At 71.8% G+C, this 226,104-nt stretch carries 197 protein-coding genes, 4 tRNA genes and 1 pseudogene (1 of these 202 only partly in view); 82 read left to right on the top strand and 120 right to left on the bottom strand.

Features of this window, described 5'->3' with window-relative positions; all coding sequences use genetic code 11:
- Positions 1-394 precede the first annotated feature (394 nt).
- Positions 395-631, top strand: a pseudogene (locus tag ABFX81_RS42180) (S26 family signal peptidase); the annotation flags it as partial.
- Positions 632-695: 64 nt separating this feature from the next.
- Here ABFX81_RS42180 and ABFX81_RS13280 read toward each other — a convergent pair.
- Positions 696-2,147 (bottom strand): DHA2 family efflux MFS transporter permease subunit, encoded by a 1,452-nt coding sequence (locus ABFX81_RS13280; RefSeq protein WP_086848582.1) that lies wholly within the window; start codon positions 2,145-2,147, stop codon positions 696-698.
- 78 nt (positions 2,148-2,225) lie between these two features.
- Here ABFX81_RS13280 and dusB point away from each other — a divergent pair, with 78 nt between their 5' ends.
- Positions 2,226-3,359, top strand: coding sequence for a tRNA dihydrouridine synthase DusB (gene dusB / locus ABFX81_RS13275; RefSeq protein ID WP_086848563.1), 1,134 nt, complete (start codon positions 2,226-2,228; stop codon positions 3,357-3,359).
- Here the strand turns inward: dusB and ABFX81_RS13270 are convergent, their stop codons facing one another.
- The 3 genes from ABFX81_RS13270 to ABFX81_RS13260 form a co-directional block, all read right to left on the bottom strand.
- Entirely contained in the window at positions 3,360-5,162 is a 1,803-nt protein-coding gene (locus tag ABFX81_RS13270; protein WP_086848565.1) for a sulfatase-like hydrolase/transferase, read from the bottom strand.
- A gap of 387 nt (positions 5,163-5,549) precedes the next feature.
- Positions 5,550-7,487 (bottom strand): glycogen debranching N-terminal domain-containing protein, encoded by a 1,938-nt coding sequence (locus ABFX81_RS13265; protein WP_086848567.1) that lies wholly within the window; start codon positions 7,485-7,487, stop codon positions 5,550-5,552.
- Positions 7,484-8,950, bottom strand: coding sequence for an MGH1-like glycoside hydrolase domain-containing protein (locus ABFX81_RS13260; protein WP_086848570.1), 1,467 nt, complete (start codon positions 8,948-8,950; stop codon positions 7,484-7,486). Before ABFX81_RS13260 ends, ABFX81_RS13265 begins: the two co-directional genes overlap by 4 nt.
- A 121-nt stretch (positions 8,951-9,071) precedes the next feature.
- On the opposite strand from ABFX81_RS13260, the gene ABFX81_RS13255 reads away from it, so the two are divergent.
- Positions 9,072-10,298 (top strand): ROK family transcriptional regulator, encoded by a 1,227-nt coding sequence (locus ABFX81_RS13255; protein WP_346138093.1) that lies wholly within the window; start codon positions 9,072-9,074, stop codon positions 10,296-10,298.
- Between the two features lie 405 nt (positions 10,299-10,703).
- On the top strand, positions 10,704-13,451 hold the full coding sequence (gene ppdK, locus ABFX81_RS13250) for a pyruvate, phosphate dikinase (RefSeq protein WP_428837167.1): 2,748 nt from the start codon (positions 10,704-10,706) through the stop codon (positions 13,449-13,451).
- Positions 13,452-13,691: 240 nt separating this feature from the next.
- On the opposite strand, the gene ABFX81_RS13245 is transcribed toward ppdK, so the two are convergent.
- From ABFX81_RS13245 to ABFX81_RS13225, 5 genes are all read right to left on the bottom strand, one after another.
- Complete coding sequence (locus tag ABFX81_RS13245) at positions 13,692-14,210, bottom strand: NUDIX hydrolase (protein WP_346138092.1); 519 nt, start codon at positions 14,208-14,210, stop codon at positions 13,692-13,694.
- 92 nt (positions 14,211-14,302) lie between these two features.
- A complete protein-coding gene (locus ABFX81_RS13240; protein ID WP_086850020.1) occupies positions 14,303-14,818 on the bottom strand; it encodes an excalibur calcium-binding domain-containing protein in 516 nt (171 codons plus the stop codon).
- 109 nt (positions 14,819-14,927) lie between these two features.
- Positions 14,928-16,085: an alkaline phosphatase PhoX gene (locus ABFX81_RS13235; protein ID WP_086850023.1), complete on the bottom strand. Its 1,158-nt coding sequence runs from the start codon at positions 16,083-16,085 to the stop codon at positions 14,928-14,930.
- A gap of 132 nt (positions 16,086-16,217) precedes the next feature.
- Positions 16,218-17,708 carry an ATP-binding protein gene (locus ABFX81_RS13230; protein ID WP_086850027.1) on the bottom strand — a complete coding sequence of 497 codons (1,491 nt, stop codon included), beginning with the start codon at positions 17,706-17,708 and terminating at the stop codon, positions 16,218-16,220.
- Positions 17,705-18,553, bottom strand: a complete 849-nt coding sequence (locus ABFX81_RS13225) for a response regulator transcription factor (protein ID WP_346138091.1) — start codon at positions 18,551-18,553, stop codon at positions 17,705-17,707. Before ABFX81_RS13225 ends, ABFX81_RS13230 begins: the two co-directional genes overlap by 4 nt.
- A 217-nt stretch (positions 18,554-18,770) precedes the next feature.
- Here ABFX81_RS13225 and ABFX81_RS13220 point away from each other — a divergent pair, with 217 nt between their 5' ends.
- From ABFX81_RS13220 to ABFX81_RS13210, 3 genes are all read left to right on the top strand, one after another.
- The gene (locus tag ABFX81_RS13220) at positions 18,771-19,376 is read left to right on the top strand and encodes a carbonic anhydrase (protein WP_346138089.1); all 606 of its coding nucleotides are present in this window, start codon (positions 18,771-18,773) and stop codon (positions 19,374-19,376) included.
- Positions 19,377-20,401: 1,025 nt separating this feature from the next.
- Positions 20,402-22,102, top strand: coding sequence for a SulP family inorganic anion transporter (locus tag ABFX81_RS13215; RefSeq protein WP_346138193.1), 1,701 nt, complete (start codon positions 20,402-20,404; stop codon positions 22,100-22,102).
- A gap of 148 nt (positions 22,103-22,250) precedes the next feature.
- Complete coding sequence (locus tag ABFX81_RS13210) at positions 22,251-23,177, top strand: oxidoreductase (RefSeq protein WP_086855097.1); 927 nt, start codon at positions 22,251-22,253, stop codon at positions 23,175-23,177.
- 3 nt (positions 23,178-23,180) lie between these two features.
- On the opposite strand, the gene ABFX81_RS13205 is transcribed toward ABFX81_RS13210, so the two are convergent.
- The 5 genes from ABFX81_RS13205 to ABFX81_RS13185 all read right to left on the bottom strand — a co-directional run bounded on the left by ABFX81_RS13205 (position 23,181) and on the right by ABFX81_RS13185 (position 29,318).
- A complete protein-coding gene (locus tag ABFX81_RS13205; RefSeq protein ID WP_086855096.1) occupies positions 23,181-24,119 on the bottom strand; it encodes an NHL repeat-containing protein in 939 nt (312 codons plus the stop codon).
- A 118-nt stretch (positions 24,120-24,237) separates the two neighbouring features.
- Positions 24,238-25,083: a maleylpyruvate isomerase family mycothiol-dependent enzyme gene (locus ABFX81_RS13200; RefSeq protein WP_086855095.1), complete on the bottom strand. Its 846-nt coding sequence runs from the start codon at positions 25,081-25,083 to the stop codon at positions 24,238-24,240.
- 73 nt (positions 25,084-25,156) lie between these two features.
- Positions 25,157-25,507, bottom strand: a complete 351-nt coding sequence (gene nirD / locus ABFX81_RS13195) for a nitrite reductase small subunit NirD (RefSeq protein ID WP_086855094.1) — start codon at positions 25,505-25,507, stop codon at positions 25,157-25,159.
- Complete coding sequence (gene nirB, locus ABFX81_RS13190; protein WP_086855093.1) at positions 25,504-28,101, bottom strand: nitrite reductase large subunit NirB; 2,598 nt, start codon at positions 28,099-28,101, stop codon at positions 25,504-25,506. The genes nirD and nirB overlap by 4 nt, the downstream gene beginning before the upstream one ends.
- Positions 28,101-29,318: an NAD(P)/FAD-dependent oxidoreductase gene (locus tag ABFX81_RS13185; RefSeq protein WP_346138088.1), complete on the bottom strand. Its 1,218-nt coding sequence runs from the start codon at positions 29,316-29,318 to the stop codon at positions 28,101-28,103. Before ABFX81_RS13185 ends, nirB begins: the two co-directional genes overlap by 1 nt.
- Positions 29,319-29,493: 175 nt before the next feature.
- On the opposite strand from ABFX81_RS13185, the gene ABFX81_RS13180 reads away from it, so the two are divergent.
- The gene (locus ABFX81_RS13180) at positions 29,494-30,276 is read left to right on the top strand and encodes a sulfite exporter TauE/SafE family protein (protein ID WP_346138087.1); all 783 of its coding nucleotides are present in this window, start codon (positions 29,494-29,496) and stop codon (positions 30,274-30,276) included.
- Between the two features lie 10 nt (positions 30,277-30,286).
- On the opposite strand, the gene ABFX81_RS13175 is transcribed toward ABFX81_RS13180, so the two are convergent.
- Complete coding sequence (locus ABFX81_RS13175; RefSeq protein WP_086849151.1) at positions 30,287-31,189, bottom strand: imine reductase family protein; 903 nt, start codon at positions 31,187-31,189, stop codon at positions 30,287-30,289.
- A 104-nt stretch (positions 31,190-31,293) separates the two neighbouring features.
- Here ABFX81_RS13175 and ABFX81_RS13170 point away from each other — a divergent pair, with 104 nt between their 5' ends.
- The gene (locus tag ABFX81_RS13170) at positions 31,294-31,686 is read left to right on the top strand and encodes a winged helix-turn-helix transcriptional regulator (protein ID WP_086849149.1); all 393 of its coding nucleotides are present in this window, start codon (positions 31,294-31,296) and stop codon (positions 31,684-31,686) included.
- On the opposite strand, the gene ABFX81_RS13165 is transcribed toward ABFX81_RS13170, so the two are convergent.
- Positions 31,624-32,301 carry a class F sortase gene (locus tag ABFX81_RS13165; protein ID WP_086849147.1) on the bottom strand — a complete coding sequence of 226 codons (678 nt, stop codon included), beginning with the start codon at positions 32,299-32,301 and terminating at the stop codon, positions 31,624-31,626. The two genes, ABFX81_RS13170 and ABFX81_RS13165, sit on opposite strands and share 63 nt — an antisense overlap.
- A gap of 180 nt (positions 32,302-32,481) precedes the next feature.
- Positions 32,482-33,003 carry a hypothetical protein gene (locus tag ABFX81_RS13160; RefSeq protein WP_086849145.1) on the bottom strand — a complete coding sequence of 174 codons (522 nt, stop codon included), beginning with the start codon at positions 33,001-33,003 and terminating at the stop codon, positions 32,482-32,484.
- 271 nt (positions 33,004-33,274) lie between these two features.
- Here ABFX81_RS13160 and ABFX81_RS13155 point away from each other — a divergent pair, with 271 nt between their 5' ends.
- Positions 33,275-33,892 (top strand): NAD(P)H-dependent oxidoreductase, encoded by a 618-nt coding sequence (locus tag ABFX81_RS13155; protein ID WP_086849143.1) that lies wholly within the window; start codon positions 33,275-33,277, stop codon positions 33,890-33,892.
- 28 nt (positions 33,893-33,920) lie between these two features.
- Here the strand turns inward: ABFX81_RS13155 and ABFX81_RS13150 are convergent, their stop codons facing one another.
- Entirely contained in the window at positions 33,921-34,337 is a 417-nt protein-coding gene (locus ABFX81_RS13150; RefSeq protein WP_086849141.1) for a gamma-glutamylcyclotransferase, read from the bottom strand.
- 139 nt (positions 34,338-34,476) lie between these two features.
- Between ABFX81_RS13150 and ABFX81_RS13145 the strand changes: the two genes are divergently transcribed.
- Positions 34,477-36,123 carry a M4 family metallopeptidase gene (locus ABFX81_RS13145; protein WP_086849138.1) on the top strand — a complete coding sequence of 549 codons (1,647 nt, stop codon included), beginning with the start codon at positions 34,477-34,479 and terminating at the stop codon, positions 36,121-36,123.
- An 18-nt stretch (positions 36,124-36,141) separates the two neighbouring features.
- On the opposite strand, the gene ABFX81_RS13140 is transcribed toward ABFX81_RS13145, so the two are convergent.
- The gene (locus ABFX81_RS13140) at positions 36,142-38,322 is read right to left on the bottom strand and encodes a molybdopterin-dependent oxidoreductase (RefSeq protein ID WP_086849137.1); all 2,181 of its coding nucleotides are present in this window, start codon (positions 38,320-38,322) and stop codon (positions 36,142-36,144) included.
- Between the two features lie 312 nt (positions 38,323-38,634).
- Between ABFX81_RS13140 and ABFX81_RS13135 the strand changes: the two genes are divergently transcribed.
- The 3 genes from ABFX81_RS13135 to ABFX81_RS13125 are packed head-to-tail and all read left to right on the top strand — an operon-like array spanning position 38,635 to position 42,209.
- Complete coding sequence (locus tag ABFX81_RS13135) at positions 38,635-40,155, top strand: amino acid adenylation domain-containing protein (protein ID WP_086849135.1); 1,521 nt, start codon at positions 38,635-38,637, stop codon at positions 40,153-40,155.
- Complete coding sequence (locus tag ABFX81_RS13130; protein WP_346138086.1) at positions 40,152-41,420, top strand: ferredoxin reductase domain-containing protein; 1,269 nt, start codon at positions 40,152-40,154, stop codon at positions 41,418-41,420. The genes ABFX81_RS13135 and ABFX81_RS13130 overlap by 4 nt, the downstream gene beginning before the upstream one ends.
- A gap of 21 nt (positions 41,421-41,441) precedes the next feature.
- Complete coding sequence (locus ABFX81_RS13125) at positions 41,442-42,209, top strand: enoyl-CoA hydratase-related protein (RefSeq protein ID WP_086854470.1); 768 nt, start codon at positions 41,442-41,444, stop codon at positions 42,207-42,209.
- A 110-nt stretch (positions 42,210-42,319) separates the two neighbouring features.
- Here the strand turns inward: ABFX81_RS13125 and ABFX81_RS13120 are convergent, their stop codons facing one another.
- A complete protein-coding gene (locus ABFX81_RS13120) occupies positions 42,320-42,628 on the bottom strand; it encodes a hypothetical protein (RefSeq protein ID WP_086854469.1) in 309 nt (102 codons plus the stop codon).
- 159 nt (positions 42,629-42,787) lie between these two features.
- Complete coding sequence (locus ABFX81_RS13115; RefSeq protein WP_086854468.1) at positions 42,788-43,486, bottom strand: ElyC/SanA/YdcF family protein; 699 nt, start codon at positions 43,484-43,486, stop codon at positions 42,788-42,790.
- Between the two features lie 214 nt (positions 43,487-43,700).
- Between ABFX81_RS13115 and ABFX81_RS13110 the strand changes: the two genes are divergently transcribed.
- From ABFX81_RS13110 to ABFX81_RS13090, 5 genes are all read left to right on the top strand, one after another.
- Positions 43,701-44,474 carry a CbiX/SirB N-terminal domain-containing protein gene (locus ABFX81_RS13110; RefSeq protein ID WP_086854467.1) on the top strand — a complete coding sequence of 258 codons (774 nt, stop codon included), beginning with the start codon at positions 43,701-43,703 and terminating at the stop codon, positions 44,472-44,474.
- Between the two features lie 157 nt (positions 44,475-44,631).
- Positions 44,632-45,909, top strand: coding sequence for a deoxyguanosinetriphosphate triphosphohydrolase (locus ABFX81_RS13105; protein ID WP_086854466.1), 1,278 nt, complete (start codon positions 44,632-44,634; stop codon positions 45,907-45,909).
- A gap of 179 nt (positions 45,910-46,088) precedes the next feature.
- Complete coding sequence (locus ABFX81_RS13100) at positions 46,089-47,354, top strand: FAD-dependent oxidoreductase (protein WP_086854465.1); 1,266 nt, start codon at positions 46,089-46,091, stop codon at positions 47,352-47,354.
- Between the two features lie 38 nt (positions 47,355-47,392).
- Positions 47,393-49,315 carry a DNA primase gene (gene dnaG, locus ABFX81_RS13095; protein ID WP_086854464.1) on the top strand — a complete coding sequence of 641 codons (1,923 nt, stop codon included), beginning with the start codon at positions 47,393-47,395 and terminating at the stop codon, positions 49,313-49,315.
- A gap of 86 nt (positions 49,316-49,401) precedes the next feature.
- Positions 49,402-50,694: a sigma-70 family RNA polymerase sigma factor gene (locus tag ABFX81_RS13090; protein ID WP_086854463.1), complete on the top strand. Its 1,293-nt coding sequence runs from the start codon at positions 49,402-49,404 to the stop codon at positions 50,692-50,694.
- Between the two features lie 153 nt (positions 50,695-50,847).
- On the opposite strand, the gene ABFX81_RS13085 is transcribed toward ABFX81_RS13090, so the two are convergent.
- The 4 genes from ABFX81_RS13085 to ABFX81_RS13070 form a co-directional block, all read right to left on the bottom strand.
- Positions 50,848-52,776, bottom strand: a complete 1,929-nt coding sequence (locus tag ABFX81_RS13085) for an ABC transporter transmembrane domain-containing protein (RefSeq protein ID WP_086854462.1) — start codon at positions 52,774-52,776, stop codon at positions 50,848-50,850.
- Positions 52,776-54,509, bottom strand: coding sequence for an ABC transporter transmembrane domain-containing protein (locus tag ABFX81_RS13080; RefSeq protein ID WP_086854461.1), 1,734 nt, complete (start codon positions 54,507-54,509; stop codon positions 52,776-52,778). The genes ABFX81_RS13085 and ABFX81_RS13080 overlap by 1 nt, the downstream gene beginning before the upstream one ends.
- A gap of 102 nt (positions 54,510-54,611) precedes the next feature.
- Positions 54,612-56,057: an FGGY family carbohydrate kinase gene (locus ABFX81_RS13075; protein WP_086854460.1), complete on the bottom strand. Its 1,446-nt coding sequence runs from the start codon at positions 56,055-56,057 to the stop codon at positions 54,612-54,614.
- Between the two features lie 153 nt (positions 56,058-56,210).
- Complete coding sequence (locus tag ABFX81_RS13070; RefSeq protein WP_086560002.1) at positions 56,211-56,516, bottom strand: YtxH domain-containing protein; 306 nt, start codon at positions 56,514-56,516, stop codon at positions 56,211-56,213.
- 160 nt (positions 56,517-56,676) lie between these two features.
- Between ABFX81_RS13070 and ABFX81_RS13065 the strand changes: the two genes are divergently transcribed.
- The 3 genes from ABFX81_RS13065 (at position 56,677) to ABFX81_RS13055 (ending at position 57,093) form a co-directional block, all read left to right on the top strand.
- Positions 56,677-56,749 (top strand) — tRNA-Asn (locus ABFX81_RS13065).
- A gap of 5 nt (positions 56,750-56,754) precedes the next feature.
- Positions 56,755-56,827, top strand: a tRNA-Asn gene (locus ABFX81_RS13060).
- Between the two features lie 189 nt (positions 56,828-57,016).
- Positions 57,017-57,093: transfer RNA gene (locus ABFX81_RS13055), tRNA-Ile, on the top strand.
- A 23-nt stretch (positions 57,094-57,116) separates the two neighbouring features.
- Here the strand turns inward: ABFX81_RS13055 and ABFX81_RS13050 are convergent.
- Complete coding sequence (locus ABFX81_RS13050) at positions 57,117-58,106, bottom strand: 2-dehydropantoate 2-reductase N-terminal domain-containing protein (RefSeq protein WP_086854459.1); 990 nt, start codon at positions 58,104-58,106, stop codon at positions 57,117-57,119.
- Positions 58,107-58,231: 125 nt separating this feature from the next.
- Between ABFX81_RS13050 and ABFX81_RS13045 the strand changes: the two genes are divergently transcribed.
- The gene (locus tag ABFX81_RS13045) at positions 58,232-58,846 is read left to right on the top strand and encodes an RraA family protein (RefSeq protein WP_086854458.1); all 615 of its coding nucleotides are present in this window, start codon (positions 58,232-58,234) and stop codon (positions 58,844-58,846) included.
- A 10-nt stretch (positions 58,847-58,856) separates the two neighbouring features.
- Here the strand turns inward: ABFX81_RS13045 and uppS are convergent, their stop codons facing one another.
- From uppS to ABFX81_RS13010, 7 genes are all read right to left on the bottom strand, one after another.
- The gene (gene uppS, locus ABFX81_RS13040; RefSeq protein ID WP_346138085.1) at positions 58,857-60,650 is read right to left on the bottom strand and encodes a polyprenyl diphosphate synthase; all 1,794 of its coding nucleotides are present in this window, start codon (positions 60,648-60,650) and stop codon (positions 58,857-58,859) included.
- A gap of 67 nt (positions 60,651-60,717) precedes the next feature.
- Positions 60,718-60,855 carry a hypothetical protein gene (locus ABFX81_RS13035; protein WP_346138084.1) on the bottom strand — a complete coding sequence of 46 codons (138 nt, stop codon included), beginning with the start codon at positions 60,853-60,855 and terminating at the stop codon, positions 60,718-60,720.
- A gap of 11 nt (positions 60,856-60,866) precedes the next feature.
- Positions 60,867-61,634: a cytochrome c oxidase assembly protein gene (locus tag ABFX81_RS13030; protein WP_346138083.1), complete on the bottom strand. Its 768-nt coding sequence runs from the start codon at positions 61,632-61,634 to the stop codon at positions 60,867-60,869.
- Positions 61,631-62,077, bottom strand: a complete 447-nt coding sequence (locus ABFX81_RS13025) for a DUF2243 domain-containing protein (RefSeq protein ID WP_346138082.1) — start codon at positions 62,075-62,077, stop codon at positions 61,631-61,633. Before ABFX81_RS13025 ends, ABFX81_RS13030 begins: the two co-directional genes overlap by 4 nt.
- Positions 62,074-62,643 carry a hemerythrin domain-containing protein gene (locus ABFX81_RS13020; RefSeq protein WP_086855599.1) on the bottom strand — a complete coding sequence of 190 codons (570 nt, stop codon included), beginning with the start codon at positions 62,641-62,643 and terminating at the stop codon, positions 62,074-62,076. Before ABFX81_RS13020 ends, ABFX81_RS13025 begins: the two co-directional genes overlap by 4 nt.
- A gap of 1 nt (position 62,644) precedes the next feature.
- Complete coding sequence (locus ABFX81_RS13015) at positions 62,645-63,847, bottom strand: hypothetical protein (protein ID WP_086855600.1); 1,203 nt, start codon at positions 63,845-63,847, stop codon at positions 62,645-62,647.
- A gap of 1,101 nt (positions 63,848-64,948) precedes the next feature.
- On the bottom strand, positions 64,949-65,644 hold the full coding sequence (locus tag ABFX81_RS13010; protein WP_086851334.1) for an ANTAR domain-containing protein: 696 nt from the start codon (positions 65,642-65,644) through the stop codon (positions 64,949-64,951).
- A 186-nt stretch (positions 65,645-65,830) separates the two neighbouring features.
- Here ABFX81_RS13010 and ABFX81_RS13005 point away from each other — a divergent pair, with 186 nt between their 5' ends.
- Positions 65,831-66,187 carry an STAS domain-containing protein gene (locus tag ABFX81_RS13005; protein WP_086851336.1) on the top strand — a complete coding sequence of 119 codons (357 nt, stop codon included), beginning with the start codon at positions 65,831-65,833 and terminating at the stop codon, positions 66,185-66,187.
- On the top strand, positions 66,184-67,137 hold the full coding sequence (locus ABFX81_RS13000; protein ID WP_086851338.1) for an anti-sigma factor RsbA family regulatory protein: 954 nt from the start codon (positions 66,184-66,186) through the stop codon (positions 67,135-67,137). The genes ABFX81_RS13005 and ABFX81_RS13000 overlap by 4 nt, the downstream gene beginning before the upstream one ends.
- 21 nt (positions 67,138-67,158) lie before the next feature.
- On the opposite strand, the gene ABFX81_RS12995 is transcribed toward ABFX81_RS13000, so the two are convergent.
- From ABFX81_RS12995 to ABFX81_RS12960, 8 genes are all read right to left on the bottom strand, one after another.
- A complete protein-coding gene (locus ABFX81_RS12995; RefSeq protein WP_346138081.1) occupies positions 67,159-68,196 on the bottom strand; it encodes a rod shape-determining protein in 1,038 nt (345 codons plus the stop codon).
- A gap of 163 nt (positions 68,197-68,359) precedes the next feature.
- Positions 68,360-71,593, bottom strand: a complete 3,234-nt coding sequence (locus tag ABFX81_RS12990; RefSeq protein ID WP_346138080.1) for an SAV_2336 N-terminal domain-related protein — start codon at positions 71,591-71,593, stop codon at positions 68,360-68,362.
- The gene (locus ABFX81_RS12985) at positions 71,583-72,602 is read right to left on the bottom strand and encodes an AAA family ATPase (RefSeq protein WP_346138079.1); all 1,020 of its coding nucleotides are present in this window, start codon (positions 72,600-72,602) and stop codon (positions 71,583-71,585) included. The genes ABFX81_RS12990 and ABFX81_RS12985 overlap by 11 nt, the downstream gene beginning before the upstream one ends.
- A gap of 68 nt (positions 72,603-72,670) precedes the next feature.
- Positions 72,671-74,359, bottom strand: a complete 1,689-nt coding sequence (locus ABFX81_RS12980; RefSeq protein WP_346138078.1) for a VMAP-C domain-containing protein — start codon at positions 74,357-74,359, stop codon at positions 72,671-72,673.
- Positions 74,356-74,694, bottom strand: coding sequence for a CU044_2847 family protein (locus tag ABFX81_RS12975; protein WP_086846968.1), 339 nt, complete (start codon positions 74,692-74,694; stop codon positions 74,356-74,358). Before ABFX81_RS12975 ends, ABFX81_RS12980 begins: the two co-directional genes overlap by 4 nt.
- A gap of 80 nt (positions 74,695-74,774) precedes the next feature.
- Positions 74,775-76,151, bottom strand: coding sequence for a carboxyl transferase domain-containing protein (locus ABFX81_RS12970; protein WP_086846965.1), 1,377 nt, complete (start codon positions 76,149-76,151; stop codon positions 74,775-74,777).
- Positions 76,144-77,598, bottom strand: a complete 1,455-nt coding sequence (locus ABFX81_RS12965; protein ID WP_086846963.1) for an AMP-binding protein — start codon at positions 77,596-77,598, stop codon at positions 76,144-76,146. Before ABFX81_RS12965 ends, ABFX81_RS12970 begins: the two co-directional genes overlap by 8 nt.
- A 47-nt stretch (positions 77,599-77,645) precedes the next feature.
- Positions 77,646-78,971, bottom strand: a complete 1,326-nt coding sequence (locus ABFX81_RS12960) for an SLC13 family permease (protein ID WP_086846961.1) — start codon at positions 78,969-78,971, stop codon at positions 77,646-77,648.
- Positions 78,972-79,167: 196 nt separating this feature from the next.
- On the opposite strand from ABFX81_RS12960, the gene ABFX81_RS12955 reads away from it, so the two are divergent.
- Positions 79,168-79,872, top strand: a complete 705-nt coding sequence (locus ABFX81_RS12955; protein WP_086846960.1) for an FCD domain-containing protein — start codon at positions 79,168-79,170, stop codon at positions 79,870-79,872.
- 20 nt (positions 79,873-79,892) lie between these two features.
- On the opposite strand, the gene ABFX81_RS12950 is transcribed toward ABFX81_RS12955, so the two are convergent.
- Entirely contained in the window at positions 79,893-80,987 is a 1,095-nt protein-coding gene (locus tag ABFX81_RS12950; protein ID WP_086846972.1) for a MerR family transcriptional regulator, read from the bottom strand.
- A 147-nt stretch (positions 80,988-81,134) separates the two neighbouring features.
- Here ABFX81_RS12950 and ABFX81_RS12945 point away from each other — a divergent pair, with 147 nt between their 5' ends.
- Both ABFX81_RS12945 and ABFX81_RS12940 read left to right on the top strand, forming a co-directional pair.
- Positions 81,135-82,004, top strand: coding sequence for an ATP-grasp domain-containing protein (locus ABFX81_RS12945; RefSeq protein ID WP_086846958.1), 870 nt, complete (start codon positions 81,135-81,137; stop codon positions 82,002-82,004).
- A 52-nt stretch (positions 82,005-82,056) separates the two neighbouring features.
- Positions 82,057-83,433, top strand: a complete 1,377-nt coding sequence (locus ABFX81_RS12940) for a DHA2 family efflux MFS transporter permease subunit (protein WP_086846957.1) — start codon at positions 82,057-82,059, stop codon at positions 83,431-83,433.
- 7 nt (positions 83,434-83,440) lie between these two features.
- Here the strand turns inward: ABFX81_RS12940 and ABFX81_RS12935 are convergent, their stop codons facing one another.
- From ABFX81_RS12935 to pgfA, 10 genes are all read right to left on the bottom strand, one after another.
- Positions 83,441-84,049, bottom strand: a complete 609-nt coding sequence (locus ABFX81_RS12935; protein ID WP_086846955.1) for a hypothetical protein — start codon at positions 84,047-84,049, stop codon at positions 83,441-83,443.
- On the bottom strand, positions 84,015-84,842 hold the full coding sequence (locus ABFX81_RS12930; protein ID WP_086846953.1) for an FkbM family methyltransferase: 828 nt from the start codon (positions 84,840-84,842) through the stop codon (positions 84,015-84,017). Before ABFX81_RS12930 ends, ABFX81_RS12935 begins: the two co-directional genes overlap by 35 nt.
- Complete coding sequence (locus ABFX81_RS12925) at positions 84,839-85,060, bottom strand: Trm112 family protein (RefSeq protein WP_086846951.1); 222 nt, start codon at positions 85,058-85,060, stop codon at positions 84,839-84,841. The genes ABFX81_RS12930 and ABFX81_RS12925 overlap by 4 nt, the downstream gene beginning before the upstream one ends.
- Complete coding sequence (locus tag ABFX81_RS12920; RefSeq protein ID WP_086846970.1) at positions 85,057-85,962, bottom strand: hypothetical protein; 906 nt, start codon at positions 85,960-85,962, stop codon at positions 85,057-85,059. Before ABFX81_RS12920 ends, ABFX81_RS12925 begins: the two co-directional genes overlap by 4 nt.
- A gap of 15 nt (positions 85,963-85,977) precedes the next feature.
- Positions 85,978-86,715 carry a methyltransferase domain-containing protein gene (locus tag ABFX81_RS12915; RefSeq protein ID WP_086846949.1) on the bottom strand — a complete coding sequence of 246 codons (738 nt, stop codon included), beginning with the start codon at positions 86,713-86,715 and terminating at the stop codon, positions 85,978-85,980.
- Positions 86,712-87,959 carry a condensation protein gene (locus tag ABFX81_RS12910; protein WP_346138077.1) on the bottom strand — a complete coding sequence of 416 codons (1,248 nt, stop codon included), beginning with the start codon at positions 87,957-87,959 and terminating at the stop codon, positions 86,712-86,714. Before ABFX81_RS12910 ends, ABFX81_RS12915 begins: the two co-directional genes overlap by 4 nt.
- On the bottom strand, positions 87,956-92,131 hold the full coding sequence (locus ABFX81_RS12905) for an alpha-(1->3)-arabinofuranosyltransferase (protein ID WP_346138076.1): 4,176 nt from the start codon (positions 92,129-92,131) through the stop codon (positions 87,956-87,958). Before ABFX81_RS12905 ends, ABFX81_RS12910 begins: the two co-directional genes overlap by 4 nt.
- Complete coding sequence (locus ABFX81_RS12900) at positions 92,128-92,910, bottom strand: class I SAM-dependent methyltransferase (RefSeq protein WP_428837177.1); 783 nt, start codon at positions 92,908-92,910, stop codon at positions 92,128-92,130. Before ABFX81_RS12900 ends, ABFX81_RS12905 begins: the two co-directional genes overlap by 4 nt.
- On the bottom strand, positions 92,910-94,061 hold the full coding sequence (locus tag ABFX81_RS12895) for a glycosyltransferase family 4 protein (RefSeq protein ID WP_346138075.1): 1,152 nt from the start codon (positions 94,059-94,061) through the stop codon (positions 92,910-92,912). Before ABFX81_RS12895 ends, ABFX81_RS12900 begins: the two co-directional genes overlap by 1 nt.
- A gap of 207 nt (positions 94,062-94,268) precedes the next feature.
- A complete protein-coding gene (pgfA, locus tag ABFX81_RS12890) occupies positions 94,269-95,264 on the bottom strand; it encodes a cell envelope lipid trafficking protein PgfA (protein WP_086854223.1) in 996 nt (331 codons plus the stop codon).
- A gap of 214 nt (positions 95,265-95,478) precedes the next feature.
- Between pgfA and ABFX81_RS12885 the strand changes: the two genes are divergently transcribed.
- The 4 genes from ABFX81_RS12885 to ABFX81_RS12870 all read left to right on the top strand — a co-directional run bounded on the left by ABFX81_RS12885 (position 95,479) and on the right by ABFX81_RS12870 (position 98,811).
- Complete coding sequence (locus tag ABFX81_RS12885) at positions 95,479-95,631, top strand: hypothetical protein (protein ID WP_167537335.1); 153 nt, start codon at positions 95,479-95,481, stop codon at positions 95,629-95,631.
- A gap of 2 nt (positions 95,632-95,633) precedes the next feature.
- Positions 95,634-96,878: a PucR-like N-terminal domain-containing protein gene (locus ABFX81_RS12880; RefSeq protein ID WP_086854224.1), complete on the top strand. Its 1,245-nt coding sequence runs from the start codon at positions 95,634-95,636 to the stop codon at positions 96,876-96,878.
- 299 nt (positions 96,879-97,177) lie between these two features.
- Positions 97,178-97,951 (top strand): IclR family transcriptional regulator domain-containing protein, encoded by a 774-nt coding sequence (locus ABFX81_RS12875; protein WP_086854225.1) that lies wholly within the window; start codon positions 97,178-97,180, stop codon positions 97,949-97,951.
- Positions 97,948-98,811, top strand: a complete 864-nt coding sequence (locus ABFX81_RS12870) for an SMP-30/gluconolactonase/LRE family protein (protein WP_346138074.1) — start codon at positions 97,948-97,950, stop codon at positions 98,809-98,811. Before ABFX81_RS12875 ends, ABFX81_RS12870 begins: the two co-directional genes overlap by 4 nt.
- Before the next feature lie 89 nt (positions 98,812-98,900).
- Here the strand turns inward: ABFX81_RS12870 and ABFX81_RS12865 are convergent, their stop codons facing one another.
- Genes ABFX81_RS12865 through ABFX81_RS12855 form a run of 3 tightly spaced genes read right to left on the bottom strand, consistent with a single transcriptional unit; the run spans position 98,901 to position 102,126 of the window.
- Positions 98,901-100,304, bottom strand: a complete 1,404-nt coding sequence (locus ABFX81_RS12865; RefSeq protein WP_346138073.1) for an NAD(P)/FAD-dependent oxidoreductase — start codon at positions 100,302-100,304, stop codon at positions 98,901-98,903.
- Positions 100,301-101,521: an MAB_1171c family putative transporter gene (locus ABFX81_RS12860; RefSeq protein WP_086854083.1), complete on the bottom strand. Its 1,221-nt coding sequence runs from the start codon at positions 101,519-101,521 to the stop codon at positions 100,301-100,303. The genes ABFX81_RS12865 and ABFX81_RS12860 overlap by 4 nt, the downstream gene beginning before the upstream one ends.
- Positions 101,518-102,126 carry a toxin-antitoxin system, toxin component family protein gene (locus ABFX81_RS12855; RefSeq protein WP_346138072.1) on the bottom strand — a complete coding sequence of 203 codons (609 nt, stop codon included), beginning with the start codon at positions 102,124-102,126 and terminating at the stop codon, positions 101,518-101,520. Before ABFX81_RS12855 ends, ABFX81_RS12860 begins: the two co-directional genes overlap by 4 nt.
- A gap of 237 nt (positions 102,127-102,363) precedes the next feature.
- Between ABFX81_RS12855 and ABFX81_RS12850 the strand changes: the two genes are divergently transcribed.
- The 4 genes from ABFX81_RS12850 to arfA all read left to right on the top strand — a co-directional run bounded on the left by ABFX81_RS12850 (position 102,364) and on the right by arfA (position 107,125).
- A complete protein-coding gene (locus tag ABFX81_RS12850) occupies positions 102,364-103,722 on the top strand; it encodes an extracellular solute-binding protein (RefSeq protein ID WP_086854084.1) in 1,359 nt (452 codons plus the stop codon).
- Positions 103,722-104,660, top strand: coding sequence for a carbohydrate ABC transporter permease (locus ABFX81_RS12845; RefSeq protein WP_346138192.1), 939 nt, complete (start codon positions 103,722-103,724; stop codon positions 104,658-104,660). The genes ABFX81_RS12850 and ABFX81_RS12845 overlap by 1 nt, the downstream gene beginning before the upstream one ends.
- Positions 104,657-105,490 carry an ABC transporter permease subunit gene (locus ABFX81_RS12840; protein ID WP_086854086.1) on the top strand — a complete coding sequence of 278 codons (834 nt, stop codon included), beginning with the start codon at positions 104,657-104,659 and terminating at the stop codon, positions 105,488-105,490. Before ABFX81_RS12845 ends, ABFX81_RS12840 begins: the two co-directional genes overlap by 4 nt.
- A gap of 120 nt (positions 105,491-105,610) precedes the next feature.
- The gene (gene arfA / locus ABFX81_RS12835) at positions 105,611-107,125 is read left to right on the top strand and encodes an arabinosylfuranosidase ArfA (protein ID WP_086854087.1); all 1,515 of its coding nucleotides are present in this window, start codon (positions 105,611-105,613) and stop codon (positions 107,123-107,125) included.
- A 16-nt stretch (positions 107,126-107,141) separates the two neighbouring features.
- Here the strand turns inward: arfA and ABFX81_RS12830 are convergent, their stop codons facing one another.
- Positions 107,142-108,248, bottom strand: coding sequence for a ligand-binding sensor domain-containing protein (locus tag ABFX81_RS12830; protein ID WP_346138071.1), 1,107 nt, complete (start codon positions 108,246-108,248; stop codon positions 107,142-107,144).
- A gap of 89 nt (positions 108,249-108,337) precedes the next feature.
- A complete protein-coding gene (locus ABFX81_RS12825; protein WP_086854108.1) occupies positions 108,338-111,316 on the bottom strand; it encodes a beta-galactosidase in 2,979 nt (992 codons plus the stop codon).
- A gap of 92 nt (positions 111,317-111,408) precedes the next feature.
- Between ABFX81_RS12825 and ABFX81_RS12820 the strand changes: the two genes are divergently transcribed.
- Positions 111,409-111,867 (top strand): Rrf2 family transcriptional regulator, encoded by a 459-nt coding sequence (locus ABFX81_RS12820; protein ID WP_086854109.1) that lies wholly within the window; start codon positions 111,409-111,411, stop codon positions 111,865-111,867.
- 340 nt (positions 111,868-112,207) lie between these two features.
- Positions 112,208-112,861: a DUF4360 domain-containing protein gene (locus ABFX81_RS12815; protein ID WP_086854110.1), complete on the top strand. Its 654-nt coding sequence runs from the start codon at positions 112,208-112,210 to the stop codon at positions 112,859-112,861.
- A 47-nt stretch (positions 112,862-112,908) separates the two neighbouring features.
- Here ABFX81_RS12815 and ABFX81_RS12810 read toward each other — a convergent pair whose 3' ends face one another.
- Complete coding sequence (locus ABFX81_RS12810; RefSeq protein WP_086854111.1) at positions 112,909-113,640, bottom strand: alpha/beta fold hydrolase; 732 nt, start codon at positions 113,638-113,640, stop codon at positions 112,909-112,911.
- 105 nt (positions 113,641-113,745) lie between these two features.
- Between ABFX81_RS12810 and ABFX81_RS12805 the strand changes: the two genes are divergently transcribed.
- The 3 genes from ABFX81_RS12805 to ABFX81_RS12795 all read left to right on the top strand — a co-directional run bounded on the left by ABFX81_RS12805 (position 113,746) and on the right by ABFX81_RS12795 (position 116,865).
- Entirely contained in the window at positions 113,746-114,297 is a 552-nt protein-coding gene (locus ABFX81_RS12805) for a YciI family protein (protein WP_086854112.1), read from the top strand.
- 169 nt (positions 114,298-114,466) lie between these two features.
- Positions 114,467-115,447, top strand: a complete 981-nt coding sequence (locus tag ABFX81_RS12800) for an arabinan endo-1,5-alpha-L-arabinosidase (RefSeq protein WP_346138070.1) — start codon at positions 114,467-114,469, stop codon at positions 115,445-115,447.
- Positions 115,429-116,865, top strand: coding sequence for a family 43 glycosylhydrolase (locus tag ABFX81_RS12795; RefSeq protein WP_086842949.1), 1,437 nt, complete (start codon positions 115,429-115,431; stop codon positions 116,863-116,865). The genes ABFX81_RS12800 and ABFX81_RS12795 overlap by 19 nt, the downstream gene beginning before the upstream one ends.
- Positions 116,866-116,951: 86 nt before the next feature.
- Here the strand turns inward: ABFX81_RS12795 and ABFX81_RS12790 are convergent, their stop codons facing one another.
- From ABFX81_RS12790 to ABFX81_RS12755, 8 genes are all read right to left on the bottom strand, one after another.
- A complete protein-coding gene (locus ABFX81_RS12790; protein WP_086842947.1) occupies positions 116,952-118,658 on the bottom strand; it encodes an aminotransferase class I/II-fold pyridoxal phosphate-dependent enzyme in 1,707 nt (568 codons plus the stop codon).
- A 184-nt stretch (positions 118,659-118,842) separates the two neighbouring features.
- Entirely contained in the window at positions 118,843-119,991 is a 1,149-nt protein-coding gene (locus tag ABFX81_RS12785) for an aldose epimerase family protein (RefSeq protein ID WP_086842946.1), read from the bottom strand.
- 74 nt (positions 119,992-120,065) lie between these two features.
- A complete protein-coding gene (gene mmsB, locus ABFX81_RS12780; protein ID WP_086842943.1) occupies positions 120,066-121,310 on the bottom strand; it encodes a multiple monosaccharide ABC transporter permease in 1,245 nt (414 codons plus the stop codon).
- Positions 121,307-122,857 carry a multiple monosaccharide ABC transporter ATP-binding protein gene (gene mmsA, locus ABFX81_RS12775; protein ID WP_086842941.1) on the bottom strand — a complete coding sequence of 517 codons (1,551 nt, stop codon included), beginning with the start codon at positions 122,855-122,857 and terminating at the stop codon, positions 121,307-121,309. Before mmsA ends, mmsB begins: the two co-directional genes overlap by 4 nt.
- A 35-nt stretch (positions 122,858-122,892) precedes the next feature.
- On the bottom strand, positions 122,893-124,002 hold the full coding sequence (gene chvE / locus ABFX81_RS12770) for a multiple monosaccharide ABC transporter substrate-binding protein (protein ID WP_428837166.1): 1,110 nt from the start codon (positions 124,000-124,002) through the stop codon (positions 122,893-122,895).
- A gap of 142 nt (positions 124,003-124,144) precedes the next feature.
- Positions 124,145-125,113, bottom strand: coding sequence for a glycosyltransferase family protein (locus ABFX81_RS12765; protein ID WP_086842937.1), 969 nt, complete (start codon positions 125,111-125,113; stop codon positions 124,145-124,147).
- Positions 125,114-125,224: 111 nt separating this feature from the next.
- Positions 125,225-126,229, bottom strand: coding sequence for an alcohol dehydrogenase catalytic domain-containing protein (locus ABFX81_RS12760; protein ID WP_086842935.1), 1,005 nt, complete (start codon positions 126,227-126,229; stop codon positions 125,225-125,227).
- A gap of 61 nt (positions 126,230-126,290) precedes the next feature.
- A complete protein-coding gene (locus tag ABFX81_RS12755; protein ID WP_086842933.1) occupies positions 126,291-127,454 on the bottom strand; it encodes an enolase C-terminal domain-like protein in 1,164 nt (387 codons plus the stop codon).
- Between the two features lie 243 nt (positions 127,455-127,697).
- Here ABFX81_RS12755 and ABFX81_RS12750 point away from each other — a divergent pair, with 243 nt between their 5' ends.
- Positions 127,698-128,492, top strand: a complete 795-nt coding sequence (locus ABFX81_RS12750; RefSeq protein ID WP_346138069.1) for an SCO2400 family protein — start codon at positions 127,698-127,700, stop codon at positions 128,490-128,492.
- 134 nt (positions 128,493-128,626) lie between these two features.
- Here the strand turns inward: ABFX81_RS12750 and ABFX81_RS12745 are convergent, their stop codons facing one another.
- The gene (locus ABFX81_RS12745) at positions 128,627-129,073 is read right to left on the bottom strand and encodes a MarR family winged helix-turn-helix transcriptional regulator (RefSeq protein WP_346138068.1); all 447 of its coding nucleotides are present in this window, start codon (positions 129,071-129,073) and stop codon (positions 128,627-128,629) included.
- 115 nt (positions 129,074-129,188) lie between these two features.
- On the opposite strand from ABFX81_RS12745, the gene ABFX81_RS12740 reads away from it, so the two are divergent.
- Complete coding sequence (locus tag ABFX81_RS12740) at positions 129,189-130,211, top strand: zinc-binding dehydrogenase (protein WP_086854095.1); 1,023 nt, start codon at positions 129,189-129,191, stop codon at positions 130,209-130,211.
- A 94-nt stretch (positions 130,212-130,305) separates the two neighbouring features.
- Positions 130,306-130,725, top strand: coding sequence for an Ohr family peroxiredoxin (locus ABFX81_RS12735; protein WP_086854094.1), 420 nt, complete (start codon positions 130,306-130,308; stop codon positions 130,723-130,725).
- An 85-nt stretch (positions 130,726-130,810) separates the two neighbouring features.
- Here the strand turns inward: ABFX81_RS12735 and ABFX81_RS12730 are convergent, their stop codons facing one another.
- Positions 130,811-131,956: a serine hydrolase gene (locus tag ABFX81_RS12730; RefSeq protein ID WP_086854093.1), complete on the bottom strand. Its 1,146-nt coding sequence runs from the start codon at positions 131,954-131,956 to the stop codon at positions 130,811-130,813.
- On the bottom strand, positions 131,953-134,526 hold the full coding sequence (locus tag ABFX81_RS12725) for a M14 family zinc carboxypeptidase (RefSeq protein ID WP_086854097.1): 2,574 nt from the start codon (positions 134,524-134,526) through the stop codon (positions 131,953-131,955). Before ABFX81_RS12725 ends, ABFX81_RS12730 begins: the two co-directional genes overlap by 4 nt.
- Before the next feature lie 177 nt (positions 134,527-134,703).
- Between ABFX81_RS12725 and ABFX81_RS12720 the strand changes: the two genes are divergently transcribed.
- Positions 134,704-135,528 carry an EI24 domain-containing protein gene (locus ABFX81_RS12720; protein WP_086854092.1) on the top strand — a complete coding sequence of 275 codons (825 nt, stop codon included), beginning with the start codon at positions 134,704-134,706 and terminating at the stop codon, positions 135,526-135,528.
- Here ABFX81_RS12720 and ABFX81_RS12715 read toward each other — a convergent pair.
- Both ABFX81_RS12715 and ABFX81_RS12710 read right to left on the bottom strand, forming a co-directional pair.
- Positions 135,482-136,714 (bottom strand): pyroglutamyl-peptidase I family protein, encoded by a 1,233-nt coding sequence (locus ABFX81_RS12715; protein WP_086854091.1) that lies wholly within the window; start codon positions 136,712-136,714, stop codon positions 135,482-135,484. The two genes, ABFX81_RS12720 and ABFX81_RS12715, sit on opposite strands and share 47 nt — an antisense overlap.
- A 106-nt stretch (positions 136,715-136,820) precedes the next feature.
- Positions 136,821-137,402, bottom strand: coding sequence for a TetR family transcriptional regulator (locus tag ABFX81_RS12710; RefSeq protein ID WP_086854090.1), 582 nt, complete (start codon positions 137,400-137,402; stop codon positions 136,821-136,823).
- Between the two features lie 64 nt (positions 137,403-137,466).
- On the opposite strand from ABFX81_RS12710, the gene ABFX81_RS12705 reads away from it, so the two are divergent.
- Positions 137,467-139,947 carry a beta-glucosidase H gene (locus tag ABFX81_RS12705; RefSeq protein ID WP_346138066.1) on the top strand — a complete coding sequence of 827 codons (2,481 nt, stop codon included), beginning with the start codon at positions 137,467-137,469 and terminating at the stop codon, positions 139,945-139,947.
- 85 nt (positions 139,948-140,032) lie between these two features.
- On the opposite strand, the gene ABFX81_RS12700 is transcribed toward ABFX81_RS12705, so the two are convergent.
- Positions 140,033-140,920: an SGNH/GDSL hydrolase family protein gene (locus ABFX81_RS12700; RefSeq protein ID WP_346138065.1), complete on the bottom strand. Its 888-nt coding sequence runs from the start codon at positions 140,918-140,920 to the stop codon at positions 140,033-140,035.
- Positions 140,921-141,177: 257 nt separating this feature from the next.
- Here ABFX81_RS12700 and ABFX81_RS12695 point away from each other — a divergent pair, with 257 nt between their 5' ends.
- Positions 141,178-141,672, top strand: coding sequence for a DUF3145 domain-containing protein (locus tag ABFX81_RS12695; RefSeq protein WP_346138064.1), 495 nt, complete (start codon positions 141,178-141,180; stop codon positions 141,670-141,672).
- Positions 141,673-141,750: 78 nt separating this feature from the next.
- Here the strand turns inward: ABFX81_RS12695 and fabF are convergent, their stop codons facing one another.
- From fabF to fasR, 5 genes are all read right to left on the bottom strand, one after another.
- Positions 141,751-143,022, bottom strand: coding sequence for a beta-ketoacyl-ACP synthase II (gene fabF, locus ABFX81_RS12690; RefSeq protein ID WP_346138063.1), 1,272 nt, complete (start codon positions 143,020-143,022; stop codon positions 141,751-141,753).
- Between the two features lie 86 nt (positions 143,023-143,108).
- A complete protein-coding gene (locus ABFX81_RS12685; RefSeq protein ID WP_003989952.1) occupies positions 143,109-143,357 on the bottom strand; it encodes an acyl carrier protein in 249 nt (82 codons plus the stop codon).
- An 81-nt stretch (positions 143,358-143,438) separates the two neighbouring features.
- Entirely contained in the window at positions 143,439-144,440 is a 1,002-nt protein-coding gene (locus ABFX81_RS12680; RefSeq protein WP_086839224.1) for a ketoacyl-ACP synthase III, read from the bottom strand.
- 16 nt (positions 144,441-144,456) lie between these two features.
- Positions 144,457-145,389: an ACP S-malonyltransferase gene (locus ABFX81_RS12675; protein WP_086839222.1), complete on the bottom strand. Its 933-nt coding sequence runs from the start codon at positions 145,387-145,389 to the stop codon at positions 144,457-144,459.
- A gap of 89 nt (positions 145,390-145,478) precedes the next feature.
- On the bottom strand, positions 145,479-146,684 hold the full coding sequence (fasR, locus tag ABFX81_RS12670) for a fatty acid biosynthesis transcriptional regulator FasR (protein WP_086839220.1): 1,206 nt from the start codon (positions 146,682-146,684) through the stop codon (positions 145,479-145,481).
- A gap of 61 nt (positions 146,685-146,745) precedes the next feature.
- Here fasR and ABFX81_RS12665 point away from each other — a divergent pair, with 61 nt between their 5' ends.
- The gene (locus ABFX81_RS12665; RefSeq protein ID WP_086839257.1) at positions 146,746-147,396 is read left to right on the top strand and encodes a pirin family protein; all 651 of its coding nucleotides are present in this window, start codon (positions 146,746-146,748) and stop codon (positions 147,394-147,396) included.
- On the opposite strand, the gene ABFX81_RS12660 is transcribed toward ABFX81_RS12665, so the two are convergent.
- Complete coding sequence (locus ABFX81_RS12660; RefSeq protein WP_086839218.1) at positions 147,393-148,208, bottom strand: serine hydrolase; 816 nt, start codon at positions 148,206-148,208, stop codon at positions 147,393-147,395. The genes ABFX81_RS12665 and ABFX81_RS12660 overlap by 4 nt on opposite strands.
- Before the next feature lie 18 nt (positions 148,209-148,226).
- Complete coding sequence (locus tag ABFX81_RS12655; protein ID WP_086839216.1) at positions 148,227-148,694, bottom strand: GNAT family N-acetyltransferase; 468 nt, start codon at positions 148,692-148,694, stop codon at positions 148,227-148,229.
- A gap of 97 nt (positions 148,695-148,791) precedes the next feature.
- Between ABFX81_RS12655 and ABFX81_RS12650 the strand changes: the two genes are divergently transcribed.
- Positions 148,792-149,256: a MerR family transcriptional regulator gene (locus ABFX81_RS12650; protein WP_059415352.1), complete on the top strand. Its 465-nt coding sequence runs from the start codon at positions 148,792-148,794 to the stop codon at positions 149,254-149,256.
- A complete protein-coding gene (locus ABFX81_RS12645) occupies positions 149,253-150,266 on the top strand; it encodes an aldo/keto reductase (RefSeq protein WP_086839214.1) in 1,014 nt (337 codons plus the stop codon). Before ABFX81_RS12650 ends, ABFX81_RS12645 begins: the two co-directional genes overlap by 4 nt.
- Before the next feature lie 78 nt (positions 150,267-150,344).
- Here ABFX81_RS12645 and ABFX81_RS12640 read toward each other — a convergent pair whose 3' ends face one another.
- The 3 genes from ABFX81_RS12640 to ABFX81_RS12630 form a co-directional block, all read right to left on the bottom strand.
- The gene (locus ABFX81_RS12640; protein ID WP_086839255.1) at positions 150,345-151,214 is read right to left on the bottom strand and encodes a DUF4429 domain-containing protein; all 870 of its coding nucleotides are present in this window, start codon (positions 151,212-151,214) and stop codon (positions 150,345-150,347) included.
- Positions 151,215-151,280: 66 nt separating this feature from the next.
- Complete coding sequence (locus tag ABFX81_RS12635; protein ID WP_086839212.1) at positions 151,281-152,489, bottom strand: alpha/beta hydrolase; 1,209 nt, start codon at positions 152,487-152,489, stop codon at positions 151,281-151,283.
- 73 nt (positions 152,490-152,562) lie between these two features.
- A complete protein-coding gene (locus ABFX81_RS12630; protein ID WP_086839210.1) occupies positions 152,563-153,195 on the bottom strand; it encodes a TetR family transcriptional regulator in 633 nt (210 codons plus the stop codon).
- A 115-nt stretch (positions 153,196-153,310) separates the two neighbouring features.
- Here ABFX81_RS12630 and ABFX81_RS12625 point away from each other — a divergent pair, with 115 nt between their 5' ends.
- Both ABFX81_RS12625 and ABFX81_RS12620 read left to right on the top strand, forming a co-directional pair.
- The gene (locus tag ABFX81_RS12625) at positions 153,311-154,930 is read left to right on the top strand and encodes a DHA2 family efflux MFS transporter permease subunit (RefSeq protein WP_086839207.1); all 1,620 of its coding nucleotides are present in this window, start codon (positions 153,311-153,313) and stop codon (positions 154,928-154,930) included.
- A 236-nt stretch (positions 154,931-155,166) separates the two neighbouring features.
- A complete protein-coding gene (locus ABFX81_RS12620; RefSeq protein ID WP_086839254.1) occupies positions 155,167-155,478 on the top strand; it encodes a small hydrophobic protein in 312 nt (103 codons plus the stop codon).
- Between the two features lie 63 nt (positions 155,479-155,541).
- Here the strand turns inward: ABFX81_RS12620 and ABFX81_RS12615 are convergent, their stop codons facing one another.
- Together ABFX81_RS12615 and aceE are read right to left on the bottom strand one after the other, a co-directional pair.
- The gene (locus tag ABFX81_RS12615; protein ID WP_086839205.1) at positions 155,542-156,276 is read right to left on the bottom strand and encodes an ion channel; all 735 of its coding nucleotides are present in this window, start codon (positions 156,274-156,276) and stop codon (positions 155,542-155,544) included.
- 83 nt (positions 156,277-156,359) lie between these two features.
- A complete protein-coding gene (gene aceE / locus ABFX81_RS12610) occupies positions 156,360-159,107 on the bottom strand; it encodes a pyruvate dehydrogenase (acetyl-transferring), homodimeric type (RefSeq protein ID WP_086839203.1) in 2,748 nt (915 codons plus the stop codon).
- Positions 159,108-159,527: 420 nt separating this feature from the next.
- Here aceE and ABFX81_RS12605 point away from each other — a divergent pair, with 420 nt between their 5' ends.
- From ABFX81_RS12605 to ABFX81_RS12580, 6 genes are all read left to right on the top strand, one after another.
- Positions 159,528-159,965, top strand: a complete 438-nt coding sequence (locus ABFX81_RS12605) for a DUF3052 domain-containing protein (RefSeq protein ID WP_010048512.1) — start codon at positions 159,528-159,530, stop codon at positions 159,963-159,965.
- A gap of 132 nt (positions 159,966-160,097) precedes the next feature.
- Positions 160,098-160,556: a peroxiredoxin gene (locus ABFX81_RS12600; RefSeq protein ID WP_010048511.1), complete on the top strand. Its 459-nt coding sequence runs from the start codon at positions 160,098-160,100 to the stop codon at positions 160,554-160,556.
- A 147-nt stretch (positions 160,557-160,703) separates the two neighbouring features.
- Positions 160,704-161,279: a calcium homeostasis/redox stress adaptation protein gene (locus ABFX81_RS12595; RefSeq protein ID WP_086839201.1), complete on the top strand. Its 576-nt coding sequence runs from the start codon at positions 160,704-160,706 to the stop codon at positions 161,277-161,279.
- Between the two features lie 94 nt (positions 161,280-161,373).
- Positions 161,374-161,949, top strand: coding sequence for a TerD family protein (locus ABFX81_RS12590; RefSeq protein WP_086839198.1), 576 nt, complete (start codon positions 161,374-161,376; stop codon positions 161,947-161,949).
- Positions 161,950-162,074: 125 nt separating this feature from the next.
- On the top strand, positions 162,075-163,220 hold the full coding sequence (locus ABFX81_RS12585) for a DUF475 domain-containing protein (protein WP_086839196.1): 1,146 nt from the start codon (positions 162,075-162,077) through the stop codon (positions 163,218-163,220).
- A 130-nt stretch (positions 163,221-163,350) separates the two neighbouring features.
- Positions 163,351-164,088: a Tellurium resistance gene (locus tag ABFX81_RS12580; protein ID WP_086855661.1), complete on the top strand. Its 738-nt coding sequence runs from the start codon at positions 163,351-163,353 to the stop codon at positions 164,086-164,088.
- A 64-nt stretch (positions 164,089-164,152) separates the two neighbouring features.
- On the opposite strand, the gene ABFX81_RS12575 is transcribed toward ABFX81_RS12580, so the two are convergent.
- A complete protein-coding gene (locus tag ABFX81_RS12575) occupies positions 164,153-165,076 on the bottom strand; it encodes a TerD family protein (RefSeq protein WP_346138062.1) in 924 nt (307 codons plus the stop codon).
- 230 nt (positions 165,077-165,306) lie between these two features.
- Between ABFX81_RS12575 and ABFX81_RS12570 the strand changes: the two genes are divergently transcribed.
- The 3 genes from ABFX81_RS12570 (at position 165,307) to ABFX81_RS12560 (ending at position 170,033) form a co-directional block, all read left to right on the top strand.
- Entirely contained in the window at positions 165,307-166,473 is a 1,167-nt protein-coding gene (locus ABFX81_RS12570) for an HpcH/HpaI aldolase/citrate lyase family protein (protein WP_086852739.1), read from the top strand.
- Between the two features lie 63 nt (positions 166,474-166,536).
- Entirely contained in the window at positions 166,537-169,224 is a 2,688-nt protein-coding gene (locus ABFX81_RS12565) for a phosphoribosyltransferase (protein WP_346138061.1), read from the top strand.
- Positions 169,224-170,033, top strand: coding sequence for an HAD family hydrolase (locus ABFX81_RS12560; protein WP_086852737.1), 810 nt, complete (start codon positions 169,224-169,226; stop codon positions 170,031-170,033). The genes ABFX81_RS12565 and ABFX81_RS12560 overlap by 1 nt, the downstream gene beginning before the upstream one ends.
- Here the strand turns inward: ABFX81_RS12560 and ABFX81_RS12555 are convergent.
- The 4 genes from ABFX81_RS12555 to ABFX81_RS12540 form a co-directional block, all read right to left on the bottom strand.
- A complete protein-coding gene (locus ABFX81_RS12555) occupies positions 169,954-170,760 on the bottom strand; it encodes a VTT domain-containing protein (RefSeq protein WP_086852735.1) in 807 nt (268 codons plus the stop codon). The two genes, ABFX81_RS12560 and ABFX81_RS12555, sit on opposite strands and share 80 nt — an antisense overlap.
- A 46-nt stretch (positions 170,761-170,806) precedes the next feature.
- Entirely contained in the window at positions 170,807-171,034 is a 228-nt protein-coding gene (locus ABFX81_RS12550) for an FmdB family zinc ribbon protein (protein ID WP_086852733.1), read from the bottom strand.
- Between the two features lie 22 nt (positions 171,035-171,056).
- On the bottom strand, positions 171,057-172,460 hold the full coding sequence (locus tag ABFX81_RS12545; protein ID WP_086852731.1) for a coiled-coil domain-containing protein: 1,404 nt from the start codon (positions 172,458-172,460) through the stop codon (positions 171,057-171,059).
- A 74-nt stretch (positions 172,461-172,534) separates the two neighbouring features.
- On the bottom strand, positions 172,535-173,416 hold the full coding sequence (locus tag ABFX81_RS12540; RefSeq protein ID WP_086852728.1) for a DUF4097 family beta strand repeat-containing protein: 882 nt from the start codon (positions 173,414-173,416) through the stop codon (positions 172,535-172,537).
- A 200-nt stretch (positions 173,417-173,616) separates the two neighbouring features.
- Between ABFX81_RS12540 and ABFX81_RS12535 the strand changes: the two genes are divergently transcribed.
- Positions 173,617-173,688: transfer RNA gene (locus ABFX81_RS12535), tRNA-Val, on the top strand.
- A gap of 156 nt (positions 173,689-173,844) precedes the next feature.
- On the opposite strand, the gene ABFX81_RS12530 is transcribed toward ABFX81_RS12535, so the two are convergent.
- Together ABFX81_RS12530 and ABFX81_RS12525 are read right to left on the bottom strand one after the other, a co-directional pair.
- Positions 173,845-174,384, bottom strand: a complete 540-nt coding sequence (locus tag ABFX81_RS12530; RefSeq protein WP_086852725.1) for a hypothetical protein — start codon at positions 174,382-174,384, stop codon at positions 173,845-173,847.
- A gap of 199 nt (positions 174,385-174,583) precedes the next feature.
- Entirely contained in the window at positions 174,584-174,934 is a 351-nt protein-coding gene (locus tag ABFX81_RS12525; RefSeq protein ID WP_086852723.1) for a hypothetical protein, read from the bottom strand.
- A gap of 113 nt (positions 174,935-175,047) precedes the next feature.
- Here ABFX81_RS12525 and ABFX81_RS12520 point away from each other — a divergent pair, with 113 nt between their 5' ends.
- Positions 175,048-175,278, top strand: coding sequence for a DUF2277 family protein (locus ABFX81_RS12520; RefSeq protein ID WP_086852720.1), 231 nt, complete (start codon positions 175,048-175,050; stop codon positions 175,276-175,278).
- Positions 175,279-175,321: 43 nt separating this feature from the next.
- Here ABFX81_RS12520 and ABFX81_RS12515 read toward each other — a convergent pair whose 3' ends face one another.
- The 5 genes from ABFX81_RS12515 to ABFX81_RS12495 all read right to left on the bottom strand — a co-directional run bounded on the left by ABFX81_RS12515 (position 175,322) and on the right by ABFX81_RS12495 (position 181,268).
- Complete coding sequence (locus ABFX81_RS12515) at positions 175,322-175,918, bottom strand: DedA family protein (protein WP_346138060.1); 597 nt, start codon at positions 175,916-175,918, stop codon at positions 175,322-175,324.
- A gap of 255 nt (positions 175,919-176,173) precedes the next feature.
- Positions 176,174-176,626, bottom strand: a complete 453-nt coding sequence (locus tag ABFX81_RS12510) for a DoxX family membrane protein (RefSeq protein ID WP_086855570.1) — start codon at positions 176,624-176,626, stop codon at positions 176,174-176,176.
- Positions 176,627-176,706: 80 nt separating this feature from the next.
- On the bottom strand, positions 176,707-178,614 hold the full coding sequence (locus tag ABFX81_RS12505; protein ID WP_346138191.1) for an FAD/NAD(P)-binding protein: 1,908 nt from the start codon (positions 178,612-178,614) through the stop codon (positions 176,707-176,709).
- Between the two features lie 291 nt (positions 178,615-178,905).
- Positions 178,906-180,543: a DUF7800 domain-containing protein gene (locus tag ABFX81_RS12500; protein WP_086854955.1), complete on the bottom strand. Its 1,638-nt coding sequence runs from the start codon at positions 180,541-180,543 to the stop codon at positions 178,906-178,908.
- A gap of 80 nt (positions 180,544-180,623) precedes the next feature.
- Entirely contained in the window at positions 180,624-181,268 is a 645-nt protein-coding gene (locus tag ABFX81_RS12495) for a GmrSD restriction endonuclease domain-containing protein (protein WP_086854954.1), read from the bottom strand.
- A gap of 398 nt (positions 181,269-181,666) precedes the next feature.
- Between ABFX81_RS12495 and ABFX81_RS12490 the strand changes: the two genes are divergently transcribed.
- Both ABFX81_RS12490 and ABFX81_RS12485 read left to right on the top strand, forming a co-directional pair.
- Positions 181,667-182,248: a TMEM165/GDT1 family protein gene (locus tag ABFX81_RS12490; protein ID WP_086604837.1), complete on the top strand. Its 582-nt coding sequence runs from the start codon at positions 181,667-181,669 to the stop codon at positions 182,246-182,248.
- Between the two features lie 201 nt (positions 182,249-182,449).
- The gene (locus ABFX81_RS12485) at positions 182,450-183,109 is read left to right on the top strand and encodes an HAD-IA family hydrolase (protein WP_086854953.1); all 660 of its coding nucleotides are present in this window, start codon (positions 182,450-182,452) and stop codon (positions 183,107-183,109) included.
- Between the two features lie 49 nt (positions 183,110-183,158).
- On the opposite strand, the gene cpt is transcribed toward ABFX81_RS12485, so the two are convergent.
- Complete coding sequence (cpt, locus tag ABFX81_RS12480; RefSeq protein ID WP_086854952.1) at positions 183,159-183,689, bottom strand: chloramphenicol phosphotransferase CPT; 531 nt, start codon at positions 183,687-183,689, stop codon at positions 183,159-183,161.
- A 27-nt stretch (positions 183,690-183,716) separates the two neighbouring features.
- Positions 183,717-184,610, bottom strand: coding sequence for a peptidoglycan-binding domain-containing protein (locus ABFX81_RS12475; protein ID WP_346138059.1), 894 nt, complete (start codon positions 184,608-184,610; stop codon positions 183,717-183,719).
- 1,257 nt (positions 184,611-185,867) lie between these two features.
- Here ABFX81_RS12475 and ABFX81_RS12470 point away from each other — a divergent pair.
- On the top strand, positions 185,868-187,919 hold the full coding sequence (locus ABFX81_RS12470) for a DHA2 family efflux MFS transporter permease subunit (protein ID WP_086843805.1): 2,052 nt from the start codon (positions 185,868-185,870) through the stop codon (positions 187,917-187,919).
- Between the two features lie 58 nt (positions 187,920-187,977).
- Here the strand turns inward: ABFX81_RS12470 and ABFX81_RS12465 are convergent, their stop codons facing one another.
- Positions 187,978-188,469, bottom strand: coding sequence for a GNAT family N-acetyltransferase (locus ABFX81_RS12465; protein WP_086843802.1), 492 nt, complete (start codon positions 188,467-188,469; stop codon positions 187,978-187,980).
- A 168-nt stretch (positions 188,470-188,637) separates the two neighbouring features.
- Between ABFX81_RS12465 and ABFX81_RS12460 the strand changes: the two genes are divergently transcribed.
- Together ABFX81_RS12460 and ABFX81_RS12455 are read left to right on the top strand one after the other, a co-directional pair.
- A complete protein-coding gene (locus tag ABFX81_RS12460; RefSeq protein WP_190146801.1) occupies positions 188,638-189,354 on the top strand; it encodes a hypothetical protein in 717 nt (238 codons plus the stop codon).
- Positions 189,355-189,359: 5 nt separating this feature from the next.
- Positions 189,360-189,962 (top strand): hypothetical protein, encoded by a 603-nt coding sequence (locus tag ABFX81_RS12455; protein ID WP_428837165.1) that lies wholly within the window; start codon positions 189,360-189,362, stop codon positions 189,960-189,962.
- Positions 189,963-189,984: 22 nt separating this feature from the next.
- On the opposite strand, the gene ABFX81_RS12450 is transcribed toward ABFX81_RS12455, so the two are convergent.
- Positions 189,985-190,392: a DnaJ family domain-containing protein gene (locus ABFX81_RS12450; protein ID WP_086843800.1), complete on the bottom strand. Its 408-nt coding sequence runs from the start codon at positions 190,390-190,392 to the stop codon at positions 189,985-189,987.
- 88 nt (positions 190,393-190,480) lie between these two features.
- Between ABFX81_RS12450 and ABFX81_RS12445 the strand changes: the two genes are divergently transcribed.
- Entirely contained in the window at positions 190,481-190,873 is a 393-nt protein-coding gene (locus tag ABFX81_RS12445; RefSeq protein WP_150480606.1) for an FHA domain-containing protein, read from the top strand.
- Between the two features lie 20 nt (positions 190,874-190,893).
- Here the strand turns inward: ABFX81_RS12445 and ABFX81_RS12440 are convergent, their stop codons facing one another.
- Both ABFX81_RS12440 and proP read right to left on the bottom strand, forming a co-directional pair.
- A complete protein-coding gene (locus ABFX81_RS12440) occupies positions 190,894-191,565 on the bottom strand; it encodes a class I SAM-dependent methyltransferase (protein ID WP_086843797.1) in 672 nt (223 codons plus the stop codon).
- 102 nt (positions 191,566-191,667) lie between these two features.
- Positions 191,668-193,041, bottom strand: a complete 1,374-nt coding sequence (gene proP / locus ABFX81_RS12435) for a glycine betaine/L-proline transporter ProP (RefSeq protein ID WP_428837164.1) — start codon at positions 193,039-193,041, stop codon at positions 191,668-191,670.
- Between the two features lie 287 nt (positions 193,042-193,328).
- Here proP and ABFX81_RS12430 point away from each other — a divergent pair, with 287 nt between their 5' ends.
- The gene (locus tag ABFX81_RS12430) at positions 193,329-195,377 is read left to right on the top strand and encodes a phosphatase PAP2 family protein (protein ID WP_086843796.1); all 2,049 of its coding nucleotides are present in this window, start codon (positions 193,329-193,331) and stop codon (positions 195,375-195,377) included.
- Here ABFX81_RS12430 and ABFX81_RS12425 read toward each other — a convergent pair.
- The 3 genes from ABFX81_RS12425 to ABFX81_RS12415 are packed head-to-tail and all read right to left on the bottom strand — an operon-like array spanning position 195,364 to position 200,855.
- Complete coding sequence (locus ABFX81_RS12425) at positions 195,364-199,584, bottom strand: caspase family protein (RefSeq protein ID WP_346138058.1); 4,221 nt, start codon at positions 199,582-199,584, stop codon at positions 195,364-195,366. The two genes, ABFX81_RS12430 and ABFX81_RS12425, sit on opposite strands and share 14 nt — an antisense overlap.
- Positions 199,581-200,414, bottom strand: coding sequence for a hypothetical protein (locus ABFX81_RS12420; RefSeq protein WP_346138057.1), 834 nt, complete (start codon positions 200,412-200,414; stop codon positions 199,581-199,583). Before ABFX81_RS12420 ends, ABFX81_RS12425 begins: the two co-directional genes overlap by 4 nt.
- Positions 200,415-200,444: 30 nt before the next feature.
- On the bottom strand, positions 200,445-200,855 hold the full coding sequence (locus tag ABFX81_RS12415) for an ATP-binding protein (protein WP_346138056.1): 411 nt from the start codon (positions 200,853-200,855) through the stop codon (positions 200,445-200,447).
- Between the two features lie 93 nt (positions 200,856-200,948).
- On the opposite strand from ABFX81_RS12415, the gene ABFX81_RS12410 reads away from it, so the two are divergent.
- Both ABFX81_RS12410 and ABFX81_RS12405 read left to right on the top strand, forming a co-directional pair.
- Positions 200,949-201,797 (top strand): Scr1 family TA system antitoxin-like transcriptional regulator, encoded by an 849-nt coding sequence (locus ABFX81_RS12410; protein ID WP_086843791.1) that lies wholly within the window; start codon positions 200,949-200,951, stop codon positions 201,795-201,797.
- The gene (locus ABFX81_RS12405) at positions 201,757-201,960 is read left to right on the top strand and encodes a DUF397 domain-containing protein (protein WP_086843789.1); all 204 of its coding nucleotides are present in this window, start codon (positions 201,757-201,759) and stop codon (positions 201,958-201,960) included. Before ABFX81_RS12410 ends, ABFX81_RS12405 begins: the two co-directional genes overlap by 41 nt.
- On the opposite strand, the gene ABFX81_RS12400 is transcribed toward ABFX81_RS12405, so the two are convergent.
- The gene (locus ABFX81_RS12400) at positions 201,944-203,113 is read right to left on the bottom strand and encodes a steroid 3-ketoacyl-CoA thiolase (protein WP_086843787.1); all 1,170 of its coding nucleotides are present in this window, start codon (positions 203,111-203,113) and stop codon (positions 201,944-201,946) included. The genes ABFX81_RS12405 and ABFX81_RS12400 overlap by 17 nt on opposite strands.
- A gap of 214 nt (positions 203,114-203,327) precedes the next feature.
- Between ABFX81_RS12400 and ABFX81_RS12395 the strand changes: the two genes are divergently transcribed.
- Positions 203,328-204,563 (top strand): cytochrome P450, encoded by a 1,236-nt coding sequence (locus ABFX81_RS12395; RefSeq protein WP_086843784.1) that lies wholly within the window; start codon positions 203,328-203,330, stop codon positions 204,561-204,563.
- A gap of 3 nt (positions 204,564-204,566) precedes the next feature.
- On the opposite strand, the gene ABFX81_RS12390 is transcribed toward ABFX81_RS12395, so the two are convergent.
- Positions 204,567-205,157, bottom strand: a complete 591-nt coding sequence (locus tag ABFX81_RS12390) for a TetR family transcriptional regulator (protein WP_086843782.1) — start codon at positions 205,155-205,157, stop codon at positions 204,567-204,569.
- Between the two features lie 115 nt (positions 205,158-205,272).
- Here ABFX81_RS12390 and ABFX81_RS12385 point away from each other — a divergent pair, with 115 nt between their 5' ends.
- The gene (locus tag ABFX81_RS12385) at positions 205,273-206,193 is read left to right on the top strand and encodes an alpha/beta fold hydrolase (RefSeq protein WP_086843780.1); all 921 of its coding nucleotides are present in this window, start codon (positions 205,273-205,275) and stop codon (positions 206,191-206,193) included.
- 85 nt (positions 206,194-206,278) lie between these two features.
- Here the strand turns inward: ABFX81_RS12385 and ABFX81_RS12380 are convergent, their stop codons facing one another.
- The 6 genes from ABFX81_RS12380 to ABFX81_RS12355 form a co-directional block, all read right to left on the bottom strand.
- On the bottom strand, positions 206,279-206,695 hold the full coding sequence (locus ABFX81_RS12380; RefSeq protein WP_086843778.1) for an aggregation-promoting factor C-terminal-like domain-containing protein: 417 nt from the start codon (positions 206,693-206,695) through the stop codon (positions 206,279-206,281).
- 171 nt (positions 206,696-206,866) lie between these two features.
- Positions 206,867-207,691 carry an ECF transporter S component gene (locus tag ABFX81_RS12375; protein ID WP_086843776.1) on the bottom strand — a complete coding sequence of 275 codons (825 nt, stop codon included), beginning with the start codon at positions 207,689-207,691 and terminating at the stop codon, positions 206,867-206,869.
- Positions 207,688-209,370 carry an ATP-binding cassette domain-containing protein gene (locus ABFX81_RS12370; protein WP_086843774.1) on the bottom strand — a complete coding sequence of 561 codons (1,683 nt, stop codon included), beginning with the start codon at positions 209,368-209,370 and terminating at the stop codon, positions 207,688-207,690. Before ABFX81_RS12370 ends, ABFX81_RS12375 begins: the two co-directional genes overlap by 4 nt.
- The gene (locus ABFX81_RS12365; protein WP_346138055.1) at positions 209,367-210,551 is read right to left on the bottom strand and encodes an energy-coupling factor transporter transmembrane component T; all 1,185 of its coding nucleotides are present in this window, start codon (positions 210,549-210,551) and stop codon (positions 209,367-209,369) included. Before ABFX81_RS12365 ends, ABFX81_RS12370 begins: the two co-directional genes overlap by 4 nt.
- Complete coding sequence (locus ABFX81_RS12360; protein ID WP_086855421.1) at positions 210,538-211,170, bottom strand: SCO2322 family protein; 633 nt, start codon at positions 211,168-211,170, stop codon at positions 210,538-210,540. The genes ABFX81_RS12365 and ABFX81_RS12360 overlap by 14 nt, the downstream gene beginning before the upstream one ends.
- On the bottom strand, positions 211,167-212,393 hold the full coding sequence (locus ABFX81_RS12355; protein ID WP_086855422.1) for an SCO2321 family membrane protein: 1,227 nt from the start codon (positions 212,391-212,393) through the stop codon (positions 211,167-211,169). The genes ABFX81_RS12360 and ABFX81_RS12355 overlap by 4 nt, the downstream gene beginning before the upstream one ends.
- Positions 212,394-212,684: 291 nt before the next feature.
- Between ABFX81_RS12355 and ABFX81_RS12350 the strand changes: the two genes are divergently transcribed.
- The 3 genes from ABFX81_RS12350 (at position 212,685) to ABFX81_RS12335 (ending at position 214,041) form a co-directional block, all read left to right on the top strand.
- Positions 212,685-212,852 carry a hypothetical protein gene (locus ABFX81_RS12350; RefSeq protein WP_428837163.1) on the top strand — a complete coding sequence of 56 codons (168 nt, stop codon included), beginning with the start codon at positions 212,685-212,687 and terminating at the stop codon, positions 212,850-212,852.
- Positions 212,852-212,998 (top strand): hypothetical protein, encoded by a 147-nt coding sequence (locus tag ABFX81_RS12345; RefSeq protein ID WP_346138053.1) that lies wholly within the window; start codon positions 212,852-212,854, stop codon positions 212,996-212,998. Before ABFX81_RS12350 ends, ABFX81_RS12345 begins: the two co-directional genes overlap by 1 nt.
- A gap of 227 nt (positions 212,999-213,225) precedes the next feature.
- Positions 213,226-214,041: an SAM-dependent methyltransferase gene (locus ABFX81_RS12335; protein WP_346138052.1), complete on the top strand. Its 816-nt coding sequence runs from the start codon at positions 213,226-213,228 to the stop codon at positions 214,039-214,041.
- Positions 214,042-214,054: 13 nt separating this feature from the next.
- Here ABFX81_RS12335 and ABFX81_RS12330 read toward each other — a convergent pair whose 3' ends face one another.
- From ABFX81_RS12330 to ABFX81_RS12320, 3 genes are all read right to left on the bottom strand, one after another.
- Entirely contained in the window at positions 214,055-214,960 is a 906-nt protein-coding gene (locus ABFX81_RS12330; protein ID WP_086847027.1) for a Scr1 family TA system antitoxin-like transcriptional regulator, read from the bottom strand.
- A 91-nt stretch (positions 214,961-215,051) separates the two neighbouring features.
- Complete coding sequence (locus ABFX81_RS12325; protein WP_086847025.1) at positions 215,052-215,507, bottom strand: nuclear transport factor 2 family protein; 456 nt, start codon at positions 215,505-215,507, stop codon at positions 215,052-215,054.
- A gap of 49 nt (positions 215,508-215,556) precedes the next feature.
- Entirely contained in the window at positions 215,557-216,612 is a 1,056-nt protein-coding gene (locus ABFX81_RS12320) for a Strvi_7410 family MBL fold metallo-hydrolase (RefSeq protein ID WP_086847023.1), read from the bottom strand.
- 86 nt (positions 216,613-216,698) lie between these two features.
- Here ABFX81_RS12320 and ABFX81_RS12315 point away from each other — a divergent pair, with 86 nt between their 5' ends.
- Together ABFX81_RS12315 and ABFX81_RS12310 are read left to right on the top strand one after the other, a co-directional pair.
- The gene (locus ABFX81_RS12315) at positions 216,699-218,150 is read left to right on the top strand and encodes an aldehyde dehydrogenase family protein (protein WP_086847021.1); all 1,452 of its coding nucleotides are present in this window, start codon (positions 216,699-216,701) and stop codon (positions 218,148-218,150) included.
- A 2-nt stretch (positions 218,151-218,152) separates the two neighbouring features.
- Positions 218,153-218,386, top strand: a complete 234-nt coding sequence (locus tag ABFX81_RS12310) for a 4Fe-4S domain-containing protein (RefSeq protein WP_086847019.1) — start codon at positions 218,153-218,155, stop codon at positions 218,384-218,386.
- Positions 218,387-218,639: 253 nt separating this feature from the next.
- On the opposite strand, the gene ABFX81_RS12305 is transcribed toward ABFX81_RS12310, so the two are convergent.
- Positions 218,640-219,302: a TetR family transcriptional regulator gene (locus ABFX81_RS12305; RefSeq protein ID WP_086847017.1), complete on the bottom strand. Its 663-nt coding sequence runs from the start codon at positions 219,300-219,302 to the stop codon at positions 218,640-218,642.
- Positions 219,303-219,513: 211 nt separating this feature from the next.
- Between ABFX81_RS12305 and ABFX81_RS12300 the strand changes: the two genes are divergently transcribed.
- Genes ABFX81_RS12300 through ABFX81_RS12290 form a run of 3 tightly spaced genes read left to right on the top strand, consistent with a single transcriptional unit; the run spans position 219,514 to position 222,847 of the window.
- Positions 219,514-221,037: a glycosyltransferase gene (locus ABFX81_RS12300; RefSeq protein ID WP_086847015.1), complete on the top strand. Its 1,524-nt coding sequence runs from the start codon at positions 219,514-219,516 to the stop codon at positions 221,035-221,037.
- Complete coding sequence (locus ABFX81_RS12295; protein WP_020275921.1) at positions 221,031-221,780, top strand: class I SAM-dependent methyltransferase; 750 nt, start codon at positions 221,031-221,033, stop codon at positions 221,778-221,780. Before ABFX81_RS12300 ends, ABFX81_RS12295 begins: the two co-directional genes overlap by 7 nt.
- Positions 221,777-222,847: a prenyltransferase/squalene oxidase repeat-containing protein gene (locus ABFX81_RS12290; protein WP_086847013.1), complete on the top strand. Its 1,071-nt coding sequence runs from the start codon at positions 221,777-221,779 to the stop codon at positions 222,845-222,847. Before ABFX81_RS12295 ends, ABFX81_RS12290 begins: the two co-directional genes overlap by 4 nt.
- Before the next feature lie 24 nt (positions 222,848-222,871).
- On the opposite strand, the gene ABFX81_RS12285 is transcribed toward ABFX81_RS12290, so the two are convergent.
- The 3 genes from ABFX81_RS12285 to ABFX81_RS12275 all read right to left on the bottom strand — a co-directional run.
- Entirely contained in the window at positions 222,872-223,375 is a 504-nt protein-coding gene (locus ABFX81_RS12285; protein ID WP_086847010.1) for a hypothetical protein, read from the bottom strand.
- Positions 223,375-224,655 (bottom strand): tyrosinase family protein, encoded by a 1,281-nt coding sequence (locus ABFX81_RS12280; protein WP_346138051.1) that lies wholly within the window; start codon positions 224,653-224,655, stop codon positions 223,375-223,377. Before ABFX81_RS12280 ends, ABFX81_RS12285 begins: the two co-directional genes overlap by 1 nt.
- A gap of 156 nt (positions 224,656-224,811) precedes the next feature.
- On the bottom strand, positions 224,812-226,104 hold the 3' portion of the coding sequence (locus ABFX81_RS12275; RefSeq protein WP_086847009.1) for a TIGR03086 family metal-binding protein. It continues 306 nt past the right edge of the window; the window shows 1,293 of its 1,599 coding nt (coding positions 307-1,599); its start codon lies off the right edge, out of view; the stop codon is at positions 224,812-224,814.

Genomic DNA, 226,104 nt, shown 5'->3' with positions numbered 1-226,104 from the left:
TTACGGTGGTATGCGTCCTGGAAGATTCCCGATACGGGGATTCGGACTGCCATGTCAGGAATTCCGGCGGGCTACCCGGAGAAGTACCCTGGTGCGCTGGCAGGAACGCCATGGAATCGAGATGGAACCCGAGGCCCTGAGCGTCTTCGAAAGCAACCTCACATTGGCCACCGCATCTTGTGGATCATCCGAACGTCTCTGGTCCGGGATCTTTCGTGGCGAATTCGACGAGGGTCTTCTTCCGGCCCCGTTCTCGGCGCAGACGAGTGGGCCCGTGCTTCTGGGGGACGTCAAGTATCAGGTGAGGCGCGCCTCGGCTGTTCTCAGGGTGGGAGCAGATCAGCCCGCAGCCATCCCGGACTTCAGGATGGCACTGAGTTGACGAGCCGTGTAGGTGCACATTGCAGAGCTTGTTTACCTGGCCGGATTGACGCTGACGTTCTCGGTTATTGCTTCATTCGCTTATTTCGTTCGTGTGGTATCTGAGTCCATGGCCCCGACGCTCCTTGTCGATGACCGGCTCCTGGTGATCCGGAGGGCAGTGCTGACGCGGTGTTTCCCCGCGCGCGGCCAGGTCGTGGTCTTCACTGCTGACGCCAAGGGCCGGGAGGGAGGAAGCAGCCGGCGCATGATGGTCAAGCGCGGCCACCGCGCCGGGCGCGGTCCGATGACGCGATCCACCGTTCGTGGACGCTTCAGGCCCGCTCCGGGGCCCCCACCGCATCCCGCACCTCCGCCGACTCCAGCCGCGCGGCCGTCCGCTCGGCGGTTCCCCGGGCCCACCGCCCGCTCGTCACCGCACCCAGCGCCAGCACCGCGAAACCGCACGCCGCGATGATCCACCAGCCCGGCCGGGCGGCCGAGACGAACATCTCGCGGTACGGGGACGCGCCCACACCCGCGGCGAGCACCGCGCCCACCACAGCCACCCCCAGCGTCTGGCCGAGCTGGCGGCTCGTGGAGGCGACGGCCGCGGCGACGCCCGCCTGGGCGCGCGGCATGCCGGAGACCGCCGTGTTGGTGATCGGCGCGTTGACGAAACCGAAGCCGATGCCGAAGAGGACGTACCCGGCGAAGAGGGTGGTGTTCGAGGTCTCGGCCTCGAACGCGGCGAAGAGGATGCCGCTGACCGTCATCGCGCAGCCCGCGATCAGCAGCGGCACACGCGGGCCCCGGCTGCCGACCAGGCGGCCGGAGAGCGGGGCGCACAGGAACGTCGGGGCCGCCATCGGCAGCATCCACAGGCCCGCCTCCAGGGCGGTCAGGCCGCGTACGTTCTGGAGGTACAGCGTGGACAGGAACAGGAAGCCGCCGAGTGCCGCGAACGCGCTGATGGCGATGACCGTGGCCCCGCTGAACGGTGCGGAGCGGAAGAAGCGCAGGTCGATCAGGGGTTCCGCGCGGCGCGGCTCGTACCACAGCAGGCCGGCGAGCGCGGCCAGGGCGACGACGGCCAGCGGGGCCACCGACGCCGGCGGCGTGCTCGGCGCCTCGATGATCGCGTACGTCAGGGAGCCGAACAGGGCGATCACCAGGAGCTGGCCGACCGGGTCGGGGCGGCGGGCCTTGCCGGCGCGGGACTCGGGGACGAAGCGCAGGGTGAGGAGCAGTGCCGCCAGGCCCACCGGCAGGTTGATCCAGAAGATCGAGCGCCAGCCGACCGACTCCACCAGGAGGCCCCCGACCAGCGGGCCGGCGGCCATCGATATGCCGACGACCGCGCCCCACGCGCCGATCGCCCGGGCCCGCTCGCGTGGGTCGGTGAAGGTGTTGGTGATGATCGACATGGCGACCGGGTTCAGCATCGAGCCGCCCACCGCCTGCACCATCCGGAAGGCGACCAGCGCCTGAAGGTTCGGCGCGAGGGAGCACAGCACCGAGCCGAGGGTGAAGACGACCAGGCCCGCCATGAAGACGCGCTTGCGGCCGATCCGGTCGGCGGTGGAGCCCGCGAGCATCAGCAGCGAGGCCAGGACGAGGGTGTAGGCGTCGATCGTCCACTGGAGGCCGGACGTGCTCGCGTGCAGGTCGCGCTGCATGGAGGGGAGGGCCACGTTCAGGACCGTGTTGTCGAGGCTCACGATCAGCAGGCTCATACAGCAGATCGCGAGCACCAGCATCCGGCGGCGGTGACTGAGCTCGGGCATGCGGACCATCGTACGCCCATTTCAATAGTGTGCCTAACTAACGATTTTTGCCATCTCATTGCACGGCACAATGGAGGAATGTCCACGCCCCTCCAGATCGGTCCGCACGCCGTCCGGCCCCCCGTCGTCCTGGCCCCCATGGCCGGGATCACCAACGCGCCCTTCCGCACCCTGTGCAGGGAATTCAGTGGTGGCAAGGGCCTGTTCGTGAGCGAGATGATCACCACGCGGGCGCTGGTCGAGCGCAACGAGAAGACGATGCAGCTCATTCACTTCGACGCGAGTGAGCGGCCCCGGTCCATCCAGCTCTACGGCGTGGACCCGGCGACCGTCGGCAAGGCCGTCCGCATGATCGCGGAGGAGGACCTCGCCGACCACATCGACCTCAACTTCGGCTGCCCGGTGCCCAAGGTGACCCGGAAGGGCGGCGGATCCGCGCTCCCGTACAAGCGGAACCTGCTGCGGGCCATCCTGCGCGAGGCGGTCAGCGGCGCCGGCGACCTGCCCGTGACGATGAAGATGCGCAAGGGCATCGACGACGACCACATCACCTACCTCGACGCCGGCCGGATCGCCGTCGAGGAGGGCGTCACCGCCATCGCGCTGCACGGCCGCACCGCCGCCCAGCACTACGGCGGCACCGCCGACTGGGACGCCATCGCCCGGCTGAAGGAGCACGTACCGGAGATCCCCGTGCTCGGCAACGGCGACATCTGGTCGGCCGAGGACGCCCTGCGGATGGTGCGCGAGACCGGCTGCGACGGGGTGGTGGTCGGGCGCGGGTGCCTGGGGCGGCCCTGGCTGTTCTCCGACCTCGTGGCCGCTTTCGAGGGGCGCTCCGAGGACATCGCACGGCCCGCCCTCCGGGAAGTCGCCGACGTCATGGTCCGGCACGCCACCCTGCTCGGCGAGTGGATCGGCGACGAGTCCCGGGGCGTGATCGACTTCCGCAAGCACGTCGCCTGGTACCTGAAGGGCTTCGCGGTCGGCTCCGAGATGCGCAAGCGGCTCGCGATCACCTCGTCGCTCGAAGAGCTGCGGGCCGGTCTCGACGAGCTGGACCTCGACCAGCCCTGGCCCGCCGGTGCCGACGGGCCCCGGGGCCGTACGTCCGGCAACAACCGCGTGGTGCTGCCGGACGGCTGGCTGAAGGACCCGTACGACTGCGCGGGCGTCGGCGAGGAAGCCGAGCTGGACACCTCCGGCGGCTGATCAGCCTCCCGAGGCGTGTGGTGTGGAGCCGTACGCCTTGAGGAAGCGGTCGCGGAACGCGCTCATCTTCCAGACGGGGGCGTCGCGGTCGGGCTGGAGGCCTTCCGTCCAGTTCCAGTCGGCGACCTTGTCGAGGACCTCCGGGTCCTTCGCGACGATCGACACCGGTACATCCCGGCTCGCGCGGTTGCCGCTGACCCGGGCCATGGGCTGGTGGTCGCCGAGGAAGACCAGGACGGTGTCGTCGGTGCCGTAGCGCTCCAGCCACTGGGTGAGGCTGGTGACCGAGTACTGGATGGACTTGCCGTACTCCTGCCGGGACCTGGTCGTGTCGGTGATGACGTCCGACGCCTTCTTGCCGGCCTTCTGGACGGCGTCGAAGACCGAGCCGTCGCCGAGTTCGTCCCAGCCGACCATCTTCGGAAGGGGCGCCCAGGGCTGGTGGCTGGAGGTCAGGATGACGAACGACATCAGCGGCTTGTCGCGCTTCTTACCGTGCACCCGGCGCTGGAACGCCTCCAGCGCGTACTGGTCGGGCATCGTCGACCAGCTGAACTTCGGGCCCCGGTAGCCCAGGTCGAAGGCGTCGTAGAGCTTGTCGAGGCCGTACCACTTCTCCTCCGGCCAGCCCTTCTGCACGCCCGGCATGACGCCCACCGTGTCCCACGCGCCGGTCTTCCGGAACGCCTTGGTGAGGGTGAGGTGGTCGCCCGCGGTGACCGTACGGTAGCGGCGCTGGTTGTCGATCCACAGGCCGGACATGGTCGTGGAGTGGCCGAGCCAGCTGCTGCCGCCGTAGGTCGCCGAGGTCAGCCAGCCGCTGCGGGCGTGGAAGCCGGACTTCGCCAGCGACTCGGTGCTCCTGTCGAGGGTCCGGCCGACGCCGGGCGCCATGATCGGGTCCTCGATCGCGCTGCGGCCGTAGCTCTCGATGAACGTGAAGATCACGTCCTTGCCTCGCAGGTCCGGCAGGAGCTGGCCGGGCGGGGTGTTGCCGAAGGTGTCCGCCTTCGCCTCCCGCGCGAACGCCGCCTCGTCCCGCAGCGACTGCACGGTCCGCTGCGCGTGCACCCGGAGGGCCCCGGCCCCGCGCTCGGAGGCGATCGGACCCCCGAAGAGCGTCAGGCCCAGAGCGGCGCAGGTGACCCAGACGGTGCCGGCGAGCAGGGCGCCCTTGGTCGCCCGGACGCGGTGGCGGGACAGCACGCCGGCGAGCCGGATCGTCGCCGCGACCATGACGGCCGCCACGAGCAGGACGAGTACGACCGCGCCGACGGCAGCGGCGGTCGCGACGCCCCCGCCCAGCGTGTCCTCGACGTACGCCTGCGCGTCGGGCAGCAGGTCCCAGTCGAGCGCGGCGTTGAAGCCCCGGCCCAGGTACTCGTTGAACCCCATGTCGAGCAGGTTCACCGTGGTCAGCGCGGTGAGCCCGAGCCCGTACAGCACCGCCGCCACCAGCCGGGGCCGGCGCGGCAGCACCAGCATGACGACGGCCCCGATGACCGCCTCGGCCGGGATCCGCGCGAAGCGGTCCGGCTCGACGGCCGGGAGGGTGTTGGGCAGGAGCAGGGCCCCGAGGACCAGGACGGCGGCGAGGACGGTGGTGGTCAGGCGGAGGGCGCGGGCGGCCCGGGTGTGACGGGTGCGCCAGGCGCGGAGGCGGGCGAGGCGGGATCGGGGAGCGGGAGCGTCCGCCTCCGCCGGGACGGGCTCGGACTCCTCCCTCGCGTCACGCTCCGTCTCGGCCTCGGCCCCTGGGGTGCCCGGCTGCGGCGGCCGGCTGAAGCGTGTGAAGACAGGCACCCGGAGGTCCTTCCCGTGCGGAACGCGGCGAGGTGGCGGACCCGCGTGGGGGTACGGGTCCGCCGCAGTTCCGTACGGGGCGTCCGGCAGGTGTGTTCAGCGCGCCGGGCCAGCGCTCGGCAAACTCCGGGCAAACGCCAGGGGGTGTCCGCAGAGTTCCGCCTGCCCTGCGACGCCCGGCACGCTCCCCCACTGCCTTAAGGGCGTGGGAGGTGCCCCCGCTCGCCGCACCGGGCGAACACCCGCGTACAACCAGTACGCGGGCGTCCGCCCGGCACTCCCCCAGCCTTCGGCCGGGGGTACCCCCAGAGACGCACCGGACGCCGCGGGGCCCGCCCTCCGGGCGGACGACGGGACTCTGCGGACACCCCCTGGGCCAACCGGCCCTCAGATGCCGCCGACCGCCGTGAGCAGGGCCAACGGAGCCGACGCCGACCGCGATTCACGCACGCACGCGTGCGGGTACGGCACCGGCTCGGGATGCGTGTCGCGGCCGTAGCCGGCGAGGACCTCCGGCAGCCGGTGGCCGGTCGCGCTCGCCGCGTCGACCAGGCCGCGGGCGATCGCGCGGGCCTCGTCGTGCAGCCCGTAGCGGGACAGGCCGAGCGCGATCAGCGCGTTGTCGTGCGGCCAGACCGAGCCGCGGTGGTAGGAGAGCGGGTGGTAGGCCGGCTGACCGGCGGCCAGGGTGCGGACGCCCCAGCCGGAGAAGAAGTCCGGCTCCAGCAGGCGCCGGCCGACCTGTTCGCCGTACTCCTTGTCCAGCAGGCCCGACCACAGCAGATGCCCGGCGTCGGAGGCGAGCGCGTCGACCTGCCGGCCCCGGCCGTCGAGCGCGAGTGCCGGGAAGGAGCGCTCCGGCATCCAGAAATCCCGCTGGAAACGGTCGCGCAGATCGCCGGCCGCCTGCTCCAGCAGGTCCGCGTACGTGCCGTCCTGCCACACCGTGCGCGCCAGCCACGCCGTGCGGCGCAGCGCGTCGTACGCGTAGCCCTGGGCGCCCGCGGCCGTCACCGGGCCGTTGGGCCGGGAGCCCTCGGCGGAGCAGATGGCGCCGGGGGAGTCCTTCCAGTTCTGGTTGGCGAGGCCGCCCTGGTCGGCGCGGTAGACGAGATAGCCGCGCGAGGTCAGGCCGCCGTGGTCGAGCATCCAGCCGACCGCCGCGCGGGCGTGCCGCTCCAGACGGCGGGCCAGGCCGGTGTCGCCGGTCTGCTCGGTGTACGCCCCGAGCAGGACGAGGAACAGGGGCGTGGCGTCGACCGAGCCGTAGTAGCGGGCGTAGGGAACCTGGCCGAAGTGCGCCAGCTCGCCGTGCCGCACCTCGTGCACGATCTTGCCGGGCTGGGCGACCTCGCTGACACCGGTGTCCGTGGCCTGGGTCGCGGCCAGCGCGGGCAGCGTGGCGGCGGCCAGCCGCGGCCGGTAGGGCAGTGCGAACAGTGAGGTCAGCAGGGCGTCCCGGCCCAGCAGGGTCAGGAACCAGGGGGCGCCGGCGGCCGGCACGCGCAGTTCCTCGCCGTCCGGGCCGGTCGCCGGGACCTGGAGCGCGGCCAGGTCGGCGAGGCCCCGGGCGCAGGCCGCGGACAGCTCCGGCCAGCCGGCCGGGAACGCCACGCCCTCCATGAACCGGCCCTCCCGCGCGAGGAGCCGCTCCTGGAGGGCGGCGGGGGAGCGGGGCACGCGCAGGGCGCGCTTGTCGCCGTGCGGGCGGGCCATGACGCGCAGGACCAGCTCGGCCGTGCCGTGCGGTTCGAGGTCCAGGGTCCACACCAGGCGGCGGGCGCCGGTGCCGGTCTCCTCCACGGCGTCCGGCTGGGGCTCGGTCGTCACGGTCGTGACGGACCGCCACTCGCCGCGCCGGTAGGTGAACTCCACACCGTGCCCGAGGACCTGCCGGGAGCGGACGGCGCCGGCCTTCGTGTAGGTGCGGTGGTCGGAGCGCAGTTCGAACTGGTCGGTGAAGTCGGCGTCGGCGGTGACCGCGAGGCGGACCGTCGTCGGCGCCGGACGGTTGCTGGTGACCCGCAGCGACTCGACGAACGAGGCGTCCCCGACGGCCTGTTCGCGGAAGAGCGTGTACGCGGGCGGCTCGTTGCGGCCGCCGCGGGGCACGAGGACGCAGCGCGCGGTGTCCCCGTCGGCCACCGGCGTCAGCGTGTCGGGCACGGCCCCGTCGACGGTGAGCTGCCACCGGCTCAGGTGCCTCGCGTCCTGTACGAACATTCCGTCCGGGGCGCTGCCGCCCCGGTAGCCGCTGATGTCGCCGCGGTCGCCGACGGCGGCGAACGTCCCGCCGTGCACGAGCAGATGATGCCGGTCCGTCATCCCCGAACCTCTCCCTTGATCGCCGTGACGCCGTTCCTGTCCCCTGCGGGCCGGTCGTGCAGCAGGTCGAGCGTGAGGGCGGCGGTCCAGCCGAAGCCGGTGGCGCCGCAGGCCTGTCCGGTGTGCGGGTCCACGTACTCCGCGAAGTCGGAGGCGCTCGCGGTGTGCAGGATCCCCCTGCGCAGGGCGTCGGCCCGGCCGCGCTCGCCGTGCAGCCGCAGCCCGCGCTCCAGCAGCCAGTTGGTGTTGAACCAGGCCGGGCCGCGCCAGTAGCGGTGCGGGTCGAAGGCGTCGCCGAGCAGGTCGTAGCTGGGCACCAGCCGGGTCGTGCCGCCGAGCCCGAAGTGCGGGCCGCAGACGGTGCGCACCAGGGTGGCCGCGAGGTCGCGGGGCAGGTTCGGCAGCAGCAGGGGGACCAGCCCGGAGACACCGCGCTCGGGGATCAGCTCCCCGGCGCGCACGTCCCGGCACAGGAACATCCCCGCCGACGGCTCCCACAGCCGCTCCACCAGGGCGGCGGTGAGCCGCTCGGCGCGGTGCTGCCGGGCCGGGGCCGCCGCGCCCAGCTCGCGGGCGATCCGGGCCAGGGCGTACTCGGAGGCGATGAGCAGGGCGTTGAACGCCGGGTCCTCCACGGCGAACTCGCCCGCCCGTTTCCCACCACCACCCTCAACCGAGGCCCTGCGGGCCGCCCCTCCGACTCCACCGTCGGCGTACCCCCGGTCCCGGTAGTCGGCGGCCAGCCGCACGTACCGCCCGTAATCCAGATCCGTCGGCCGGTCCTCGGGGGAGCCGTGGTGGAGGTCGGCGCGGCGGAAGGAGCGGGCCGGGGCCGGAGTGACCCGGGAGAGCGGACGGTCCCAGCAGGGGCTGTTGTCCATACCCTGTTCCCAGGGGTGCACCACGGACACCAGTCCGCCTCCGCCCAGGTCCCGCCGGTGCAGCAGGTACCGGTGCCAGGCCGCGAGCCGGGGATACGCCCGGGCGAGGAAGCCGCGCGCCCGGGACAGACCGGGGTCGGCGAGGTGCACCAGCCACGCGGCCAGCGCGTGGACCGGTGGCTGCACGATCCCGGAGGTCTGTACGGTGCGCGGGGCGCCCGCGGCGCGCCCCGCGGCCGAGGAGCGCCAGAAGTCGGGGCTCGGGAAGTACGCGTCGAGCGGGACGGAGGGGTTGAAGACGATGTGCGGGATCCGCCCGTCCGCCCACTGGGCCGCCAGCAGCGTCTCCAGCTCCGTCTGTGCCCGTAACGGCGACACGTGCCTCAGGCCGATCGCGATGAACGCCGAGTCCCACGACCACTGGTGCGGATACAGACCGCGCGAGGGCACCGTGGACGTGCCCGTCCAGCCGGCCTCCAGCACGGCGGCGGCCCTGACGTGCAGGGGTGGCGCGGGGATGGACGGATCGTATGCAACGGTTCGTCCCGTGGGACGAGGGGCGCGTTGTGCGGTGCTGTCCACTCGGGGCTCTCCGGAAAGACGTCCGGCCGGCAGGTTCGGCTGCGGCTACGGTGAGGTTACGTCTATTTAACACGCAAAACCCACTATGTAAGGCAAGGTTGAGAAACACAAGGGGGTGTGCATGACCGGACGGCCCGTCAGAACGGGACGAGGTGCCGGCCAGGCGAGCGCCGGCGAACTGCTCGAACTGGTGCGCAGTCGCCGCGCCGTGACCCGGGGTGCGCTCCAGCAGGCGACCGGTTTGTCCCGGGCCACCGTCGGGCAGCGGCTCGACCGGCTCTTCCGCGCGGGCTGGCTGCGTGAGGGCGCCGGGGGACCGGTGGACTCCCCGCTGGGCGGGCGCCCCTCCATCACCCTGGAGTTCGACGACGAGCACGCGGTGGTCCTGGCCGCCGACCTCGACACCCGGCACGCGCGGGCGGCGGTGCTGTCGCTGAGCGGCGAGATCCTCGCCGAGCACTCCGGCACCCTCGTCGTCGACGACGGGCCGGACGTCGTGCTGGGCGAACTCGGCCGCTGGTTGGGCGAGTTGCTGGAGAAGGCCGGACGCGGGGCCGAGTCGGTGTGCGGCGTCGGGCTCGCCGTGCCCGGCCCGGTGGACACCGAGACCGGCCGCGTCGTCCAGCCGCCGATCATGCCCGGCTGGGACGGCTACGACATAAGGAGCCGGCTGGCCCGGGCGCTCGCCGAGCACACGGGCGCCGCCGAGGTGCCGGTGCTGGTGGACAACGACGCCAACCTCATGGCCTACGGCGAACAGCGCACGGGCTATCCCGACTGCTCCGCCTTCGTGCTGGTCAAGGTCTCCACCGGCATCGGTGCCGGGGTCGTGGTGGACGGCGCGGTGTTCCGGGGCATCGACGGGGGCGCCGGGGACATCGGGCACATCCGGGTGCCGGAGGGCGCCCAGACGCTGTGCCGGTGCGGTTCGTACGGATGCCTGGCCGCCGTCGCGAGCGGCGGCGCGGTGGCGCGGCGGCTGGCGGAGGCCGGGGTGCCGGCGGCCTCCGGCTCGGACGTGCGGGACCTGCTGGCGTCCGGGCATCCCGAGGCGGTCGGTCTCGCCCGGGAGGCCGGGCGCCGGGTCGGGGACGTGCTGGCGACCGTGGTGACGCTCCTCAACCCCGGGGTCCTGATGATCGCCGGGGATCTGGCCGGAACCCCCTTCCTCACGGGCGTGCGCGAACTGCTCTACCAGCGGGCGCTGCCCCGCTCCACCGCCCACCTGGAGGTCGTGACGTCACGGCTCGGCGAGCGGTCCGGGCTGGTCGGGGCCGGGGCGATGGTCGTGGAGCACCTCTACGCCCCCGAGCGGGTCGAGGAGCGGCTGCGCGCGCTCGGGGTGTGACAGGGACATTTCGGCCCCGAGACGCGTCCGCATGGTGAAATTCCGTCGGCTGTGGCAGCGTGATTCTCGCCACCCTTGATAAGGGTTGCGCTCAGATGAGCGGATCTTGAGCGACTGCACTTCTCCAAAGGGTGGCACTGAGTGCCACCGTTTGATCGTTCATCGAGCGAAATCAAGCGTGCTGAACCTCGCTCATCTGAGCGTTCGGCGGGGTCCAGGGAGGTTCATGCGTTCAAGAAGTGAAAACATACGGCTGTGATCACTTGCCGAGCCTTGACTTTCGATCCGCTGGCGGCCGAGTGGTTACAGGCGTATGACGCGCGAGTGGACGTACCCAGAAGCCTTTGATCTGGGTATGTTCCTCGCCGTCAGGGCAGCCACCGCGTCCTCGAGGAGTCGAGACCCGTGTCGGAAAACAAAGATCCCCACGTAGCTGAGCACGGTAAGAGTGTTGAGGGCGTGAAGTTCGTTTACGACTTCACCGAGGGCAACAAGGACCTCAAGGACCTCCTCGGTGGCAAGGGCGCGAACCTCGCCGAGATGACGAACCTGGGCCTTCCGGTCCCGCCCGGCTTCACCATCACCACTGAGGCGTGCAAGGTCTACCTGGAAAGCGGCGAGGAGCCGGCGGCACTGCGTGACGAGGTGAGTGCGCACCTCGACGCGCTGGAGCAGCGCATGGGCAAGAAGCTCGGCCAGGCCGACGACCCGCTGCTGGTGTCGGTGCGTTCGGGCGCCAAGTTCTCCATGCCCGGCATGATGGACACCGTCCTCAACATCGGCCTCTCCGACAAGTCGGTGCAGGGCCTGGCCAAGCAGGCCGGCGACGAGCGCTTCGCCTGGGACTCCTACCGCCGCCTCATCCAGATGTTCGGCAAGACCGTCCTCGGCGTCGACGGCGAGCTCTTCGAGGACGCGCTGGAGAAGGCCAAGGAGACCAAGAAGGTCACGGTCGACACCGAGCTGGAGGCCGCGGACCTCAAGAAGCTCGTCACCAAGTTCAAGAAGATCGTCAAGACCGAGGCCGACCGGGACTTCCCGCAGGACCCGCGCGAGCAGATGGACCTCGCCATCCACGCGGTCTTCGACTCCTGGAACACCGACCGCGCCAAGCTCTACCGCCGCCAGGAGCGCATCCCGGGCGACCTGGGCACCGCGGTCAACGTCTGCTCGATGGTCTTCGGCAACCTCGGCCCCGACTCCGGCACCGGCGTCGCCTTCACCCGCGACCCCGCCTCCGGCCACCAGGGCGTCTACGGCGACTACCTCCAGAACGCCCAGGGCGAGGACGTGGTCGCGGGCATCCGCAACACCGTGCCGCTCGCGGAGCTGGAGCGGATCGACAAGAAGTCGTACGACCAGCTCATGCAGATCATGGAGACGCTGGAGAACCACTACAAGGACCTCTGCGACATCGAGTTCACCATCGAACGCGGTGTGCTGTGGATGCTCCAGACCCGGGTCGGCAAGCGCACCGCGGGCGCGGCGTTCCGCATCGCGACCCAGCTGGTGGACCAGGGCCTGATCGACGAGGCCGAGGCGCTCACCCGCGTCAACGGCGCCCAGCTCGCGCAGCTGATGTTCCCGCGCTTCGACGAGGACTCGAAGGTCGAGACGGTCGGCCGGGGCATCGCGGCCTCGCCGGGCGCCGCGGTCGGCAAGGCGGTCTTCGACTCCTACACCGCCGTCAAGTGGTCGCGTTCGGGTGAGAAGGTCATCCTGATCCGCCGGGAGACCAACCCCGACGACCTGGACGGCATGATCGCCGCCGAGGGCATCCTGACCTCGCGCGGCGGCAAGACCTCCCACGCGGCCGTGGTCGCGCGCGGCATGGGCAAGACCTGTGTCTGCGGCGCGGAGGAGCTGGAGGTCGACACCAAGCGGCGCCGGATGACCGTGCCGGGCGGGCACGTCGTCGAGGAGGGCGACGTCGTCTCCATCGACGGCTCGACGGGCAAGGTGTACCTCGGTGAGGTGCCGGTCGTGCCGTCCCCGGTCGTGGAGTACTTCGAGGGCCGGATGCACGCCGGTGCCGAGGACGCCGACGAGCTGGTCGAGGCCGTCCACCGCATCATGGCGTTCGCCGACCGCAAGCGCCGGCTGCGCGTGCGGGCCAACGCCGACAACGCCGAGGACGCGCTGCGGGCCCGCCGCTTCGGCGCTCAGGGCATCGGCCTGTGCCGCACCGAGCACATGTTCCTCGGCGACCGGCGCGAGCTGGTGGAGCGGCTGATCCTGGCCGACACCCAGGCCGAGCGCGAGGAGTCCCTCAAGGAACTGCTGCCGCTCCAGAAGCAGGACTTCGTCCAGCTCTTCGAGTCGATGGACGGCCTGCCGGTCACCGTCCGGCTGCTGGACCCGCCGCTGCACGAGTTCCTGCCCGACATCACCGAACTGTCGGTGCGCGTCGCCCTCGCCGAGTCCCGCCAGGAGCCGCACGAGAACGAACTGCGCCTCCTCCAGGCCGTGCACCGGCTGCACGAGCAGAACCCGATGCTGGGTCTGCGCGGGGTGCGCCTCGGCCTGGTCATCCCCGGCCTGTTCACCATGCAGGTCCGGGCGATCGCCGAAGCCGCCGCCGAGCGCAAGGCCGCCAAGGGCGACCCGCGTGCCGAGATCATGATCCCGCTCGTCGGCACGGTGCAGGAGCTGGAGATCGTGCGCGAGGAGGCCGACCAGGTCATCGCCGAGGTCGAGGCGGCCTCGGGCACGCAGCTCAAGCTGTCCATCGGCACGATGATCGAGCTGCCGCGCGCCGCCCTGACCGCCGGCCAGATCGCCGAGGCCGCCGAGTTCTTCTCCTTCGGCACGAACGACCTCACCCAGACGGTGTGGGGCTTCTCCCGGGACGACGTGGAGGCCAGCTTCTTCACCGCGTACCTGGAGAAGGGCATCTTCGGCGTCTCCCCGTTCGAGACGATCGACAAGGACGGCGTCGGCTCCCTGGTGAAGCTCGCCGCCCAGGCCGGCCGCGAGACCCGCCCGGACCTCAAGCTCGGCGTCTGCGGTGAGCACGGCGGTGACCCGGAGTCGGTCCACTTCTTCCACGAGGTGGGACTCGACTACGTCTCCTGCTCCCCCTTCCGCATCCCGGTGGCCCGGCTGGAAGCGGGCCGGGCGGCGGTCCAGTCGCAGGGCAGCGACCACCGGTAGACCGCGGCCCGCGCGGGACCACCTCACGTGGCCCGCGCGGGGCCGCTCAGGACCCGGAGCCGTCGGCGGTCCCCGACCCTCACCGATCGCGGCGGCTCCGGAGCACGGAGGAGAGCGGGGGCGCACCTTGTGCGGAGGTGCGCCCCCGCTCTCTTGTGTTCCGTTCGGGTGCGGGCGGCCGGGTACGGGAGGCGGACCTGCGCTCCGTGTCCTGCGAGGTCCGACGGGCCCGTGGGGCTGTCACCGGGGCAGGCCTTCCCGCAGGCAGACGACGGTCCCGGTCAGGGCGGCCGTGTGCAGGGCGGTGAGGGCCGGCAGCGGGGTCGCCAGCGGGGTGGACTCCAGGTCGGCGAGGGCGAACAGGCCGTCCTGGTCGTGCTCGCCGCTGCGCCTGACGTTCTGTCCGGGGGCGAGGCGGCCGCCGTGGAAGTAGAAGTCGATCACGGGGCCCGTGCCCTTCACATCGGCCCGGTGGTCGTAGCCGACGAACCGGGGCTCCCGGTCCAGGACGATGCCGGTCTCCTCGTGCAGCTCCCGGCACGCGGCGCCGAGGGGGTCCTCCCCCTGGTCGAGCATGCCGCCCGGCAGCCCCCAGAGCCCGGCACCGGGCTCGCCCTCGGCGTAGCGCAGCAGCAGCATCCGGTCCTCGGCGTCGAGGAGCAGGACGCACGAGGCGACGATGGTCTGCGGCAGCGTCTTGACCCACTCGTCACGCGGCAGCACGCGCGGTACGTCGGTGGCGGGCACGGTCGTGTCCACGGTGAAGTTCCTTCCGTCGTCCGGGCAGCCCGGTACGAGCTGCCCAAACGGTGGAACGGCCCAACGCGCCGATGGTCACCGGCGTACACGTGTCACGTGTCGCAGGCGACCCCGTCGTCGTCACGGTCCAGATGGGAGGCGTAGCCGGGCTCACCACGGTGGATGGGGGCGGCACCGGCGGCCCGGACGGCGTCGCAGTTGGCGTAGTAGACGTCCGCCGAGCCCCCTGAGCCGCCCGAACCGCTGTCGTCGGAGCCGCCGCCCGCGGCCGGTCGTGCGGTGACCGTGGTGGTGGCTCGGACGGTCTTGGTGGCGGTGACCGTGGGCGCGGGTTCCGGCTTCTTCGCGAGCGGTGTCGCGGTGGCGGTGGCGGTGGTGGTCGCGGTGACCGTGACGGTCGGCTGCGGCTTCGCGGCCGCGGGCTTCGCGTCGGCCGTCGTGTCGCCGGAGGCGCCGATGCCGACGCCGATGAACCAGGCCAGGCCGAGGGCGGGCAGCAGGTAGCGCTTGCGGGCCCAGCGGGGCGCCGGGCGTGCGGGCTGCGGCGTGGGCGGCATGGGCGGCCCGGGATACGGGTCGGTGTTCGGGCCGGTGTACGGATTGGTCATGGTCGTCCCCCCAGTGGTGACACGTGAGGGGACGACCGTAGATCCGGGTGGCTCTGGATGGCGGAGGAGTGACTATTTTGTGATGGTCATGTGAAGCCCGGCGGGGCGGCTATGCGCGGAACGGGCCCCTCACCTCGTAGGTGATGCCGCCCGAGGAGCTGCCGCTGGTGCCGCGCTGGCTGGAGAAGTACAGGCGGGTGCCGTCCGGGGAGAAGGCCGGGCCCGTGATCTCCGAGCCGGACTGGCCGTCGACGCGGAGGAACGGGGCGACCACGTCGGCGGGGGTGATGACGCAGATCTCCATGGTGCCGCCGTCCTCGGCGACGAAGAGGTCGCCGGAGGCGGAGCCGGTGACGTTGTCGACGCCGGTGAGCGGGGCCGTGCCGCCGGTGACCAGGGAGTCGTCGTAGGCGAGTTCGATGGTCTGGGCGGCGGCGTTGTACTGCCAGACGCGGTTGTCGCCCTTCGTGGTGAACCAGCAGGTGTCGTCCGCGTAGTAGCAGCCCTCGCCGCCGTTGAAGCGCTTGGCGCCGGAGACCTGGCCGCGGGTGGCGGTCGCGCCGGAGGGGTCGGGGACCCGGGCCCAGGTGACCGGGCCGCTGGTGCCGCTGCCCGCCACCAGGACCTCCAGCGTGCCGGAGGACAGGTCGCCCCAGGTCGTCGGGCGGAAGCGGTAGAAGCAGCCGTCCGTCACGTCCTCCGTCAGGTAGATGACCTGGCGGACCGGGTCGGCCGCCGCCGCCTCGTGCTTGAAGCGGCCCATGGCGTCGCGGCGCACCGCCGCCTTCGTGCCCCAGGGGTCGGTCTCGTAGACGTAGCCCCGGTCCACCTCCTCGCAGGACAGCCAGGTGTTCCACGGCGTCTTGCCGCCGGCGCAGTTCTGGCGGGTACTGGACAGGATGCGGTACGCGCCGGTGATCGCGCCGGTCGAGGAGAACCTGACCGCGCTCGCGCCGCCCGAGGGATTGATTTCGGAGTTGGAGACGTAGATCCACCCCGTGCCGTCGGCGTAACAGGCGCCGCCGTCCGGGGCGTTGTGCCAGGTGTACGACGTGGTCCCGACCCGCTGGCCCGACCGGGCGATGACCCGGCTGGTGAAGCCGCTGGGGAGTCTGATGCCGTTGGCGTCCGGGGAGCCCAGCGGCCCGTAGGGGCCGGTGCCGGGCTGGGCCGGGGCCGCGTACGCGGCGCCGCGCCACAGGGTTCCGCCCAGGGCGGCCGAAGTGCCGCCGAGGACGGCCGCACGCAGGAGGCTACGACGTTCCACTCTCACTCCAAGAGGTGCCGTACCGCCCTGCCGCCGGTCGACGGCAGGGTCGTGCGTGGGGGGAGGCGGGAGGGACGCTAAACGGGCAGGGTTGACGGGGCATGGACAACTCGTGGCCGTGGGACGGCAGGATCACGCGGGCAGCGCCGGGACCTCCCGTCTCCGGCCGCCCCTCGGCCGGTCCGTGCCCGGTCCGGGCCCCTCGGCCGGCGGTCGTACGGACGGCAGCCGGATCACCACGTCCAGGCCGCCCGTCGCCGCCGCGTGCAGGGTCGCCTCGCCGCCGCTGGCGTGGGCGAGGCGCTGCACCAGGGCGAGGCCGAGTCCCGAGCCGCCCTTGGGGGCGCCCGGTGCGCGCCAGAAACGGTCGAAGGCGCGGGCCCGCTGCTCCTCCGTCATGCCGGGGCCCTCGTCGGTGACGTGCAGGTCGACCCAGCGGGGGCGGCTGTCGCGCAGGGCGCGGCGGGGCGGGGCCGGCATCCGCAGCTCGATCGTGACGGTGCTGCCGGGCGCGGACGCCCGCAGGGCGTTGGACAGCAGGTTGTCCATGATCTGCTCGACGGCTCCCGGCACCGCGAGCACCGGGCCGACGCTGCCCGCGAAGAGCACGAGGGAGACGTCCTCCCGGGCGAACAGCGGCTGCCAGGTGCGGTGCCGTTCCGCGCAGACCGCGCCCAGGTCGACGGTGGCGGGGATCGCCGCGTGCTCCTCCAGCCGGGCCATCGCCAGCAGGTGCTCGACCATCCGGGCGAGCCGGTCCGTCTCCGTGACGGCGGCGGTGAGGCTGCCCCGGGCCCGGGCGGCGACGTCCGGCTCCAGGTTCTCCAGGCGCAGCCGCAGCGCCGCGAGCGGGGTCTTCAGCTGGTGGGAGGCCTCGCCGGCGAACGCCCGCTGGGAGGCGAGCAGATGGGCGAAGCGGGCCGCGGTGCGGTTGAACGCCGCGGCCAGGCTCCGTACTTCCGGTGGGCCCTTCGTGATCGTCACCGGGGTGAACCGGCCGCCGCCCTCCCCCAGCTCGTGCGTCGCCCGCTCCAGTTCACGAATGGGGCGGCCGGCCCAGCGGGCGAAGGCGAAGCCGACCACGGCCACCGCCGTCAGCACGGCCAGTCCGCCCAGGGCGAGCAGCAGCCACACGTGGTGGACCCGCTCGTGCACCGTCCGCGTGGGCACCGTCAGCCACACGGCCCCCACCGGCCGCGCCTCCTGGCCGACGGGCGCGGCCACCGACAGGTACTCGACCCCGCCGATCGTGGAGGTCCGCACGTCCACCGTCGAGGTGCCCCGCAGCGCGGCCGCGATGCCCGGCCGGTCGGCCAGGGCGCCGGACACCGAGGTGTCCATCGGGTGCGAGGTGGCGAGCGGCACGCCGGCAGCGCCGACGATCACCACCTTCCCGCCGATGCGCTCCGCGCAGTGCGCCACCCGGGCGGGCAGGTCACGCTCGGCCCGCCCCGCCGCGAGGGACAGCGCGGCGTACGCGGAGACCGACTCGGCCTCGTCCTTCGCCGCGTTGACCACCTGCTCCCGCTCCCCGCGGGAGTAGACGAAGCCCAGCGGGATCTCCAGGCAGAGCAGCACCAGCGCGGCGAGGCTGAGGTAGCTGAGCAGCAGCCGTCGGGTCATGGAGAGGCCACCTGCGGGGCGTTCGGCCCGGTGTGCACCGCCAGCCGGAAGCCCACGCCCCGCAGTGTCCTGATCCACGCCGGGTGCCCCAACTTGCGGCGCAGCGCGGCCACATGGACGTCCAGCGTCTTGGTCGGGCCGTCGTAGTGCGGATCCCAGACCCGGTCGAGGATCTGCTGGCGCGAGTAGACCGCGCCCGGGTCCTCGCTGAGGAGCGCCAGCAGGTCGAACTCCTTGGGGGTGAGCGGCACGGGGGAGTCGCCGACCCAGACCTGGCGGGTACGGCGGTCCACCACGAGCGGGCCCGGGTCGTGCGGGGGATCGGGGGCCGGATCGTACGACGGTGTCGCAGGGGGGTCGTAGGAGAGGGCCGGGGCCGGCTCGTACGTGGGGGAGGGGGCCGCTTCGTAGGGCGGCGGTGGCTCGGGGGTGCCGGGCGCGGCCGGTGTGTTCGGTGTGCCCGGGGTCTCGGGGAACGGCTGCTGGGTGCGCTGCGTGCGGCGGGTCACCGCCCGTACCCGGGCCACCAGCTCCCGCACGCTGAATGGTTTCGCCAGGTAGTCGTCGGCGCCCAGCTCCAGGCCCAGCACGCGGTCGGCCTCCTCGCCTCGGGCGCTGAGGATGAGGATGGGCACGTCCGAGACCTGCCGGATACCGCGGCAGACGTCGATGCCGTCCATGTCCGGCAGTCCCAGGTCGAGCAGGACGACGTCGTTGTACGGGCCTCTCAGTCCGTCCGCGCCGGTGGCGACGTGGTCGACCGACAGCCCGAAGTGGCCGAGCCCCTCGGTGAGCGGCTCGGCGATCGTCTCGTCGTCTTCGATGAGCAGCACTCGTAGGCCCATACGTCCTGTCTCTCCGTGAGCCGGCATGAATCCGGGCAGCGTGAATTCGCGTTTTCTGCCCTGGAGTTCACACGCTACAAGATGACCGTTGGTAAGGGTATCCCGACAAAGAATGTTCAATTCCTGGCCGGGCTCTGGAGTTCGCTTAACCTTCCGCTGTAGGTCGTCCGTCTACGGTGGGGTGCATCGAAGGAAACCGCAGCTCAGGAGGGTTAAGTTGAAGGCATTGCTGGATCGCGCCCGCACATTCAGGACGCGCGTCGATTTCGACAGCGGCGAATACCGGAAACTGGCCGAAGGGCAATATCCGGAGGCGCTGTTCATCACCTGCTCGGACTCCCGGGTCATACCCGCACTGATCACCGGAGCCCGGCCCGGTGAGATATTCGAGCTGCGTAACGCGGGCAATATCGTGCCGCCCTACGGACGGCCCGGGGCCTCGGGAGAGGCGGCCACCATCGAGTACGCACTGGAAGTGCTCGGGGTTCAGGACATCGTGGTGTGCGGTCACTCACACTGCGGCGCGATGGGCGCGCTGAAGTCCGGCGACGACCTGTCCGCCCTGCCCGGCGTGGACGCCTGGCTCCACATCGCCCGCCCGGAACTGGCGCCCGTCCTCGAATCCGCACCGGACGACCCGTCGCTGCCGGAGGTGTCCCAGGGCAACGTCGTCAACCAGCTCGCCGCGCTGCGGAGTTACCCGGTGGTGCGACAGCGGCTCGACACGGGCCGGCTGCGCCTGCACGGCTGGTACTACGAGGTGGACACGGCGTTCGTCTACGAACTCGGTGACGACGGCGCCTTCCGGGTGCATGCCGCGTGAGCGGGGCGCATGCGCGGGGGCGGGGACGCGGCGGCGCCGCGCCAGGGGGCCGGGCGGCCGGTCCGGCGGGAGATACGGCGGCGGACCGGGGGGCGGCTGATTCCGGTTCTTCTGACTGGGAGTCGGGAGGTTCCGGACAGGGCTCGGGGGACTGGGGAGCGGGTGGCTTCGCAGTGGCATCGGGGGACTGGGGAGCGGGCGCTCGCGGCGAGGGCGCCGCGGGTTGGAGAGCGGCCGGTTCCGAGGGGAGTGCTTCGGACTGGGCGGCGGGCGGTTCCGCGGAGAGCTCGGGGAGCTGGGAGTCGGGCGGCTTCCCAGGGGGCTCGGGGGGCTGGGGGCCGGGTGGTCGCGGTGAGGGCGCGGCGGGTTGGGGGGCCGCTGGTTCCGACGGGGGTGCCGCGGAGTGGCTGACGGGCGGTTCCGCGGACGGGGCGGCGGACTGGGGGTCCGGCGGCTCGGCGGAGGGTGCGGCGGACTGGGAGTCCGGCGGCTCCGCGCGGAGCTCGGGGGACTGGCAGTCGGGTGGGCCGGTGCGTGGCGCGGCCGAAGGCGCCGCGGGCTGGGGGCCGGGCGGACCGCCGGACGGTTTGACGGGCGGCCGGTCGGGGTCGAGTGGCCCCGGCGGGGGCCTGGCCGGAGGGGCTGCGAGTCGGCGGTCTGGCGGTTCGGTGGGCGGTTTCCTGGGTGGCCGGTCGGGTGGCCCGGGCGGCGGTTCGGCGGGGGACCGGGCAGGAGGGGCTGCGAGTCGGCGGTCTGGCGGTTCGGTGGGCGGTTTCCTGGGTGGCCGGTCGGGTGGCCCGGGCGGCGGTTCGGCGGGGGAGCGGGCAGGAGGGGCTGCGAGTCGGCGGTCTGGCGGTTCGGTGGGCGGTTTCCTGGGTGGCCGGTCGGGTGGACCGCGCGGCGGCCCGGCGGGGGACCCGGAAGGGGGCGCTGCGAGTCGGTGGTCGGGCGGATCGTCCGGTGAACCGGCCGGCGGCTCGGCCGGAGGTGCCGTGGGCGGTGCGCTGGGCGGGCTGATCAGCCGTGTGTCCGGTGGTGCGAAGGGCGGGGGTGGCAAAGCCGGGGCCCGGACCAAGGCCGACCTCGTCACCGACATCACCGCCTCGCTCGTCGTCTTCCTCGTCGCCCTGCCGCTGTGCATCGGTGTCGCCGTCGCCTCCGGCGTGCCCGCCGAGCTCGGGATCATCTCCGGGGTGATCGGCGGTCTGGTCGTCGGCGCGGCACGCGGCAGCACGCTCCAGGTCAGCGGGCCGGCCGCCGGCCTCGCCGCGCTCGTCGCGGAGACCGTCGCCGAGGTCGGTGTGGCCATGCTCGGCGTGATCGTGCTGTTCGCCGGGATCCTCCAGATCATCCTGGGGCTGGTGCGGCTCGGGCGGATGTTCCAGGCCATCTCGGTCGCCGTCGTCCAGGGCATGCTGGCCGGCATCGGCGTGCCGCTGATGTTCAGCCAGGCCTATCCGATGGCCGACGCCAAGGCTCCCGGCACGGCGCTCGAGAACATGGCCGGCATCCCCGGACTGCTGGCCGGGATCCTGACCGACCCGCAGGCGATGATCGCCACGCTGCTCGGCGTCGTCACGATCGTGCTCAGCTTCGTGTGGAAGAAGGTGCCGGGCCCGGCCGGGAAGATCCCGGCCGCGCTGGTCGCCGTGGGCATCGGCATCGTGGTCGCCGCGCTGCCCGGCGTGGACGTGAAGACGCTCCAGGTGGGCAATCTGCTCGCCTCCGTGTCGGTGCCCGGGCCCGAGCAGTTCGCCGGGCTCGCGGACGGGGCGATCATCACCGCCATCCTCACCTTCACGGTCATCGCGTCCGCCGAGAGCCTGTTCACGGCCGCCGCGGTGGACCGTATGCACAGCGGCCCGCGCACCCGCTACAACACCGAGCTGATCGCCCAGGGCGCCGGGAACACCGTCGCCGGCCTCCTCGGCGCGCTCCCGATCACCGCGGTCGTGGCACGCAGTTCCGCCAACGTCCAGGCCGGGGCCAAGACCCGGCTCTCGCGCACCCTGCACGGCCTGTGGCTGCTCGCCTTCGCGCTGCTGCTGCCGCAGGTGCTCGCGCTGATCCCGATCTCGGTGCTCGCCGGTGTCCTCGTGCACAGCGGCTGGAAGCTGTTCGGGCCCGCCGAGTTCCCGAAGATGTGGCGGCAGGACAAGGGCGAGTTCGCGGTGATGACGCTGACCACGCTGGTCATCGTCGTGACCGCGCTGCTCGAGGGCGTGCTGATCGGCCTCGCCGCGGGCATCGTGCTGGCCGCGCTGCGGATGTCCCAGACCGCGATCCGCCAGCACGTCGAGGACGACACGGCGAAGGTCGTCATGGCCGGCAACGCGACGTTCCTGCGGCTGCCGAAGGTGATCGAGGCGCTGGAGGCCGCCGCCGCGGCCGGGAAGCCGAGGATCCGGCTCGACCTGACCGGCGTGACCCACCTGGACCACGCCTGCCGCAACCAGGTCGAGGAGTTCACCGCCCAGCAGCGGGGACTGGGGCTGCGGGTGGAGCTGCTGATGCCGGGGGAGCCGAAGCAGGCCGGTGGGCGGGCCGAGGCGCCCGTGGGCGGGGCCCAGACACCGTTGCCCAAGCGGCCGGTCACGGCCATGGCCGAGGAACCGTGGAGCGAAGCGGTGGGGGAAACCTCGCCCTGGCCCCCGGCCGACGCCGAGTGGTTCTACCTCGACACCCGGCCCCTCCCGGACGACCAGCGGTCGAGCCCGGTGGGCTGACGGCGGCCCGGGGCCAGGGGCCGGGACCTCCTCGCCGTACCTGACCGGGGGGCGTGCACGCCCGAGTACGTGCACGCCCCCCCGTTCGATCAGGCGGCGCGCGGCCCCTCGTAGGGTGGATCGCGGCCACCGACGGAGGGAGCCTGCCATGCCAGGCTGGAACACACAGGACATCCCGGACCAGAGCGGCCGCGTCGCCGTCGTCACCGGCGCCAACAGCGGGATCGGGCTCGTCACGGCACGGGAACTGGCCCGCAAGGGCGCGCGGGTGGTGCTCGCGTGCCGCAGCGAGGCCCGGGGCAATGCGGCCGTGGACCGGCTCCGTGCGGAACTGCCGGACGCCCGGGTCGAGCTGGGCCGGCTCGACCTCGGCGACCTCGCCTCCGTACGCGAGTTCGCGGCCGGTTTCCCGTACGAGCGGCTGGACGTGCTCGTCGACAACGCAGGGGTGATGGCGCTGCCGTACGGGACGACGGCGGACGGCTTCGAGACGCAGTTCGGGGTCAACCACCTGGGGCACTTCGCGCTCACCGGCCTGCTGCTGCCCGCGCTGCTGGCGGCGCCGGAGGCCCGGGTCGTGGTCGTCTCCAGCGGGATGCACGCCCTCGCCAACATCGACATCAACGATCTCAACAGCGAGCGGCGCTACCGGCGCTGGATCGCCTACGCCCGTTCCAAGACGGCCAACCTGCTGTTCACGCACGAGCTGGCGCGCCGGGCGGCGGCGCACGGCACGGACCTGGTGGCGGCCGCGGCCCACCCCGGGTACGCGGCCACCAACCTCCAGACCACCGGACCGCTCGCCGAGGGGCGCCGGGTCGCCGAGCGGCTCGTGCGGATCGCCAACCGGGTCGTCGCGCAGCCGGCCGAGGCGGGCGCGCTGCCGATCCTGTACGCCGCGACAGAACCCGGCGTACAGCCCGACTCCTTCACCGGCCCGCACATCTCCATGTGGCGCGGGGCGCCCGCACCGTCCTGGCGGGCGCCCTGGACCCTCAACGACGTGGCGGGGCAGCGGCTGTGGGCCGCGTCCGAGGAGCTGACCGGGGTGACGTACGGCACGCTGAAGGCATGACGCTCACAGGGAGACGGCCACCGCGCTGAACGTCGTCTGAGGCGTCTGTGGGCTGGTGAAGCGGGCGTTGACCAGGTAGAGGCGGTCGCCGTAGCGGGCGGCGGTGGTGGGGACGTCGAAGCGGGGGTCGGTGACCGTCCTGGTCAGGGTGGCCGTGGTGGCCTGCCTGTCGAGGTCCCAGACGGTGATCTTGTTGAGGCGGTTCTGGACGACGTACAGGCTGCGGCCGAGACGGACCAGGCCGTCGCCGCCCGCCACGTCCGTCGCGCCGCTGAGCGTGACCTTGGTGGCGTGGCCGGTCCGCAGGTCCACGGTGTACAGCTGACCCGCGTTGACGACGATCAGACCGCGGCCGTCGGGGGTGGCGACCAGGCCGTTGGCGCTGTTGGTCCCGGCGGGAGCCTGCACCCACTCGCCGGTGAGAGGCAGGGCGCGGACTTCGCCCCGCCGGCCGCGCGGAACGCCGTGGAGGACCGCGGCACGGGAGTCGGTGAACCAGGCGCGGTCCTCGTGCAGGACGACGTCGTTGATGAACGGGGCTGCATCCCTGGTGAGTTGATAGGTGGTCAGCAGCTCGCCGGTGCGCGCGTCGACGATCCTCGCGGTGCCTCCGGCGCCGCCGGCCACGTACAGCAGGCCGTCATGGTCCAGCTTCAGGCCGATGGACGCGAGACCGGCGGCGCCCTCGTGCAGGACACCGCCCCTGCCGGTGCGCAGGTCGGTGCGGTAGATCGCGCCGTCGGCACGCGAGCCCATGTACGCGTACGGCCTGCTGCCTGTGGTGATCCCTTCGGGGAGCCAGCCGTCGGGCAGCGGGAACTCGGTCGGCCAGCCGGTCCCGGGAGCGGCCTGCGCCGTGCCGGCACCGGCGGCCACCGCGAGCGCCGCGACCGCCCCGCCGAGCACGGTCCGCCGGGACGGCTGGGGGTGGTTCCGAGTCATGGTGGGGCCTCCGTGGAATGAAGGTGGGGGTGTGACTCGATGAAACGCGAAGTACCCCCGGCACGGCAGCCGAGTCGGCGAACTCGACAGCAACTCGACAGCCCCGCCCGTCAGTTGATCAGTGGACGATCGACACGATCCGGCACACGGCCTGGGCGAGCCGCCGGTCCCCGTCGACCCGGGCCCGGGCGAGAGCGTCGGCCGGCTGGACGCCTCGCGTGCACAGCCGCCAGGCGGTCTCCGTGTCCAGCTCCACGGTGGCTGCCGATGGCCGGCCGTCGTGGCCCTGCGCCAGGGACCAGCCCTCCGGCCCGGCGGTCACGGTCCAGGTGCCCCCTCCGGGGCCGGTGACCGTCAGCGCCACCCGTGTGCCGGCCGGCGCGGTGGTGTCCCGCAGTGTGTGGGGCAGGGCCCGCATGAACGTGTCCAGGACCATGTACAGGGCCCCCGGCTCGGGGTCGGTGCCCAGCCCGGCCGCGTGCCGGATCTGCTGGCGGTGCGTCCAGTACTCCGTGAACTCCCGGGCGCAGTCCAGCCACATCGGCGCCGGGTCCACCCCGGCCCAGGACACGCCCAGGGACGGCGCGTCCAGGTCGGCGTGCGCGAAGCGGCGGGCCAGTTCGCCACCGGCCTCTTCCAGGGCGTCGACGAGCGAGGCCGGGTCCATGTCCCGGTGGCGGTCGACCCACTCCTGGTTGGCGCGGTGGATGAACGCCTCCAGGGTCTCGCCCGGCGCGAAGGCGCCGAACTCCCGGCGGCCGAGGCGGGCGCGGTAGTCGCCGAGGACGTGAGCGGAGACGTCGTGCACGGTCCAGCCCGGCACGGCCGTCTCGTTCCACTGACCGGGCCGCAGGCCCCGCAGCAGCCCCAGCAGCGCCTCCAGTTCCGGCTCGAACAGCGGGCGGGCGTCGATCGGAGGGCCGAGCCGGGAGAGGCCGGGCCTGTCGTTCGGCTGCGCAACCATGGCCCCAGTCTGCCGGGCGGCAAACGGAAACACCCCTCCGGGGGAGGGGTGTTCCGGGCGGGCGTGCGCGTTCCTACGCGGTGCGCACCTTGTACGTCGCCACCTGTACCTCCTCGTCGTCCAGGCACTGCCCGGACGCCAGGTCGAAGCGCTGCTTCAGCAGCGGGGAGGCGACGAACGGGCGGCCCTGGTGAGTGCCGGTCAGGCCGCGGGAGAGGACCGCCGCGCCGGTGAACGGGTCGCGGTTGTCGACGGCGAACAGCTCACCGGAGCGGTCCCGGAAGATCGCCGCCTGGCGGCCGTCCGGCAGCAGTGCCGCCACCCCGCGGCCCGGGAGCAGCATGCTCAGGTCGCAGACCGCGAACCAGTCGCCGTCAACAGCGAGTTCGACCTTCAGATCGGTGGTCTCGGGTGCCAGGGTCATCGCTGGGCGCTTCCTTCCAGTACGTCTTCGGCGGGTCGCATACCGATGGACAGCAGCGGCAGGTCGGGCTTCATCTGGTCGCGCTCGGGCACGAACGCGACGACCGGGTCGGGGGTGTCCGGCGCGTTCACGAAGGACACGAACCGGGCCAGCTTCTCGGGGTCGTTGATGGTCTCGGCCCACTCGTCGCGGTAGTGCGCGACGTGCGCCTGCATCAGCTTCTCCAGCTCGTCGCAGATGCCGAGCGAGTCGTGGACGACGACGTCCCGTACGTGCTCCAGGCCGCCGGGGATCCGCTCCAGCCAGGTCGAGGTGCGCTCCAGGCGGTCGGCCGTACGGATGTAGAACATCAGGAACCGGTCGATCAGGCGGACCAGTTCGGCGTCCGACAGGTCCTGCGCGAGCAGGTCCGCGTGGCGCGGGGTGGCGCCGCCGTTGCCGCCGACGTACAGGTTCCAGCCGTTGGCGGTGGCGATCACGCCGAAGTCCTTCGACTGGGCCTCGGCGCACTCGCGCTGGCAGCCGGAGACGGCCGACTTCAGCTTGTGGGGGGAGCGCAGGCCCCGGTAGCGCAGCTCCAGGTCGATCGCCATGCGGACGGAGTCCTGGACGCCGTAGCGGCACCAGGTCTGGCCGACGCAGGACTTCACCGTGCGCAGCGACTTGCCGTAGGCGTGGCCGGACTCGAAGCCGGCGTCGACCAGGCGGGCCCAGATCAGGGGCAGTTGCTCGACGCGGGCGCCGAACATGTCGATCCGCTGGCCACCGGTGATCTTCGTGTAGAGGCCGAAGTCGCGGGCGATCTCGCCGATCACGATCAGCTTCTCCGGGGCGATCTCACCGCCGGGGATACGCGGGACGACCGAGTACGAGCCGTTCTTCTGGAGGTTGGCCAGGAAGTGGTCGTTGGTGTCCTGGAGGGCGGCCTGCTCACCGTCCAGGACGTAGCCGCTCGCGCCGATCGTCGGAGCGAGGGAGGCGATGATCGAGCCGACGGCCGGCTTGCAGATCTCGCAGCCGTTGCCGCCCCTGGCCTCCTCGCGGCCGTGGCGGTCCAGCAGGTCCTGGTAGGTGTTGATGCGCAGGGCGAGGACGATCTCGTACAGCTCCTCGCGGGTCTGCGAGAAGCAGCCGCACAGGCCCTTGTCGACCTCGACGCCGCTGGCCTCCAGCTCGGCGGTGACGAGCTGGCCGAGGACCTTGACGCAGGAGCCGCAGCCGGTGCCGGCCTTGGTGCACTTCTTCACCTCGGGCACGGTCGTGCACTGGTGGTCGGTGACCGCGCCGCGGATCGTGCCCTTGGAGACGTTGTGGCAGGAGCAGATGATCGCGTCGTCCGGCAGCGCGGACGGGCCGAGCTGCGCCGGGGCGCCCGCACCGGCGGGCAGGACGAGGGCCTCGGGCGCGACCGGCGGGACCGAGCCGGTGAACGCCTTCAGCGTGCCGTACGCCTCCGCGTCGCCGACCAGGATGCCGCCGAGCAGCGTGCCGTCGCGGCCGATGACCAGCTTCTTGTACAGGCCCGCGCGGGAGTCGGAGTAGACGACGTCGAGGCAGTCCTCGGCGGTGCCGTGCGCGTCACCGAAGGACGCCACGTCCACGCCGAGCAGCTTCAGCTTGGTGGACAGGTCGGCGCCGGTGAAGGCGGCCTCGTCGGCGGCGATCGTCGCGGCCGCGGTCTCCGCCTGCTCATAGCCGGGGGCCACCAGGCCGTACACCCGGCCGTCGGCGGCCAGCGCGCACTCGCCGATCGCGAACACGTGCGGGTCGTTCACCGTGCGGCACTGCTCGTCGACCGCGATGCCGCCGCGCTCGCCGACCGTCAGGCCGCAGTCGCGGGCGAGCTGGTCGCGGGGGCGGACACCGGCGGAGAACACCACCAGGTCGGTGGAGAGTTCGGAGCCGTCGGACAGCTTCATGCCGGTCACGGCGCCGTCCTCGCCGACGACGATCTCCTGCGTACCGACGCCCGTGTGGACGCTCAGGCCCATCTCCTCGATGGTGCGCAGCAGGGCGGCGCCGCCGCCCTCGTCGACCTGGACGGGCATCAGGCGGGGCGCGAACTCCACGATGTGGGAGGTGAGTCCGAGACCCTTCAGCGCGCCCGCGGCCTCCAGACCGAGCAGACCGCCGCCGACCACGGCACCCGTCGTCGCCTTCTTGGCGTACTCCTCGATGGCGAGGAGGTCCTCGATCGTGCGGTAGACGAAGCATCCCTCGGCGTCCTTGCCCGGGACCGGCGGCACGAAGGGGTACGAGCCGGTGGCCAGGACGAGCACGTCGTAGTCGACGACGAGACCGGAGCGGGCGGTCACCCTGCGCGCCTCACGGTCGATCGTCTCCGCCGGGTCACCGACGCGCAGCTCGATGCCGTGGTCCTCGATGAACCCCAGGTCCGTCATGGACAGGTCCTCGGGCGTCTTGCCCGAGAAGTACGAGGTGAGCTGGACGCGGTCGTAGGCCGGGCGCGGCTCCTCGCAGAGCACGACCACGCGGTGCGTGGCGGTCAGGCCGCGCTCGGCGAGCGCTTCGAGGAAGCGCTGGCCGACCATGCCGTGGCCGACGAGCACGATCGTGGGGGTGGCCGTGGACATCAGGAGCCTCCATCATTGGTGAGCAGGTGGAGCAGCGGGCCGCCGTCGGTCGGGAGCGGCTCTGCTCCCTCCCAGGCGCGGGCGAGCGCGCCGACGGTGCCGAGTTCGCCGACGAGGACCCCGCCGACCAGGCGGTCGTCGCGGACGACGACCTTGCGGTACGTGCCGCGGGTGGCGTCGGCGAGCTGGACGACGTCGTCGCCCGGGAGCGCCTCCGTCTCGCCGAAAGCGGCGAGGTCGAAGGGGCTGTCGTGCCCGTTCAGGGTGAGTCGCGTCAAGGAGCGGGTGCCGGTGTAGCGGGCGTCCGCGTCGCCGGCGAGCAGCTCCGCGAGCGCGTCGGCCTGTTCGAGTGCGGGAGCGGCGAGGCCGTAGAGGACGCCGTCGTGCTGGGCGCAGTCCCCGATGGCGTGGATGTACGGGTCGGAGGTGCGCAGCTCGTCGTCGACGACGACGCCCTTGCGGACGTCGAGGCCGGCGGCCTGCGCGAGACCCACCCGGGGGCGGACACCGCAGGCCACGACGACGAGGTCGGCGTCGAGCGCGAACCCGTCGGCCATCTCCACGGAGCGGACGGCGCCGCCGACGCAGCGCACGTCCCGGACACGGCACTCGGTGTGCACCTCGACGCCCAGGTCGGTCAGGTGCCGCTTGACCAGCTTGGACGCGGCCGGGTCGAGCTGGCGCTCCATCAGCCGCTCGGACTGCTGGGCGAGGACGACCTGGGCGCCGCGCAGGGCGAGCGCACGGGCCGCGGAGACCCCGAGGAGCCCGCCGCCGATGACGACCGCCTTCGCCCCCGGCCGGACCGCCTTGGACAGGCCGAGGCAGTCGTCCATGGTCCGGAAGGCGTGGACGCCCTCCGGCAGGACGTGGTCGGGGGTGAACAGGCCGCGCAGCGGCGGCAGGACGGGGTTGGATCCGGTGGCGAGGACGAGCCGGTCGTATGCGATCACCGTGCCGTCGGCGCACTCGACGGTCCGCCCGTCGCGGTCGATACCGACGACCCGCCCGCGCGTGGCCTGCGCGGGCGCGGGCAGTGCGATCACCTCGGGGCTGTAACGTCCGGCCAGCACCTCGGCGAGCAGCACGCGGTTGTAGGGCCGGTGCTCCTCCTCGCCGATCAGCAACGCGGGCGTGCCGAGCTCACCGAGCCGCCGGGCGAGCCGTACGCCCGCGAGGCCGGTGCCGATCACCACCACACGCTCATTCGAGGTCATGTACTCGAGCGTGCGGTGCCGGTGTTACCCGGCAGCATCACGACTGTTTCCCACGGGGAACGCTGCCCTCAGCGGGGGCCGGGGCCGGATGTGAGGGTTCCTGGGGTGCGGTGACGGCGGGCTGTGAGGACAGCGTCGCACAGGCCTCGCACGACCGTCGCATAAGCTCACGATCATGCCCGACATATCGCTGACCATGATCGCCGTGCTCTGCGTCGCGGCTCTCGCCGCCGGGTGGATCGACGCCGTGGTCGGCGGCGGCGGGCTCCTGCTGCTGCCGGTGCTGCTGCTCGGACTGCCGGCGAACACGCCCGCCGCGCACGCCCTCGGCACCAACAAGGCGGTCGCCATCGTCGGCACGACGGGTGCGGCGGTGACATACGCCCGCAAGGCCCCGGTGGATGTCCGTACGGCGGTGCGCATCGGGCTGGCCGCGCTCGCCGGGTCGTCCGCCGGGGCCTTCTTCGCGGCCGGGATGAGCACCGACGTCCTCAAGCCGGTGATCATGGTGGTGCTGCTCGGGGTCGCCGCGTTCGTGATCCTGCGGCCCGCCTTCGGCACGGCCCCCGCGACCGGACCGGCCTCCCGGCGCCAGGTCCTCGCGGCGATCGGCCTCGCGGGCCTCGGCATCGGCTTCTACGACGGTCTCATCGGCCCCGGCACCGGCACCTTCCTGGTCCTCGCCCTGACCGCCCTGCTCCACCTCGACCTCGTCACGGCCTCCGCCACCGCCAAGATCGTCAACTGCTGCACCAACGCGGGCGCCCTCGCGACCTTCGCCTGGCAGGGCGCGGTCCTGTGGCAACTGGCCGCCCTGATGGCCGTGTTCAACCTGGCGGGCGGCACCCTCGGCGCCCACACCGCCCTGAAGCAGGGCAGCGGCTTCGTCCGCGTCGTGCTGCTGACGGTGGTGTTCGCGCTGGTGGCGAACCTGGCGTACGAGCAGTGGCTGGCCTAGCGCCGCAGCACTAGGAGGACACCCCCGCCCGCAGATCCAGCAGCTCGATGATCCCCGTGCCGTCCTCGTCGCCGTGCCCCTGGGCGAGGCGCCGCTCCATCAGCGCCATGTACGGCGTCAGCAGCTCCGGGCTCACCCGCTGCTCCCCGGCCGTGCGCAGCAGCGTGGTGTTGCCCGCGACCTGCATGGCGAGGTTGGAGACGACGTTCCTGGTGTAGTCGCCGCTCTGAAGCTGGTCGGCGGTCTGGTGCACGGCAGGGGCCATCGCGGTCAGCCAGTCCACGAGCAGCGGGGCGAAGTCCTTCGGGGCGACGTCCTCCGGGCGGATCAGCGCGAAGGCGTGCGTGACACCCGCGAACATGCCGCTCATCGCGCTGAGCAGCGCCACGTCGTGCAGCGCGGCGAAGCCCGGGTCGGCCCCGACGTACCGGGTGCCGGCCGGGACGGCGAGGGTGTCCCGGTGCTCCTCGAACAGCTCGGGGGAGCCGCTGTAGAAGACGTACCCGCCGGACTCCGGGGCTCCGATCATCGGCGGGACGGCCATGATCCCGCCGTCCAGGAAGCGGGCGCCGCGCTCCTCGGCCCAGGCGGCGCGGCTGCGGCCCTCACCGGGCGTGCCCGTGGTGAGGTTCACCAGGTCCCGCCCCGCGAGAGCGGCCCCGTCGAGGGCCTCGCCCACGGAGGCGTCGTCGAGCAGGCAGACGACCACGAGCCGGTTCGCGGCCACCGCCTCCGCGGCGGTCCGGGCGACGGTGGCGCCCTCGGCGGCGAGGGGTTCGGCCCGGGAGGCGGTGCGGTTCCAGACGGTCACCGGGTGGCCTGCGGCGAGCCAGGCGCGGGCCAGGGCCGTGCCCATGTCGCCGGTGCCGAGGACGGTGAGAGGGGTGCGGGAGGCAACTGCGTTGTCGGTCATGGCGTTTAGGCTCGTCCGAGGGGAGCGCCCGCTCAAGTACGTACTTGGAAGTGGGTGGTTACCCCCGGGGAAGGGTCCAGGCAGGAGAAGGGGAGGGCTCGGGCATGGGGACGACGGGGCGGCGGCCGGGGGCGTACGTCTGCGGGATCGACGCGGCGATGGACGTGATCGGCGGCAAGTGGAAGGTGCTGATCCTCTGGGCGCTGAACGAACGGCCGTGCCGTTTCGGCGAGCTGCGCCGAGAGCTGCCGGGGATCACCGAGAAGGTGCTCGCCTCGCACCTGCGGGAGATGGAGGCCGACGGGCTGGTGCACCGCGAGGCGTACGACGAGGTGCCGCCCCGCGTGGAGTACTCGCTGACACCCCGGGGCGTCTCCCTGAACGAGGCACTGGAACCGCTGGGGGCCTGGGGGAGGGCCAACGTCCTGGGAGGATCACCGGCGGCCGGTCAGATGCGCGAAGACCACGACGTTCCCCTGGTATCCGGAGCCGCGTGAGTAGCCGCCGCCGCAGGTGATGACCCGCAGTTCGGGACGGTGGGCGGCGCCGTAGACCTTCTCGTCGGGGAAGCCCTTCGCCGCGTACACCTCGACGGCGTCCACGGTGAACACCGCGACGCTGCCGTCCCGCCGGTCCACCTCGACCGTGCGGCCCTTGGCCAGGGAGCCGAGGCGGTAGAAGACGGCCGGGCCGTCGGCGTTGTCGACGTGGCCGGCGACGATCGCGGTGCCCCGCTCGCCGGGCGTGGTGCCGGCCTCGTACCAGCCGGCGAGGTTCTTCCGCCCGGCGGGCGGTACGTCGAGACTGCCGGTCCTCGTCAGGCCGAGGCCGGTCAGGGGCGCGTCCACCCGGATCGCCGGGATGCGGATGCGGTCGGGCGGCGAGGGCGGCAGCGCGGGTGCGCCGGGCCGCTCACCGGCCCGGCCGTCCTGTCCCGCCCGGCCGTCCTGCCCGGCGCGGGCCTGCGCGGCGGAGGGCTGCGGCGGGGCGTGCGTCTCGGCGCCGTTGCGCAGCAGCCATGTCCCGGAGCACAGGGCGAACACCGTGACGGCCGCCATGGCGGCGTCGGCCGGATTGCCGAACCTCCCGCCGTACCTGGGGAACCTGCGCATGCCCGACCCTTTCCTGATCCCCGATAGCCGTCCGGTTTCCGGCTCCCGACCCCTGACCACCGATCCCGGATCCCATCGGTCCCGGAGGCCGCCCCGTACCCCCCTCCGGGCCGCGAGGGGCGTCGGACCCGGAGGGGGAGGGGACATGCGGTACCGGCGACGGACAGCGGAGGGTGTCCGTCAGATCCCGTCGCCTCTCGCCCGGCGATGCAGGAGCCAGGTACCGCCCGCGGCGGCGACGGCGAGAGCCGCCACACCGGCCGCGGTCTGCACGGGATCGGGGCCCAGGGCACCGCCGACCCCCGTCTTCACACTCCCTCTGGGATGGACCTGCCGGCCCTCGGACGCCAGCGTGACCACCAGGTCACCGGTGATCCGCCGGCCGCTCCCGGTGCACGTCGCCGTGATCTCGTACGTCCCCGGCTGCGCGCTCGGCGGCACCCTGAACCGCCCTGTCGCGTCCTGCTCGTGCGGGTCCGGCGCGAGGCTGAGGGAACCGGCCCCGACCGCGCTGGCGTCGCCCGTCGCCGTGCCGCCGTCGCCGCAGGCCGCCGTGCGCAGTGTGACCTGTCCGCCCGGGACGACCGAGGACGGGGACACCTCCACGTCACCGGTGGGCGCGCCGTACGCGGGTGCGGCGGCGAGAGCCGCGGCGGCGACGGCGAGCGCGATACCGGTCAGCGGCCGGGCGGTACGTCGCATCGGTGCTCCCTAGAGCTGTTCGTTCGTGCACCTGCCCTTCCGAGGTAACGGGCAGCGGGGCGACCGCGCTTTCTGATGGAGCGTCAGAATTGGGGTGAATGGGTGTCAGGGGGAGGCGGACGGGCTGCTCCTCGTGGGCGTTTGGGCAGGTCACGGGCGTTCGGCGGACGGGGTGCGGAAAAGCCCGGGGCGCGCGTGTGAACGGGTGACCCGGATGCCGCGCCCCTCGGTGCTTGACCTCAAGAAAGGTTGAGGTATGAGGCTGTGCCGCATGAACACAGCCGTTACGAACGCACCCGCCCCTGCCCAGCCCGCGACCGAGCCCCTCCGGGTGACCCTCGTCGTCGGCAGCAACCGCCACGGCCGCTTCGGCCCGGTCGTCGCCGACTGGCTCCTCGACCGCCTCCGGGACCGGGACGACCTGGTCGCCGAGGTCGTGGACGTCGCCGACGTCGATCTGCCGACGTCCTTCGAAGCGACCCCCGAGGCGACCGCCGCGCTGTCCGGCGTCACCCCGAAACTGGCCCGCGCGGACGCCTTCGTGGTCCTCACGCCCGAGTACAACCACTCCTTCCCGGCGGGCCTGAAGAACCTCGTCGACTGGCACTTCGGCGAGTGGCGGGCCAAGCCCGTCGCCCTCGTCTCCTACGGCGGACTGGCCGGCGGCCTGCGCGCCGTCGAGCACCTGCGTCAGGTCTTCGCCGAGCTCCACGCCGTGACGGTCCGCGACACGGTCTCCTTCCACAACGCCGGCGCCTCCTTCGACGACGCGGGCACCCTGCACGACCCGTCCGGCCCGGACGCGGCGGCCAAGACCATGCTGGACCAACTGGTCTGGTGGGGCCGGGCGTTGCGCGAGGCGAGGGCGAAGACGCCGTACGCGGGCTGAGCCCCGGCCGCACCCTGCCCGACCCCTCTCACCCCCGCACCCGCCAGTCCCCGCCCGCGATCGGCCTCCCCCGGGTCCGCAACCGTGCGGCGACGGCGGGTGCGGCGATGTACACCCAGGCCCGGACAGCCGCCCCGTCCACCTCGCGTACGACCTTCCGCTCGACGCGTTCGTACAGGCTGCGCGGGTCGCCCGGCACGTAGTCCTCCAGCCGGTCCAGCTCGGCGAGCAGCTCCGCGTAGGTCTCCGGATGCGCGGTCACCAGCTCCCCGCACACGACCCCGCCGTCCGGCTCCTCGACCGCGTAGGGATAGCCCGGCCCCTCGTACAGCACCGCGCCCGAGAGCCGCCCCGGTACCTCGGAGCGGGTGCGGCCGCGCAGGAAGAGGTCGTGGTTGACCTCACCGGGGCGGAGGGTGCCGTAGACGAAGAAGGGGAGGGTCACAGGAACGATTCTCCACCCTCACACTCCTGCACAGCGGGCCTATGGACATGACATGTCCGGCCCGACTTGACTCGCGGTCAACATCAACACCGCACCCGGTCGACCCCACGCGACCGGGTGCGCCCGTATGAGGAGACCGATGAGCCGGATACGTCACGTCCGAGGGTCCCGTCCCGTCATCGCAGGGGTGGCCGTCACCGGCACAGCCGCCCTGCTGGCCGCCGCGCTCTCGCCCACCGCCCTGGCGGAGGACCGGCCGACCCGGTCCGACGCGATCGAGAGTGCCGGGACGGTCCTCTCCGAGCGGGCCGCGGAACTGGGCCTCACCACAGCCCAGGAGACGAAGGTCCGGGACGTGGTCGTCGACGAGGACGGCACCCGGCACGTCCGCTACGACCGCACGTACCACCGACTCCCGGTCCTGGGCGGCGACTTCGTACTCCACCTGAACCCGGACGGCACCTACCGCGGCGCGAGCCGGGCGACGAAGTCCGCGCTCTCCCTGGAGAGCGTCACCCCGAAGGTGACCGCCCCCAAGGCCGCCGACCTCGCCGCGAGCCTGCTGCGCGCCGCGCACCTAGGCGAGACCCTGAAGAAGCTGACCGCCAAGCCGCGGCTGGTCGTCGACGCCCTGCACGGCGCCCCGAAGCTGGCCTGGCAGACCGACGCGGTGGCGCACGACGGGCTCGGCAACCCGGTCGGGCGCACGGTGCTGACCGACGCGACGACCGGCGACCGGATCGACGCCTGGGACACCCTGGAATCGGCGTCGGGCGACGGCCAGTCCCTCTACGGCGGCACGGTTCCGCTGGAGACGACGGAGTCCGGGTCGTCGTACCGGCTCAAGGACGCGACGCGCGGCGGCACGTACACGGGCGACGCGGCGAACAAGACGGACCAGTGCCTGCTGACCGTCTGCCTGACCCGCGCCCCCGCGACGGTCTTCTCGGACGCCGACAACCACTGGGCCACGGGAACGGACTCCGACCGCGCGACGGTGGCGGTGGACGCCCAGTACGGCACGGACGTCACCTGGGACTACTTCAAGAACCTGCACGGCCGCAACGGCATCGCCGGCGACGGCAAGGGCTCGTACAACCGCGTCCACTACGGCAAGGACTACAACAACGCCTTCTGGGACGACAACTGCTTCTGCATGACGTACGGCGACGGCGACGGCAAGCAGCTCGGGCCGCTGGTGTCGCTGGACGTGGCCGGGCACGAGATGTCCCACGGCGTGACGTCGAAGACGGCGGCGCTGACGTACTCGGGCGAGTCCGGCGGCCTGAACGAGGCCACGTCGGACATCTTCGGCACGCTCGTGGAGTTCCACGCGGACAACGCGAAGGACCCAGGAGACTGGCTCATCGGCGAGAAGGTCGTCCGCTCCGGGCTCGGCCGGGAGGCCCTGCGCCGCATGGACGAGCCGTCGAAGGACGGCAAGTCCGCCGACTGCTGGAGCGAGGGTCTCGCCGACCTCGACGTGCACTACTCCTCGGGAGTCGGCAACCACTTCGCGTACCTGCTCGCGGAGGGCAGCGGCGCGAAGACGATCAACGGCGTCAGCCACACCTCCCCGACCTGCGACGGCTCCACGGTGAACGGGATCGGCCGGGCCAAGCTGGGCAAGATCTGGTACCGCGCCCTGACGGTCTACATGACGTCCTCGACGGACTACGCGGGCGCCCGTACGGCGACCCTGAACGCGGCGAAGGACCTCTACGGCGGCGGCAGCACGGAGCAGAAGGCCGTGGCGGCGGCCTGGAGCGCGGTCAACGTGAAATGAGCTGCACCAGTACGGAACTCAGGGCCGCACCGCCTCCAGCCGCACCGCGCACGCCTTGAACTCCGGCATCCGGGAGGTCGGGTCGAGCGCGGGGTTGGTGAGGGAGTTGGCGCGGCCCTCGCCCGGCCAGTGGAACGGCATGAAGACCGTGTCGGGCCGGATGGTGTCGGTGATCCGGGCGGGCGCCACGGCCCGGCCCCGCCGGGACACGACGGCCACCGGATCGCCCTCGGCCGCCCCGAGCCGGGCCGCCAGCCGCGGATGCAGCTCCACGAACGGCCCGGGCGCGGCTGCGTTCAGCTCCGCCACACGCCGGGTCTGCGCCCCGGACTGGTACTGCGCCACGACCCGCCCGGTGGTGAGCAGCACGGGGTACTCGTCGTCCGGCTCCTCGGCGATGGCCCGGTGCGAGACGGGGACGAAGCGGGCGCGTCCGTCGGGGGTGGCGAAACGGTCGAGGAAGAGGCGCGGGGTGCCGGGGTGGGCAACGCCCACCGTTTCCTCCGTCTCGGTGGAGGCCGGGCGGCCCGCCGCGCCCCGTTGCGCGCCCGGGCCACCCGCCCCGTCCTGGTCCCCCGTCAGACCCTCCGGCTCCACCGCCGGGCAAGGCCAGAACACCCCGTTCTCCTCCACGATCCTGCGGTACGTGATCCCCGAGTAGTCCGCGGGGCCGCCCGCGCTCGCCCGGCGGAGTTCCTCGAAGATCTCCTCCGGGTCGGTCGGGAAGCCCTTCTCCACGCCCAGGCGGGCGGCCAGTTCGTGCATGACCTCCAGGTCGCTGCGGACGCCGTCGGGCGGGGTGACGGCCTGGCGGCGGAGCAGGACCCTGCCCTCCAGATTGGTCGTCGTGCCCGTCTCCTCGGCCCACTGTGTGACCGGCAGGACCACGTCCGCGAGCGCCGCCGTCTCCGACAGCACCACGTCACACACGGCGAGGAAGTCCAGGGACTTGATGCGCTCCTCGATGTGCGCGGCCCGCGGGGCCGACACCACCGGGTTGGACGCCATCAGCAGCAGGGATTTGATGTCGGTGCCCAGCGCGTCCAGCAGCTCGTAGGCACTGCGGCCCGGGCCGGGCAGCGAGTCCGGGTCCACGCCCCACACGTCGGCGACGTGCCGCCGCGCCGCCGGGTCGTCGAGCTTGCGGTAGCCCGGCAACTGGTCGGCCTTCTGGCCGTGTTCGCGGCCGCCCTGCCCGTTGCCCTGCCCGGTCAGGCAGCCGTACCCGGACAGCGGGCGGCCCGCCCGGCCGGTCGCCAGGCACAGGTTGATCCACGCGCCCACCGTGTCGGTGCCCTTGGACTGCTGCTCGGGCCCGCGTGCCGTGAGCACCATCGCCGACTCGGGCTCGCAGAACATCCGTACCGTCTCCCGCAGTTCGGGGACGGACACCCCCGTGATCCGCTCCACGTACTCCGGCCAGTGCGCCATCGCGGCGGCCCGGGCGTCCTCCCAGCCCGCGGTCCGCTCCCGGACGTACGCCTCGTCCACCCGCCCCTCGGCGATCACCAGGTGCAGCAGGCCCAGGGCGAGCGCCAGGTCCGTGCCCGGCCGGGGCGCCAGGTGCAGGTCCGCCTGCTCGGCGGTCTTCGTGCGGCGCGGATCGATGACGATCAGCGTGCCGCCGTTCTCCTTCAGCTCGGTGAGGAAACGCAGGGACGGCGGCATGGTCTCCGCGAGGTTCGACCCGACCAGGATCACGCAGCCGGTCTTCGGGATGTCCTCCAGCGGGAAGGGCAGCCCCCGGTCGAGGCCGAACGCCTTGATCCCGGCCGCCGCGGCCGACGACATGCAGAAACGGCCGTTGTAGTCGATCTGCGACGTGCCCAGCACGACCCGCGCGAACTTGCCGAGCGTGTACGCCTTCTCGTTCGTCAGACCGCCCCCGCCGAACACCCCGACCCCGTCCGGCCCGTACTCCGCGCGCGTGCGGCGCAGCCCCTCGGCGATCCGGTCCAGCGCCTCGTCCCAGGAGGCCGGCACCAGCTCGCCCCCGTCGCGCACCAGCGGTGACGTCAGCCGCACGGCGGAGGCCAGCACCGCCGGCGCCGTACGGCCCTTGCCGCACAGCGCGCCCCGGTTCACCGGGAAGTCCGTACGCTCGCTCACCTCGACGGTCCCGTCCGGCGCGGGCGTCAGGTTCATCCCGCACTGCAAGGCGCAGTACGGGCAGTGCGTGGGCGTGGCGGTGGTCTGCATACCGTTCAGCGTGCTTCGGCCGTGTTACGCCCGGGACGGTTCCCTGTTACGCGGCAGGGACGGCAACCTCCCCGCCGCCGCCCCGCCCGCGTGAGGCACACGCCTGCCCACCTTCACGTCGCCGCCGACCGGCACGGACGTTGCCCTTGTGACGAAAAACGCCACATGTGGCTCATTGCTCTCCTTTCTTGGCCGATCCGGCCTAGTTGAGAGTTGAATCAGTGCCACTACGCTCTCGCTACGCGCAGCGCTCGCACGACTCCGAACGGCGTTCGACTCCCACACTCGAAACAGCCAGGAGGCCAACCGATCATGCCTCTGCGCCATCTGACCTCCCAGGACCAGCGACTGTTCCGGCAGTTCGGCCGGGGCCCCGCCGTCGCCGTCCCCGACCCGCTCCTGCACCACGCCGTCGCCCGGCACGCCGCTGCCGCCCCGCACGCCGTGGCCGCCGAACACCAGGGCGCGTACCTCACCTACGGCGAACTCGACCGGTACGCCGACACCCTCGCCGCCCGCCTCGTCCGCGAGGGCGTACGCCCCGGCGACCACGTCGGCCTCTTCGTCCGCCGCTCGATCCCGATGCTCGTCGGCCTGCTCGGCATTCTGAAGGCCGGCGCCGCCTACGTCCCGCAGGACATCGGCCTCGCGCCCCCGGCCCAGCTCACCCACGTCATCCGCACCGCCCGGACCCGGGTCGTCCTCACGGTCGCCGAACACGCCCACCGCGTGCCGCTGCCCGACGGCCACCTGCTGCTCACGCTCGACGAGCCGCAGCCGTACGCCCCGGCCCCGCGCCCGCGCGTCACCGGAAACGACGGCTGCTACGTCCTTTTCACCTCCGGCACCACCGGCCGCCCCAACGGCGTGAAGGTCACCCACCGCAACGTCGCCAACATCCTGCTCACCGAGCCGGGCGGCCTCGGCATCCGCCCCGGCGACCGGGTCGCCCAGCTCCTCAACATCGCCTTCGACATGGCCGCCTGGGAGATCCTCGGCTGCCTCGCCCACGGCGGCACCCTCGTCATCCGCGGCAAGGACATCGCAGCGGCGGCCCGCACCGCCGACGTGCTCATCGCCACGCCGACCGTGCTGTCCGGCCTCGACCCCGCCGCGTGCCCGCGGGTGCGCACGGTCGCCGTCGCGGGGGAGCCCTGCCCGCGCCCGCTGGCCGACCGCTGGGCCCGGCAGGCCGCCTTCCACAACTGCTGCGGCCCCACGGAGACCACGATCGTCAACACGATGGGCCGCCACGACCCGGCCGTCCCGCTGCTCACCATCGGCCGCCCCACCCCCAACAACACGGTCTACGTCCTCGACGCCGACCGGCGGCCGCTGCCCATCGGCGAGGCCGGCGAGATGTGGGCGGGCGGCGACTGCGTCTCCGCGGGCTACCTCGGCGACGACGCCCTCAACGCGGAGCGCTACGCCCCCGACCCCTTCCTCGGCGGCGGCCGGCGCATGTTCCGCACCCGGGACCTCGGCCGCTGGACCCCCGACGGCGAGCTGGAGCACCTCGGGCGCACCGACGACCAGGTCAAGGTGCGCGGCTTCCGCGTCGAGCTGGACTCGGTCTCCTCCGTCCTGGAGACGGCCGCCGGCTGCACCCGCGCCGTCACCCTGAAACGCGACGCCCGCACGCTGGTGTCCTTCGTCTGCCCGGCCGACGTCGACCCGGACACGGCCCGCCGCGCGGTCGCGGACGCCCTGCCCTACTACTGCGTCCCCGAGCAGGTCCTGCCCGTCGCGTTCCTCCCCGAGACCGACCGCGGCAAGGTCGACAAACAGGCTCTGCTGGGCATGCTCGACGAGCGCGTGGCGGTGGCCCGATGACCACGTCACCCGCCCGGACCCACCAGGACACGGGCGAGCTCCCGCCGCTCCTGCCCGCCCCCCGCCGCCTGCTCAAGCACCCCCGCCTGATGCACTACAACCGCCTCGCGGCCCTCGTGCTCCTGGCCAACGCGGCGTTCCTGTGGGCCGCCGGGCCCCCGGCCACACCGACCCTCGGGCACGCGGCCCTCGCCAACCTCGCCCTCGCCGTCCTCGTGCGCCAGCAGTACGTCATCAACCTGCTGTTCCGGCTGGCGACCTCGGCCCCGGTCAGCTGGCCGCTGAAGGTCCGCTGGACGCTCGGCAAGGTGTACCACTTCGGCGGGCTGCACGTGGGCGGGGCACTGGCCGGGGCGGCCTGGTTCCTGGCCCTGACGGTCGCGGTGACCCGCACCGGAACGGACCTGCCGCTGATCACGGTGAGCTGGACCCTGGTGGCCCTCCTCGCCCTGATCGTCGCCACCGCCCTGCCGCCCTTCCGCTCCCGCCACCACGACCACTTCGAGAAGATCCACCGCTTCGGCGGCTGGAGCGCCCTCGCGCTCTTCTGGACCCACACCCCGCTCTCCGGCCAGGGACCGCTGCCGCTCGCGGTCCTCGCCGTCGTCACGTTCAGCGTGGCGCTGCCCTGGCTGCGGCTTCGCAAGGTGGACGTCCGCACCGAACGCCCCTCCCCGCACGTGACGCTGGCCCACTTCGACTACGGAGAGACCCCCTTCGCCGGCTCCTCGACCGCGATCAGCCGCAGCCCGCTGAAGGAGTGGCACTCCTTCGCCAACGTCCCGGCCCCCGGCCGCTCCGGCTTCCGGCTCACCATCTCCCGCGCCGGAGACTGGACCGGCTCCTTCATCGACGACCAGCCCTCGCGCGTGTGGGTGAAGGGCATCACCACGGCCGGAGTCGCCAACATCGAGGTCCTGTTCAGGAAGGTGGTCTACGTGGCGACCGGCAGCGGCATCGGCCCCTGCCTGCCCCACCTGCTCGCCGCCGAGGTCCCCTCGCGCCTGGTCTGGGCGACCCGCGACCCCCGCGCCACCTACGGCGACGCCCTCGTCGACGAGATCCTCGCCGTCCAGCCGCACGCCTTGGTCTGGGACACCTCACGGCACGGCAAGCCCGACATGGTGCGGCTCGCCCACGCCGCGTACCGCGAATTCGGTGCGGAGGCGGTCATCTGCATCTCCAACAAGCGGCTGACCTGGCAGGTGGTGCACGGCCTGGAACGGCGGGGGATTCCGGCGTACGGCGCGATCTGGGACTCGTGACCCACCTTCCAGGGAGGAAAGATGAACCACCTGAAAGTCGAACGGGACGGCCGCGTGGTGACCGTCCGCCTGCACCGCCCGCACGCCCTGAACGCGCTCAGCTCCGAGCTGCTCGCCGAACTCCTCGGCGTCCTCGGCCCGCTGGACCGGGACCCGGAGGTGGGCTGCTTCGTCGTCACCGGCTCGGAGAAGGTCTTCGCGGCCGGCGCGGACATCAGGGAGATGGCGGGCAGGTCGGCCGTGGACATGATGGCCGAGGACTACTTCGCGGCCTGGGAGGACTTCGCGGACCTGCGCACCCCGAAGATCGCCGCCGTGGCCGGCTACGCGCTCGGCGGCGGCTGTGAGCTGGCCATGATGTGCGATCTGGTCGTCGCGGGCGAGTCGGCCCTGTTCGGCCAGCCGGAGATCAAGCTGGGTGTGATACCCGGCATCGGCGGCACCCAGCGGCTGACCCGTCTGGTGGGCCGGGCCAAGGCCATGGACCTGGTGCTCACCGGCCGCACGATGGACGCCCGGGAGGCCGAGCGCTGCGGCTTGGTCTCCCGCGTGGTCCCCGACGACCGGGTCCTCACCGAGGCCCTGGAAGCGGCGGCGGCCATCGCCTCGTACGGCCGTACGGCGGTCAGGGCGGCCCGCGAGTGCGTCGACCGGTCCCTGGAGACGGGCCTGCGGGACGGCCTCCGCTACGAACGGCGGTTGTTCCACGCCCTGTTCGCCACCGAGGACCAGAAGGAGGGGATGACGGCGTTCCTGGAGAAGCGCCCACCGGCCTTCCGCGGGCTCTGACAGCCGGGGGCGGGACGCGCGGAGCGCGCCGGCCGCTCTCCCGCCCCCGGCCACGTTCAGGGGCTGTGTCTGGTCAGGACACGGCCCCGGTCAGCTCGCGTACGCCGTGGTCAGCACTCGTACGCGTAATACGGGTCGTCGCCCGCCTCCAGACCGATCCTGCCGGTCCCGTGCGGGCCGATCTGGATGCACGACGGGTCCCAGCCGTCGACTTCCACGCTGGCGGAGATGGTGTGCCCGCACACGTTGTGGATGTCCGCCCACCCGGGGCCGTAGGCGCCGAGCTTGGCACAGCCCGGCTCCATGGCCTCGACCGGCGCGGCGGCCACGGGTTCCGCCGAGGCGGTCCCCATGGCGGCCGTCCCGGCCAGCAGCGCGACCGCGGCGACCGTGACCAGCGCGGAGCGAAGTCGAGTCATCAGCTGTCCTTTCCCCCAGTTCGCGGCGGACGGCCCGATCCGCCGCCGCACGGGGAAAACGCTAAGCGTGATCGCACGACTACAGAGAGCGTCCAAGCTGTATTTCACACTCCGGGGTGAAATGAGCGCGTCAAACCCGCAAGGGGAGAAAGTCCGGATTCATCCGAGCGTCTCCCCGGCCGTGGACAGTGCCCGCTCCACACCCGGCTCCCGGGGCCCCAGGAACCGGGGGTCCGGCCGGAACACCGCGTCCAGAGCCGCCTTCCCGGCGGCGAGGATCTCCCGTGCACCCCCGTAGTACCAGGTCGCGTCGTGTACGGCGTCCACCCCCACCCCGTACGACTCGACGCCCGCCGCCTGACACAGAGCCACCGCCCGCCGGATGTGGAACCCCTGACTGATCAGCACGGCCTCGTCCACCCCGAAGATCTTCTTCGCCCGCACACAGGAGTCCCAGGTGTCGAACCCCGCGTAGTCGCTGACGATCCGCCCGTCGGGCACCCCGTGCCGCGTCAGGTACACGCGCATCGCGTCCGGCTCGTCGTAGTCCTCGCGGCTGTTGTCCCCGGTGACGAGCACCACCTCGACCCGCCCCTCCCGGTACAGTCCGGCCGCCGCGTCCAGCCGGTGCGCGAGGTACGGCGACGGCTCCCCGTCCCACAGCCCGGCACCGAACACCACGGCCACCTCGGTCCGCGGCACGTCCGCCGCCGTCCGCAGCCGGTCACCCGCGGCCACGTACATCCAGGTCGCCGGAAGCAGCGCGAGCACGCACCCGGCCATCACGGCCTGCACGAGCCGCCGCTGCCCCCGCCGGGTACGCGGCAGCCGTGGTCTGCGGAACGTCACACGACGCATCGGCGGTCCCTCCCCGGGTCGGCCCCTCGACAGTCAGGGACGCCCGCACGGGCCGCCCGGTTCATCCGCGTACGCGTGACCAGCTTCACTCGTTACACGGAAACTCCAGCTCAGACGGCCTCACACCGCACCTGTCCCGCATGGTGAACCGCCGGAAAACACCCGTGACGCCCACGCAACGGGAAGGCAACGTGCGGCGGCGACCATCGGTTGCATGCCCAGTCAGCTCAGCCTCGTCCCGCAGCCCGCCACGCGCCGCCCGGCCGCGCCCGCCCTCGTGGTCGTGGCGCACGGCAGCCGCGACCCCCGTGCGCTGAGCACCGTACGCGCGCTCCTGGACCGGGTCCGCGCGCTGCGCCCCGACGTGCCGGTGCACCTCGGGCACATCGAACTGAACGCCCCCCTGCTCCCCGACACGCTCGCCGCCCTGGGAGACACGGAGGCGGTCCTGGTCCCCCTGCTCCTCAGCCGCGGCTACCACGTCAAGCAGGACATCCCCGAGATGGCCGCGGCCTCCCCGGCCCGCACCCACGTGGCGGGCCCCCTGGGCCCGCACCCCCTGCTGGTGGACGCCCTCCAGGCCCGCCTGACGGAGGCCGGCTGGGGCGGGACGCCCCGCCGCACCAGCGCGGTGGTACTCGCCGCGGCCGGCTCCCGCGACCCGGACGCCAAGACGGACACCACCCGCACGGCCCACCTCCTCGCGGCCCGCCTGGGCGTCCCGGTCCTCCCGGCCTACGCCTCGGCAGCGACCCCGACGGTCGAGACGGCCGTCCGCACCCTCCTCGCGCGGGGCCGCCGCCACATAGCCCTGGCCTCCTACTTCACGGCCCCCGGCCGCTTCGCCACGGAGTGCGCCCAGTCGGCCCCCTGGATAGCGGCGGCCCCCCTCGGCACGCACCCCTCCATGGCCCACCTCCTCCTCCACCGCTACGACGAGACTCTGGCGGCGGCGTCCCCGGCTGTGCCCGAACTGGCTTCGGCTTGAACGCGGGTTGGTGCAGGTACCCAGGGGGCGCGGGGCTGTGCCGATTTGCGGCTCCGCCGCGTGGGCGCGACCAGCCACACCCGACCCGCACCCGCCACACACCCGAACCCGGCAAACGCTCAGGCACACAGCACACCCATGCCCGTACTGTCGACACATGGCAGGCACCTCGCAAACCCCCCCGGCCTACGGCCCGGCGTCAGCCGACCGCTGGGCCCCGGAACCAGACAAACGCCCCGGCCGCACCGCCTTCCAACGCGACCGGGCCCGAGTCCTGCACAGCGCCGCCCTGAGAAGACTCGCCGGCAAAACCCAAGTGGTGACGCCCGGCACCATGGGCCCGGCCTGGGACGCCAGCCCCCGCACCCGCCTCACCCACTCCCTCGAATGCGCCCAGGTCGGCCGCGAGCTGGGCGCGGCCCTCGGCTGTGACCCGGACCTCGTGGAAGCCGCCTGCCTCTCCCACGACCTCGGCCACCCGCCCTTCGGCCACAACGGCGAACAGGCCCTCAACGAGTTCGCGGCGGACTGCGGCGGCTTCGAGGGCAACGCCCAGTCCCTCAGACTCCTCACCCGCATCGAGCCCAAACGGTTCACCCTCGAGGGCTCCGTCGGCCTCAACCTCACCCGTGCCGCCCTCGACGCCGCCACCAAGTACCCCTGGCCCCGCGGCGCCCACCCCACCGACCCGGCGTCCCGCAAGTTCGGCGTCTACGACGACGACCGCCCGGTCTTCGACTGGGTCCGCAAGGACGCCCCCGGCACCCGTATCTGCTTCGAGGCGCAGGTCATGGACTGGTCCGACGACGTCGCCTACTCGGTGCACGACGTGGAGGACGGCCTGCACGCCGGCCACATCGACCCGAACTGCCTGCACGCGGAACCCGAACGGCGGGACGTCTTCCAGGTCGCCCGCGACCGTTACGTACCGGCGGACACCGACCCCGCCGAACTCGCCGAGGCCCTGGACCGGCTCCTCGCCCAGGAGTGGTGGCCGCACGGCTACGACGGCACCGCCGTCGCCCAGGCCCGGCTGAAGGACGCCACCAGCCAGCTCATCGGCCGCTTCTGCCTGGCCGCCGAGAGCGCGACCCGCACCGCGTACGGCGCCGGACGGCTCACCCGGTACGCCGCCGAGCTGGTCGTCCCGCGCGGGACCCGGATGGAGTGCGCCGTCCTCAAGGCCGTCGCCGACCTCTACGTCATGCAGCGCGCCGAGCAGGAACGCCTGCGCGCCGACCAGCGCATCGTCGTCGCCGAACTGGCCGAGGCGCTCACCGCCCGCTCCCCGGACGGCCTGGACCCGCAGTTCCGCGCCCTGTTCGACCGGGCGCCGGACGACCGCGCCCGCAAGCGGGTGATCGTCGACCAGATCGCCTCCCTCACCGACACCTCCGCCCGCTCGCTTCACGCCCGTCTGACAGGGCACGCATGAGACTGGCGGGAAAACCAACGGGAAAAACGACGGGAAACAGGGGACAACACCCGGGAAGCAGGGGAACACGGCACGCCCGATCGTGACCCTCCGTGGCCTGATCGGGTCACTCCCTCTTCCCGCATCACGCTCCGTGCGGGACGCTCGCAAGTGGCGACACCCTTACGAGGAGGCACCAAGTGGTCGACGCGGATCAGACATTCGTCATCGTCGGAGGCGGACTCGCCGGCGCCAAGGCGGCCGAAACGCTCCGGACGGAGGGCTTCACCGGCCGCGTGATACTGATCTGCGACGAACGTGACCACCCCTACGAGCGCCCGCCGCTGTCCAAGGGCTACCTCCTCGGCAAGGAGGAACGCGACAGCGTCTTCGTACACGAGCCCGCCTGGTACGCGGCGAACGACATCGAGCTGCACCTCGGCCAGACCGTCGACGCGATCGACCGCACGGCGAAGACGGTCCGCTTCGGCGAGGACGGCACCGTCGTCCGCTACGACAAGCTGCTCCTGGCGACCGGCGCGGAGCCCCGCCGTCTCGACATCCCGGGCACGGGCCTGGCCGGTGTCCACCACCTGCGCCGCCTCGCCCACGCCGAGCGGCTCAAACACGTGCTGACCAACCTCGGGCGGGACAACGGCCACCTCGTGATCGCGGGCGCCGGCTGGATCGGCCTGGAGGTCGCGGCGGCGGCCCGCGAGTACGGCGCGGAGGTCACCGTGATCCACCGCGGTCCGACCCCGCTGCACTCGGTCCTCGGCCCCGAGCTCGGCCAGCTCTTCGCCGACCTGCACCGCGACCACGGCGTCCGCTTCCAGTTCGGCACCCGGCTCACCGAGATCGTCGGCCAGGACGGCATGGTCCTCGCGGCCCGCACGGACGACGGCGAGGAACACCCGGCACACGACGTCCTGGCCGCGATCGGCGCGGCCCCCCGGGTCGCCCTCGCGGAGGCGGCCGGGCTGGAGATCGCCGACCGGGCGCGGGGCGGCGGCGTCGTGGTCGACGAGCGGCTGCGCACCTCCGACCCCGACATCTACGCGGCCGGCGACGTGGCCTCCTTCCACCACGCCCTCTTCGAGACCAGCATGCGGGTGGAGCACTGGGCCAACGCGCTGAACGGTGGCCCGGCGGCCGCCCGCTGCATGCTCGGCCGGGACGTGACGTACGACCGTGTGCCCTACTTCTTCTCCGACCAGTACGACCTCGGCATGGAGTACTCGGGCTGGGCGCCGCCGGGGACGTACGACCAGGTGGTGATCCGGGGGGACGCGAGCCGGCGCGAGTTCGTCGCCTTCTGGGTGAAGGAGGGCCGGGTGCTGGCCGGGATGAACGTGAACGTGTGGGACGTCACAGACAAGATCCAGCAGCTGATCCGCTCCAGGGCCCGGGTGAACACGGAGGCGCTGGCGGACCCGCACGCGCCGCTGGACAGCCTCGCCTCGTAGCCGTCAGGACTGTCACTCCGCCCCCGTAGAATCGCTGCGTGGCTGGACGGATCAACGACGAGGACGTGAAGGCGGTACGGGACGCGGTCCCGATCGACGCCGTGGTGTCCGAGTACCTCCAGCTGCGCAACGCGGGCGGCGGCAACCTCAAGGGTCTCTGCCCGTTCCACGACGAGAAGTCGCCGTCCTTCCAGGTCAGCCCCAGCAAGGGACTGTTCCACTGCTTCGGCTGCCAGGAGGGCGGCGACACCATCACGTTCGTGATGAAGATCGACCACCTCTCCTTCTCGGAGGCGGTCGAGCGCCTGGCCGGTCAGGCGGGCATCACCCTGCGCTACGAGGAGGGCGGGTACAACCCCTCCCACCAGCGCGGCGAACGGATCCGCCTGGTCGAGGCCCACAAGATCGCGGCCGAGTGGTACGCGGAACAGCTCGCGACCTCCCCCGAGGCCGACACCGGCCGGGTCTTCCTCGCCGAGCGCGGTTTCGACCAGGCCGCCGCCGTCCACTTCGGCGTCGGCTACAGCCCCCAGGGCTGGGACCACCTCACGCGCTATCTGCGCGGCAAGGGCTTCACGGACAAGGAGCTCATCCTCTCCGGCCTCGCCCAGGAGGGCCGCCGCGGCCCCATCGACCGCTTCCGCGGCCGCCTGATGTGGCCCATCCGCGACATCGGCGGCGAGGTCGTCGGCTTCGGCGCCCGCAAGCTGTACGAGGCGGACAACGGCCCCAAGTACCTCAACACGCCCGACACGGCGATCTACCGGAAGTCCCAGGTCCTGTACGGCATCGACCTGGCGAAGAAGGACATCGCCAAGGCGTCCCGCGCGGTGGTCGTCGAGGGCTACACGGACGTGATGGCCTGCCACCTGGCCGGGGTGACGACCGCCATCGCCACCTGTGGCACGGCCTTCGGCGGCGACCACATCAAGATCCTCCGCCGGCTGCTGATGGACAACGGCTCGGCCCGCGTCATCTTCACCTTCGACGGCGACGCGGCCGGCCAGAAGGCGGCCCTGCGCGCGTTCGAGGACGACCAGAAGTTCGCCGCCGAGACGTACATCGCCATCGCCCCCGACGGCATGGACCCCTGCGACCTGCGGCTCGCCAAGGGCGACGAGGCGGTGGCGGACCTGGTCGAACCCCGCACCCCGCTCTTCGAGTTCGCCCTCCGCCAGATCGTCGTCCGCTACGACCTCGACACACCCGCGGGCCGCGCCGCCGCCCTGGACGAGGCGGCCCCGATCGTCGCCCGCATCAAGAACAGCGGCGCCCAGCACGAGGTCGCCGTCCAGCTCGCCGGCATGCTCGGCATCCTCGACACCCAGTTCGTGGTCAAGCGCGTGGCGCAGCTGGCCCGCTGGGCCCGCGACCGCGGCGGCAAGGGCCCGGCCCCGGACCGCCGGCAGCACGGGTCGCAGCAGTACGCCTCCGCCCAGCCGTCCGCCGGCCCCCGCGGCCCGGCCCTCAACCTCCGCAACCCCGTCTACGCCACCGAACGCGAGCTCCTCAAACTCGCCCTCCAGCGCCCCGAGTTGGTTTCCCCGGCCTTCGACGCGTACGGCGTCGACGAGTTCACCGCCCCGCCGTATGCCGCCGTACGCCAGGCGATCATGGACGCCGGCGGCGCCGAACTGGGCGTCGTGGACCCCCAGGACTACCTGGTCAAGGTCCGTGAGGCCGCCCCGGACGACGCGGTCCGCGCGATGGTGACGGAACTGGCCGTCGAGGCGATCCTGCTGCACAAGGGCGTGAAGGGCGTCGACGAGACCTACGCGGGCGCCCAGTTGGTCACCGTCCGCCGCCGCGCCGTCGAACGCCGCATCCGCGACATCACGAGCCAGCTCACCCGCCTCGGCAGCCACGGCGACCCGGCCCAGCTCGCCGCCGTGCAGAACGAACTCTGGGTCCTCCAGCAGTACGACCAGGCCCTGCGGGAACACGGCGCCGCCGCGCTCTGAGGTCACCGCGCGGTCACGGACCGGAAGCAAAAAGTCATCGCACGCCCCTCGTGGCGACGATGTGTCTTACCCCACACTGGGTTCCGGTGCCTGAGTCCTCGGAGCGCGGCCGATCCGTCCCCGACGGGTCCCAGACCCCCGCGGTTCCGCTCATCGCGTACGGGACGGACAGCGGCGAGGCCGCCGACTCCGCCCCCGAAGTACCGCTGCCGTACTCCTTGGCAGCGATCATCCTGGAGGTCGCCCCCGTGCAGACCCAGACCCTCACCCAGACCGACGTCAGCGCTGCCGTCGGCGCCGACGGCACCGCACCGGACGCGGAGGACGACGTCCTTCCCGCGGTCCCGGCGCAGGGCCGCGTCGTGCTCCGCCCCGAGCCGGAACCGGAGGAGCCGCCCGCCGAGGCCGTCGAGACGGCCGAGGCTCCCGAAGCCGTCGAACCGCCACCGGCCCGCGCCGACACCAGCGGCCCCTCCTCGGACCTGTTCCGCCAGTACCTGCGGGAGATCGGCCGCATCCCCCTGCTGACCGCCGCCGAGGAGGTCGAGCTCGCCCGCCGCGTCGAGGCCGGCCTGTTCGCGGAGGAGAAGCTGCGGCTCGCCCCCGACCTGGACAGCCAGTTGGCGCTGGATCTCGACCGCCTCGTCGTCATGGGCCGGATGGCCAAGCGGCGGCTCATCGAGGCCAACCTCCGCCTGGTCGTCTCCGTCGCCAAGCGCTACGTCGGGCGCGGGCTGACCATGCTCGACCTCGTCCAGGAGGGCAATCTCGGGCTCATCCGGGCCGTCGAGAAGTTCGACTACGCCCGCGGCTACAAGTTCTCCACCTACGCCACCTGGTGGATCCGCCAGGCCATGTCCCGCGCCCTGGCCGACCAGGCCCGCACCATCCGGGTGCCCGTGCACGTCGTGGAGCTCATCAACCGGGTCGTCCGCGTCCAGCGCCGCATGCTCCAGGAACGGGGCTACGAGCCGTCGCCGGAAGAGGTCGCCGCCCACCTCGACCTGCCCCCGGAGCGCGTCAGCGAAGTGCTGCGCCTCGCCCAGGAACCGGTGTCGTTGCACGCGCCCGTGGGCGAGGAGGACGACGTCGCCCTCGGCGACCTCATCGAGGACGGCGACGCCACCAGCCCCGTCGAATCCGCCGCGTTCCTCCTCCTCAAGGAGCACCTGGAAGCGGTCCTGTCGACCCTGGGGGAGCGGGAGCGCAAGGTCGTCCAGCTCCGTTACGGCCTCGCCGACGGCCGCCCCCGCACGCTGGAGGAGATCGGCCGCATCTTCGGCGTCACCAGGGAGCGGATAAGGCAGATCGAGTCCAAGACCCTCAACAAGCTCCGCGACCACGCCTTCGCGGACCAGCTGAGGGGTTATCTGGACTGATGCCGCCTGCGGGCCGGTGGGGGTCGGTCGCGCAGTTCCCCGCGCCCCTGAAGGGCGTCAGCTGCACGTACCCAGGGGCGCGGGGAACTGCGCGACCAGCCGCAACGGGCCCGCAGCCGCCCCACGACACCACATGGCACCCCCGAAGGCGGCTCAGTCGACCTCGGCCACCGCCTGCGCGAACTGCGCCTTGTACAACCGCGCATACGCCCCGTCCGCCGCCAGCAGCTCCCCGTGCGTGCCCTGCTCCACGATCGCCCCGTCCTCCATCACCAGAATCGTGTCCGCGTCCCGGATCGTCGACAGCCGGTGCGCGATGACGAACGACGTCCGCCCGTGGGCGAGTTTCGCCATGGCTTTCTGGATCAGCACCTCGGTCCGCGTGTCGACCGAACTCGTCGCCTCGTCCAGCACCAGGATCACCGGATCGGACAGGAACGCCCGTGCGATGGTGATCAGCTGCTTCTCGCCCGCGCTGACCCCCGTCCCCCCGTCGTCGATCACCGTGTCGTACCCGTCCGGCAGCGTACGGACGAACCGGTCCGCGTGCGCGGCCCGGGCGGCCTCCTCGACCTCCCCGCGGGTCACCTTCCGGGACGCCCCGTACGCGATGTTCTCCGCGATCGTGCCGCCGAACAGCCAGGTGTCCTGGAGCACCATGCCGATACCGGCGCGTAGTTCGTCCCGGGACATCCGCGCGATGTCGACGCCGTCGAGGGTGATGCGCCCGCCGGTGACGTCGTAGAACCGCATCAGCAGGTTCACCAGCGTCGTCTTGCCGGCACCCGTCGGGCCGACGATGGCCACCGTCTGCCCGGGCTCGACCTTCAGCGACAAATCCTCGATGAGCGGCTTGTCGGGGTCGTAGCGGAAGGTCACGTGCTCCAGCGCCACCTGCCCGCGCAGTTCCTCGGGCCGCACGCCCGGCACCGGATCGGCGCTCTGCTCCTGAGCGTCCAGCAGCTCGAAGACCCGCTCCGCCGAGGCGACACCCGACTGCACCAGGTTCGCCATGGACGCGAGCTGCGTCAGCGGCATGGAGAACTGCCGCGAGTACTGGATGAAGGCCTGCACATCACCGATCGACAGCGAGCCCGAGGCGACCCGCAGCCCGCCGACGACCGCGACCAGCACGTAGTTGAGGTTCGACACGAAGAACATCAGCGGCTGCATGACCCCGCTGTTGAACTGCGCCCTGAACCCTGCCTCGTACAGCGCCTCGTTCTGCTCGGCGAACTGCCGCGCCGACTCCTCCTGCCGCCCGAACACCTTGACCAGCGCGTGCCCGGAGTACATCTCCTCGATGTGCGCGTTGAGTTTGCCCGTCGAGCGCCACTGCTGCACGAAGTGCGGCTGCGACCGCTTGCCCACGCGCCGGGCGATGGCGAACGACAGCGGCACGGTCACCAGCGCGACCAGCGCGAGGATCCAGGAGACGTAGAACATCATGGCGAGGACGCCGATGATGGTCAGCATCGAGTTGATGAGCTGCCCCATCGACTGCTGGAGCGTCTGCCCGATGTTGTCGATGTCGTTCGTCGCGCGGGACAGCACCTCGCCGCGCTGGCGCTTGTCGAAGTACGACAGCGGCAGCCGGGACAGCTTCGTCTGCACGTCCTCGCGGATCCGGAACATGGTGCGGTTCACGGCCCGGTTCACCAGCCGCGTCGCCACCGCCATCAGCAGCCCGGCCACCGTGAACACGCCCAGCGCGAGCAGCAGCACGTTCCCCACGGCCGTGAAGTCGATGCCCTTGCCGGGCGTGAAGTCGGTGCTGCGCAGCATGTCGGCGACGTCGGCGTCCCCGCGCTGCCGCATGGAGTCGAGGACCTGCTCCTTGCTCGCCCCCGCCGGCATGTCCCGCCCGACGATGCCCGCGAAGACCAGGTCGGTCGCCTTGCCGAGGATCTTCGGTCCGACGACGTTGAGGCCGACGCTGAGCACCACGCACAGCAGCAGCACGCAGATGGTCAGCCGCTCCGGCCGGAACTGCGCGACGAGCCGTTTGCCCGACCCCTTCAGGTCCAGCGAGCGCTGGTCGGGGCCGCCCCCGGCCATCATCCGCCCCATGGGCCCCGCCATCAGGCAGCCTCCGCTTCCGTGAGCTGGGAGAGCACGATCTCCCGGTAGGTCTCGTTGTCCGCCATCAGCTCGTGGTGCCGGCCGGTGCCGACGACCCGGCCCCCGTCGAGGACCACGATCCGGTCGGCGTCCCGGATGGTCGCCACCCGCTGGGCGACGATCACGACGGTCGCCTCGGCGGTCTCCTGCGCGAGCGCGGCCCGCAGGGCGGCGTCCGTGGCGTAGTCGAGCGCGGAGAAGGAGTCGTCGAAGAGGTAGATCTCGGGCCGCTGCACGAGCGTCCGGGCGATCGCGAGCCGCTGCCGCTGACCGCCGGAGACGTTCGTCCCGCCCTGCGAGACCGGCGCGTCCAGCCCGCCCTCCAGCCGCTCCACGAAGTCCCTGGCCTGCGCCACCTCCAACGCGTGCCACAGCTCCTCGTCGGTGGCGTCCGGGTTGCCGTAGCGCAGGTTGGTGGCCACCGTGCCCGCGAACAGATACGGCTTCTGCGGCACCATCCCGACGGTCTTCGCGAGCAGCTCCGGGTCGATCCGAGCCACCTCGACCCCGTCCACGAGCACCTGCCCGTCGGTCGCGTCGAACAGCCGCGGGACCAGCCCGAGCAGCGTGGACTTGCCGCTGCCGGTCGAGCCGATGACGGCGGTCGTCTCGCCCGGCCGGGCCACCAGGTCCACCGCCCGCAGCACCGGCTCCTCGGCACCCGGATAGCGGAAGCCCGCCCCGCGCAGCTCCAGATGACCGTGCCGGCGCAGCTCCCGCACGGGCGCCGAGGGCGGCACGACGCTCGACGAGGTGTCCAGCACCTCCTGGATGCGCTCGGCACACACCTCCGCGCGCGGCACCATCATGAACATGAAGGTGGCCATCATCACGGACATGACGATCTGCATCAGATAGGCGAGGAACGCGGTCAGGTCCCCGATCTGCATCCCGCCGCTGTCGATGCGGTGCGCGCCGAACCACACCACGGCGATCGACGACAGGTTCACCACCGTCATGACGATCGGGAACATCAGCGCGAGCAGATTGCCGGTGCCCAGCGCGAAGTCCGTGAGATCGGTATTGGCCTTCCGGAAGCGCTGCTGCTCGTACTCGTCCCGGACGAAGGCACGGATGACGCGGTTGCCGGTGATCTGCTCGCGCAGCACCCGGTTCACGGTGTCCAGCCGCTCCTGCATCGACCGGAACAGCGGCCGCAGCCGCCGCACGATCAGCGTCACGCAGATGCCCAGCACCGGCACGACCGCCACCAGCACCCCGGACAGCGGCACGTCCAGGCCCAGCGCCAGCACGATGCCGCCCACGCACATGATCGGCGCCGACACCACCAGCGTGAACGTCATCAGCGCCAGCATCTGCACCTGCTGGACGTCGTTCGTCGTACGGGTGATCAGCGACGGCGCCCCGAAGTGACCGACCTCACGCGCGGAGAACGACTGCACGCGGTCGAACACGGCCGCGCGCACGTCCCGCCCGAGCGCCGACGCCGTGCGGGCGCCGTAGTACACGGCACCGATGTTGCACACCACCTGGACCAGCGAGATGCCGATCATCAGGGCGCCGTAGCCCAGGATGTAGCCGGTGTCACCGTTCACGACACCCTGGTCGATGATGTCCGCGTTGAGTGTGGGCAGGTAGAGCGTGGCGCAGGTCTGCAGGAACTGCAGCAGCACCAGCAGGGTGATGGGCCTCTTGTACGGCCTGAGATGGGTGCGCAGGAGTCGTATGAGCACGCTGCTTCTCTCGAGGTGGACGACGGGGCGGTTGATTGCCCCTGGCCCCTATCGTCGAACACTCCACCCGCGTTACCTCAACCGAATTAACCCAACAGGCGGTCAAAACGCCCCGGGGTGCGTCTGCTCCCGCACCGCCACGAACTGCTGCCGCACCGCCTGCCCCACGGCCAGCTCCTCCCCGGGCTCCAGTACCTGCGCGACCGCGCCCTGCCAGGCCGGCGGGGTCCGTGCGTCGAGCGAGCCCTGGGACGTCCCGAGCGCCCAGGCCGCCTGCCGGGCGGCGCCGATCGCCGCGTAGTCCGCCGGCTGCGGCACCACGACCTGCGTTCCGAACAGCGAGGGCGCGGCGGCCTGCACGGCGGGCAGTTCGGCGGCCGGACCGAGCAGGAACACCCGCCGCACCTCCACGCCCCGGGCGCGCAGCACGTCCAGCGCGTCCGCGAGCCCGCACAGCATGCCCTCGAACGCGGCCCGCGCCAGGTGCTCCGCCTTCATCGACTCGCGCCGCAGCCCCGCCAGGGTCCCGGCGGTGTGCGGCAGGTTCGGCGTCCGCTCACCCTCCAGATAGGGCAGCAGCACCAGCCCGTGCGCCCCCGGCGTCGACTTCATCGCCAGCTCGGACAGGCTCTCCAGATCCGGCAGCCCCAGCAGCTCGGCGGTCCCGCGCAGCGTCCGTACGGCGTTCAGCGTGGTGACGACGGGCAGGTGCATGCCGGTCGCGTCGGCGAGGGCGGTGATCATCCCGGAGCCGTCGACCAGCGCATCGGGGTGCACGGCCATCACGGACCCGGACGCGCCCAGCGACACGACCGCGTCCCCGAGGCCGATGCCGAGCCCGAACGCCGCCGCCATGGTCTCGCCGGTCCCCACGGAGATCAGCAGCCCCTCCGGGGTCCTGCCGGCCGCGTCCGCCGGGCCGATCACCTCCGGCAGCATGGCCTGGTGCCCGAGCGCCAGCTCGACGAGGTCGGGCCGGTAGGCGCCGGTCGCCGCCGACCAGTACCCCGTGCTGGACGCCCCGCCCCGGTCGGTGGTCCTGCGGATCGGGCGGCCCAGCAGCTGCCACACCAGCCAGTCGTGCGCCTGGAGGAGGACCGCCGTGCGCTGCGCGTGCTCCGGCTCGGTCCGGGCCAGCCAGCGCAGCTTCGTCACCGGCTGCGCGGCCTGCGGCACACACCCCACCGCCTGCGCCCATGCCTCGCGCCCGCCGAGCGCGTCGATCAGGTCGGCCGCCGCGACCTGCGTGCGCTTGTCGCCTCCGACCATCGCCGGCCGGACGGTGTTGCCCTGCGCGTCCAGCGGCACGACGGCGTTCTGCTGCGCCGAGACGCCGATGGCCTGCACACCCTCCAGCAGTCCGCCGCCCGCGGCCTCGCCCAGGGACAGCAGCCAGGCCTGCGGGTCGACGTCGGACGGCCGGCCGCCGTCGGGGCTCTCCACCGGATGCGGTGCATATCCCTGCCTGAGCACGGCTCCGGTGTCCGAGTCACAGACGACGATGCGAGTGAAATCGGGTGAACTGTCCAACCCGGCGACTATCCCCATGGCCAAAATTCTGCCGTACCGCTGCGCCGGCTAGAGCCGTGGGCGCCGTGGGGGGTGTCGCCGGGTTTTGGATGCGGGCCTCGTCGTGGCTGGTCGCGCAGTTCCCCGCGCCCCTTGGGGACGTGAGCGTGCTCGGCGCCTGAGAAGGAACTGTTACGTATTGCTGGTGCCCCAGTCGTCCTCGCCGCCGTTGTGGGTGGCTCGCTCCTTGAGGTGGCGGACTCGGTCGGCGACCGAGTCGGGGACGCGGTCGCCCACCTTGTCGCTCACCACGTGGTACGCCTTGCCCGCGAACTCGCGGCCCTGGTGGGCCGCCGACTCCGCGGTGTTGCGGACGGCGGGGTTCTGCGCGAACTGGCGGGCCGACTTCTTCAGCTGTTCGTAGCGCTCGCGTCCGGCCCTCGTGCCCAGCACGTAACCCAGGACGACTCCGGCGACGAACGTGAGCCGGTAACGCATGGCGGTCACCCTTCCCTTGCGTGGGTCTCCGGTGCGGCGCGGGCGCCGGGGAGTACCGATTGGCGAAGCACCCCCCTGCTTGCGCTAATGTATGTGTCGCAGCGAGCGCGCGCCCCCTGGCGAATACCCAGGTAGGTGCGTTCGATGCAAAACGAGACCTTCCTCGGTAGCTCAATTGGCAGAGCAGCCGGCTGTTAACCGGCAGGTTACTGGTTCGAGTCCAGTCCGGGGAGCTCGGTCCTCCGTAGCTCAATTGGCAGAGCAGCCGGCTGTTAACCGGCAGGTTACTGGTTCGAGTCCAGTCGGGGGAGCACGCTGAACGAGGGCCCCCACAGGGGTCCTTTTTCATGTCCGTTCCGATCTCCTGGGAACCGTGCGGCGCTCGTCGCAGTCCTCATGGTCACGAAGGCCGTGCGGAGCCGACCACACGAAGCAGGAGATCGTATGAGCGGCTATGCTGCGGCAGACGGCGCGCACACATGTACGCGACACGCCGCTATGGGGCGGTAGCTCAGCCGGTTAGAGCAGCGGACTCATAATCCGTCGGCCGTGGGTTCGAGTCCCACCCGCCCCACCAGGCGCTACACGCGCAGAACCGTTTCACACGGCTTCGATGTTCCTGCTCAGGTCCTCGGCCGTCAGACTGCCCGGCTCCCGGCTCACGCTCTCCCGGGCGGCGTGTTGCAGGGCCGCGTTCACCGGGGTGGGCACGCCGTGCTCCCGGCCGAGCAGCACGATCTCCCCGTTGAGGTAGTCCGTCTCGATCGACCCCGCGCCCCGCGCCAGGCTCTGCCAGGACGAGCCGCGCGTGCGCTCGCCGGCGATCGGCTGCGGGTCGACCGTCCCGCTGCGCAGCTCGGTGATCTCGGCCTCGCTCACGTAGGCGATGCCCGCGGCGTCGAGGACCGCGGCGCCCTCGGCCTGCGCCCGGGCGACCAGATCCCGCGCGGCGGCGTCCGAGGCGGAGCCGCACACGGCCTCGACCACGTTGGCGAGGTTGCCGAGGAGCTTGCCGTACTTCCAGCGCATCACGTCCGCCACCACCGGAGCCAGGAAGCAGGACTTCTCCAGGTCGTCCGCGATCCGCCGGGCGGTCGCGTCCGGACCCGTCCCGTACCGGCCGATGACCAGGGCGCCGGTGTACGGGCCGCAGGGCGCGACGACCTCGCCCGGGTTCAGGTAGGTGCTGGGCAGGACGACGCACAAGCCGTACACCTCGCGGAAGCGGCGCAGTGCCAGGCGCTCGTTCTCCACTCCGTTCTGGGCGCACACCAGGGGCAGGCGTTCGCCCGCCGTGCCGCCGCCCGCCACCGGCCGCGCGGCCCAGGCGTCCAGAGCGGCCACGGTGTCCTGGGTCTTGACGGCGAGGACGAGCACGTCGTCCTCGCGCAGTTCGACGTCCTCGGGCCGTGCCGCCACGGGCACGTCGAGGGTGAGCGTGCCCGTGGGGACCTTCAGCCGCAGCCCGTTGTCGCGCAGCGCCTCGAAGTGCGCGCCGCGGGCGATCAGGACGACGGACCGGCCGCTTTCGTGCAACCGTCCCCCGATCGAACCGCCGACTGCCCCGGACCCGATGATGACGTAGCGCATTCCGCTCCCCCCTTGGTACGACGTCGCCACCGTACCCGCAGGCGTTCACCTCCGGCCGGGACTGCCGTGATCACTGGCTGAAACCAAGTGGCGTCGGCTGGTGCCTTGTTGCTTGGATCCCCGGTGTGACTTCTCCCTTCCAGGACGTCCCTCCCACCACCCTCGCCGACCTGCTGGGCCGCGCCCAGGTCATGGACACCGGCATCCGCCCGCTGTGGCACTCGCCCCGCGTCGCGGGTCCCGCGTACACCGTGCGGTGCGTGCCCGGCGACAACCTGATGCTGCACGCCGCGATCTACCGTGCCGAGCCCGGCTCGGTCATCGTCGTGGAGTCGGGCGACGTGGACTACGCGCTGGCCGGCGGCAATGTGTGCGCCGTCGCCCAGCGCCGGGGGGTCGCCGCCTTCGTGGTCGACGGTGTCGTCCGCGATCTCGGCGAGGTGCGCGAGGCGGGCTTTCCCGTCTTCGCACGCGGTGTCATACCGATCCCCGGAACCAAGGAGAAGGCCGGCGCGCTCGGTGAGCCGGCCCGCGTCGGCGGCGTGCTCGTGCACCCCGGCGACATCGTGGTCGCCGACGAGGAAGGCGTCGTCGTCACCCCCGCCGCCCGCCGGGAGGAGATCCTCGCGGCGGCTCGGGCGAAACTGGCCAAGGAGGCCGAGGAGTCCCTCGACGTCTGGGAGGCCGACCACCGTGCCCGTGTCGAGAAGGCGCTGAGCGACCAGGGCTTCACCGGCTGACCGGACTCCCTCATGCGCCCGCCGGGACGGTGCCGTGGCGGCGTTGGCGGTGGGTGTACGTGGTGATCGCCTGCCACAGGTGGCGGCGGTCGGTGTCGGGCCAGAGGTCCGGCGTGAAGTGCAGCTCGGCGTAGGCGGTGTGCCAGGGCAGGAAGTTGGAGATGCGCTGCTCGTTGCCGGTGCGCCAGAGCAGGTCGACGTCCGGCATGTCCGGGCGGGGCAGGTGCCGGGCGAAGTCCTTCTCGCCGATCAGGTCGGGATCGAGGTGACCGGCACGGGCTTGGCGGGCGAGGGCGGCGGCGGCGCGGGTGAGCTCGTCGCGGCCGCCGTAGTCGATGCACATCGTCAGCGTCAGGCCGGTGCGGGTGCGTGTGCTGCGCTCCCGCAGGTCGAGGAGGTCGGACAGGTCGGGCGGCAGGCGGCCGGTGCGGCCGTGCCAGCGCAGCCGGACGTCGAGGTCGCGGAAGGGGTCGTCGACGACCTCGCGGCGCACGAGGTCGAGGATCGCGTCGACCTCCTCGGGATCGCGGTGCCAGTTCTCGGTGGAGAAGGTGTAGAGCGTCAGGTGCCGCAGGCCGATGTCCAGGGCGCCGTGCACCACCTCGCGCACGGCGGCGGCGCCGGCCCGGTGCCCCTCGTGCCGGGGCAGGCCGCGCTGCTCGGCCCAGCGGCCGTTGCCGTCCATGATCACGGCGACGTGTGCGGGAAGCCGGTCCGGCGGGATGTCCGGGGGCCGGTGGCCGTCGGGGTGGGGTGGCGCGGGCCGGAAGCTCCGGGTGCGGGCCGTCCGGTCGGCCGGGGGCGGGCTGCCGTGCCCGGCGGGCGGTGCGGGCGGCACCGTCAGCGCGGTCAGGCTCCAGGCCAGGGCGGCGCGGGCCCGGGCGGGGACGAGGATGCGGGCCCGGGTGCCGAGCGCGGGCCGGGGCGGGCGCCGCAGGAGGGCCGGGCCGGCGGAGCCGATCGCGTCGAGCTGGGCGCGCAGCAGGGCGGCCATGGTGTGCAGGACGGTGGCGGGCCCCGGGTGCATCCCGCGGCTGAGACCGTCCTGGCTCACCCACTGGCGGGCCAGTCCGGTCAGCTCGGTGACCAGAGCGGCGACGGCGGGGCTCCAGCGCCGGAGCGCCAGGTCCTCCGCGGCACCGGGGTAAGGCCGCAGGGCCTCGTCGGGCAGCAGGAGATCGCCCTGGGCGAGGTCGGCGGACAGGTCGGTGAGGATGTCCGTGAGCCGGACGCCGTCCAGGAACTCCTCGTAGGTCTCCCGGGTGTCCAGACGCAGTGCCACGGGGACGCCGGCCCGGTCGAAGAGGGTACGGACCTGGCCGAACCAGGGCAGCAGGTTGTCCCGGCCCCAGGTGCGCCACGCGGCCCAGTCGGCGAAGTGCCTGCCGTGGGTGTCGTCCCGGACCTGGACCATGGCGCCGTGCAGTTCGGACAGGTCCAGCCGCCAGCGCGTCGCGGTGTCGACGAGGGCGTGGCGGATCGGGTCCGGGCTCGTGCCGGTGGGCAGTTCGCGGTGCAGGGCGGTGATCCACTCCTCGACCCGGTCGGCCCGTTGGGCGGCGGGCGCGGTGCGGTCGTCGCCCAGGTCGTCGAGCGCGCTGGCCGCCGCCCACAGGGCCCAGCAGGCCGGGCGCAGCGCCGCGGGCACCAGCTCGATCAGCGCGTACTCCGCCGGATCCTGCTCCCTGGTCCGGCGTCGGCACAGCCCGTAGGCCGCCCGCAGCGCCGGATCGTCGCCGATCACCGCGCGCACGGAGGCTCGCCTGACTGCCCGTCGGGTGTTCGCGGGAGGTACATCGCTCACACCGAGACGGTACGTCAGGTTGCGCGGTGGCCAGCGCATGTGGGCCGGGGCCGCGTCGGACCTGGGACTAGGAGTCGCTGTCCTCCTCCTCGTCGGCGGCGGTGTCGTCGCGGTCGCCCTCCGCCTGGGACGGGGTCGGGGTGGGGGTCGTGTTCTGGTCGTCCTCGCGGTCGCCTTCGGCCTGGGACGGGGTCTGGTCGCTCATCGTGTGTCTCCTCATGCCGGTGCAGGCTGCCGGGTACCCCGGTGGAGCCGTAGTGATCGGCCCTGCGCGCGGTACCACTGGGACGCCAGCAGCAGGGCCAGGGCGATCTCCACCGCGTCACCGCCGTAGTACATGAGCTGCGAGGCGAGGCGCAGGTCGGCCGGGGTGAAGGCCGTGCCGGGCGGGCCCGTCGCCCACAGGCTCTTCGCCAGGACGGCGTGGGCCGCGGCGGCCGCCAGGAGGGTGCCGGCGCGTACGGCCAAGCCCGGCCGGTGGCGGACCGGGTCCACGGCGAGCAGGGCGAAGGCGAAGAGCGTTCCGGCGAGGAAGAGGTGCAGCAGGAGCAGGGGGCTGTGGTGCAGGGACGGCGGCAGGGGAGCCCGGTAGAGGAGCCACAGGCCGCCGATGTCCAGGGCCGCGGCCACCGGCGGGAAGACCAGGGTCGTGACGATGCGGGAGCGGGTCAGGGAGACCAGGGCGCGGCGGGCCGGGAGGGGGAGGACGCGCAGGGCCAGGGTGACGGGGCGGGAGAGGACGACCGGGATCGGTGCCGCCATGCCGGCCGTCAGGTGGGCGGCCATGTGCGCGGTGAACGGCGGCAGCCACGACTCCCACGGCACGGCGAACGCCGCCACCAGCAGGCCGCCGCCCAGCCAGAGACCCGCGTCGCGCCACAGCGGCCAGCGGTCCCCGCGGTGCCGCAGCCGGGCGGCGGCCGCCGTGTAGAGCAGGCAGCACAGGAGTACCAGGACGGGCAGGGGAGCCGGCGTGGGCGTCATCGCGACCGCTCCCGCACGGCGCGCCGCGCCCGGTGCCACAGGAGCAGGCCGGCCAGCAGGAACAGGACGGCGATGACGTTCCAGGTCCAGTCGTACGGGCGCGGATCGACGTCGTAGCGGATCTGGTGCAGGCGCAGCAGCTTGTGCTGGACGGTGCCGTCGTAGAGCTGGAAGCCGCCGATGCCCAGGCAGACGCCGGACCACCACGCCGGGCGCAGCGGGCCGCCCCGGCGGCGCAGGTCGGCGTAGAGGAACAGGCCCGCCACCATGGCCAGCCAGCCGCCGGCGTGGAACAGGCCGTCGGAGACCAGTCCCACGTCGGGGGTGGATCTGTCGTAGAAGTGATGCCAGTGGAGGAGCTGGTGGAAGACGGTCTCGTCGACGAACGCGGCGATGCCGAGTCCCGACAGCGCCCCACCGGTCAGTGAGCGGCGGTAGTTCACCCGTCCTTGCCCATGGCCTTGCGGACGGCGTCCCGGGTGCGGTCGACGACGGCCGCGAGCGGGCCGAGCGTCAGGTTCTTGGCCGCGGACTCCGTGCCGGGGTGCGGGTGGGTCGGGGCCGTGGCCTCGGCGGCCTTCACGGCCGAGGCCATCGACGCCAGACGCGCCTGGTCCGCGTGGCGGCGGATGTGGTTGAACTCGTAGCGTTCCTCGGCCCGGGCGTGTGCCATCACGTCCAGGCGGAGCGAGAGGAGCTCGGGCAGGAACTTCGGGTCGTCCGGGTCCGTGCCGTCCAGGCGGGACAGGAGCTCCTTCGCCTCCCGCTCCTCGTTCAGGCGGTCCTCGACCACCTGCTCGCCGCCCGGCACGTTCGCCCGGGTGAACGGGCGGACGACCTCCTCCTCGGCCGTCTCGTGCACGGCCAGCAGCTGGACCAGCCGGCGGAACGCCGCGCGGCGCTCGTCCCCGGTGGTCTTCTCGACCTCGTCGAACAGGTTGCGGATGTCGCCGTGCTGGCGCATGAGCAGGGCTACGACATCGGCGTCCGAATCGGCGATTCCGGCCATGTCAGTCCCTCTCCCGGGAGGCCAGGTCGGGGTGGCCGCCCTCGGTCTCGATGCGGTACTCGCCGCCGAACATCTCGCGGTGCTGGGCCATCACGCGCTCGCTGGGCGGCTCCTCGCCGCCGTGGATCTGCTCCTGCATCCGTTCGAACCGCTCGTGCGCGTCCTGCACGTAGCCGGTGCCCAGGGTGGTCACGTCGATCTGGGTGTCCAGGAGGTCGCGTACGAACACCTTGTTCTGCTCGAACGTCAGGACGTTCGGCAGCTCCGGAGCGAGGATCTCCTGCGGTTCGCGGCCGTCATGACGGCGCATCAGATCGCAGGCTATCCGTAGGTGTTCGAGCTCCATGTTCAGGTGCAGCTCCCAGATGGCTTTCACCTTCGGGTCCGGCTCCTGCTCCATGAAGGAGTGGTAGAGGTAGCACTCGTTGTACTCGTGGTTGACGAGTTGCTCCCACCAGGTCTCGCCCGGGTCGACCAGGGACTCGTAGTGGGTGACGTGCTCCTCCTCGATCAGCCCGATCTCCTGGTAGAGCTGCCGTGCGATCGGCTCCATGTACTGGGGGCCGACGTTCATGTAGAAGTTCATGGTCTGCTGCTCGGCCGACATGATGGTCAGGGCGTGCAGCTTGGAGAGCGGGTTGGTGGTCGAGCGGTCGTACGGCTCGCGCACGTTGTCGTGCGGGTGGCGGTGGTGGAACTTCGTCGGCCGGCCCGGCATCACCTCGGTGAGGCCGTCGACGATCGACTCCGCCTTGCGGTGCTCGATCATCTCGTAGAGGTTGGCGTACCGGTACAGGTGGTCGAAGTCCTCCAGGACGCCGAACTCGTACGCCTGCTTCAGGTACGGGTCGGGCTCGTGGCGGGCGATCCAGCCGGTGAGGTCCACCGCGACCTGTTCGTAGGCGATGGTCGTCTCCAGGACGGAGGCGAGGCCCGGCAGCAGCCAGTTGACGGTCTTCTGCTGCTGGTGCTCGATGTAGCGGACCTCCGCGAGCTGCCGTTTGACCTCCGGGTCGGGGCAGTGGCGGGCGAACTGGTGGCTGAAGAGGATCGCCTCGACCTCGATGCCGTTCATCGTGATGATCCGGCAGCGGGTGTACGGATCGGCGTGATCCGGATCGATCGGCTCGACGTCCAGCTCCCGCCAGCTTCGAAGCTGGCGGTCCAGGGGGATGCCTTGGTGCTCGACTGGGTTGAAGCCCATGGATTTCTCCTCGGCAGGGGGACCGGAAGAGGCCGCCGCCGGGTACCCGCCGGGTGCGGTGGGGAAACGGGACGGGTGGGCGCACCGGTCGTTCCCGGTGCGACGGCCGCCCGGCCGAGGAGGCCAGCCGGGCGCGTCGCGGAGCGGCACTCGCTCGGCCCGCGAGAGGTTGCGGGGTGGGCTCCGAGGAGGTAGCCGGTTGGCCGGGCGGTGGCGGTTGGTGAGAAGGGCTCGCGGATCGGGGGAGAGGCCGTCGGGGGTGCCGCGAACCAGGACAGCCGGTCGGTCCGGGAGGAGCGGCCGGGTGGCCGTGGCCGGGACTCGATGGCGTCCAGGGGCCGGTGGGGCGGGGTGGCGTCGGCCGGTGGGTCTGCCGGGTCGGTCGGTGCGGGATGGAGGGCGGTCGGGCCTGGTTCGGGTGCGCTAAGCCCGGGGGTGGCGGGTGCGACAAGGACCGGTGGGGCGGTGTGGCGTCAGCCGCTGACTTCGTCCGGGGTGGTGTCTGGGCGGTCCGGGGGTCGGTCGGTCGTGGCCGGTGGCCGGTCGGCCCGGGGCGGGAGGGATGTGGCCGGGGCCCGCGGGGTGCGGGTGCGAGGGGGGCCGGTGGGGGCGGTGTGGCGTCAGCCGTTGGGTTCGTCCGGGGTGGTGTCTGGGCGGTTCTGGGGGACGCGGTGGGTCGTGGCCGGTGTCCGGCTACACCCCTCCCGCCCCGGGCCGGGTCGGTGGGGTGGTGCGTGCGAGAGGGACCGGTGGTGCGGTGTGGCGTCAGCCGTTGGGTTCGTCCGGGGTGGTGTCTGGGGCGGTCCGGGGGACGCGGTGGGTCGTGGCCGGTGGCCGGTCGGTTTGGGGCGGGGAGGGGCGTGGGCGCGACCGGTGGGGTGATGCGTGCGAGAGGGACAGGTGGTGCGGTGTGGCGTCAGCCGTTGGGTTCGTCCGGGGTGGTGTCTGGGCGGTCCGGGGGACGCGGTCGGTCGTGGCCGGTGGCCGGTCGGTTTGGGGCGGGGAGGGGCGTGGGCGCGACCGGTGGGGTTGTTTCGCGCAGGACGTCGGGGCCGCCACGGGTGGGCCGGGCGGCCCGGGGGGAGGTCCTCCGGCTCGGTCTCAGGTCGGGCGGCGGCGGGCGATGGCTCGCCGCAAGGCCTCGCGGAGTTCGGGGGACGGCCGGGGGCCGTCGGGCTTCGCGCCGGCCGTCACGGCGGCGGCCACGTCGCGGAGCTTGGTGTTGGACAGCTGGGAGGTCTCGCGCAGGATGTGCCAGGCCTCGTCGGACGTGCAGCCGTGGCTGGCCATGAGGATGCCCCGGGCCTGGTCGATGACCGGCCGGGAGGCGATGGCCTGGCGGAGCTGCTCGACCTCCTCCTGGAGGACGTGCAGGCGCTCCGAGCGTTCCAGGGCGACCGCGGAGGAGGCCGGGGCCGACGGCTGGGCGGGCTCGGGGTCGGCGTGGGGCGCGGGACGAAGAGGGTCGGTCGTGTCCAGGCCCGCCAGTTCCAGGATCCGGCGCGGCTGGCCGTTCCAGTTGGTGGTCGTGACCGTCACGAACCGCTGCCGGGCGAACTCGCCCAGCACGTCGAGGAATTGCAGACCCGCCGTGTCCATGAAGTGCACGCCCTCCATGTCCAGGTCCACCCGCGTGATCGTGGGCGGCAGCTCGGCCAGGGTCCTGGTCAGAGTTTCCGCGCAGCCGTGAACCAGCTCACCGCACGGGGTGAACTCGGCCCGGTCCGCGCCCACGCGGCCACTGATGACCAGTGTGTTCGACCCTCCTGTGCGATGTGGTGATGCCGCTGACGTCATGTCACCGCCTTTTCCGTCCTCGTCGGTCGTGTTCCTCCTCGCGGGAACTGCACGACGTCACTCGCCCCCGTCGACGTCGGTGTGAGATGCGCCTGCCCGCCGTACGGCGTACTACACACCACTACGGGGAATGAGATTCCCCTGGGCGGGTACCAGCGCCTTGGTCCACAAGCGTGGGGAGAGGGCTTGAACACTCAGTATCGGGTGCCGGCAGCCGGGGCACGTGATCCCGTGCCGGGCCTGGCGGTGTTCCCCTTGCCCGGGCGGCAGGGTGTCCGGGCAAGGGGAGAGGTCGTCCTGACGACACGTGCGATCTGGGAAGGCGTACTTGAGCAGGCTGTTCGCGAGGATGAGGACGTGTACTACCTGGAGTTGTCCGACGTGACGTTCGTCGACGTCGCGGGCGCGGGCGCGCTCGCGGCCGCCGCCGGACAGCTCGGGGACGGCCGGCGATTCGTGGTGCGACGTCCGCCGGCGGCCCTGCGGCGGACGCTGGACCTGCTGTGGCCCGGCCACGCCGGGATCGAGGTATCGGTGTCATGACCGCTGCCGTGGCCGAACCCTTCGGCCCCCTGGAGCCCTTCGTCCATCCCGCGCTCTTCTACCGTGACGAGGACGAGTACCTCGACGTCACCGTGCCCTTCGTGCGCGAGGGCCTGTCGGCCGGCGACCCCGTGGCGGTCGCGGTGCCCGGCAAGAACCTCGCGCTGATCCGGGACGCGCTGGGCGAGGCCGCCGAGGCGGTACGGCTGCTGGACATGTGCGAGGCCGGCCGCAATCCCGGGCGCATCATTCCCGGTGTGCTACGCGCGTTCGCCGACGCCCAGCCGGCCGGACGCCGGGTGCGGATCATCGGCGAGCCCATCTGGGCCGGGCGCTCCGACACCGAGTACCCCGCGTGCGTCCAGCACGAGGCGCTCATCAACGCGGCCTTCCGGGGCCGTACGGCGACCATCCTGTGCCCGTACGACGTCGAGCGGCTCCCCGAGCACGTCCTCGCCGACGCCCACGCCACCCACCCGACCGTCATCCCCTCCGGCTCCCGGCTGGAGCAGGGCAGTGACGCGTACGCCCCCGGGGACGTCGTCGCCCGGTACAACGAGGCGCTGCCGCCCGTGCCGGACGCGCTGACGTTCGCCTTCGACTCCGGCTCGCTCTCCCAGGCCCGGCACGTGGCCGTCGGGGAGGGCTCGCGGCTCGGACTCACCGGCGTCAAGCTGGACGACCTGGCCCTCGCCATGGCCGAGCTCACCACCAACAGCGTGGTGCACGGCGGCGGTTCGGGGGTCATGCGGGTATGGACCGAGGACGGGTACGTGGTGTGCGAGGTGCGCGACGAAGGGCGGCTCGCGGACCCGCTGGCCGGACGCCGGCCCGTGCCCCGCGACCAGCGCGGCGGGCGCGGACTGCTGCTGGTGAACCTCATCGCCGACCTGGTGCGGGTGCACCGGGGAGACGACGGGACGACCGTGCGCTGCTGGTTCGCCCGCTGAGGGCTGCGCCCCGCCGGCCGCTCAGGACCCCAGGGGATCCAGCGCCAGCGGTTCGATCCTGCCCTCCAGCATCGCGCCGAGGCCCTGCACGGCGCACACGTCCGGCCGCTCGGCGATATGCACGGGCATGCCGGTCGCCTGACGCAGCATCTGGTCCAGGCCCGGCAGCAGCGCACTGCCGCCGACCATCATGATTCCCCGGTCGGCGAGGTCGGCGACCAGGTCAGGAGGGCAGGAGCGCAGCACCTTGCCGATGCCGTCCAGGATGGCGGTGAGCGGCGTCTGGATGGCGTCCCGCACGGCGGCGGTGTCGACCTGGACGGAGCGGGCCAGGCCGGTGGCGACGTCCCGCCCGTGGATCTCCGTCGAGGCCGGGCCCTGCGGGGTGAGGCCGTTGCCGGACAGGGCGAGCTGCAACGGCCGTACCGACTGGCTGGGCAGCATCAGCTCGTGCTGGTGCCGCAAGTGCTGCACGATCGCGTTGTCGACGGCCTCGCCGCCCACCGGGATGCGCTCGGCGGTGACGATCGAGCCGAGGGACAGCACCGCCACCTGCGTGGCAGCGGCACCGCACACCATGACCATCGTGGCCTCGGGCTGCTCCACGGGCAGTCCGCAGCCCACGGCGGCGGCGATCAGCGTGTCGACCAGCTCCACGCGGCGGGCCCCGAGACCGACCAGCGTCTCGATGGCGGCCCGCTGGGCGAGCGGGTCGGCGTCGTGCGGGGTGCAGGCCGCGGCGCGCAGGATCGGCTTGCGGCGCAGGCTGCGGCGCATCTTGTCGCCGAGCAGGTGCCGCAGCATGCGCTGCGCCATCTCGATGTCGACGACGGTGCCGCCGGAGACCGGCCGTACCACCCGGATGTAGTCCGGTGTGCGGCCCGTCATCTTCTCCGCGAGCTCGCCGACCGCGATCAGCGCGCCGGTGCGGGTGTTCACGGCGGCGGCGGACGGCTGGTCGACGACGAGCCCTGCGCCCTTGACGTAGACGCGTGTGCGGGCCGCCCCCAGGTCGACGGCGAAGTGGCAGCGGCGCAACTGCTCCAGACTGGCGGTCATGGCAGGTCCTCCCGAGAGCACAGACCGTGGGAGGCCGCCAGGTGGCGGGCCTCGCGACGTGGGGCCGCCGGGCGGCGGGCCTCCCTCGCATCGTGCGCGGGAGGGGGCCGGGGCGCCTTTTTGAGGGGGCCGGGCGGGGCGCCGCCGAACGGGCGGTTGTCCCTCACCGGGCCTGGAGGGAGCGCGCCGCCTCCAGGAGCGGTGCCAGCGAGGTGACGGTGGTCTCGCAGCCCGCCTCGTCGAGCTGCCGGGCGGCGGTGGCGTTGCGGGCGAGGCCGACAAAGCGCACTCCGGCCTGCTGGGCGGCGGTGAGTTCGGCGACCGTGGAGCCGATGAGCACGCCGGTCGCGGCGGCGCCGCCCGAGGAGTGCATCGCGCGCAGGAGGCAGTCGGGGTGCGGGGTCAGCAGGGTGAGGTCCTTGCCGCGGGCGTGGATGCCGGCCAGGGGGAGGCGGTAGGGCTCCAGGTAGCGGTGCACGGCCGGTGCGCTGACGTCCGTGACCACGCTGACGCGGCGGCCGGAGCCGTGCAGGGCGCGGACCAGCGGCACGGAGTTGTGGGTCGTCGGCGCGTCGGGGACCGCGCGCAGTTCGATGGCGCCGAGACGGTCGCGGAGCAGCGGGCCGAGCCGATCCTGGGCGAAGGCCCGCAGGACGTCGAGCGGATGGACGAACGTCTCCCGTGCCGCGGCGGCGGCCAGGGGCCGGCCCGTCAGGGCGTCCTGCGGGTCGCGGTGCTCGGTGACGAGGCCGAGCAGGTCGAGCGCGGCCTCGCGGGCGGCGGCCGCAGAGAACAGGCGGGCCATGGGGCCCTCGAAGCCGAGCAGGACGGTCTCGGCCTCGCCGAGGAGGGCGGACAGCGGCCGGGCCGGCCGGGCCGGGTCCTGCGGCATGCCGGGCAGAGCCGCCCCCTCCGGTGCCAGCTGCACCGACGCCGCCACCGACAGCCCCGGCACCGGCCACCTGCGCAGCCCGGCGTTGACCGCGCGCTGGGCCGCGCCCGCCCGGCGCAGCGGATGGCGGCGGGTGATCCGGGCCGCCTCCTCCAGCAGATGGCCGAGCAGCGGCTCGGAGACCCGGCCGACCTCGGCGCGCACGAAGGCGACCGGGTCGTCCACGTGCCAGGACAGCTCGACCGCGGCGGTGAACGCGCCCTTGCCGGAGCTCGGCAGGGAGACCCGGTGGTGGGACTGGTGGGTGGTGAGGTCCACCTTGTAGTACGTCACGAACCGCGACGGCCGGTCGCCGTGCGGCTGGGCGGGGTCGAGCAGGGTGAGCGGGCCGTCGGGCCGGGTGTGGACGACGGCCGTGCGGCCGGGGGCCGGTATCCCGAGCCGGCGCAGGTCGTGCGTGATGAAGGGGCCCTGCACCAGGTCGCGGGTCTCGGGCTGCGGGGCGGCGGCCGGGGACAGCGGGCAGGACCAGGCGACCGGCGGGGTGTCCGTCGCGCCGTCCTGGAACAGGGGCTGGAAGCGCTGGGGTCCCTGGGCGGCCGAGCTGGCGGCGAACTCCTCGTACACGGCCGGGGCGACGACCACCTGGATGCCGCCGGGCAGCGGCGGTACCTCCGGCGGCGGGACGGGCCGGTCCCAGAAGGTGACCGTCAGCGACGGCGGGTCCACGAGCCCGGTGAGGACCTCGGGCAGGCCGCGCAGGACGGCGACCAGGACGGGGAGGACGTAGGTCCCGGGTTCGGTGTGGACGACGTAGCCGTCGGGGCGGACGCGTACCTCGAACTGGTGGGCGGCCAGGGCGCCGCGCGCGAGCATCTCGTGCACCGCGTACTCGAGGGTGATCCGGGCCTCCGGCCGGTTCAGGTCGTCGGCCTCGAAGAGGATCGTCGGGCGGCTGTGGTGGCCCAGCCGTCGTACCGTATCCTCGCTCACCGTCGCGAACGTCGTGCCGGAGCCGTCGCGTTCGCCCGTCGTCTCGGCGCGGAACTCCCCGGCCGCGAGCCCCGCCCGCTCGTCGATCAGGCTGCCGATCCGCGCGAGGAACTCCCTGGTCCGGCCGCGGGCCGAGCGGGGCAGGGAGCGCAGGAGCAACTCCCGTACGCCGGGCCGGAACGCGTAGGAGCCGGGCGGGCCCGGGACGGCGGTGAGCATGCCGCTGAGGATCACCTCGGCGAGGTGCTGGGGGCGCGGGTCGCGGTCCACGGCGCGCTGCACGAGGCGCATCACCGGCACCGAGGGGACCGCGAGCGCGAGGTGCCCGGCGAGCCGGAAGGCCTCCGGGGACGCGGTCGCGCGGAAGCGCAGCACGAGGTCCTCGGGGGTGGATCCGGCGATGTCCTGGGCCGGTTCCGCGGGTGGTGCGGGTGCGGGTGGCAGCCAGGCCGCCGCGCCCTGGGTGCGGGCGCCGCCCGGGCCGGCGACCAGGGCCGCCCAGTGGGCGAGCCAGGGGGCGCCCGGTTCCAGGACCGGGACGGGGAGGGCCCGGTCCGGGGGTGGTGCGGCTTCGTAGGGGGTGAAGGCCAGGGCCGCCGAGGGCGCCGCCGTGGCCGGGGACGTCAGCAGGCCCGGCTCGGCGGGCAGCGCGGTGGAGGACCACAGGTGTTCCGGCAGGGGCTGCACCACGGCGAGGGGCATGCGGTGCGCCCAGTGGCGCAGGGTGCGGTACCAGCGGTCGCCCGCCTCGCCCGGACGCCACTGCGGGCCCATGCAGTCGCTGATCACGAGGGTGACGGTGCGGCCGTCGTCGAGGACGGGGACGTGGCGGGCCCGGCCGTCCGGGGTCGCCGGGTGCAGGGTGACCGTACGGAAGATGCCCGACTGGGCGAGGGCGGTGTGCAGTTCGCTCACCAGGGGGCGCCAGACCGGCATGGTGGGGCCGGTGTCGTGCACGAGGTTCAGGCGCAGCCAGCGGTCGGGGGCCGGGCGCAGCACCGGGAGCCACACGTCGGGGTGGGCGCCGAGCCGGGCGATGCGGTCGGCCGTCGCCCGCTCGTCCAGCACCCATGCGTGCGGGGAGGGCACCTTGCGCTTCAGCGGGCGCAGGGCGCGCTGGAGCGCGAGGGGGTGGGGCAGCATCGGGGGCGCGGGGGCGAGGAGGGGGGATCCGCCGCCGCCCGGGGAGTCGTGCCGGTGGTGGGGGGAGCGTGGGGCGGGCAGGGCCAGCGGGACGCGGTCGGGGGTGGGGCGGACCGGCTCCGGCTCCGGTTGCGGAGGCACGGGGGCGGGGGTTACCGCCTCCGCAGGGGTGTTTCCCTCGGGCGCGGACGGAGTGTCGCCGTCGCCGGGCTCCCCCGAAGGCCCCTCCTCCTGCCGGTCCGGGTCCAACTGGGCGGCCATCCACAGCAGCTCTGCCAGCTCCCGCGGCGTCGGCGACGCACCGGCCGCGGACAGGGCCGCGGCCAGCCGGGCGACCGGGGACGGCCCGGTGCCGTGGTCAGAAGCCATCGCCGTCGGCCGTCGCGCTGAGGTACGGCATCAGCTGCTCGGCGAGGTCGTCCAGGGACTCGGCGTCGAGGCCCGCCACTCCCGTGAGGTAGAGGGCGTTCAGCAGCTGGTCGGTGGCGAGTTCGCCGCCGCCCGCCCGCTCCAGGAAGCGGGTGATCAGACGGTCCGCGTGACCGTCCGGGGTGTCCAGGTGGGCGCGGACGATGTGGGTGAGCTGGTCCCGGTCGGGGCGGCGCAGCTTGAGCCGGACGCAGCGGCGCAGGAAGGCGGGCGGGAACTCGCGTTCCCCGTTGCTGGTCATCACGACGAAGGGGAAGGCCCGGCAGCGGACCCGGCCGCGGTGGACGGTGACCGGGGTGTCCGTGCCGTCCGCGAGGACCTCGGCCGTGCCGTCTCCGGAGCGGCGGGCGGCACGGACCAGTTCCGGGATGTCGTACTGGCCCTCCTCCAGGACGTTCAGCAGGTCGTTCGGCAGGTCGAGGTCGCTCTTGTCGATCTCGTCGACGAGCAGGGCGCGGGGCCGGCCGTAGGGGAGCAGGGCCGTGCCGAGCGGGCCGAGGCGGAGGTGGTCCTCGACGCCACCGGCGGCCGGGCCGGGCCCGTCCTGCCGCTCCCGGGCCGCGTACAGGCGGGACAGCGGGTCGTACTGGTAGAGGCCGTCGGCGAGGGTGCTGCGGCTGGTGATGTTCCAGCGCAGGACCGGGCCGAGGCGCAGCTCGCGCGCCACCGCGTACGCGAGCGAGGACTTGCCGGTGCCGGGCGGGCCGGTGACGAGCAGGGGGCGGCGCAGGCAGAGCGCGGCGTTGACGAGCCGGACGCTCTCCGGGGTGGCCACGTACGACTTCGCCCGGTGCACGCGGTCGGGGGAGACGGCCGTCGCGTCCTCGCCGTCCCCGGGCGGCGGCAGGGCGGGCCCGCCGTCGAAGGCACGCCAGGGCGGTGGGGCGGGGAGGTCGTCGATGCCGTCGTGCGGCTCGTTCCTGCCGGTGTAGACGGACCAGTGCGGCATGGGGATGGTCTCCGCTCTCCGTTTTCGAGCTGGTGGTTCTTGAGTGCGCCGGGCCGGTCCGCGGTGGGTCAGGCCACCGGGGTCCGGGCGTGGGCCGCGGCGACGGCGTGCGGGTCGGTGAAGACGCGCGGGTCGTCCCACAGCAGCTGGATGCCGTGGGCCCAGTGCTCCTCCTCGGCGTCGGCCTCCTCGCGCAGGGCCAGGATCCGCCGGGGCAGTTCGGCGGGCGGTACGGCCGTGAGGCAGACGTCGAGCGCGTCGAGGAAGGCCTTGCCGGTGCAGCCGTCCGCTCCGGAGCAGTCCTCCTGCCCCGAGCCGCAGCCGTCGCGCGACCACACCATCACCGGGGCCGGCGCCGTGAGCGAGGTGTCGAAGTGCGGCCGGGTGCGGGAGGCCGCCGGGGCGGTGCCGAACCCGGCGAGGCAGGCGTCGGGCCGTCGCAGCCGCATCCGCAGCCGCCCGGGTTCCTCCGGCCCGCCGCACTCCACACGGTGCATCCGCGCGCCCGGCAAGGAGTCCAGGCGCTTCCAGGCCCGGGTCAGGACATGCCGGGTGCTGGCCTTGCGCCGGGCGTGGTCGGTGACGACCAGCGGGTAGACGCAGCCGAGCGGGGTGGCGTCGTCGGGGGCGCTCTCCCAGCGGTCGACGGGCCAGTCCAGCCAGTCCCGGGGCAGCGCGAACGCGACCAACTCGTCGGCGCCGGGCGTCAGATACCGGAAGGCCGCCTCGATACGGTCCCGCACGTACGCGGGCAGCCGGTGCTGCTCGACCGTGCCCGAGTCCACCGGGTGCCGCCGCCCCTCGCTGTACGCGGACACCTCGACGCGGACCAGACCGTCGCCCGCGCCGCTGTGCCCGAGCTCGACGAGGATGGGCGACCAGTCGGGGCTCGACGGCTCCACGGCCGGGGTGTGCAGCAGGGCCTGAAGCCGGTCGGCGAACCGGGACACCGTCCGCGCCGCGCCCGGGCCGTCCAGTTCGCACAGCACGAACAGGGCCGCCGACCACAGCGAGTCGAACCCCTCCTCGGGCGGCGGCGGATCGAACGGGTCGGCCGCCGCGGTGTAGAGCCGGACCGGGTCGCAGTCCACGCCGGCGCGCTCCGCCTTCTCGACCAGGGCACGCAGCCGGGCCCGGTCGGCGGTGGTGTGGTCCGAGGTGGGGACCAGGCTCTGGAGCGCGGGCCAGTAGCGGGCCATCACCTGGGTGGGCATCATCCGGCCGTTGCGCACGTCCCGCGTGCCCGCCGCCGCCGTGACCATGCCGACGACCTCACCGGTGTCGGCCAGGGTGACGGCGGCCCCGCTGAAGCCGGGGGCCAGGGGCTGGCCGCCCGGGTGCCAGGCCTCCAGCTGGATCCACTCCCGTTTGATCAACTGGGGTGCGGTGACGCGGTACTCGGCGAGGGTGCCCTCGTCGAAGCCGGCCGGGAAGCCGTAGACGACGAGCTTGCGCGGCGCCCGGCCGTGCGCGGCGTCGACCGGGGCCAGCGCGGCCGGGGCGATGGCCGTCTCCCGGTCGAGTTCCAGCACGGCCAGGTCGCCGAGGTCGGTGCTGGAGCCGGTCCAGCCGCCGTGGGCGACCACCCGGGCGGGCACGGGCGCGGAGCCGGGCCGCTCCGTGAAGGTCACCGTCAGGCCCTCGCCGTCCCCGACGACGTGGGCGCACGTCAGCACCGTGCCGGGCGCGACCAGGAAGCCCGCTCCGGCCACCCGGCCCCGTAACTCGATCCGGGCGTGCCACTCGGCGCTGTTCATGAGACGGGGCTTGCCTCCGGGCCGGCCGGAGACCAGGTCAGTCTGACCACCAGGTGGCCCTCGGCGGTGCCCTTGGCGATGAACGCGCCCGTCTCGGCGGACAGTTTGACCCCGAACTCGATCTCCACGCCGTCCGGCTTCAGGGACCCGTCGCGGAACACCCGCAGCGCGGATTCGGCGGCGGCCCGGACCCCGTCCAGGGCGCCCTCGAACGTGCGGGTCGCCTGGACCGTACCGTCGCCTCTGGAGACCAGGCGGGAGCCGGACCGCTCCTCCGCCGCCTCGACCGTGACCACCGCACCGTCACCGGTTCTGAACTCGACCAACCCGTCCACGGCACCCCCGTCGTCCTTGCGCCCGGCATTCCCATTGTGACGGACGGTACTTGATGATGTGAGGGGCAGCCACCGGGAACTCACGGTCCGACGGTCCCCCGGATCACCCCCAGCCCCACCAGGTCCTGCGGCCGGATGCGCAGCTGGTCCGCCGTCGCCTCCACCTCGCGCGGCGGCCGCTTGAGGATGGCCGCCGCGAGTTCCGGCGCGATCACCGAGAAGTAACTGTCCGGGGTGGCCCAGGTGTTGCCGGGCGCGGCCAGCGCCAGCGCACCTCCGGAGCCGCCCTCGCCGATCACCAGCGTCGTCACCGGGGTGCGGGCGCCCGCCACCGCGCCGAACAGGTCCGCGATCGCGGCGCCCGCGCCCTGCCGCTCCGCCTCCGCGTCGTTGGCGGCGCCCGGGGTGTCCACGAGGGTCAGCACCGGGACGCCCAGCCGGTCCGCGAGGCGGATCAGACGGGCCGCCGTGCGGTAGCCGGCGGGGCGGGTCGCGGTCCCGGTCTGCGCGGCGTACGCGACCGTGCGCCCCTCGTGCGTGCCGAAGCCGCACAGCATGCCGTCCGGGTCCGTGCCGCCGCAGCGGTCGCCGCTGATCGCGGCCCGTTCGGAGAAGTAGGCGTCCAGGTAGGCGGCGGCGCGCGGGCGCCGGGGCGAGCGGGCGCGCCGGACGGCGTCCCAGCCGGTGGCGGGCAGGCCCGCGTCGTCACCGAGCGGTTCGGGCGGCGGGGCCGGCGTGCCGGACGGGCACGTCAGCAGCCGCAGCCACCGGCCCAGCGTCTCCCGCAGTTCCTCCGGCCGTACGACCGCGTCCGCCGCCCCCGCCGCGACCTGCGCCTCGGCCGTGTACGCCGCCGGGTCCGCGTCCGCCGGGCGCACCCGGGAGCCGGCGAAGCCGACCTGGGCCCCGGGCAGCGCGAGGACCACGTCGGCGCCCGCGCCCAGGGTGGCCCAGCCGCCCCCCGTGGTCGGGTCGCGCAGCACGGCGATCTGCGCGAGACCCGCCTCCCTGGTGAGCGCCGACTGACCGGCGACCCGCTGGAGTTGGGTGAGGGCGAGCATGCCCTCCTGCATCCGGCTGCCGCCGGTGGCGACCAGCGGCACGACCGGGAGGCGGTGCTCACGGGCGTAGGTGTACGCCGCCTCCAGCCGGTCGCCGGTGCGCTCGCCCAGGGAGCCGCCGAGGAAGCCGAACTCGAACGCGATCAGCGCGGCCCGGGTGCCGCCGACCCGGGCGGTGCCGCAGACCACGGACTCCTGCTCGCCGGTGCGTTCGGCGGCACGGGCGCGGGAGGCGTCGTAGCCGGGCCAGGCGAGCGGGCCGTCCGGCCTGGACTCCCGTATGACGCCGGGCAGCTCGGTGAAGGTGGAGTCGTCGGCGAGGGCGTCGACGACCGCACGGGCGGAGAGGCGCTCGGTCGCTGAGACGCGCTCGGTCGTGGGGAGGCGCTCAGTCATGGGGCAGCGCCCGCTTCATGATCTTCCCCATGTCGTTGCGGGGCAGGGCGTCGAGGTGGTGGACGACCCGTGGGCGCTTGTGCGGGGCGAGGCGCCCGGCCACGTGATCCGCCAACTCGTCCAGCGACGGCGGGGACTGGGGTTCCGCCGGTACGATCCACGCCACGATCCGCTCGCCCAGGTCGGCGTCCGGCTCCCCGGTGACGGCGGCCTCCCGCACCCCCGGGTGTTCCAGGAGCGCGTTCTCGATCTCACCCGCCCCGATCTTGTAACCGCCGCTCTTGATCAGGTCGGTGGCCTTGCGGCCGACGATCCGGACATAGCCGTCGGGGTCGCGCACCGCCATGTCGCCGGTGCGGAACCAGCCGTCGGCGGTGAAGGCGGCGGCGGTGGCGTCGGGCCGGTTCAGGTACTCGGTGAACAGGTTCGGCCCGCGCACCTGGATCTCGCCCACCGTCTCCCCGTCGTACGCGGTGACCTCCGAGCCGTCCTCCTCGACCAGCCGCAGCTCCACGCCCGGCAGCGGCACGCCGACCGTGCCCGGGCGGGCCTCGCCGTCGGCACGGACGCTGGTGTTCATCAGCGTCTCCGTCATGCCGTACCGCTCGATCACCCGCCGCCCGGTCGCGGTCGCGATCCGCCCGTGGTCGTGCACGGGCAGCGCGGCGGAACCGGACACCAGCAGCCGCGCCCCGGTCAGCGCCTTCACCAGCTCCGGGTCGCCGGTCACCGACTCCGCGATCCGGTGGTACATCGTCGGCACGCCGAACAGCATGGTCGCCCCGGCGTTCAGTTCCCGGGCGACGCCCTGCGTGCTGAAGCGGCCCAGGTGCCGCAGCGAGCCGCCGCGCCGCAGCGGGCCGAGGGTGCCCAGGACCAGGCCGTGCACGTGGAACAGCGGCAGTCCGTGCACGAGTACGTCGTCGCCGGTCCACTGCCACGCGTCGGCCAGCGCGTCCAGGGTCGAGGCGATCGCCCGGCGCGGGATGACGGCGCCCTTGGGCGGGCCGGTGGTGCCCGAGGTGTAGACGATCAGCGCCGGGTCGGACTCGTCGGCGTGCTCCTCGGGGACCGGCCCGGTGCCGTGCACGTCGACGTCGAGGCGGGGCAGGTCCCGTACGGGGGCGGGGAGTTGGTCGTCCGGTGCCGTGAGCACCAGGTCGGGGGCGCTGTCGGACAGGATGTGCCCGAGCTCCTTCTCGCCCGACTTCGGGTTGAGCGGCACGGCGGGCACGCCGGCCAGCAGCGCGGCGACGACGGCGACGGCGGTCTCCATCGTGGGTGTCGCCCAGACGGCGACCCGGCGGGCCCCCTGGACGCGTCCGGCCGTCGCACCGGCCGCGGCGGCGAGCTGCGCGTAGGTCAGGGAGCGCTCGCCGAAGCGGAGGGCGGGGCGGTCGGCCGAGTCGGCCGGGGCTTCGGTCAGGGCCGGGAAGAGAGGGGTCACGCGTCACATCTCCTTAGCTGTTTTCTGTCGGACCGGTCAGCGGCCGGCTATCCCCAGCCGGGGACGACCATGACCAGCCACGCCGCCGCCGGTACGACCGCCACCACGATCCCTCCGTACACCATCAGCTGCCGGAAGAAACGCTCGCGGTCGACGTCCGGGGCGGCGGCCAGGACCAGTGCGCCGTTCGTGGAGAACGGACTCACGTCCACGACCGTCGCCGACACGGCGAGTGCGGCCACCATGCCGATCGCGCCGATCTCGCCCCGTTCCAGGAACGGCACGGCCAGGGGGATCAGGGCGCCCATGATCCCCACGGAGGAGGCGAACGCGGAGACGAGTGCGCCGATGTAGCAGAGCAGGACGGCTGCCAGCAGGGGGACGCCGATGTTGCCCACGCCCTCGCCTGCCCAGGTGATGGTGCCCATCTCGTCGAGGACGCCTACGTAGGTGAGGACGCCGCAGATGAGGAGCACTGTCGGCCAGGCGATCTCGCCCACGGCCTTGCGGCTGTCGTCCGGCCACAGCGTGCTGAGGACGACGGCGAGGGTGATGGCGGTGAGGCCGGCGTCCAGGTCGAAGACGAGGACGGCGACCACCAGGGCCAGGAGGGAGGTGAGGGTGGCTGTGCGGGAGGGGGTGAGGTTCGTTGTTTCCGTGCTCGGCGTGGGTGCCGGGGCCGGGTCGGTCCGCAGCTCGGCGGTACGAGGTGCCGCTTTCTGTGGGACGGGTGCCGCCCCAGCGGCACGACTGCCCGCAGCTGTGTCCCCCCGTAGTTTCAAGCCGCCGCACACCACGAACACCACCCCCGCGATCACCAGATTCGCGGCGAGGGACGACAGGAAAAGGATCAGCTCGTTGCCGGGGAGCTTCTCGCGTTCGACGATGCCGTTGACGATCGAGCCGTAGATGCTGATGGGGGAGAAGCCGCCGGCCTGGGCGCCGTGGACCACCATCGCGCCCATCAGCAGCGGGCTGATCCCGTACCGGGCGGCGAAACTCAGCGCGATCGGCGCGACGATCGCCACCGCGGCCGGGCTGACCGCGCCGATCGCCGTGAGGGCGCCGGTCAGCGCGAACATCACCCAGGGGATGAGCGCCACCCGGCCCCGCACGAGCCGGACTGCGGCGTGCACCAGCCAGTCGGTGGTGCCGTTGGCGCGGGCGATGGCGAAGAGGTACGTGACGCCGACCAGGACGACGAACAGGTCGCCGGGGAAACCGGCGAAGATGCCGTCCGCGTCGAGATCGGCGACGAGCCCGCCGACCCCGAAGGCGGCGGCGAAGGCGAGCGCGCCCATGTTGACGGAACGGGTGGTGGCGATGACGAACACCACGACGAGGACGAGGATCGAGATGAGTTCGGGGGACATACGGGCTCCCGTCTTTGGGCCCCGGAGCGGCTGGGAGCACCCAGCAGAGTGGCCGAGTGGCTGAACCACTTGAGGTGCGTTGGCTGAACAGCGTGGGTCCGGCCCGGGCGCCCGTCAAGGGGTTGCGCGATAATTGGTTCAGCCACTCCGCCACTGAGAGGCCCCGGTGTTACGCTCCCCGCGAGAGGGGGACTCCATGACCGACGCCCTGCGCCCCATGGCCAAACAGCGCCTCTACGAACAGGTGCTGGAGCGGCTGCGGCAGTACGTCGCCGAGGGCGGCCTGCGCGCCGGCGACCGGCTGCCGCCCGAGCGGGATCTGGCCCAGCGGCTCGGGGTGAGCCGCGCCTCGGTGAAGCAGGCGATCGTGGTGCTGGAGGTCCAGGGCCTGGTGGAGGCCCGGCACGGGGGTGGCACGTACCTCGTGCGCGACAGTCTCGACACCGAGCCGGTCGAGCGGATGGTGGAACGCCGCCGGCGCCTGCCCGACGTCCTGGAGGCCCGGGAGGCGCTGGAGACGAAGCTCGCCGAACTGGCCGCGGAGCGGCGCTCGGAGGAGGACCTGGACGCGATGCGCTCGGCGCTCGCGCACATGGCGGAGGAGATCGAGGCGGGCGGTCACGGCGTCGAGGGCGACCGGCTGTTCCACGCGGCCGTGACGGCGGCGGCCCACAGCGGTCTGCTCGCGGAGTTCATGCGCTCCATCACCGAGCAGATCGCCGAGAGCCGCACCGAGTCACTCCGCCAGCCGGGCCGCCCGTCCCGCTCCCTCTCCCAGCACCAGGCCATCCTCGACGCGATCGCCGCACAGCAGCCGCGCCAGGCGGCCACGGCCATGCGACGCCACGTCCGCACGGTGGCGAAGGTGCGGTTGCTCGACTGGGAGCCGGAGGAGTCCTAGGAGGAGTCCTAGGAGCAGCCCTAACCCTTGTCGTCCGCGTGCTCTCCCCTCCGCACCACGTCCGCCACCACACAGCTGACGTTGTCCGGCCCGCCGGCCTCGTTCGCCGCCGTGACCAGGGCCCGGACCGTCTCGTCGGGGGCGGTGGGCGGGGCGAGGAGCTTCCGGATCCGGTCCTCGGGGACCACGCTCGACAGGCCGTCGGAGCACAGCAGATAGCGGTCGCCCGGGCGGGCGTCGTGCAGCCGGAGGTCCGGGATCGTGGGGGTGCCGTCGCCCGTCAGGGCCTTGAGGAGCAAGGCCCGTTGAGGGTGGGAGACGGCCTCCTCGGGTGTCAGACGCCCCTCGTCGATCATCGACTGGACGACCGTGTGGTCGTGGGTGATGAGGAACAGGTCGCCGTCGCGCAGCAGGTAGGCGCGGGAGTCGCCGATGTGTACCAGGGCCAGCCGCGAGCCGGTCCACAGCAGCGCGGTCAGGGTCGTGCCGATGTCGTCGGCGCCCTCGGCCACGTCCCGGACGGCCTGGGCCGCGCCCCGCACGGCGTCCTCCAGGAGGTTGAGGACCCCGCCGGCCGGGATCTCGTCCGTGTCCAGGAAGCGCAGTGCCTCCACGGCGGCGCTGCTCGCGGGGGCGCCCGCCGGCCCGAAGCCGTCGGCGACGGCGAGCAGCCGGGTGCCCGCGTACGCCGTGTCCTGGTTGGCGGGCCGGACGCGACCGGTGTCCGAGTGGGCGGAGTAACGCAGTTCCAGCATGGCGGTGTCCTTTCGGGACTCGGGCGAGTCCGCTGTCAGGTGATCGACCAGGAACGCGGCGAGGTCCCGCCGTACCGCCGTCTCCGCCTCGACACGCGCCCAGTAGGCGCGGATCTCGCGGGCGGCGGCCGTGGAGTCGCGGTCGTGGAGCCGGCACACCCGGCGGATCTCGGCCAGCGGCATGCCCAGCCGCCGCAGCCACGCCACCAGCCGGGCCTGCTCCAGCTGCCCGACCGCGTAGTACCGGTATCCGGTGTCCGGGTCCACCCGGGCGGGCCGCAGCAGGTCCAGCTCGTCGTACAGGCGCAGTGCCTTCGGCGAGAGCCGGCACGCCTTCGCGAACGCGCCGATCGTCAGCATGTCCCGGTGCACCTCGCCACCTCCTTCCGGTTCCGCCACCGATGCTGGGGTCTCACCGAAGGTGAAGGTCAAGCGGGCTGTTCCGGTTCCCTCGGAGGTTGTTAGCCTGCCGGTCGATCATCCGATCGCACGAAGAGAGAGCCCTCTGTGCCCCGTATCGCACTCGTCACCTACGACCCCGGTCCTGAGCCCGGCAAGGACCAGGACCTTCCCCTGCTGGTAGGGGCGCTGCGGGACGCCGGTGCCGAGGCCGTCGCTGTGCCCTGGGACGCCCCCGGCGCCGACTGGGGCGGCTTCGACCTCGCCGTGATCCGGTCGACCTGGGACTACAGCTGGCGGACGGAGGAGTTCGCGGCGTGGGTGGAGCGGTGCGGAACGCTGACGCGGCTCGCCAACCCGCCCGGGGTCGTGCGGTGGAACACGGACAAGCGGTACCTCGGGGATCTGGCGGCTGCCGGTGTGCCCGTCGTCCCCACCCGGTACATAGCGCCCGGCGAGCCCGCCGACCTCCCTGACCACCAGGAGTACGTCGTCAAGCCCACCTCCGGCGCCGGCGCCCGTTTCGCCGCCCGCTACACCCACGACGAGCACGAAACGGCCGTACGGCACCTGGAGCGGATGCACGCCGAGGGCTTCACGGCGATGGTGCAGCCGTACATGCGCAGCATCGACTCCGCCGGCGAGCGGGCCCTCCAGTTCTTCGGCGGACGCCTGCTGCACGCCAGTCGCAAGGGCGCGGTCCTCGCGCCGGGCACGCCGTACGACGCCGACAAGGTCGCCCACCCCGACCTCGAACCCTGGGAGCCGACCGCCGCCGAACTCGACGTCGCCGAGCGGGCGCTGGCCGCCGTACCCGGGCAGCCGGAGCTGCTGTACGCGCGCGTGGACGTCGTCACCGGGCCGGACGGGGAGCCGTGCGTGATGGAACTGGAGCTGGTCGAGCCGAACCTGTTCCTGTGGCTGCACCCGGAGTCCGTGCCGGGGGTGGTCGAGGCGGTCCTGGCCGCCGCCGGCTGATCACCCGCGGACATACGTCCCTTGGTGAGGCTTTTGGTGTAGTGGTAGGGCCATGCCCTCCGCGCGACGGTCCTGGGCACCGCTGCTCGCGGTGTGCGCCGGGTACTTCATGGTGATCCTCGACGTGACGGTCATCAACGTCGCCGTGCCGGTGATCGGGCGGGAGCTGTCGGCCTCGCTCACCGGCATCCAGTGGATCACCGACGGGTACACCCTGGTCCTCGCCGGGTTCCTGCTGACCGGCGGTGCGCTCGGGGACCGGCTGGGCAACCGCCGGGTCTTCTGCTCGGGCGTGGCGGTCTTCACCGTGTCCTCCGCCGCGTGCGCGCTCGCGCCCACCGCGCCCTTCCTGGTGGCGGCCCGGCTGGTGGAGGGGCTCGGCGCGGCGCTGATCGTGCCCGGCTCCCTGGCCCTGCTCCAGCAGGCCTATCCCGAGCGGACCGCACGCTCCCGGGCCTTCGGGCTGTGGGGCTCCATGGCGGGCATCGCGGCCTCCGCCGGGCCGCTGCTGGGCGGGCTGCTCGTCTCCACGGTGGGCTGGCGCTGGGTGTTCCTCGTCAACCTGCCCGTCGGCGTGGCCTGCCTGGTGCTGACGCTGCGGCACGTGGCCCGCTCGCCCCGGCGCGCCGGCCGGGCCCTGGACTGGCCGGCGCAGTGCGCGGTCGTGGCGGCGGTGGCGCTGCTGACCGCGGCGCTCAACGAGGCCGGGCGGCGGGGCTGGACCGATCCGGCCGTGCTCGCCGGTGCGGGCCTGGCCGTACTGGCCGCCGTGGCGTTCGTGGTGCGTGAGCGGCTCGCCCGGTCCCCGGTCCTCCCGCTCGGCCTGCTGCGTTCCCCCGCCCTGAGCGGCGGAGCCGGCATCGGCCTGCTGTTCAACTTCGGCTTCTACGGCATGGTGTTCACCGCCAGCCTGGAGTTCCAGCACCAGCGCGGCTACAGCGCCCTCGGCACCGGTCTCGCGCTGTTCCCGGCCGTGGCGATGACCACGTTCGCCTCCGTCCTGTCCGGGCGGCTCACCCGCCGCACCGGCGACCGTCCCCTGGTGGTCTCCGGGATGCTGCTGGCCGCCCTGGGGCTGGCCGGCTGGGCCGCGGCCGGCGCCGACGCCGCCTACGCGCTGCTGGTGGTCCCGATGATGGCCGCGGGATTCGGTACGTCCTTCGCCCTCACCGGCTCGACCGCCACCGTGATGGGCGCCGCCCCCGAGGCGTACTCGGGGGCCGCCTCCGCCCTGTTCAACACCACCCGCCAGATCGGCAGCGCCACCGGCGTCGCCCTCGGCGGCAGCCTGCTCGCCTCCGCCGGCGACTACGGCACCGGGATCCGCACCAGCATGCTCATCGGCGCGCTCGCCTACCTGGCGGCCGCGGGCCTGGCATGGCGCCGCGTGCCCGCGAAGGCCCGGCGGTCCGACGAGGACACCCCCTAGGAGTCCCTCAGCCCTGACGGCCGGTCACGGCCACCCGCTGCACCAGCCCCCACGTGAACTCCGCGACGACCTCCCACCGCACGCCCTGCGCGTCCGGCGCGGTGAACGCCAGTCCCCAGCGGGTCGGGGCCGTGCCCTCCAGGGGACGGGCCGGGGCGAAGGCGCGGGCCGCCTCGTCGACCGTGCAGGACCAGGGGGTGAGGTCGTCGAGCGTGCGCAACCCGGGCCCCTCGGCGCCCGGGGCGCGGACCAGCCACTCGTTCCACACCGCGCCGTTCGGGGCGGTCAGGACCTCGAAGCGCAGGTCGGGCCAGAGGGGGACGGGCCAGAGCCAGGCCTCGCAGTCCAGGTCGCCGATCCGGCGGGCGGTGCGGGACTCGGGTTCGCCCAGCACCGAGCGGTAGCGGGAGAGGGACGAGCGGGACCGCGGGGAGCGGACCATCGCCTGCCAGCGTTTGTTGGCCTCGCGCATGTCCGCGAGGGAGACCCCCAGCTCGTGCCGGGCTTCCTCCACCAGATCGGGGTTGTGGTCGGCCATGCGGCGCAGCAGCACCAGCTGGAAGCCGAGCGGTGTGAAGGGGCTAGCGGGGCGCTTTCCGGAGGGCATGGGAACCATCGTCGCCCACCGGCGCGGTGCCCGGGCGGCGGCCGTCCGGGAGGAAGAGCACCGAGTTGACGTAGCGCGGGCCGCGCAGGACGCCGGACGGCAGGACGCGGCGCAGCAGGCCGTGCGAGACCACGTAGGAGGCGTCCTCCTGGTGCGCCTCCAGGGGGAACTTCGCCAGCGGCACCCACCGGTCGCCGGGCAGGACCCAGCCGTCGTAGCCGAGCAGCGACAGGTACGTCACCACCGGGCTGATCGGCTGGATGCGGGACTCCAGCTCCACGAACAGGGCCGGGCGGTCGCGGGCCAGCAGGCCCGTCGCGCCCCGCAGGACCGCCGGCTCGTTGCCGTCCACGTCGATCTTGATGAAGCCGACGTTCCGCAGCCCCAGTTCGTCCAGCGTGACGCAGGGGACGTCCAGCGCCCGGCCGTGGATGTCGCGCCGCACCAGCGACGACACGCCCCGGTCACCGGAGTCGTCCGACGGCAGCCACAGGCGGGCGATGCCCGGGCGGTCCGAGGCCGCGGCACGGATCACCCGTACGTTCGGCGGGACGTCGGCGGCCAGCAGCCGGGCCAGGTGGGGCACCGGTTCGATCGTCACGACGTGCTCGGCCAGGCCGGACAGCCGGTGCGTCCAGGGCCCGTACCAGCCGCCGACGTCCACCGCCGTACCGCAGTCCGGCGGGCACAGCTCGGCGAGCCGGGCCAGCTCCGGTTCGAACCGGGGGTAGAGCGCCCGGGCCGTCGCGGCCACCAGACGGGTGGGCAGGAAGGGCGCGAGGCGGGCTGCCAGGCTGGTCATGGGGCCATCCTCTGGAGAAGTTCCTCGTGCTCGTCGTCCGAGACCTGCTCGCCCGAGGACGGCAGGAGCTGCGGAATGCCGTCGAGGATCGGATAGCGGCGGCGCAACCGCGGGTTGTACAGCGCCTCCTCCTGCCCGGTCTCCTCGGCCAGCAGATGCAGCGGGCCCTTGTCGAGCGGGCAGGCAAGGATCTTCAGCAGCGGGTCGTCGGGCTTCATGGGGAGGCCAACTCCTTGGCTGGTGCGGTGGGTTGGGGAGTGGGGTCGTGCTTCGGCATGGTCAGCAGCACGGCGACCGCCAGGGCCGTGCCCGCCAACCGCAGCGCGAGCCGCAGCGGATCGTCCGGCAGAGCCTCGCCGAACGACAGCGTGCCGAGCACCGCCGTGAACAGGGACGTCACGGTCGTGCACACCGGCACGATCAGCGAGGCCCGGCAGCGCTGGAGCGCCGCCTGCGACATCACCAGGCCGAACACACCGGTGAACAGCAGCAGATACGGATACGGGGAGCTCAGCAGGTCCAGCACCGCACCGCCGATCCCGCTGGTCGTCAGATGGCTCGACACACCTTTGATGGCCAGCGAACTGACGCCGTACAGCAGCCCCACGGCCACCCCGTACTCGACGCCGGTCGTCGGCCGCCGGTGCCGGTTGCGGGCCCGCCGCTCGGCCGAGCCGTACAGCCACAGCCCGGCCGCCAGCGACGGCACGCACACCAGCAGGATCAACTGGTACGGCGCGTCCTGGCTGACGGTGTCCGAGCCCTCGCGCAGCGACAGCACCACCATCAGCAGCGCGAGCAGGATCGCACCCAGCGCGTACCGCTCCCGGCCGCTCGTCTCCTCCCCGAGCAGCCGGGCGGACAGCAGCACGAGCAGCACCAGGCCGGAGACGAAGATGCCCTGCGCGGCGGCGATCGGGAGGGTGCGGTAGACGACGAGCTGCGCGGCGAAACCGGCGGCCAGGGCGAGGGAACCGCCGATCCACAGGGGGCTGCCGAGGACGAGGCGCAACAGCCGGGCCGGCTTCCGGATGCTCACCTCGGGGAGCGAGGTGAGCGCCCGCTTCTCCAGCACGAAGCCCAGGCTGTACAGGGTGTTCGCCAGCAGGGCCGCGGCCACTCCCCACCACATGGGCTACGTCCTCCTGGCGTGCAGCAGCAGGATCGACGCTAGCTGCGGCCGGGCACAGGCCAGCCGGTCCAGCGGCCGCAGCGGACGCGGTACGCCGTGGAAGGGAGCACCTTCCAGCCGTACGACCGTGAACCCGGACGCGGCGACGAACTCCCGCAGCGCCCGGGCGGTGTAGAGGCGCAGGTGTCCTACGACCTCCCGGCCCGGGCGGCCGTGGATGCCGCGCAGGCTGACCTCAGAGAAGACCGGCTGGACGCCGGCGAGCAGCAACGCGCGGTTGTACCAGGCGGCCAGGTTCGGCGTGGACAGCATCAGGTGCCCGCCGGGCCGCAGGATCCTGCGGATTTCGTCGAGCGCCGCGTCCGGGTCGACGAGGTGCTCGATCACCTCGCTGAACAGCACGGCGTCGGCCGACTCCGGCGCGAACGGCAGCCCGCCGCCGGTGAGTTCACCGCGGACCGCGTACGGGATGCGGGTGCGGGCGCGCCTCAGGGCGTCCTGCGACCAGTCGACGCCGATGACGCGGTGGCCGGGGAGGAAGGGCGCGGCGACGGCCGCGGCGGTGCCGTCCCCGCAGCCGATGTCGAGGACTGTCCGTGTGTGACCGGTCGTGGCCGGTCCGAGGGCGGCGGCCAGCATGCGGGCCTGGCGGATGCTGCGCGGAGTGCCGGAGGCGACGGGGACGGCCGGGTTCTCGTAGAAGTCACGCAACTCGGGGGGCCGGGCGGGGGCGCTCGTCACGGGGTCACCTCCGTGGTGTGCAGATAGTGCTCGAACAGGTCGCGGAGGTGGGCGCCGTCGCCGTGGCTGAGCAGGGCACGGGACCAGCGCAGGGCCAGGTGGAGGCGGCCGGCGGTGGAAGCGGTGGTCACGGTGAGGCCGCGCGGCATCCGGGCCGGCGCCGAGAACCAGACCGCGTGCGCGCGGCCCGTCTCCTCCCCGAAGTCGAGGGGGTACGGGATACGGCCGATGTTGCTGAGCAGGGTGGTCGACGTCCAGGGCGCGGCGGCCCGGCGCAGGGTGCGGGTGAGGGCGGCGCGGGCGGCGACCGGGGCCCAGGGGGCGGTGAGGAGGGCGGCGCCGTGGCCCAGTTGGGGGCGGGGGAGGGCCTTCAGCGCCCGGGTCCGCTCCGCGGTGCGCCGGAGGAGGGCGGTCATGTCCGGGTGGTTCAACTCGGATGGGGTGAAGGGGACTTCCACCAGGCGGGTGCCGTTGCCGATGGGCATCGTGGTGTCGCGGGGGCGGTCGTCCACGGGCATGGTGATGCGCAGGGGGCGGGGCCGGGCGCCGTGCTCCCTGTTCCAGTGGGCGATGGTCAGGGCCGTGGTGACCATGAGCTGGTCGTTGACGGTGTAGGGGGAGCCCTTGGGGCGGTGGGGGAGGGGGAGTTCCGTCACCAGCATGCCGTTGCCGGGGGAGGGGTCCGGAGTGCCGGGCGCCACCCGTGCGGGGGGTGACCAGGTGGTCGGGGTGTCCGAGGATTCCTGGCGGGGCTCGGCGGGTCGGACCGGGGGTGCCGCGGGGGCGTTGTCCCTGCCTCCGTAGAGTTCGGCGGCCGTGGCCAGGACGCGGAGGCAGGCCGGGCCGTCGAGGGCGGTGTGGTTGATGGTGAGGAAGAGGACCGAGTCCACCACTTCGAGCCGTATGGGCGGGGACACCGACAGCGGTGGCGCCTCCGTCAGGGCCCGGGTCCTGGCGTCCTGGAGCGCCCGCGGCCCGGGCGGGGCGAAGGTCACCACCTCCACATCGGGCTCCGGCGTCAGCTCCCACTCGTACCGCCGCCGGTACCACGGCCCCCGCGCCTCCCGCATCAGGATCCGCGGATGCCGGTGCAGGGCCTCCGTGAACGCCTTGCGCAGACGCATCTGGTCGACGGGACCGGGGAGATGGACCTCGATGTGGACCGTCTCCGGTTCCTCCTCCTGGAGGCAGTGCCGGGACACCTCGTCCACCACCGGGAACGGGATGCGTACCGGTGCCGTCATGCGGGCTCGCCCTTCCCCGTGTCCGTCGTCCTGGGCAGCTGCTGCGTCGGCGCCTCGGAGGAGGGCCCCTCCCGCAGACTCACCAGTCCCGCGAACAGGCCGATCAACGCCAGCAGTTGGGCCGTACGGCCGAACGCTCCCCCGCCCGCGCCCACCGGCTCCCCGGCCCCGGACGCGGCAGCGATGCCCGCCCCCGCCAGCGCTGCGAACGCGATCGGCACCAGCAGCGCGTGCCGCCTGGCCGCGAGCAACGCCAGCGCCGGGACCAGCAGCGCGAGCCAGCCCGCGATCACCGCCCCGACCAGCGTCAGCGCCACCGTGCCGAGCCACAGGCCGGGCAGCGGCGGGGCCGGTTGCGGCGCGTCGGGGCTGGGGGCGCGGCGGCGCCAGAGCGCCAGGCCCAGCAGCACCGCGATGCCGGCGCCGCTGCCGATCAGCCCGGCGTCGTACGTGGTGGCCGGTTCGTAGGACAGCTTGACCGCGCCGCCCGCCCCGGCCGGGACCCGCCAGCCCTGCTGCCAGCCGTCCAGCCGCAGCGGGGTGAGCTCCTTGCCGTTCAGGGTGGCCTTCCAGCCGTCGTTGAAGTTCTCGTACGTCGTCAGGTACGAGGCCGCGCCCGAGCCGACCGACACCTCGCGCCGGTCGCCCAGCCAGTCCCGGACCCGCAGCTCACGCCCGGCCGCGGCGGCCTCCGGGACCGTCCCGCGGGTCAGGGTGACGTCCGTCAGCACGAGGGGGCCGGCGTCGCCGCCCTCCAGCCGGTGGTCGCCCGAGGACAACTGCACCTCGCCGTCGCTGCGGCCCTCCTGGCAGAGCGTCACCTCGACGGACCGCCGTTCCACCAGGTCACGCACGGTGCCCTTCGCGCCCGTCTGGTACAGCTCGCCGTCCAGCGCCACGTCGGGGCCCTTGCCGCACGGCAGGGAGAACTTCCGGGCGCCGTCCGGCTGCGGGGTGCGGTACTGGTCGAGGGAGGGGATGTACGCCTCCGTGAGGCCCACCGGGAGGCGCAGCTTCTCGTCGGCGACCGGGTTGTGCAGGGTCAGCGGGGCCGTCTCGGTGATCGTGATGTCGAGCCGGTCGGTGGTGATCGGCGGGAAGCGTACCCAGCCGTTCTCGTCGACGCCGGCGATCGTCGCACCGTCCGGGGAGCTGATGTGCACCTGGGAGGCACGGGCGGACAGACCGCCCGCGGGGGCCAGGACGAGTTCGCCGACCGGCTGCTTGCCCTCCCAGCTCAGGTGGATCGTCGGCCGGTCGCCCGCGATCCACGCGGTCGTCAGGTCGCCGTCGGTGAGGTTGCGTGCCGCGAGGCCCGCGCCGAGGCGCGCTGTGGAGTCGGCGGTTGCGACGATCCGGGACTGCTGCTCGGGCGCGACCTCGTACAGCAGCCGGTCGAGTTCCTCGCCCGGTACCGGCACCGCGCTCGCCTTCACCTCGTACGTCCCGGCGGCCGGAGTCGTGAAGCGGCGGTGCAGGCCGGCCTCGGTGCCGGTCGCGGAGAGGCCGGTCGGGTCGGAGGCCCGGTGCAGGGAGACGACCGTGGCGGCAGCGGTCGCGTCGGCCGCGTCCGCAGGGAGCCGCAGCAGCCGAGTCACCTGCACGTCCGGCAGGTCGATCTCGGAGAAGCCCGCGCCGGTGAGCCCGGCCCGGCGCTCCACCGAGTCCACGATCGTCAGCTTCATCCACCGGGTGCCGCCCTCGGGCGCCTTGACGCTCTGCGCCGTGCCGTTCGGCCGGAGGAAGCTCGTCCGCTCGCCCTTCTCCGTCTCCACCCGCACCTTCGTCGGGGCCGCCCGCACGCTGTCCTGCGGCAGCGGCGTGACCTTGAAGGAGGACGGCATGTCGTATGAGCCGGTGAAGCCGATGCGCAGCCACTGCCCGTCCGGCGTGTCCGGCGAGCCCTCCGTCCACGCGGTGTCCGGGTTGCCGTCGAAGGCGTTCACCGGGTCGAACTGCGGCAGGTGGAAGAGCCAGTTGCCGTACGAGGAGGCCGTCACCGAGCGGGCGCCGCGCAGTTCGGCCACCGTCTGGTGCTCCGCTCCCTCGGTCGGCAGGATCTGGCGCGGCTTCTCGCCCGGGTCCTGCTGGGCGTCGGGCGCGTTGCGCTCGTCGCGCGTGTACGTGTACGACGTACCGGCGTTGACCACACCGAACCGGGTGTCGGCGCGCCGCATGCCGTCGCCCACCACCTGCACCGCCGGGGTGCCGAGCCCCGGGTGGTTGTCGCCGGTCAGGACGGTCGCCCGCCCGCGCAGCCGGGACGCCAGCGGCAGCAGCGCCTCCGGGCCGCCGGACACCACGGCCGTGTCGGAGACCGGCATGAGTCCCGCCTGCCCGGGCCGGACCACGTCCTGGCCGGTCGGCCGGTAGATCTCCACCGCCCGCTGCCGCGCGTACAGCCCCTCGACCTGGAGCGGGGCGTCCTGCGCGATCCGGCCGCCGGTCATCACCGGCCCCAGCCCCGTCACCCGCTCGTACCCCGACTGTTCGAGGGTGCGCTTGACGGTCGAGGTCGGCACATGGCCGATCTGGTCGGGGTCGAGATCGTTGCGTACGACGACGTAGTACAGCCCCGCCCGGCTCAAGTAGTCGGCGAGACCCGGGACTTCGGCACCGGACAGCAGCGCCTGCTCGACCGCGTCCATCGCGCGACGGTTGCCGGGCGTGCCGAAGGGGACGTAGTCGCGCTGCGCCCACCGCGACTCGGCGAGCACGTCGAGCGGCTGGTCGATGGGCGAGCCCCAGGTGTAGACGCCGTGCGCGGTCGCCGGGACGACCAGGGCGCGCGAGTCGGGCGAGTACTTCTCCAGCCAGTCGGCCGTGGCCTGCCAGTAGGCGGGGAGCTTCTGGAAGGAACCCGGGTTGAGGATCGAGCCGTTGAGGTACGGCCACAGCAGCCCCGGCAGGATCAGCACCGCCGCGATCAGCGGGGCGAAGCGCCGGCCGCGCACCGGGCGGGCCCCGCGCGGCTCGGCGGCCACACCCACCAGATGGGCCAGGCCCAGCACGAACGCCAGCGCCAGGCCCGTCTGGAACTTGTAGATGTTCCGGAACGGCGACAGCCAGCCGTCCAGCCAGCCCTGCACGACCCCGTGGAACGGCGCCCCGAACGCGCCGCCGTACCCGGCGAGCAGTACCAGCGCCGCCACGAGCACCGTCAGCACGAGCCACCGCCGCTCGGGCATGTCCCGCCGGGCGAGCCCGGCAAGCCCGAGCCCGGCCGCGAACGCCGAGCACACGATCACGACGACCGACGAGGCCACGGCCCACCCCGCGGGCAGCCACGCCTCACCGAAGTGCAGGTAGGCGACCCAGTTCCCGGCACCGCGCAGCGCCTCGGTCGCCGACATCGTGTCCGTCGTCGTCTGCGAAGTCTCTATATAGGGGAGGAAGTTCTCGCCGTAGACCCCGAGCAGCAGCAGCGGCACCCACCACCAGGCCGTCACGACGATCACGGCCGGAGCCCACCAGGCGATCAGCTTGCGCTGCCGTGGCCCGGGCGGCCGGGACAGCAGGTACAGCCCGACCGGCAGCAGGGACGCCAGCGTCGCCGAGGCGTTCACGCCGCCCATGAACGGCACCAGCAGCGCCGACCGCAGCGCCGCGACCCGGGCGGCGTACCGCTCGTTCGTCAGCGGCAGCAGCACCCACGGCAGGAACGCGCCGGGCAGTGCGGCGGCCGACGTGGAGCCGATGACGGTGGTGAACACCGGCCACAGCGCGTACGCCGCGGCACCCAGCAGCCTGGAGCCACCACTGCCCACCCGCAGCCGCTCGGCCAGCCGCAGCGCACCCCAGAAGGCGACGGACACGATCAGCGACATCCACAGCCGCTCCGCCAGCCACACCGGCAGTTGTACGAGGTCGCACAGCCAGTAGAACGGCAGCATCGGCCACAGATAGCCGACGTACTGGTCCTGGATCCCGCCGAACCCGGCCCGGTCGTGCCACAACTGCCCCAGGTCGGCGAGGAACTGGCCCGGGTCGACCGTCACCCCGAGTTTGGTGTCGAACGTCTGCCGTCCCGGCTGCACCGCCAGGAACAGCACGAACACCACGGCCCAGAAACCCAGCAGCCAGCGCAGCGACCGCGGGCCCTCGGGCGGGCCCGCCGCGGTCGCGGTGGTGGGGACGGCTGCCGGTGGAGGAGCCTGGACCGTGGTTGTCATGTAGGACACCGCCGCAGGATGAGGAGGAGGTTCCAGGTGGCGAATTCACGGATGCCGGGCGCCTTGACGACGGCCTCCGCGAGGAACGGCCAGTAGCGGGAGCGCGCCGAGACGACCGTGACGTCGTCCCGGGCACGCACCTGCCGCAGGGTGGATCCGATGTGCACCGCGAAGAGGTTCTCGCCGAGCGTGTGCTTGGCGGGCCTGCCGGTCCGCCGCAGGTAGCGGGCCCGGGCCCGCTCGGCACCGAAGTAGTGCCACGGGGCCCACTCGTGCCCGCCCCACGGCGACAGCCAGTTGGTGAACGACACGTAGATCAGCCCGCCCGGCCGTGTCACCCGGGCCAGCTCGCTCAGGAACGTCTCCGGGTCGGCCACGTGCTCCAGCACGTTGGAGGAGAACGTGACGTCCGCGACGCCGTCCCGCAGGGGCAGCAGGTATCCGTCGGCGACGACGGCCGAGTCGGGGGGCTTCTCGCCGAGTTCGGCCATGTCCGGCTCGAAGAGGAACGCGTGCGCTCCGCGTCGCCGGAACTCCTCGGTGAAGTAGCCGCTGCCGCCGCCGACGTCGATGACGGTACGTCCGGCGACGGGACCGTCGTAGGCCTCGACCTGGTCGGCGGCGTCCCGGGCGAGCAGTGAGTAGCAGCTCTCGGGATCGTCCTGTTCGTGGAGGAAGGCACGGAACAGGGCGAGAGACCGTCGCAGGGAGGGGTCGCTCCCATGGGGGCGCGGGGCCGTGACATGTGCGGTTCCGCCGCGTGGGCGCTTGGGCGGTATCACGGGGCCCAGCCCCTCACCGCCTCCGCGGCCACCGCCCGGAACTGCCGCACGGTCCGGTCCCAGCGGAACTGCGCCGCCCGCTCCCGGGCCGCCTTGCCCATCAGCTCCCGCCGCGACCCGGACAGGCCGAGCGCGCACCACGCGGCGGCGAACGAGGACTCACCGCGCGCGAGGACTCCGGTCTCACCGTCCACCACGGAGTCCTTGAGGCCCGGCACGTCGAAGGCCACGGTCGGCGTCTCCCGCGCCGCGGCCTCCGTCACGACCAGACCCCATCCCTCCACGGCGGAGGGATGCAGCAGCAACCAGGCCGCGCACAGCAGCCGGTGCTTCTCGGCCTCCGAGACGTAGCCGGTGAACTCCACACCGGGACCGGCGAGTTGTTCCAGTCTGCCGCGCTCGGGGCCGTCCCCGACGATGACGAGCCGCCCGCCGGTGACCGGCCGCACCCGCTCCCACAACCGCAGCAGCAGATCGATCCGCTTGTACTCGACGAGCCGCCCGACGGCGACGAACAACGGCTCGGGGGAGCGCTCGGCCCGCGGCGCCGGCTCCTCGACACCGTTGTGCACGACCCGGATACGGTCCCGCTCGACACCGATCGCGCGCAGCGCGTGGGCGGTGGAGGAGGAGACCGCGACCAGCAGACTGCGCTGCTGCGCCCCGGTCAGGGCCCAGTGTTCGAGTCTTCGGCCGATCCGCGCGGCCGGTGCCAGCGGCCCGCCGAAGCGCATCTTCCACAGGTCGGTGTGGACGTGGTTGACCAGGCACAGCGTGGGCCCGGAGTGCCACAACGGCGCCAGGTACGGCATGCCGTTGCACACCTCGACCAGCAGATCGCAGTCACCGACCTGGCGGGCGAAGGCCGACCGGGCGCGCAGGTAGTGCCCGTAGGGGCCGCCCGCCGACACGACCCGGTAGTCCCGGAAGGCCGCGGGGCCCCCGCACAGCAGGGTCACCTGGTGGCCGAGCCGGGTCAGGCCGTCGGCGAGCTTGTCGACCAGCAGCTCGGAGCCGCCGGCGGACGGGTTGTCCAGATCGCGATGGGCGAGGAAGACGATCCGGCGCGGATGTGGGGGAAGCGCCGGAAGGTGCTGCGGCGCGCTGGGGGACGCGGCATGCAGCGGGGAGGGCACGTGCTGGGGCATGGGTGCTCCAACTCGTCTCGGGGTGCGGAACTCAGCGTGGGGGCAGGTCTGGCTCTGGGGGGTCTTGCTGTGGGGGGCCTGAGCCCTTCCTGGGAGGGGAGTGTGGACGGCTTGTGCTGGGGTGGGGTTGGACAGTTTTCGCCCGGACGTTCTCCACGGCTACTCACCGGCGTGACAATTTCGGGCTTTGTTAGAGCTGACGTCACATCACATCGTGAGGGTGGGCTGGGGCGTACTGGACGTATCGGACGGAGTGGGCTGCTCCGGCTCCTTCCGCCCACGCGCCACCAGAACGCCACCCGCCACCGCGAGCAGCACACCCGCCACACCGGCCCCGATCGGCAACGTCGTGCCCACCAGGCGCAGTTGACCGCTGTCCCGCTTCGCCTGCCGCACGGCCTCCTTCTGCGTCTCGGTCGTGAACGAGACCTTCCGGCTGTCCAGCAGCACCGCCGCGTCCTTCTTCCCGCCCGGCGCCCGCAGGGTCCGCTTGGGTCCGGTCTGCGCGTAGATCACCCGGCCGGTGGCCTGGTCGACGACCAGCTCGAAGCCGTGGTTGGAGTACCACTCCTCGGCCAGCACCTGCGGCCGCCCGGGCTGGTCGACGAGGCTGCCGGGCACCATCCGCGTGCCGGTCCTCGTCGGCGGCACGGAGCCGGTGAACTTGTAGCCCGTGTAGCCCTGGACCTTCTCGGTGCCCCGGTAGCGCAGCACGACCGTGTCGCCGAGGGTGTTGTCCCACCACTGGTACGAGCGTTTCTGCACGTCGAAGGGGAACTTCAGATAGGCCTCGCCCTCGATGTAGGGCTTCTCCCCGCAGCAGTGCACGGGGCGGTTGGTCTTCCGGTCCATCACCCAGCGGTGCGGTGTGAAGTCGAGGGCGTCGTGCGGGTCGGCGGCCGGCAGCGACTTGTCGGTGTCGACCGTGGTGATCACATCCCAGACGGCGTTGCCGCTGCGTTCGCTGTCCTCGACGTTGCCCCGCACCCGCTGGGTCACCGTGATCTTCCGGTCGGGCACCGTCTCGATCCGGTCAGTGTCGAAGACGCTGCCCCGGCCGGTGTAGACGGCGGTCGTGTCGATGTCGATCGGGTTCACCGCGGCACGCGGCTGCACGTACCAGGCGAGCAGTGGCGCCAGCACCAGCAGGAACGTGCCGAGACCCAGCAGGATCAGGGAAAAAGGAGAGGTTGTACGGCGCATCCGGGCACTCCAGTGGCTTGGGACGGCTCGACGTACGAGAGGGCCGGCACGGCGGCGGAATGCGCGCGTGCGGCTGGGCCGGGAACCGTAGGCGGCTCTTGACGGGGTGTCAATGCTTGTTGAAACTGGGCGGGACAAGCAGGGACGGGGTGCCGGGGTGGGGCAACCTCCGGACGATCTCCGGACGAATCCGGACAGAGAGGCTGACCCTGCGATGTCGAGACTGCTCGCTGCCACGCTGACCGTCGCGCTCGCCGCCGCCCTGGCCGTGGGCGCCGCGCTGGGCGTCGTCGCGCTGCTCGAAGCCACACCCGACCAGCCGAACACCCCCCTGATCACCTACGAGCAGACCGGGCAGGGGAGTTGACGGTGACGGCCGCCCGCACCGGAACCGTCACCACGCGCTCGGCCTGGCACGACGTACCGCGCTTCCAGGTGCGCAGGTTCGCGGCGATCGCCATGGCCGAGGCGCCCGCGCTCGCCGAGGAGATCCTCTGCGAGATCCAGCGCGAGTACCCGCATCTGCCCGTCGTCCTCGACGACTCCGGCGAGCCCATGGCCCTGGTCGGCATCCGCCGCGCCATCGAGGTCTTCGTGCAGCACCTGGAGCACTCGGAGGGCCGGCCCACCGTCCCGCCCGGTGTCTTCCAGGACTTCGGCCGCGGCGAGGGCCTCAACGGCCGCTCGCTCGACTCCCTCCAGGCCATCTACCGCATGGGCGTACGCCTGGCCTGGCGCCGCTTCGCCGACATCGGTCAGCGCGTGGAGATCCCGCCCCCGGCGATGTACGAACTCGTCGACGCGGGCTACGAGTACCTCGACGGCCTGGTCGACCAGTCCGTACGCGGCTACGCCGAGGCCGCGGCCCGCCAGGCCGGCGAACGCCTGCGCCTGCAACGCCGCTTGATGGAACTCCTGCTGGCCGAGCACCACCGCGGCGACCCCACCGAGGCCTTCACCGAACGCGCCGCCCGGATCGGCTGGCCCCTGCCGGAGAAGGTCGCGGTCGGCGTCCTGTTGCGCCCCGCCCGGGAGGCCATGGCGCCCGCGGTCGGCCAGGGGGTGCTGCTCGACATGGAGTACGAGCAGCCCCGCATGGTCGTGCCCGAGCCGGACGCGGCAGGACGCCCCGAACTCCTGCACCGGGCCCTGGCCGGCTGGTCCGGCGCGATCGGCCCGCCCGTCCCGCTCGCCGACGCGGCGAAGTCACTGCGCTGGGCGGAGGCGGCGGTCCGCCTGATGGAACGGGACCTCCTCCCCTCCGGCGAGGTCCTCTACTGCACCGAGCACACCGAGGCGCTGGTCCTCCTCCAGCCCGAGGAACTGATCGACGACCTGGCCCTCAGATGCCTGGCCCCCCTCACCCACTGCGGCCCCACCCACGGCCGCCGCCTCGCGGAGACCCTCCTGGCCTGGCTGGAAACCCGGGGAGGAGCACCGGAGGTCGCGACCCGCCTCGGCGTCCACCCCCAGACCGTCCGCTACCGGCTCCGCCAGATCCGCGAACTGTGGGGCGACGAGATCGACGACCCCGACCGGCGTTTCGAACTGGAGCTGGTGCTGCGGGCGCAGCGGTTGCGGGGGGAGTTGGGGGCGGTGCCCCCGCGGCGGTGAGCCGGGCTGCGCACCCGGCGATGATCACCGCCGCCCTGGGTCACACCGCGGCCCGCTCCTTCGCCGTGGCCCGCCCGGATGCCGGAGCGTCCATCTGTGACGTGTCACACACAGGGCACTTAAATGTGCACTGAACGTGCTTGTGGCGTGCTCGTCGGTTTCTGCCCGCCGGTCCTCTGCCCATTGCCCGGGCAAACCTCTATGGCTAGCCTGTGTTCGTCATGCCGATCGCCTGTTGATATCTCGAACGCTGATATCGCGAACACAGGCGCCTGAGACATATAGGGAGGGGGCCGGTCGTGGGACGCCTCGTACCAGCCGTGACCCGGGCTCTCGACATTCTCGAGCTCTTTCTCGACGGGGACGGAACGCTCTCCGCCCCCGACATCGTGCGCAAGCTCCAGCTGCCGCGCACGACCGTGCACGAGCTGGTGACCACGCTCGCCGCCCGGAAGTACATCGTCCCCATGCCCGGCCAGCCCGGACGCTACCGGCTCGGTGTGCGCCCGTACCAGCTCGGTGCCCGCTACGCCGAGCAGCTCGACCTCGCCGCCGAGGGGCAGCAGGTCGCCCGGTCCGTCGCCGAGACCTGCGACGAGACGGTGCACGTGGCGATCCTGGAGGACACGGACGTCATCTACATCGCCAAGGTCGACTCCACGCACGCCGTGCGGATGGTGTCGGCGGCCGGGCGCAGGCTGCCCGCCCACTGCACCTCCGTCGGCAAGATGCTGCTGGCCTCCCTTCCCGAGCACGAGCTCGCCGCGCGGTTCCCCGACGGCGCCGAGCTGGTCGCGATGACCCCCAACAGCATCACCGACCCGGCCGCCCTGCGCGAGACCCTGGCCGAGATCCGTGAGCGGGGCATCGCTGTCGAGAACCGCGAGTCCAACCCGGACGTGAGCTGCGTGGCCGCACCGGTCCGCGACCGCGCCGGCCAGGTCGTCGCCGCCCTGTCGATCTCCGTGCCCATGATCCGCTGGAGCGAGGACCGCCGCGCCGAGCTGGAGCAGCTCGCCGCGAAGGGCGCCGCCGAGCTGTCCGAGCACCTCGGTCACCGGAGCGTGGCATGACGACGACGCCGTACGAGGTCGCCGTACGGGCCGAGGCCGAGCTCGGCGAGGGGCCGACCTGGGACGCGGCGGCCGGCCGGCTCCTCTGGATCGACATCCTCGGCTGCCGGGTGCACACGTACGACCCGGTCACCGGGCGCCGCACGGTCCGCCGGACGGAACAGCACGTGGGCGCCGTCAAGCCGCGGGCCGGGGGCGGGCTGGTGCTGAACCTGCGCGACGGCATCGGTCTCCTCGACCCCGACGGCGACTCCCACGGCGGCTTCCGCTGGCTGCACCGCGAGCCCGTCCCCGGCCGCCGCGCCAACGACGCCGCCGTCGCGCCGGACGGCTCGTTGTGGGCCGGCACGATGCGGTACGACGAGGCGCCCGGGGGCGGGACGCTGTCCCGCGTCACCGGTGACGGCTCGGTCGAGGTGATCCTTGACGACGTGGCGGTGAGCAACGGCACGGGGTGGAGTCCCGATGGCCGGCTCATGTACTACATCGACTCCCCGACCCGGCGGGTCGAGGTGTTCGACCACGCGGACGGGCGGCTGTCCGGGCGGCGGACCCTCGCCGTGGTCGAGGACGGCGCGGGATTTCCCGACGGCCTGACCGTGGATGCCGACGGGTGTGTGTGGGTGGCGCTGTGGCAGGGGGCGGCGGTGCGCAGGTACACGCCGGAGGGGCGGCTGGACCGGGTGATCGAGTTGCCCGTGCCGTTGGTTACCGCGTGTGCGTTCGGTGGGGCCGGGCTGAGTGATCTGTACATCACGACGGCTCGGACCGGGCTGACGGAGCCGCCGGCGCTGGCGGGGTCGGTGTTCGTGGTGCCGGGGGTGGGCAAGGGGGTTGCCCAGCCCGCCTTCCAAGGCTGAGGTCCGCTGGTGGGGGAAGGCGCGCAACCCGACGCTGCGGGGTGCCGCTGCGCCCACCCGTGCCGCCCCAGCGGCACGACTGCCCGCAGCTAGGCCAGCCCGGCGGCCTTCCGCTCCTCCGACGTCAGCGGCGGAGCCGTCAGCGCCGGCTTCAGCGGCCCCACCGCCGCCGCCACCATCACCGAGGGCGTCAGCAGCACCCCCGCCCCCCGCTCCAGTGACGTCACGTCCGTCACGCGGCGGGCGATGCGGCCGCTGCCCGTCGCCGTGTACATCAGGCGGTCGACGTACGCCGTCACGAGCCGGTCCCGGAGCGTGGGGCCCTGCTCCGTCGCGCCCGGGTAGAAGACGTCCTGCCCGATCGCCAGGTCCCAGGCCGCGCCGACCGGGCGGGACACCGCCTTCTGGATCAGCCGGGACAGTCCGGGAGCCGCCCAGCCATGGCGCCGTACCGTGTCCCGCAGGAGCAGGGCGCTCTGCGCGGCGACGGCCAGGCCGTGCCCGTAGACCGGGTTGAACGCGGCGAGGGCGTCACCGAGGACGGCGAAGTTCGCGGGCCACACCGGCATCCGCTCGTAGAAGTGCCGGCGGTTGACGGTGGTGCGGGTGAAGGCCACGTCGGACAGCGGCTCGGCCCGTTCGATCAGCTCGCCGATGACCGGGTGCCGCAGTTCCTCGCGGGCGAAGCGGACGAAGTCGTCGTTCTCCGGGGACGGCCGGCCGCCGCGGGTGCCGCACAGGGTGACGATCCACCGACCCTCCTCGATGGGCAGCAGGAACCCCGCCCGGCCGGGACCGCCCTCGCGCCGGTCGGGCTGCACGTTGACGACGGGGAAGCCGTCGCGGGCCGCGGCGGGGGCGAGGTAGAGGCGGCTGGCGTACGCCAGGCCCGCGTCGACCTCGCGCCGCTCCGCCGGCGGCAGGCCGAGGGCGGTCAGCCACCGGGCGGCCTGAGAGCCGCGGCCCGAGGCGTCGACCACCAGGTCCGCGTCGAGGGTCCGCTCGGGGCCGTCGTGGGGCCTGATCCGCATGCCCGTGACGGCCGCCTCCGTGCCGGTCAGGCCCACAGCCTCTGCCCGTTCGACGACCTCGATCCGCCGGTCGGCGAGGACCCGGGCGCGGACCGTGGCGTCGAGCAGGTCCCGGCCGGCGAGGATCACGTGGTGGGACTCGGCCCAGCGCCGGAACCAGCCCCGCGTTCCCAGGGCCACGATGTCCGTCGTGACCGGCAGCCGGTTCGCCCCGGCCTCCCGGAGCGCCCCGGTGATCCCCGGCAGCAGCTCCTCCATGGCCAGCACCCCGCCCGACCACAGCATGTGGGCGTGCCGGGCCTGCGGCAGTCCCTTGCGGGGGCCGGGGAAGGCGGGCAGCGCGTCGCGCTCCACGACGACGACGCGGTCGGCGACGTCGGCCAGGGCGCGGGCCGCGAGCATGCCGGAGTGGGATCCCCCCAGGACGACGGCGGTTCTGGCGGGGGTGGGACGGTCAGTCATGCGCGGGCGTTCTCTCTCCCGGGGGCGGCCGCGCGTGAGCGTACCGCCTCGATGTGGTCGCGGTGACGCAGGGCCAGGGACACGGCCTGGATCTCCTGGAGCAGGTAGGCGGTGTCGGGGCCGGACGGGGCGGCGGCGCTGTCGGTCTGCGGGGCCCGCTCCCGCGCGGCGACGGCGTCCAGGATGGTGACGGCGGCGGCCAGGGCCTTCGCCCGGCCGGGCTCGAAGCCGAGGCCCAGGGCGGCGTCGTAGGAACGCTCCCGCAGGTTCTCGTCGAGGTGCCGGGAGAGCTGGAGGAGCACGTCGCGGATGTACGTCTCGCGGCGGATCAGGCGCAGTTCGCCGGTGGCGCGCGGGGTGAAGGGGGCACCGCCGCCGTTCACGGTGCGCAGCAGCAGGTAGAGGGGGCGCAACTGCCAGTGGGCGAGCCGGATGCGCCAGCGCTCGTGCAGGTACTGACCGCCGTGCGGGATGATGAAGCCGATCGCGACCATCGTGGCCGACAGGCAGGCGGCCGAGGGTGCCACGTAGGTGCTCAGCCAGTCCAGGTCGTGGCCCGTCATCCGGGCGACGACGGCGGTGAGTTTGGCGACGTCGAAGAGCAGGTTCGTCGCGTAGCCGACACCCAGGAACCGCAGCCCCCAGCGCAGCCAGGCGTCCAGGCCGTCGGTGCGGACCCAGTTCCAGATCAGTCGGGCCGTGACCGAGCAGGCCACGGTGTGCGCGAGCAGGTAGAGCAGGATCTCCTCGCGCATGAAGGGCGTGTTGGCGTAGTACGTGTCCAGGTCCCGGCGGCGTTCCACGGGGACGTCCGCGAGCCAGAACAGCACCCACAGGGCGACGACCACGGCCGCGTAGGCGAAGACGACCCACCGGGCGGCGCGGCGCGTCGAGCCCGAGCGGTCGGACAGGCCGTTGCGCCAGGCGACGATCAGCAGCAGCCAGGACGCGCACAGCGCGGTGAGCAGCGAGTAGACCAGCGGTGCCGCGATGTTCGGCACGCCGGTGACGCGGTTGGTCCAGCCGATGACCGAAGGGGACGCGAAGACGAACACGGCACAGGCGAACAGCAGCAGCCCGCCGACGGCCCGCAGCATCGGGTCACGCCACATCCTCACCAGGCTGGGCAGCTTCATCACCAGGGCGATGGTCAGCGCCCCGATCGGCAGCCAGAAGGAGACGGAGAAGGAGTCGAAAACGTCCCGTGCGTGGGTCATCGCGCGCCGCCTCCGCGTCCGCGGTAGCCCATCGACCGCCGCACCGGATCGAGGGCGGCGTCCGGCTCGTCCGGGACGGTGCCGTCCGCGAAGGTGCGGAACACGGCCGCCAGCCGGTGCCCGAACTCGTCTGCCTCGGCCTCGTCCCGCTCGCGCGAGCCGTCCCGGGCCGCCACGGTCAGCGCCACGGACGTCCAGCCGGGCTCGCGGTCCAGGGCCCGGGCCGCCGCCGTACCGGCGGCATGGTGGTGGCCGTGCCCCGCGTGCAGATGCCACAACTCATGCCCGAGGATGACCAGTTGCTGCACCGCCTCGGCCCGCTCCTCGACGATGACCAGGTCGAAGTCCTGGAACTCCACCCACAGACCTGTCACTTCGATCTCGTCGGGGAACCGCTCGAAACGCAGCTCGACGGGACGTCCGCCCCGCAGCGCGCTCATCTCCTCGCACAGCGCCCGGCACAACGACCGTACGTCGGCCGGGGCTTGCTCTCGCGCCCGGACCGCGGCGGCGAGCCCGGCGGCCAGGCCGCGCATGGCGGACCCGCGCCGCGACCACCTGAGCGCGGCGGTGACCCGGGCCGCTCCAGCGCCCGCGATGCCCATCGCTCCCCCTTCTCACCGCCGGCCGACGGCTTGGCCGCGCCTCCGAGACTACGCGCCCGAAAGCTTTCGCGTCATGAGATCCGGCGTCGATAGTTCAGCAGGGAACGACCGTTCCTGCCCGAAAGTCGTGCCCGAAGTTCCGGACCGGCCATTGACGCGCAAGCGCTTCGAACTTACGGTCCCGTTCGAAGTCACGAGCACCTACCGATATATCGAACACGACAGCAAGGGCAGGGCATGGGACGACCTGACCTGAATCGCAGGCAGCTTCTCGGCGGGCTCGGAGGACTCTTCGTCGCGAGCAGTTTCGGCTTCGCCGCGCTCGGCACGGGCGCCGACGCACTCGCCGCCGACGCCGACACCCGCGTGCGCTACTGGAACCTCTTCAGCGGCGGCGACGGGTCCAACATGATCGCGATGCTGGACGCCTTCCGCAAGGCCAACCCGGACATCGCGGTGAAGGACTCCACCCTCCAGTGGGGCAGCCCCTTCTACACCAAGCTCGCCATGGCCGCCGCGGGCAACCGCGCACCCGACCTCGGCGTCATGCACCTGGGCCGGGTCACCGGCTTCTCACCCGGCCGCTTCCTCGACCCCTGGGACGTGGACCTGCTGGCCGAGTACGGCGTGCGCGAAGCCGACTTCAACCCCGCGCTGTGGAAGCGCGCCGTCATCGACGGCAAGCTCTACGCCCTCCCGCTCGACATCCACGTCCAGCTCTGCTTCTACCGCAAGGACGTGCTGAAGAAGGCGGGGCTGCTCGGCGACGACGGCCGCATCGTGCCCGTCACCTCCGCCGACGAATGGTTCGACGTACTGAAGGAGGCGAAGAAGGCCACGAAGAAGGGGCTCCAGACCATCGGTCTGTGGCACAACGACCAGAACTTCCAGTGGTGGTTCTTCGTCGCCTTCTACACCCAGCTCGGCGGCACCTGGTTCAACGCCGCCGCCACCGAGGTCACCTTCGACACCGACAAGGCCGTCCAGGTCCTCCAGTTCCTGCGCCGGCACATCACCGACGGATACGCCGACCCGGCCTTCGGGGGTGCCGCGGGCGCCGAGCAGTTCCTCAACGGCTCCCCCTTCGTCTGGGAGGGCAACTGGTCGGTGCCGGTCTACACCGGAGCGAAGCTCGACTACGGCGCCACCCCGCTGCCGCCCGTCTTCGGCAAGCCGGCCACCCATGCCGAGTCGCACGCCTTCGTCCTGCCGCACCAGTCCGACCGCGGCGGCGCCGCCGACGAGGCCGCCCACCGACTCGCCGCGTACGTCGTCCGGCACGCCCGGCAGTGGGCCGCCGGCGGCCACATCCCCGCGTACACGCCGACCCTCTCCACCGCCGCGTACAAGGAGCTGAACCCGCAGAGCGAGTACGTGTCGGCCATGGACCACCAGGCCACCGAGCCGAAGGTGTGGTTCGCGGGCTCCACCGGCATCCTCGCCCAGCGCGTCGGCCCGATCGTCGCCGCCTCGACGATGGGCTCCGCCAAGCCGGAGACCGCCGCCGGCCGGATGAAGGGCGCCCTCACCCAACTCCTCGACATGAAGAACCCCATGGACGGCCACACAGCCGCGGAAGGAGGTGCGGCCGCGTGATGGCGACCAGCGCCCAGACCCTCGCCGCACCCGCCCGCGCCAGGACCGCCGCCGGCAGCGCCACCCTCCGCCGGCGGCAGGGCTTCCAGCACGGCGGCTGGTTCGTGGCCCCGTTCCTCGTCCTGTTCACGCTCTTCGTGATCTGGCCGCTGCTGCGCGGCGTCTACCTCAGCTTCACGGACGCCAACATCTCGGGCGAGGGCGCGAGCTTCGTCGGGCTCGACAACTACCGCGAGGCCCTCGACGACCCGCTGGTGTGGGACTCCCTCGGCCACAGTGCGTACTTCACGCTCCTGGTCGTCCCCTGCATCACGGTCCTCGCCTTCCTCCTCGCGATGCTCGCCCACCACATCGAGCGCGGCAAGTGGCTGTGGCGGCTGTGCTTCTTCGCCCCGTTCCTGTTGCCGTCCACCGTCGCGGCCAACCTGTGGCAGTGGCTCTTCAACCCCGGCACAGGAATGATCAACCACGTCTTCGGCATCGAGACGCCGTGGCTGATCGACAAGTCGTACGCGATGCTCGCCATCGTCATCCAGACCCTGTGGTGGACGGTCGGCTTCAGCTTCCTGCTCTACCTGGCCGCGCTCCAGGGCATCCCCGGCCACCTCTACGAGGCCGCCAGACTGGACGGCGCGAACGCCTGGCACCGCACGGTCCACATCACCCTGCCGATGCTGCGCAACATCACCGGCCTCGTCGTCGCCCTCCAGATCCTCGCCTCGCTCCAGGTCTTCGACCAGGCCGTCGTGATGATGGACTTCCTCCCCGGGCCCGAGGGATCGACCCGCACCTTCGTGCAGTACACCCTCGAAGAGGGCTTCACCAGCTACCGCGTGGGCTACGCCTCCGCCATCTCCGTCATCTTCTTCGTGATCATCGCGGCCGTCGCCCTCGCCCGGATGTGGCTGCTGCGCACCCGTGAGGAGACCGCCAGATGACCACCAAGGCCTGGACGCCCAGCCAGATCGTGCTGACGCTGCTCGGTGCGGCCGTCTCGATCGTCTTCCTCGCCCCGTTCGCGTGGGGTCTGTTCACGTCCCTCAAGTCGGAGACCGAAGCCGTCGAGGTCCCGCCGCACTGGCTCCCGCAGGACTGGACGGGCCAGGCCTGGAAGGCCCTCTTCGAGACCGGCAACATCACCAACTGGTTCGTCAACTCCGTGGTCGTCTCCGTCTGCGTGACGTCCGTGGTGCTGCTCGTGAGCGCACTGGCCGGATACGGCTTCGCCCGCACCGAGTTCCGCGGCAAGAAGCCCCTGATGGGCCTGGTCATGGCCGGTCTGATGATCTCGCCCGCCGTCCTCGGCGTGCCGCTGTTCACCACCGTCCAGCAGATGGGCATGGTCGACACCTACTGGGGCATGATCCTGCCGCAGTGCGCACCCGCCGCGATGGTCTACATCCTCTACAAGTTCTTCCAGGGCATCCCGCGCGAACTGGAAGAGGCCGCGTTCATCGACGGCGCGGGCCGCTGGCGCGTCTTCTTCACCATCGTCCTCCCGCTCTCCCGCCCCTCCCTCGCCGCGGTCGGCATCTTCACGTTCATCGCCTCGTGGAACAACTTCCTCTGGCCGTACATGGTGACCAACAACCCCGACCTGATGACCATGCCGAACGGCATCGCGACCGTCATGAACTCCTACGGCATCCAATGGGCCCAGCTCATGGCCGGCGGCCTGATGGCGGGCCTGCCCCTGATCATCGTCTTCGTCTTCTTCCAGAGGCAGATCGTGGCGGGCGTGGCCCATACGGGCTTGGCCGGGCAGTAGAAAGTCGCCCCGATAGGGGCGCGGGGCTGTGCTCAATATGCGGCTCCGCCGCGTGGGCGCGAACAACCCCCACGACCCGCAGCCGCCACTGAACAGAACCACCCACCCCGAAAGGCGAACATGCACACCGCCCGCTTCACCCTCGACCCAGCCTTCGTAGTCGGCGAGGTCAACCCTCGCCTCTTCGGCAGCTTCGTGGAACACCTCGGCCGCTGCGTCTACACCGGCATCTTCGAACCCGACCACCCCACAGCCGACGACAAGGGCCTCCGCACAGACGTCCTCGACCTGGTTCGCGAACTCGGCGCAACAACCATCCGCTACCCCGGCGGCAACTTCGTCTCCGGCTACAAGTGGGAAGACTCGGTCGGCCCGGCCGAAGACCGCCCCCGCCGCCTCGACCTGGCCTGGCACTCGACGGAGTCCAACCGCTTCGGCCTCTCCGAGTACATCGACTTCCTCCGCAAGATCGGCCCCCAGGCCGAACCCATGATGGCCGTCAACCTCGGCACCCGAGGCGTCGCCGAAGCCCTCGAACTCCAGGAGTACGCCAACCACACCGAGGGCACCGCCCTGTCCGACCTCCGCGCCGCCCACGGCGACAAGGACCCCTTCGGCATCAAGCTGTGGTGCCTCGGCAACGAGATGGACGGCCCTTGGCAGACCGGCCACAAGACCGCCGAGGAGTACGGCCGGGTCGCCGCCGAGACGGCCCGGGCCATGCGCCAGATGGACCCCGGCGTCGAACTCGTCGCCTGCGGCTCCTCCAGCCAGTCCATGCCGACGTTCGCCGAGTGGGAGGCAACCGTCCTGGAGGAGACGTACGACCTCGTCGACTACATCTCGCTGCACGCCTACTACTGGCCCGAGAACGGCGACATCGACTCCTTCCTGGCCTCCGCCGTCGACATGGAGTCCTTCATCGACAACGTCGTCGCGACCGCCGACCACGTGGGCGCGAAGCTCAAGTCGAAGAAGCGGATCAACCTCTCCTTCGACGAGTGGAACGTCTGGTACCTGCCCGAGTGGGAGGCCCGCGCGAAGACCTTCGAGCAGGACGACTGGCCCGAGGCCCCCCGCCTCCTGGAGGACAACTACAGCGTCACCGACGCCGTCGTCTTCGGCTCGCTCCTCATCGCCCTGCTCCGGCACGCCGACCGCGTCACGGTCGCCTGCCTCGCCCAGCTCGTCAACGTCATCGCGCCGATCATGACCGAGCCGGGCGGCCCGGCCTGGCGGCAGACGACGTTCTTCCCCTTCGCCCAGGCCGCCCGGTACGGCCGCGGCCAGGTCCTCGACGTCCGCGTGGACTCGCCGAGGTACGAGACGAAGAAGTTCGGCGAGACGGACCTGCTGCACGCCACCGCCGTACGCGCCGGGGACGGCACGGTCACGGTCTTCGCGGTGAACCGCAGCCGCACCGAGTCGCTGCCGCTGGAGGTCGCGCTGAACGGGCTCGACCTGTCGTCGGTCGTCGAGCACAGCGCCCTCGCCGACGCCGACCCGGACGCCCGCAACACCCTCGACGACCCCGAGCGGGTGGCCCCGCACGCGGTCGGCGGCACGGCCCTCCAGGACGGCACGCTGAGCGCCGTCCTGGAGCCGCTGTCCTGGAACGTGATCCGGCTGGCGTGACAGCCGGTCCGACGCGTCAGCGTTCGATGCGCGGCTGGGCGGTCGGGGACGGCGGGGGCGAGGTGGTGCCGACAGCCCAGTAGCCGTCCGAACCCGGCACGGTCGCAAGGGCGTTCATGACGACGGGGGTCGTGGCCACCGGCCCCCGCTCGCTCACCCACGCCGTGCCGTCCCAGCGCAGGTAGTGGGCCCGGGTCTGGTCCCAGAAGTCCCAGCCGGAGATACGGTCCGGCCGCCCCTGCGCGTCGCCCACGATGCCGGTCAGCACCCCCACGCCGAACGGTGCCGTGGCGTACTCCCAGCCGGTGCCGTCCCCGTGCAGCAGCCGGACGCCGGGGGGCTTGCCGGGCGGGCCGCCGATGCCGTAGTCGTAGCCGGTCATCCAGATGTCGTCGCGGGCGACCGGGAGCAGCCCGGTGAAGCCGGCACGGATCCCGCCGGGCGCCGGCAGCGTGGTCCAGGCCGTTCCGTCCCAGCGGGCGACGAGCTCGCTGCCGTAGACCCAGACGTCGCCGCAGGGCGCGCGGTGGATGCCGTAGGGCGGGATGGTGGTCGTGGCCGGGGGTCCCTCCAGCCAGGTCCACTTGCCCCGGTGGCCGTGCAGCAGCACCGAGCCGTCGCTGTTCCGGCCGGAGACCCAGACGTGGCCCCGGGGGCCGGTCGTGACGGCGGCGAGGGACGTGCCCGGCGCCCCGCGCCCGGGGAAGTCGGCCTCCCGCCACGTCGGTCCGTCCCCGGCGAGCAGCCGGGCGGTGCCGGACGTGTCGGTGCCGACGGCCCAGGCGCGGCCGCCGGACGCGGCGGCGACGGAGCTCAGATAGCCGCTGAAGCCGGGGTCGGTGCGCTGCCAGGCCGTGCCGTCCCACACGAGCGCCAGCGCCGTTCCCCGGGCGCTGCCGCTGCGGCCCTCCTCGCCCACGGCCCAGGCGAGGTCAGGACCCGCGGCCGCCACGTCGAGCAACTGCGCGGCCGGGCCGGCCTCCGGGGCGGCGACGGCCTGCCACTCGCGGGCCTCACCCAGGAGACCGGGAGCCGCCCAGGCCGTCGTGCCCCGCATCGAGGCGAGCCCGAGCCCGGCCCCGACCAGTCCGCCTAATCCACCGATGAAACGCCGTCTTCGCACGAAGTTCCCCTCCCTGTCGGCAGCCCTGAAAGGCCAAACGGTGGCCCAGCCTGCCGGAGAAGGCAATGCACGGGGACGGCTCGATCCGGTCACACCGGTGTGACCGGCACCCCTCCGGCGGCGGCCCCCAGCAGCGTCAGCCGCACGGCTCCCGGCCCCGCCGGCGTGGTCCCGTCCGACAGCACCGCAAGCGCCAGTGTGTTGGCACCACGTGTGCGCAGGATCCCGTTCGGCAGCACGAACGTGTGCTGCGGCCCTACGTCGTTGATGTACTGGCCCATGTTCCAGCCGTTGAGGAAGATCTGGACGCGGTAGGCCCGCTCCGGGTCGTCGTCGAGCACGAGCCCGACGGAGGCGTCGACGCCCGGGTCGACGTCCAGCCGGAAGTCCGTCCGGTACCAGGTGACGCCCTGCCGCCGGTCGGCCCGCGGCAGTGCCGCCTCCTTCCAGTCCCCGTCGTCGTACTCCGGCAGGTGCCAGCCCGCGCGCTCCCCGTACAGCCCGCCGTTGTTCATCGGCCCGCGCACGGGGTCGGACGTGGCGGTGCCCTGGATCCGCCAGGTCACCTCGGGAGAGGCGCCCTCGAAGGTGACGGCGGTCAGCCCGCGCGCGGCCTTGTGCGTGTCGAGCGCCTTGCCGTCCATGTCGTGCTGCATCCGCCGGACGAGCACGGACAGCACGTGCCGGTCGCCGCTCTCGCCGCGCTCCTCACGGAACCGCTTCCGCAGCTCCTCCGGCAGGGCGAAGGCGGCCTTCGCGGTCCATGTGCCCTGCCGTGCCCGGTCCTTGTCCGGCACCGGCATCCGGTGCGTGCCCAGCGGCTCGCCGTCCAGCCAGGCCATCAGCAGCCCCTGCGTCCCCGTGCTGTAGGCGAGGGAGACCGACTCGAAGCCGCCCTCGCCGGTCCACTCGCCCCGGTACCAGACGTCGCCGTAGTGGAAGCCGTAGTCGTCGGCGAACAGGACGGGCTGCCCGTCGGGCACCGGCGTCGTGCTGAACGACGTCTTCTTGTCGGCCACCGTCCAGCCGGAGTCGTCGAAGCCGGGCTCGGCCTCCGGGTTCTCGGTCCGCCGCCGCCAGCCGTCGAGGGCGGGCAGCGCCGGCCGGGCCACGCCGGGCAGCGGCCGCAGCGCCAGCAGACTGCCGGAGCCGCTGATCCGGGTGGGCACCGGGCGTCCGTTCCACGTGACGTGGGTGATCCCGCGCGGTCCCCACACCTCCAGGCCGGTCAGCGCGGTGGTGTCACCGGTGAGGTGGACGGTGGAGCCGCGCAGCACGGCCGACCGCAGCAGTGCCGGCCCGTAGACGAGGAGCTGGCCGGACGGCGTCTCGTACGGCCACAGCCGCACGGACGTCGCGTCGTCGGCGAACAGCAGCAGCATCGGCGTGTCCACGCCGTCGCTCTCGATCCGCACCCGGCTCAGCTCGCCGACGCCGAGCGGAGCGGTGACGTACAGCTTGCCGAGGTTGTAGGCCCACGCGGGTTCCGGGTCCAGCCGCATGGGCGTCGGTTCGTCCGGGCAGTCCAGCACGACCTGGGCCAGATCGCCCCGCCGGCCCGCGAACACGGCGATGTCCTGCCGCCCGGCGGTCAGGCTCAGCATGGGCTGCACGGTGGCGTGCACCAGCGTCCGCCTGCCGAGTCTCAGCCCGGCGGCGATCAGCTTGGCGTCCCGCGCCGGGACCGTGACCGGCACGTCGATCCCGGCGTCCGGCAGCGTCGAGGTGACCGTCTCCTCGGAGTCGTTGCGCAGGAGGTAGAAGTGGGCACCGGTGTCGGGGTTGGCCAGGTGGTAGACCTTGATCCGCTCGTCGGCGGCCTGCACGGCCTTGCCCCGGTTCAGCTTGGCGAGGTCCGGCACATGGCGCAGCAACTGGCCGATCTGGTGCATGGTGGCGAGCTTCGGGGTGGCGTTGCGGGCCTCGTCGAGGGCCGCGCCGTAGTCGTACGACGTGTAGACGACGGGCGCGGGCAGCCAGCCCCAGGAGGTGCCGCCGTACGTCATGTAGACGTTGTGCAAGGTGATGCCGTTGGCGAGGTTGGTGAGGTAGAAGCGCCGCTCGTACGCCGCGTCCCGGGCCCGGCGCGACTCTGCGTACCCCTTGCCGTCGAACCAGGACCCGCCCCACGGGTCGAACCAGCCCCCGCCGAACTCGGGCACGAACCCGGGCGTGCGCGGACTGGCCGTGGCCCCGCCCTTCGCCCCGCCGGTCCCGAAGCGCCCCCAGTCGGGCGGCACCTCGTCCGGCTCCGGGTATCCGTCGAACCCGTACAGCCAGCGTCCCTTCTCCCCGCCGGTGGCGAACGACCCCGGGGCCCAATGCCCGTTCCGCCCCTTGTCGTTGTGGAACAGCGGCACGTCGATGCCGTCGGCGCGGACCTTCTCGTACAGGTACGACATGTAGGCGCGGCCGGTCGGTTCTCCGACGTGGGCGTCGTACTCGTTCTCGATCTGGTACAGCAGGACCGTGCCCGTGCCCCGGGTGAACAGGCGCTTGGCGACGATGGCGTTGACGGCGGACAGCCACTCGTCGACGTACCGCAGATACGTCGGGTCGGAGGTCCGGGCCGTGCCCTCGGTCGCGGTCAGCCAGCCGGGGAAGCCGCCGGCGTCGACCTCCGCGTTGATGTACGGGCCGGGCCGCAGGATCACGTACAGACCGGTCTCGGCGGCCATCCGCAGGAACAGGTCCAGGTCGCGCACACCGGTGAAGTCGTACCGGCCGGGGGCGGGGGAGTGGTAGTTCCAGGCGACGTACACACTGACCGCGTTGTAGCCGTGGGCACGCATCTTCTCCAGCACGTCCCGCCACAGGGACGGGCTCGGCAGCCGGAAGGGGTGCATCTCGCCCGACCAGAGCACCAGTCGGCGGCCGTCGACCAGCAGCGAGTACCGGTCGAAGCCGACCTCGTGCCGCCGGCCGTCCGCGCGCGGCACCGGTGGCGGCGGGCCCGTGGGTACGCTCCGTGCCGTGCCGGCGGAGGTCGGCGACCCGCTGCCGGTCAGCGCGAAGCCGAGCGCGGCCGTGCCGGCGAGAGCGTGGAAGGTACGCCTGCTGAGCTCCAAGGGAGCGCCTCCTGTTGTGCTGCCGTGCCGTACGTGGTGCTTACGTGGTGCTGGTGCGTCATTGTCCACAGGCCGACCGCGACAATGGCCGTATGAGGATCTCGGCACGTGCGGACTACGCGGTACGAGCGGTCGTGGAGCTGGCCGTCCGGCAGGATGAGGGGCCGGTCAAGGCGGAGGCCGTCGCCGTCGCGCAGGACATCCCCCACAAATTCCTGGAAGGGATCCTCGGCGATCTGCGGCGCGGCGGTGTCGTCGGCAGCCGGCGCGGCGGGGGCGGCGGCTACCGGCTGGCCCGGGAGGCCGCGGAGATCACGGTCGCGGACGTGATCCGGGCCGTGGACGGACCGATCGTCTCGGTGCGCGGCGAGCGCCCGACCGGCCTCGCCTACACCGGTACCGCCGAGCCGCTGCTGCCGCTGTGGATCGCCCTGCGGGCCAATGTGCGCAGGATCCTGGAGGGCGTGACGATCGCCGACCTCGCGGCCGGCGCGCTGCCCGAGCCGGTGGAGCGGCTGGCGGCGGAACCGGCGGCCTGGGAGAACCCGTGACGGGCCGCCTCCACGGGGGAGCCGGTGGGTGATCCTCATCGCGTCCTCGGGGTGTTCTGGTCCGACGCACTGCTAACGCACCTTATGCGCCCGCCGGTACCGCTGGTGCGGACGGGGCCCGCGTGGACGGGCCGCGCACCCCTTCCCCTGGTGTGATCCCGCCACTGTGAATGGCCGGAGAGCGCCCTGGCCGACCCCTCCCGCCGTGCGTACGATGCGACCGCTCCCGGCCTTCACAGCTCCTCCATGGAATGGTCACAGGCCGGGCGCGCATGCGCTGTCGCCTTGACATGCCCATGTCCACTCCATGCTCCACCCCCCACGAACGGATGGGAGAACCATGGCCGGTGGCCTGCTTCTGAGCGGCGCGATCGCCGCCCTCCTCACCAGCGCACTCCCCGCACAATCCCCGTCCACCGGGTTCGTCGACCCGCCCCCGGACAAGATCGTCATCAAGGTCGCCACGGTGAACGGCTCCGGCTGTCCGCAGGGCACGGCGGCGGTCGCCGTCTCCGAGGACAACACGGCGTTCACGGTCACCTACAGCGACTACCTCGCTCAGGCCGGCGGCGGCTCCGACCCGACCGCGTTCCGCAAGAACTGCCAGCTCAGCCTGATCGTCCACGTGCCCCAGGGCTTCACGTACGCCATCGCCAGCGCCGACTACCGGGGCTTCGCCTCACTCCAGCGCGGAGCGAGCGCCACCCAGCGAGCCTCGTACTACTTCCAGGGCTCCCCGAGCACGGCGCACCGCAGCCACCCCTTCAGCGGCCCGTACAACGACAACTGGCAGGCCACCGACGAAACGGACTGGGCCCAGCTCGTCTACGCGCCCTGCGGTGTCCAGCGCAACTTCAACATCAACACCGAGATCCGGGTCAACGCCGGTACACAGTCGGCCGACAAGGTCAGCTTCATGACGATGGACTCGACGGACGGGGACATCAGCACGGTGTACCACATGGCGTGGAAGGAGTGCCCGGGGAAGTCCTGACGGGACGAGGGGCGGCCACCGGTCGTCGGGCCGGGTGGCCGCCCCGTTCACGTGCTGTCGCTCAGCTGTCGGGCGAATCGGCGAACCGCGTCGCTGAAGGCGTCCGGATCGTCGAAGTTCGCGAGATGCCCGGCTCTCGGGATCAGCTCGACGCGGGCCCGTGGATGCGCACGGGCGAACTCCGCCTCGCCGGACCGGAAGACGCTGTCCTTCTCGCCGTTCAGGATGAGCACCGGAGCCGCCACATGGCGCATCGCACCCGCGTCGAAACGCCCCAGCACCTCGCCCCAGGCGGCGGGCAGGGCGTGAAAGGCGTAGCCGGACCGGATCGTGGGCTCGACCACCTCGGCCGGATACATCCTGCGCAGCAACCAGTCGTTCCACCCGGCCAGCCGATCCGCGGGCAGCCGCGGCGCGAGCCCTGCGACCCACCGGTACGGCGCCGCCCATGCCCCACGGGTCGAGGCGCTGGCCCCCGCGAGCACCAGCCCGCGCAACCGCTCCGGGCGAACCCGCGCGAACTCCAGCGAGGCGTAACCCCCGAGCGAGTGCCCCACGACCAGGGCCGGCCCGCACCCGAGCGACTCCACGGCATCGGAGATGACCTCCACGGCCGCCTCGAGGCTCCAGGCCTCGGCGGAACGGGACCCGTGCCCCGGCAGATCGACCGCGGTCACGGGGAACTCGCCCCGCAGCGCGGCGAGCTGCGGGCTCCACTGCCCCGCGCTGAACCGCGTCCCGTGCACGAAGACGATGGGTGTCCTGTCAACCGCCGTCATGATCCCCCCGAATCGAACCGGCGCCACCGCCGGACCGACTTTACGCCGAGGCTCATCCCGAAAGCCGCTTGAGCTGCCGCCGACCGTGGGGAAGGGTCTGCGTGCATGGAGTTCTTCTGCTACCACCGCGATCGCCCCGGCTCACTGCCGCTGCGCAACGAGCTGCTGGAGCGGCACTGGTCCTACATGGACCAGTACGCGTCCGAGATGATCGCCCGCGGCCCGACCTTCGCCGATGACGGCGAAACGCCCACCGGCAGCGTCCACATCCTCGACCTGCCGGACCCCGCCGGCGCCCGTGCCTTCGCCTTCGACGAGCCCAACTACCAGGCGGGCGTGTACCGGGACGTCCTGCTGCGCCGCTGGCAAAACGTCCTGGGCCGCACCATGTGGGACTTCCCCGGCGGTCCGACGACCGGCAACCGCTACCTCGTTCTCGGGCTGGGCGCGGCCCAGGCGGCGGCCGACCTCGACACGCCCTCCGACTCGAACGACCTGATCGCCTACGGCCCCCTGCTGTCCGACGACGGCTCCACCTGGCTGGGCACGGCAGCGCTGGTCCGGGCCCCGGACGGGGAGACGGCGCGCGGTGTCCTGGCGCGGGGGCGGTATGCCGAGGTCGAGGTACACGCGTGGGAGTTCGGGGGGCGGCGGTGACGAGCGGGGCCGGAGGCCAGGGGGCGGACCGCACCGCACGGTCTGCCCGTCGCGGTTGTTGTTGCGCGGACCATTGACGCGCAAGAGGTTCGATTCTACGGTCCGTTCGAACTTGCGATCACTGTTCGAAATGTCGAGCAGTCGTCACCCCCACCGCAAGGAGGACCGTATGAGCCGCTCCATCCTGCGCAAGAGAACCGCCCTGCTCGCCCTTCCCACCGCTGCCCTGCTGGCCCTGATGCCGAGCGCGGCGTCCGCGTACCCCAACCCCGGCCGGGTCACCGGCGACATCGTCACCCACGACCCGTCGATGATCCGCACCTCGTCCGGTCAGTACCTGCTCTACGCCACCGGCGGCGGCATCGCCGGCAAGACGTCCGGTGACCGCACGGCCTTCCGGAACAGCGGCGACGCCTTCGCCGGCAGGCCCGGCTGGTGGCGGAACTACTCCTCCGTGCCGGAGGCCTGGGCACCGGACATCTCGTACCACGGCGGCAAGTACCTGATGTACTACTCCGTCTCGAAGTTCGGCTCGAACACGTCCGCCATCGGCCTGGCGACCTCCAGCACGGGCCGGCCGGGCAGCTGGACCGACCAGGGCACGGTGTACACGTCGAACTCCTCCAGCGACTTCAACGCCATCGACCCGAACCTCTTCGTGGACGACGACGGCAAGTGGTGGCTGTCCTTCGGCAGCTGGTGGACCGGGATCAAGATGATCCAGGTCAACCCGTCCACCGGGAAGCAGCTCTCCTCCGACACCACCCGCTACTCCCTCGCCTCCCGCCCCACCGGGACCAAGGCCGTCGAAGCGCCCTTCATCGTCAAGCGGAACGGGTACTACTACCTCTTCGCCTCGTACGACACCTGCTGCAACGGGACCAGCTCGACGTACAAGGTCAAGGTCGGCCGCGCGGCAGGCATCACCGGGCCGTACCGCGACAAGAACGGCGTCGACATGCGGAACAACGGCGGCACGCCCGTCCTGGAGTCGCACGGCAGCGTCATCGGCCCCGGCGGCCAGTCGATCCTGAAGGACACCGACGGCGACCTGATCGTCTACCACTACTACGACGGCAACGACAACGGCACGCCCAAGCTCGGCGTCAACCTCCTGAACTGGAGCAGCGGATGGCCCGTCGCCTACTGACCCTGCTGGCCGTACTGCTGCTCGCCCTCAGCCTCGGCCAGCCCACCGCGAGCGCCGCCTCCTTCGCCAACCCGGTCAAGTCCGTCAAGGGCGCCGACCCCTGGATCTCGTACCACGACGGCAACTACTACCTGGTGACAACGAGTTGGACCGACGTCATCACCATCCGCAAGTCCGCCACCCTCGCCGGGCTCGCCACCGCGCCGAGCGTGCAGGTGTGGAAGGGCGACGCCGCCTCCCGGTGCTGCAACATCTGGGCACCGGAGCTGCACTTCGCGGGCGGCCGCTGGTACCTGTACTACGTCGCCGGGCAGAACGTGTCCGACTACAACCCCACACAGCGCAGCCACGTGCTGGAGAGCGCCGGGTCCGACCCCATGGGCCCCTACACCTACAAGGGGCAGCTCAACTCCGCCTGGATGCTGGACCCGAGCCTGATGAACGTGGGCGGCCGGCTGTACATGCTGGGCAGCGCGATCACGGGCGGGACGCAGAACCTCGTCATCGCGCCGATGTCCAACCCGTACACCGTCAGCGGCTCCTACTCGACGATCTCGACGCCGACGCACGCCTGGGAACGGCAGGGCGGCACCGTCAACGAGGGCGCGGAGGTGCTGCAACGCGGTGGCCGGACCTTCCTGATCTACTCCGCGAGCGGCTGCTGGACGCCCGACTACAAACTCGGGCAACTGGAGCTCACCGGCTCCAACCCGCTGTCCGCGTCCTCCTGGACGAAGAAGTCCACGCCCGTCTTCCAGCGCAGTGACGCGGGCGGGGTGTACGGACCCGGTCACAACGGCTTCTTCACCTCACCGGACGGCCGCGAGAACTGGATCGTCTACCACGCCAACGACTCCGCCTCCGAGGGCTGCGACAACGGCCGTACGACCCGGGCCCAGAAGTTCACCTGGAACTCCGACGGCACCCCGGACTTCGGAACACCCGTCCGGCTCGGTGCGAGCATGCCCGGGCCGTCCGGCGAACCGGCGTCCGCCGCCACGACCTACACCGTTTCCAACCGCAACAGCGGCAAGTGCCTGGACGTCACCGGCGGCTCGTCGGCCGACGGCGCCGACGTCGTGCAGTACACCTGCAACGGCGGAACCAACCAGCGCTGGCGCCTGGAGGACCTCGGCGACGACACTCACAGGCTCGTGAACGTCGCCACCGGCAAAGTCCTCGACACCGCCGACTGCTCGACCGCCGACGGCGCCGACCTGCGCCAGTGGTCCTGGCTGAACAACACCTGCCAGCGCTTCCAGTTCGTCGCCACGGACGGCGGCCACGTCCGCATCGTCAACAAGGCCACGGGCAAGGTGGCCGACGTGGCCGACTGCTCGACGGCGGACAGCGCAGACGTACGCCAGTGGTCGTGGCTCAACAACAACTGCCAGCAGTGGAAATTGACAGCGGTGTAGGTAGCCAGGGGCGCGGGGAACTGCGCGATCAACCACAACGAACCCGCACCCGCCCACCTACAGAATCCGCCTACGGCGAGAAGGCACTACCCGGCCTGCCCCATCCCCGCCGCGTTGGGCCACGCCTGCGCCCCCGGCCACCCCGTGGCCGGCGCAGGCGACAACCCGTTCGTCCCCCTGACCTGCGCGGCGGTCAACCCACCCCGCGCCGGAACCCCCGGCGGGGTGGGCCCGGTAGCGGCAGGCACAGGCGTGGGCATGGGAGCCGGCGCCGGTGCCGGCGCAGGAACCGGGGCCTGCGCCGCAGGCGCCAGCGGCGGCGCGGCCATGGGCGGCGGCGTCGGCTGCGGCATGGGCTGGGGCACCGGCTGCGGCACGGCCATGGGCTGCGGCACCGGCTGCGGGACAGGCTGGGGCACTGCCTGCGGCATCTGCTGCTGCCCCATCTGTCCGACGTGACCGACCTGCCCGACCTGCCCAATCTGCGCAGCCGCCGGCATCGGCATGCCGGTACCGGTGCCCGGGGCCGACGGCCCCGGGCCCCCCGCACCGACGGCCTGAGCGGCAAGGCCCCGCATGCCGGATCCGTTCGTCTCGCTCACCAGACGGTCCACTGCCGCCGTACCCGAGCTGTAGCTGGTCCCATTGCCCAGCTCGGGTACGGCGGCTCCCCTCCTGGACGTCCCGTAGAGCACCTGTTCCAGGCCGGACACCAGGCGACGCACGTCCACCTGGGGGCGCACGACGAGACGCAGGAAGCGGCTGGACGAACCGATCTTGTTGCCGCACTCGCGGACCAGGATCCGGTGCTCGGTGAGCATGCGGTCCCGGACCACGGTGCCCTCGGCGCCCACGGGGAGGCGCACGAAGAGGAAGTTGCCCTGCGACGGGTAGACCGTGAGCCCGGGCAGGGAGGAGAGCTGGCTGGCCATGTCGAGGCGGTCGCGCCGCACCTGCTGGAGGCTCTGCGCGTACTCGGAGCCGTGCTCCTTGAGCATGAAGACGACGTGCTCGGCGAAGGAGTTGAGGTTCCACTTCGGGAGCATCGACCGCACACGCCCGGCGAGCGCCGGGTTGGCGACCAGGTAGCCGAAGCGGATGCCGTGCAGGCCGAAGTTCTTGCCGAGGCTGCGCAGCACGATGACGTTGGGCCGCAGCATCGCCTCCTGGACGACGGACGGTTCGGCCTCGGCGTCCGCGAACTCCAGGAACGACTCGTCGATGACGATCAGGTCGAGGTCGGCCATCGCGTCCATGAACTGGACGATGGCGTGCTTGTGCAGGAAGCCGCCGTCGGGGTTGTTGGGGTTGCAGATGACGGCGACGCGCGTGCCCCGGGCCCGGATGAACTCGGCGTACTGCGCGAGGTCGAGGGCGAATCCGCTGGACTCCTGGAGCGGGAACATGTCGACCCGCTTGCCGGTCTCCATGGGCTGGTCGGTCCAGCGGCCGAAGGTGGGGACGGGGATGGCGAGGGACTCGCGGACGAGCAGGTGGTCGATCCAGGTGATGAGCTCGGTGGAGCCGTTGCCCATGGCGACGCACTGCGGCGGCAGCTGGAGCAGGCTGCACAGTTCGGCCGTGATGGTGTCGGCGCTGCTCGGGTAGTACGTGATGATGTCGCGAAGTCTGGCCGACATGTCGTCGAACATGGCCGGGGTGGGGAAGTACGGGTTGCACGGGATACAGAAGTCCACCGGCCCGGCGCCGTCGCCGCCCTCACGTGTCAACGCCGCCATCGACGGGCTGTGCGCCGCGGTGCTGCGGAACAGCGACGTGACGTTGTCGGCCATGGAACCTCCGTATAGGGCGGGCCCGTTGGGGACGGCCGGACCCGACGTTTAAGGGCGGCCCGCGCGGGGGAGCGCGGGCCGCCCTTACATACGGAGGCTTCGGTGGCGCTGTTCAACCACTGAGGCTTCCCTCAGGAAATTGTGCGCCACCTGTGAAGACGGTCGGCGACCGGTCGGCAGCCGGTCAGCAGCCGAACGTGTGGACCGTCGTCGTGCGGTACGTCTGCCCGGGCCGCAGCACGGTCGACGGGAACGACGGCTTGTTCGGGGAGTCCGGGAAGTGCTGCGTCTCCAGGCAGAGCGCGTCGCCCTGCCGGTAGGTGCGGCCGGACGGGCCGGTCAGCGTGCCGTCGAGGAAGTTGCCGGAGTAGAACTGCAGGCCCGGCTCGTTCGTGGCGATCTTCATCGTGCGGCCGGAGGCCGGGTCGCGCAGGGTGGCGACGTGCTCGGGGCGGGAGGTGATGCCCTTGTCGAGGACCCAGTTGTGGTCGAAGCCCTTGGCGGTCACCAGCTGCGGGTGGGAGACGCGGATGTCCCGGCCGATCGGCTTGGCCTTGCGGAAGTCGAAGGGGGTGCCCGCGACCTTGGCCAGCTCGCCCGTCGGGATCAGTCCCGAGTCGGTGGGCGTGTAGCGGGAGGCCGCGATCTGGAGCTCGTGGTCCTCGATCGTGCCGCTGCCCTCGCCGGCCAGGTTGAAGTAGACGTGGCTGGTGAGGTTGACGACGGTGGCCTTGTCCGTGGTGGCCGCGTAGTCGATGCGCCACTCGCCGTGCTTGGTGAGCGTGTACGTCACCTTCGTCTTGAGCGTGCCCGGGTAGCCCATCTCGCCGTCGACGCTCGTGTAGTACAGGTGCAGGCCGACGTCGGAGCCCTTGGTGAACGGCTCGACGTCCCACACGCGCTTGTCGAAGCCCTTGGCGCCGCCGTGCAGGCTCTGCTCGCCGTCGTTGACGGAGAGCTGGTAGTCCTTGCCGTCGAGGGTGAACTTGCCCTGGCCGATGCGGTTGCCGTAGCGGCCGATCAGCGCGCCGAAGTACGGGCTCTCGGCGACGTAGTCCTCGATGTTGTCGAAGCCCGCGGAGACGTTGGCGTAGCGGCCGCGGCGGTCGGGGATCTCCAGCGACTGGACGATGCCGCCGTAGGAGAGCACCTTCAGGCGGGTGCCGCCGTTCTCCAGCGACCAGCTGTATATCTTGGTGCCGTCGGCGAGCTTGCCGAAGAGCGTCTTCACCGGCTTCCTTCCTCCCGTGGCGTGTGCCGTGCCGCCGAGCGTGGTGGCTCCTAATCCCGCAGCCGCCGCTCCCGCGATGACCGTGCGTCTGTTCAGTTCCATGTGCGGCTCCGCTTCATTGAGAAACTGCGTGGGAAAGAACCGGGCCCCGCCTTCCGACGGGGCCCCGGTCCGACTTACGAACCGACCTTGCGCTTGTTCCACACGTCGAACCCGACCGCCGCCAGCAGCACCAGGCCCTTGATGACCTGCTGCCAGTCGGTGCCGATGCCGACGAGGTTCATACCGTTGTTCAGCACGCCCAGGACCAGGCCACCGATGATCGCGCCGAGGACGGTGCCGACACCGCCGCTCATCGACGCGCCGCCGATGAACGAGGCCGCGATGGCCTCCAGCTCGAAGTTGAGGCCGGCCTTGGGAGAGGCCGCGTTGAAGCGGGCGGCGAAGACCAGACCCGCCAGGGCCGCGAGCATGCCCATGTTCAGGAAGACCAGGAAGGTGACCTTCTTGTCCTTCACACCCGACAGCTTGGCCGCCGGGAGGTTGCCGCCGATCGCGTAGATGTGGCGGCCGACGATCGCGTTGCGCATCACGTAGCCGAAGCCGACGAGCAGCACGCCCAGGACGAGCAGCACGATCGGGGCGCCCTTGTAGCTGGCCAGCAGCATGGTCAGCGTCAGCACGGCGGCGGAGATCGCGACCAGCTTCAGCAGGAACAGCTTGGCGGGCGGGACGTCCAGGTTGAACTCCTGCTGCCGCCTGCGGTCACGGACCTCCTGGAAGACCACCAGAGCGATCATCGCGAAGCCCAGCAGCAGCGTGAGGTTGTGGTAGTTGGTGTTCGGGCCGACCTCGGGCAGGAAGCCGTTGGCGGCCTTCTGGAGGCCCTCCGGGAAGGGGCCGAGGGTCTGGCCCTCCAGGAAGATCTCGGTCAGACCGCGGAAGATCAGCATGCCCGCCAGGGTCACGATGAACGACGGTATGCCGCCGTACGCGATGAAGAACCCTTGGACGGCACCCGCGGCCGCGCCCACCGCCAGGCACAGCACCACGGCCACCGGCCACGGCAGGTCCTGTTTGACCATGAACACGGCGGCCATCGACCCGACGAACGCCGTCAGCGAGCCGACCGACAGGTCGATGTGGCCCGCGATGATGACCAGCATCATGCCGATCGCGAGGATCAGGATGTAGCTGTTCTGGAGGACCAGGTTGGAGACGTTGCGCGGCAGCAGCAGGTCGCCGTCGGTCCACACGGCGAACAGCACCACGATCAGACCCAGCGCGATCAGCATGCCGTACTGCCGCATGTTGCGGCGCATGCCGTCCAGCACCAGTTGCAGGAGTCCGTCGCCGGTGGCCGCCCCTCCCTTGCCGGGCGGCGCGGGGGCCGGCGTCTTGGCGGTCACGTCCGTGCTCATCGGGTTACCTCTTTGTCCTTCGTCATCTGACGCATCAGCGATTCCTGTGAGGCCTCGGCCCGCGAGAACTCACCGGTCAGCCGCCCCGCGGCCATCGTGTAGATGCGGTCGCACATTCCGAGCAGTTCGGGCAGCTCGGAGGAGATGAAGACGACCGCCTTGCCCTGGGCGGCCAGCTGGTCGATGACCGTGTAGATCTCGTACTTGGCACCGACGTCGATCCCGCGCGTCGGCTCGTCCAGGATCAGCACGTCCGGACCCGAGAAGATCCACTTGCTGAGGACGACCTTCTGCTGGTTGCCGCCGGACAGCTTGCCCACCGGTTCGAAGACGGTCGGCGCCTTGATGTTCATGGACTTGCGGAAGCCCTCGGCGACCTGCCGCTCCTCGTGCTCGTCGACCACACCGCGCTTGGCGACCTTGCCCAGGGCGGTCAGCGAGATGTTCCGGTTGATGGTGTCGATGAGGTTGAGGCCGTAGTGCTTGCGGTCCTCGGTGACGTACGCGATCCCGTGCTTGACCGCCTCGGGGACGGACTTCGTACGGATCTCCGTGCCGTCCTTGAGGACCGAGCCGCCGGCGTACCGGCCGTACGTCCGCCCGAAGACGCTCATCGCGAGCTCGGTGCGCCCGGCGCCCATCAGGCCCGCGATGCCGACGATCTCGCCGCGCCGCACCTGGAGGGACACGTCGTCGACGACCTTGCGCTGCTGGTCGATCGGGTGGAACACGGTCCAGCCCCGGATCTCCAGGGCGGGCGCCACGCCCTCCTCGGGCTGGTGCGGCGACCGCTCCGGGAAGCGGTGCTCCAGGTCGCGGCCGACCATGCCGCTGATGATCCGGTCCTCGGTGGTCTCCGGGGCCTTCACATCGAGGGTCTCGATGGTCTGGCCGTCGCGGAGGATCGTCACCGAGTCGGCGACCTTGCGGATCTCGTTGAGCTTGTGGGAGATGATGATCGAGGTGATGCCCTGCTTCTTCAACTCCAGGATGAGATCCAGGAGTTTGTCGCTGTCCTCGTCGTTCAGGGCCGCGGTCGGCTCATCCAGGATGAGCAGCTTCACCTTCTTCGACAGGGCCTTGGCGATCTCCACGAGCTGCTGCTTGCCCACGCCGATGTCGGCGACGCGGGTGTCGGGGTGGTCGCTGAGCCCGACCCGCCGCAGCAGCTCGGTGGCGTGCCGCAGCGTCTCCCTCCAGTCGATGAACCCGCCCTTGGCGTGCTCGTTGCCGAGGAAGATGTTCTCCGCGAGGGAGAGGTACGGCGACAGCGCCAGTTCCTGGTGGATGATGACGATGCCGCGCTGCTCGCTCGCCCGGATGTCCTTGAACTCACAGACCTCGCCCTCGAAGAGGATGTCCCCCTCGTAGGTGCCGTGCGGGTGGACGCCGGAGAGGACCTTCATCAAGGTCGACTTACCGGCGCCGTTCTCCCCGCAGATGGCGTGGACCTCGCCCTGCTGGACGGTCAGCGTGACGTCCGAGAGCGCCTTGACGCCGGGAAAGGTCTTGACGATCGAGCGCATTTCCAGGACGGGTCCCGCCATGGTCGTGCCTTCCAATCAGAGTGTGCCGGCGGTTTTTAGAGGTCGCTTGCCTTGATGTAGCCGGAGTCGACGACTTCCTTCTGGTAGTTGGTCTTGTCGACGGCGACCGGCTCCAGCAGGTAGGCCGGGACGACCTTCGAGCCGTTGTCGTAGGTCTTGGTGTCGTTGACCTCGGGCTTCTTGTCGTTCAGCAGCGCGTCGACCATGTTCGAGGCGACCTTGGCGAGCTGACGGGTGTCCTTGTAGACGGTCATCGACTGCTGATTGGCGATGATCGACTTCACCGAGGCGAGCTCGGCGTCCTGGCCGGTGACGATCGGCAGCGGCTTGCTCTTGGAGCCGTAGTCGTCCGACTTCAGGGCCGAGAGGATGCCGATGGAGATGCCGTCGTAGGGGGAGAGGACCGCGTCGACCCGCTCGCGCTTGTAGGCCGAGGTCAGGATGTCGTCCATGCGCTTCTGGGCGGTGCCGCCGTCCCAGCGCAGGGTGGTGACCTGGTTGAGCTTGGTCTGGCCGGAGCGGACGACGAGCTGCTTCTTGTCGATGTAGGGCTGGAGGACGTTCATCGCGCCCTGGAAGAAGTAGCGGGTGTTGTTGTCGTCGTTGGAGCCGGCGAACAGCTCGATGTTGAAGGGACCCTTCTTGGAGCCGTCCTTCAGGCCGAGCTTCTCGACGATGTAGGTGCCCTGGAGCTCGCCGACCTTCTCGTTGTCGAAGGAGGCGTAGTAGTCGACGTTCTGCGTGCCGAGGATCAGGCGGTCGTAGGAGATGACCGGGATGTTGGCGTCCTTGGCCTGCTGGAGCACGTTGTTCATCGACTTGTTGTCGATGGCCGCGATGATCAGCGCCTTGACACCCTGCGTGATCAGGTTCTCGACCTGTGAGACCTGCTGGTCCGGGTCGTCCTCGCCGTAGACGAGCTGGGTCTTGTAGCCCTTGGACTCCAGGTCCTTCTTGACGTTGTTGCCGTCGGCGATCCAGCGCTCGGAGGACTTGGTCGGCATCGCGATGCCGATGGTGCCGCCCTTGGCGCTGTCCCCGCTCTCCTCGCTGCCGCCCTCGCTGTTCTGCCCGCAGGCGGACAGGGTCAGGGCGAGGGACGCGGCTCCGGCTATGGCGGCGAGGGCGGCTCTGCGGTTACGCATGATCATCATCCTTGATGTGTGTGCAGGGCTCGGTCTGGGAGGCGCGAAGTCGCTCCGGAGGGTCGGGCCGGAAAGACCGAGAAGAGATGTGTCGGATTGTGGTCGGCTGTGTCTTCTTTTGTGAAGGCGAGTATCCGGAACGTTATGACGAGATTTCGAACCGTTGCAGATCGCCCGGCAGCCGCGACCCGAGCGGCGCCATGTCGCCGTCGGCTCCGTGGCGGGCCAGAAGATCCAGGGCGAGCCGACCGCGCCGTACGCGTTCCTTGGCCGTGGCCAGGGTCAGCTCCCGCATGTGGTGCCCGTAGGGATAGATCCCGGGCGCCTTGGACAGGCCGAACTTCAGGTAGAGCGGTGCGCCGCGCCGGATGAGCTCGGCGACCTCGTACATCCGGACGTAGCCGCCGAGGTCGTCGGGGGCCTCGATGTACATGTCCATCGGAGCGCCCGACACCCGGCGGATCTCGGTGAGATGATCGAGCGTCAGGTCGCTCGGCACGTTGACCGAGTCGGCGCCGAGCCGCTCGTACACGGCGTACGCCGCCGGGTTGACCGGCCCGATGAGCGCACTCACCTTGAGGGTCGTGTCGGCCGGGATGATGCCGGCGGCTCTCGCCCGGTGCAGCGTCCACAGCACGCCCTCGTCGGCGACGAGCAGGCACTTGACGCCCAACTCGGTTGCGCGGACGGCGTCTTCGACACAACCGGCGACGGCGTCGTGGCCGCGGGCGCGCAGTCCGGCCCCCCGTGAGTCGGTGCGCGTCGAGCCGCCGATGTCCCACGTGCCGCGCGGGCCGGTGAACAGGCAGAGCTCGATGTCGCGTTCGGCCGTCGACTCGACCATCTCGGTGATCTCGGCGTCGGTCAGCATCCACACGCCGCTGCCCTGGCTGATCCGGTGGATCGGGACGTCCAGCCGCGAGGCCTCCTTCAGGACCACCGCCAGCGCCTCGGGGCCCTCGCACGAGGGGATCTCGGTGCGCCAGCGGCCGCCGCCGGGGAAGGAGTGCGGTGAGGCGTCGGCGGGGTCGAGGGCGGGCGCGTTCAGGCCCAGCGTGGTGAGCACCTGCTCACCGGGCCTGCGGGCTGCCGTGGCGGAAGCGTCGGTCACAGGAATGTCCTTCGGTTCGATATTTCGGACGAGGTTCGCGGCTCTGGGTATGGCAAGGCTGGGTGTACGCCGGTACGGGAGCCGTCAGGTTGCCCCCGTACCGGCGTACGTCTAGGGGCGGAGCAACACCTTGCCCACCTTCGGATCACCGGCTCCCACCAGCTCGATGGCCTGCGGGAACTCGGCGAGCGGCAGCTCGTGCGTCACCAGCGGCAGCGGGTCGAGCAGACCGGCGGCGAACACCCGCACCGTGTGCGCCCAGGCGTCCGGCGGAGCACCGAAGACGGTGTGCACCTCCAGCTGCCGTACGACGAGATCGGTCGGGTCGAGACCGTCGGCCCCCGGGGCCGGGATGCCGGTCAGGACCAGCCGGCCGCCGCGTCGGAGCAGGGCGGCGGAGATCCGGGCGGCGTCCGCGGACCCGGCCGTCTCGATCACCACGTCGAAGTCGTCCGGGAGCTCCTGGTCCTTCGTGCGGAAGTCCGTCGCGCCGTACTGTCGCGACAGCGCCTCACGGTCCCGGCGGGTGCCGACGACCAGCAGCTCGCCCGGCGAGTTCGCCTCGAGGAACTGCACGGCGAACATGCCGAGCGTGCCGGTGCCGACCACGGCGACGCGCTCGCCGGGCTGCGCGTTCCCCTTCAGCGCGGCCGCCGCGATGCACGCGGCCGGCTCCAGGAGGGCCGCGGCCGTGAGGTCGCAGTCGTCCGGGAGGGCGTGCAGGAGGCGGGCGGGGAGCGTCAGCGTGGTCGCCATCGCACCCGGCTGGGTGAACCCGGTCTCCTCGTAGCCGGCCGTGCACAGGGTCGTGTCGCCCGCGTGGCAGCGGTCGCAGACCTGGCAGTTGCGGAAGCCCTCACCGACGACCTTGCGGCCGACGAGGGACCCGGGGACACCGGCGCCGACGGCCTCGACCGTCCCGGACCACTCGTGGCCCGGGGTGAGCGGGTAGCGCACGTAGCCCTCGGGGCGGTTGCCCTGGTAGACCTCGCGGTCGCTGCCGCAGATGCCGGAGGCGTGGACGCGGACGAGTGCCTCGCCGGCCTCGGGCTGCCGGGGCTCGTGCGGGACGAGACGGTGCTCGCCCGGGGCGTCGATCACTACGGCGGTGCTCACGTCGCTCCTGGGAGTTTCGAAGCTTTCGGTTGCCGGTTCCGGGTTTCCGGGGGCCGGACGGTCACTGGGCGCCCTTCGGCTTGCGCTGCTCCCAGCCGTCCGCCCACAGGTCGAAGCGGGCCTGCTGCTGCGGGAACTCGGCGGCGGCGTCGACGTCCAGCTCCACGCCGAGCCCCGGGGCGTCGGAGAGGTGGAAGCAGCCGTCCTCCGGGTTCACCTGCGGCGCGCCCTTCACGACCTTCTTGATCTCCGCGTCCGCGAAGTCGTTGAAGTGCTCAAGGATCTTGAAGTTCGGGGAGGTGAAGCCGACCTGGAGCGAGGCGGCGGTCAGCACCGGGCCGCCGACGTTGTGCGGGGCCACCAGCATGTAGTGGGTCTCGGCCGTCGCCGCGAGCTTCCGGGTCTCCCAGATTCCACCGATATGGCCGACGTCCGGCTGGATGATGTCCACGGCCTGGCTCTCGAACAGCTCGCGGAACTCGATCCGGTCGTGGATGCGCTCACCGGTGGCGACCGGCATGTCGACCTTGGCGGCGACCTTCTCCAGGGCCTTGAGGTTCTCCGGCGGGACCGGCTCCTCCAGCCACGCCGGCTTGAACGGCGCGAGCTCCTTGGCCAGGCGCACGGCCGTGGCGGGGGAGAAGCGGCCGTGCATCTCCAGCATCAGCTCGGCCTCGGGACCGATGGCGTCCCGGACCGCCTCGATCAGGGAGACGGCGTACAGGCTGTCCTTGTGGTCCAGCTCGAAGTGGCCGGTGCCGAACGGGTCGATCTTGAGCGCCCGGTAACCGCGCTCCATGACCCCCTGGGCCGCCTTGTGGTACGCCTCCGGGGTGCGTTCCGTGGTGTACCAGCCGTTGGCGTACGCCTTGACCTTGTCGGTGACCTTGCCGCCCAGCAGCTGCCAGACGGGGACGCCGAGGGCCTTGCCCTTGATGTCCCAGCAGGCCATCTCGATCACGGCGATGCCGGACATCACGATCTCGCCCGCGCGGCCGTAGTCGCCGTACTTCATCCGCTTGACGAGGTCCTCGACAGCGAAGGGGTCGGAGCCGAGAATGTGATTGGCCTCGGCCTCCTTCAGGTAACCGAGAAGGGCGTCGGTGTGTCCCAGCATCCGGGTCTCGCCGACTCCGGTGATGCCCTCGTCGGTGTGCACCTGGACGTACGTCAGGTTGCGCCACGGCGTCCCGACCACGTGTGTGCTGATTCCGGTGATGCGCACGGCGGTTGTCCCTCGCAGCTTCGTCGGCTCAGTTCCGTCAGTCATTCAGTTCGACGTGTTCGAGATTTCGGCACACGTTCGAAATGCTGGCGTGACAGTAAAGACGGGGCGGTGCGAGTGTCAATGGGTCGCGCGCATAACGGTTTCGACAGTTTCGAAACCATGGGGGGCGGCGTGTCCCTACAGAACCTTCACAGCTGGATCTAGGAACGTGACCGGCGCGGAACTTAATCTTCCCGCGTCATGGACTATTGCGACCCGTGCCGACGGCACCTCAACGGCGCGCTCGCCTGCCCCGGGTGTGGCACCTCAGCCGATGCGCTGCGCTGGCGTGAGCCGGAGTACGGCGGGTACGAGGCGGTTCCCGAGGGCCCGGAGGGTGTGCACGACGACTCGGACGGGTCGGACGGGCCAGACGACGGGCCGGACGGACCGGACGGTGAACACGAGGATGACGGCGAGCCGTCGGGGCGGGCTGCCCGACGGCGTGGGCGCGGGCACGGGCCGGTCGCCGATGGCCCGGGTGGCGGGACGAGCCGGCGGGACCGCAAGGCCGCGGCGCACCGCCGTCGGCGGCGCCGGACCCTGTTCGTCGCGGCGGGGTTCGTGCTGGCGGCCGGCGGGCTGAGTCTCGCGGAGCTCGGCATGGACTCGACCAAGCCGACACCGAAGCCGGCGGCGGCCGGGGGCGAGTCGGCCGACGGCGACGCGTCGGTGGAAGCGGGCGAGACGGGCGGCCCGGGCGAGGCGGCCCGGGCTGAGGGAGCGTCAGCGACCCCTTCATCCGGGGCATCCGCCTCCCCGTCGCCTTCCAAGTCCCCGAAGGCCGACAAGTCCGAGGACGCGAAGGACGACGAGACACCGAAGGACCCCGACCCGGCCTCGGCGGCCCCGCCCACCAGCCGCCCGACCTCGGCCCCCACGGCCGCCCAGCCGGCCCCGGCCCCGACCCGGACCGCGGCCCCGACGACCGCACCCCCCAGACCCGAACCGTCCCCCTCGGAGACCTGCAACCGCTTCCTGTGGTGGTGCACGTAGCACGTGCGGGTCAGCTGCGGGCAGTCGTGCCGCTTGGGGCGGCACCCGTCACACCGAAGCGGCACCCCGCTCCGCCGGGCTGCGGACCCACGCGGCCTCAGCGATCATGCCGAGCACCCCACAACGCCCCGCCCTCACCCCAACATCCCCCGCAATGCGTCCCGCAGCGCCACCCTCTCCCCCTCGGAGAGCCCGGCCAGCGGCTCCCGGGCGAACCGCAGTGACTCCCGCAGGCTCCGGGCCACCCGCCGCCCCTCACTCGTCGCCGCCGCCACCTTCACCCTCCGGTCCGTGGGATCCGGCCGCCGCTCCACCAGCCCCCGCGCCTCCAGCCGGTCCACGATCCCCGTGACGTTCGACGGCTCGCACTTCAACCGCTGGGCAAGTCTCCGCATCGGCAGCGGCTCGAGGCACAACAGACTCAGCAGCCGCGCCTGCGCCCCGGTCAGCGCATGATCCGCCGCCGCCTCCTCGTAGTCCTGGTGGAACCGCGCCACGACCTCCCCGATGAGCTCCATGACCTCAAGGGTCAGCGGGTCGGGACGGTGGCTGTTCTGGGGGGTGGATGTGGTGGAGGCCATGCAATCGAGGGTACCCGGTTATTTGACAACCTGAAATTTTCAGGCGCATGGTTGTTTCAGGTACTGAAACATTTGCATCGAGCCGAGCCCATCGAGTCAGTGGAAAGGCGCCATCATGACCGACACCCCCACCCTCCCCGCCGTCAGCCGCGAGTGGCACCTGGCCAGCCGTCCCGTCGGCTGGCCGAAGCCCGAGGACTTCGCCTTCGTCGAGGCGGAGCTTCCGCAGCCGGGTGAGGGGCAGGTCCTCGTGCGGAACAAGTACCTCTCCGTGGACCCGTACATGCGCGGCCGGATGAGCGACGCGAAGTCCTACGTCGCCCCGTTCGAGCTCGGCAAGGTCATGCAGGGCGGTGCCGTCGGCGAGGTCGTGGCCTCCAACGCCGAGGGGCTGGCCGTGGGCGACCACGTACTGCACTTCCTCGGGTGGCGCGAGTACGCCGCCGTGGCCGCGAAGAACGCCGTCAAGGTGGACCCGGACGCCGCGCCGCTGTCGACGTACCTCGGTGTGCTGGGCATGACCGGCCTCACCGCCTACGCGGGGCTGCTGCGCACCGCCGCCTTCAAGGAGGGCGACACCGTCTTCGTGTCCGGTGCCGCCGGCGCCGTGGGCGGCCAGGTCGGGCAGATCGCCAAGCTGAAGGGCGCCTCGCGGGTCATCGGGTCCGCCGGGTCGGCCGAGAAGGTGAAGCTGCTCGTCGACGAGTACGGCTTCGACGCCGCGTTCAACTACAAGGACGGCCCCGTGGGCCGGCAGCTGCGGGCCGCGGCTCCCGACGGGATCGACGTCTACTTCGACAATGTCGGTGGCGACCACCTGGAGGCGGCCATCGGGTCCCTCAACGAGGGCGGCCGGATCGCCGTCTGCGGGATGATCTCCGTCTACAACAACACCGAGCCCGCCCCGGGCCCGAGGAACCTCGCCCGCCTGATCCAGACCCGCGGCCGTATCGAGGGCTTCCTGGTCGGGGACCACTACGACCTCCAGCCGGAGTTCGTGCGCGAGGTCGCCCCCTGGGTCGCCTCCGGCGAGCTGAAGTACCGGGAGACCGTCGTCGAGGGCATCGAGAACAACCTCGAGGCGTTCCTGGGCGTGCTGCGCGGTGACAACACCGGGAAGATGATCGTCAAGCTCTGACGCCTTCTGCTGCTTTCCGGCATGCGGTAAGTTTTTTCCGAATCCGCTCGGCCCGGGCGCGAGCCGCGGCGGACGACAGAAGGAACACAACCGCATGCCCATCCAGCAGTCCGACGTCCTGTACACCGCCGTCGCCACCGCCGAGGGCGGGCGCGACGGGCGGGTCGCCACCGATGACGGCAAGCTCGACGTCGTCGTCAACCCGCCGAAGGAGATGGGCGGCAGCGGCGCCGGGACCAACCCGGAGCAGCTGTTCGCCGCCGGCTACAGCGCCTGCTTCCAGGGCGCTCTCGGCGTCGTCGCACGTCAGGAGGGGGCCGACCTCACCGGGTCGACCGTCACCGCGAAGGTCGGCCTCGGGAAGAACGGGGACGGGTTCGGGATCATCGTCGACATTTCCGCCGACATTCCCAAGGTGGACCGGGGGACCGCGCGGTCCCTCGTCGAGAAGGCCCATGACGTCTGTCCCTACTCGAAGGCGACCCGCGGGAACATCACCGTGACGCTGGCCTGACCGCCGTCGTTGCGTACGCGGAGGCCGCACCCTTGGACGTGGGGTGCGGCCTTCGCCCGTGCCGGGCGTCAGCCCGTGCCGGGCGTCAGAGGGCGAGCGCCGCCCTGTGGACCGCCTGCGCCAGGCGGTCGTTCTCCGGGGCCGCGCCGCCCGGGAAGGCGAAGCGGCGGCGCGTGTAGCCGTACGCCAGGCCGCTCCACGGGTCCGCGAAGGCCTGTGAGCCGCTCGCGCCGCTGTGCCCGATCGTCCCGGCACCGAGGAACGGGTGCGCCATGTCGGCCGTGATCTGGAAGCCGAGCCCGAACGACCGGTGGGCGCGTGACACCAGGTCGTAGCCGACCGAGTGGAACTGGCCGAACTCCGCCACCGTGTCCGGCTTCAGCAGCGGCGCCTGCCCGTCCACCTCGCTGATCGCCGCCGCGTACATCCCCGCCAGGCCCCGCGCGGACGCCACCCCGCCCACCGAGGCCGGGCCCTTGGCGCGGATCAGCGGCATGTTGGGGAGCGAGGCGAGGTCGGTCGGCTCCGCGGCGTTGCGGTTGAAGGCGATCGAGGCGAGCGTGTGCGGACCCGTGGGCGTGGCGTCGAGGAAGGCCTGCTGGGCCGGCGTCGGTGCCATCGGCTGGGTGGTGCGGAAACGGGGCTCCTGGGGCGCGGGCAGGCCCAGGTGGAGGTCCAGGGCGTACGGGGCGCGGATCCGCTCCTGGTAGACCTCCTGGAGCGTGCGGCCCGTGGCGCGGCGTACGACCTCCCCGACCAGCGCCCCGCTGACCATCGCGTGATAGCCGAACGCCGTGCCGGGACGCCAGAACGGCCGCTGGTCGGCGAGGCGTTCGGCGAGCTGGCGGTCGTCGGCCAGCTCCGCGAGGGTGAAACCGCTGTCCGTGCCGACCACGCCCGCCCGGTGCGCGAGCAGATCGCGCAGAGTCAGGGAGCCCTTGCCCTCCGCCCCGAACTCCGGCCAGTAGTACGTCACTTTGCGGTCCAGTTCGAGCGTGCCGTCCTGGACGAGGAGGGCGACGACCAGGTAGGCGGCTCCCTTGGTCGAAGAGAACACGCCGTAGAGGGCGTCCGCTTCGGTCCCCGCCCACAGGTCGACCACCTTGCGGCCGTGAACGTAGGCGCACAGCTGGCCCTCGTAGTCCGGGCGCTCCCCGGCCACGAACGCGGCGAACTCCGCGCGCACCCCCTCGAAGCCGTCGGCTACGGTGCCGTGGATCTCCTGCGTCATCCGCTCTCCTCAACTGAACCGCTGTGTGCCACTGTGAACAATGCCCTCGCCACCTGCGGGAATTCCCCCTTGGGGTGGTCCCGGAACAGTGGTTCGGTGCCGAACAGGACCGTCCGGGCGCCGCTGACCACCGAGGCCTGTCCCGCTGCCGCCGCGGGGCCGCCGGTGCCGTCCCGGAGCGGGCGCCAGTGCCCGGAGACGAGCGGATTCCCGGTCGCGTACGACTGCTCCACCCGTACGCCGGGGCCGAGGCCGGTGAACCACAGCGGGGCGTAGACGAAGGCGTGCGCGGGAGCGTCGTGCGTGACGCGGCCGGTGTTCTCCGTTCGTACGACGCCGTTCGCGTCCGTGTTGCCCTCGACCGGCTCGACGGCCAGCCGGTCCGCCGCCGCGTTCAGGGCCGCTCCCCTCGCTCCCCGGCCGACCAGTCCGTGGTCGTCGAGGAAGGTGTCCAGGGCGCTGCGGGCGGGTGCGGTCAGGGCGGCGTGGTCCAGGCCGGCGGACACGAACAGCACGTCCGTGCCGGACCAGTCGAAACCGGAGTTCAGGACGGCCGTCGAGACCGGCGTGACGTCGAAGTTCATCTCCCGCAGGGCGAACAGCTCACCGGGCGTGACGGCGGCGGCGACCCGGAGGCGGTGCAGGGGCGTGCCGCCGGTGAGCCGCGTCGCCGTGAAGGAGACGTCGTGCGCGCGGGCGGCCGCGACCGCCTCGCGGCGGGCCGACGCCGGGACGATCACGCTGCCGTCCGGTGCCTGGCGTACCCGAACACCTTGCTGGAGGAGGGAGTTGAGTGCCGCGATCTCGCGCGGGTCGGTCAGACGCAGGCGGAGGTCGCCATGAGCGGGCACACGGGCGACCGGTGTGGCCTCGGTGACCGGGTGCAGGGGCGCGCCCCGAAGGCTGCCCGACGGCACCTGCTCCACCGTGGCACCCCACAGGCGGCCCAGGCTCCAGCCCGAGATGTCGTACATCACCGACACATCGCCGCTGATGTCCCGGCCGTCGGCCAGCAGCGCGTTCGCCATGCCGCGCTTGGGCTGGTGCATGTCGACGACGTACGAGCCCCTGGGGTACGTCCGCCCGGCGAGCCGGAAGGGGCGTGCGGCCCGGGTGACGCGGACGTCGTTGGCGAGGAGGTGGTCGACGAGGCGGGCCGCCGCCGGGGCCGAGCGCTGGGTGCGGGAGCCGCCGGGCGGGATGACGTAGGCGCGCGGGAAGTCCGTCGTGTAGACGTCCTCCGGGCCGATGCCGGGGACGCCGGGGACCGTCTCCGGTGACACCGGTACCTGCGGGGCGCCGGCCGCGCCGCGGCGGAAGACCTCGATCTGGTCGGCGATGAGCGAGGTGCGGTGCTCCCGGACGTGGTCCAGGGTCGCGCGGATCGCCGCGCCCGCCACGGCCGTGTTGACCGCCGAGCGGCGGCGCAGCTCCGCGACGGGGAGTTCGTCGTACTCCTCGTTGTTCACCGCGAGCGGGATCTCCACCGTGTGCGCGGCGACCGTGCCGTGGAAGGCCGCGTACTGCGGGGTGAAGATCGGCGGCCAGTCGTCCCAGCCCTCCTCCTGGTCGCGGAACGGGATCTGGGCCGGTTCGACGCCGTCCTTCGCCGGTGTGTGGCCGAGGGCGTTGACGGCGGACTCCATGCCGAGGGCGTTGGCGTAGCTGTTCTTCAGGAACAGGTCGTACTCGTAGTTCTCACCGTGCGGGGGAGTGGTGGGCTCGATGAGGGTGCCGTTGACGTAGCCGTGCAGGTCGAGCAGGACGGCCGGCTGCTTGTCCAGCTCGGTCTGCCGCATCGCGCGGGTCTCGGGCTGCGAGGCGGTGACGAAGTCGCGGTTCAGGTCGAAGCCGCCCGCGTTGGCGCGGGTGCCGGCGATACGGCCGTCCGGGTTGGCCGTGATGTTGAAGTACAGGCGGCTGCGCGCGAGCAGGGCGCGGGTCCTGGCGTCCTTGGCCGTCGCGAGCCGCTCGACGATCTTCAGGGAGGCGTCCGTGCCCTCCCACTCGTTGCCGTGGATGTTGCTGTTGACGAAGACCGGGGTCTTGTAGGCGCGCTTGATCTCAGGGGACTTGGCGGCCGCCGCGGGCGCGTTCTCGATCAGCTCGCGCATGCGCTCCTGGGCGCGGGCCTGGCGGGTGGTCTCCGGGGCGGTGACGGTGACGAGGTAGAGGCGGTGGCCGCCGGCCGAGCGGCCGGTCACCTCCACGCTCACCCGGTCGCCCAGGCGTTGCAGGGCGTTCAGCTTCGGGGCGATCGCGTGATACGGAGTCAGGCCCAGCTTCAGGGACTTGTCGCCGGGGTTCTCCGGGTCGGGGGAGAGGACCTGGCGGCGGGGGTAGCCACGGGTGGCCGTGCCGGTGGAGGTCTCTTCGGGAGCGGCCAGTGCGCGCCGGGCGGCGCTCGCGGGAGCCTGTGCCGCGTGGTCGTCCACGGCGGCGCCCTCGCGCGTGACGGGCTTCGGGTCCGCGCCGGCGGTGTCGGGACCCAGCAGAAGCGAACCCGCCGTGGCGAGCGTGAGGGTGGCGATCAGTACAGGTCTCGCAGGAACGGTTCTCGTGGTGCGCACGCGTACCTCCAACGGGGGTTCCTGAGATCGGTACGGCGAGGTGTACCGGTTCGACTCAACGGCAACAAGGCCGCCTTGGTGTCACCGGTGACCCGGATGGCCCTTCCCGGCGACCTGTGACATCGGTGTGACCGGAGCGCGTCAAGGGCGCGACACCAGCACCGATAGGGTTTTCCCATGCGCGAACTCGGGGTTGGTTTCCGGTACCTGCTGAAGGGCCAGCGATGGGTGGCCCGGCACGGCAGGCAGTACGGCTTCGGGCTGCTCCCGGGCCTGATCACCCTCGTGCTGTACGCGGCGGCTCTCGTCGCGCTGGCGCTGTGGGGCGAGGACGCCGTCACCTGGGCGACTCCGTTCGCCGACGACTGGTCGAGTCCGTGGCTCGGGCTCTTCCGCGGCTTCCTGACCGCCGTGCTGTTCGCCCTCGCCCTGCTCCTCTCCGTCGTGACGTTCACCGCGGTGACGCTGCTGGTCGGACAGCCCTTCTACGAGAACCTCTCCGAGAAGGTCGACCGGGACGTGTCCCCGGACGGCCACGCCCCCGAGTCGGGCCTGCCCCTCTGGCGCGAGCTGTGGATCTCCGCCCGGGACAGCCTCCGGATCGTCCTGCGGGCCGCCCTGTGGGGCGTGCTGCTGTTCGCGTGCGGGTTCATCCCCGTCGTCGGCCAGACGGCCGTACCGGTGATCGGGTTCTTCGTCACCGGGTTCTTCCTCACCGAGGAACTGACCGCCGTCGCCCTCCAGCGCCGCAGCGTCGAACTGCGCACCCGCCTCGGCCTGCTCCGCTCCCGCAAGACCCTGGTCTGGGGTTTCGGCACGCCGCTGGCCGTGGCCTTCCTGGTTCCGTTCGTCGCCGTGTTCCTGATGCCGGGCGCGGTCGCCGGCGCCACCCTCATGGCGCGGGAACTGCTGGGCGAGGAGATCCAGGAGGACGGTGCGGGGGGCGACGAGGCCGTCACGACTCTTCCGCAGCCACCCTCAGGATCGTCCTCGCCTGCGTGATGATGTCCAGCCGGTTCCGCACGAACTCCGGGTCGGTCACCTCGGTGGTGTTCTCGGCGCCGAACTGGAGCACGGGCGTGTGCACATGCCCGCCCGGCAGCACGTCGTGCAGCCCTAGCCGGTCCCGCAGCAGCGTCGCCCGGTAGGCGATCTCGTTGGAGAGGTAGTCACCGCCGCCGCCCGCGCGAGCGGTCGAGCCGGGAGTCGGACCATCCGGGCGTACGACGGGCTCGGTGCCGCCCGCCGGGATCTCGGTGACACCGGTGTTGTCGTACACCGGGAAACGGCCGGTGTCCGCGGCGACGATCGCCCGGTACGGCAGCGTGGTCGTCGTCCACTGCGGCTGCGAGGCCGGCTCGGTGACGGGGACCGTCTCCGTGCGGCCGATGTTGTCGTTGTCCGCGAAGCCGCCCCGCCAGGCCCCGTTGGTCCGCTCCACGTCGAACCGCCCGACCCGGCCCTGGCTCACGGTCGTGAACAGGTCGACCTCCGGCAGGTACGGCCGCAGGGTGCGCTCCACCGTCCCCTCCGTGAAGTCCCGCCAGCGCACCGGGAACACGGCCGTCTCGATCCGGGCCGGGCCGTCCGCCGTCTCGATCACCGTGCCGTCGAGGGCGAGCGCCGTGGCGCCGGACGGGTTGGAGATGCGGATGTCCCGGTCCAGGGTGAACGGGTCGAAGCCGGTGACCAGGATCCGCTTCAGTCCCTTGCCGTGTGGGTAGCGCAGGGCTGTCTGCCCGCGCGAGGTGCGCTCCAGTTCGTCCAGCAGAGCGGCCCGCTGCCCGTCCGTCAGACCGAACTCCGGCTCCCAGGCGCGCACTTCACGCGTCATGCCGAGCCGCGCCCAGTACAGCGGCCGGTCGTCGTCCCGGCTCAGGTCCCCGCCCGCCGGACCACGCCCCTGCGCCCGGTCGACGGCCCGCCGCCACAACTGCGCACCCTCGTGCGCGACGACCCGGCGTGCCCGCGCGTAGGAGCGGGCCTCGTCGAGCGCCCGGGCCAGCCGCGGAGCCACACTGTCGAATCCGGAACGGCGCAGGATCTCCCGGGGGACGGCTCTGTCGAGCCGCTGCTCCTCGACGGTGGGGGAGGGGGCCGCCTCGGCGGCGCTCGCGGCCGTCGGGACGGTGAAGCCGGTCAGCAGGGCGAGACCGAGGAGGCCAAGGCGAACACGTATGAGGTTCAAAGGGGTTGGGCCTTCCGTCGCGGTGGGGGGCGATGTCACGTGCCGGACCGCGGCAGTATCGCGTGACGGAAGTGATCCGCGCCATGGGGCGGGGCCCGCGTGGTGGTCAGCCGGTGTTCTCGCCCAGCAGCGTCAGGAAGTCCCGGAAGGCCGAGGCCATGTCCACCGACTCCGGGTCCAGCAGCCACTGGTACTGGAGGCCGTCCAGCACCGCCACGAGGAGGGGCGCGGCCCGCTCGGGGGTGAGGCCGCTCGGCAGGCGGTCGCCGTACTCGGCGCGCAGCACCTCGGCCAGGGCGGCGCGGACCCCGGTGTAGCGCTCCGTGAAGTACGCGCGCGCCGGATGGCCCTCCGTGACGCTCTCGCCGAGCAGTGCCGAGAAGGTCTGGATGATGGCGGGCCGCATCGCGTTGTACTCGACGAGCGAGGCCAGCAGGTCCAGCCGCAGCCGGCCGGCGGGCATCGCGTCCCAGCGGTCCCGGTCCCGGAGCACCGCGACCAGCAGCGCCTCCTTGGTCGGGAAGTGGTGCAGCAGCCCCTGCTGGGTGAGCCCGACCCGCTCGGCGACCGCGGCAAGGCTCGCTCCCCGGTAACCGCGCTCGGCGATCACCTCCAGAGCGGCCCGCACGATCCCAGCGCGCCGTTCCTCGCTTCTGGTCCTGGCCGTCATGGCGTCACCGTACGACATGACGAACGGCAAATTGTTGCGAGAAGATAACGAAACCTACCGCATTACAGGTAACACGGGCACGATGTCGGCATCCAGCGACTCTCGACGCGGAGGTGGCGACGTGACGGACACAGCAGAGGCACGACGTGAGGCGGCGGTCGAGGCGGCCCTCGGCAAGCTCGACCTGGACGCGAAGACACGGCTGCTGGCCGGCCGGGACATGTGGAGCCTGCCCGCCGTGCCGGAGGCCGGACTGGCCTCACTGGTCATGTCCGACGGCCCGATCGGCGTCCGCGGGGTGCACTGGAGCGCCGACGACCCGTCCGTCGCCCTGCCCTCACCGACCGCCCTCGCCGCCACCTGGGACCCGGGGCTCGCCCACCGGGCCGGCGTGCTGCTGGCCCAGGAGGCCCGCCGCAAGGGCGTCCACGTCCTGCTCGCCCCCACGGTCAACCTGCACCGCTCCCCGCTCGGCGGCCGCCACTTCGAGGCCTACAGCGAGGACCCGTACCTCACGGGGCGGATCGGCACCGAGTACGTCCGGGGCGTCCAGTCCGGCGGCGTCGGCACCACCGTCAAGCACTTCGTCGCCAACGACGCCGAGACCGAGCGCCTCACCGTGAACAACCTCGTCGGCGAACGCGCCCTGCGCGAGCTCTACCTGGCCCCCTTCGAGACGATCGTGGAGAACGCCCACCCCTGGGGCATCATGACCGCCTACAACACGGTCAACGGCACGACGATGACCGAGCACCACTACCTGGTCAACGAGGTCCTGCGCGGCGAGTGGGGCTTCGACGGCATCAACGTCTCCGACTGGACCGCCGCCCGCTCCACCACCGGCGCCCTCGCCGGCGGCCTCGACATCGCCATGCCCGGGCCTGGGACCGTCTACGGCGAGGCCCTCGCGCAGGCCGTACGGGACGGCGAGGCCGACGAGGCCCAGGTCGACGAGGCGGTCCGCCGGGTCCTGCGCCTGGCCGCCCGGGTCGGCATCCTGGAGGGCGCCGAACCGGCCGTCACCGACCTGCCCGAGCCCGTCCACGGCGAGGCGCTCGCCCGCGAGATCGCCCGCCGCTCCTTCGTCCTCGTCCGCAACGAGAACGGCGCGCTGCCGCTGACGCCCGGCAGGATCGCGCTGATCGGCGCCGCCGCCCGCGACGCCCGCGTCCTCGGCGGCGGCTCCGCCACCGTCTTCCCCGCCCGGACCGTCTCCCCGCTCGACGGCCTCACCGCCGCCCTCCCCGACGGCAGCGTCACCTACGCGCTCGGCGCCGACCCGAACACCGAACTCCCCGTCGCCGGCCAGGGCTTCGACCTGCGCGCCGTCTGCCGCGACGGCGAGGGCACCGTCATCGGCACCCGCTCGGCCGCCGACGGCCACATCCAGTGGATGGGCGACGACCTCCCGGACGGCGTCACCCACGACACCCTGGCGACCGTCGAGCTGACGGGCACCTTCACCCCGCGCGAGACCGGCACGCACACCTTCGGCTTCAAGGGCCTCGGCCCCTTCAGGCTGACCGTCGCGGGCACCACGTACTTCGACGACGTCCAGCGCCCCGCCGAGGACGGCGACCCCTTCGCGGCGTTCTTCGGCGCCCCGGTGCCCCACGCCCGGGTCGAACTGACCACGGGCGAACCGGTCGAGGTCTCCCTGACCTACACCGTCCCGCCGGCCAGCGACCACCCCATGCGGACCATCGGCTTCACCCTCGCCCACCAGGACCCGCAGCGCGACCCCGACGAGCTGATCGCCGAGGCCGCCGCGGCCGCCCGGGCCGCCGAGACGGCCGTCGTCGTGGTCGCCACCACCGACCGCGTCGAGTCGGAGGGCTTCGACCGCACGGACCTGCGCCTCCCCGGCCGCCAGGACGACCTGGTCCGCGCCGTCGCCGCCGCCAACCCCGACACCGTCGTGGTCGTGAACGCCGGCTCCCCGGTGGAGATGCCGTGGCGCGACGACGTCGCCGCCGTGCTCCTCACCTGGTTCCCCGGCCAGGAGGGCGGCGCGGCCCTCGCGGACGTGCTCACCGGCGCCCACGAGCCCGGCGGCCGCCTGCCCACCACCTGGGGCTCCCTCACCGACGCCCCGGTCACCCAGGTCGTCCCGGTGGGCGGCGAACTCCCCTACGACGAGGACGTCTTCATCGGCTACCGCGCCTGGGAGAAGCAGGGCCGCACCCCCGCCTACCCCTTCGGCCACGGCCTCGGCTACACCGACTGGACCTACGAGTCGGTCGAGGTCGAGGGCGCCGCCGACGCGACCACCGCCAAGGTCCGCCTCCGCAACACCGGCGACCGCCCCGGCCACGAGGTCGTCCAGGTGTACCTCGCCCCGAGCGAGCCCGACCCCACCCGCCCGGCCCGCTGGCTGGCCGGCTTCGCGGGCGTGGACGCCGGACCCGGCCAGAGCGTCGAGGCGACCGTCGAACTGCCGCGCCGGGCCTTCGAGGTCTGGGACGAGACGACCATGTCGTGGTCGTTTGTGAAGGGTTCGTACGAGATCCAGGTGGGGCGCTCGATCACGGACCGCAGGATCACCGCCACGATTAACGTCTGATCCGGGACGAGTTCCCCACCGAGCAGCCCCGGTCCGGGACCTGACCCCTGGACCGGGGCTCGTCGTCCGCGACGGACCGCACGGGTCAGGGCCGCTCCGCCGTGACGGTCCGGTACGCGATCTCCGCCAGCCGGGCCTGTCCGTTCACGCTCGGGTGGAAGTAGTCCCAGCGGCTCAACTGGGCGGTGCCGAAGCGGTAGTCGTACACCGCGCCCCCGTCGTGGCGGCACCGCTCGTCCTTCGCGCAGACCTCCTTCAGGACCTTGTTGTAGTCCTCCACCCGCTTCTGCACCGTGCTTCGCCGCAGGTTCGCCGCCGAGTCCAGGGCGTCCGCGTCACCCAGCATCGACGGGCAGATGCCCAGTTGCCAGATCTGCTTGCCCATCGGGCTGGTGCGGCCCTCGGACCACAGCCGCTTCAGGTTCGGCACGCTCGCCACGAACACCTGCGCCTTGGGCAGTGCCTTGCGCAGGGAGCGCAGGGAGTCCTCGAAGTCGGCGCGGAACTCGGGGACCGGAGTCATCGCCGCGGGGGTGGCCCGGCACGCGTCGTTCGCCCCGACCATCACCGTCACCAGCTGCGGCTTCCGCCGCACCGCCTGGGCGATCTGCCCGGGCAGGTCCGCCATCCGCGCCCCGGTCACGGCGTAGTTCCAGCTCCGCTCCGCGGCCCCGGCCCGCCCCAGCAGCCGTACGGCGAGGGAGTCCACCTCGGGGCTCGCACCCGTCGCCCAGGACGCCTGCGGGCAGTCCGACAGCACCTCACAGGCGTCGAAACCCCGCGTGATGGAATCGCCCACGGCCGCGACGGAACTCGGGCTGCGGTCCCACAGGGGTGTGGGCTTCGGGGACGGCTTGGCGGTAGCGGACGGGGCGGGGGAGTCGCCCCCGACGGCATCACATCCGGCGGCACCCAGGGCGGCCGCCACGGCCAGGGCGAGAACGACCCGTGGGCGGTGGCTCCGCTTCCGCATCCCTGGTCCTTCCCTCGCCGCGCCGTGTCTGTCTCCCAACCAATAACAACGCACGAGGGTTCCCGACCGATCAGGTGCAACGGCTCACACCCGTACAAGCGTCCCCCTGGGTGAATGGCGGGCGTTTCCCGGCCCCGGGACCGACCGTACGTCACACTCCTTGCGTCACCGCACGGTAGCCTCGCCATCAACGTGACCCGCCCGGTCACAGCCGTTCCGCCCGTTTCCAAGATGTCCCGCTCTGCCCGGAGGTTCCGGTGACGACACGTGGAGTTCTGTACGTGCACTCGGCGCCGCGCGCGCTGTGCCCGCACGTCGAGTGGGCCGTCGCCGGGGTGCTCGGTACGCGCGTCAGCCTGGACTGGATCCGTCAGCCCGCCGCCCCGGGCACCTGGCGCTCGGAGTTCTCCTGGCAGGGCCAGGTGGGCACGGCGTCGAAGCTGGCGTCGGCGCTGCGCGGCTGGAACCTCCTCCGCTTCGAGGTCACCGCGGAACCCTGCCCCACCGCCGAGGGCGAGCGCTACAGCTGCACTCCCGACCTGGGCATCTTCCACGCCGTCACCGGCATGCACGGCGACATCCTCATCCCCGAGGACCGCCTGCGCGCGGCCCTGCAACGCAGCCAGCGCGGCGAAACGGACCTGGAGGCCGAGCTCAACAAACTCCTGGGCAAGCCCTGGGACGACGAGCTGGAACCCTTCCGCTACGCGGGCGAAGGCGCCCCGGTCCGCTGGCTGCACCAGGTGGTGTGATCACTTCTCGGCATGCGTGAAGGGCCCCCACCGAGCGGTGGGGGCCCTTCACGTCGTACAGGGGGAAGGCAGGCCTTCTCAGATCGTCCGGAACGCCAGCACCACGTTGTGCCCACCGAACCCGAACGAGTCGTTCAACGCGGCGATACGCCCGTCGACCGGCAGCTTCCGAGCCTCACCCCGGACGACATCGGCGTGCGCCTCGGCCTCCGGGTCGAGGTTCTCCACGTTGATCGTGGGCGGAGCCACCCGGTGGTACAGCGCGAGCACGGTCGCCACCGTCTCGACACCACCCGCACCACCCAGCAGGTGCCCGGTCATCGACTTCGTCGCGGACACCGCGAAGTGGTCGGTGTCGTCACCGAACACCTTCCGCAGCGCCTTCAACTCGGCGATGTCACCGGCCGGCGTCGACGTCGCGTGCGCGTTGACGTGCACGATCTCCGCCGGGTCCAGGTCGGTCCGCTCCAGCAGGTTCTGGAGGGCCTGCGAGATGCCCCGCCCCTCCGGCTCCGGCTGCACGATGTCGTGGCTGTCGGCGGAGATGCCCTGCCCGACGGCCTCGGCGTACACGCGGGCACCGCGCTTGGCGGCGTGCTCGGCGGACTCCAGGACGACGACACCGGCGCCCTCGCCGAGGACGAAGCCGTCACGGGCCACGTCGTAGGGACGCGACGCGCCCTGCGGGTCGTCGTTGTTCTTGGACATCGCCATCATGTTGCCGAACGCGGCGATGGGCAGCGGGTGGATCGCCGCCTCCGTACCACCGGCGACGACGACATCGGCACGGCCGGTGCGGATCATCTCGATGGCGTAGCCGATGGCCTCGGCGCCCGAGGCGCAGGCGGAGACCGGGGTGTGCACGCCCGCCCGGGCACCCACGGCCAACCCCACGTTGGCCGACGGGCTGTTGGGCATCAGCATGGGCACGGTGTGCGGGGAGACGCGGCGGACGCCCTTCTCCTTGAGCACGTCGTACTGGTCGAGCAGCGTGGTCACGCCGCCGATGCCGGAGGCGATGACAGCGCCGAGCCGGTCCGGGTCGACGGCCGGGTCCTCGCCGGCCTTCGCCTCGAAACCGGCGTCCGCCCATGCCTCCTTGGCCGCGACCAGCGCGAACTGGGCCGAGCGGTCGAGTCGGCGGGCCTGCGGCCGGGGGATGACCTCGGTCGGCTCCACGGCGACGGGGGCGGCGATCTTGACCGCCTGCTCGGCGGCCCAATCCTGCTCCAGGGGCTTGACACCGGAACGTCCGGCGACGAGGCCCTCCCAGGTAGAGGCTACGTCGCCACCCAGCGGTGTGGTTGCGCCGATACCGGTGACGACCACGGTGCGATTGGTCGAGCTCACGGGAATTCTTTCTCCAACGGATCCGAGGATTAAGCGGCGCCACCGCCGGGTGGCGGGGCAGTCAGCCCAGGGGCCTGATCGGTCGATCAGCCCTGGTGCTTGAGGATGTAGTCGGTCGCGTCGCCGACGGTCTTGAGGTTCTTGACGTCCTCGTCCGGGATCTTGACGTCGAAGCGCTCTTCGGCGGCGACGACGACCTCGACCATGGACAGCGAGTCGACGTCCAGGTCGTCGGTGAAGGACTTGTCCAGCTGGACGTCCTCAACCGGGATGCCGGCGATCTCGTTCACGATCTCGGCGAGACCGGCGACGATCTCTTCCTGAGTGGCGGCCATGTCGGCGCTCCTTCGTAGATATTCCAGAGGGTGTGGCAGGTGTTTCTCCGGTGCCGGACCGCATGATCCGGCACGGAGTGCCTAGGGGAGGGTAACGACAGTCGCGGCGTAGACGAGACCCGCCCCGAAGCCGATGACGAGCGCGGTGTCGCCGCTCTTCGCCTCGCCGGTCGCCAGGAGCCGCTCCATCGCGAGCGGGATCGAGGCGGCCGAGGTGTTGCCGGTGGTGCGGATGTCACGGGCGACCGTGACGTGCTCCGGCAGTTTCAGCGTCTTCACCATCGAGTCGATGATCCGCACGTTGGCCTGGTGCGGGATGAAGACGTCCAGGTCGTCCACGGTGATCCCGGCCGCGTCCAGCGCCTGCTGGGCGACCTTCGCCATCTCGAACACGGCCCAGCGGAACACCGCCTGGCCTTCCTGGGTGATCGCGGGGAACTTCTCGACCGTCCCGTCCCGGTAGTCCGTCCACGGCACGGTCTGCTTGATGGTCTCGGACTTGTCGCCCTCCGAGCCCCACACGGTCGGGCCGATCTCGGGCTCCTGGGACGGGCCGACCACGACCGCGCCGGCACCGTCGCCGAACAGGAAGGCCGTCGCCCGGTCCTCCAGGTCGGTGAGGTCGCTCAGCCGCTCGACGCCGATCACCAGGACGTACTCCGCCGAGCCCTCGACGATCATTCCCTTGGCGAGCGTGAGGCCGTAGCCGAAGCCCGCGCAGCCCGCCGAGATGTCGAAGGCGGCGGCCTTGTCGGTGCCCAGCTTGTCGGCGATCTCGGTGGCGACGGCCGGGGTCTGCTTGAAGTGCGAGACGGTGGAGACGATCACGCCGCCGATCTGCTCGACGGAGATGCCCGCGTCCGCGATGGCCTTGCCGGAGGCCTCCAGCGACATCGCGGCGACGGTCTCCTCGTCCGAGGCCCAGTGCCGCGTCTCGATGCCGGAGCGCGAGCGGATCCACTCGTCGGACGACTCGATCGTCTCCAGGATCACCTCGTTCGGCACGACCCGGGTCGGACGGTAGCCGCCGACGCCGAGGATGCGCGCGTACGGGGCGCCCTTGCTGGGCTTGATCTTCGCCATGCTCTCCGGCTCCTTGTCAGGCACTGTGCTCGGCGATGAGCTCGCGAGCCGCGTCGAGGTCGGCGGGGGACTTCAGGGCCAGCGTCTTCACACCGGGCAGGGCACGCTTGGCCAGCCCGGTGAGGGTCCCGCCGGGGCACACCTCGATCAGGGCGGTGACTCCGAGCTCCTTGAACGTCTCCATGCACAGGTCCCAGCGGACCGGGTTGGCGACCTGGCCGACCAGACGATCCAGCACCTCGGTGCCGGCGGCGACCGCCTGCCCGTCCTTGTTGGAGACGTAGGTGACCTTCGGGTCGCCGGGCGTCAGGGCCTCGGCGGCCTTCGCCAGCGTGTCGACCGCGGGGGCCATGTGGTGGGTGTGGAACGCGCCGGCCACCTTCAGCGCGACGACCTTGCGCACGCCCTCGGGCTTGTCCGCCTCCAGCGCGGCGAGCTGCTCCTTGGTGCCGGCCGCGACGATCTGGCCCGCGCCGTTGATGTTCGCCGGGGTCAGGCCCAGCTTCTCCAGGTGCGGAACCGTCACTTCGGGGTCGCCGCCGAGGAGAGCGGCCATGCCGGTCTCGGTGACGGCGGCGGCCTCGGCCATGGCGAGTCCACGGGTGCGGACGAGGCGGAGCGCCTCCTCGTGGGGGAGCACTCCGGCGAGCGAGGCCGCGGTGATCTCACCGACGCTGTGCCCGGCGATGGCGCCGACCTTGCCCGGCAGCTCGGCCGGGTCGTCGAAGAGCATGTACGCGGACGCCAGTCCGGCCGCGACCAGCAGCGGCTGCGCCACCGCGGTGTCGCGGATCTCCTCCGCGTCGGCCTCGGTGCCGTAACGGATCAGGTCGAGTCCCACGGCGTCCGACCAGGCCTCGAGGGCACCGCGGACACCGGGGAAGTCGAGCCATGCAGTCAGGAAGCCGGGCGTCTGGGCGCCCTGGCCGGGAGCGACGAGTACGAGCACTCTCACACTCTCTCTTGAGGACGGGCACGGCCGCCCGTGGGGACAGGGACGAAGAACACGAGGGGGTTTTGTCGAGCCCCGACAAAACCTTAGGGCTGCGGATCTCCATCGACCAGACGCCCCAGGATCAATGCGATCCGAAGTGTGAACGCAGAGCGTACATCGGAGGGTGACCAGCCGGTGACGTCAGTCACACGTCGAAGCCGGTAGCGGACGGTGTTGGGATGGACGAACAGCATCCGGGCGGCGCCCTCCAGACTGCTCGCCTGTTCGAGATAGACGCTGAGGGTCTCCAGGAGCGCGGCCCCGGCCTCCTCCAGCGGTCTGTAGATCTCCTCCACCAGTTGCTCACGGGCCGAGGGGTCACCGGCCATCGCCCGCTCCGGCAGCAGGTCGTCGGCCAGCACCGGGCGCGGGGCGTCCTGCCAGGCGGAACACGCCTTGAGGCCCGCCGCCGCGGCCTGCGCGGACCGGGTCGCGGCCTGCAGATCCGGCACCACCGGGCCCGCCACGACCGGCCCGGCGGCGAACGGGCCGATGAGCGACTTGGCGACGGCCAGCGGGTTGTCGCTGCCGCCCGCGATGACGACCAGCCGGTCGCCGAGCACCCCGGTGAGCACCTGGAGCTTGGCGTGCCGGGCCGCGCGTCGTATGGCCTCGACGGTCAGTTCGCTGTCCCCGTCGGGCGCCGTCCCGAGCACGACACACACGTGCTCGGGCGAGTTCCACCCGAGGGCGGCGGCCCGCGACACGGCTCCCTCGTCGGCCTCGCCGCTGAGCACGGCGTTCACCACCAGGGACTCGAGCCGGGCGTCCCAGGCGCCGCGCGCCTCGGCGGCCTGCGCGTACACCTGGGCGGTCGCGAAGGCGATCTCCCGGGCGTACACGAGCAGGGCCTCGCGCAGCACGTTCTCGTCGCCCGGGGCCGCGACCTCGTCGATCGCGCTCTCCATGACCTCGATGGTGGTGCGCACCATCTCCACGGTCTGCCGCAGCGTGATCGCCCGGGTCAGCTCGCGGGGCGCGGTTCCGAACACGTCGGTGGAGATGGCCTGCGGGGCGTCCGGACGCCGGAACCACTCGGTGAAGGCGGCGATACCCGCCTGCGCGACCAGACCGATCCAGGAACGGTTCTCCGGGGGCATGGCCCGGTACCAGGGCAGCGTCTCGTCCATCCGCGCGATGGCCTGCGCGGCGAGCGATCCGGACGACTTCTCCAGCCGCTTCAGCGTCGCGGCATGCGGGTGGACGTCGTGTGCTGCGGCTTCGTTCTTGCTGGTTTCGGGTTCGGGCACGGGACAAGACTGCCTTATCCGGACGGGAAGGTGCGTCGCCGGGTCTACGGTGGACTCCGTGATGGACGTACGGCGCGCTGACGAGCGCTACCGAGGTGGCGACCCGGCGGCCGGAATCGAGAGCCGGCACGCCTTCTCCTTCGGCCCCCACTACGACCCGGACAACCTCCGTTTCGGCGCGGTGATCGCCTGCAACGAGGAGCACCTGGCGCCCGGCGCCGGCTTCGACGAGCATCCGCACAGCCACACCGAGATCGTGACGTGGGTGGTCGAGGGGGAGCTGACGCACCGGGACTCCGCCGGCCACGAGTCGGTGGTGCGCCACGGAGACGTGCAGCGGCTCAGCTCGGCGGGCGGGGTGCGCCACGTGGAGCGCAACGACGGCCCCGGCCCCCTCACCTTCGTCCAGATGTGGCTGGCCCCGCTCCGGCCCGGCGGCGACGGGTACTACGAGGTCGTCCACGGCATCGCCGACTCGACGCCCTACGCCGTCCCGGAGGCCGGCGCGATGCTGCACGTACGGCGCCTGGGGGCGGGGGAGCGGACGGCGGTACCGGACGCGGCGTACGCGTACGTGCACGTCGTACGCGGTGAGGTACGCCTGGACGGCGAGACGCTGGGCACCGGCGACGCGGCCCGGATCACCGGCGGCAAGGGCCTGGAGGCCGAGGGCGTGACGGAAGCGGAGCTGCTGGTCTGGGAGATGACCTAGAGCTCCGCGAGCACCGCGTCCGTGAACGCCGGCCACGCCTCGATCGCCCACGGCCCGAACGCCCGGTCCGTCAGCGCGACGCACGCGGCCCGCGTGCCGGGGTCGATCCACAGGAACGTCCCGGACTGCCCGAAGTGACCGAACGTGCGCGGCGAGGACGAAGAGCCCGTCCAGTGCGGCGACTTGGAGTCGCGGATCTCGAAGCCGAGCCCCCAGTCGTTGGGGTTCTGGTGCCCGTACCCCGGCAGCACGCCCTTCGTGCCCGGGTAGTGCACGGTCATCGCCTCGGCGACCGTACGCGGGTCCAGCAGGCGCGGGGCCTGCACCTCGGCCGCGAACCGCAGCAGGTCCTCGACCGTGGACACGCCGTCCTTGGCCGGAGAGCCGTCGAGGGTCGTCGAGGCCATCCCCAGTGGCTCCAGCACGGCCTGCCGCAGGTACTCCCCGAACGGGATGTCGGTCGCCTTCGCGACATGGTCGCCGAGCTGCTCGAAGCCGGCGTTCGAGTACAGCCGCCGTTCCCCGGGCGCGGCCGTGACCTTGTGCTCGTCGAAGGCGAGGCCCGAGGTGTGGGCGAGCAGGTGCCGGACCGTCGAGCCGGCCGGACCGGCGGGCTCGTCGAGTTCGATGGCCCCCTCCTCGTACGCGACGAGGACCGCGTAGGCGGCGAGCGGCTTGGTCACCGACGCGAGCGGGAACCGCTGTCCGGCCGGTCCGTGGGTGCCCAGGACGGTGCCGTCCGCTCGTACGACACCCGCAGCGGCGGTGGGAACCGGCCAGTTCTCGATCAACGCGAGGCTCTTCAGCGACATGCGTTCGAGCCTATGCGCTCAGAGCGTCAGCTCCAGCAAGGGGTCGGGCTTGGGCCGGAAACCGAGGGAGACGTACAGCGGCTGGGCCTCCGGGGAGGCGGTGAGCTGCACGCGCCGGGCGCCGCGCTCGCGGAACCACTCCAGCAGCGTGGTCATGCACGCGCGGGCGTACCCACGGCGCCGGGCGGACGGGTCGGTGGCGACACTGAAGACGAAACCCACCATGCCCTGCGGATCGCCCGACTTGCCGATGCGGTAGTCGATCGTCCCGGCCACCAGCGAGGCCAGCGTGCCCGGCCGTTCGGGGTGGTCCACCACGAACGCCGTGAAGTCCCCGCCCGAGGCGCCCAGTTTGGCCTTCAGCGTGGGCAGCGACTCCCCGTGCCAGGCGGTGGCGGGGTCGCCGAACAGCGAGTCGATCATGATCTGGCGCAGACGCAGGACTTCCTCGGCGTCCTCGGGCAGGGCGCGGCGTACGACACTCATGACGCCCTACGCTAACCAGCCCGATCAAGAAGTGTCCTGCCGATTTCTTACCGTCGGCGCTTGCTTGGAGTGCACTCCAAGGTTCTAGCGTTGGGGCATGACGGTGATGGAGACCACGGGTACCAGGACCGACACCTGCGCCGGCCCGCCGCAGCAGAACCGGCGTCCGGACGGCCAGGACCGCTACACGATCAGCGAGGTCGTCGCCCTGACGGGCCTGACGGCGCACACCCTGCGCTGGTACGAGCGCATCGGCCTGATGCCGCACATCGACCGGTCCCACACCGGCCAGCGCCGCTACACCAACCGCGACCTCGACTGGCTCGACCTCGTGGGCAAGCTCCGCCTGACGGGCATGCCGGTCGCGGACATGGTCCGGTACGCGGAACTCGTGCGTGAGGGCGACCACACCTACGGCGAGCGCTTCGAGCTGCTGAAGACGACCCGCGAGGACGTGCTGGCCAGGATCGACGAACTCCGGGGCACGCTCGCCGTGCTCGACAGGAAGATCAGTTTCTACGCGGACGCCGGGCGTGCCCTGGCGTCGGAGAGGTCCCGATGACGGACGGCAGGATCACGACGGCGAAGCTCGGCGACCACGGCCCCGAGGTGGGTGTCCAGGGCCTCGGCTGCATGGGCATGAGCTTCGCCTACGGCCCCGTGGACGCCGACGCGTCCCGGGCCACCCTCGAACGGGCGCTCGAACTGGGCGTCACCTTCTACGACACGGCCGACGCGTACGGCGCCGGCGAGAACGAGCGGTTCCTCTCGCCGTTCTTCAAGGCCCACCGCGACGAGGTCGTCATCGCGACCAAGTTCGCCCTGTCGATCCCCCCGGACGACCCGACGCGACGCGTCATCCGCAACGACCCGCCCTACATCCGCCAGGCCGTGGAAGCGAGCCTGAAGCGCCTCGACGTCGACGTCATCGACCTCTACTACATGCACCGGCGCGATGTGAACGTGCCGATCGAGGAGAGCGTCGGCACCATGGCCGACCTGGTCCGCGAGGGCAAGGTCAAGCACCTGGGCCTGAGCGAGGTGACGGCGGACGAACTCCGCGCCGCCCACGCGGTGCACCCGATCGCGGCCGTGCAGTCGGAGTGGTCGCTCTTCAGCCGTGACATCGAGCCGAAGGTCGTCCCCGCGGCCCGCGACCTGGGCGTGGCCCTGGTCCCCTACTCCCCGCTGGGCCGCGGCTTCCTCACGGGTTCCTTCGCCAAGGCCGAGGACCTGACCCCCGACGACTTCCGCCGCCAGCAGCCCCGTTTCACGGGCGACAACGCCACGGCCAACGCGACCCTGCTGGAACTCATCCGCTCGGTGGCCAAGGCTCACGACGCGTCCCTCGGCCAGATCGCCCTGGCCTGGGTCCAGCAGCAGGCGACGATCCGCGACCTACCGGTCATCCCGATCCCCGGCACGCGCAAGCCGTCCAGGGTGGAGGAGAACACGGCGGCGACCAGGATCGTCCTGACGGACGAGCAACTGGATCTGCTGGACGGCATCGCGGCCCAGGTGGCGGGCAACCGCTACGCGGACATGGCGTTCACTTCAGCAGGCCGTGAGTAAAGGTTCTCAGGGGCGCGGGGAACTGCGCGACCGGCCACGAAGCACCCGCACCCGCCGGCGCGCAGCACCCCGCAGACGCTAAAGCTCCGCCAACAACTCCGCCTTCTTGACCGAGAACTCCTCATCGGTCACCAACCCGGCCTGATGCAACTCCCCGAGATGCCGGATCCGCTCGGCGATATCCGCAGGATCACGCCGCGGCCCAGCCGCGGACACAGCCGCCACCGGACTCGACGTCCGCACCGCCGCCAACACCGCCGCAGCGAACGGCAGTGACTCGTGCACGGGCCCGTACCCCAGCCCGAACACCACCGCGGCAGGATCCTGGTCGGCCTGCGCAGCAGCCCCGGCCCCCGCCCCCGCCTCATCACGCCGCAGCAACCGCAGATGCCCCTCGAAGACTTCGGGCGACCGCCACTCCACCCCGTTCAGTTCCCCGACGGAGAAGCTCTGGTCCCCGGCCTTCCACTTCGCCGACGACGCTCCCGTCCAGAACCACCGGAAGTTCACGGTCCGCCCGTCGAACGAGGCCTTCCCGTCGTACGCCTTGAACGACAACGGCCCCTTGGGCGGCTCCACGAGGAACCGCTCCGCCGGTCCTGACTCCGTCAGCAGCCCTTGCAGTTCCTCGGCGTAGTACTCCGCGAGGACCTCCCGCTCGGCGGGCAGCACCAGCCGGTAGGGGTCGCCGCCGTCCTTGAGCTGCCCGGCGGCCGCCTCCATCAACGGGTCGGCACCGGGCCGCGGCTCGACGCGGAGCACCACCGTGCCGCGCTTCCCGCGGGTCAGTGTCACCCCGGCGATCGCCTCCAGGGGCACACGACGTTCCCCCAGCGCCTGGAAGAGCTTGGGTGTTCGAATTCCCCGCTCGTAACGGATGAGCACGGAGTCGGACTCGAACTCCCAGGCGGCATGCAATCCGGCCAGTACGTCACCCATGCGGCTCATCGTATGCGGCACGCGCTCCTCCGTCCCCCTCCCGAGCAGACCGCAATTCCTTCGCCTCTACGCGCGTCAGGCCGCCGCCGTGCCGGACAAACCGGTCCGGCAGACGCCGTCTTCGTGCGCGCAGTGCACCGAGCGGTATGCGCCAACGCCGATCTCTGCGAAATTCATCAGACTTGCCGTGCCCGGCTCGAAGTAGCCGGCGTGACCCTTCGCGCCCTGAGCCGACAGCACCCGCGCACCGAACCCGCTGGACACCGGGTCGGCCCCGTGGCCCAGCCCGCCGACCTCCAGGTACGGCACGTCCTGGATCCAGTCGTCGGCGTCCCGCATCGCCCACACCCGGGCGGTGGTCTGCAACTGGGCGGCCTTCTCCGCGCGCATGCCCGGGCTGCCGGCCACCGCGATGTCGGACACCCGGCCCGGCAGCGAGTGCGCGGCGACCCCGCACACCACCGAGCCGTAGCTGTGGCAGAACAGCGAGACCGGCGAGCCCCCCGGCAGTGCCCGCACCAACGCGTTCAGCCGTACGGCCCCTTCCTTGGCGCGCATCGCCGTGGCCGAGTCGATGCCGAGTCCGCTGGGTGCCGTGTAGTCGGCCCAGGCGATCACGGCCGTACGGGTCGAGGGGCTCGTCGCCCGCTCGGCCGCGTACAGGGACTCGGCCATGCCGACGGGCGCCGAGTACTTGCGGCGGGTGCGCTGGAAGGTGAGCAGGTCGGTGTCCACCCCGGGGACGACGACCGAGACCCGGTCCGCCTCGCGCAGGTCGCCGAAGACCTCCGCCACCCGCCCCGAACCGTCGGGGTCGAAGGCGAGGATGCGGCGGTCCTTCTCCATGAGGTCTTCGTAGCGGTGCATCCGGCGGCTCGCCTCATGTTTCCCGGACGGGGTGAGACGGCTGTCGTGGATGCGCTCCCGCTCGACCTCGCGTGCTTGGCCGAGCGCGATGCGGTTGGCGCGGTAGCGCAGTTCGACCGGGGCGCCGTTCATGTTGCCGACCGCGAGCGGGTACTTGCGGACCAGGCTCCCGCGGTCCCGCTCGGTGAGCGAGGAGAAGAAGCGGGCCAGCTTCGCCGGCTGGGACTGCGGGTCCGGCAGCCGGTAGCCGCCGATGCGGCCGTCCTCCCAGGCGGAGAGCGAGGCTTGGAGCGGTGTGTCGCCCCGCTGGTTGCGCAGGGCGGTCCAGCCGGTGGTCGCCAGCATCACGAACACGACGGCCAGAGCGAGCAGTGCGCGCCAGACGTTGAGCTGCGGGGTGGTGTCGAAGGAAGTCACTGAAAGGACACACTAGGAGAACGAAGGGGTCTCGCGTTAACCAAGTGACCGGGATCACGTTTCGGTGAATGTGCTAAGGGGAGTGTCCCGTACGCCAGTTCCCGGCCAGGGCTGGACCCACCTGATCGAGGTAGGTGGCGGTCAGTTGACGCATTCCTTCGAGGGTGAGGTCGTCCCCCGCGGACCACAGTCGCTCGGTGACACGAATCACTCCGCCGAAGAGGGCCACGACGATCCTGGGCCGCGGATCCGCGTCCACGTCGAGCCCCTCGCGCTCGGCGATGATGCGCGCGAGCTCCTCCTCCAGTTCCGTCGCCCTCCGCAGATGGGCGGCGAGCAGTGCGGGCGTCGACTCGATCACCCGGTAGACGCGCATATGGACGTCGACCGGCACGATCTCCTCGATCGTCTCGTTGATCGTGTCCCAGCTCTCCAGCAGGGCCCGGCGCAGCGCCTCCAGCGGGGCCTCTCCCGGCGGGCGGGCCCGTACGGCCTCGACGACCTGCGTCTCCGCGAGCCGCGTCACGTAGAACGCCGTCTCCTCCTTGCCGGCGAAGTAGCGGAAGAAGGTGCGCTGCGAGACGTCGACGGCGGCGGCGATGTCGTCGACGGTCGTCTCCTCGTACCCGCGCGTGGCGAACAGTTCCAGGGCGGCCCGCAGCAGCGCGTCCCGGGTGCGCTGTTTCTTGCGTTCGCGCAGGTTCAAGAGGTGCCTTTCTCTGAAGGGTCTGCCCAGTTCAGGCTATATGGAGGGTGTCGTGTCAGTTACCGACTTGTGAATTGGTTTGTCAATTGTCAGTGACTGTCATTAGCCTCGAAGCATGACTAGTCAGACCACCATCGACACGACGGGGTCGGGGGGCAAGGCACCGGCGACGCCGTCGGGCGCGACGCCGGGCAAGGGGCTGCGAGGGCACCCCTGGCTCACCCTCATCACCGTCGCTGTGGGGGTCATGATGGTGGCCCTCGACGGCACCATCGTGGCGATAGCCAACCCCGCCATACAGAAGGACCTCGGCGCCACCTTCGCCCAGGTCCAGTGGATCACCAACGGATACTTCCTCGCCCTCGCGGTCTCCCTGATCACCGCGGGCAAGCTCGGCGACCGCTTCGGTCACCGGCAGACCTTCCTCATCGGCGTCGTCGGCTTCGCCGCCGCCTCGGGGGCCATCGGTCTGTCCGACAGCATCGCGCTGGTCGTCACCTTCCGCGTCCTCCAGGGTCTCTTCGGCGCGCTGCTGATGCCGGCCGCGCTCGGCCTGCTGCGCGCCACCTTCCCGGCCGAGAAGCTCAACATGGCGATCGGCATCTGGGGCATGGTCATCGGCGCGTCCACCGCGGGCGGTCCGATCCTCGGCGGCGTGCTCGTCGAGCACGTCAACTGGCAGTCGGTGTTCTTCATCAACGTGCCGGTCGGTGTCCTCGCCGTCGTCCTCGGCGTCTGGATCCTCCTCGACCACCGCGCCGAGAACGCCCCGCGCTCCTTCGACATCCTCGGCATCGCCCTGCTGTCCGCCGCGATGTTCTGCCTGGTCTGGGCCTTGATCAAGGCTCCGGAGTGGGGCTGGGGCGACGGCAGGACGTGGGCGTTCATCGTCGCGTCGGTCGTGGGCTTCGCGCTGTTCGCCTTGTGGGAGACGAAGGTCAGGGAGCCGCTGATCCCGCTGGCGCTGTTCCGTTCCGTCCCGCTGTCCGCGGGTGTCGTGCTGATGATCCTGATGGCCATCGCCTTCATGGGCGGGCTGTTCTTCGTGACGTTCTACCTCCAGAACGTGCACGGCATGAGCCCGATCGACGCCGGACTGCACCTGCTCCCGCTCACCGGCATGATGATCGTCGGCTCGCCGCTCGCCGGCGCGATGATCACCAAGGTCGGCCCGCGGATCCCGCTCGCGGGCGGTATGGCGCTCACCGCGATCGCCATGTACGGGATGTCGACGCTGGAGACCGACACCGGCAGCGGCATCATGTCGGTCTGGTTCGCCCTGCTCGGCCTCGGCCTCGCGCCGGTCATGGTCGGCGCGACCGAAGTCATCGTCGGCAACGCCCCGATGGAGCTGTCGGGCGTGGCGGGCGGTCTCCAGCAGGCCGCCATGCAGATCGGCGGCAGCCTCGGCACGGCCGTGCTGGGCGCCGTGATGGCCTCCAAGGTCGACAGCGACCTCGCGGGCAACTGGACGAAGGCGGGGCTTCCGCCGCTGACGCCGGAGCAGGAGCACCAGGCGTCCGAGGCCGTCCAGGTCGGTGTGCCGCCGGTGGCGCCGGGGACGCCGGACGCGATCGCCGCGAAGATCACGGGCGTCGCGCACGACACGTTCATCTCCGGCATGAGCGCGGCGTCCCTCGTCGCCGCCGGTGTCGCCGTGGTGGCGGTGCTGGTGGCGTTCCTCACCAAGCGCGGTGAGAACGCCGGCGCCGGAGCGGGCGCCGCGCACATCTGACGGTCTCTCCCGGGTGTTCGCCTATCAGGGTGAACAAGACCGCCGACCACTCCCCTCCGGCGGGCATCGCAGGTCACAGTGGGTCAAGTCCTCCGCAGGGCATGGAGGACGGACGCTGCGGCGCGCTGCTGGAGGGGGGCAGCGCGCAAGCAGCGGGATTGAGGCCCGTTTTGGGGGTACTCGCCATGTCGTACCCGAAGACCGAACCCCAACCGACCGAGGGTTTACGGGAGTTGATGATGGCGAGCTTCGGACACGGAACGCGCAGGCACCCCCGCTCACGTGGCCGGACGTGGTCACGGACCGGGCCGGATCGCGCGACGCTCGGAATCATCGGTGTCATCTGCGCGGTTGCCGGATTCTTCGTGCTGGGGATCATCCTCGGCCCCGCGGCGATCGTCTGCGGCTGGCTCGCCATGGGCCGCACCTGGTCGGGTTCCCGCCCGGCCACGGCCGTGGTCGCCCTCGTACTGGGCGCCATCGACACGCTCCTGGCCATCATCTGGCTGGCCGGAGCGACAACCCCGGGCAACGGCATGCTGTTCTGACCCGGGGACGTGAGGGAAGGGCCCCTGGCCACAGGCCGGGGGCCCACCTCTGTGCGCCGAGCACTACTCGACGGACGTCCCCTTCAACGCCGCCACCTCCCCCCGCAGCCGCCGCACCTCCTCCGTCAACTCCCGTATCGCCTCCGTCTGCCGCCGCTCCTCCACGTCGTCCTTCTCGAACCGCGCGATGAACCACGCCGCGATGTTCGCCGTCACCACACCCAGCAGGGCGATCCCGGACAGCATCAACCCCACCGCGAGCATCCGCCCCAGCCCGGTGGTCGGTGAATGATCCCCGTACCCCACGGTCGTCATCGTCGTGAACGACCACCACACCGCGTCACCCAGCGTCCGGATGTTCCCGTCCGGCGAGTCCCGCTCCACCGACAGCACCGCCAGCGACCCGAACATCAGCAGCCCGACCACCGCACCGCCGACATAGGTCGTCAGCCTTATCTGCGAGGCCATCCGGGCCCGCTGCCCGACCAGCAACAGCGTCGACACCAGCCGCAGCAACCGCATCGGCTGAATCATCGGCAGCAACACCGCGCCCAGGTCGAGCCAGTGCGTCCGTACGAACACCCTGCGCTGCTCGGCGAGCGCGAGCCGTACGACGTAGTCGAGTGCGAACGCACCCCACACCACCCACTCGACGGCCGTGCAGACCTCCACCACGTCCCGGCTCGCGTCGGGCCGGACGATCGGCACGGCGTAGGCGACGGCGAACGCCAGGGCCAGGCCGAAGAGGGGCCGCTGCGTTTGTTGTTCCCAACGGAGTTGGGCCGACTGCTGCTGCATGGCCGAATCGTAGGAAAGGTGAAGGGGTGGTGTGCCCACGGTGTACCCGTGAGGCTCACCACCCCTTGACAGGGCCTGGCGTCTTACGCGTCGCCGCCCGCGGCCCCAGGGTCGGCCGCCGACACGTCGAGCAGCTGGTACCGGTCGATGGCCTGCTTGAGCACCGACCGGTCGACCTTGCCCTCACGGGCCAGCTCCGTCAGCACCGCCACCACGATCGACTGCGCGTCGATGTGGAAGAAGCGCCGGGCCGCGCCCCGCGTGTCGGCGAAGCCGAAGCCGTCCGCGCCGAGCGACTGGTACGTCTGCGGCACCCAGCGCGCGATCTGGTCCGGAACCGCTCGCATCCAGTCGGACACGGCCACGACCGGACCCTGCGCGTCGGCCAGCTTCCGCGTCACGTACGGCACCCGCTGCTCCTCCTCGGGGTGCAGCAGGTTGTGCTCCTCACAGGCCACGGCCTCGCGCCGCAGCTCGTTCCAGGAGGTCGCCGACCAGACGTCGGCCTTGACGTTCCAGTCCTCCGCGAGGATCCTCTGCGCCTCGACCGCCCACGGCACCGCGACACCCGACGCCATGATCTGCGCCGGGATCGAGCCGCCGGTGCCCTCGCTGAAGCGGTACACGCCCTTGAGGATGCCGTCGACGTCCACGTTCTCCGGCTCGGCCGGGTGCTGGATCGGCTCGTTGTAGACGGTCAGGTAGTAGAAGACGTCCTCGCCGTGCGGGTGCTCCTCGGAGCTGCCGTACATCCGGCGCAGGCCGTCCCTGACGATGTGCGCGATCTCGAAGCCGAACGCCGGGTCGTACGACACGCAGCCGGGGTTCGTGGAGGCCAGCAGCTGCGAGTGGCCGTCGGCGTGCTGGAGGCCCTCACCGGTCAGGGTCGTACGGCCGGCGGTCGCGCCCAGGACGAAGCCGCGGGCCAGCTGGTCGGCCATCTGCCAGAACTGGTCGCCGGTGCGCTGGAAGCCGAACATCGAGTAGAAGACGTAGACCGGGATCAGCGGCTCGCCGTGGGTCGCGTAGGCCGAGCCGGCGGCGATCAGGGACGCCGTGCAGCCCGCCTCCGAGATGCCGTCGTGCAGCATCTGGCCGTTCGGCGCCTCCTTGTAGGCGAGCAGCAGGTCACGGTCGACCGACTCGTACTGCTGGCCGAGCGGGTTGTAGATCTTCGCGCTCGGGAAGAACGAGTCCATGCCGAACGTGCGGTACTCGTCCGGCGCGATCAGCACGAACCGCTTGCCGATCTCCTTGTCCCGCATGAGGTCCTTGAGGAGACGGACGAACGCCATCGTCGTCGCGATGGACTGCTGGCCCGAGCCCTTCTTCACCGTCGCGTACGTCTTGTCCTCGGGCAGCGGCAGCGGCTTGGACCGGACGACGCGCGTGGGGACGTAACCGCCGAGCGACCTGCGGCGGTCATGCATGTACTGGAGCTCCTCCGACTCCGGGCCCGGGTGGTAGTACGGCGGCACGCCGGACTCCAGCTCCTTGTCCGGGATCGGCAGGTGCAGCCGGTCGCGGAAGCGCTTCAGGTCGTCGACCGTCAGCTTCTTCATCTGGTGCGTGGCGTTGCGGCCCTCGAAGTTCGGGCCCAGCGTCCACCCCTTGATCGTCTTGGCGAGGATCACCGTCGGCTGGCCCTTGTGCTCCACGGCCGCCTTGTACGCCGCGAAGATCTTCCGGTGGTCGTGACCGCCGCGGCCCAGGTGCAGGATCTGGTCGTCGGTCATGCCCTCGACCATCGCGCGCAGGCGGTGGTCGTCACCGAAGAAGTGGTCGCGGATGTACGCGCCGGTCTCCGTGGCGTAGGTCTGGAACTGCCCGTCCGGCGTGGTGTTCATCTTGTTGACCAGCACGCCGTCGCGGTCCTGGGCCAGCAGCGGGTCCCAGGTGCGGTCCCAGACCAGCTTGATCACGTTCCAGCCGGCGCCGCGGAAGATGGACTCCAGCTCCTGGATGATCTTGCCGTTGCCGCGTACCGGCCCGTCGAGGCGCTGGAGGTTGCAGTTGACCACGAACGTGAGGTTGTCCAGGCCCTCGCGGGCGGCGATGGACAGCTGGCCCAGCGACTCCGGCTCGTCCATCTCGCCGTCACCGAGGAACGCCCAGACGTGCGACTTGGAGGTGTCGGCGATCCCGCGCGCCTCCATGTAGCGGTTCATGCGCGCCTGGTAGATCGCGCCGATCGGGCCGAGCCCCATCGACACCGTCGGGAATTCCCAGAAGTCCGGCATCGACCGCGGGTGCGGGTACGACGACAGCGCGTGCGGCGCCTTCGACTTCTCCTGGCGGAAGCCGTCGAGGTGCTGCTCGCTGAGCCGGTCCAGCAGGAAGGCGCGGGCGTAGATGCCCGGCGAGGCGTGCCCCTGGAAGAAGACCTGGTCGCCGCCGTCGCCCTCGTCCTTGCCGCGGAAGAAGTGGTTGAAGCCGACGTCGTAGAGGGAGGCGGAGGACGCGAACGTGGCGATGTGGCCGCCGACGCCGATGCCGGGGCGCTGGGCGCGGGACACCATCACCGCCGCGTTCCACCGGGTCGCGTTGAGGATCTTCCGCTCGATCTCCTCGTTGCCCGGGAAGAACGGCTCGCTCTTGGTGGGGATGGTGTTGACGTAGTCCGTGCTGCGCATCTCCGGCACGGCCACGCGCTTCTCGCGGGCCCGCTCGATCAGCCGCAGCATCAGGTAGCGGGCGCGTTCCCGGCCACGCTCGTCGACGGCGGCGTCGAGGCTGTCGAGCCACTCCTGCGTCTCTTCGGGATCGAAGTCAGGAACCTGACTCGGAAGGCCGCCAATGATGATCGGGTTGCGATCGGATGCGGAAGCCACGCTGTTCCTTACCTGTCAGAGGGCCTGCGAGGGCCGCTGTTTCGCTGGGGTCGCCGGTCGTCGGTCGTCGCTCTGGCCGCGCCGCTCCCCATGGTCCACCTCGGGGCCGTAAACGTCATCTCTACCCAGCGGTAACCCGGGCGTGGGAACGGCTCCGTGACGTATGGGGCGAATACCTTCGAGTCTCGTACCCACAGACGATTCCCAAACGCCCAAACAGGGCAGAAAGGTGTGGTGTGCGTCACCTTGGACCATGATGGTGTGCCTGGTGTTGCGGTGACACCGCCAGGATCGTCACCGTTTCGGCGGTCTGAACGGCCGGGTACTTGCGCGATCCGTCCCGCCCGTGTGGACTACGGCCAATGCTTCGCGCACGCGCGTGGCTGAGATATTTCCCAAGACATGATCAGGAGGCACCCCGTGAGCGCGACCGCGGACCACGCGGAGGAGCGGACGAACCCTGCCGCCAGGCTGGGGTTCCAGCCCGGGCAGGTGGTCCAGGAGATCGGCTACGACGACGACGTGGACCAGGAACTCCGCGAGGCCATTGAGGGCATCGTCGAGGGCGACCTGGTGGACGAGGACTACGACGACGTGGCCGACGCCGTTGTGCTGTGGTTCCGTGACGACGACGGCGACCTGACGGATGCGCTGGTCGATGCCACCACGTACATCGAAGAGGGCGGCGCGATCCTGCTCCTCACGCCGAAGACGGGCCGTTCGGGCTACGTCGAGCCGAGCGACATCTCGGAAGCCGCCACCACGGCGGGCCTGACGGCGTCGAAGAGCGTCAGCGTCGGCAAGGACTGGAGCGGCAGCCGGCTGGCGACACCCAAAGCCGCCAAGTCGAAGCGTTAGCCGTACGGCGCGTTCACGCGTCGGTCGTACGGAAGGGGCGGGCCGGCATCGTCGGCCCGCCCACCGGTCTGTGCCGGTCCCTGCGTAGGGTGTGTCCCGTTCGAGAAGCCCCATGAAGGGACACCCACAACGATGGCGATCCAGGTCGGCGAGAAGGCCCCCGACTTCGAGCTCAAGGACAACCACGGCGCGAGCGTGAAGCTGTCCGACTTCCGCGGTCGGAAGAACGTGGTGCTGCTCTTCTACCCCTTCGCCTTCACCGGCGTGTGCACCGGTGAGCTGTGCGAGCTGCGGGACAACCTGCCGCAGTTCTCGGACCGCGACACCCAGCTGCTCGCCGTCTCCAACGACTCCATCCACACGCTGCGCGTCTTCGCCGAGCAGGAGGGCCTGGAGTACCCGCTGCTGTCGGACTTCTGGCCGCACGGCAACGTCTCGCGCGCCTACGGCGTCTTCGACGAGGACAAGGGCTGCGCCGTGCGCGGCACCTTCGTCATCGACAAGGAGGGCGTCGTGCGCTGGACCGTCGTCAACGGCCTGCCGGACGCGCGCGACCTCAACGACTACGTGAAGGCGCTCGACACCCTGTGACGCCGGTCGGGCGTCATGCGCTCGACACCCGCCGATTTGTCGGCTCCAGGGCCTGCGAGGGGCGGGAACCCGTTACTAGGATCGACTCGTTGATCCGACATCCGAGCACCACGGGGCATCCCGCCCCTGAACACCTATGGAGGACTCGTGGGAGTCAGCCTCAGCAAGGGCGGCAACGTATCGCTGACCAAGGAGGCCCCGGGCCTGACCGCGGTCATCGTGGGTCTGGGGTGGGACATCCGCACCACGACCGGCACCGACTTCGACCTGGACGCCAGCGCGCTGCTGCTGAACTCGTCCGGCAAGGTCGCCAGTGACGCGCACTTCATCTTCTTCAACAACCTCAAGAGCCCCGAGGGCTCGGTCGAGCACACCGGTGACAACCTCACCGGTGAGGGCGAGGGCGACGACGAGCAGATCAAGATCGACCTCGCCGGTGTCCCGGCCGACGTCGAGAAGATCGTCTTCCCGGTCTCGATCTACGACGCCGAGACCCGCCAGCAGTCCTTCGGCCAGGTGCGCAACGCGTTCATCCGCGTCGTGAACCAGGCCGGCGGCGCCGAGATCGCCCGCTACGACCTGAGCGAGGACGCCTCCACCGAGACCGCCATGGTCTTCGGTGAGCTCTACCGGCACGGCGCCGAGTGGAAGTTCCGCGCCATCGGCCAGGGCTACGCCTCGGGTCTGCGCGGCATCGCGCAGGACTTCGGCGTGAACGTCTGAGCCACTCAAAGGTCCCTCTGTCCGGCGCCGCACGGTTTACGTGCGGCGCCGGACGTGCAGGACCCACCTGAGAAACACACCCGGGGAGGGAACCATGGGCGTCACGCTCGCCAAGGGAGGCAACGTCTCCCTGTCCAAGGCCGCACCGAACCTCACTCAGGTGGTGATCGGGCTCGGCTGGGACGCACGCTCGACCACCGGAGCCCCGTTCGACCTCGACGCCAGCGCGCTGATGTGCAGCGGCGGGCGGGTGCTCGGGGACGAGTGGTTCGTGTTCTACAACCAGCTCAAGAGCCCGGACGGTTCCGTGGAGCACACCGGTGACAACCTCACCGGCGAGGGCGACGGCGACGACGAGTCGCTCCTGATCGACCTCTCCAAGGTGCCGCCCCACTGCGACAAGATCGTCTTTCCCGTCTCCATCCACATGGCCGACGAACGCGGCCAGACCTTCGGACAGGTCAGCAATGCCTTCATCCGTGTGGTGAACCAGGCGGACGGCCAGGAACTCGCCCGCTACGACCTCAGCGAGGACGCCTCCACGGAGACCGCGATGATCTTCGGCGAGGTCTATCGCTACCAGAGCGAGTGGAAGTTCAGGGCCGTCGGGCAGGGGTACGCGTCGGGGCTGCGGGGCATCGCACTGGACTTCGGGGTCAACGTCACGTAACGCGATATGAGCAAAACCCGGGGCCCCGTGGGGTGCGAAGGGTGGCCGACTAGACTTCGGCTTCAAAAGTTCGTAAAGCCGGGTACGGCACGGGAGAGACCCGTACACACACGATTGGGTAGCCAGTGCTTCTGAAAACCTTCGGGTGGTCGTTCGCGGTCACCGCGCTCGGCCTGGTCGCAGCGGTCCTCTACGGAGGGTGGGCCGCCCTCGGGCTCGTAGCGATCCTGTCCGTCCTCGAGATCTCGCTGTCCTTCGACAACGCGGTGGTCAACGCCGGAATCCTGAAGAAGATGAGTGCCTTCTGGCAGAAAATCTTCCTCACGATCGGCATCCTGATCGCCGTGTTCGGCATGCGGCTGGTCTTCCCCGTCGTGATCGTTGCTCTCAGCGCGCAGCTCGGGCCGATCGAGGCCGTCGACCTCGCGCTCACCGACAAGGACCAGTACCAGCAGCTCGTGACGGACGCCCACCCGGCGATCGCCGCCTTCGGCGGTATGTTCCTGCTGATGATCTTCCTCGACTTCATCTTCGAGGACCGGGACATCAAGTGGCTCGGGTGGCTGGAGCGCCCGCTGGCCAAGCTCGGCAAAGTCGACATGCTGTCGGTCTGCATCGCGCTGATCGTCCTGCTGATCTCGGCGATGACCTTCGCGACCCACGCCCACCAGCACGGCGGCACGCACGTCGACAAGGCGGAGACGGTTCTGCTCTCCGGTATCGGCGGCCTGATCACCTACATGATCGTCGGCGGTCTCTCCGGCTACTTCGAGGACAAGCTCGAAGAGGAGGAGGAACGCGAACACGAGCAGGAGGAAGAGGCCGTCCGCTCCGGCAAGCCGCGCTCCGCGGTCGTCGTGGCCGGTAAAGCCGCGTTCTTCATGTTCCTCTACCTGGAGGTCCTGGACGCGTCCTTCTCCTTCGACGGCGTCATCGGCGCCTTCGCCATCACCAACGACATCGTCCTGATGGCCCTCGGCCTCGGCATCGGTGCCATGTACGTCCGGTCGCTCACGGTCTACCTCGTTCGCGAGGGCACCCTCGACGACTACGTCTACCTGGAGCACGGCGCGCACTACGCGATCGGCGCGCTCGCCATGATTCTGCTCGTCACCATCCGGTACGAGATCAACGAGTTCATCACCGGCTCGGTCGGCGTCATCCTGATCGCCTGGTCCTTCTGGTCCTCCGTCCGCCGCAACCGTGCCCTGGCGGCGGCAGAGGGCAACGCGGGCTCGGACGACAAGACCGAGGTCTCGTCCGGGGTGTGACAACCCTCCGGGTGAGGAACGCTCTGTGCGGGGCGGCCACCGAGGCGAGTCCTCGGCGGCCGCCCCGTCGGTCGTCAAGGGCCGCGGGTACGGCGAGAACCCGCGGCCCCCAAGTCAAGGTGGGGGCGGAATGGGCCTGTTCGACGGACTCCGGCGCGGGCGCGATGTGCAGTTCGACTCGGGGCACGCGGCAACCAACGCGATCGAACTGACCAAGCGGCGCGCGCAGATATCACTCACCAAACAGAGTGCGGCCACCGGCCATCTCCGAGTCAACCTGAGCTGGCGGATGCGCACCTCCGACATCGGCGGCCCGCAGCGCGAGAGTCTGCTGCGGCACCCCTTCAGGGCCCTCAAACCGCCGGAGGTCATCGGCCACAGCCAGAGCGTGGTCAACGTCGACCTCGACCTGGGCTGTCTGTACGAACTCCAGGACGGCAGCAAGGGGGTCGTCCAGCCCCTCGGCGGCTACTTCGGCGACGTCAACGCCGCGCCGTTCGTCAAGCTCAGCGGCGACGACCGCTTCGGCTCCGCGTCCGGCGAGACGATGTACATCAACCTCGACCACCGCGACAGCATCAAGCGGCTCCTGGTCTTCGTCTACATCTACGACGCGACACCCGCCTTCGACCGCGCCCACGCCATCGTCACGCTCTACCCGAGCAACGGCCCCCGCATCGAGATCCACCTCGACGAACGCCAGCCGCAGGCCCGCTCCTGCGCCGTCGTGATGATCGAAAAGGTCAAGGACGAGATCATCGTGCGCCGCGAGGCGAAATTCGTCTACGGCTTCCAGGCCGAGCTGGACCGGTTGTACGGGTGGGGGCTCCAGTGGGGCCGCGGCTACAAGACGAAGGTCGAGCGCTGACGGCCGGGCTGAGGGCCGGGCTGAGGGCCGGGCCCTCGCGGGTGCCGGCCCTCCCTGGCTCCGTCTAACGTCCGATGAACTGCGGGCCCTGCGGGGGCAGGCGGAAGTCCGGGTCGGGGGCCGCGGCGGCGACCGGCTCCGGGTAGCCGTAGCCGGACTGCGCCCCCGTGACGCCCGCCGTCGCCGGCGCCTGCGGGTAGCCGTAGGCGGGCTGGCTGGTGGGATGCGGGTAGCCGTACGCCGGCTGGGTCGCCGGGGGCTGCTGGGGCGGGTATCCGTACCCCGGCTGCGTGGGCACCGCGGTCGGCTGCTCCGGCGGCAGCGGCCGGGACACCTCGGGGGCGGGCTGGGCGGGGGCCGAGGTCGTGGGCTGGGCCGGGTCGGCGGTCGCGGGCCGGTCCGCGCCGACCGCGGCCGGCTGCCCCGACGTCTCCTCCATCGCCTCCGACTCGTCCACCGAGATGCCGTAGTCGGTCGCGAGCCCCTGAAGCCCGTTCGAGTAGCCCTCGCCCAGCGCCCGGAACTTCCAGCCCTCCCCGCGCCGGTACAGCTCGCCGCAGATCAGCGCCGTCTCCTCGCCCGTCTCCGGCTTGACGTCGAAGTACGCCAGCGCCTCAGCGCCGGAGCCCGCCGCGTCGTACAGCAGAATGCGCAGGGCCCGTACGTGGTCGAACGTGACGCCGTCCGCCGAAGCGACCAGCAGGATCCGGCTGACTCCCGACTCGACACCGGCGAGATCTGTCTGGATCGTGTCGGTCAGGCCCTCGGCGACCCGCTTCTTGCCGAGCCGCCACACCTTCCCGGAAGGGTGCCGGGGCTGGTTGTAGAAGACGAAGTCCTCGTCGGAGCGCACACGACCGTCGGGGCCGAGGAGCAGCGCGGAGGCGTCGACGTCCGGAACCCCCTGCCCGGATGTCCAGCGCAGCACGGCGCGTACCGTGGTGACTTCCAGCGGGACGTTCGACCCCTTCAGCATCGCGTGCGTCATGCGGTCATCCTGCCTTCTCGGTCCTGCTCACGACAACGCGGGGGCCCGTGGCGCCACGAGCGGCGCCGACGGCCCTCGCCGACTACCGTCGACATGGTCGGGCCCGGCTGTGCTTGCCCGCGTTACCTGAAATTCATGCCCGACGGGAACCTCTGCCATGGACATCTACGTACTATTACCGGCCAGCTTTCGACGATTCGCAGGTCGCACAACCATCACGGGGGAGTTCCATGCGTCATTTCGGGCACATCGCCCCTGAGGTGCGGAAGCGTCTCTTCCACCGAGAGCCGTGCACGTTCACCGCGGATTCGCCGGCCTGGCTGCTCTCGGCCGCCCTGGGCGCCACGCTCTACAGCCCGGCCACCCGGGAACGCCTCGCCGACGACATCCTCAAGCAGGCCGGTCGCGGTGTGGTCTCGATGGTCCTGTGCCTGGAGGACTCGATCGACGACGCGGACGTCGGCCCGGGCGAGGAGAACCTCGTCCGCCAGCTCACGACCCTCGCCGGCCTCCCGGGCGCGGACCTGCCGCTGCTCTTCATCCGGGTTCGCGCCCCCGAGCAGATCCCCGACCTGGTGCGACGCCTCGGGCCCGCCGTCCGGCTGCTGTCCGGATTCGTACTGCCGAAGTTCACCGAGGAACGCGGCATCCCGTTCCTCGAGGCGCTGGCGACCGCCGAGGCCGAGAGCGGCCGTCGCCTTTTCGCCATGCCGGTGCTGGAGTCGCCCGAGCTGCTCTACCGCGAGTCGCGCGTGCCGACCCTGGAGGGCATCTCCCGGGCGGTCGACAAGTACCGCGACCGGGTGCTCGCCCTGCGCCTCGGCGTGACGGACTTCTGCTCCTCGTACGGACTGCGCAGAGGCCCCGACATGACGGCCTACGACGTGCAGATCGTCGCCTCCGTGATCGCCGACGTGGTGAACATGCTGGGCCGCGCCGACGGGACCGGCTTCACCGTGACCGGGCCGGTGTGGGAGTACTTCCGGGTCCAGGAGCGCATGTTCAAGCCGCAGCTGCGGCAGAGCCCCTTCCTGGAGGTGCAGGCCGCGGAGCTGCGCGAGAAGCTGATTGAGCACGCCATGGACGGCCTGCTCAGGGAGATCTCCCTGGACCAGGCCAACGGACTGCTGGGCAAGACCTGTATCCACCCCTCGCACGTGCTGCCCGTGCACGCCCTGTCGGTCGTCAGCCACGAGGAGTTCTCGGACGCCCAGGACATCCTGCGCCCCGAGCGCGGCGGCGGGGGTGTGCTGAGGTCGGCGTACACGAACAAGATGAACGAGGTGAAGCCGCATCGGGCCTGGGCCGAGCGGACGCTGCTGCGTGCCGAGGTTTTCGGCGTGGCGAACGAGGACATCGGCTTCGTGGAACTGCTCGCGGCCGGCCTGGGCGACTGAGCGCACGGCTTCCGAGGAACGCAGACCCGCCGGGGAGACCGGCGGCTTCGACGCAGGGAATTCATGGAGAAGGCAGTGAACGAGGGGGTGCGCCACCAGGTGCGCGACGGCGACGGCGACGGCGATGAAGTGCGGCGGTCCGGGACGGCCGGAGGCGCCGAAGGCATCTGGTCGGGCAGCTGGGTCGCCGAGCGGCTCGGCGTCGAGCTCGTCGGCGGCGACCGGCTGACCGACCTGCTGGGGCTGGCGCTGCGCCGCAACCCCAAGCGGGCCCACCTGCTCGTGTCGAACGTGCTGGGCAAGCACGTCCCGCAGTCCCCGTCCGTGGTCTACGGCTACGGCTTCGAGCTGGGCCGCCGCGTTCGTGACCTGCTGGGCGCCGACGAGGCGCGCCGCGCGGTCGTCCTCGGCTACGCGGAGACCGCGACCGGCCTCGGCCACTCCGTCGCCGACGGTCTGGGCCTCGCCCCCTACCTGCACTCCACCCGCCGCCCCGTCGCCGGTCTCGCCCCGGCCGGCGGCTTCGAGGAGGCCCACTCGCACGCGACCTCGCACCTGCTGCTGCCGGAGGATCCCGCGCTGCTCACCGGTGACGGGCCGCTGGTCCTGGTCGACGACGAGTTCTCCACGGGGAACACGGTGCTCAACACCGTCCGGGATCTTCATGGGCGGTATCCGCGGCGGCGGTACGTCGTGGTGGCGCTGGTGGACATGCGGTCGCCGTCCGATGCGGGCCGCCTCGCGGATTTCGCCGGGGAGATCGGCGCGCGGGTGGATCTCGTGGCAGCGGCTTCGGGGACCGTGCGGCTGCCCGAGGGGGTGCTGGAGAAGGGGCAGGAGCTGGTGGCGCGGTACGAGGCGGAGAGTGCCGTGACGGGTGATCGGCCGTCAGCGGCAGCGTCGTGGCCGGTCGCGCAGTTCCCCGCGCCCCTTGAGGGCGAGGCAGGCGCCGCGGGCCTCGAAGGCGACGGTCGGACCACCCCCTCAGGGGCGCGGGGAACTGCGCGAACAGCCCCCGCCGGCCCGCAGCCGGACGACAACCGCGCCCAGCCCCACATCAGCCGCATAGACCTGCGCTGGCCCGATGGCCTGCCCGACGGTGGCCGGCACGGGTTCACTCCCGCGCACCGGGAGCGCCTGGAGGCCGCCCTGCCCGGCATGGCCGCCCGCCTCGCAGAAGCCCTCCCGGCCGACGCACGCCGCGTCCTCGTCCTCGGCTTCGAAGAGCTGATGTACGCGCCGCTGAGGCTGGGCCGAGAGCTGGAGCGGGTGACGGACGCCGAGGTGCGCTACTCCACCACCACCCGCTCGCCCGTCCTGGCCGTCGACGACCCCGGCTACGCGATACGCACCCGCCTGGTCTTCCCCGCCCACGACGACCCCGCCGACGGCCCCGGTGAGCGGTACGCCTACAACGTCGCCGGCGCCGGCTTCGACGCGGTGATCGCCGTCGTCGACTCGGCCGCGGACACGCCCTCGCTGCACGCGTCCGACGGCCTGCTGGCCCAGCTCGCCGCGCACACGCCGCAGGTCCTCCTCGCCGTCGTACCGTCCTACGCCCCCGAGACCCCGCACGCCCCCGAAAGGCCCTCGATGCTGCCCGAGCCCCTCCGCGGCCCCGCCTTCTCCTCGTACGCGCCCGAGGAGGTCGGCTGGCTGCTCCAGGACCTCTCGGACGTGACGCTGGAGGCGCCGACCGAGGAGCGTGAGGAGGCCATCCAGAGCGGCGGCGCGCACTACGCCGAGTCGCTGCCCGTGGAGTACCAGCCGACCGAGCAGTACCAGGAGCTGTTCCACGCCGCGCTGGCGGACTCGGCGGCCCGCATCGCCCAGGCGGTCGGCGTCGTCACCGAGACGGTCCTCGCGGAGCGGTCCCCGCGCCCCGTCCTGGTCTCCCTGGCCCGCGCCGGCACCCCCGTCGGCATCCTGATGCGCCGCTGGGCCCAGCACCGGCACGGGCTCGACCTGCCGCACTACGCCGTGTCGATCGTCCGCGGCCGCGGCATCGACGCCAACGCGCTGCGCTGGCTCGCCGAGCACTACGACCCCCGGGACGTCGTCTTCGTCGACGGCTGGACCGGCAAGGGCGCCATCACCCGCGAACTCGCCCAGGCCCTGGAGGAGTTCGAGAAGTCCGACGGCATCACCGGCTTCGACCCCGAGATCGCGGTCCTGGCCGACCCCGGCTCCTGCGTACGGACCTACGGCACCCGCGAGGACTTCCTCATCCCCTCCGCCTGCCTCAACTCGACCGTGTCCGGCCTGATCTCGCGGACCGTCCTGCGGGCGGACCTGGTCGGACCGCACGACTTCCACGGCGCCAAGTTCTACCGCGAACTCGCCGCCACCGACGTCTCGGTGACCTTCCTGGACGCCGTCTCCGCCCGCTTTGCCGAGGTCGCCGACGCGGCCTGCGCCCAGGCCAAGGAACTGCTCGCCGCCGACCGCTCGCCCACCTGGGAGGGCTGGGCCGCCGTCGAGCGCATCAGTGAGGAGTACGGCATCCACGACGTGAACCTCGTCAAGCCCGGCGTCGGCGAGACCACCCGCGTGATGCTGCGCCGCGTGCCCTGGAAGGTCCTGGCACGCGCCGGGGCGGGCAGCGACCTCGACCACGTACGCCTGCTGGCCGGGCAACGCGGCGTCCCCGTCGAGGAGGTGGCCGACCTGCCCTACACCTGTGTCGGGCTCATCCACCCCAAGTACACCCGGGGCGCGACCGGCGCCGACGGCAAGGCGGTGACGGTCTGATGCCCGCACTCGTCGCGAGCGACCTCGATCGCACCCTGATCTACTCCGCCGCGGCTCTCGCGCTGACCATGCCGGACGCCCGGGCGCCCCGGCTGCTGTGCGTGGAGGTGCACGAGAGCAGACCGCTGTCGTACATGACGGAGACGGCGGCCCAGCTCCTCACGGACCTGGGTGACACGGCCGTGTTCGTGCCGACGACGACCCGTACGCGCAAGCAGTACCTGCGCATCAACCTGCCGGGCCCCGCGCCCACCTACGCGATCTGCGCGAACGGCGGCCACATCCTGGTGGACGGCGTGTCCGACCCCGACTGGCACGCACAGGTGACCGCGCGGCTGGCCGACCAGTGCGCGCCCCTGGCCGAGGTGCAGGAACACCTGCTGAGGGCCGCCGACCCGGTCTGGGTGCGCAAGCACCGCGTCGCCGACGACCTCTTCGCCTACCTCGTCGTCGAGCGTGAACTGCTCGACGAGGACTGGGTGAAGGAACTGGCGGTCTGGGCGGAGAACCGCGGCTGGACCGTGTCCCTCCAGGGCCGCAAGATCTACGCCGTGCCCAAGCCGCTCACCAAGAGCGCGGCGATGCGCGAGGTCGCCCGCCGGACCGGGGCCGATCTCACGCTCGCCGCGGGTGACTCCCTGCTCGACACCGACCTGCTCCTCGCGGCGGACCAGGGCTGGCGGCCCGGCCACGGGGAGCTGGCCGACGCCGGCTTCGCGGCTCCCTCGATCAGGGTGCTTCCCGACCGGGGTGTCCTCGCCGGGGAGCGGATCCTGCGGGAGTTTCTGGAGGCAGTACGGGGCGCCTGAGAACTCGGGTGTCCTGGTCGTCGTGCGGGTGCGGCTTCGTCGTGGCCGATCGCGCCCCGCGGCGGAGCCGCTGATCGACAGGGCCCCGCGCCCCTGCGGGGCGCTTCACCTTGGAGCGTCGTAGGAGCCGGACTCCGGCGAAGACAACCACCGCCAGGGCCGCCACGGCGAGGACCACCCTGGAGTAGGTCGAGACGATGTCCGACACCTGGTGCCAGTTCGCGCCGAGGAAGTAGCCCGCCAGCACGAACGCCGTGTTCCAGATCGCGCTGCCCAGCGTCGTCAGCCCCAGGAACACCGGCAGGCGCATGCGCTCCACACCCGCCGGCACGGAGATCAGGCTGCGGAAGATCGGGATCATCCGGCCGAAGAACACCGCCTTGGTGCCGTGCCGCAGGAACCACGCCTCCGTCCGCTCGATGTCGGAGACCTTCACCAACGGCAGCCGGGCCGCCATCGCCACCGTCCGGTCACGGCCGAGCAGCGCGCCGATGCCGTACAACGCGAGGGCGCCGATCACCGAGCCGGCCGTCGTCCACAGCAGGACCTCGAGCAGGCCCATCCGCCCGCTGCTCGCGGCGAACCCGGCCAGCGGCAGGATCACCTCGCTGGGCAGCGGCGGGAACAGGTTCTCCAAGGCGATGGCGAGACCGGCGCCAGGCGCGCCCAGGGCGTCCATCAGGTCGTTGACCCACTGCGGTCCCGTGTCCGCTGCGATGGCTGTCATGCCGCCACGCTAGGAAACCCAAGCTGAAGGACTGCTGAGGAAAGCGTCAGCCGCAGCAGCCGCCACCGCAGCAGCCGCCCCCACCGCCACCGCCTCCGCCACCCGCGCCGGGTGCCGGGGCGGCGGCCGAGCCGCCCACCGCGACGGCGGAGAGGAGCTTCACCGTGTCGTCGTGACCGGAGGGGCAGGCCGCGGGAGCGGAGGACTCCGCCATGGGACGGCTGAGTTCGAAGGTGTCGCCGCAGGTCCGGCAGCGGTACTCGTAGCGAGGCATGCGCACAGGTTAACCGGGACGGTCAATGGCCGGCGGCCCCGCGCTCGTCGCGGATCAGGGACACCACGCGGGACACGGCCCGGCGTACGGCTTCCGTTTCCGTGAGGAAGTGCCAGTAGTCGGGGTGGCGGCCGTCGAGGGTGGCGATGGCGCGTTCCAGGCGGGACACCGCGTCGTCCAGAGGGCGGGCGTGGCGCGGGTCGGGGGTGTTGCGGCCGGCCATGGCGAGGCGCTGGGCGTCGCGGATGGCGAAGCGGGTGCGGTCGATCTCCTGCTGGGGGTCCTTCTGCACGGCGTTCAGGCGGTGCAGGCGGTCACCGGCGGCCGAGACGGCCTCGTCGGTGCTGTTCAGGAGGGCTCGTACGGTCGACAGCAGGGCCGTGGCGTCGGCCCAGCGCTGTTCGTCGCGGGCGGTGTGGGCCTCGGCCAGTTTCGTCTCGGCCCGGCGTACGTTCTCGGCGGCGACGTCGGGGACGCGTTGCAGGTCCTGCCAGCAGGCCACGGTGAAGCGGCGGCGCAGTTCGCTCAGGATCGGATCGACCTGCTCGGAGCGGGTGGTGAGGGCCTGGGCGCGGGTGCGCAGGGAGACGAGCCGGTGATCGATCTCGGCGGCGCGCTCCGGCAGCCGCTCGGCCTCCACGCGGACCGCCTCGGCCCCGCGCGTGACCCGCTCGGCCCGCTCCAGGGTCTGCGGCACGCCGTGCTGCCCGGCGCCCTGGTTCAGCTTGGTGAGCTCGGGGGAGAGGGCGGCGAGACGGGCGGCGAGGTCGTCGGCCTTCAGCCCGGTCGCCCGTACGGAGTCGAGGGCGTTGGAGGCGGCGAGCAGGGCCTGGCGCGCGCGCTCGACCGCGGGGGCGAGGCGGGCCAGCTGGGTCTCGGCCTTGCCGAGCAGCGGGCCGAGGCCGTCGGTGAACCGGTCCAGCTCCTGCTTGACCCGGCCGAGTTCCTCCTTGGCGGCGGTCAGCTCGGTGCGGGCGCGCGCGGCGGCCGAGGCCTCCAGGTCGTCGCGGTCGAGGTCATGGGCGTCGACGGCGCTGATGTACTGGTGGCTGGCCTCGTCGATGCGCCGGCCGAGCGCGTCGAAGTCGGCGACGGCCCGCCGGGCGGCCGGGGAGTCGTCGACGGCGGTGATCGTCTCGATCGAGATGCGCAGGTCGCGCTGCGCGGTGTCGAGTTCGTAGAAGGCGGCCGCGGCGGCGTCCTTCGCGGCCTGTGCCTCGGCCCGCTGGCTCTCGGCCCGACCGCCGAACCAGCGCCGGGTGCCCCCTCCCGCGAAGGCGGCGGGCAGCGCCAGAGCGGCCAGCAGGGGCAGTGCCATCAGGGTGAGCGCGTCCCCGAGCGGGCCGGGGGTACGGGGAAGGCGGCGGCGCGGGCGGTGAGCGCGCGGCACCGACGGCGAGTACGGCTGCGCTGGAGTCGCCGTCACATCCCTCTCCCGTGCTGTGGTCCACCCTGCCCGGTGTCATTCTCCCACCGGTTAAGGACGAACACACGGGCCGGTTAGTTCGCTGTTCGGACCGTCACTTTGCCGTCGCCGGTGTGGGCGGACACCACATGGGAGCTGCTCTCGTCGCGGGGGACGGACACATCCACGCCGCCGTCACCGGTCTCGGTGGTCACGTTGTAGGCGGCCTTGGGCACCGCGATGGTCACGGAACCGTCGCCGCTGCGGGACTCCACGCGGTCCGGTAAGGAGCCGAGCTCCAGGCGGACCGAACCGTCGCCGGTGTGGGTGCGCACGTCACGGGAGGAGACGTTCGCCCGGATGGAGCCGTCGCCGGTGCGCATCCGCAGAGGGCCGGTGGTGTCGCTGACGCGAATGGATCCGTCGCCGGTGCGCAGCTCCAGGGGGCCGGTGGTGTCGGTGACGCGGACGGAGCCGTCGCCCGTGCGGATGCTCAGGGGGTCCCGGAAGCCGCGGGCGCGCACGCTGCCGTCGCCGTCCCGCACCTTCACGGTGACGCCCCGGGGCACCTCGATGCGGTGCTTGGCCGAGCAGTCGGCGACGACGCCGGAGCACTTCAGCCGCAGCACCAGCCGGTCGTCCCGCATGGACCAGGTGACCTTTGGTTCCTCGCCGACGACGACCGAGCCCTGGAACCACCGGGTGACCTCGATCCTGCCCGCCGGGTTCTTCTCGGCGGCGACGATTTCGAGGGCCGAGTCGTCGGAGTCGACGGTGAGCGTGCGGCTCCGGAGGTCGAAGGACCGGCGATCGGGTTCCTTGTCGTCCCCGGCGGACGCGCCGCACGCGCCGAGACCGGCGACGAGCACCACGACGGCACCGGCGACGGCGACCGCGCGGGCGGGGACTGGGCGGGTGCTGCCGGTGGTCCTGTTGCTGGTGCCGGCGGTGCCTGTGGTGCGAGTGCTGCGGGCCATGACGATCTCCCCCTGGACGGACGACGAGCGCTCTGCGGCGCTCTACGACCGTATGGATCCAGGGCCCGCCGGGGGATCCGGGCCGCTCCCGGATCGAAGGTGGGGCTAGCCCCCGGACCGACCCACGGATACGGGTTTGCGGGACCGTGCCCCAGGCAATGTAGGCTGTCGACTCGTCCTGGGCGCATGGCCCGGGAGCCGGGTGCGTAGCTCAGGGGTAGAGCGCCTGCCTTACAAGCAGGATGTCGGCGGTTCGAAACCGTCCGCGCCCACCGGTATCAAGCAGCGGGTCAGAGGCCTTTCGGAGACATCTCCGGGGGCCTCTTTTGTGATCAGCGTCCTCGTCGTCCAGGCGGTAGAGCCTGAATCCCCGGTAACGACGCCCACAGGTGTCGCTACCGGTAGCCTTCCCGGATCCTGGGCGGAGATCAGTAGTTCGCGTTGGCGAGCAGTTCGCCGTCCTTGTCGTACACGGTCACGAGGCCGTTCCTGGACTCGTAGCACGACGTGAACGCGGAGGCGATGAGCTTGCCCTCGCCCTGGTGCGGGCCCATCAGGCCGCCGGTGAAGTCGGTGAAGACCTCTGCGGAGTCGAGGATGTCGTTGCGCTTGTCCGCACCGGTCACCTTGGTGACGTGTTCGACCGCGGCCTTCTCGGTGTCCGTGCCGTTCTTGGCGACGCAGGCTCGGAACTGCTCAGCCTGGGGCTTGTCGTCGGCCGGCTCGGCCTTCTTGGGCTTGCTGTCGGCGGTGACGGCCTTGTCCTTGCTCGAAGCGTCGTCGCTGTCGGCGCTTCCGCCGCTCGTGGCGACGCCGGCGATCACGAAGAGGGCGATGACGCCCGCACAGCCCAGACCTGCGATCTTGCCGACGCTGCGCTTCTTCGGCGGCTGAGGCGCCGGCGCGCCGTACCCCGGCTGCTGGGGCGGGTGCGGCTGGTTCGGCTGCTGTGGGTGCTGCTGGGTCATGGGTTCCTCTCGAGGTCATTCGTGGCGTGCGGGTGTATGACCTGGGGAGGAGATGTGCAGTTGTAGAAGGCTGAATGAGTTCACTCGACCGGGTCGCTGCTGGTCGCACGCCTGGCGAGGGGCCGCATGTGTGTCCGACGTGCCGGCTCGTCAGAAGCACCCCGGGCCCGCATCGGCCCGGGGCGCTTCTCGATCTCCGTCAGTCCCCGTCGGTCCCCTCCGGCGGAGCCTCGTGCGCGTGTTTCAGCGCCGAGCGGGCCCACACCCGCTCGGGACCGGTGAGTTCGGACCAGTAGCGGTGCGTGCTGACGAACACCGCGAGCTCGTGTTCACGCCGTCGGAGCTTCTCGACCTCGGCCTGTTCGTCGGCTGTCCAGCCGGGGGAGGCGGGGCGCTCCACCTTGCGCCAGCCGTTGTCGTCGCTGAAGCCGTCCAGTGGTTCCACCGACCAGGGGAGGCGCTTCAGCAGGGCCGACAGTTCGGCCCGGACCTGATGGAGTTCCTCCTGACCGGCGAGGAGGTCACTCGGAAAGTCATAGGTCGTTGCCACGGCCCAATGATACGCCTGTTCGAATTGGGTGGGCGAGTTCGCTCCCGTAGTTCATGCGAACAAGTGTTCCTGGTTCGTTCCCTGTGGAGGGGCGCAGGGGCCAGACTGGGGGCATGTGCCGGAGTATCAAGACTCTTCGTCCGCCCGCGATGCCCGAAGAGGCCACGGAGGCGGACATTCGGGCTGCCGCGTTGCAGTACGTGCGGAAGGTGTCGGGTTTCCGCGCCCCCGCCGCTCACAACCAGGAGGTGTTCGACCGCGCCGTGGAAGCCGTCGCGCAGGCCACGGTCGAGTTGCTGGACGGGCTGGAGATCCGGGGTGCCGGTGCCCAGCGGGCAAGCTAGCACCGCCTGACAGACACTCAGGTTGCCTCCGAGCGCCCAGGCCCTACGACGCCCGCGGCTCCCTGCGCATCAGGTACGCCGCCCCCGCCCCGGCTCCGAACAGCGCCCCCACCGACACCACCGTCCCCAGCCAGCTCGCGCCCAGCCAGTGGGCGCCGAAGTAGCCGAGGGCGACGCTGTAGATGGCCCAGGTGAGGCCCGCCAGGGCCGACCAGGGGAGGAAGTCGCGGGCGCGGTGGTGTGCGGCGCCCGCGCCGAGGGAGACGACCGAGCGGCCGGCGGGTGCGAAGCGGGCCAGGACGACGAGGGCGCCGCCGCCCCGCGCGAGGGCCGCGCCAAGACGTTTCTGCGCGGTGGTCAGACGCCGGGAGCGGGAGATCGCCCGGTCCAGACGGTCGCCGCCGCGCCAGGCGAGGCGGTAGGCGGCCAGGTCGCCCAGGACGGAGGCGGTGGCCGCGCAGAGGATCAGCGTCAGGATGTCGGGCACGTCGGCCGCCGAACCCGCGGCCGCCGCCGTCGCCGCCGTGATCACCAGGACGCCGCTGGGCAGCACCGGCAGGAACACATCGAGCAGGACCGACAGGGCCACCGCCGCGTAGATCCATGGGCTGCCGAACAGCCACCCCACGTGCTCCAGCACCGCAACTCCCCGTTGGTCCCCCGTGGGCCAGACCGTGCCGCGGTGGCGCGGCGGAGCGGCAGGAGTGGCCGATGACAGCCATACAGCGTACGCCTGGGGTGTGACGGGCGGTTCACGGGGGGCTCGTACGTTCGGTACCGAGTGTTCACCTCGTCCCGAGTCGTCACCGGCTGCCGTATCCCGGCGTACACGTCAGAGCGGCGCCTCCCCGTGGTCAAGGGGAGGCGCCGCTCCGTCCGGCGCTGTCCGGGCGGGTCAGGCCGCCACCGGGGTGTGGTCCGTGGACTGCCGTCCCTGTGCCGACGTGCGCTTGGCCAGCAGCCGGTCCACGCCGAACGCACCGGAGCCCGTGAAGATCAGCAGGAACATGGACCAGCAGTACAAGGCCGCGCCCTCGCCGCTGTTCTCGATCGGCCACAGGCCCTGCGGCTGGTGGACCTTGAAGTACGCGTACGCCATCGCGCCGGAGGCGATGAACGCCGCGGCGCGGGTGCCCAGGCCGAGCAGCACCAGGATGCCGCCGACGAGTTCGATGACGGCCGCGTACCAGTTCGGCCAGGCGCCGGTCGCAGCGGTGCCGCCCTTGCCGTCCACCCCTCCGAGGACTCCGAAGAGTGCGACGGCGCCGTGGCAGGCGAAGAGCAGGCCGATGACGATCCGGAACAGTCCGAGAGCGTACGGCTGCGCGCCATTGAGGCGTGCGGTCATGTGGGGGTCTCCTTCGGTCGGCCGGCCAGGGGAGGGCCGGTCGGGGGACAGAACCGATGAGTAACCCACGTTAGGTGTGCCTAATAGATGCTTGCAAGTTCAACATTTGGCCACTGGTTTACCTCCAGTTGGGCCGCACTTTCCGCCACAACCGCACGTAGAGCCGCTCTCGCCACCGCATCCGCGTCCGAAAGCATGACCGAATCCACACCTGGGCGAGCTCCCGCGGCCGTCACCCAGTGCACGCCCTCCGTGGGAACCCCGAAGGCGAACCGCCTTGGATGCGGGGCTCCTTGACGGTCTATCAGATGATAAGGGCGTGGCGTCACGTCCAACCCCCCTGTCTCATAACCGTCGACGGTGTGCGGACGGCACTGCCCGGTCCGCAGCAGCCCCGCGAGGAGGCCGTCGGCTGTTTTCCGCAGGTCGGTTTCCGGCAGCCGTGCCTCTATGAGGGTTCTCACACGGACGACAGAACCCGGCACGTCGGGCGAGTGCGCCGCCCAGGCCCCGTCCGCTTCCGTCACCTTCAGGCGTGGCCCGAGCACGCGCACCACCCCCGCCTCCACCAGGGCCACCAACTCCTCGATGCGGCGCCGGGGCGGGCCGATGGACAGGAAGGCGTTGAGCGGGGTGTACCAGCGGTCCAGGTGGTCCCGGCGGGAGCCGCCGGGGAGGCCGCCGTGGTCGACGATCAGCCGGAGCTCGTTGCGCAGGTCGCGCAACACGTCCAGGGCCGCCTTCAGCGGGCCGCGCACATTGCCCAGGGCGGCCTGCGCGGCGTCCTCGCGCAGATGTGACAGCAGCCAGTCACGCCACTCGCCGGGATGCGCGAAGTCCCGCCCGGCATACGGCCGGGAGATCCGCTCCCAGGACCAGCGGTCGGCGTCCGCCACGCCGAACTCGCCCAGGAGCACCGCCTCTCCGGGATCGCCGTGCGGTACGGCCAGGAAGCGATCGGTGAACTCCCGGCACCGTCGCGCGGAGGCTCCCGCCCGCCGGAGCAGCGCCGCGCAGTACACCGTCTCCACCTCCTTCGCGACCAACGGCCATATCTCCGCAAGGAAGTCGGGCGCCTCCCCGGAGTCGGCGCGCTTGCGGAAGCCCGCGATCACGTCCGGTGTGAGGACCAGCGGGTCGTGGCGGCCGAACGCCCCCTTCGCGTTGTCACCGCGGGCCTGGTACGGGATGCCGCGCCGCGAACCGGCGTACAGCCGCGGCTCACGGCCGGAGCGGACATAGCGCAGGCCCTGGGCGTCCCGTACGAAACGGCCGCCGCGGCCGGTCGTCAACAGGGCCGTGTGGTCGAAGAAGTTGAGGCCGAGGCCGCGCAGCAGGACGGGTTCGCCGGGCGGAACGGAGGACAGGTCGAGGTCGGCCGGGTTGGCGGGCGGGACGTGGCGCAGGCCGTGCCGCGCCGCGTGGTCCGCCAGGCGCCGCCGGCCCGGGTCGGCGGTCGTCGGCAGGTGCCCCTGGGCCAGGACCACGGAGGACAGGCCGGTCAGGGTGCGGCCGTCGGAGAGGGTGAGGGCCTGGTGGCCGCCAGGGGTGTCGTCGAGCCGTACCGCGCGGGCCCGGTGCGTCTCGACGCGGACGGTCGCCGGCGCCTCCCGTACGACCTGTGCGAACACCCACTCCAGGTAACGGCCGTAGTCCGCCCGGGTCGGGTACTCGTCCGGGCCGAGCGTGCCGCGCGCCCACTCGTACAGGCTCGGGCCCGGGCGGATCGGGCCCGAGCAGTCCACGCTCTCGTCGGTGAACAGGGTCACCTGGCAGGCCACGGTGTTCATCAGCAGCTCGGGCGACTGGTCGGTACGCCAGACGCGGCCCGGGCCCGGCGGGTCCGGGTCGATCACGTGGACCGTCAGCCGGGCTCCGGGCGGGAGGAGTTCCGGGGCGGAGGCGCAGAGGCGTTCCAGGACGCTGGTCCCGCGCGGCCCGGCGCCGACCAGGGCGACGGAGAACGGTGCGGGTTCCTCGGCCGGCAGGGATCCCTCCGGCCATTCCTGCGGTGCGGGTTCCTCCGGCCATTCCCGTGGTACGGATCCCTCCGGCAGGGACTCCTCCGGTACGGATTCCTCGGTCGACGCAGACAAGGGTGGGGCTCCCGGGCGTGTGGGGCGCGTTCGGAGGTCCGCCGGTGGGGAAGCGGACGGTCCGCCTCATCATGCCGTCGCCGGAGACCGGAACCGAGTTTCGTGGCCAAGGATTGACGGTCGGTGTGGGATGCCTCACGAGCATCACGGTCACCGGGGCAAGAAAGGGTCGTAATAGGTCCGTTACGGGGCAAGCTCGGAGTCCAGGAGCGTCGTCAGGCGGGGGCCCTGTCCCTCCCGTGTCCGTGCCTGCTCCAGGCGCAGCCGTGCCGAACGGCCGCGCAGGGTCAGCGTCATCAGCTGGTTGCCGAACCAGGGGCCGCCCGTCTTGCGCCAGCCGACCGGCGGCCGGGGGAGGCGCCCGTGCCGGGCCAGGCCACGGCCGAACGCGCGCGCCACCGCGCTCCAGCCGACGCGGAAGGCCATCCGGATCGACAGGGGGACGGAGTTGTGGACGGGTGAGCAGACGAGCTGCACCACCCGGGAGTCGGGACCCGGCCCGGACCACGAGGGCTCGGCGATGTAGGCGTGGTGCACGTCCCCGGACAGCACGCACACCGTCGCCGGGGCGTCCCGCCCCGAGCCTGCCTCGGCGATCAGATCCGCCAGCCCGGCGAACGACTCGGGGAACGCCGACCAGTGCTCCAGGTCGGCGGCCCGCCGCACCTTCTCCCCGACCCGCGCCCAGCGCTCGCCCCGTTCGCCCCGGCACAGCGCCGCGTTCCAGCCCTCGGCGTCGTGCACCAGGTGCGGCAGCAGCCAGGGCAGCGAGGTGCCGAGGAGGAGGTGGTCGTACGACCCGGGGCTGTCCAGGACCTGCTCGCGCAGCCAGGCCTCCTCGCCCGGGTCGAGCATCGCGCGGCGGTCCTCGGCGAGGACCCTGGCCGCCCGGCTGTCGATCATCAGCAGGCGTACGCGCCCGAAGTCGCGCCGGTAGCTCCAGCGGGCCGTGGCCGCGTCGGCGTCGGCCCGGGCGGCGAAGGTGCGCAGCACGTCGGTGCCGTCGGGGACCTTGTGGACGCCCTCGTACACCGGGTCGGCCGCCAGTTCCTCAGGTGAGAGGTTCCCCAGGTGCTGGTGGACCCAGTACGACATCAGGCCGCTCAGCAGCCGCTCCTGCCACCAGCCGGTGGCCCGCATGTCGTCGAGCCAGGCGGCGGAGGTGTTCCAGTCGTCGATGACGTCGTGGTCGTCGAAGATCATGAAACTGGGCACGGTGGACAGCAGCCAGCGGATGCGGGAGTCGAGCCACGACTCGTAGTAGAGGTGCGTGTATTCCTCGTAGTCCGCGACCCCGTTGCCCGGCGGGTCGTTCAGATCGCGGCGGGCCGACAGCCAGCGCTGCGTCGTCTCGGAGGTCTCGTCGGCGTACACCTGGTCGCCGAGCAGCAGCAGGACGTCGGGACGCTCGCCCTCCGGGTCGGCCACGAGGCGGGTGGCCAGCGCGTCCAGGGCGTCCGGGCCCACGGGGTCGTGCCCGCCGGCCGGCGGGGCGGCCCAGCGGCAGGAGCCGAAGGCGACGCGGAGGCCGCCCTCGCTGTCCGGCGCGTGGATCGCCGACGGCGGAAAGGGGGAGTCGGGCAGGGGCCACACGGGGGTGTCGTCGAGGAGGACCTCGTACGTCGTGGACGTACCGGCCGTGAGGCCGGTCACCGGGATCAGCGCGTAGTGGTGACCCGCCACCTGGAAGGTCGGGGCCGTGCCGCCGGCGCCGTCGGCGCAGCGCACCGCGGCCGTGCACGGACGGCTCGTCTCGACCCATACGGTCGCGGACGAGCCGTCGGTGTACCTCAGCAGCGGTCCGAGCCGCAGTCCGGCCATCGTGGCCCCCTCTCCGTCGCCCCGTACGGTACGGAACGACGGAGGTCAGCGGGGAGGTTCCGACACGGAAATCGCGCGTGTCAGCAGTTCGCGAGGTAGTTCTGGAGCGCGGACTTCTCGGCCGAGTCGACCGCGAGGTCGTAGTAGTACTTCACCTGGACCCAGGCGCGGACGTAGGTGCAGCGGTACGTCGTCCGGGAGGGCATCCAGGTGGCCGGGTCCTGGTCGCCCTTGGCCTGGTTGACGTTGTCGGTGACCGCGATGAGCTGCGGGCGGGTCAGGTCGTTGGCGAAGGACTGACGGCGGGAGGTCGTCCAGGAGTCGGCGCCGGAGTCCCAGGCCTCGGCCAGCGGGACGAGGTGGTCGATGTCGACGTCGGAGGCGGCGGACCAGGTGGCGCCGTCGTAGACGGAGTACCAGCTGCCGCTGGTGGCGGCGCAGGAGGAGTCCTGCTGGACGTTCGAGCCGTCGCGCTTGAGGACGACCTCGCGGGTGTTGCAGGAGCCGGACTGGGTGATCCAGTGCGGGAAGAGGTCGCGGTTGTAGCCGGTGCGGTCCTCGGGGGCCACGGTGAGCGAGGCGAGGTAGGAGCGGGCGGTGGCCCCGCTGACGGGGGTGGGCAGGGCGGCGGAGGCGGCCGGGCCGTTGAGAAGGCCGGCCGAGGCTATGAGACCGGTGAGGCCCGCGAGTATGCTGAGCCGTCGACGCGCGTAGAACTTCGGCATGCGAACTCCCTTGAGGGGTGGGGGCGTTGGGCTGCGAGCGAGGGAATGCTCGTCGCGCCGTGTTGCGGGGAGGTGTGCGCCCGGTGAGAAGTTAGTGACGCGTGCATGACATGACAAGCTTTAAGGCGGAACTTTTCGCTCCAGGGGTGTCGCGTACGATGGACGGCGCAGAAGGGGAGTAGCTCTTCGCCGGACCGTCGACACACTGCTCAGCCCGCCTGAGCCGGCGCCCGGAGGCAGGTCCTACTGGTCCGTCCAGGGGCCCCGCCAGCGAGACCTTCGGCAAGCAGTGCACGCCCGTGCCCCACGCACGGGTGCCGAGTGTGCTGCCGTGCCGAGGTGTCGTGTGTGAAGATCCAGCACTCTCGGTGGGGCAGCCCCGACCGATTGAGGAACCCTTGATCAGCCTGACCGTGACGGCCGTCGTCTTCGGCGTCGTCTTTCTCGCCGAGCTGCCGGACAAGACCGCCCTGGCCGGCCTCGTCCTCGGCACCCGCTATCGCGCCTCCTACGTCTTCGCCGGTGTCGCCGCCGCGTTCGCGCTGCATGTCGCGCTCGCCGTCGCGGCGGGCAGCGTGCTCACGCTGCTGCCGCAGCAGATCGTGCAGGCGCTGACGGGCGTGCTCTTCCTGGGCGGGGCCGCGGTCCTGCTGCTGAAGAAGGGCGAGGACGAGGAAGAGGTCCGCAAGCCGGAGAACCAGTCCTTCTGGAAGGTCTCGGGCGCGGGGTTCATGCTCATCCTGGTCGCCGAGTTCGGCGATCTCACGCAGATCATGACCGCGAACCTGGCCGCCCGCTACGACGACCCGCTCTCCGTCGGCCTGGGCGCGGTGCTCGCGCTGTGGGCGGTGGCCGGGATCGGCATCGTCGGCGGAAAGGCGCTGATGAAGAAGGTGCCGCTGCGGCTGATCACGCAGATCGCGGCGCTGGTGATGCTCGCTCTCGGGGTGTGGAGCCTGTGGGAGGCCGTGACCGGGTGAGCCGGGGCGACCGGGTGAGCCGGGGTGAGCTGAACGGTGGGTGAACGTCTGCGGTGGGCCCTGGCGCTATCCGGGGATGTTTTGTACCGTGGAGAAACAAAGTGGCTCTCGCCCGTTTTCCCTGACCGGCGGGCGGGGCCGCCTTGTTCCTCCGGGGGCTGCCGTGTGCCCTCGTCCGAGCCCTGAGCCTTGGAGCTGCCGATGACGGCCACCGCCGTGCTCACCGCCCGCGCCCTCCTGCTGGACATGGACGGCACTCTCGTCAACTCCGACGCCTCGGTCGAACGCGTCTGGCGGCGCTGGTCCGAGCGGCACGGGCTCGACGGGGACGAGGTCATGAAGGTCGTCCACGGACGGCAGGGATACGCGTCGATGGCGCTGCTGCTGCCCGGCCGGCCGATGGAGCAGAACTACGCGGACAACGCCCGGATGCTCGCCGAGGAGACGGCCGACACCGAGGGTGTCGTCCCGATCCCCGGAGCGCCGGAGTTCCTCGCCTCGCTGCGGGGGCTGCCGCACGCGCTCGTTACCTCCGCCGACGTTCCGCTCTCGACGGCGCGGATGGCCGCGGCCGGGCTGGAGCTGCCCGAGGTGCGGGTGACCGCGGAGTCCGTCGGGGCGAGCAAGCCCGACCCCGAGGGCTTCCTGAAGGGCGCCGCCGAGCTGGGTGTGGCGCCCGCGGACTGTGTGGTGTTCGAGGACTCCGGGGCCGGGATAGCGGCCGGGCGCTCCGCCGGGATGACGGTGGTCGGGGTCGGGCCCCGGGCCGCGTCCCACGCGCCGGACGTGGTGGTGGACGACCTCACGCAGGTGCGCGTGGAGGCCGCGGGGGACGGGACGATCCGCCTGCATATCGGATGACGGATGTATATCGGGTGACGGACGCTACGGTCATCAGGGGTCGGGTCGGTCAGACGTGGGCGGCGATGGTGCGCGCACACACCAGGGACTCGGTGTGTGTGGTGTCCACCTCCAGGTCGTAGCTCACGCCCTCGTGCACCACGTGTGCCTGTGAGGCGGCCATGCCCCGGACCCGGTCGCCCCGGGCGGTCTCACGCCCCGCGGCGACCGCGCTGTCGCACCTGACGCCGACCCACAGCACGTCGAGTCCGTCCAGGGCCTTCTGCCAGCGCTGTTGGGAGTGCGGTCCACCGAGGAAGACGTCGTCGACGACGATCCTGGCGCCGGCACGGGCCATCGCGGCGATGCCCTCGGTCCAGGCCGCGTCCAGGGCGCGGAACTCCGCGCCCACGCTCACCCCGCCGTCCGCGGCGAAGCTGATCCCTCCCTCCGAGCCCTGCATCTTCGCGGGCAGCGCATCGACGAACGAGTCGACGCCGAAGGCCAGCCACGGGTCCGGCAGCACCTCTTGCAGGCACCGTACGATCCCGGACTTGCCGGAGCTCGAACCGCCGTTGAGAACGATCACCTGAGTAGTCACGGCGTCACAGTAGGGCGCTCCAGCCGGTCACGGCTCCTTGGTTTCCGACTCCAGCTTGGCCCGCGTCTCCCGGTCGTAGACGCCGAGATCGTCGGTCTGGATGCCGCGTGACCACTGGTAGGTGCGGACGGCCTCCTCGAGCCGGCTGTCGTAGTCGCCGTCGGTGTCCTCGTCGTACAGGGACAACTGGCGCAGCCGGAGCTGGAGTTCGGTGACCTCCGGGCCGCGGTCGCCCGGGCGCAGGACGGTGGGGCCGCTGTTCTGGCGGGATCGGTCCGGGGGCGCGTCTTCCGGGCTGGCCGGGGCGGACGTCCGGGATGCCGACGGGGTGGCCGACTGCGACGGGCTCGGCGAGGCGCTCGGCGTGGACGGCGACGGGGAGGCCGAGGGGCTCCGGGTGGCCGACGGCGGCGGTAAGGCGGGGGCGGGTGGCGCGGCCTGGGTGCTCTCCGCCGGCGGCTTGGACGCCGCGCTGCTCGACGGGGCGTCCGGCACACTCGCCCGGAGGTCGTCCGGCAGCGCGCTGTTCCGGGACGGCGCCTCGTAGGAGAACATCCCGCTCGCGTACCCGGCCGCGGCCACCACGGCGACACAGGCCCCGGCGGCCGTGGCGAGCAGCGCGTTGCGCCGCCGACGCCGGGGCCTCCGGCCGGACTCGTCCGCTTCCGGCCTGCCCCGGTCCGGTCGTCCCGTGCTGTCGAAGAGCCGCAGATCGGTGACGCTGGGCTCGGTCGCCGCGGGGGCCAGCGGCGTGGGCAGGACGGAGGTGTCCGGCGAGGCCGGCAGTACGGAAGTGTCGGGCGAGGCCGGCAGCACGGTGGTCGCGTCCGGGTCGACCGGGCGCAGGGGCATGGTGGTGTCGGCGGGGGAGGGCGGTGGTGCGGCACCTTCGGCGCGCGGGGCTTGCCCGGGGTTCGTCACGGACCGTCGCGGGGCGTCGTCGGGCGCCCATGCGGGGCCGTCGGTGTGCGGGGGCTGCGCCGGGTGGGCCTGAGGCGGTCGGGGAGCATTGCCGGCTGCCGGACCGGGGTTCGTCATGGACCGTCGCGGGGCGTCGTCGGTGGCCCGTGCGGGGGCTTGGGCGTGCGCGGCCTCCGTGTGCGGGGAGGCGGTCGGACCGTCCGCGCGGGTCCGGTGCGGAGTGCCTCCGCCCGCCCGGGCGGGCGTGTCGGCAGGCGACGTCCGGTCATGGCGGGCCGAGGCGGATCGGTTCGCCGGGGACGGCTGTGCGGGGTCGTGGGTGCGCGGGCGCCCCGCCGGGTGGGTCCGGGGCGGTCGCGGGCTGTCGTCGGCAGCCCGCCCAGGGACCCGTCGTGGAGCGCCTTCGGGTGCCCGCGCCGGGGTCTCGGCGCCCAAGGCCTCCATAGGCGTGGTCGGACCATCCGCGCGGCTCCCTCGGGGGGCGCCTTCGCCCGCCCGGGCGGGAGTGTCGGCAGGGGAGGCCTGGGCATGGGGGGCCGAGGCGGAATGGTCCGCCGGGGACGGCTGTGCGGGGCCGTCCTCGCGCCGGGGCCCCGACGGGTGGGTCTGGGACGGTCGCGGGGCGTGGTCGGCCGGTCGCCCGGGCGTCCGGTGCGGGGCGCCTTCGGGGGTCTGCGTCCGGGCGTGGGAAGCCCCCGTACGCGTGGGCCTGTCGTCCGCGTGTGGTTGCCGTGGGGTGCCGTCGGCCGCCCGGGTGGGCTGCTCGGGGCCCGTCGAGGGTGAGGGCGTGGTCGGACCGTCCGCGCGGGTGCGTCGCGCAGTGTTGCCGCCTGCCCGCGTGGGTGCGTCCGTATGCGAGGGCGACATGGGCCGGCCCGGCGTGCCCTCGTTCTCTGGGGACCGTGTGGGCGTGTCGGGCGTGAGTTCGACGTAGGGGCGGATCCGCAGCGGGTCGAAGTCCTCCGCTGCCGCCGCATCGGTCGTGCGGGCGTTGCGCAGGGCCTCTGCGGCTCGCTGGGTGCAGGTGCAGGACGGGGTGTTGTCCGGCTTTCTGGGCGTGCCGCACTCCGGGCACGGGTGGCCGATCGGCTGTTCCACGCGTTCCTCCCTCCCCTCGCGAACTCCAGAGATTATCCAGATCTTCTCCACAGTGCGGATGACGAGCCCCCGGAATGAAAGCTTCCAAAAGGACTCGGCGGGCCATACCCCGTCACACCGGTCACGATGGAAAATGTCACAGGACCCTCGGGAGGTCTCATGGCCGGGCATGCGCACGTCACGAAGGTGCCGGACCGGGGCGCCGCCGACCGGGAGCAGGTGTCCGGGAACGTACTGGTCTCCATCGGCGCCCTGCTCCTAGGAATGCTGCTCGCCGCCCTCGACCAGACCATCGTGTCGACCGCGCTGCCCACCATCGTCAGCGAGCTCGGCGGCATGGATCACCTGTCCTGGGTGGTCACCGCCTACCTGCTGGCCGCGACCGCCGCGACCCCGCTGTGGGGCAAACTCGGCGACCAGTACGGCCGCAAGCGGCTGTTCCAGACGGCGATCGTGATCTTTGTCGTCGGCTCCGCGCTGTGCGGCACGGCGCAGGACATGACCCAGCTCATCGCGTTCCGGGCCGTGCAGGGGCTCGGCGGCGGCGGGCTGATCGTGTTGTCGATGGCGATCGTCGGCGATCTCGTCCCGCCCCGTGAACGCGGGCGCTACCAGGGGCTGTTCGGGGCCGTGTTCGGGGCGACCAGTGTGCTCGGGCCGCTGCTGGGCGGTCTGCTCACGCAGCATGCGAGCTGGCGCTGGGTGTTCTACGTCAACCTGCCCGTCGGCATCGTGGCGCTCGCCGTGATCGCGGCCGTGCTGCACATCCCGCGCCGGACGCAGCGGCACGTCATCGACTACCTCGGCACCTTCCTCATCGCGGCCGTCGCCACCTGCCTGGTGCTCGTCGCCTCCCTCGGGGGCACGACCTGGGGCTGGGGGTCCGCACAGACCGTCGGGCTCGCGGTGCTCGGCGTCGTCCTCGCCGTCGTCTTCGTGGCCGTCGAGCGGCGGGCCGCCGAACCCGTCCTGCCCCTGAAGCTCTTCCGCGTCCGCACCTTCACGCTCGCCGCCGTGATCAGTTTCGTCGTCGGCTTCGCCATGTTCGGCGCGATGGTCTACCTGCCGACCTTCCTCCAGGTCGTGCAGGGCATCAGCCCGACCATGTCCGGTGTGCACATGCTGCCGATGGTGCTGGGGCTGCTGCTGGCCTCGACGGCCTCCGGGCAGTTCGTCAGCCGGACCGGCCGCTGGAAGGTGTTCCCGATCGCCGGCACCGGCGTCACCACCCTCGGGCTGCTCCTGCTCCACCAGCTCGACGAGCACAGCTCCACCGCCGAGCTGAGCGGTTTCTTCTTCGTCTTCGGCCTCGGACTCGGCCTGGTGATGCAGGTCCTCGTGCTCATCGTGCAGAACGCCGTCCCGTACGAGGATCTGGGCGTCGCCACCTCCGGCGCCACCTTCTTCCGCTCCATCGGCGCCTCGTTCGGCGTGGCCGTCTTCGGCACGGTCTTCGCGAACCGGCTCGGCGACCAGCTCACGGACGCCTTCCGGGGAGCACGGCTACCGCCCGGCGTCTCCGTGGCCGCGCTGGAGGCCGACCCGCGCGGCATCGCCGCCCTGCCGCCCGGTCTGCGCCCGCCGGCCCTGCACGCGTACGCCGTCTCCATCACGGACGTCTTCCTGTACGCCGCCCCCGTCGCGCTCCTCGGCTTCGTGCTGGCCTGGTTCCTGAAGGAGGACCGGCTGCGCGGCTCGGTCACCGCGCCCGACGTCACGGAGACCCTGGCCAGCAACCCCGTCCAGCGGTCCTCGTACGACGAGGTGTGCCGCGCGCTGTCGGTGCTCGGCACCCGCGCGGGGCGGCGCGAGATCTACCGGGAGATCACCGCCCGGGCGGGCTACGACCTGCTGCCCGCGGCGAGCTGGGTGCTGCTGCGGATCAGGCGGTACGGCTCGGTGGAACCGGCCGTGCTGGCCGAGCGGACGCCCGTGGCGCTGCCGGTGATCATGGAGGCCGTACGCCAGGTCGAGGAGCGTGGGCTCGCCGTGCGCACGGGCCTCGACATGGTCCTGACCGACCGGGGACGCGAGGTCGCCGAGCGGCTGGCCCAGGCCCGTGAGGAGTCCCTAGCCGTGCTGCTCGGCGACTGGTGGGGGCCGGACCGGCCGACGGATCTGGTGCAGCTCGTGCGGGAGCTGAACGGCGAACTGTGCGGATCCAGGCGGGAGCGTCCCTCCGAGGTCCGTCCGGTGGAGCACCTCGGCTGAGGCGCCGAAGGCGGGTGGTCAAGTGACGTGCTCCGGCTGAGGCGCCGTCGGCGGACGGTCAGGTGAGGCGCTTGGTGAACCAGTGCTCGGCGTACGGTTCGTCGTTGTGCGGCTCGGTCTCCGTGTAGCCGAGCCGCGCGTAGAGGGCGCGGGCCTCGACGAGGTCGCCGCGGGTGTCGAGCACGATCCGGCCGGCGCCGAGCGCACGGGCGGCGTCCTCGGCGGCCCCGACCAGGAGCGCGGCGCCACCCTTGCCGCGCATCGGCTCGCGCAGGAACACCCGCTTGAGCTCGGCGGTCGTGCCGTCCAGCAGCCGTACGCCCGCCGTGCCGCCCGGCTCACCGCCGTACCGGGCGACCAGCAACCGACCTCGCGGAGGCGCGAGTTCGGCGCCCGGCTGGGCGGCGATCTCCCGCTCCAGCTCGTCCGGGTCGGTCCGGTGCCCCTCGTGCAGCAGGTACCAGCGGTCGCTGACCTCGGTGTAGTACGCCCGCCACAGGGCGGCGGCGACGGGGGAGTCGTACGGTTCCGGGGCCACGGTCCAGGTCATGACCGGCATTCTCGGCGGGTGCCCTGCCAGGGCCGCAACCCGATATCCCGGGGGTGTGCGCGCCCCGGGGGCGGCCCGGACGCCGTTTGGGGGCCTGCTTCCGGGCTACCCGGTCGGCGAACCGGCTCGCGAGGAGAGCCGGTTGGGCCGAGAACCCGGAAGGCATTCATGTCCACTGGCCTGATCATTGCTCTGATCGTGATCGCGGCGGCCGTCGTCATCATCGCGGCCGTCATGACCCTGCGCGCCCGAGGGGCTCGGCGCGGCCCGAGCCTGAAGCGGCGCTTCGGACCCGAGTACGACCTGGCCGTCGCCCGGCACGACGGCGACGCCAAGGCCGCCGAGCGCGAGCTCGCCGAGCGCGTGGAGCGCCACGGCGACCTGCGCGAACGAGCGCTGGAGCCGACGCAGCGCGAGCAGTACGAGGCGCGCTGGACGGCCGCCCAGGAGCGGTTCGTCGACTCGCCGCGGGAGGCGGTCGCCGAGGCGGACCGGCTCCTCGCGGAGCTCGCCGGTGCCCGGGGCTTCCCGGACGGCGGGCAGTACGAGGAACAGCTCGCCGCGCTGTCCGTGCACCACGCCCACCACGTGGACGGCTACCGGCGCGTGCACCGCGCGGCGCACCTGCGCGCGGACGACGCCCGGGACGGCGGCACCGGTACGGAAGACATGCGTGAGGCCATGGTGGCGGCCCGCGCCCTGTTCGAGGAGCTGGTGCGGCCGGCCCGCCACGACGGCGGAGGCCACGCCGCCGGCCCGCACCTGGGCGGACGCCATGAGGGCGGACGGCACAAGGCCGGGCTGAACGGCGGCCGCAAGGCCCCGGCCACCCGCGACGGACACATGCCGTGGGCGCTCCACCGACGTCAGGCGAAGGAGAGTTGAGATCGATGTCCAACATGACCCCACCGCCCGGCGACGACACCCGCGGCTCCGCCGGTCCGGACGCCCGTAGCTCCGCCGGTCCCGACGCCCGAGGTGAGACCGCCCTGGGCACCGGCCACGGCACGGCGCCGCACGGCATCGACGGCCCGACGGATCGTGCCACCGGAGAGGGAACCGCGGAAACCTCCCGGACCTTCGGGACTCCCGCGACGCCCGGGACTTCCCGGACCACCGGGACGCCTGGGACCACCGGTACCGCCGGGACCTCCGAGACCGCAGGAACTCCTGGCACCCCGGGAGCCTCCGCAGCACACGGCACGCACCTGCTCCCGCACGACGAGTCCGACAAACTCGTCTCCCAGTTGCACCACGCCGTCGCCGAGTTCGTCGACGCCCCCCGGGCCGCCGTCGAGGAGGCCGACCACGTGCTGGAGGAGATCGCGGCCCGGTTCACCGAGGCCGTCACGCAGCGCCGCCGCACCCTGCGGCACTCCTGGCAGTCCGTGGAGGGCGGCGAGGGCAAGCCCGTGTCGAGCGGTGACACCGAGCAACTCCGTCTGGCCCTGAAGGACTACCGGGAGCTGGCGGAACGGCTCCTGCACGTCTGAGCCGGGTGCTCCCGAGTCCCGGTCACCGGTCCGCCCGGCGCTCCCGCCACTGCCGTACGACGTCCTCGACGTCGTACGGCTTCTTTCCCAGCGGGGGCCCGGGCGGCGGCTTGAACATCATGTCGCGGATCTTGTCGTTGATCTCGCCGATGATCTTCCTGACGGCCTGCTCCGAAGGAGCCGCGTACGCGGCCAGGAGCGCGTCCTCCGCCTCCTTGCGCAGCGCCAGCGCCGGTGGCAGGACCGAGAGGCCCTCACGGGCCATCTTCCGCTTGACCCACCACAGTTCGTCGTAGGTGGAGTCCACATCGGCCGGCAGCGGTTTGCCCGCCCCCGGCAGCCGCTCGAACTCGCCGCGTGTCTCCGCCTCACGGATCTGCTTGTCGACCCAGGACTCGAAGTCGACGCCGGGTGGCTTTCGCTCGGTCATGAACCCATTGTGCCGGACACCGTGCGGCCTGGCGTTCTATCATGCGGCGGGCTTGAAGACCCACCAGGACGTCCCAGAAGGAGCGCACGTGCTCGAACTCACCATGGCCGCCGTGTCCGCGGCGGAGGAGGGTGCCACGGCCGGCATGCTCATGGCCGACGCGCCCAGCGAGCCGGGTGCCGTGCTGCGGGTGGGCCGCGACAAGTCGGTGTGCCGGCTGTCGACGCCGGACGACTGGCTGTTCGTCTCCCGCGTCCACCTGGAGTTCCTGTGCGGGGCCGACGGGACCTGGCACCTGACGTGGCTGCGCGGCTCCCAGCCCGACCCGTCCTCCGAAGTCCGGCTCACGGTGGGGGAGTACGTCCAGCCCCTCGCCTACGGCGGCACCGTCCCGCTGCCCAGGGGCGGCAGCGGCGAGGTCATCGTCCAGGACCGCACCGCCCCGCGCAGCGTCAACGTGGGCTTCTTCCACGAGGTCTGAGCGCCCGACGACCGCCGGCGCTACGCCAGCACCCGCGCCAGCGCGAACCCGTCGTACCCCTTCATGCCGACCGTCTGGATCGCCGTACCGCTCAACCTCGGGTGGCTGCCGATCAGTTCGATCGCGGCGCGGGTGCCCGTCACGTCCGGGGCCGTGCTCTCCGCGTCGGTCACGCGGCCGCCGCGGACGACGTTGTCGAGGACGATCAGGCTGCCCGTGCTGGTGAGCTTCAGGGCCCACTCCACGTAGTGCGGGTTGTTGACCTTGTCGGCGTCGATGAAGACCAGGTCGAAGGGGGGCGGGTTCTCGTCGGCCAGCTGGGGCAGCGACTCCAGGGCCGGGCCGACCCGGACCTCGACGAGCTTGTCCAGGCCGGCGCGGGCGATGTTGCGGACGGCGACCTCGGCGTGCCTGGGGTCGTACTCCAGGGAGACCAGCCGCCCGTCGGCGGGCAGGGCGCGGCCCAGCCAGATGGTGCTGTAGCCGCCGAGCGTGCCGATCTCCAGGATGTGGCGGGCGCCCTGGATCTGGGCCAGGAGCTGGAGGAGCTTGCCCTGGTTGCCCGCGACGTTGATGTGCGGCAGCCCGGCGGCGTCGCTGTCGCGCAGGGCGGCCGCCAGGGCTTCGTCGTCCGGGGCGAGGCGGTCGGTGAAGTAGGCGTCGACCTCGTCCCAGACGTGCGACTCGCTCATGCACCTCTACCTTTCGTACGCATAGTTAGCATTCCTAACTAGTGGCGGTGATGAAGATACGTGGTGCACCGGTTCGCTGTCAGTGGGATTTCGCCGCGTGTCTCAGCCGGCCACCGAGGGCGCCGAACCCGGCAGCGGACGCCCCGCCGACTCGGCCATGCGCCACACCGCGAAACCACCCACGACGGCCGCGGCCATCATGTAGTACGCGGGCATCATCATGTTCCCGGTCGCGCCGATCAGGGCCGTGACCACCAGCGGCGTCGTGCCGCCGAACAGGGACACGGAGACGTTGAAGCCGATGGACAGGGAGCCGTAGCGGACCTTCGTCGGGAACAGTGCCGGGAGCGCCGAGGGCATGGCCGCCGTGAAGCAGACCAGCAGCAGGCCGAGGGCGCCCATGCCGAGCGCGACGGCCGGCAGGCTGCCCTCGCGGATCAGCAGCAGGGCCGGGACCGACAGCAGCAGGAAGCCCGCGCAGCCGGTGGCGATCACCGGGCGGCGGCCGATCCGGTCGGTCAGCGCGCCGGCGAACGGCTGGACGATCATCATCAGGGCCATCACGCCGAGGACCACGAGCAGGCCGTGCGTCTCGTCGTAGTGGAGCTGACCGGTCAGGTAGCTCGGCATGTACGACAGCAGCATGTAGTCGGTGACGTTGAAGACCAGCACCAGGCCGACGCAGAGCAGCAGCGCGCGCCACTGGCCGGTGATCATCTCGCGCAGCGGCACCTTGGGGCGGTCGCTCTCGGCCTTCTCGACCTCGGCCGCGAACGCCGGGGTCTCCTCCAGGCGCAGCCGCAGGTAGAGGCCGATGATGCCCATCGGGCCCGCGATCAGGAACGGGATGCGCCAGCCCCAGGAGGTCAGGTCGTCGGCGGAGAGCAGGGCGGTCATGAGTGTGACCAGGCCCGCGCCGCCGATGTAACCGGCGAGGGTGCCGAACTCCAGCCAGCTGCCGAGGAAGCCGCGCCGCTTGTCGGGGGCGTACTCGGCGATGAAGGTGGAGGCACCCGCATACTCGCCGCCGGTGGAGAAGCCCTGCACGAGGCGGGCCACGAGGAGCAGGACCGGCGCGCCGACGCCGATCGTCGCGTACGACGGGATCAGGCCGATCGCGAAGGTGCCCGCCGCCATCATGATCATGGTGAGCGCGAGGACCTTCTGGCGGCCGACGCGGTCGCCGAGCGGGCCGAAGACCATGCCGCCGAGGGGACGCACCAGGAAGGCCGCGGCGAAGGCGCCGAACGTGGAGAGGAGCTGCGCGGTGGGGTTGCCCGAGGGGAAGAAGACCTTGCCCAGCGTGACCGCGATGTAGCTGTAGACACCGAAGTCGAACCATTCCATCGCGTTGCCCAGCGCGGCCGCCTTCACGGCGCGCTTGACGAGCGCGGGGTCGGTGACGGTGGTGCCGGGGGATTTCGCTGCGCGGCTCTTCAGGCCGGACGCGGGAGCGACGACTGAGACAGTCGACAAGACTCGCTCGCCTACCTTTCGACGGGGACAGGGACGCGGTCCGCGCGGCGGCGCTGTCGTACGGGCCGAAAAGCGACGATAGGCGGATAAAGGCCGATCACGGGCCGTACGCCTTTCGTTGCAGGGGGCATCTAAATCCCGGCTGCGCAGGCACGTCTGCCCGGCTGGGAGCGGTTCCCACGCGATCTTGATGTGATCCTTCTCGCGTCACGAGAGGCAACCGCGCGCCTCGCGCACTATCGTCAACCGGACGAAGGGGGGCATACCGGGTAGAAGGTCGACGAAGCGTGGCGAATGCGGAGCGCAGCGGACGACCGGCGGAAGCCTTCGGAGCGACAGCCGTCGGCAGTACCCGCACACCCTCCCGCACGCCCCTGCGCATGGCCTGTCTCGCGCTGTGGCTGATCGTCGCCGCCCTCGCCGCACGGCAGGTCACCGTCGTGCTCGGCACTCCGAGGGGCGAGCGGCTGACGGACCTGGAGACCTGGGTCGGGCCGAACGGCGTCCTGCACGTGACCGGCTCGCTCTACGACTCCACCCGCTTCACCGGCACCCCCTTCGGCGGGCTCGTCCTCAAGCCCCTCACCCGTGCGGCCGAACAGGCCCTCGGCTGGGGCTGGACCTTCGGCACGCTGCTGCTGGTCGTCGCGCTCGGACTGATCGCCGCCCGTGCCCTGCCCCAGCCCATCGGCCGCCGCACGGCCCTGCTGGCCGCCCCCGTCGCCATCGGCCTGCTGATGCTGTCCCTGCCGGTCCGCAACACCCTGTGGCTCGGCCAGACCAGCATCGTCCCGGTCCTGCTCGTCCTGCTGGGCTGCTTCGTCGCCCACGGCCAGCGCACCAGCGGCCTGCTCATCGGCGTCGCGGCCGCGCTCCAGCCCACCCTGCTGCTCTTCACGCCCCTGTTGTGGTTCACCGGCCGCAGACGCGCCGCCCTCTCCACCGGCGTCGCCTTCGCCGTCTGCTGCGGGCTCGCCTGGGCGGCGATGCCGCACGACTCCCACACCTACTGGGTCCACCACATGGCAGGCGTCGGCCTCGGCGGCCGGGCCGACGACCTCGGCAACCAGTCCCTGCACGGCGCCCTGCTGCGTCTCGGCCTGAACGGCCCCCTGGAGATCGCACTCCTCCTGATGCTCGGCGCGGCCGTCGCCGTCCTGGCCCTGCGCCGCGCCGTGCGCTACTTCGACGACGGCCAGCTCCTCCTCGCCGTCGCGATCACCGGCTGCGCCGCGATCGTCGTCTCACCCGCGGCCTGGCAGCACCAGCTCCTGTGGGTGCTGCTCGCGGTCGTCGGCCGGGCCGGCAGACGCGCCTCCGACCGCTACGTCTGGCCGGTCGCCGTCGTCCTGGTCATGACCCTGCCGGCCAGGATGATGCTGCCGGACATGCCGTCGCTGGACCCGCTGCGCACGAACCTCGTCCTGGTCGCCGCCCTCGCCGCCGCCACGGCCGTGCCGTTCCTCTCCCGCACCGCCCCGCACTACCAGTCGCCGACACCCGCCGAGTACGCCCCCGCCGCCCCGGCCCGCTTCCGGCACATCCCGCTCGCGCCCTTCCTGCGCCGGGTCCTCACCCGGCCGAACCTCCTCCTGGAACTGCTCCTCCTCCGGGTCACCTACGCCGCCTACTCCCAGGTACGGCTCGCCGCCACCGGGGGCAGCATCTCGGCCGGCCGGGCCGAGGCAGAGGAGAACGGCCGGCAGATCCTCGGCCTGGAACGCGCCCTGCACATCGACATCGAGCACTGGGCCAACCACACCGTCGTCACGATCGACTGGCTGCGGGACTTCCTCGACTTCTACTACGAGTCGCTCCACTTCGCCGCCCCGCTGACCGTCCTCGCCCTCCTCTACTGGCGCCGCCCCGCCGACTACCGCTGGGCCCGCTCCGCCCTGGGCATCGCCACCCTGCTCGCCCTGGTCGGCTTCTGGCTCTACCCGCTGGCCCCGCCCCGGCTGATGCCGACACTCGGCTTCATCGACACCGTCCACGGCGTCCAGGACTTCTCCCAGCCCGACTACGGCACGCTCACCGCCCTGACCAACCAGTACGCGGCGATGCCGTCCCTGCACTTCGGCTGGTCGCTGTGGTGCGGCGTCGTGATCGCCGTGCTGGCGCGCCGGTGGTGGATCAAGGTGCTGGGGCTGGTGCATCCGCTGTTCACCGCGTCCGCGATCGTCACGACGGCGAACCACTGGGTGCTGGACGCGGCCGGGGGAGCAGTGGTGGTCGGCGCGGGTTTCGCACTGACGTATGTTCTGTCGGGGCCCCGGTCGTCCCCCGCCGGCCCACGGCAGGTCGTCTCGATTCGCCGGGGCGTCATTCCCTGCTGAAAACGGCGACGTCACTGCCGAAGGCGCAGGCCAGGACGCCGCTCTCGTGCAGGGCCACGGCCCAGCACTCGCCGGGGACATGGACGACGTCGATGACGCTGAAGGTGCGGAGGTCCCAGATGCGGACCGTGTTGTCGGCCGAGCCGGTGACGGCGACCGGGCGTCCGTCCAGCTCGGCGCACATCAAAGCGGTCACGAAATGGCTGTGACCGGTCATCGCGGGACCGACTTCCTGGTGCGTGCGCAGGTCCCTCACCCGTATCGCATGGTCCTCCGAGGCGAAGATGACCACTGGGCGGTCGCCCAGCGTCGTACATGCGATCGGACCTTCCACGTAGCCTGGCCCGGGGCCCGCGAGGGCGCGGCCCTCGGTCAGATCCCAGACCCGAATGGTCTTGTCGGCCGAGGACGCGGTGACGGCGACCGGGTGACCGTCCAGGGCCGCGCATGCCACGGCCGACACCCATCTGTCATGTCCCTTGAGCGGCGGATACACGTCTTCGCCCGTGGCGAGATCCCACACCCGCACGTTCGCACCCAACGTCGCCCCGACCACGATCGGGCGCCCCGCGAGGACGGTGCACGCCACCTGCTCCACGGACTCGTAGCTGAGCCGGATGGTCGGACCCGTGGGCCGGCCCGACGAAAGATCCCACGTTCGTACCGTGTAATCCTCGCTTCCACTGCTGACGGCCACCGGGCGACCCGCGAGCACCGTGCAGGCCACCGAACCCACACCTTCCGTGTGACCGTGCATGAGCTCGCCCAGCGGCCGCGCCGTGGCAAGATCCCACATGCGCACGGTGCTGTCCTCGGAGGCGGTGACGAAAACTGGCCGCTCCTCGACGGAAGCCAGGATGAGGTCTGTGACCCCATTGGTGTGACCGATCACGGGCCGGCCGACGACCTGGCGAGGAGACAGGTCCCACACCCGGACTGTGCCGTCGAACGCCCCTGTGACAGCGACCGGCTGCCCGGACAAGGACGAGCACGTCACGGACAGCACACCGGTGTTGTGGCCCTTCAGCGGTGGCCCTACCTGCTGCCGCGCGGTCAGGTCCCAGATCCGCATGGTGGCGTCGTTGTAGCTGATGACTGCCGCCTGCCGGCCGTCGAGTTCCGCGCACACCAGCGAGAACGCCCAGTCGTTGTGGCCTTGCCACTCGGCAAGATGCAGACCCGTGTCCAGGTCCCAGAGGTGCATCGTGCCGTCCCGTGCGTGACCGACGGCGACCGGGCGGCCGTCCAGCCGCGTACATCCGACGGTCAGGAGCCAGAGCTCTCTGTCGCCCGACAGCCGACGCAACTCGCGCTGGGAGGCCAAGTCCCACACGGACAGACGTGAGCCGGTCGTGCTGATGACGGCGATCGGTCGGCCACCCACCACCGCACACGCCAGCGCGGTCACATGGCTGCCGATGGACAGGGGCTCGCCCACAGGCCGGCAGGTGATCAGATCCCAGACCCGCACCGTCCTGTCGTCCGAGCCGGTGACGGCGACCGGACGCCCCTCCAGCTCCGTGCACGCCAGCTTCTCCACCGAATCGATGTGACCGGTCAAGGGCTCCCCCACGGGGAGGCCGGTGGCCAGGTCCCAGATCCGGGCCGTGCCGTCCGCCGAGCCGGTGACCCCGACCGGGCGGCCGCCCAGTTCGGTGCACGCCACCGTGTTGACCGCGCCTGCATGGCCGGACATCACGTCTCCGAGCGGCCGGCCGGTGGTCAGATCCCAGATCCGCACGGTTTCGTCCCGGGCACCTGAAACGGCGACCGGTCGGCCGTTGAGCACCGTGCAGGCCACCCCGCGCACCGGGGCCCTGTGACCGATCAAGGTGCCGCGCATGCTGGCCGACACCTGCCAGCCGGATGCGGCGACGGGTTTCCACGCCCGCCTGGCCAACCGGCTGTTGAACGCCTCCAGAACCGCCGGCACGTTGAAACGGGCCGCGTTCACCGCCAGGACCTGGCGTCGGCTCGCCACGTCGAGTCCGCGATGGACGTTGAGGGAAATGAGGTAGATCGCCGCGTGCAGGCGGGCGAGGTCGCTCTCGGCCCGCAGCAGGTGCGGGGCGAGGGGGTCGCAGTCCGCGTGGACCAGGTACTCGGCGTCCGCCAGCAGCGCGTCGAGCAGGCCCGCGGCGACCGCGTGGGTGACCAGGTGCCGCAGGGCGTAGGGATGCGCTCGTCCCCAGTCGCGCGACCCGTCCAGGTGATACGGCACCGCCCTGCGCAGCACCTCCGTGAAGCCCCGGTGCACGCACCCCGCGTCTTGCCCCTTGCGCAGGTACTCCGCCATCGACTCGTGGTACAGCCGGTACACCGACCGCCCGTCCTCCACCGCTTCCACGACGTAGGCTCCGGCGTCGCGCCGCAGTCGGTAAATGTCCTCGTTGTTGTAGCGCCGACCGGAGAGTTCGGAGGCGAGTGGGGCCCAGATGTCCTCCCAGGGGAGGCCCTGGCCCTCGGCGTAGGCGAGGGGGCGGAGGAGGTCGAGGACGCGGGCGGCGTCCTCGCCGAAGCGCTGGTGGAGGTCGCGGTGCATGGCGTCGGCCGCCGCGCTGGGCAGGGAGCGGCGCCAGACGGGGTCGTCGGGATCGGGGAGGTCCGGTGTCGCGGCGAGGGTGCCCGCCGTGATGCGGGCGACGAGGAAGCAGTGGCCGGCCGCCGCGGCGACCGCCTGTGCCACACCGATCCGTACGTCGTTCGGGCAGTCGAGGTAGGGGGAGTCCGGGTGGGCGTCCAGGAGGTTGCGGACGGTGTAGACGAGCACGGCCCGTGGGTCGGCGTAGTACGGCGCGTCGAGGTCGACGTGCTCGTGCCGGTCGACGCCGAGCGCCGGGCAGAGGTGGGGGCGGGTGCCCAGGAGCAGGCGCAGGTGGGGCGCGGCCAGTTCCCCCAGGGGGCGCAGCACCTGGCCGCACAGCGTCGACGGTGTCGCCGCCTCGTCGAGGCCGTCGATCAGCACGACGTGCGGGCGTTCGGGCACCGGGCGCGCGCTGAGGTCGTTCAGCAGGTCCGCCACCGAGTCCGCCGGGGACAGCCGCAGTGCCGCCGCGACCGCCCGCAGTACCTGCTGGTCGGTGAGGCCCTGCGCGTACACCGCCGTGCCGATCGCCCTGGGACGCGGCAGCTGATCGGCCCGCAGGCCCAGGCTCGCCAGCGGCACCGTCTTGCGGTACTCCGGGTCGCTCACCGCCGCCAGCAACCCGAGTACGGCTGTCTTGCCCGACCCGGGATCACCGGTGACGACCAGCGCCGTACGGGTGTCGGGCAGGTCGTGGAGCCACTCGCTGATGTCCTTCAGAGCCTGGTGGCGGCCCGAGAACCACCACCCGTCCCGGTGGGGGTCGCTGTGCCCCATCGCCCTGCGCAGCAGCCGCGTACGGAACTCCACGTCCCGCCGCTTCGCCTGCTGATCCCACTCGGCGGCCTGTTGCAGCGCCATGTCCGTATGGGAGAGGCCGCTGCTGTGCTTGGTGTTGGGCAGGAACGGCGGGACCTCGCCCGTCAGACCGATGATCTCCAAGCCGATGTGCTGGAAGTCGGGGCGTTTCGGATTGGTGCGCGTGGCGTTCACGACCGCGTCCAGGGCCAGCAGCGGCGGACTGTACCCGGCCGTGGCCAGACTGGTCACCGCCTCCGTCAGCAGCTCCGGGAAGGCGCCCGTCTGCGCGAGTTCCCGCGGCTGCGCCGACGTGATCACCGCCAGCCCGGACTCGCCCTCCCGCCAGTCGTTCTTCAACCGGGCCATGGCCGCGAGCAGTTCGTTGCCGCCCTGCCCGGAGAAGCACGTGTCGAGCATCAGCAGCAGCCGGCGCACCTTCGTCCCGGCGAGGATCTTGCGCGCCAGCGTGGCGGGCAGCAGCGCGTCGTACAGGTCGTCCGGCTCGGTGTCCGCGGTGAGCAGGACGTAGTCGCCGTTGTCGAGGACCTCCCCGTGCCCCGCGACGTACACGGCGACGACGTCGTCCGGACGGCGGTCCGGAGCACGGCAGAACTCGCGTAACTCGCGCAGCAGTTGCTGCTTGCTCGGGTTGAGGCCGAGGTCGGACACGTGCGTGTAGCCGAGCTCACCGGTGAACAGCTCCACCATCTTGCGACGGGCCTCCACCAGGCCCGGCCGGTCCCACTCCAGCTCCGCGGGCGCGTTGGGGTAGTGGCTGATGGCGGTCGCGATGAGGAAGCGCCGCGGCTCGGTCCCGCTCACGCCAGGCCCTCCGCCACCGCCTCGCCCGTTTCCTTCGCGGTCAGGTAGAGGGCGGCATCGTGCGCGTGTGAGCCGTTGTGGACGACCTTGCCGACGACGTCCGTTCGGAAGAACAGCGACAGGTCCTTCACCGCGGCCACGACATCGCCCTCGTCGACGACGTTCGTCCACGACGACGTTCCGGGCCACGTCTCCGGCCCGGGCCGCAGCCGGTCCACCACCATCCGCATCCCCAGCGGCGAACCCAGCGTCACCAGTGCGCGCACCCCGTGCCCGGGGCGGGCGCACAACGCCTCGAAGGCGACGACCGAGCCGAGCGAGTGCGCTACCACCACCCGCGTGTCCGGGCCGATCGCCTCCTCCACCCGGCTTCTGGCCGCCGCCCGCAGCTCGTCGTCCGTCAGGTAGCGGTGGACCTGCTTCAGGTCGAACACCAGTGCTCGCAGCGACACTTCGGCGAAGAAACGCGAGTGCTGGAGGACCCGCAGGGCCGTCTGCGCGGCACGCGGCGAGCGGGCCAGCGTGTCCCCGCCGGGCGGCGGCACGGACCGGTCGACCCGGGCAGCCGCCGCCCACCACTCCAGCAGCAGTTCCGTCTCGAACCCCTCGTCCACGTCGTCCGCCGTGAACACCGGGTCGCCGACGGCCAGCGTGTGCCCGGGGGGCCGGAACAGGTCCCCGTAGAACGCCATCCGCAGGTCACCCGGGGCGAGTTCCGGGCCGCCCGCCCTGTCGAGGCCGTCGGCTAGCGCCGGCTCCCAGTCCTTCAGCAGCGTGTTGCTCCCCAGCCGCTGCTTGCCCACCCCGTGCACACCGACAATCCGCGCCATCGCACCCGTCCCCCGAGTCAGCAGGACTGTTCACTCTAGGGCGACTGTCTCGGCCCCGCATTCGAACCACACGGTCTTCCCGCCCCCGCGCCACAGCGACACGCCCCACTTGTCGGCCATCGCGTCGAGCAGGAGCAGCCCCCGGCCGCCCTCGGCATCCGGCTCCGGCCGGGCCGGGGAGACCGGCAGTTGATCACTGCCGTCCGTCACCTCGACCCGCACCCCGGCCGGCTGCCGCAGCAACAGCAGCGCGCAGCGGCGGTCGGGGACGTGCTGTACGACGTTCGCCAGGAGCTCGGTCACGCCCAGCTCGACGGCGTCCGACAGCTCGGGCATGCGCCACTCTTCGAGGAAGGAGCGGACGATACGGCGGACGTGGCGGGGGGCGTGTTCACCGACGGTGAGGCGCATCGAGTACTGGGCGGGAATGTATTCGTTCACGGGACGAGGCTGACGTGCCGTGACTACTCTGGGCTACGGAACGGATACAACCGGTCCCATTGTGGGCCGAGTTGCGTGAGAGGGGCTTCTGCCGTGACCCACATCAACGCCCTTGACCCGGGTGCGTCCCCGCTCGACTACTACGGCTTCGAGCTGAGGAGATGCCGGGAGGCCGCCGGGCTGACACAGAAGCAGCTCGGGGAGATCCTCAACTACACGGGCTCGCTCGTCGGCCAGATCGAGACGGCCAGGAAGCTCCCGACGCCGGAGTTCAGTGAACGGGCGGATGCGGCGCTGGGGACGGACGGTATGTTCTCCCGCCTCGTCGAGTTGGTACTGCGGAGTCGGCTTCCGGCCTGGTTTCAGCAGGTGGCGGAGCTGGAGGCGCGGGCGACGGAGATCTGTACGTTCCAGACTCACGTGGTGCACGGGCTCCTCCAGACGCGGGGGTACGCGCGCGCTGTGCTCGGTGTGCTGGATCAGGTCGATCTGGACGACCGCACAGCCGTACGGCTCGCTCGGCAGCGCATCTTCGAGAAGGAGGAGCCGCCAGTCCTGTGGATGGTCATCAGCGAGGCTGCGCTGTACCAGGGAATCGGCGGTGCAGAGACCATGCGAGGTCAACTGGCGCACCTGTTGTCGTTCGAGCGCAACCCCCGGATCAACATCCAGGTGCTCCCGTTCTCTGCCGGAGCGCACGCTGGACTCCAAGGCGCATTCAACCTCTACCGGTTCCGACAGGACCCGGACATTGTCTATACCGAGGGGTACGGCAGCGGGCATCCGACCGCGAATCCGGACACCGTCAGTGACTGCTCGCTCCGTTACGATCATCTTCGTGCCGCCGCGCTCTCCCTCAGGGATTCGGCGGAGCTGATCCGGCGAGTGATGGAGGAACGCTATGGCGAGCAACGCGATTCCGACGGGGATCCTGTGGCGTAAGTCCAGCTACAGCGGTGACCAGGGCGGTGATTGTGTAGAGGTCGCGGAAGCCTCTCCCACCATCGCAATACGCGACTCCAAGACCCCGGCGGGACCGATCCTCACCCTCGACCCCGCCGCGTTCACCACCTTCGTCAACTGGACGACTACAACCGCTGAATGATCGTGCCGGTGGCCAAACCGCCGCCCGCGCACATGGTGATCAGCGCGAACTCCTTGTCCGCGCGCTCCAGTTCATGAAGCGCCGTCGTGATGAGCCGGGCCCCGGTGGCTCCCACCGGGTGTCCGAGCGCGATCGCGCCGCCGTTCACGTTCACCTTCTCCAGGTCCTGCTCGAAGACCCGCGCCCAGCTCAGTACGACCGATGCGAACGCCTCGTTGATCTCCACGAGGTCGATGTCCTTGAGGGACATCCCGGCCTTGCCCAGCACGGCCTTGGTCGCGTCGATCGGACCGTCGAGGTGGAAGTGGGGGTCGGCGCCCACCAGGGCCTGGGCCACGATCCGGGCCCGGGGCCGCAGCTTCAGGGCGCGAGCCATCCTCTTCGACGCCCACATGATCGCCGCCGCCCCGTCGGAGATCTGCGAAGAGTTGCCGGCCGTATGGACCGCCGTCGGCATGATCGGCTTCAAGGCCGCCAGCGCCTCCGCCGTCGTGTCGCGCAGGCCCTCGTCCTTGTCCACCAGGCGCCACATGCCCTGCCCGGCGTGCTGCTCCTCCTCCGTCGTGGGGACCTGGACCGCGAACGTCTCTCGTTTGAAGCGCTCCTCCGCCCAGGCGTGGGCGGCCCGCTCCTGGGAGGCGAGGCCCAGGGCGTCGACGTTCTCGCGGGTCAGGCCGCGGTGGCGGGCGATGCGCTCGGCGGCCTCGAACTGGTTCGGCAGGTCGACGTTCCACTCGTCGGGGAACGGCTTGCCCGGCCCGTGCTTCGAGCCCGACCCGAGCGGCACCCGGGACATCGACTCCACGCCGCAGGAGATGCCGACGTCGATCACGCCGGTGGCGACCATGTTGGCCAGCATGTGGGAGGCCTGCTGGGAGGACCCGCACTGCGCGTCGACGGTCGTCGCTGCCGTCTCGTAGGGGAGCCCCATCGTGAGCCAGGCCGTGCGCGCGGGGTTCATGGACTGCTCGCCGGCGTGGGTGACCGTACCGCCGACGACCTGCTCGACGCAGTCGGCCGGGATGCCGGTGCGGCCGAGGAGTTCGCGGTAGGTCTCGCCCAGGAGGTAGGCGGGGTGCAGGTTGGCGAGCGCGCCTCCGCGCTTGCCGATGGGGGTGCGTACGGCTTCGACGATCACTGGTTCGGCAGCCATGGGTGCGGGTCCTCTCCGGGAGGCTACGCGGAACTAGTACGCGTTCTAGTTCTGTCAGCAGTGTGCTGAGGGCTGCTCGCCGACCGCAAGAGTCGTGCGGGTAATTGGGGTGTCCGTGCCCCTTGCTACTTGTAGAACCCGTTACTACCGTCACCGCAACTCCGCACAGCTGATGGGCCGTCAGTCAGAGTCGGTACGAGTGGTGGGAGCCGCCATGTCCTGTCCCGCGCTGCCCGAGGGGTTCGACTTCACCGACCCGGACCTGCTGCACAGCCGTGTGCCGCTGCCGGAGTTCGCCGAGCTGCGCCGGGTGGAGCCGGTCTGCTGGGTGCCGCAGCCGGCGGGTCTCGCCGGTTTCCAGGACGAGGGGTACTGGGCGGTCACCCGGCACGCCGACGTCAAGTACGTCTCCACGCATCCGGAGTTGTTCTCGTCGTACCTCAACACGGCGATCATCCGCTTCAACGAGCACATCGAGCGCGATTCCATCGACGCGCAGCGGTTCATCCTGCTGAACATGGACCCGCCCGAGCACACGCGGGTGCGGCAGATCGTGCAGCGCGGGTTCACGCCCCGGGCGATCCGCGCGCTGGAGGAGCGGCTGCGGGCGCGTGCCCACGCGATCGTGGCGAACGCCCGCGCGCACACCGGCCCCTTCGACTTCGTCACCCAGGTCGCCTGCGAACTGCCCCTCCAGGCGATAGCCGAGCTGATGGGCGTGCCGCAGGAGGACCGGGACAAGATCTTCGACTGGTCCAACAAGATGATCGCGTACGACGATCCCGAGTACGCCATCACCGAGGAGGTCGGCGCCGAGTCGGCCACGGAGATCATCGCCTACGCGATGAACATGGCCGCCGACCGCAAGCAGTGCCCCGCCCACGACATCGTCACGCAGTTGGTGGCGGCGGAGGATCAGGGCAACCTCAATTCAGATGAGTTCGGGTTCTTCGTGCTCATGCTGGCCGTCGCGGGCAACGAGACCACTCGCAACGCCATCACCCACGGCATGCACGCCTTCCTCACCCACCCCGAGCAGTGGGAGCTCTACAAGAGGGAGCGGCCGTCGACGACGGCGGAGGAGATCGTGCGCTGGGCGACCCCGGTCGCCGCCTTCCAGCGCACCGCCACCCAGGACACCGAGTTGGGCGGCAAGCTGATCCGCAAGGGCGACCGGGTGGGGCTGTTCTACGCCTCCGCCAACCATGACCCCGAGGTCTTCGACGAGCCGGACGACTTCGACATCACCCGCGATCCCAATCCCCACCTCGGTTTCGGAGGCGGCGGCCCGCACTACTGCCTGGGCAAGTCCCTCGCCGTGCTGGAGATCGACCTCATCTTCAACGCGATCGCCGACGCCATGCCGGGCCTCCGACTGGTCGACGATCCACGCCGGTTGAGGTCGGCGTGGATCAACGGGGTGAAGGAACTGCGGGTTCGGTCCCAGTGACCGTCAGTGCGGCTGGCGTAGTCCCGCGACGAGGAGCGCGACCAGTCGGCGTGCGTCGTAGCGGGGGTCGGTGTCGGCGCCGACGCAGAGGTTTCCGATGCCGCGCATGAACTGGTAGGCGTCGAGGTCGGAGCGGATCTCGCCGGACTCGGCGGCGGCTTCGAGCAGTTGGGCGCACACCGGCAGGAGGCGGTCGAGGAAGTAGGTGTGCAGCGGCCCGAAGCAGGTGCTGTCCCCCTGCATCGCGGTGGCCAGGCCGTGCTTGGTGACCAGGAAGTCGACGAAGAGATCGACCCACCGCACCAGGGCGGCATGGGGCGTCGGGCCGGCCGCCAGCAGGGCCGGGCCGGCTTCGGCGCAGGCGTCGACCTGGTGGCGGTAGACGGCGATGACGAGGTCCGCCCGGGTGGGGAAGTGGCGGTAGATCGTGCCCGTCCCGACGCCGGCCTTGGCCGCGATGTCCCGTACCGGCGCGTCCACGCCGGAGCTGACGAAGACCTCGGCGGCCGCGTCCAGCAGGGCCTGTTGGTTGCGCCGGGCGTCCTTGCGCTTGGACCGGGCTGAGCTTCCGGCGCTCTGGCCGCTGTCGTTCACCGTGACGTCCTTCCGTGCGGTTGTAAAGCGGAACCGTGTTCCGTATCGTGAGTGGCGTAATCGGAACGGCGTTCCGTTTCATTCATGATGACAGACCTGACCGGAAGGCACACCCATGCCCGGCACTCCCCTGCCCGACTCGACCATGGTGATCTCCGCTAAGCCGGTGGTGCTGTCCGCCCCGGGCCGCGGTGAGGACCTCCAGCTCCGCGTGTCCGCCCCCGCCACCGGCGGCGACCTGCCCGTGGTCGTCTTCTCGCACGGCTTCGGCTGGTCGATGAACGGCTACGCCCCGCTGGCCGACTTCTGGGCCGCTCAGGGCTTCCTGGTCCTCCAGCCCACCCACCTGGACTCCAGGACGCTGGGCCTGCCCGCCGACGACCCCCGAACCCCGCGGATCTGGCGCTTCCGTATAGAGGACCTCAAGCGCGTGCTGGACGGACTCGACGTTCTGGAAGCCTCCGTGCCGGGCCTCGCCGGGCGCGTCGACCGCGACCGCGTCGCCGTGGCCGGCCACTCCTGGGGAGCCCAGACGGCGAGCACGCTCCTGGGCGCGCGCGTCCTCGACTCCGACGGTGTTCCCGGCGAGGACATGTCCGACCCCCGGGTGAAGGCGGGTGTGCTGCTCGCCATGGCCGGCCTGGGCGACGACCTGACCCCGTTCGCCGTCGAGCACCTCCCCTTCATGAGGCCGTCCTTCGACACCATGACCACGCCGGCGCTCATCGTCGCCGGGGACCGCGACGACTCCGCGCTGTCCACGCGCGGACCTGACTGGTTCACCGACCCCTACACCCACAGCCCGGGACACAAGAGCCTCCTCACGCTGTTCGGGGCGGAGCACTCGCTCGGGGGCATCCCCGGCTACGAGGTGGCGGAGACGACCGACGAGAGCCCCGCACGCGTCGCCCTGCTCCAGCACCTCACCACCGCCTACCTGCGCGGCGCCCTCCACCCCGGGGACACCAGTTGGAAGGCGGCGGTCATCGCGCTGGAGGAGGACCCCGACCCGTTGGGGAAGATCGAGAGCAAGTAGAAGCTCCGGAACAAGTGGGCGAAGGCGACGGCCCCGGGGATCAGGGGGCCGCCGCCTTCGGTTCTCGGGGTGGTGAGCGCTGGGCTCAGTACCAGTGGTTCGTCTGCCAGAAGTCCCAGGCGCCGCAGGCGCTGCCGTAGCGGTCCTCCATGTAGTCGAGGCCCCACTCGATCTGGGTGGCCGCGTTGGTCTTCCAGTCGGATCCGGCCGAGGCCATCTTGGAGCCCGGCAGGGCCTGGACCAGGCCGTAGGCGCCGCTGGAGGAGTTCGTCGCGTTCACGTCCCAGTCGCTCTCCTGCTCGACGATCCTGGAGAAGCACTCGTACTGCGCGTCGTCGCCGATGATCTTCTTCGCGGCCGCCTGCGCCGAGGAGCCTTCCGCCGGGGCGGCCTGGGCGGGCCCGGCGGCGATCAGGGTGCCGCAGGCTGCCGCGGCCAGGGCGGCGCCGGCGAGAGCCTTCCTCGGGGTGGCGATGCGGCGGAGGGTGGATGCGGCGGGCACAGGCGACCTTTCGTGGGGAGCGGGGCGGTCGTCCAGAGAAGCAGGCGCGCCAGATGCCCGCAATGAACCCTTTTACTAGGCGGGGCCGCATCTGCGGGGAGGCTCGGTCCCCTGACCGGGGCTCGGCGCTACGGCCCCGCTTCGTACGTGACGTGGGTCATGTGGGGGGCTTCACGTCCGGGGCGCGTCGAACGTGACCGGCGTCTCGAAGGCCGCCCGGCGAGTGGCGCGGCGCAGCGCCCGGAGGACCGCGGGGCCGAGCGTGAGTGTCAGGACGACCGTGACGACGGCCCGGCCCAGGTCCCAGCCCAGCGAGGTGGCCAGGCAGTACGCGAGGAAACGGGCCAGGTTGCCGGCGACCGCCGCGTGCGGGTCGAAGGCGACGTTGGAGGCGAGGGCGCTCATGAAGGGCCAGCCGGCCAGGTTCATGACCGTGCCGTAGGCGAAGGCGGCGAGGAAGCCGTAGGCCGCGAGCAGCACGAGCTCCGCACGGCCGCGCAGCCGGTCCGGGCCCGGCAGCAGGCCCGCGCCCATCGCGAACCAGCCCATCGCCAGCATCTGGAACGGCAGCCACGGGCCCACCCCGCCCGTGAGCAGCGCGGACGCGAACATCGTCACCGAGCCGAGGACGAACCCGAACCCCGGGCCGAGGACCCGCCCGCTCAGCACCATCAGGAAGAACATCGGCTCGATCCCGGCGGTACCGGCGCCGATCGGCCGCAGGGCCGCACCCGTGGCGGCCAGCACACCGAGCATCGCGACCGCCTTCGGGCCGAGACCGGTCTCCGAGATCGCCGCGGCCACCACCGCCACGAGCAGCACCAGCAGGCCCGCGAAGAGCCAGGGCGCGTCCTGCGCGTGGGCGCTGAGCCGCGAGGCGGGCGGGGTCAGGAACGGCCAGCCGAAGGCGACGACGCCCACGGCGCTGACGAGGGCCAGCGCGGCGAGCGAGCGGGGGCCGAGGCGGACGGCCCGGGCCTGGCGCTGGGCGTTCACGCGTCGGTCCCGGGCTGGAGGGCCGCGCGGACCTGGGAGACCGTGAGCCAGTGCTGCGGGGCAAGGATCTTGGTGACCTGCGGGGCGAAGGAGGGCGAGGAGACCACGACGTCCGCCGTCGGGCCGTCGGCGATCACCTCGCCGTCCGCGAGCAGCACCACCCGGTGGGCGATCTCGGCGGCCAGCTCCACGTCGTGCGTGGCCAGCACGATGGCGTGCCCCTCGGCGGCGAGGGTTCGGAGCACCGCGACCAGGCGGGCCTTCGCCGCGTAGTCCAGGCCGCGGGTCGGCTCGTCCAGCAGGAGCAGCGGGGGCCGGGCGGTCAGTACGACGGCCAGGGCGAGGGCGAGCCGCTGGCCCTCCGAGAGGTCCCGGGGGTGGGTGTCGTCGGTGACGCCGGGGAGCAGTCCGGTGACCAGGGCACGGCAGGTGCCGGGTTCCGCGCCCGCGTCCTGGTCGGCCGCGGCGCACTCGGCGGCGACGGTGTCGGCGTAGAGCAGGTCGCGGGGTTCCTGCGGGACGAGACCGACTTTGCGGACGAGAACCTTCGGTGGTGTGCGGTGGGGGACTGCGTCTCCGACCCGGACAGATCCGCCGCTGGGGGCGACCAGGCCGACCAGGGAGTTGAGCAGGGTGGACTTTCCTGCGCCGTTGCGGCCCATGAGGGCGATGGTCTCGCCGGGGGTGATGGTGAGGTCGATGCCGCGGAGGGCTTGGATGCGGGCTCGGGTGACCGAGAGGGAGCGGAGTGCGCCTACTGGGGTGGGGGGCTCGGAGCGTTTGCGGGTGCGGGTTGTTCGTGGTTGATCGCGCCCACGCGGCGGTAGCCGCACATCGATTACAGCCCCGCGCCCCTTGGGGGCGTTGTCGAGCTCTTGGCGTAGAGGCGCTGCCCGTCGCCGCGCGTCACGGACCGTCAGCGGCAGGGGGTTCCAACCCGCCAGCCGGCCCAAGGCCACCACCGGCGGGTACACCGGGGAGACGGCCATCACCTCTGCCGGAGGGCCCAGCACGGGGGCGGCGCCCGGGCCCGGCAGCAGGACGACCTGGTCGGCGTACTGGATGACGCGTTCCAGGCGGTGTTCGGCCATGAGGACCGTCGTGCCGAGGTCGTGCACGAGCCGCTGGAGGACCGCCAGGACCTCCTCGGCGGCGGCCGGGTCGAGCGCGGAGGTCGGCTCATCCAGGACGAGGACGCTCGGGTGCGGGGTGAGGACCGAGCCGATCGCGACGCGCTGCTGCTGGCCGCCGGAGAGCGTGGCGATCGGACGGTGGCGCAGGCCGGCCAGGCCGAGCAGGTCGAGCGTCTCCTCGACGCGGCGCCGCATCACGTCCGGGGCGAGGCCCAGCGACTCCATGCCGTAGGCGAGTTCGTCCTCGACGGTGTCGGTGACGAAGTGGGAGAGGGGGTCCTGGCCCACCGTGCCGACGACGTCGGCGAGTTCGCGCGGCTTGTGGGTGCGGGTGTCGCGGCCGGCGACCGTGACCCTACCGCGCAGGGTGCCGCCGGTGAAGTGCGGGACGAGCCCGCTGACCGCGCCCAGGACGGTGGACTTGCCGACACCGGACGGGCCGGCGAGGAGGACCAGTTCGCCCTCCGGGACCTCGAAGTCGATGCCCTGGACGGTGGGTTCACCGGCATCGTCGTACGTCACGGACACATCCTCGAAGCGGATCACGACGGCTCCTTGGGGTCGGGGGCGACGAACGCGGGCAGCAGGCCCAGGAGGATCGCCGCCGCGGGCCAGAGGGGGAGCGTGGGGGCCACGAGCGGCACCACGCCGGGGTGCAGGGCCGCGGGGTCCCGGACGGCGGCGAGCGTGAGGAACGCGGCGACCGCCATGCCGGAGGCGACGACCAGCCAGGCGCGCACGTCCCAGCGGTCGGGGCGGTACCGGGTGCGCAGCGACCGCCGCCCGCCGAGCCGGAGGCCCGCGAGGGCGGCGGCGAGGCCGGTGAGGAGTACGGGGATGCCGTAGGTGGCGCCTTCGGCGGTGAGCAGACCGTACGTTCCGGCGCACACGCCGAGCAGCCCGCCGAGGGTGAGGGCGGCGGTGGTGCGGCGGACCGCGGCGGGGACCTGGGCGGTACGGCCGTAGCCGCGGGCGTCCATCGCGGCGGCGAGCGACACCGAGCGCTCCAGCGCGCCCTCCAGGACCGGCAGGCCCACGTGCAGCAGGCCCCGGACGCCCTTGTCGGGGCGGCCGCGCAGGCGGCGGGCGGCGCGCAGGCGCTGGACGTCGGCGATGAGGCTGGGCGCGAAGGTCAGGGCCACGACGACCGCGACGCCCATCTCGTACAGGGCGCCCGGGAGGGACTTCAGCAGGCGGGAGGGGCTCGCGAGGGCGTTCGCGGCGCCGACGCAGATGAGCAGGGTGGCCAGCTTCAGGCCGTCGTACAGGGCGAAGGTGAGGGCCTCGGCGGTGACCTCGCCGCCGAGGCGGATGCCCTGGGCCCAGGCGGGGAGGCCGACTTCGGGGAGGGTGAGGAGGGTGTGCGTGCCGGGGATGGGGGAGCCGAGGATCATGGCGAAGAGAAGGCGGATGAGCAGGACGGCGAGGGCGAGTTTGACGAAGGCGCCGTAGGAGCGGGACCAGGGGGTGTCGGGGCGGCGGGTGGCCACGACGTAGGCGGAGACCGTGATGAGGAGGGTGAGGAGGAGGGGGTTGGTGGTGCGGGTGGCCGCGGTGCCCAGGGCTAGTGCCCAGAGCCACCAGGCGCCGGGGTGGAGGGGTGCTGGATGTCGGTGCTGGGGGCGGGGCGGTTGCGCTGCCCGGCGCTGCGGGGTGCCGCCCTCTTTGGGACGGGCGCCGCCCCGGCGGCACGATTGCCCGCAGCCAAGCCGGCTAAGACCGCCCACGCCGCCGTACCTGCCAGATCGCTGCCCCGCCCAGGACCGCCACCACGGCGATTCCCGCCACCAGGCCGAGGGACGGGCCGTCGTCCGAGGTGTCCCTCTTCTGCGCGGACGGCTTCTGCTTGCCGGCCACTTGCTCCCCGCAACCCTTCTCCGGATAGCCAGAGATGGCACACAGCAGGGCGTTCGTGTCGTAGCGCAACGGCTTGGCCACCGTCGCGAGGGCCTCTGCCGTCGTCGCGTCGCGGGACACCTGTGCGCAGGCCGTTCGAGGCGCGGGTGGCTTTTCGCCGGACGGCGCGTCCGTCGCCGTGCCGAAGTCGAGGAGCAGGGCCACGCGCTTCCTGCCGTCCTGCGCTGGCGTCTTCGCGCAGATCGTCTCGAAGTCGGCCTGGCCGCGCGGCCGGGCCGCATCCGTGGAGTCCTCGCTCACCGCGAAGCGGAAGCCCTGGACGTCGCCGTCCGAGGGGCGGGTCATGGACGGGCCCTGGGTGGCGTAGACCCAGTGGTCGCCGTCGCGGTCCCAGAACGACCAGTACCGGTACCCGGCGGCCTGGGCCTGGCCCGCTCCCGCGCACAGCAGGAGCGAGGCCAGGAGAAGGAGAACGGCCCGGCGGATCACGGCTGCTGCCTGTTCCTGCGGCCGCTGAAGAGGAAGCCGATGCCGACACCGGCGACGAGGCAGACACCGACGTACCACCAGACGCCGAAGGGGCCCGAGTCCGAGTCGCTCTTCTCTTCAGCGGCCCGGGTCTTCTCGGCGGTCCGCGGGGCCGGGCCCGTCGCGTTCAGCTGCTTCACCAGGTCGGTGCCGCCGAAGTCGCGCGGGTTCGTGCCCGTCGCGTGGGCGGCGAAGATCAGCTGGGCGTAGGCGGCGGGACCGTTCTGGCCGGCCCAGGTCGAGGCGTTCTTCTCCAGCCAGCTCAGGGACTTCTTGGCCTGCCCGGTGTCGCCCCGTGCGGCGAGTGCGACGACCGCGTCGGCGGTGTTGCCGTAGTCGGGCTGGGGATCCGCGCCGGGGAGGGCCGAGGTGAGGTGGCCGTCCTTGGCGAGAGCCTGGGTGAGGTAGGCGGCCCCGTTGGCCGCCGCCTGCTCCGGCGTCTTCTCGTCCTCGCAGGCCTCGCCCTTCGTCGCCCCGGTCCCCTCCGACTTCTCGCCGGGCTTCACCACCATGCCCTGGCCCAGTGCGCCCAGCACGCCCGCTGCCGTGGCGTCGGCATTGGCGGCCAGTTCGCCCTTCTTGTCCGGCTGGAACGCGAAGGCGCCCGCGTCGTCGCCGTCACAGCCGAGCGCCAGCTTCAGCAGCGCGTCGTAGGGCGACTTGCCGCCCTTCTCGACCTGTTCCGGCTTCTCGCCGGCGGCGGTCAGCGCGCCGATGACGACGGACGTGGAGTTGGTGTCGCTGGCGCCACCGGGCGCGTAGCCCCAGCCGCCGTCCTCGTTCTGGACGGACTTCAGCCAGGCGACGGCCTTGCCGGTGACGGCGTCGTGCCCGCCGAGGGCGGTGAGGGCCTGGACGGCGGCGGCCGTCTGGTTCGTGTCGACCATCGTCTTGGCGTCGCACGCGGCGGTGGGATCGGCGCGGTACGGCGCGAAGGAACCGTCCGCGCACTGCTGGCGCACCAGCCACTCCACGGACTTCGCCGCGGGCGTCACACCCACCGTCTTCTGCGCGAGCAGGGCGAGCGACTGGCGCCAGACGCCGTCGAACTTCGGGTCCTTGCCGCCGTACAGGGCGGAGGGGAACGCCTGGGACGGAGAAGGGGACGGGTCGGCGGCGGCCGGTGTGGCGGCGCCGACCACGGCGACGGCGGCCAGGACCGCGGCGCTGCGGCGGACGTTCATGATCGGCGGGTGCCTCTCCCTGTGGGGGAGCCGGGCAGCACGGGGCACCCCCGGCGGCTCGGCTCCGTATACCTCGACGGTGCCGTGCACCGGCGGGCTGCCGGGCACGTGAGCCGGTCACGATCCGCACGGGGCGATCCGGCTCACCGCCCTGCGGGCGGTACACGGTTGCGGGTCAGCGCCGGAATTGCACCGGCTTCCCCCCGTACGGGTGTGATGGCGACCTGCCTACTGTACCCGCACGTCCAAAACGGGCTGAGGGTGCCGGGTGGGGGCGGATAGCTTCGCCCCATGGCGACGACACCACCCGGGAGGCTGCTCGGCTCGGGCCGCCGCGCCGACGTGTACGAGATCGACGAGGCGTGGGTGCTGCGGCGTGAGCGGGAGGGCGGGGGAGACGCGGCGGGGGAGGGCGCGCTCCCTGCCGGGGGTCGTTCGGTTGCAGTACTGACGTGGTGATGAGCTGCACCACGGTGATGAACCTGACCATGCTCCAGGCCTGCCTGGCGGGCACGCTGGACGCGACGGAGACGGGCTCGGTCCTCGCCCGGCGCTTGACCGAACCCGGCGGCTGGCGTCCTCGGCTCTACACCTGGAGAACGTGACCTCACTCCTATGCCTCCAACGCGGGGGAAGTGACCGGGCCTGGACTACGCGGCTTCCGCCCTGACTGCCACTCACGGAGGCCCTGCGCCGCCGGTCCGTCAACCCGACGATGAGCCGGGCGGAAGTGGAACTGCTGGGCGTGGCTGAGGAGTTGATCCTGTCTCAGGGGCCGATGCGCCGGCACTCAAGCTAACGTGGGCCTCCACGACCACACGCAGGAGCGTCCATGACTGATCAGGTGCGGAACTCCGGGCAGGAGCCGCTCCCCAAGATCGACACCTCCGTGCCGCACTCGGCCCGGATCTGGAACTACTGGCTGGGCGGGAAGGACAACTACGAAGTCGACCGTGTGGCCGGTGACGCGTTCCGGGAGATCTTCCCGGGTATCGAGACCGGAGCCCGCGCCGCCCGCTACTTCCTCGCCCGCGCCGTCCGCCACCTCGCCGCCGAGGAGGGCATCCGCCAGTTCCTGGACATCGGCACCGGGCTGCCCAACGTGGACAACACCCACCAGATCGCCCAGCGGGTGGCGCCGGAGAGCCGGATCGTCTACGTCGACAACGACCCGCTGGTGCTGGCCCACGCCCGCGCGCTGCTCACCAGCACCGAGGAAGGCGTCACCAACTACGTCGACGCCGACCTGCGCGAGCCGGGCACGATCATCCGGGAAGCCGGGAAGACGCTGGACTTCGACCAGCCCGTCGCGCTCATGCTGATGGGCATCCTGGGCCACATCGAGGACCACGACGAGGCGCGCGAGATCGTGTCGCAGCTGGTGGACGCCCTGCCTTCCGGCAGCTACCTCGTGCAGTACGACAGCACCGACACCAGCGAGGACTACGTCGCGGCCATCCAGCAGTACAACGACGGCGGCTCGATCCCCTACATCCTCCGCAGCCCCGAGCAGATCGCCCGCTACTTCGACGGTCTTGAGCTGCTGGAGCCGGGTGTGACGTCCTGCTCGCGCTGGCGCCCCGACGCCGCGGCCCTGGATCTCCCCGCGGAGGTGCACCAGTACGGCGGTGTCGCCCTCAAGCGCTGAACCGCCCGGCGGCTCAGGTCTCCTGAAGGATGCGGTGAAGGATGGTCGGAGTCTCGTCCGGTGACTCGGCTTCGACCACCAGCCGGTTCATCGCGTCCCAGTAGCACTCGATCTCGGCAGGTCGGTCGGGATAGAGCGCGGTGGTGAGCTGTTCGAGGCAGACGACGTCGGGCAACTCGCCGCCGGGCAGGCGCAGAATCGTGACCGGGCCGCCCTCCGCCGCGTGGCCGCCACTGCTGAACGTCAGGATCTGGACCGTGACCTGCGGAAGCCCGCAGATCTCGACGAGATGCCTGAGCTGCGCGCGCTGGACGTCGGGGCCGCCCACCGGGCGGCGCAGCGCCGCCTCGTCGATCACGGCCCACAACCGGGTCGCCGGCCGCCGGTGCAGGATCCGCTGGCGGGTCATGCGCAGCGCGACCCGGCGCTCCAATTCCTCCGCGCCGGCGTCCGGGTGCGCGAGCCGGATGGAGGCCCGTGCGTAGTCGGCGGTCTGGAGCAGTACGGGAACGCGCTGGACCTGGAAGCAGCGGATGACGCTCGCCGCCTGTTCCGCGCCCAGGTAGGTCTGCATCCAGGTGGGCACCACGTCGCTGTAGTACTGCCACCAGGCGGGGGTGTTGGCCTGCTCGGCCAGCGCCAGCAGGGTCGCGCGCTCGGCCTCGTCCGTGACGCCGTAGAGCGTGAGCAGATCGGCGACGTCGCGCAGCTTGAACCCGTGACGGCCGGTCTCCATCCTGCTGATCTTGGACGCGGAGGCCCGGATGACATGACCCGCGTCCGCACGGCCCATGCCCCGCTCCTCCCGCAGCCCGCGCAGCCGTGCGCCCAGCGCCAGCCGCGGCACCATGGGCCCGGCCGATCCGCTGTCCAGGGCTCCGCCGCCGGGCGTCGTACGAGCGGCCTCTTCGGTGCCCATGGGCATGTCTCCTTGCGGGGGGCGCAACTCCGCGATGCCTGTGAGCGCCGCGGCATATGCATCCTAGGGCCCCGCCCTGACGCCATCCGGCTTATGGCAGAGGCGGGTTCGCCCGTGGGGTGGCTCCACCGAAGGGCAGGTGCAGCGTCCGGGAGGCGAGCAGCCAGGCGACGCCGGCCCTGTGGAACGTGTCCTCGTAATGCCCGACCTGGACCGGCGGCCCGGCCGGGACCACACCGCCGTCGTAGCCGTCGACGCGGTACGTCGTGAAGTACGAGATCGCCTCGGCTGCGTCCGGGGACACCACCGTGACCAGGATGTTGGACATCATGCGGCGGGACAGCCGGTCGGCGGGGCGGCAGCCGAAGTAGGCACGCAGGGCGTCACGGCCCTTGACCAGCCGTCCGTCCTCCGGCCACTGCCAGACGCCGTCCTCGGTGAACAGCTCGGCTACGGAAGAGGGTTCGCCCAGGTCGAGCCGGTGGACGAAGTCGATGATCAGGCGCTCGCAGGCGCGTTCGGCGAGGAGGCGTTCCATGGGGTCCATGGTCGTTTCGTAGCACCCCGGCGGCCTGTCCTCCGCCGGGTTTGCCACCTCATGGCACCGCCACGTACGTCACGGGATCGCTTGCCGGCACCGCCTCCGCCCGGCCCAGCTTGACCAGGCGGCGCAGGTGGGCCTCGGCCTCCGAGACCGCGATGTTCCGGGAGCCGTACGGGATCTGCTCCCAGGGGCGGTTCCACTCCATGCGTTCGGCGACCTGCCAGGGCGTGAGCGGCTCGGCGAGGAGGGTCAGCAGGGCGGTGAGGCGGGCCTCGTGGTGGGTGAGCAGCTCCCCTACGCGGGCGGCGGCGTCCGGGAACGGGTGCTGGTGGGCCGGGAGCACCTCGGCGGGGGCGAGGCGGCCCACGCGTTCGAGGGAGTCGAGGTAGTCGCCCAGGGGGTCGGTGACCGTGGTGTCGTCGGGGTCCTCGTAGAGGCCGATGTGCGGGGTGATCTCGGGCAGCAGGTGGTCGCCCGAGAACAGGCGGCCGCGGCCGGGGAGTTGCGCGGGGTGGGTCTCCTCCAGGTGGAGGCAGACGTGGCCCGGGGTGTGCCCCGGGGTCCAGATCGCGCGCAGGCGGCGGCCGGGGAGGTCGAGGAGTTCGCCGGGGACGATGTCGCGGTCGGGCAGGGCGGGGAAGAGGCCGGGCAGGGCGCGGGGCCGGGCCGCGCGCAGCGGGGCGATGTGCTCCTCCGGGGCGCCGGCGGCGGCGAGCTTGGCCGTCATGTACGAGAACCAGCGCTCGGGGCGTGCCCCCCGGGTCCGCCGTACGACCGCGGTGTCCGCCGCGTGCATCGCGATCCACGCGCCCGAGGCCTCCCGGACCCGGCCGGACAGGCCGTGGTGGTCGGGGTGGTGGTGGGTGACGACCACGCCGTGGATCCCGTCGACCGAGGTGCCGCAGGCGGTGAGGCCGGTCGCGAGGGTGTCCCAGGACGCCGGGTCGTCCCAGCCGGTGTCGATCAGTACCGGGCCCCGGTCGGTGTCGACGACGTACACCAGCGTGTGGCCGAGGGGGTTGTCCGGGATGGGGACCCGCAGGGACCGGACACCTCCGCCGTGGTCGTACACCGCCGGTGCGGGCTCGCGGTCCTGGCTGCTCTCCATGTGCCCTCCGTTCCACGGCCATTGCCCACTATAACGAGAACTGGTATCAGTTTCTGAAACACCGTCAGATGTGAAGGCAGTCGGCCATGACCGAGCTCGTGGAACACGGACAGCTGTTCGTCGGCGGGGAGTTGACCGACCCCCTGGGTACGGACGTCATCGAGGTGATCTCGCCGCACACGGAAGAGGTCATCGGGCGCGTCCCGCACGCCTCGACGGCGGATGTGGACCGGGCCGTGGGAGTGGCCCGGCGGGCCTTCGACGAGGGCCCCTGGCCGCGCATGAGCCTCGACGAGCGGATCGAGGTCGTGAGCAGGATCAAGGACGGGATCGCCGCCCGGCACGACGAGATCGCCCGCGTGATCTCCGGCCAGAACGGCTCGCCGTACTCCTGGAGCGTCCTCGCCCAGGCCCTCGGCGCCGTCATGGTCTGGGACTCGGCGATCACCGTCGCGCGGAACTTCACCTACGAGGAGCGGCGCGACGGCGTGCTCGGCCGCATCCTCGTCCGGCGCGAGCCCGTCGGGGTGGTCGCGGCCGTCGTCCCCTGGAACGTCCCGCAGTTCGTCGCCGCCGCCAAGCTGGCCCCCGCGCTGCTCACCGGCTGCACGGCCGTGCTCAAGCCCTCGCCCGAGTCACCGCTGGACGCGTACCTGCTCGGCGAGATCGCGCGGGAGGCCGGGCTGCCGGAGGGCGTGCTGTCGATCCTGCCCGCGGACCGGGAGGTGAGCGAGTACCTGGTCGGGCACCCCGGCATCGACAAGGTGTCCTTCACGGGGTCGGTCGCGGCCGGCAAGCGCGTGATGGAGGTGGCGGCCCGCAACCTCACCCGCGTGACGCTCGAACTGGGCGGCAAGTCGGCGGCCGTCGTCCTGCCCGACGCGGACGTCGAGACGGCCGTCGCGGGCATCGCACCCGCGGCCTGGATGAACAACGGGCAGGCCTGCGTCGCCCAGACCCGCATCCTCCTCCCGCGCTCCCGCTACGACGAGTTCGCCGACGCGCTGGCCGCCGCGGCGGGCGCGATGACGGTCGGCGACCCGCTGGACCCCGCCACCCAGGTGGGCCCGCTGGTGGCGAGGCGGCAGCAGCGGCGCAACCTCGACTACATCCGCATCGGGCAGGAGGAGGGCGCCAAGATCCTCACCGGCGGCGGACGCCCGGCCGGCCTCGACCGCGGCTGGTACGTCGAGCCGACCCTCTTCGGCGACGTCGACAACTCCATGCGCATCGCCCGCGAGGAGATCTTCGGCCCGGTGATCTGCCTGCTGCCCTACGACGACGAGTCCGACGCCGTGAAGATCGCCAACGACTCCGACTACGGGCTGAGCGGCAGCGTGTGGACGGCGGACGTCGAGCACGGCATCGAGATCGCGCGCCAGGTCCGTACCGGCACGTACTCGGTCAACACCTTCAGCCTGGACATGCTGGGCCCCTTCGGCGGCTACAAGAGCTCGGGTCTGGGGCGGGAGTTCGGGCCCGAGGGGTACGGCGAGTACCTGGAGCACAAGATGATCCACCTCCCGGCGGACGCGTAGCGATGGGTGACCGCTGGCACGTCGAGGTCGACCGCTCCCTGTGCATCGGCTCCGCCCAGTGCCTCCACCACGCGCCGGACGGCTTCCGCCTGGACTCCGCCCGGCAGTCCCATCCGGTCGACCCGGACACGGACGCGAACGAGCGGGTGCTGGAGGCGGCGGAGAGCTGTCCGGTGGAGGCGATCACGATCACGCTGGGGGACAGCGGGGAGCCGGTGTTCCCGCCGGAGGAGTAATGCCCGAAAAATCATGTTTTCGGGGGTTCCATTCCTGGCTGGTGGTTCTACCCTGGAAGCAGGCCTACGGGACGAGTGAGGGAGTCCGACCGGAGTAGCCGACTCTGGCAGGAAGCCTCGGCTTCCGCCGGTGCCGACTGCGACGGTAGGGCTGAGAGGCCGGAAGGTCGAAGGACCGAGAGGTCCGGCGACCGGAAGGCGACCCCCAGAACCTGATCCGGACCATGCCGGCGAAGGGAACCCGTCTCGTAGGTCATTCGTGTGCGTCCGGCGCCGTCAGGTCGATCAGGCGGCACACCGTCTCGATGTCGATCTTGACCTGGGCGATGGAGGCACGGCCCGACAGCCAGGTGATGAGCGCCGAGTGCCAGGTGTGCTCGATGACCCGGACCGCCGACAGCTGCTCCACGGTGGGGTGTTCCAGCCCCATCGCGTCCAGGATGATCGCCGTCGTCTGCCGCGAGACCTGGTCGACCTCCGGGCTCACGCTGCGGTCGGCGAAAGTGAGGGCGCGGACCATCGCGTCGGCCAGATGCGGCTCGCGCTGGAGGGCGCGGAAGGCCCGCATCAGCGTCTCCGCGACCCGCTCGGCCGCCGACTCGCCCTGCGGGGGCTTCTTGCGCAGCGTGCCGTGCATGTGCTCCAGCTGGTCCTGCATCGTGGCGACCAGCAGATGGATCTTGGAGGGGAAGTAGCGGTACAGGGTGCCGAGCGCCACCTGTGAGGACTCCGCGACCTCGCGCATCTGCACGGCGTCGAAACCGCCCCGGCTGGCCAGCTGCGCGCTCGCGTGCAGGATGCGGCGACGGCGGGCCTCCTGTCGCTCCGTCAGGGGCGGGGAGGCGGGGGCTGTGACTCTGGCGTCCACCTTGGCCACCTTGTTCACCTTGGCGCTCACCTTGGCTTCCGCGGGCATGGGCCGGTCCCGTTCCGTGACCGTCCGTGAGGACGAATGATCAGACAGCATGGCACGGCACCGGCCGTGGCGTGAATCACCTGATCCACTGGTCACAGCGCCCTTACCTGCCGGTAGATTCAGAGCCTCCGAACGATCAAGTCTGAAACTTGTTCTAGATTAGCGTCCCGGCGTAATCTCGCGGGACAGAGCAGGGAGAAGGGGGCCGAGAGTGACCGCTGAGGCCAGGGAGGCCGGGGCTCCGGAGGACCCCGCTGCCGACGGCTTGCGACCGCTCAACATCGCGCTCCTCACCTATAAAGGGAACCCGTTCTGCGGCGGCCAGGGCGTCTACGTCCGGCACCTCTCGCGCGAACTGGCCCGCCTCGGCCACCGGGTCGAGGTCATCGGCGCACAGCCCTATCCCGTGCTCGACGAGGGCTACGACGGGCTGAGCCTCACCGAACTGCCCAGTCTCGACCTCTACCGCCAGCCGGATCCCTTCCGCACGCCGAAGCGTGACGAGTACCGCGACTGGATCGACGCGCTCGAAGTCGCGACCATGTGGACCGGCGGCTTCCCCGAACCGCTGACGTTCTCGCTGCGCGCCCGCCGCCATCTGCGCGCCCGCCGCGGCGAGTTCGACGTCGTCCACGACAACCAGACGCTCGGGTACGGGCTGCTGGGAGACGTGGGCGCGCCCCTGGTGACCACCATCCACCACCCCATCACCGTCGACCGGCAGTTGGAGCTGGACGTGGCGGAGGGCTGGCAGCGGCGCTTCTCCGTGCGGCGCTGGTACGGCTTCACGCGCATGCAGAAACGCGTCGCGCGGCGGCTGCCGTCCGTGCTCACCGTCTCCGGCACCTCGCAGCAGGAGATCGTCGACCACCTCGGCGTCCGCCAGGACCGCATCCACGTGGTCCACATCGGTGCCGACACCGACCTGTTCTCGCCGGACCCGTCGGTGCCCGTCGTGCCCGGGCGGATCGTGACGACGTCCAGTGCCGACGTGCCGCTGAAGGGCCTCGTCCACCTCGTCGAGGCGCTCGCCAAGGTCCGCACCGAGCACCCCGCCGCCCACCTCGTCGTCGTCGGCAAGCGTCCGGCCGAGGGGCCCGTCGCCCAGGCGATGGAACGGTACGGCCTCGACGGCGCCGTCGAGTTCGTCAAGGGCATCTCCGACGCGGAACTCGTCGACCTCGTGCGCTCCGCCCAGGTCGCGTGCGTACCGTCGCTCTACGAGGGCTTCTCGCTGCCCGCCGCCGAGGCCATGGCGACCGGGACGCCCCTGCTCGCCACGACCGGCGGGGCGATCCCCGAGGTCGCCGGCCGGGACGGGGAGACCTGCCTGGCGGTGCCGCCGGGCGACTCGGACGCACTGGCGGCCGGGCTGGGCCGGCTCCTGGGCGACGCGGAGTTGCGCGCGCGGCTCGGCGCGGCCGGGCGGGAACGAGTGCTGCGGCACTTCACGTGGGCCAGGGCCGCGGAGGGCACGGTGGCGCGGTACCGCGAGGCGATCGCCAGGGCCCGGGCCGGCGAGACGGGCCGCTCGGCAGCGCCCGGCGACCGTTCCGTGGCGACGCCCCTGGCCTCCGGCGGTTCCGCGGTGGGCGGGGACCGCTCGGCGTCCGTGACTTCCGGTGGCTCCGCGGTGGGCGGGGACCGCTCGGCGACCCCGGCTCCCGCAGGTGCTGTCTCCGCAGCCACCACAGATGTAGAAGGCGTCAACTCCGAAAGCAGGGCCACGTGCTGACCGTCGACTTCTCCCGGTTCCCGCTCGCCCCGGGCGACCGAGTCCTGGATCTCGGCTGCGGTGCCGGCCGGCACGCCTTCGAGTGCTACCGGCGCGGCGCGCAGGTCGTGGCCCTGGACCAGAACGCCGAGGAGATCCGCGAGGTCGCGAAGTGGTTCGCGGCGATGAAGGAGGCGGGCGAGGCCCCCGAGGGCGCCACCGCCACGGCCATGGAGGGCGACGCCCTCGCACTGCCCTTCCCCGACGAGTCCTTCGACGTCGTGATCATCTCCGAGGTGATGGAGCACATCCCGGACGACAAGGGCGTCCTCGCGGAGATGGTGCGCGTGCTGAAGCCCGGCGGACGCATAGCCGTCACCGTCCCGCGCTACGGCCCCGAGAAGGTCTGCTGGACCCTGTCCGACGCCTACCACGAGGTCGAGGGCGGCCACATCCGCATCTACAAGGCGGACGAGCTGCTGGAGAAGATCCGCGAGGCCGGCCTGGAGCCGTACGGCACCCACCACGCCCACGCGCTGCACTCCCCGTACTGGTGGCTGAAGTGCGCGTTCGGCGTCGACAACGACAAGGCGCTGCCCGTGCGGGCGTACCACAAGCTGCTCGTCTGGGACATCATGAAGAAACCGCTGGCCACCCGGGTCGCGGAGCAGGCGCTGAACCCACTGATCGGCAAGAGCTTCGTGGCGTACGCGACCAAGCCGCACCTGCCGCGGCTTTCCGGGACCGGGGCGGACGCCCAGTGACGACTCCCCGGACGGAACATCTGGTCCTGCCCGGGGTCCTCACCGCCGGGCAGGCCGCCGCGACCGTCGCCGGCATCCTCTCCGTGCAGCGCGAGGACGGCGCGATCCCCTGGTTCCGGGGACACCACCTCGACCCGTGGGACCATGTCGAGGCCGCGATGGCACTCGACGCGGCCGGTGAACACGAGGCGGCCGAACGGGCCTACCTGTGGCTGGCCCGGCATCAGAACGAGGACGGCTCCTGGTACGCGGCCTATGCGGACGGGGACTTCGCCGAGGTCACCGACCGGGGCCGGGAGACCAACTTCGTCGCCTACATAGCCGTCGGCGTCTGGCACCACTACCTCTCCACCGGCGACGACACGTTCCTGGAGCGGATGTGGCCGGCGGTGTACGCGGCGGTGGAGTTCGTGCTGCGCCTGCAGCAGCCGGGTGGGCAGATCGGCTGGCGGCGCGACGACGACGGCACGGACACGGCCGACGCCCTGCTCACGGGCAGCTCCTCCATCCACCACGCGCTGCGGTGCGCACTGGCGATCGCCGAGCAGCGGGAAGAGGCGCAGCCGGACTGGGAGTTGGCGGCGGGTGCGCTGCGGCACGCGATTCGCCGGCACCCGGAGCGGTTCCTCGACAAGAACCGTTACTCGATGGACTGGTACTACCCCGTGCTCGGCGGTGCCCTGACCGGTGCCGAGGCCAAGGCCCGCATCGAGGAGGACTGGGACCGCTTCGTCGTCCCGGGACTGGGGGTGCGCTGCGTGGTCCCCAACCCGTGGGTCACGGGTGGCGAGTCCGCCGAACTGGCGCTCGCGCTCTGGGCGATGGGGGAGTCGGACCGCGCGCTGGAGATCCTCCAGTCGATCCAGCACCTGCGCGATCCGGAGAGCGGCCTGTACTGGACGGGGTACGTCTTCGATGACGACGCGATCTGGCCGCAGGAGTTGACCACGTGGACTGCGGGGTCGCTGTTGCTGGCCGTGGCCGCGCTCGGGGGACACGAGGCCACGTGCCGGATCTTCGACGGCGAGGGCCTGCCACTGGGGCTGGAGTCGGACTGCTGCGCCTAGGAGCCCGGTCGAGCCCCGGCGTGATCAGTGTTCGTGGACGCCGGCACTGTCGTGGATGAACAGCTTCCGCGTGTCCGCAGAGCTGTAGCGCTCCTTGAACTCGAACTCATCGGCGGTACCGGCCACCGGGGCGTCCGGCGGCTCGAAGTACAGGACGTAGGTCTTCGCCGTGTCGGACTCGCTCTCCAGCTGAATCCACCCCAGGTAGCCCGGCGCGGGGAACGTACCGGTGGCCTTGACCGTGACCGCACTGGGCGAGCGCGTGACCGTGACCTGGGCCGTACCGAGCTCCAGGCGCTTGAGACCACCCTCTTTCCAGCGTCTGAAGAGGTCGATCCACTCCTGCGGCCAGGGCCCGCCGAGGGCGGTCGGCGGCATGGTTCCGCCCTCCAAGCGGTCGAGGATCTGCTCGGCGTGCTCGACGACGTCGTCGTACTCCCAGAGGTTCATCGGGTGGGGAATCATGTGATCGCGGTCTGTCGCACTGAACATGGGCCGGATGTGCAGCTCGTACACCGGGGTGCGCATCAGGAGTACACCTCCATGCGCACATCCTCGAGCTCGACTTCGTCGAGCGGCGGTACGGGGTGCGGGGGCAGGCCCGTCGGGCTGGGTGCGGGGATGAACTGGAGGGTGAACGCCAGGTCGGCGCCGTTCGTCTCCAGCGAGTTCAGTGTGGACGTCACGTCGAAGCGCGCCGTACGAGAGGCGGGGTGGTGGGCGACGGGCGGACCGTCGTGGTCGTGGTGCATGTGCGGGTGGGCGCGCCACAAGGTCACGTAGCCCACAGCGAACCGACGCGTGAACTCGCCGTCGGGATGGAACGGCACCTCGGAGGGGTGCAGGAATCCCCGCAGCATGTAGGTCCCGGTGTTCGGCACCTTGAGCTCGTCGAGTCGCACGACCAGTCGCTTCCCCTGGGTCTCGGGCACAGCGAACCTGAGTTGTACGACCTCCTTGTCGCGCAGCTCCGTCACGAGGTCGGCGCCCTCGTCGAGCGGTGTGAGCGGCTCGGTCGCCAGCAGGCTGAGCGGGAGCGGTAGCGGGGGTGGCACAGGCACGGCGAACGCCGCTTTGAGCCGGTCGGTGTACTCGTACTCGTAGTCGAGGTCCGCGGTGCTGGTGAAGTCGGAGACCTTGTTCTTGGGCTGTGAGGTGAAACCTCGCAGTACGTGGTCCGGTGAGGTCAGGGGTGGTGTTCCGTTGCGGTGCTGCCATTCCGCCCACATCAGGTCGATGAAGGAGTGGAAGCTGAAGTAGATCGCGTCCTCGGCCGCTCTCGAGGGGTTTGCCATTGCCCCACCGATGTAGTAGCCGTGCATCGTGTCGTGCGGACCGCTTTCGAGCCGTCCGGCGTCTCCGAAGGGATCGCCGTCGGGATAGCCGGCGAACTCCTTCTGGTTCGTTGTCTTCGTGACGATCTCGAGCGTGTCCGGCGGCAGCTCGGCGGCCGCGGAACTGCGCGGGGACTTCAGACCGGGCTTCTTGAACGCGAGGGGGAACTTCTCGGGAGTCTGCTCACTGATCCAGTCCCAGTACGGAACGGTGACGTTCTGCGTGCGCGGCGGGTCGGCCTCTTGGAGCAGTTTTTCGAAGTAGTGCAGATGGGCCCGGTGCCAGGGCAGGAAGAGGTCGCTGCCGTGCTCGCAGGGGCCCGCGGAGCCGTTGTGCAGAGACGCCTGGAACGCGTACCCGGTCGGATCTTCCTCGTTCAATTCCGAACGTTGTCGCAGAATGTCGAGGGCGTGGATGTAGTCGTCCAATTCCGCGTCGGTGAGCGCGTTGATGTCTTTGCGGGCCTTGGGCATCTCGCCTCCCGTGGGGTGCCCGGTTGCCGTGCACAGGTCGGCCTGGCTGCTCAGCCTTCACTTCAGCATCAGACGGGTGGAGGCGTGCGGCAAATCGGCAGGAACCTGAACGTACTCGGGCGGGTACACGGGAAATGTGGTCGCGCCGGCCGTTCGTCACGTGACTGAGCGGCCCAGGTAGGCGGCGAGACGGTCGAGTGGGCCGGCGTCATCGGGGACCGGCTGGGGCGGAGCGAAGGAACCGGCGGCGGTACGGGGCAGATCGCCGTAGATCTCGCGTACGACGGGGAGGGCTCTCTCAGCGACGTGCTGAACGGTGTCGTAGGGGTGCCCGATGGCCTGGGCCAGGTCCCAGCCGTGGACCAGCATCTCGATCACCAACTGCTCGACGAGCCGTCGCCCGGGAGCGGGCCCGTAGCGCCGCTCGAGCATGCCCGGGCGCCTGAAGGCCGACCGTGCGGCTTGGGATGCGGTACGGAATGCCGCGACGTGGTCATCCCCGAGATGGTCGGCGGTGAAGTCGGAACGGGGAGTTCCGTTGGCCAGGCCGGCCCACAGCAGGTTCTCCCAGACCAGGTGGTTGAGGAGGGTGTGGACGTCCCAGCCGGCGCAGGCCGTTGGGCGGTCGAAGTGGCCCGGTTCCACCGCGGAGACGAGCCCGCCGACGGCGTCCAGGACTTCGTCACAGGCGTGCAGCACGCCGGTCGGTTCCCACACGTCCTGCCCACCGTCGTACAACTCGGCGAGTTGCGCGGCTCGTGCACCGGGTTCAGGATGCGCCCGCAGTGCCGTCGTCAGCCATCGGCCGGCTGCCGCCATGCTGGGCCGCACGGGCCAGCCGTTGATGACGCACAGCAGCTGCCAGTACCGCTCCACGTGCGTGTCGGAGGCGACTTCGAGCTGCTCGAGGAGCAGACCTCTGGCCTGCGCGTTGTCGACGAGCTCCCTTCCGTCGGGAGCAGCCTGCGTGGGGATCCAGGTCGCCACGATGGCGGTGACGACGGGATCGGCTGCCGGCGAGTCCGGGGCGATTCCTTGCGCCGTCGCTGTCTCCACTCGCCGCAGCCAGTCGTCTGTCGCCTGCTCTGCGTCCCGCAACGCGCTGTCGTCGTGCTCGCCCGGGTGGTGTTCGGCGGCGTAGCGGGCCATGCGGCGCACACTGGCGCGCAGAGCCGGATTCTTGACGAGTTCCCCCAGTTCGAGCCAGGCGTCTACCTGCTCGTCGGTGGGATCGGCGGGCAGGTCAGGGGTGGCCGCCAGCAGGCCTCGTCGGTAGGTGGGTACGTCCAGTTCTCCCAGGGTGTCGGTGACGAAGTCCTGGATGATGGCACGGCGTTCGGCGGCGGACATGCGCGCCAGCTCGGTCATGGTGGTGAGCCCCTCGGCAGTGGTGTCGCGGCGGGTGACGGAGCGCAGCACGGCCTGCTGCGTTCGCAGGGTGCGGATCTG

It is taken from the genome of Streptomyces coeruleofuscus, from assembly GCF_039532725.1.
Classification (GTDB): Bacteria; Actinomycetota; Actinomycetes; order Streptomycetales; family Streptomycetaceae; genus Streptomyces; species Streptomyces coeruleofuscus.
Note: the sequence above shows the minus strand (reverse complement) of the source record. Positions and strands in the feature narration are given on the sequence as shown.

What these genes read in the sequence shown, in the direction of transcription:
- ABFX81_RS12325 (WP_086847025.1), bottom strand. Translation starts at nt 215,507, where the DNA reads ATGGACCCCATGGAACGCCTCCTCGCCGAACGCGCCTGCGAGCGCCTG.
- ABFX81_RS12620 (WP_086839254.1), top strand. Translation starts at nt 155,167, where the DNA reads ATGATGGCGAGCTTCGGACACGGAACGCGCAGGCACCCCCGCTCACGT.
- ABFX81_RS12305 (WP_086847017.1), bottom strand. Translation starts at nt 219,302, where the DNA reads ATGCCCGCGGAAGCCAAGGTGAGCGCCAAGGTGAACAAGGTGGCCAAG.
- ABFX81_RS12485 (WP_086854953.1), top strand. Translation starts at nt 182,450, where the DNA reads ATGACGGCCACCGCCGTGCTCACCGCCCGCGCCCTCCTGCTGGACATG.
- ABFX81_RS12385 (WP_086843780.1), top strand. Translation starts at nt 205,273, where the DNA reads ATGCCCGGCACTCCCCTGCCCGACTCGACCATGGTGATCTCCGCTAAG.
- ABFX81_RS12910 (WP_346138077.1), bottom strand. Translation starts at nt 87,959, where the DNA reads ATGACGGCACCGGTACGCATCCCGTTCCCGGTGGTGGACGAGGTGTCC.
- ABFX81_RS13280 (WP_086848582.1), bottom strand. Translation starts at nt 2,147, where the DNA reads ATGCCCGAGCTCAGTCACCGCCGCCGGATGCTGGTGCTCGCGATCTGC.
- ABFX81_RS12935 (WP_086846955.1), bottom strand. Translation starts at nt 84,049, where the DNA reads ATGGTTCCCATGCCCTCCGGAAAGCGCCCCGCTAGCCCCTTCACACCG.
- ABFX81_RS12575 (WP_346138062.1), bottom strand. Translation starts at nt 165,076, where the DNA reads ATGACGCACGCGATGCTGAAGGGGTCGAACGTCCCGCTGGAAGTCACC.
- ABFX81_RS13105 (WP_086854466.1), top strand. Translation starts at nt 44,632, where the DNA reads ATGGCAGGCACCTCGCAAACCCCCCCGGCCTACGGCCCGGCGTCAGCC.
- ABFX81_RS12795 (WP_086842949.1), top strand. Translation starts at nt 115,429, where the DNA reads ATGGCCCGTCGCCTACTGACCCTGCTGGCCGTACTGCTGCTCGCCCTC.
- ABFX81_RS12330 (WP_086847027.1), bottom strand. Translation starts at nt 214,960, where the DNA reads ATGGGCACCGAAGAGGCCGCTCGTACGACGCCCGGCGGCGGAGCCCTG.
- ABFX81_RS12285 (WP_086847010.1), bottom strand. Translation starts at nt 223,375, where the DNA reads ATGCGCACCCCGGTGTACGAGCTGCACATCCGGCCCATGTTCAGTGCG.
- ABFX81_RS12355 (WP_086855422.1), bottom strand. Translation starts at nt 212,393, where the DNA reads ATGAACGTCCGCCGCAGCGCCGCGGTCCTGGCCGCCGTCGCCGTGGTC.
- ABFX81_RS12280 (WP_346138051.1), bottom strand. Translation starts at nt 224,655, where the DNA reads ATGCCCAAGGCCCGCAAAGACATCAACGCGCTCACCGACGCGGAATTG.
- ABFX81_RS12895 (WP_346138075.1), bottom strand. Translation starts at nt 94,061, where the DNA reads ATGCCCCAGCACGTGCCCTCCCCGCTGCATGCCGCGTCCCCCAGCGCG.
- ABFX81_RS12740 (WP_086854095.1), top strand. Translation starts at nt 129,189, where the DNA reads ATGACCGACACCCCCACCCTCCCCGCCGTCAGCCGCGAGTGGCACCTG.
- ABFX81_RS13255 (WP_346138093.1), top strand. Translation starts at nt 9,072, where the DNA reads ATGACCGGACGGCCCGTCAGAACGGGACGAGGTGCCGGCCAGGCGAGC.
- ABFX81_RS12970 (WP_086846965.1), bottom strand. Translation starts at nt 76,151, where the DNA reads ATGACTGAGCGCCTCCCCACGACCGAGCGCGTCTCAGCGACCGAGCGC.
- ABFX81_RS12345 (WP_346138053.1), top strand. Translation starts at nt 212,852, where the DNA reads ATGAGCTGCACCACGGTGATGAACCTGACCATGCTCCAGGCCTGCCTG.
- mmsA (WP_086842941.1), bottom strand. Translation starts at nt 122,857, where the DNA reads ATGGCGGGACCCGTCCTGGAAATGCGCTCGATCGTCAAGACCTTTCCC.
- ABFX81_RS12470 (WP_086843805.1), top strand. Translation starts at nt 185,868, where the DNA reads ATGGCCGGGCATGCGCACGTCACGAAGGTGCCGGACCGGGGCGCCGCC.
- ABFX81_RS13170 (WP_086849149.1), top strand. Translation starts at nt 31,294, where the DNA reads ATGGGGACGACGGGGCGGCGGCCGGGGGCGTACGTCTGCGGGATCGAC.
- ABFX81_RS13140 (WP_086849137.1), bottom strand. Translation starts at nt 38,322, where the DNA reads ATGCAGACCACCGCCACGCCCACGCACTGCCCGTACTGCGCCTTGCAG.
- ABFX81_RS12685 (WP_003989952.1), bottom strand. Translation starts at nt 143,357, where the DNA reads ATGGCCGCCACTCAGGAAGAGATCGTCGCCGGTCTCGCCGAGATCGTG.
- ABFX81_RS12665 (WP_086839257.1), top strand. Translation starts at nt 146,746, where the DNA reads ATGGACGTACGGCGCGCTGACGAGCGCTACCGAGGTGGCGACCCGGCG.
- ABFX81_RS12870 (WP_346138074.1), top strand. Translation starts at nt 97,948, where the DNA reads ATGACGACGACGCCGTACGAGGTCGCCGTACGGGCCGAGGCCGAGCTC.
- ABFX81_RS12735 (WP_086854094.1), top strand. Translation starts at nt 130,306, where the DNA reads ATGCCCATCCAGCAGTCCGACGTCCTGTACACCGCCGTCGCCACCGCC.
- pgfA (WP_086854223.1), bottom strand. Translation starts at nt 95,264, where the DNA reads ATGCGCCGTACAACCTCTCCTTTTTCCCTGATCCTGCTGGGTCTCGGC.
- ABFX81_RS12720 (WP_086854092.1), top strand. Translation starts at nt 134,704, where the DNA reads ATGCGCGAACTCGGGGTTGGTTTCCGGTACCTGCTGAAGGGCCAGCGA.
- ABFX81_RS12615 (WP_086839205.1), bottom strand. Translation starts at nt 156,276, where the DNA reads ATGCAGCAGCAGTCGGCCCAACTCCGTTGGGAACAACAAACGCAGCGG.
- ABFX81_RS13070 (WP_086560002.1), bottom strand. Translation starts at nt 56,516, where the DNA reads ATGCGTTACCGGCTCACGTTCGTCGCCGGAGTCGTCCTGGGTTACGTG.
- ABFX81_RS12655 (WP_086839216.1), bottom strand. Translation starts at nt 148,694, where the DNA reads ATGAGTGTCGTACGCCGCGCCCTGCCCGAGGACGCCGAGGAAGTCCTG.
- ABFX81_RS12625 (WP_086839207.1), top strand. Translation starts at nt 153,311, where the DNA reads ATGACTAGTCAGACCACCATCGACACGACGGGGTCGGGGGGCAAGGCA.
- ABFX81_RS12465 (WP_086843802.1), bottom strand. Translation starts at nt 188,469, where the DNA reads ATGACCTGGACCGTGGCCCCGGAACCGTACGACTCCCCCGTCGCCGCC.
- ABFX81_RS12840 (WP_086854086.1), top strand. Translation starts at nt 104,657, where the DNA reads ATGACCACCAAGGCCTGGACGCCCAGCCAGATCGTGCTGACGCTGCTC.
- ABFX81_RS13010 (WP_086851334.1), bottom strand. Translation starts at nt 65,644, where the DNA reads ATGACGTCAGCGGCATCACCACATCGCACAGGAGGGTCGAACACACTG.
- ABFX81_RS12860 (WP_086854083.1), bottom strand. Translation starts at nt 101,521, where the DNA reads ATGACCCACGCACGGGACGTTTTCGACTCCTTCTCCGTCTCCTTCTGG.
- ABFX81_RS13155 (WP_086849143.1), top strand. Translation starts at nt 33,275, where the DNA reads ATGAACACAGCCGTTACGAACGCACCCGCCCCTGCCCAGCCCGCGACC.
- ABFX81_RS12590 (WP_086839198.1), top strand. Translation starts at nt 161,374, where the DNA reads ATGGGCGTCACGCTCGCCAAGGGAGGCAACGTCTCCCTGTCCAAGGCC.
- ABFX81_RS12700 (WP_346138065.1), bottom strand. Translation starts at nt 140,920, where the DNA reads ATGCGGAAGCGGAGCCACCGCCCACGGGTCGTTCTCGCCCTGGCCGTG.
- ABFX81_RS12980 (WP_346138078.1), bottom strand. Translation starts at nt 74,359, where the DNA reads ATGAACAGCGCCGAGTGGCACGCCCGGATCGAGTTACGGGGCCGGGTG.
- ABFX81_RS12405 (WP_086843789.1), top strand. Translation starts at nt 201,757, where the DNA reads ATGGCGAGCAACGCGATTCCGACGGGGATCCTGTGGCGTAAGTCCAGC.
- ABFX81_RS12745 (WP_346138068.1), bottom strand. Translation starts at nt 129,073, where the DNA reads ATGGCCTCCACCACATCCACCCCCCAGAACAGCCACCGTCCCGACCCG.
- ABFX81_RS12530 (WP_086852725.1), bottom strand. Translation starts at nt 174,384, where the DNA reads ATGACCCAGCAGCACCCACAGCAGCCGAACCAGCCGCACCCGCCCCAG.
- ABFX81_RS12785 (WP_086842946.1), bottom strand. Translation starts at nt 119,991, where the DNA reads ATGGAACTGAACAGACGCACGGTCATCGCGGGAGCGGCGGCTGCGGGA.
- ABFX81_RS12750 (WP_346138069.1), top strand. Translation starts at nt 127,698, where the DNA reads ATGGACTATTGCGACCCGTGCCGACGGCACCTCAACGGCGCGCTCGCC.
- ABFX81_RS13200 (WP_086855095.1), bottom strand. Translation starts at nt 25,083, where the DNA reads ATGGTTGCGCAGCCGAACGACAGGCCCGGCCTCTCCCGGCTCGGCCCT.
- ABFX81_RS12705 (WP_346138066.1), top strand. Translation starts at nt 137,467, where the DNA reads ATGTCGGCATCCAGCGACTCTCGACGCGGAGGTGGCGACGTGACGGAC.
- ABFX81_RS12805 (WP_086854112.1), top strand. Translation starts at nt 113,746, where the DNA reads ATGGAGTTCTTCTGCTACCACCGCGATCGCCCCGGCTCACTGCCGCTG.
- ABFX81_RS12810 (WP_086854111.1), bottom strand. Translation starts at nt 113,640, where the DNA reads ATGACGGCGGTTGACAGGACACCCATCGTCTTCGTGCACGGGACGCGG.
- ABFX81_RS13020 (WP_086855599.1), bottom strand. Translation starts at nt 62,643, where the DNA reads ATGGCCGGAATCGCCGATTCGGACGCCGATGTCGTAGCCCTGCTCATG.
- ABFX81_RS12550 (WP_086852733.1), bottom strand. Translation starts at nt 171,034, where the DNA reads ATGCCTCGCTACGAGTACCGCTGCCGGACCTGCGGCGACACCTTCGAA.
- ABFX81_RS12315 (WP_086847021.1), top strand. Translation starts at nt 216,699, where the DNA reads ATGACCGAGCTCGTGGAACACGGACAGCTGTTCGTCGGCGGGGAGTTG.
- ABFX81_RS13130 (WP_346138086.1), top strand. Translation starts at nt 40,152, where the DNA reads ATGACCACGTCACCCGCCCGGACCCACCAGGACACGGGCGAGCTCCCG.
- ABFX81_RS13145 (WP_086849138.1), top strand. Translation starts at nt 34,477, where the DNA reads ATGAGCCGGATACGTCACGTCCGAGGGTCCCGTCCCGTCATCGCAGGG.
- ABFX81_RS12320 (WP_086847023.1), bottom strand. Translation starts at nt 216,612, where the DNA reads ATGGAGAGCAGCCAGGACCGCGAGCCCGCACCGGCGGTGTACGACCAC.
- ABFX81_RS12710 (WP_086854090.1), bottom strand. Translation starts at nt 137,402, where the DNA reads ATGTCGTACGGTGACGCCATGACGGCCAGGACCAGAAGCGAGGAACGG.
- ABFX81_RS13205 (WP_086855096.1), bottom strand. Translation starts at nt 24,119, where the DNA reads ATGACTCGGAACCACCCCCAGCCGTCCCGGCGGACCGTGCTCGGCGGG.
- ABFX81_RS13120 (WP_086854469.1), bottom strand. Translation starts at nt 42,628, where the DNA reads ATGACTCGACTTCGCTCCGCGCTGGTCACGGTCGCCGCGGTCGCGCTG.
- ABFX81_RS12520 (WP_086852720.1), top strand. Translation starts at nt 175,048, where the DNA reads ATGTGCCGGAGTATCAAGACTCTTCGTCCGCCCGCGATGCCCGAAGAG.
- ABFX81_RS12460 (WP_190146801.1), top strand. Translation starts at nt 188,638, where the DNA reads ATGTCCACTGGCCTGATCATTGCTCTGATCGTGATCGCGGCGGCCGTC.
- ABFX81_RS12335 (WP_346138052.1), top strand. Translation starts at nt 213,226, where the DNA reads ATGACTGATCAGGTGCGGAACTCCGGGCAGGAGCCGCTCCCCAAGATC.
- ABFX81_RS12790 (WP_086842947.1), bottom strand. Translation starts at nt 118,658, where the DNA reads ATGGCCGACAACGTCACGTCGCTGTTCCGCAGCACCGCGGCGCACAGC.
- ABFX81_RS12350 (WP_428837163.1), top strand. Translation starts at nt 212,685, where the DNA reads ATGGCGACGACACCACCCGGGAGGCTGCTCGGCTCGGGCCGCCGCGCC.
- ABFX81_RS12310 (WP_086847019.1), top strand. Translation starts at nt 218,153, where the DNA reads ATGGGTGACCGCTGGCACGTCGAGGTCGACCGCTCCCTGTGCATCGGC.
- ABFX81_RS12580 (WP_086855661.1), top strand. Translation starts at nt 163,351, where the DNA reads ATGGGCCTGTTCGACGGACTCCGGCGCGGGCGCGATGTGCAGTTCGAC.
- ABFX81_RS13210 (WP_086855097.1), top strand. Translation starts at nt 22,251, where the DNA reads ATGCCAGGCTGGAACACACAGGACATCCCGGACCAGAGCGGCCGCGTC.
- ABFX81_RS13110 (WP_086854467.1), top strand. Translation starts at nt 43,701, where the DNA reads ATGCCCAGTCAGCTCAGCCTCGTCCCGCAGCCCGCCACGCGCCGCCCG.
- ABFX81_RS12680 (WP_086839224.1), bottom strand. Translation starts at nt 144,440, where the DNA reads ATGGCGAAGATCAAGCCCAGCAAGGGCGCCCCGTACGCGCGCATCCTC.
- ABFX81_RS12815 (WP_086854110.1), top strand. Translation starts at nt 112,208, where the DNA reads ATGGCCGGTGGCCTGCTTCTGAGCGGCGCGATCGCCGCCCTCCTCACC.
- nirD (WP_086855094.1), bottom strand. Translation starts at nt 25,507, where the DNA reads ATGACCCTGGCACCCGAGACCACCGATCTGAAGGTCGAACTCGCTGTT.
- ABFX81_RS12990 (WP_346138080.1), bottom strand. Translation starts at nt 71,593, where the DNA reads ATGGCTTCTGACCACGGCACCGGGCCGTCCCCGGTCGCCCGGCTGGCC.
- ABFX81_RS12650 (WP_059415352.1), top strand. Translation starts at nt 148,792, where the DNA reads ATGACGGTGATGGAGACCACGGGTACCAGGACCGACACCTGCGCCGGC.
- ABFX81_RS12925 (WP_086846951.1), bottom strand. Translation starts at nt 85,060, where the DNA reads ATGAAGCCCGACGACCCGCTGCTGAAGATCCTTGCCTGCCCGCTCGAC.
- ABFX81_RS12885 (WP_167537335.1), top strand. Translation starts at nt 95,479, where the DNA reads ATGTCGAGACTGCTCGCTGCCACGCTGACCGTCGCGCTCGCCGCCGCC.
- ABFX81_RS13125 (WP_086854470.1), top strand. Translation starts at nt 41,442, where the DNA reads ATGAACCACCTGAAAGTCGAACGGGACGGCCGCGTGGTGACCGTCCGC.
- ABFX81_RS13165 (WP_086849147.1), bottom strand. Translation starts at nt 32,301, where the DNA reads ATGCGCAGGTTCCCCAGGTACGGCGGGAGGTTCGGCAATCCGGCCGAC.
- ABFX81_RS13085 (WP_086854462.1), bottom strand. Translation starts at nt 52,776, where the DNA reads ATGGCGGGGCCCATGGGGCGGATGATGGCCGGGGGCGGCCCCGACCAG.
- ABFX81_RS13175 (WP_086849151.1), bottom strand. Translation starts at nt 31,189, where the DNA reads ATGACCGACAACGCAGTTGCCTCCCGCACCCCTCTCACCGTCCTCGGC.
- ABFX81_RS13160 (WP_086849145.1), bottom strand. Translation starts at nt 33,003, where the DNA reads ATGCGACGTACCGCCCGGCCGCTGACCGGTATCGCGCTCGCCGTCGCC.
- ABFX81_RS12855 (WP_346138072.1), bottom strand. Translation starts at nt 102,126, where the DNA reads ATGGGCATCGCGGGCGCTGGAGCGGCCCGGGTCACCGCCGCGCTCAGG.
- ABFX81_RS13265 (WP_086848567.1), bottom strand. Translation starts at nt 7,487, where the DNA reads ATGACGGACCGGCATCATCTGCTCGTGCACGGCGGGACGTTCGCCGCC.
- ABFX81_RS12800 (WP_346138070.1), top strand. Translation starts at nt 114,467, where the DNA reads ATGAGCCGCTCCATCCTGCGCAAGAGAACCGCCCTGCTCGCCCTTCCC.
- nirB (WP_086855093.1), bottom strand. Translation starts at nt 28,101, where the DNA reads ATGTCCACGGCCACCCCCACGATCGTGCTCGTCGGCCACGGCATGGTC.
- ABFX81_RS12820 (WP_086854109.1), top strand. Translation starts at nt 111,409, where the DNA reads ATGAGGATCTCGGCACGTGCGGACTACGCGGTACGAGCGGTCGTGGAG.
- ABFX81_RS12960 (WP_086846961.1), bottom strand. Translation starts at nt 78,971, where the DNA reads ATGTCCCCCGAACTCATCTCGATCCTCGTCCTCGTCGTGGTGTTCGTC.
- ABFX81_RS13135 (WP_086849135.1), top strand. Translation starts at nt 38,635, where the DNA reads ATGCCTCTGCGCCATCTGACCTCCCAGGACCAGCGACTGTTCCGGCAG.
- ABFX81_RS12560 (WP_086852737.1), top strand. Translation starts at nt 169,224, where the DNA reads ATGCCCGCACTCGTCGCGAGCGACCTCGATCGCACCCTGATCTACTCC.
- ABFX81_RS13225 (WP_346138091.1), bottom strand. Translation starts at nt 18,553, where the DNA reads ATGGGCCTACGAGTGCTGCTCATCGAAGACGACGAGACGATCGCCGAG.
- ABFX81_RS12565 (WP_346138061.1), top strand. Translation starts at nt 166,537, where the DNA reads ATGGAGAAGGCAGTGAACGAGGGGGTGCGCCACCAGGTGCGCGACGGC.
- ABFX81_RS12400 (WP_086843787.1), bottom strand. Translation starts at nt 203,113, where the DNA reads ATGGCTGCCGAACCAGTGATCGTCGAAGCCGTACGCACCCCCATCGGC.
- ABFX81_RS12995 (WP_346138081.1), bottom strand. Translation starts at nt 68,196, where the DNA reads ATGACCGCCAGTCTGGAGCAGTTGCGCCGCTGCCACTTCGCCGTCGAC.
- ABFX81_RS12730 (WP_086854093.1), bottom strand. Translation starts at nt 131,956, where the DNA reads ATGACGCAGGAGATCCACGGCACCGTAGCCGACGGCTTCGAGGGGGTG.
- mmsB (WP_086842943.1), bottom strand. Translation starts at nt 121,310, where the DNA reads ATGAGCACGGACGTGACCGCCAAGACGCCGGCCCCCGCGCCGCCCGGC.
- ABFX81_RS12395 (WP_086843784.1), top strand. Translation starts at nt 203,328, where the DNA reads ATGTCCTGTCCCGCGCTGCCCGAGGGGTTCGACTTCACCGACCCGGAC.
- ABFX81_RS13075 (WP_086854460.1), bottom strand. Translation starts at nt 56,057, where the DNA reads ATGGGGATAGTCGCCGGGTTGGACAGTTCACCCGATTTCACTCGCATC.
- ABFX81_RS12440 (WP_086843797.1), bottom strand. Translation starts at nt 191,565, where the DNA reads ATGAGCGAGTCGCACGTCTGGGACGAGGTCGACGCCTACTTCACCGAC.
- ABFX81_RS13015 (WP_086855600.1), bottom strand. Translation starts at nt 63,847, where the DNA reads ATGGGCTTCAACCCAGTCGAGCACCAAGGCATCCCCCTGGACCGCCAG.
- ABFX81_RS12660 (WP_086839218.1), bottom strand. Translation starts at nt 148,208, where the DNA reads ATGTCGCTGAAGAGCCTCGCGTTGATCGAGAACTGGCCGGTTCCCACC.
- ABFX81_RS13240 (WP_086850020.1), bottom strand. Translation starts at nt 14,818, where the DNA reads ATGACCAATCCGTACACCGGCCCGAACACCGACCCGTATCCCGGGCCG.
- ABFX81_RS12955 (WP_086846960.1), top strand. Translation starts at nt 79,168, where the DNA reads ATGACCGACGCCCTGCGCCCCATGGCCAAACAGCGCCTCTACGAACAG.
- ABFX81_RS12645 (WP_086839214.1), top strand. Translation starts at nt 149,253, where the DNA reads ATGACGGACGGCAGGATCACGACGGCGAAGCTCGGCGACCACGGCCCC.
- ABFX81_RS12555 (WP_086852735.1), bottom strand. Translation starts at nt 170,760, where the DNA reads ATGACAGCCATCGCAGCGGACACGGGACCGCAGTGGGTCAACGACCTG.
- ABFX81_RS12930 (WP_086846953.1), bottom strand. Translation starts at nt 84,842, where the DNA reads ATGACCAGCCTGGCAGCCCGCCTCGCGCCCTTCCTGCCCACCCGTCTG.
- ABFX81_RS12845 (WP_346138192.1), top strand. Translation starts at nt 103,722, where the DNA reads ATGGCGACCAGCGCCCAGACCCTCGCCGCACCCGCCCGCGCCAGGACC.
- ABFX81_RS12940 (WP_086846957.1), top strand. Translation starts at nt 82,057, where the DNA reads ATGCCCTCCGCGCGACGGTCCTGGGCACCGCTGCTCGCGGTGTGCGCC.
- ABFX81_RS12450 (WP_086843800.1), bottom strand. Translation starts at nt 190,392, where the DNA reads ATGACCGAGCGAAAGCCACCCGGCGTCGACTTCGAGTCCTGGGTCGAC.
- ABFX81_RS13180 (WP_346138087.1), top strand. Translation starts at nt 29,494, where the DNA reads ATGCCCGACATATCGCTGACCATGATCGCCGTGCTCTGCGTCGCGGCT.
- ABFX81_RS12905 (WP_346138076.1), bottom strand. Translation starts at nt 92,131, where the DNA reads ATGACAACCACGGTCCAGGCTCCTCCACCGGCAGCCGTCCCCACCACC.
- ABFX81_RS13230 (WP_086850027.1), bottom strand. Translation starts at nt 17,708, where the DNA reads ATGACCCGACGGCTGCTGCTCAGCTACCTCAGCCTCGCCGCGCTGGTG.
- ABFX81_RS12570 (WP_086852739.1), top strand. Translation starts at nt 165,307, where the DNA reads ATGCGTCATTTCGGGCACATCGCCCCTGAGGTGCGGAAGCGTCTCTTC.
- arfA (WP_086854087.1), top strand. Translation starts at nt 105,611, where the DNA reads ATGCACACCGCCCGCTTCACCCTCGACCCAGCCTTCGTAGTCGGCGAG.
- ABFX81_RS12540 (WP_086852728.1), bottom strand. Translation starts at nt 173,416, where the DNA reads ATGGCCCGCAGCACTCGCACCACAGGCACCGCCGGCACCAGCAACAGG.
- ABFX81_RS13035 (WP_346138084.1), bottom strand. Translation starts at nt 60,855, where the DNA reads ATGAGCGACCAGACCCCGTCCCAGGCCGAAGGCGACCGCGAGGACGAC.
- ABFX81_RS12500 (WP_086854955.1), bottom strand. Translation starts at nt 180,543, where the DNA reads ATGGCCGGACTGCGGCTCGGACCGCTGCTGAGGTACACCGACGGCTCG.
- ABFX81_RS12510 (WP_086855570.1), bottom strand. Translation starts at nt 176,626, where the DNA reads ATGACCGCACGCCTCAATGGCGCGCAGCCGTACGCTCTCGGACTGTTC.
- ABFX81_RS12985 (WP_346138079.1), bottom strand. Translation starts at nt 72,602, where the DNA reads ATGCCGCACTGGTCCGTCTACACCGGCAGGAACGAGCCGCACGACGGC.
- ABFX81_RS13185 (WP_346138088.1), bottom strand. Translation starts at nt 29,318, where the DNA reads ATGACCTCGAATGAGCGTGTGGTGGTGATCGGCACCGGCCTCGCGGGC.
- ABFX81_RS12455 (WP_428837165.1), top strand. Translation starts at nt 189,360, where the DNA reads ATGTCCAACATGACCCCACCGCCCGGCGACGACACCCGCGGCTCCGCC.
- ABFX81_RS12850 (WP_086854084.1), top strand. Translation starts at nt 102,364, where the DNA reads ATGGGACGACCTGACCTGAATCGCAGGCAGCTTCTCGGCGGGCTCGGA.
- dusB (WP_086848563.1), top strand. Translation starts at nt 2,226, where the DNA reads ATGTCCACGCCCCTCCAGATCGGTCCGCACGCCGTCCGGCCCCCCGTC.
- ABFX81_RS12495 (WP_086854954.1), bottom strand. Translation starts at nt 181,268, where the DNA reads ATGCCGAAGTTCTACGCGCGTCGACGGCTCAGCATACTCGCGGGCCTC.
- ABFX81_RS13030 (WP_346138083.1), bottom strand. Translation starts at nt 61,634, where the DNA reads ATGACGCCCACGCCGGCTCCCCTGCCCGTCCTGGTACTCCTGTGCTGC.
- ABFX81_RS12865 (WP_346138073.1), bottom strand. Translation starts at nt 100,304, where the DNA reads ATGACTGACCGTCCCACCCCCGCCAGAACCGCCGTCGTCCTGGGGGGA.
- ABFX81_RS12600 (WP_010048511.1), top strand. Translation starts at nt 160,098, where the DNA reads ATGGCGATCCAGGTCGGCGAGAAGGCCCCCGACTTCGAGCTCAAGGAC.
- ABFX81_RS13115 (WP_086854468.1), bottom strand. Translation starts at nt 43,486, where the DNA reads ATGCGTCGTGTGACGTTCCGCAGACCACGGCTGCCGCGTACCCGGCGG.
- chvE (WP_428837166.1), bottom strand. Translation starts at nt 124,002, where the DNA reads ATGCGTAACCGCAGAGCCGCCCTCGCCGCCATAGCCGGAGCCGCGTCC.
- ABFX81_RS13050 (WP_086854459.1), bottom strand. Translation starts at nt 58,106, where the DNA reads ATGCGCTACGTCATCATCGGGTCCGGGGCAGTCGGCGGTTCGATCGGG.
- ABFX81_RS13000 (WP_086851338.1), top strand. Translation starts at nt 66,184, where the DNA reads ATGACCGCTGCCGTGGCCGAACCCTTCGGCCCCCTGGAGCCCTTCGTC.
- ABFX81_RS12640 (WP_086839255.1), bottom strand. Translation starts at nt 151,214, where the DNA reads ATGAGCCGCATGGGTGACGTACTGGCCGGATTGCATGCCGCCTGGGAG.
- ABFX81_RS12950 (WP_086846972.1), bottom strand. Translation starts at nt 80,987, where the DNA reads ATGCTGACGATCGGCGCGTTCGCGAAGGCGTGCCGGCTCTCGCCGAAG.
- ABFX81_RS12420 (WP_346138057.1), bottom strand. Translation starts at nt 200,414, where the DNA reads ATGGCGCGGATTGTCGGTGTGCACGGGGTGGGCAAGCAGCGGCTGGGG.